The following is a 230,686-nucleotide window of genomic DNA, read 5'->3' as shown; positions in this document are numbered from 1 at the left end:
GACAATCCTGCGGGTAACTACGTTTATTACGGCGTTCGTGAATTCGGTATGACCGCAATTGCAAACGGTGTAGCTTTACACGGCGGTTTTGTTCCTTACGTTGCAACATTCTTAATGTTTATGGAGTATGCGCGTAATGCGGTACGTATGTCTGCATTAATGAAGCAACGCGTGATTCATGTATATACACATGATTCAATCGGTTTAGGTGAAGATGGTCCAACACATCAGCCAATTGAGCAAATTGCATCATTACGTGGTACGCCGAATTTAAATACATGGCGTCCATGTGATACGGTTGAAGCGGCTGTTTCTTGGAAATCTGCTCTTCAGCGTAAAGAAGGTCCAACAGCATTAATCTTCTCTCGTCAAAACTTGCCATTCCAAGCACGTAATGAAGCTCAAATTCAAAACGTTGCAAAAGGTGGTTATGTACTTGCTGAAGAAAAAGGCGAGTTGAAAGCAATCATCATTGCGACTGGTTCAGAAGTTTCATTGGCGATGGAAGCATATGCACAGCTTGAAGGTGTGCGTGTTGTATCTATGCCATGTGCTGAAGAGTTTATGAAGCAAGATGCGGCGTATCGTGAAGCGGTACTGCCTGCGCATATCCGTGCACGTGTAGCGGTTGAAGCTGCCCATGTGGATTACTGGTGGAAATTTGTTGGTTTAGATGGCAAAGTGATTGGTATGACTACTTATGGTGAATCTGCACCAGCGAAAGATCTGTTCCAATTCTTTGGTATCACGACTGAAGCGGTTGTAGCTGCTGTTAAAGAATTGACTGCTTAATTGAATTAAGTGGTATAAAAAAGCGTCCTGAATAGGGCGCTTTTTTTGTGAATGAAATTAAATGCTAAGTTCAGTTTGAATCGAAATATTAGAAGTTAGTAATTTATGAACAGGGCAGCTTTCTGCTACCTTTAACAGACGTTTGTGCTGATCTTCGGTAAATTCACCTTTAAGCACGATCTTACGCTCAATGTTATTTTGACCAGACTCTGGTTGACCATTTGGATTCAATGAAAGATTTATTTGAACGTGTTCAATTTTAATTCCTTTGTGATTGGCGTACATTTCTAAGGTGATCGTCGTACACGCGCCCAGAGCAGATAATAATAATTGTATTGGATTTGGTGCAGTATCTTGACCACCTTTATCTGCAGGTTCATCAGAATACCAAGTGTGCCCAGAAGAGTTCGTCAGTGTAACGCGATAGGGAGTTGATGTGCTGAGTGCTTGGGTAGAATAAGTCATGATTTACCTTGTTGTGAATCTTTTAAAATTAAAAAAATCATAGATCAATCGAGAATACGAATGAACTATCCAATTGTCTAGTATCGAATCTGTATAATCATATTGAGTTTAATACGCGCTGTAACCCTTTTATTGTTGCACTGATGAAACATATCGTTTTATAAAGAATAATGAATAAAAATACTTGATGTATACACTAATCACTATATCAAACAAGGATACGAAAAATGCAATTTAAAACATTAAGCTTAGGTTTAGCCGTTGCCATCGCAAGTTCTGTAACTTTAGCTGCGCCAGTAGACTATAAAATTGATCCAACACATACAGCAACAGTATTTAGCTGGAATCACTTTGGTTTTTCAACTCCGAGCGCGAATTTCACTGATATTCAAGGTGTGATTAAAGTTGATAATGCTAAACCATCAAACTCTTCTGTAGATGTGATTATTCCAATCAGCAGTGTGAATACAAATGTTCCTGCTTTGGATAAAGAGTTCCAAGAAGAAGCTTGGTTTAACGCAGCTAAATATCCGAATATCACTTTTAAAAGTACTAAAGTAGAAACTAAAGACAAGAAACATTTCAAAATTACGGGTAACTTAACCGTTAAAGGTGTGACAAAGCCTGTGGTTTTAGATGCTGTGCTGAATAAACAAGGTGAGCATCCAATGGCTAAAGTACCTGCAATTGGATTTAATGCAACGACTTCATTTGATCGTTCTGCATTTGGTATCGGAAACTATGTGCCTAACGTAGGTGATAAGATCACTGTAAATATTACAACAGAAGCAACTGCTGCTAAGTAATATCGAAGTACTCAAACTTCAAAAAAGCTCACGCTCAATAGCCGTGAGCTTTTTTATTTGCTCATTATCTAGAGAAAATGACTATGCAGTAGCATTGAATGCTTCTGAATAAGTCACATAACCACTTGGTATGTGATCCGTAAAAGCAAGAATTTGAAAATAGTCTGCTGGAACATTTTCTAAGATCAATCTAGCATCAGCCTTAAAGCCAAATTTTCCATAATAATTAGGATCACCGAGTAATACGCATCCTTTTGCATTTAGTGCCTTGATCTTATTCAAACCTTCTTTGATAAGTTGAGAGCCTATACCATTTGCTTGATATTCAGGTAGAACTGAAATAGGACCTAAACCATACCAATCTGTCGCACCATCTGAAATAGAGACGGGTGAAAAGGCAATATGCCCAACAACTTGATTGTTAATTTCAGCGATTAAAGAAAGGGTTAACTGATTGTTTTCTCTCAGCGCATTTACAATGAATTGTTCAGTGTGGCTTGAATATTCAACATGTGAGAATGCTGATTGTGTTAAATCAAAAATGGCTTGGATGTCAGTGTTCTGTTCATTACGGATTCGAATGTTCATTTTAGTTACCTAGTAATTTTTTAAAAATCACTGATGAAGCAAAATCATGTTATTGCTTCATCAGGTGATGATTAAGGATGTTTATTGATTATCAAGTTGAGGTCGTACGTTTCTAAGCCCATTCAAATTGATTTGATAGGGTTGACCTTCCTGTGATTTGATCAATCTTTTCTTCTTAAGTTTTCGAAAAACATCGAGTGTGCAATCAGATAATACAAAACCTTCACGGCTATAACATTCTACAGCAATGAGTTGTCCTGATTCATTTTTGAGTTTTACGATGTTTCCGCCTTTTGCTAAGACGTGTAAAGTCCTTTGTTCAGACTTGGATAGGTTCATGTTGGAATCCAGATATTTAGTAATCAAAAGCAAAGATAGGCATGAAGCCTGAAAATTCGCGTTGATAACCCATTTCAAATTTTCATTGAAATATGGTTATCAGATTACTGCTATCTCCAACATAAAATCCTCGATGTAGATTGGATATGAAATTTGCTAATCAATATATAGCTTGTGATATAAAAAGTAAAATATTATGTGAAATATACTGGGTGGTGTTTCAAAAAGTATGCTGAAACAAAGCAGGTTGAATTTTGATAAAATAGAGAAATGCGAATAACTCTAGAAATCAAATGTCCAACCTGCCTCAGTGACAGTATAAAGAAAAATGGCATCAAAGTAGATGGGAAACAAAACTATCAGTGCAAAGACTGTAAACGTCAGTTTATTGGTGACCATGCTCTGAGCTATCTAGGATGTAATTCAGGCATTACTCGAAAAATATTACAGTTGATGGTCAGAGGTAGTGGTATACGAGATATCGCTGAAGTTGAGCGAATCAGTATCGGTAAAGTTTTACGTACTTTAACCGAATCGACCTACCAAATTCAGCCTAAACAAAGTCATTATGAGTCTCTTGAAGTTGATGAGTTTTGGACTTTTGTGGGAAATAAAAATAATAAACAATGGCTTATTTACGCCTACCATCGAGAAACAGGTGAGATTGTTGCTTATGTTTGGGGTAAAAGAGACTTAGCTACAGTTCAACGATTGAAGACAAAGCTTAAACAATTAGGTATTCACTACACCCGAATTGCAAGTGATCATTGGGACAGTTTCATAACTGCTTTTAAAAACTGCGAGCAAAGTATTGGTAAATTTTTTACTGTAGGTATTGAAGGTAATAATTGCAAAATAAGGCATCGAATTAGGCGCGGTTTTAGAAGGAGTTGTAATTTTTCAAAAAAGATTGAAAACCATTTTAAAGCTTTCGACTTAACCTTTTTTTACATCAATAATGGCTTCATTTAATGTCAGCATACTTTTTGAAACACCACCATATACTGTATTTTAGGTGCGAGAGTTAAGTTGTATAGCCTTATTTTTATGATTAACTTAAGATGCAAGTATCGCTATATTTCTAATATTTGTATGTACAGCACAAATATTATTTTCAAGGTAGGATAGGATGGATAATCAGAAATTCATACAGCAGACAGTCGATTTAGCACTAGAAAATGTAAAACAAGGCGGTCGACCATTTGCTGCTTTGGTTGTAAAAAATAATGAGATCATTTCAACAGGTGTAAATCAGATTAAGTTGACGAATGATCCGACAGCACACGCAGAACTGCTCGCATTACGAGAAGCAGGTCGTATATTATCTACTCCAAATTTAGAAGATTGTACTGTTTATGCAAGTGGGCAACCTTGTCCAATGTGTCTAGCTGCAATAAGAATGGCTGGTATTTCAAAAGTATTTTTTGCGTTTTCCAATACAGATGCTGAACCATTTGGTTTATCAACTGCGAAAATTGCCGAATTATTGAGAGTTGAACCTCAGTTTCAAGAGGGTTTAGAGTTTACTCAATTAAAATCGAATCACTGCTCAGATTTGTATGCAATTTGGCAAAGACAACAGTAGATTGGATTGCGAAGAATTACTTTTAGATTAGTAACTTATTGAAAATCCACATTACTTTTTTGCATGCTTTTCTTTTAAAAGTAAGTATGCGGGAAGAGATTTTTTCGCTTGACGGCGAATCATGATTTTTATGTATAAAACGATCGCAAAGCAGGCTGTAGCAATTGTAAGCATCAGGCTATTCATATAACTCATTAAAGAGCTAACATAACCAATCGTAGCAATACGCCGTTGCATCCTTTCAACTTGCGTACTGGATTCAACACCTGTAATCGCCCATGTGCAAAGGTGTTCACAATTATTGATAATCAAATGGTAGTGATTTTCATGCATACGTGATCGCATGCGACGTACAACAGCCTTAGCTTTATATTTCGGTGATTCATAATAACGAATATGAATAGGCTTATCACGAGCAAAACGCTCTAGTGTCGTTATTTCAATAGGATGTTTTTTGAAAATATGTGCAAAGCCTGAGTAGTGAATAACTCTTCCACGACCTGCATAGATGCCATGATGGCTATAACCAAAGTGTTTGACGATGAGATGAGCGCCAAGATAAAAACGTTGATGTTTTTGCTGCATGCCTATTCAAGAATATTGCATTTTACCTAGCTATTTTAGTGAAAAAAGATGAATCTATCGAGCATATTTCATCAATCAATCATGTGAATATGTGTTGAGTTTGTATCTTTCATTTAAATCGAGGTTATATTCTAAAGTAGGTGCTTTTGTGATGTTGAGGAATTTGAAATTGTTGTTGAATCGATGTCTATTACTATCAAGTATGGTATTTCAAGCTACCACAGTTTTTGCATTTGAATATCAAAGTATGAAATTCGAGGATGTTCAATTTGAAGTGATAAAGGTCGATGACTTAAAGGATTTGCAATTATTTTTAAAAAATCCTCGAACAGGTGATTTCTATCAAAAGTTTTCGAATATTCAAAGCGACTTAGCTGCATGTAAAGAATTACGTTTTGCGATGAATGCTGGGATGTATCATCCCAACTTTGAGCCTGTGGGGTTGTATATAGAAAAAAAGAAAAAGCTTTCTGAATTAAATGAATCAACTGGTTTTGGTAATTTTTTTATGCAACCAAATGGTGTAGTAGCGTGGAATGATCATGGTGCTGTCATTCATTCAACAGCAGACTATAAGAGAGCAAACTTTACAGCAAATTTCGCGACACAATCAGGACCAATGTTGGTGCATAAAGGACTAATAAATTCTCAATTTATAAAGGATTCAAATTCTTTAAAAATTCGTAATGGTGTTGGGGTACGGGATGATCATTTATATTTCGTGATTTCAGAACAGCGTATAAATTTTTATCAGTTTGCAAAGTTCTTTAAACATCAGTTGAGAGTAGATGAAGCTTTGTATTTAGATGGATCGATTTCTAGCTTGTATTTAAAAGACATTCAACGTAATGATAGAAAATATAATTTAGGACCAATCGTTGGATTAACACATCAAATGAATTGTAAGTTATAGAACCCTAATCCTCTCGTTCAGAAAAGATTAGGGTATTATTTTTATTGGATTGGTGGGTTGATCATCGCAAGTAATTCTTTACGACTATAACCACGAGAAATCAGGACTTTTTTGATGCCTTTAATCACATCTTCATCTGTAGCTTTTACTAAAGCCTCAAGAAGTTGTTCATTTGATTTACAAGAGCAATCATTTTCAACACAAGAGGTTTGATTCTTGTGTTCGTTATATTGTTGATCAGCATTCAACAACTTTTGCCAAAAACTCATAGAGCCTTCATATACAACCTAACATAGATCGAAATATAGTCACTTTAAAATAAAATACAAGTCAGCATAAGTGATAAAAGCAGCAGTTGAACTTCAATTTTTTCGATGATTTTTAATGTTATTAACGAAATTATGACAACTTAATGACTTGACCGTTGATATTTCAAAGTTTTTTTATAAAAAACTCAAATAAAAAATAGAGAGTTATAAAAACTCTCTATTAAAAATGCTTACATTGAAATAGTTTGTTTAAATTTTTTCAAGTAATACACCAGACTCAACATGATGCGTAAAAGGGAATTGATCAAACATAGCAAACTTCTGAATGCGGTGTGTTTGTGTCAATATTTTTAAGTTATCGTGTAGCGTGTCTGGGTTGCAAGATATGTAGATAATACGTTCAAAACCTTGTAACAGCTTGAGCGTTTCGTCATCAATGCCTGCGCGTGGTGGATCAACAAATACAGTGTCAAAGTCATAGCTTTGAATATCAATTTCAGCTTCTAATAAACGTCTAAATGTACGTTCACCTTGATAGGCTTGGGTAAATTCTTCAGCTGATAAACGTGCTACTTGAATATTATCAATTTGATTCTGTTCAATATTCCATTGCGCTGCATGAACTGATGATTTAGCAAGTTCAGTTGCAAGAACGCGTTTAAATTTCAGAGACAGTGGTAGAGTAAAGTTACCATTACCGCAATACAGTTCTAGTAAATCTTTTTGAGCACCTTCCGCAGCATCACAAGCCCATTCAAGCATATGTTGGCAGACTTGAGCATTAGGCTGGGTAAAGCTGCTTTCAATTTGTTTGTATTTGAAAGTACGTCCATGAACATTAAGTTGTTCAACAACGTAATCATCTCCAATAATGACCTTTTGACCGCGGCTACGTCCCATAATTTTAATATTTAATTTATCAGCAAGTGCTTTTGCTGCACTTTCCCATTCTGCATCCAAACGGCGATGGTAAATCAGCGTTACCAACATTTCGCCACTTAAAGTGGATAGGAAATCTGCTTCAAAAATACGTTGCGAAAGAATCGGAGTTGCTTTTAATTCTTCTAGTAGTAGTGGCATTAAATTATTGATACTGCTATCAGCAATCGGGAAATCATCGATACGAATAACAGCTTTTTGCTTACCATCTTCAGCACGTTCAAACATGGCATAAAACAAATCATCTTCAGTGTGCCAAATACGGAATTCTGCACGCATACGAAAATGTTGCTCAGGTGATTGAAATACTTCTAAAGCAGGGGGATTGAACGGTGCAAATTGTGCGGTGATTCGTTCAACTTTCTCTTGAAGTTGCTGTTGGTAAGATACGGTCATAAAAAAGAAAACTGTAGGTAAAAACTAAAGGGGAATGGTATCAAAAAAAGCAGTAAAAGGTGCAGGGAAATTATGATTATCCCTGATTTAAACGAATTGGTTTCATTACATGATGGTGTGGAAATTTTTGTAAAAACCATTTGTCTTAAAATTAGAAAATAAAAACCCGAACCATGTAGAACATGGTTCGGGCTGGGATGAGGAACGACTGAAGTTCCGCAAGAGACTTAAATTAGTCTTCAGATAAAGTCATTAAACTCGCATTACCGCCGGCAGCAGCGGTATTTACACTAATAGCTCGTTCAATGACTAGACGTTCTAGAGGAATCTGCTCATCTGTCTTGAGATGAGTAATGCCCACGATTGCTCCAGAACGGTTCGCAATTTTCGTTTGCAGTTCAGTTAATTGTTTAACTGAACCATGATGTAAAACAGCATCAAAAGCATCTTTTTCGATGTCTGAAATCACTTTAATTGCTGCTAACACATCTTTTGGTAAAGATTTCTGATGCTTAGCCAAGAAAGCATTATCTTTAGTAACAGCAGCAGTACTGCTTACTGCGAAAATCGCTAGTAACTGCTGTAACTGGCTCGCTTCATCATTTGCGATAGAAAGCACACGATGACGAGGTAAGATAATGTATTGGTTACTTTCACCAGTAGGACCTTGCAACTCATAGAATTTACCAACGCCAAATGCAGGAATCGTTGGAATTGCTTGAGGCATATTTTGCTTAGCCCAAGTTAATAAGTTTTGGTAAGCAACATTTGAAACTGCTTCAAAAGTTGAAACTTCTGATTTAACAGCAAATGGTGTTGCTAAGACTTTTTCAGAACAATGTTCCATCAAACGATACATATATAATGGACCGCCTGCTTTAGGACCTGTACCAGATAAGCCTTCACCACCAAAGGGTTGCACGCCAACAACTGCACCAACGATATTACGGTTGATATATAAGTTGCCTACTTCTGCGCGTTGGATGACAGTATTAATCGTTTCATCAATACGTGTGTGTAGACCCATCGTTAAGCCGTAACCTTTTGCATTGATGCGATCGATCAATTGCTCAAGTTCACCATACTTATATGTGATGATATGCAATACAGGACCAAATACTTCACGCTCTAAATCATCAAGGTTTGGTAATTCGATCGCAGTTGGTGGAACAAATGTGCCTTGAGCAAGTGCTTGTTGGCTTACAGCATCGTTAAAAATCAATTGATGAACAGGGTAGCCCTTTGATTTCATCTTTTGAATGTGATTATCAATGGTTTGTTTTGCTTCAGTATCAATTACTGGTCCAATATCAGTTTTTAAGATAGCAGGATTACCTACGATCAACTGTTTCATTGCACCTTTCAACATTTTCACAACTGTTGCAGCACTATCTTCTTGAACACATAAGATACGAAGAGCAGAACAACGTTGACCTGCACTATCAAATGCAGAACTTACCACATCCAATACGACTTGTTCGGTTAATGCAGATGAATCAACGATCATGGCATTTTGACCACCTGTTTCCGCGATTAACGGAATTGGTTGACCATTCGGAGATAAGCGTTTTGCCACAGTTTTTTGCAAGATTTTTGCAACTTCTGTAGAACCTGTAAACATGATGCCTTGGATACGATCATCTTGGCTCAATTGCGCGCCAACTGTTTCACCGCGACCAGGTAAAAGTTGAACCGCACCACGTGGTACACCAGCTTCCCAAAGCATTTGAACTGCTTGAGCTGCAATCAATGGAGTTTGCTCAGCTGGTTTTGCAATCACACAGTTGCCGCTTACTAACGCAGCTGCAATCTGACCCGAGAAAATCGCAAGAGGGAAGTTCCATGGGCTGATACACAAAACTGTACCTAATGGCTTCACTTGTGCATTTGCAGGTAAGTTTTCAATTTGAGTTGCGTAGTAACGTAAGAAGTCTACTGCTTCACGTACTTCTGCAATCGCATTGGCATAGGTTTTACCACTTTCACGGCAAAGTAATACCATCAATTCTTGGATGCGAGCTTCCATCAAATCCGCAGCGCGTTTTAAGCAAGCTGCTCGTTCAGTTTTATTTGTCGCAGCCCAACTTTGCTCTGCTTGTACTGCTGCTTCTAGTGCAAGTTGTACATCAGCGCTGGTTGCCTCGTTTACATAACCTACGATTTCACTATTTTGTGCAGGGTTTGTAATTGCAAGAGCATTACTTTGATCATGGACTGTTGATTCAAATCCAAGTAATGGTACGCTTTTCCACACGTGATTACGAAACTTTTGGGCTGTAGCATCTAAGTCTGCAAGCGGTGTGTCGTTGTTTAAATCGAAACCATTTGAGTTTGGACGCAACGGATATAAATCATGCGGAAGAGGAATAGCAGGATGTTTTAAACCAAGCTGACCTTCTTCTTTTGCAGCAGTTTGAATATCTTTGATAGGTGATTGAATTAAATCATCTACTTTCAATGTTTTATCTGCAATGCGGTTTACAAATGAAGTGTTTGCACCATTTTCAAGTAAACGACGAACTAAGTAAGCCAATAGAGTTTCATGATTACCAACTGGCGCATACACGCGACATGGAATACCAAGTTTACCGTCTTCTTTTGAACCCACAACTTGTTCATACAGTGGTTCACCCATGCCATGTAAGCATTGGAATTCATATTGACCAGGATAGTATTTGCTTGGATCAGCTAGATTGTAGATCGTTGCAAGTGACTGTGCATTGTGTGTTGCAAATTGCGGATACACTTGATCAGGTGCAGCAAGAAGTTTTTTCGCACAAGCAATGTATGACAAATCTGTATGCACTTTACGTGTGAACACAGGGTAGTCAGTCATACCTTCAATTTGAGCTTTTTTAATTTCGCTATCCCAATATGCACCTTTCACTAGGCGAATCATCAGACGTTTGTTACTGCGTTTTGCAAGATCAATGATGTAATCGACAACGAAGAAACAACGCTTTTGGTAGGCTTGGATAACAAAGCCAATGCCTTTCCAGTTTGCAAGTTTAGGTTCGAAGCATAGACGCTCTAACATTTCCAAAGAAATTTCTAAACGTTCCGATTCTTCAGCATCGATGTTTAAACCAATATCATAATGCTTAGCTAAACATGCGAGTTCGAAAACTTTGTTATAAAGTTCATGGTGAACACGACTGATTTGCGAGCGTTGGTAACGAGGATGCAATGCTGAAAGCTTGATAGAAATACCAGGACCATCATATACGCCACGACCATTAGATGCTTTACCAATCGCATGAATCGCTTGGGTATAGTCGTTGTAATAGCGTTCAGCATCGTGATCTGTGAGCGCAGCTTCACCTAACATGTCATAAGAGTAACGGAAACCTTTATGTTCAAGTGGCTTAGCATGTTCAAGTGCTTCTTCAATAGTTTCACCAGTAACAAACTGTTCACCCATCATACGCATAGCGACGTCAACCGCTTTACGAATAATACCGCGACCACTACGTGCTAATAAGCCCGTTAATACACTCGATAAACTTGTTTGTTTTGGAGTTTCCATTAACTTTCCAGTTAACATCAAACCCCAAGCAGCAGCGTTTACGAACATGAGGCTACTTTGACCTACGTGCTCTTTCCAGTTGCCTTGGTTGATTTTGTCACGAATCAAAAGATCACGTGTCGCAGTATCTGGAATACGAAGCAATGCTTCTGCTAAACACATGAGTGCCACACCTTCTTGAGAAGAAAGTGAGAACTCCTGAAGTAAACCTTGCACGATACCTGCTTTACCAGCAGAACTTTTGCGTTCACGTAGATTATTCGCTAGATCAAATGCAAGTTCATAAATTTTTTGATCGAGATCTGGTGAGATGTTTGCGGCTTCAGCAAGTTCAGCGACAGCTTCAGGTTCAGCACGTCGCCAAGCTGTATTAATGCGTTGCTCAAACTCACTTTTTTCTTTAAATTCGGTGATATAACCACCGTCGTTGTGAGCTGTGTCCATTTGTGCGGGAGTATCCAAAGTATTCATACTAAATTCCAATAACAATCTCTAGAACATATTGAGTAGAGAGGTTTAGATAATTTATGATTACAGAATAAAACCCGAGTAACTCACTATATTTAGTCCATTTTTTAGAGGAAAATTCAGTTGAATGGCCCTATTTCTACATTAGATCGAACAGATCTAAAAATTCTGGATATTCTTCAAACAGATGGAAGAATTTCTAACAGCAAATTAGCTGAATTAGTGAACCTATCTCCCACAGCCGTCATGGCTCGTGTGCAGAAGCTTACAAAGGATGAATTTATTCTAGGCTATGAAGCAAAGCTTAATCCAGCGAAGCTTAATGCGAATTTTTTAGTATTTGTTGAGGTACTGTTAGATAAAACGACCCCAAACGTACTTGATGATTTTATTGATGCAGTAACGCAATACCCTGAAATCGTGGAATGCCATATGGTGAGTGGAGGCTTTGATTTTCTAATCAAATTGCGCAGTGCCGGGATGGAGGAGTTTCGTCGCATTGCAGGGCAGATTTTGTGGCAGTTACCTGGTGTCAAAGAAACACGGAGTTATCCCGTGATGCAGGTTGTGAAGGATAGCTCGAAGATAAAAATCAAATCGAGGACAAAATTTTGAATCAAAAAAAGGGGCTTTAAAGCCCCTTAAATTTTTGAAGAATTATTTCATGTCTCTAGCATAGATTTCTTCAGCTTGTTCAAAGCGGCTAGTAACATTTGCATTTGGTGCTTTACCAAGCAAACTTACAACCACGATGCTGACAAATGCGAATGCGAAACCTGGAATAATCTCGTAGATGCCTGTTTCACCGAAGAAGTTTTTCCAAACAATCACGGTAACTGCACCGACAACCATACCCACAAGTGCACCGTTCAATGTCATACGCTTCCAGAACAATGAAAGAATAATCAAAGGACCGAATGCTGCACCGAAACCAGCCCAAGCATAAGCAACCAAACCTAAAACTTTACTGTCAGGGTTTTGAGCTAACACCAGCGCAAGTAATGCAACTGCAAGTACCATTGCACGACCAATCCAAACGAGTTCTTTTTGAGACGCATTTTTACGGATAAAGCCTTTGTATAAATCTTCAGTCAAAGCACTTGAACATACTAGTAACTGACAACTTAGCGTACTCATAATTGCAGATAGAATTGCAGCTAAGATTACACCTACAACCCAAGGGTTGAATAAGATTTTTGTGAGTTCCATGAATACTGTTTCATGGTTACCTGCTACCGCGGCAGCAAGTTCTGGGTGTTGCTGGAAGTAAGCGATACCAACGAAACCTGAACCAACAGCACCAGCTAAACATAGAATCATCCAAGTCATACCGATGCGACGAGCTGCTGGAATAGATTTTACTGAGTCAGCTGCCATGAAGCGTACAAGAATGTGAGGTTGACCAAAATAGCCTAAGCCCCATGCTGCTGCTGAGAGGATCGCAACAAAACTTAGATTCGAGACAAAGTCGTAAGCATGTGGGCGAGCAGTTTCTACCAAAGCAGTAAATTCTTCTGCGCCAATTCCTAATGACATGTATGTCACAATTGGAAGAAGCAATAAAGCGAAGATCATTAAACCTGCTTGGAAAGTATCCGTCCAGCTGATTGCTAAGAAGCCACCAACACACACATAGCCAATTGTTGCAAAAGCACCTAACCATAAGGCAGTTTCATAAGGCATATGGAATAGTGTTTCAAACAATCGAGCACCAGCAACCATGCCTGAAGCACAGTAAATTGCAAAGAAAACCAGAATGATCAACGCAGATGTGACACGCAAAATTTTCTTCTGATCATCAAAACGACCAGTGAAATAATCTGGTAATGTTAGTGCATTATTCTGTACTTCGGTATGAACGCGTAGACGTCCAGCAACCAAATACCAGTTAAGCCATGCACCGATGATTAGCCCGATCGCAATCCATGATTCTGATAATCCAGTCAAGTAAATGGCACCAGGTAAACCCATGAGTAACCAACCACTCATATCCGATGCACCAGCAGATAAAGCGGTGACAAAACTACCTAGACTACGTCCTCCGAGAATATAATCATCTAGGTTTTTGGTGGAGAAATAGGCGTATAAACCTATACCGAGCATGGCAAGAATATATACCACGAACACAACAACGGTGGGATTTGAAAAATTCATAATGGATGCTTGTCCTTACATATCCATAATTTTGCAATCACATCTGAATAGCCAAAAATGATTTACTATTCTAATAAGACTGATAAGGTCACAGATTCAATCACGAATGATTTTTAAAAAACTGTTATAATTATGTATCTAAATTGTATTGTTTGTGTAATTTAAATTAAGTGTATGAATCTTAATTTCTTTATTAAATAAATTAGACTTTTTTATCATAACAAATGTATTTTATTTGGGTGAAAAATATTCAAAATATTCATATCTGTTACAAATCTGAAACATTTACTTTTAAAATTAAAAAAATATACGAGAAGCATCGGCTTTAGTGGCTAATTTGAGTCCAAGTTTTGCAGTTTATTATCTCAAAATGCTTATATTTTGAACTGAAAATTAAGGTTTATGACTAATATTCTGAGTTTTTAAGATAATCAAAATGCTTATGCATAAGTTTTTATAAAGTTTTAGATGCTAAACATCATGGTTTTGCTTGTGATAGCTTAGCTATTTATAGTTATTTTAGAACGATATTTATTCATCAATTGTTAGCTTTAGTAAAAGGGCTTAGCCATATCAAACTTTTTATATTTATCTAATAAAAAACCCAGTGATCAAACACTGGGTTTTTTAAAATAGAATCGAAAATTACAAACCTGATTCATACTCTGTATTTGAAAGTAATTTTTCAACATCAGCCATATTGTCTGGTTTGATTTTGTATATCCAACCTTTTCCATATGGCTCTTCATTGACAAAGTCAGGATCATCTTCAAGTGCAGTATTTACTTCAACCACAGTTCCTGAAATAGGAGCATGGATGTCAGAAGCTGTTTTTACAGATTCAACAATACCAGCTTGTTCAGTAGCCGTAACTTGGCTGCCAACTTCTGGAGTTTCTACATATACTAAATCACCTAACTCATCTTGAGCATGATCAGTAATACCTGTAACAACAAGGTCACCCTCGATTCTTACCCATTCATGCGTGCGCGCATATTTCAAATCTTCTGGATGATTCATGACAACTCCTTAAAAATCTGTCTCATCATTTTTGTTTGGCTTTATACAGGTTTTTCAATAAAAACAAAAGCATCAATAAATGATGCACTGAAAATATTACAAATATGGGTCTTTACGCCAATTACTCGGACTACGACCACTCCAACGTTTGAATGCACGACTGAAGTTGGCAACGTCAGAATAACCTAATTCATCTGCAATTTGTTCCAAACTATAGTCTGTTCGGGAGAGTAGTGAAGTCGCATGACGATATCGAACTTCATCGACTAGTGTTGAAAAAGATGTTCCTTCAGCAGCCAATTGTCGTTTGAGTGTACGGTCAGACATATGAAGACGTTCTGCAACACTCTCAATACTTAAATAGTGTTGCTCTGAATTGGTTAAAATATCACGAACACGCATCGCTAGACGACGACGCTCACCCAATGCTGATAATTCAGATTCACATTGGTTAATTGCGATTTGGCTTGCGATTGGATCAGCATTCACCATTTTCAAACCAAGATATTTTTTATCAAAACTCGATATTAAATGTGGCTGGTTAAAACGGATCGTACTATTCAACTTGTCTTTATATTTATCAAAACCTTCTGGTTCTGGAAAATCTAGATCCACTTCACCTTGAAGATCTTCAATACCAGTTAATGCCTTTGCCATGGTCATGATGCCAATCGTCAGTCCTAGAATAATCTCCGTTCTGAGTGGCTCTACATCAATATCACATTGCAGTTGAAGGGTCGCTTTGGGACCAAAAGTCGAGAAATAAAGTTGTAAAAAAGGTAATCGTAATTGGATGAAACGACTCGCAAGAGCAATCGCATCAGTAATGTCATGTGCGGTCATAATGGCATAGCCAATAAAACCGTGAATTGAAATACGCATCTGTGTGCCTAAGTGAAAGCCAAGCGTACTTTCACCTGTCAGGCGTAATGCATGTTTTACTAATTCGTTTGCTACAGGTGTTGGAATTCTATAGTTTGGATCTGCTAGAAGTTCGCTAGTCAAATGAAATGGAGCAAATAAAGTTTCATCGTTGTATCCCCAACGTGAAACTACATCTAGTAGCAATAAGCCGTAAACGCCTGGTATTCCTTGATCTTGACGAGTTGAGGTTGTTTTCATGTGCTTTCCGTGGCGCTCATCAATTTTTGCCCATATCTTTTAAACATCTAGGTCTCGAACATATTTGCATGAAATAAAAGATTGAATCATAAAAATTGTTGGACAAGAGAGTCACCTAATGTTCAAAAATCAAGAAGGTTTTCTAAAAACCATAATTTTGGTAGTAGATATTAATAACACATCACCGTGTTGGTTCAAAGCCTGTGTTACGTAGCTGACGATACCACGATCATTTTTGGTTTTTGATGGCACAATTGCAGTAATTTCAACTTCCACATGGATTTTATCGCCAACCCGTGTTGGCCTTGGCCAACGTAAACTTGACTCTGAACCCAGTAAGCCGCCTGCAATAGGGAAACACTCAGTCCAAAGACGCATCGTTACGGCTGATGTATGCCAACCACTTGCAGCTAAGCCTTGAAAAATTGGATGTTGAGCTGCTGCTTGTTCATCGAGATGAAAGGGTTGAGGGTCGTATTGACTTGCAAACTGTTTAACTTCTTCAAGTGTCATTTCATACTCACGACTGATGAAACGATCTCCAATTTTCAAATCTTCTAAATACAACATTATTCTTTATCCTGCTGAGTTACTCGTTGCTCAACAAGAAAACCGCCTGTTTGACGTTTCCATAGTTGGGCATACAAGCCATCATTTGCAATGAGTTGCTCATGTGTGCCTTGCTCGACAATTTTGCCTTGATCAAGAACAATGAGACGATCCATTTGTGCAATAGTAGATAATCGGTGCGCAATTGCAATAACCGTTTTGCCTACCATCAAGTCATTTAAACTGCTTTGAATTGCGGCTTCAACTTCAGAATCTAACGCGCTGGTTGCTTCATCAAGTATCAAAATAGGGGCATCTTTGAGGAAAACCCTCGATATTGCAATACGTTGGCGTTGTCCACCTGATAGTTTGACACCACGTTCACCCACATATGCATCTAAGCCTACAAAACCTTTTTGATCACTTAGTTGAGGAATAAACTCATCAGCCTTAGCTTTTTTAACTGCTTGATATACTTCATCAAGGGTAGCGTTTGGTCGACCATATTTAATATTTTCCGCAACAGTTCGATGTAGTAGAGAAGTGTCTTGGGTTACCAGTGCGATATTTGCACGGAGACTATCTTGAGTCACTTGATGGATATCTTGACCATCGATAAGAATACGACCCTGATGAATCGAATAAAAATGTAGAAGCAGTTGGATTAACGTTGATTTTCCTGCTCCTGATCGACCGACAATGCCAATTTTCTCACCAGGTTTGATGGTTAGATTAAAGTGATCAATAACGTTTTTGTCGTTATATGCAAAACTGACATTTTCAAAACTAATTTCACCATGAGGGACTTTGAGTTCAGTGGCATCAGGTTTGTCTTGAATCTCGATTGGCTTACCTAAGGTTTTCATACCATCTTGAATGGTACCTACATTCTCAAAAAGCATGGTGACATGCCACATGATAAACTCAGCTAAGCTATCAAGTTTAAGTACCATTGCGGTTGTGGCCGCGATTACGCCTAGTGCAGCTTGACCTTCGGTCCAAAGCCAAACAGATGTACCAATAACACTAATAAAAAGAAATGCGCTAAGAAGACGAATACAGATTTGATATTTGACGGCCAATCGCATTTGCTTATAAACAGTCACCATGAACTCTTTCATGGATTCTTTTGCATACTGGCTTTCACGACCAGCATGTGCAAACAATTTCACTGTTTGAATATTGGTGTATGCATCAGTAACGCGTCCTGTCATCACAGCTCGTGCATCGGCTTGCTCTTGAGAGACGCGACCTAGTCGAGGAATAAAGTAGCTCGCAATACCGATAAATAATGCTAACCATAAGAGTAATGGAACAATGAGTACAGGCGAAATTGAGCCAAGTACAAGACTAATCGTAATGAAATAGATAAGTACATAGACCAACATGTCGCCTAAAATCATCCAAAATTCACGCACAGCTAAAGCTGTTTGCATAACTTTGGCAGAGAGTCGACCTGCAAAATCCGTATGGAAGAAATCTAAACTTTGTTGTAAGAGTAAATTGTGAAAGCGCCAACGCATACGCATTGGGAAATTACTAAATAAAACCTGATGTTTAATAATTGATTGAATACTTACAAAAAATATATTCGCAAATAAAATGCTAATAAGGATAGTCAGATTCTGTTGATTTGTTGCTAGAAAGGTATCTGGTTGGCTTTTACTGAGCCAATCAACCAGTTTTCCGATATATGAAAAAAATAAAGCTTCAAAACAAGCAGCAGCTGCAGCACATAAAATCAGTAAAAATAAAAAAGGTCGAACGCCCTCAGTGGCTTGCCAAACAAAAGCAAAAAATGTAGTTGGTAATGGTTTGTTTAAGTCTTTTGTTGGATAAGGATCAACTAATTTCTCAAACCATTGCAACATCTAAACTTTCCCCTTGACCCAAAGTACTAACTCAACTTCAACCTGTAGCATATCAGAAAAAATGTATAGAAAATCACAAAAGGCAAAAATGATAACGAATGGTAAAAATTGATAAAGTTATAGCCCGTAATTAAGTGAAACTAAATTTACCATTTCGAGGGAGGAAAGATAATTTAAAGTCTACTTTAAATTATCTTTTTTGTTTTGATTTAAACTTAAACCTTAACTGGCTTTTGAGCGATGGTCTTGTTGCTCAAAGAACTTGACGGCAGGAGATTGAGCCATATATGCCAATGCTTGTTCTGTATTGCCTTCATCGACAGGATTAAACTTTGGCGAAACCCAGCGTAGCGTTGCTTTCCACAAATATTTAATCGTAGGAAGATGGTCTGTTTGAGTTGCAGTTTTTTCAAACTCGCGAATGAAATTAAAGAAACTTTGGCGAACGAGCTTTTGCATTTTCTCATTCTCTAAATCTTGAGTTGCTAAACCACGGGCAAAATCAGCAAGTAGATAAATGAACAGAGGAAAGATTACCATCATGATCGCTTGACGAGATAGATAGAAGCCAAATTTATTTTTTACAAGATGCTCAAATAAATCATAGGCTACACAACGATGTTCTACTTCTTCAGCTAGGTGCCAACGAAACAAATCAGCCATCGCTGGGTCTGCTGAATCCCAAGATTTGCTTTCTAGTGTCCATTGACCAATAGTTCCAGTGAAATGTTCAATCGCTGCGATAATACCAACACGGAATAATAACCAATATTCTTCAAGCGCTTTATTTCTAAGTATTGGAAGTCCTAAAGGCTTGTCACCTAAAAGTATATTAAATAAGAAGTGGGCACGATTTAGTTGATCTTGAACGTCGTAGCCATTTTCCCTTAAAAAATCTTGTACATTTTCATGTGCGCGAGCATGAGTCGCTTCTTGGCGAATAAATCCAATAACATCTTCTTTTAATTTTTCATCTTTTATCAGAGGGAGGGCTTTATTAAATACGCGACAAAACCAAAATTCACCAGCTGGCAAAAGCATGTTGATCCCATTTGCCACATGAGAACAAAGCGGATCATTTTCCATCCAGCAGACAGAAGATTCTGAAAAATCGAAATGTACTTTTCTTGCTTTAATTTGGTGGTTTTCTAAGATCATACATGTCACCCAAAAGGAATTACGAATTTTTTTGATGAATTATTTTTAGCATTGCATCAAGTTGCATACCATGTGCTTTGAGGACGAATAAGCATGATCTTGAAGTATCAAATGATAAATAACTGCAAAGTACTTCTAAAATCACTGTTTCATATAGTTTAACTTTTCGCATTTTGTTTTATTAAAACTAAACAATAAAAACCAAAATTGATTCATCAGAGGGGTATATACTGAGAGTGAAATACAAGAACTGAATAGGGTAAAGAATATGTTGTTAAAGTTTACGGTTCGATTTGTCGCTGTTTTATTTTCAGTCTTAATTATTACAGCACTTTCAATTCACTTTTTCTTTTCCGAGAAAATCGTTACGGATTTATGGATTATAGTCGTTCCTGTAATTTTAGGTATACCTATGCTCACAGCAATTACGCTTACTAAAGATGAAGAGCTAAATTTGTCTTAGTTTAAAAGAGCTTAAACTGACTTTAAAATACTTAATAGCCCGAGAGGTATAGTTACTACACCTTTCAGGCTATTTTTATATGGTTACCTTAAACTATTTGCTCAACGTTATTAGTATTTTGATGATTCAAAGCTTGAAAATCATGTCCTGATGGAGCTTGATAAATTCTCAGTCCAAACTCTGGGATAATTGCAATTAAGTGATCAAAAATATCAGATTGGATTGCCTCATAAGAAGCCCATGCAATTGTATTGGTGAATGCATAAATTTCTAAAGGTAGTCCTTCGCTTGTAGGTTGTAACTGACGCACCAGAATAGTTTGATGCTGTGCGATACCTTGATGTTGACGTAAGTAAAATTCAACATATGCTCTAAATGTACCAACATTAGTCAAACGTCGCTTGTTGTATTGCGATTGATTGCTGAGTTGTTGGTTAAACTCATCAATTTCAGACTGTTTCGCATCTAAATATTGATCTAATAATAAAAACTCTTTTAACTTCTGTTGTTCTGTATCTGTCATAAAGTGAACAGTGCTTTGATCAAGAAAAATTGAACGTTTTATGCGGCGGCAACCCGAGTTACTCATCCCGCGCCAGTTTCTAAATGTATCAGTCACAAGTTTGTTGGTTGGGATGGTTGTAAATGTCTTATCAAAGTTTTGTACCGTCACAGTATGTAATGACATATCAATTACGTCACCATCCGCGTTTAGCGATGGCATTTCTATCCAGTCACCAATGCGCACCATGTCATAAGAAGATATTTGAATACTAGCAACTAATGACAGAATCGTGTTTTGGAAAACTAACATTAACACCGCTGCCATCGCACCAAATCCAGCCAATAAAGTAAATACATCTTTTTTGAGGAAGGTGCCTAGGATCATCAGACCACAAACGACAAATAGGATTAACTTGATGAGTTGAAGATAACCTTTGATGGGTTTGTTTCTGGATTTTGGGTTACGTTGATAAAGTAAGTTAAAAATATTGAGGGCTTCACTAACCGTTAAGGCTAGAGTCAGGAAAATAAATGCCTGAGCACCCATTTGTACAAATGTAATCACTTTGGCTGGGAGATGCGGAATGGTCGTAATACCATTCATAATCACAATAGCAGGGACGATATTTGCAAAGCGACGAGTAATACTGTGTTGCGCAAAGATTGATTGATTTGGTGATTTTAATTTGGTGATTAAATGTCTAATACCACGAACGATAATTCTTTTAGCAATAAAGTTTGCCAAAGCGGCAAAGAAAATCAGAATTGATAATGCGACTAACATTTCTAGCCAAGGGTATTGGCTCAATTCAGTTCGAATATCGCTAATAAAATTAAAATAATTCAAAATAAAAACACCTTAAAATTCTTTAATGCGAGAATTGTAAGGTGTTGAATTGAATTCTGATAATTTGCTGACAGTTTATATACGAACTGTAAGGTGTTATTACATTCAATTACCACATCAGATCATCAGGGATCACATATGCTGCGTAAGGATCTTCTTCATCTGTAGTTTGGTCATTTTTCTCATCTTTATTATTAACCAAAATGAAGCCTTGCATTTTTTGATCAATTTTTTCGGCTAAAGCCTTTGGTAGATATGCGTATTGTTCCTGATCTTTTGCGACAACAAGAGAACCTGATACCAGCGCATTATAAATTTGTTGATTGATGTAAACTTTTTTGATCTTGTTCTCATCAATAAATTGATAAGCAATATCACCCTCTGTATTTTCAACTTTATGTTGTTTGATCATTTGAATGATCGAGGCTTTCAACGCTTTTTCTTCAAGAATTTTTTGCTTTTCTAAATTTAATGCCTGATCTTTTGCTAATTTCTCTTGTTTTGCACGATCAATTTCAGCTTTTAATTCAGCATCATCATTTTGTCCAGTGCGCTGTTCGTGCTGAGCCTGTTTGGTTAGTTTCTTCGCTTTTTTATTATCAACTAAGCCCGCTTTAAGCAATTGAGCTTGTAATGCATTTTTTACCATAATTCAATCCAAATCTGAGTGTGATGAAGAGCGAAAATAAACGATCCAATAGGTCATACTTAATACAAGACTCAGTCCTGCAGGTATGAGAAAAGTTTGTAATTTTAAATAAGGATAAAGCAAACTGGCAATCAATCCACCCACTAAAAAACCCGTAAAAATTAGAAAATGTAAAAAAATACGCCTATTTTCAATTTTTAAACCCCGAACTTTGTAGCCAATTGTCAAACCAATATCTGTCAAAACTCCAGACAGATGTGTGGTGCGAATGATTGCTCCTTTGTAATGGCTAACCATTGCATTTTGAACACCCATTGCAACGCAAGCCCAAAGAAGACCATAACGAGGAAAGTAAGGGAGGAGCAGCCATGTGAGGAATAAAAATATAGCAACAAGGCTGAGCGGAAATCCATAATGGTGACCAAAAGTCACATTACTATTTCCTAAAATCAGTCCACTATAAAAGGAACCAATAACGAAACAAATAACAACTAAAGCTAAGTAAATAAAGTGGTCAGGTTGCCAGTCCAGTAAGCTCATTGCAAGCATACTGACATTTCCAGTCATATGAGAAACAGATTGATGAAGAACAGTAAATAAACCTAAAACGTTTACCATTCCTGCATTCAATGCCAATAAAAAAGCACCGATTTGAATCCAGTTTGGTAAACGTTGTAAAGGCATAATAACCTACGATTATTGACGGTTACGAAAATCTACTGCAGCAGTGAATAAAACATCAGTTGATGAGTTTAATGCAGTTTCAGTTGAGTCCTGCAAAACACTAATAATCATACCAATAGCAACCACTTGCATTGCGACTTCTGATGATATACCAAATAGGCTACATGCAACAGGGATTAGCAATAAAGAACCACCAGCAACACCAGATGCACCACAAGCGGATACTGTGGCAACAACTGATAAAATAAGCATTATGCTTAAATCAACGTGAATACCTAGTGTATGTACAGCGGCTAATGTTAATACTGTGATAGTTACAGCTGCACCCGCCATATTTACCGTAGCGCCTAAAGGAATCGAAACACTCGCAGTTGCTTCATTAACACCCAAACGATGAGCTAAATCTAAATTCACAGGAATATTCGCTGCTGAGCTGCGCGTGAAAAAAGCAGTAATACCACTTTCTTTCAAACATTTGAAAACTAATGGATAAGGATTCGAGCGCATTGTAACTCCAACAAGAATTGGATTAATTACAAGAGCAACGAAGAACATCGTACCAAGAAGTACCGCAAGTAAATGGGCATAACTTGAAAGAGTAGCCAAACCTGCATCAGCAAAAGTAACAGCGACTAAACCGAAAATACCGATTGGAGCGAATCCAATAACAACATGAATGATTTTATTGACCGCATCTGCAACATCTGTAAGTACTTTTTTGGTTGTATCAGAACTATGACGCAATGCGATGCCTAAACCAATTGCCCAAGCTAAAATTCCAATGAAGTTTGCTTCACTAATTGCTTGTACTGGGTTTGCAATAAAGCTTAAAAGAAGATTTTTTAAGATTTCAGCTAAACTACCAGGTGCTTGTAGTTCTGATTGTGTAGTTAGATGAAGAAACAACTGACTTGGGAATACAATACTTGCAATCACTGCACTAAATGCAGCGAGTAGCATACCGACTACATAGAGGGTCATGACAGGTTTTAAGTTTGAATGCTGTCCAACTTTAAAATTCGCAATTGAAGATAACACAAGCACGAAAACTAAAATGGGTGCAACAGACTTCAAAGCTTTAATAAACAATTCACCCAATAAACTTAAATAAGGTGTAACGTTAGGAAACAGCATTGCCACGCCAATTCCTAAAAAAATAGCGATAATAATTTTGGTAACTAAACTTAAGCGAGACAGTACACTAAACATATAAAGGCCTTACAAACCCATGTGCGGTTTAAGGTTAAACAAGCGCCGTATTCTATACCTAAGCACCATGAATAATAAAATTTTTTTTGATGATGAATTACTTAAAAAATTGCGTAAAAATTAACATAATGTTTTTGCAAATGTTTTATCAGAAAGCATTTTATCTTTTTGCATAAAAAAACAGCATTTATCACTGTTCTCCTAATTTTTTTCAATAGGAGATATGCTTTGAACTGCCTGATAATGCGAAAGAAAAATTTCACCTGTTAATTCATCCACGAGCTTTGATTTTCTTAAACGATCCATCACAGGACTCTTCACTTCAGACAGGTGTAGTTTAATATTAAGACGCGCGAGTTCCTTATTTAACTCTTCCAACATTTCTAATGCACTAAGATCGATGTTGCTGATACTTGAGCAATTTATAATCACATGTCGGATTTCTGCATTTTGACTAAGTTCAGTAATCACATAGCCTTTTAATACGTGTGCATTTAAGAAGCTTAGGTTTTCATCAATACGAAAAGAGGCAATAGTCGGAACAGTAATGACATCATAGCGTGATACATTTCTAAAGTGTTGAGTTCCTTCTATCAGACCGATCACAGCTATATGTGGACGGCTGACACGCCATAGCAACATGATAAAAGTAAGACCAATACCAATAATCAGACCTGTAGAAATATCAATGAATGTTACGCCGAGGAAGGTTATTAACATCGCAAAACCATCTGCCTTTGAATATTTCCATGTTTCGATAAAAGGAGCGATAGTGATGAGTTTCCAAATGGAGACTAAAATTGTAGCGGCTAATACAGTTAGGGGAAGAGTTTCAAAGATACCTGTAAAATACAAGCAGACTAAAATCATAGTGAGAGAGGAGAGGACACCTGAAATCGGTGTTTTTGCACCTGCATCACTATTTACCACAGTGCGTGACAAGCTACCTGAAACCGCAAAGCCATTATTAATACTTGCTGCGATGTTTGCGAATCCTAAAGCAATGAGTTCTTGACTACTATTTAAGTCATCACGTTTCTGTAGAGCAGTGGCTTGAGCGATTGCAAGAGATTCTACAAAGCTAATCATGGCAATCATAAACGCGCTTGGTAAGAGCTTAAAAGCAAGCTCAGAATCCCATGACGGAAAATAAAAATGTGGTAAACCACTCGGGATAGTGCCGACGGTTTTTAAACTATTTTGTTCCAGATCAAATATTGCCACGATAATGATTGATGAGATAACAACGATTAATGGGATAATTCGAGCCAGGAAAACTGAGTGCACAAATTTTGGTAAAAGCACTAAAATTAATATGGCGGCACAACTGAAAATTAAACTGATTAAGCTAAGTTCTTGTATATGTTTGACTAGGGCTTGTTGAGAATTAACAAAGACTACTGATTAATTTATAATAGTACTATGGATAGATACATACTTACTGATGCCCAATGGGCAAAAATGGAACCTTTTTGCCTAGGTAAAGTGACCGATCGAGGTCGTAGTGGAAAAGATAATCGATTATTTTTAGAAGCAGTCCTATGGATTGCCCGTACAGGCAGTCCATGGCGTGATCTACCTGCTCATTTTGGTAAATGGAATACCGTCTTTAAAAGATACCGTGACTGGGTTAAAGCTGGTGTATTTGAAACTATTTTTGCATCTGTAAATGAAGATGTTGATTTGGAATACGCCATGATTGATGGAACGATTGTTAAAGTTCATCGACATGGGCAAGGTGCAAAAGGGGGACTTTCAAACAGTCTATAGGTAAATCTCGAGGTGGAATGACCTGTAAAATTCTTGCCTTAGTGGATAGTCTAGGCAACCTCATTAAGTTTCGATTAATGCCTGGTCAATATCACGATTTAGTAGAAACCAAACCTTTAATTGAAGATGTTGATTTTCAAGCATTACTAGCTGATAAAGCATTTGATGCAGATTGGCTCATCCAAGAACTCAATGAACGTAAAGTGAAAGTGGTGATCCCACCCAAATCTAATCGAAAAGTAATGAGAGCATTTGATACGACTATGTATAAATGGCGTCATCTCATTGAAAACTATTTCTGTAAGTTAAAAGAATTTAAACGTATAGCGATGCGTAGTTGTAAAACAGATACGAGTTTTGAAGCCATGATTCAATTGTGCGCGAGTGTAATTAACTCTCGGTAATTCTCAACAGACCCTAAGCTAGAAATAAATTCAGGAATATTATTTGACTGAAGAGGTATATCTAATAAAAACTTAAGTTGCCCGAGAGCAATCAGTAATGCAGAAGCAATGATAAAACTTTGAATAACTGGATGGCTAATCAATTGTATTAAAAAACCAAAGCGCAATAATCCTAGAACTAGCGAGATTACTCCTACCATCATGCTCAATAGATAAACCGCTTCGATGTATTGCTGACTACCGACAGGGAATAATGGATTTAGTGTTGCAAAGACCATCATCGAAATGATTGCAACAGGACCAATCGATAGCGTAGTGCTGCTGCCAGTGAAAGCATAAACAATCATCGGCAATATGCTTGCATAAATACCCATAACAGGTGGCAAACCAGCAAGCATCGCATAAGCCATACCTTGTGGTACTAACATTGCGAGAACGATAAAAGCAGCAATCAAATCGGATTTAAAGCTCGATATTTGATACGTTTTTAGCCATTTAAAAGCTGGAAAAAGAGTGCTTATACTCAAATCTATTTTTTTCATGCATATCAAAGTTTATATCGTTATAACGATATTATGCAGGAAAAGCCAATAGCTTAAAATTTAAATCTAACTTTATGAACGTTAAATATTTGGACAGTAGTTCTCATACAATGTTGTTAACACAACTTGTAACTTAGGATCACTAATGGAGTAGAAAATTTGCTTTCCTTCACGACGTGTTGAGACAACTTTGCTTTTTCTTAGCATCATCAGCTGCTGAGATAAGGTCGGCTGGAAAATCTGAGTTTGTTCTTCAATCTGAGATACATTTAACTCTTGTTTAGCTAAATGGCACAAAATAATTAGACGATCTGTGTTAGCTAGAGATTTAAGCACATTTACTATTGAACTTGCTGATTCTCTCATTGCTTCAATCTCAAGACTTGTTTGCATATTCACCTCATCTAACTGCACTAAAGTTTAGTATAAAATGACTAAAAGGTAAAAATGTAGTAAAAGTGGATAAATGCAATGGTTTTTAGTGAAGATGTATATAAGAAAAAATGATAAGTGAACTCAATTTTAATCGCGAGTTGGTAATTTTACGGAAAAAGAGATTTAGTTTACTTTTCTTGTTTTTTGATTGTGATTGGAAAAACTGATTTTCTTTTAAATAAACTAAACAATAAAAATATGTAATTAATTTAAATAAAGAATATAAAAAATTTAAAAAAAAGATTGCGAAAGTTACTTATAGGTGTATACTTTTAAACAAGACAGAATGATCTGTCTGCATAAAAAGGATCGGGATGTGCAATTTGTACGACCGCCAGAGGGTAATAATATTTATTATTCTTTCCGACTCAGACGCAAGCGTGAGATATTCTAATAACTATAAATCACGCTTTACTTTTTTCTTCTCTTTTACTCATTTTTATAAAAAGCGCTGACTTAAGGCAACGCTTTTTCGAAAGCAATTAAATGCTCAACTCGCATCCAATATTCATCCATATCAACAGAATGTCTATTAATTTGTGCTTGAATGGTCATCCCATCCAAGATACTTACGATTAATGTCGCAAGATGAGATGGGTTTCGGATACCAATATTGGTCAGCAAACCTTGAATAAGTGTGGTTAACCAAATTTTGTATTTTGTTGCCGGTTCTAATGTTGATGGGTAAATCTTAATCACTTCTTCCAAAGCTTTCTGAAACATACAGCCATTAAAATCTTCACTGTTGAACCAAGCTTCATACCATTTAAAAATAGTTTTGAGTTGACTCATGTAATCATTTGGATCACAAGCGGATAGTGAGGCATTTAATGATGTTTGCAAATTGATATTACGTTGCTGTAGGCATTCTTCGATTAATTTTTCCTTTGATGGGAAGTATTTATAGAATGTCATTTTGGCTACGCCAGATTCACTAATAATACGATCAACCCCAATCGAATTATAGCTATGCGAATTAAAGAGTTTTAAAGCAGTGTTAATAATATCTTCTTTTTTTGACATACATAGCCTCAAGTTTGCTCATTGCCACACAGAGCATTTTTTTTGCATCCTGTTATGCAATTTTGGCAGGAATTTTACATGGTATTGGTCAATTATCATAGGGAAAAATGGCTTTATTTATTTAACTGTTTTTTTAATTAACAGCTGTAAATATGTGATAAAAATAAGGAGTTGAAAATATGGAAATATTTATAATAATCAAATTATTGCATATATTTCTTCTTTTAATTTTTATATATTAGACTTCTTGCAAAAATCAAAAAACGATCAACGTTTTGTTTGTTTTTTATCCATATTAAAAAGTCATGTTCTACTATCATGAGTACATGAAATATGAAAAAGTAAAGATGCTATCAAATAGTCAGTTTAAACGACTGATTGGAATACAACCCTCAACCTTTTTAGAAATGCTTGAAGTATTAGAGTCAAGCCAAGTCAATACTCAACGAGGTAGACCTTCGAGTCTTTCACTTGAAGACCAACTGTTAATGACGCTAAGTTATTGGCGTGAATATCGCACGCTCTTTCATGTTGCTATGAGTTATGGAATCCACGAATCAACTGCGTCCAGAATTATTCATAAAATAGAAAATATTTTAATAAAATCTGATAAATTTCATTTACCTAAGAAACTACCGCATGGTGCAGGGATAGATTGGAATGTTGTTATTGTCGATGCAACTGAAATGACAATTGAGCGTCCAAAAAAAACAGAAAAGATTCTACAGCGGTAAGAAAAAACGACATACGATCAAAGCTCAACTCATCATTCATTATGAAACGATGCAGATTATTTCATTAGGTCTTACACATGGGAGTACACATGATTTCCAGTTGTTTAAGCTCAACGTAAAAAGCAGAGATATCAAGTCTTTATGCTGATTGATAAAGGTTATTTAGGTTTAAATCGTTTGGGGATAAAATACCTGATGCCATTCAAGGCAAGTAAAAAGAAGCCGTTAACTTTATTACAGAAGCAAATAAATCGGGAAATTAGTAAACGTCGTATTCGAATTGAACACGTCAATGGAAAATTAAAGACCTTTAGAATTCTGGCTACACGTTATCGAAATAGGCGTAAACGCATGGGTTTACGTCTGAATTTAATTGCTGCAATTTACAACATGGAGTTGGTTGAAAAATGATTTTTGCAAGAGGTCTAATAATTTTTACCTTCTAGAAGAAATTATATGGTCGTAATCAAGTATTTAAACTTTTGGAATTTTTCCGATCAATATAATCTCATCTAGAGGCGCTGATAGATTAATTTGGAGGGAGCAACATCACAACAGCATTATTTAAAAGTTCAGCAATATCTTCTAAATATTCTGGTTGATTTAGATTTTCATCAAATGCAATGCTTTGTCCATCAGCAATTTGTTTTAGCTGGTTTTCAAATGACTTGGAAATACAAACATTTTCACCATTTGCCCAAAAATCTAAACCATCAGCTTGAATTCTGTAGAGTAGCTTTGAAGCTGGTTCAAGCATGAGTTGATAACCTGTACCGATAATTTCAATTAAATCTTCTGCTGCGATTTCATCAGGCTCAGGAATGCTATTTGGATAATTTGACTGACTCATATACGACATAATCGCCGCATCAAACTCAGGTGCTTGAGAGAGATAGTTCAATAATTCAGCTTTTAAATAAGAAAATTCAGTCGAATTTATTTCACCGATATTCGCGGTTTGTTGGCGAGCTACATCCACTAAAGGATTTTTTAATAGTGCATTTTCAGCAAATTTATCACTCACCTGATCAATCATTTCTGAAAGATTTGGCATGCGAAAGCCAAAAGAATACGTTAAACAGTCATCTTCTGCGACACCGTAGTGTGCGAGACCAGGTGGAACGTAAAGTAAGTCACCAGGAGATAGGATTTCATCAAACTGAACATCCATGTCAGCCAACAACTTTAAAGGTTGATCAGGAATAAATTGAGTTGATTCATCACACATTTGACCAAGCTGCCAACGACGATGTCCATAGCCTTGAACGAGAAAAACATCATAAAAATCGAAATGTTTACCTACAGATCCACCTTTGGGTGCATAAGACACCATGATGTCATCGCGGCGCCATTGTGGAATAAATGGAAATTTTTTCCATAATTCAGCAACATCAAAAGAATAGTGATCTACAGCTTGTACTAAGATCGTCCAAAGATTAGGTAGCTTTTGAAAATCACCTTTGGTTAGAGGAGATGATTTGACATGCCATTCATTTGGATCTTTATTTTTTTGTCGAATGAGTCGAGCACTCACATCCTCTTCAAGCGCTAACTCTTTAACATCATCTGGTTCTAATAATCCTATGATTTCTGGTAAGGCATTACGTACCAATAACGGTTTTTTTTGCCAATATTCAGTTAAAAATTGTTCTGCGGTGATACCACCTAAAACATCTAAAGCGTGTGACATAGGATTAAAAGCCAAATCTACAAAAGATGTATATTGTCCTTTGAGTTGATTTTGGTTGCAAGCTTTGATGCGCATGATTGTTTTAACTCAGTAAGACGTGGGATATGATCAAACTATTTAATCTTGATCAAACAGTTTTGTATTCATTCACAGCGTTTCAAAAACAAAGTATGCTAAAGACGCAATAAGGAGCATACATGTATCAAGTACTGGCAAGAAAATATCGTCCACGTAATTTCAATGAGTTAGTGGGGCAAAACCATGTTTCTCGCGCTTTAACAAGTGCATTAGAACGTGGTCGTTTGCATCATGCTTATTTATTTACAGGTACTCGTGGTGTAGGTAAAACCACGATTGCACGTATTTTAGCCAAGTGTTTGAATTGTGAGACAGGTGTGACTTCAACCCCTTGTGAAGTCTGCGCAACATGTCGAGCTGTGAACGAGGGCCGTTTTATTGATTTAATTGAAATTGATGCGGCATCAAGAACGAAAGTTGAAGATACACGTGAGTTGCTTGATAACGTTCCTTATGCACCAACACAAGGTCGTTTTAAAGTTTATCTTATCGATGAAGTGCATATGCTTTCGACACATTCGTTTAATGCATTGTTAAAAACATTAGAAGAGCCGCCAGAACATGTAAAATTTCTTTTTGCGACCACTGATCCGCAAAAATTACCAATTACCGTTATTTCTCGTTGTCTTCAGTTTACGCTCAGACCTTTGGCTGTCGATGAGATTACAACGCATTTAACAACAATTTTAGATAAAGAAAGTATCAATGCTGATCGTGATGCAATTTGGCAAATTGCTGAGTCTGCTCAAGGTTCTTTACGTGATGCATTATCTTTGACAGATCAAGCGATTGCGTACGGTCAGGGTGCTGTCCATCATCAAGATGTTAAAGAAATGCTTGGTCTAATTGATCGTACGATTATCTATGATCTGATTTTAGCCATTCATCAGAATCAACAAGCTCGTGTTAGTCAGCTATTATTGCAATTTAGACAGCAAGCTTTAGATGTATCATTGGTCTTAGATCAATTGGTTTCTACCTTGCATGAGTTGGCTTTATTACAATATCTGCCTGATTTGGCTCTGAAATATAGTGAAGAAATCAATCGAAAGATTTTGCAACTTTCAAAATTAATTTCGGCGCAAGATTTACAACTTTATTATCAAATTGCATGTAAAGGTCGTTCAGATATTCAACTTGCTGTTACACAAGAGCAAGGTTTCGAAATGATTGTTCTACGTTTGCTCGCATTTAGACCGATGCAATTAAACGAAGTGACAGTCACAACAACCTCTGCCACGCCAATTTCGATAAATGAAACTCAAGAGTTCTCAGAAAATGTAAAAGTTGAGAGCCTACTGGCTGTTCAGTCAGAAGTGGTTAATGCTGAACCTGAACCTGAACCTGAACCTGAACCTGAACCTGAACCTGAACCTGAACCTGAAACAGTTGCAAAGAGTGGTGTCATGGTATTTGATGCTGCTGAAGGTCAGTTGATAGGGTTAGAAACAACATCGCCTTTAGAAAAACCTGTATCAAATTCAGGCTTAAGTGAAGCTGAAAATTTTCTTGTATTTCCAGTATCACCAGATGAAGCAGCACAAGATTCTTCAGTTTCAGATTTGGATATAAATACTCAAATAACTCATGATTTAGAATTGTTTGAAAATACACCGGTTGTTGAAGATGTTGAGCCTTACAACACAGTAGTTGCCACAACAAAGCAGTCCCATGAAAATGAGTCAATATCTAATTTATCTCCTCAAGACATTTTAAAACTTAAAGAACAATCTCTAGAGGGAGAATGGAATTTAGAAAAGTGGGAATATTGGTTTAGAAATAGTGAATTGTCACCTGCTGTTCAAGAACTCGCACAGCATGGATTAATGACTGGTGAGATTAATGGCAAGTCTGTATTTCATATTCCTCAAGAATACGAGGGAATGCTAACTCAGCTTCAACATGCACTAGAAGATGCTTTGAAATCGCAATGGATCAATACGCAATTTTCTGTGCAATATAGGAAGATGGATTCCGTGACACCTTTCGTTATGCAAGCGACACGGAAACAAAAAGCATTTGATCGGGCAGTGGAACTACTCAATCAAGAGCCTACAATTAAAAGTTTGATAGACACTTTTGATGCAGAGTTAGCCAATGTTCAGCTCAAGCCCTAATTCAGAAAGTAATAACTAAAGTAAAAAACCGCTTTAGTTATTAGGGTGTGTTGACACTTTTAGCTTAAAAAAATAGCGAAGTAGTAAAATCAAATCGCCAAACCCAATTTTACTATTCGCTATTCCTCGTACCATGCTGACAGATCAACACTGGCAAAAGTTGAAAACTATTTTGCGTAATTTATCTATTCATCACAACTCAAATTTACGTAATTTTATTGAAGCTATTCTCTATAGAATTAGAACAGGCTGTCCGTGGCGAGATATTCCTTCCTATTTCGGTCAATCAAACTCTATTTTCAAACGTTTTAATCGTTGGTCAAGCAGCGGTAAGTTGCTTAGATTATTCAAATTATTAGCATCATGCCCCGATATGGAGTGGATTTTTATTGATGGCTCTCACGTACGTGCTCATCAACATTCTGCCGGTATAGCGAATCAATCCATTTCTAAAAGTGTAGGAGGAAACTCCTCAAAAATACATTTGATTGTTGATTCACATGGCAATCCTATTGATTTCATGATTACCGATGGCACTACACATGACATCAAAGTTGCACCTGATTTAATAGCAACATTAGATTTAAAAGAGACAGAAGTGGTATGCGCAGATAAAGGCTATGATTCAGAACCACTGCGTGAGCAGATCAGAAAAACAGGAACAAAAGCGAATATACCAAAGAAAATAAATAGCCAATCGAACAATGATCATATGGACTGGTATTTATATAAAATCAGGCATTTAGTTGAAAATATGTTTTGTAGATTAAAACAATTTAGAGGGATAGCTACTCGATATGACAAGCTCAAAAGAAATTATCAAAGTGCTGTTGCCTTAGCCTGTATATTTTTATGGCTACCTTTATAGGTTTAATTATGAACAGTAAATGTCAACAGACCCTAACTAATAAGTTGATATTGTTCAAGTACGTTTCTCATTTCTACTGAAATAGCCGTACTTTTTCTGCTTTTACGGTCAACGAATACGTGCACAAAATGTCCTTGGGCTGCTGCTTCATCCTGATTTTGTTTAAAAATTGCGAGTTCATATCTGAGCGATGAATTCCCAATTTTGCCAATCGCAACACCGACTTCAATCATTTCTGGGAAAGAAAGTTCCTGTTGAAAGCTACAGGCTGAATCCACAACCAAACCAATGATTTCACTATTATGGATATCGAATCCTGTTTTTTGGATCAGTAATGAATTGGCAGCGGTGTCAAAATAACTGTAATAAGTCACGTTATTGACGTGTCCATAAATATCATTGTCCGCCCAACGGGTTTGTATTGGGAAAAAGAACTTGAATTGGTCACGTCGTTTTAAAGTCGGTTTGCTCATGCATAAATCGCCTGATAAATATTGAGTGCATCTTGTTCAGTCATTTCTCTTGGATTGTTCTGCAAGAGTCTTGTTTGAAGCATCGCATCCTTGGCAAGTTGTGGAAGTTTAGCTTCTGGAATGTTCAATTCATTAAGTTTTAAAGTTAAACCGCTTTGGTCAAGATGGTTTTGCATATGATCGATAAACAGATCACATAGGCCATCCGTACAACCTGTACTGCGAGGGTCGAGCAATTGCATTAATTCAGCATAGTGTTGCTTCGCATTAGGTGCATTGAATTTAAGTACTTCAACTAAAACTAAAGCATTTGTATGCCCATGTGATAAATGAAAATGTCCACCCAATGGGTAGGCAAGTGCATGAACTGCACCGACTGGTGCGTTTGCAAATGCTTGTCCAGCAAGCATTGAGCCAACCAACATGTTTTGGCGTGCTTCCATATCTGAACCATCTTTTAGAACTTTGGCTAAATTTTGATTGAGGAGTTTTAATGCGTTCTTTGCCAGCATATCTGCGTAGAAGTTTTTCTTGATATTTGATGTATAAGCCTCTATCGCATGTACCATTGCATCGATACCCGTCGCCGCTGTGATGTGTGCAGGTAGACCTTGAGTGAATGTTGCATCCAGGATAGCAACATCTGCGTATAGGATTGGGGAAACAACGCCCATTTTTGTAGTAGCGCCAGTGGTCACAATAGAAATAGGTGTGATTTCAGAACCTGTTCCAGCAGTGGTAGGTACAAGAATAAGTGCTAAACGTGGTGATTTTGCTTGGTTAATACCATATATCTCACCTAAATTTTGTTGTTGATTCGGATGTGCAAGTAAAGCGATGATTTTTGCGACATCCATGGAGCTACCGCCACCAAATCCGATTACAACATCTACTTTTTCTTGTCGAGCAAAATCCACAGCTTCTAACACGATATGTTCAGGGGGATCTGCTTGAATATCTGAATAGATGACAAAGTCCAGAACAAGTTGATCTAAAATGGTTAATATCGGTAAATGAAGTTTATGCTGTAACATGCCAGCATCAGTAACCAATAAAACTTTATGGTACTGATGTTGAGATAGAACATTTTTTAGCTCTTGTATTGAACCTAGCCCTGCAATGATGTTTGGGACAGTTTGAAATTGGAAATGGTTCATACATATATCCTTATTTTTTCATAATAAATACAACATTTTTATATGTGGTGGCTATAGGTTTCAGGACTTAAATAAATTAACATAAGACGCTTGTTAAAGTGTACAAATGAGGTGATTATGCCATCCAAAACGCCATATAAGGTGTTGTGTGTCTGTTTAGGAAATATTTGCCGCTCTCCAACAGCAGAAGCGATTCTCAGACATTATTGTGATGTGCATGGTTTAGATGTGATTGTCGATTCTGCTGGAACTAGCAATTACCATCCAAATAAAGCGCCAGATTTACGCAGCCAACAGCATGCAAGTAAACGCGGTTACGATCTATCGACTATACGTGCTAGACAAATCACATTGAATGATTTTCTTGATTTCGATTTGATCTTGGCAATGGATCATGAGAATTTCAAAGATGTGCAACATTTGAAGACTCAGGCAATTTATCAGTTTGGTTCTAATCAAGTACGTTCAAAAATTGCATTAATGAGTGAGCATGATCCTGAATTTACACGGCAAGCTATACCTGATCCTTATTATGGGGGAGCGGAAGGCTTTGATCGCGTACTTAATCAGTGCGAATCAAGTAGTTTGGCTTGGGTCAATATTTTAAAAAATCAAATCAGTGCAGGGTAATAGGATTCAACACAATATGCATATACAAGAGCACATACAGCTTAAATCATTGAATACCCTGAACTTAGATTCTACAGCATCACACTATGTGCAAATCAATCATGCCAACGAAGTCGTTGAAGCTTTAGATTTTGCTAAACAGAATAATCTCAATGTTTTAGTGTTATCTGGAGGGAGCAATATGTTGTTGCCTCAGTATATTCAAGCTCTTGTACTGCACTTAAATATTCAAGGTGTTGAGGTTGTTCGTGAAGATAATCACACAGTTACTGTAAATGTTGGTGCAGGGCAGTCTTGGCATGATTTCGTTTTATATACAACAAAGCAGCAATGGTTTGGTTTACAAAATCTTGCATTAATTCCTGGGTTAGTTGGGGCCTCACCTGTACAAAATATTGGTGCTTATGGTGTTGAAGTTGGTGAATTTATTGAGTCTGTTCAAGTCTATGATCGTGAGTTAGGGCAATTTACCTTTATTTCCTCTGAAGATTGTAAATTCGCATATCGACATAGTATTTTTAAAGATTTTCCGAATCGTTATATCATCGTTGCTGTCACCTTTAAGCTATTGAAGCAAGCTGATTTAAAACTGAATTATGGTGATCTAAAACAAGCTGTTGGTGATGAACAAAGCGCTGAAAACTTGCAAAAGCAAGTTATCTTGATTCGACAAAGTAAGTTGCCTGATCCTAAAGAGTATCCAAATGTGGGGAGCTTTTTTAAGAATCCTGTTCTCAGTCAAATGAGCTTTGACAAAATTGCACAACAATTTCCAAACATTCCTCATTATCCACAAGCAAATGGTAGTGTTAAAGTTGCCGCTGGATGGTTGATCGATCAAACAGGTTGGAAAGGTAAACAATTAGGTTCTGTTGGAATGTTTCACAAACAAGCCTTAGTTTTAGTCAATTATGCTGATGCAACTTTGACTGATGTGAAAAATACATATAAAGCCGTGCAACATGACGTAAAGCAAAAATTCAGTATAAGTTTAGAACCTGAACCAGTGCTGTATGACGAGCAAGGTTTGATTCAACCACACGGTGAATGAGGAGAATATGGCGAAAGTACATTGGATGGTGAGTTTAGTACGAGTATTTACAATACTTTTTGTACTATTAGGCTGTTTTGTACTTTTTTTATATTCACCATTTTATTCTCAGTTAATTGTCAAAGGATTAAATTACTTTGTTCCTGTAGAAGTTAATCAAGTTGCAGCACAAAGCCAAAAATCTGCTGCGTTGAGTGAGCATGAAACTTTAGAGCCTGGTTCAGATCTATGGATTGCAAGACAAGCTTATTTAAAGCTTATGGAAAAGACCTTTCAATCAGAAAAACCTGAGGATTTGGGGCTGATCCAAGCTCGTTATAAAGTGTTGCAACAGTTAATATTAGAAGAGCAAGAAAAAGAAAATGCTGAAGAACCCAAGCAGGAAATTCCTCTGTTAGCTCAGGCAGCATCATCGGTTCAAGAACAAGAAAGTTCTGCAAGTGCAGCAAGTACACCTTTCGATTTTTTGCAATCTGATACAGCCAATACCAAAATACAAATGGAAAAGTATTTAGACTTTTTACAAAGCTATCCTATTGATTTATCTGCTTCTGATGATTCAGCTGAGCAAACAAATACAGATTTTCTCGAGTTGAAAAAAAATAAGGTTGAGACAAAGACTTCAAGAAATAGCTCTGAGCCTTATGCGATTGTTGTATTGGGTGGTGGATTGACACTAGGCGCAAATGGTAAAGATATTGTGGTAAATAATTACACACGTTTGCGCTTGGAAAAGACATTAGAAATAGAGAAAAAATATGATTTGCCGATTGTGCTGAGTGGTGTTGAAGCACCGTATATGCAAGCTTGGTTAAATGAACGAGGCATTGAAGCAAAATTACTTGAAAAAAGAAGTATGAATACCTGCGAAAACTCTCGGTTTAGTTCTTTGTTATTACAAAAAAAAGGCGGGGCACCAACGGTACTTTTGATCACGGATGAATACCACATGCCTCGCACACGTCGTTTATTTGCATTAAATGGTATTGAGACTGTTCCAGTGATTGCGCCTATGCCGACGCAATTAACGAAATGGCGTCCTAGTGAGCAAAATTATGATCATAGTCGACGAGCAAACTATGAGATGTTAGCTACAATTCGTGATATGTTGTTTGGCTCTAGTGATTGTCGGGAGATACCATAATGTCAAATATTCCATTTCTAAATCCCACGATCTTAAAGCAACTTGATTTACCTATTCCAAATCGAGAAACCACTCCTCAGGTTCTTGAACCACTAGATTTGACAGTAAGTTTTGAACCAACTAAGCCATTACAAGCATATCGTAAGCTGTATGGTTTGCATTTGTTGGAGTGTGAGCATTGGCAAGGCTATGTAGAAATGCGATTGTTTCGTTTACATGTACAGGTCTTTCAACCCAAAATAGAAAAAATTCAGGGTACTGTGTGTTTATTACATGGTTATCTGGAACATAGTGGGATTTACCAACCGATTATCAAAGAAATCTTGGATCAAGGATTTAGTGTAATTACCTATGATCTTCCTGGTCACGGTTTAAGTAATGGTTCACCTGCTAGTATTCAGAACTTTGATCATTACCAACAGGTTCTTAATGCTGTTTATGACGCAGTTCATCATGCAAAACAATTGCCACGTCCGTGGTTGGGAATCGGGCAAAGTACTGGCGGTGCAATATGGATGCATCATCTATTAGAATTTGCCGAGCGACGTGAAGATCCAATAGTTGATCGTGTATTGTTATTATCACCATTAATACGTCCAGCGAAAACGGCTTGGTGGCATAACTCTGTTGGGTTAGGGATTATACGCCGTATAAAAAGCCAAGTCCCTCGACACTTCCGTCGCAATAATCATAATCCTGAATTTTTGCGATTTGTGCGTTTAAAAGATCCATTGCAACCAAGAATGATGGGAATGGATTGGATTCTTGCGATGTCGAAATGGATGTTGGAAATGGAACAACGTCCAGCTTGTCGTATTCCTGTTTGGCTAGCACAGGGTGCGCTCGATCAAACTGTAGATTGGCGCTATAACATTGAATATATACGTCGTAAATTTAGACTACAAACCTTGTTGATGCTAGAAGAAGGTTCACATCAATTAATCAATGAACGTGCAGATATTCGTGCTGCACTAACAGGTTTAATTCCAGCTTTTTTACATGCTAAGCCAAATCATTATTATTACTAATATTTCTTTTTTACCAATGATTTAGATGATACAATTTTTAACAATATAAAAAATGAAAATTTAAATCATAGGGGTGTGCATGATAAGGGGTGCATCTTGGAGCTTCTTTAGCTCTATTCTTTTATGTTTTTCTACGTCTGTTTTTGCTCAAGATCTATACAAGTGTGTTTCTCCACAGGGCACAACTTATCAAAGTCATCCTTGTGCTGCGAAAACTACTCAAAAAACTGCGTGTATGGGCTCGATTTCAAATGGCTTTGAGCATGATTGTAGAAAGAGCGAGCTTCAGCGGCAACGCACAACTGAGAATGAAAGAAATGCCTACACTCAAGATTCTGCACTAAATAAAACTAAGATAGCTATAGATCAGTCTTCTGAGTTTCAACGAGGCATTGTGCAATTTCCTGAATGTAAACAGCGAATAGAGACCTTACAACGCTTAGCGCGTTATGCTGGTAGACAGATGCAGATCATCGAGAATAGTCGGCAGATGTATGCAGCAAGAATATGTACGGCTGAAGGTAGTATCTATATGAGTTGTAATGCAATCACAAACACATTACTCACCCAAAAAAGTTCAACGTGTCCATTCAAGCGAACTTAAATATTTAGCAACAAATTTTTTGATACTAAGAATATGGGGATATGCAATGAAAGTTGTTTTTATTGTTATAGGGTTTATTTTTATAATTTTTTTTATGCTTAATCGTTGCTCTCATCAGGAGCTACCTGCAAATACTCAAGATGCAAATAATCCAATTGCGCAACGACAGAATATTCTAGACCAAATCGTTTTGTTGCAACCACTCAAACAATATGCCAGCAAAGATTATGAATCTATACAACAAACGGCAAATGGTGTCGTAAATGTAAATGAGATTGAGGCAAGCGTGAGCAGTACATTGTGGTGGAAGCTTAGAGAAATTATAGAGAAAAAAGCAGATGATGAGGGGCAACGTTTATGGGCGAATGCTTATCTTCAACAACTGTATGATGCCAAACGGAAAGGCGATTGTTTCCCAATTTCATTCCCTTTATATAGTAAAACTTCACCGCAACAACGCAGAGCTTTATTAAGTCAGAACACTCAGCAGCAGTCTAGTGAAGCATTAACTTATATATTGACTCATAATGGAAAGCGTTCGGTTGTTGATCGTATGCAAGCGCCAGAGGCATGGTCTCAGGTTGCTGATAAACTTAGACAAGACTATGGTGCTGAAGCAGATTTAATCAATTCAGGTGAAACTGCTGAGGATAAGAATAAACAATGTGAAGTTGTGGTGAGGACTTTTGAATACATTCTTTCACTACCGCAAGAACAACAAGGTCCTGTGATACGCTGGTTTTTAGATAAGCATATTTCTGTAGGCATTTTTTAATAAGATTGTAGATAAGAATGATTAAAAATTTATTTCTTAAACAGACAAGTTTGAAGTTTCTAGCTGTTTTATTTATTCTTGTAGGATTGGTGGCATGTGGTAAAACAACGCATGAACCAAAGGTGGGGGAATATGGTGAAGCATTGGTTAATTCAGTGCGTCTGACATCTAGTGAACTAGAGCAGCTAAATCAAGCTGTTATTAATAAACCCAAAGATACGTTTGATCGTCCAAGTGTTGCTATTGGTTTTCTTGGGGAATCGAATAAGAATCCTTATCGGTTTGTGATAGTTGCTAAAGGTATTGCACCAAATGAAGGTGAGGTCAATTTAAAGTGGATAGGAGGAGTCCAGAGTGAAACTTCTAATGGATATCAACCGCAAATCTTTCAATCAGATGATAAACATAAGTATGAGATGAATGAACCTGTACTGTTAATTGCCAGTTCAGATCCATTTTCCATCAGTGAACAGAGTAATGGTGTTCACTACGATGTTCATGCTGAATTGATGGAGGCATCGAATATTCAGTTTCAATCTGTAGAAGTTCAAATTTGGCAGGGTAAGGGTAGTCTTTATAGTTGGACGTATTATTTAAAATTCCTTGTAATTTTGATGATTCCAATTTTTGCCATATATCGATTAGTTAGCCGCTAAACCATATTTTTTAAACTTGGGCCACTCAAAGAGTGGCTCAATTTCGTTAGAAACTTTTTGCATTAGCCAATTTCCACATACGATAATAGAAATTCTCATCATCGTTTAAATCAGCTTGTAGTAATTCATTTTCTTTTAAGAAGAAATGAATCTGGGCATAATTTTTGATTTCACGATCATTCATACGCTGAGCGAGATGATGTGCTTTGATATCTGATGGATGTTTGAGTCCTGCCGCAGCGATCATTTCTGATAATGCATGCAATGTATTTTTGTGGAAGTTAAACACTCGTTCAGCTTTACTTGGAACATCAATTGCCTTCTGGCGATCTTTATCTTGCGTTGCAACTCCGACTGGACATTGGTTGGTATGGCAACTTTGAGCTTGAATACAACCAACAGCGAACATAAAACCGCGTGCAGAATTGACCCAGTCTGCACCTAAAGCAAATGTACTTGCAATGTCAAAAGCACTAATGATTTTTCCACTGGCACCAACTTTAACTTGGCTGCGTAGACCTGCGCCTACAAGGGTATTATGAACAAATCGCAATCCTTCTCTTAAGGGGGTGCCAATATAATCACTAAATTCAATCGGTGCTGCACCTGTTCCGCCTTCTGAACCATCAACTACTATAAAATCAGGAACAATTTTAGTTTCCAACATGGCCTTAACAATACCCATGAACTGCCATGGTTGACCGATACAAAGTTTAAAACCGACAGGTTTACCACCTGATAAATCTCTTAACTTTTGTATGAAATGCATCATCTCAATAGGCGTATTAAAACTAGGATGCTTTGCAGGCGAGATACAATCATGTTCTCTTGAAACTCCTCGTATTTGTGCAATTTCTTCTGTGATTTTATGCTTGGGTAATATACCACCATGCCCAGGCTTAGCACCTTGAGATAGTTTCAACTCGATCATTTTGATTTTAGGATTTTTAGCTTGTTGAACAAATTTTTCAGGATCGAAAAGTCCTTCCGCTGTTCTACAACCGAAATAACCGCTAGCAATTTGCCAAACGATATCACCACCATGTTCTAGATGATAAGGGCTGAGACTGCCTTCACCTGTATCATGATAAAAGTTACCCAATTTGGCGCCTTTGTTTAAAGCTCTAATGGCATTTGCGCTTAAGCTACCAAAACTCATAGCGGAAATATTCATGATGGAAGCACTATATGGCTGTTTACATTGGTTATTTCCAATCAGTACACGAAATGTTTCTGTATCTGCAGGTGGGCACGGCGCAATCGAATGCACAATAAATCTATAGTTTGGCTCATATACATCGATAATTGAACCAAAGGGCTTATCAGCATTTTCATTTTTTGCACGTTGATAAACCAAACTTCGCTGCATACGAGAAAAAGGTAAGGCATCCTGATCCGCTTCTATAAAATATTGGCGAATTTCAGGACGGACATCTTCGAAAAAGAAACGAAAATGACCAATGATTGGGTAGTTTCTTAAAATGGCATGTTTTTTTTGGAGTAAATCATACAATCCAACAACACTTAACAGGCTCGTAACCAGCCACAAACCATTTAATAAAGTGTCAGAAATGAAGTAGTAAATACTATGTGGCGTGTAGATTGTTTTAAACCACGTAATGCTAAGTGCAATAAATATGCAAAGAAACCAAATCGAATGTCTAGAGAAGAATGTATTGAGTAATTTATGTCTTATCGCTTGGGCTGGGCTAGCCATAAACAATCATACCTTTTAATCATTTTTGATAATAGCACCATGCCAAGAACTGATTATGACCTCAAGTAATGAATTGTTAGATATGAGAATTGTTCTCTAGAATGTTTTAATATTCCATCAACTTTTACGCTTTGAAACTTCTTAAGGATGTTTTGATGTGAAAAAAAGTATCACTACATTGTCGCGTTTTAATAGGATTAATAATGGTTTTAATCACTTATTAGAGGTGAAAAAAGCAATTTAATTACATATAACATAATTTAATTATGTATTGCATAAATTTGAGCTTTCTTGTAGCATTAATTCATCGTAGAAAACCAAAACAATTTTGTGTTGTTCTGGCTAGTTTTAGGACCGTGAAAAGAACATGGATGATTGAAAAGAATTCTATCTATCCAACTCTTTGATCGATAGTTCACATGATTTGTTAAAGGTAGTTATTGCAACCGAAAATTAATAAAACATGTTGTACAGTATTAAAAACGGATGAATTTATCTAAATAAGGGAAACTAGATGGACATTTTAGATAACCCATTAGAGCTATGTGGATTTGCTTTTATTGAGTTTGTTTCGACGGAAAATGGATTAGATCAAATCTTTGAAACAATAGGCTTTTCCAAAGTCGCAAAGCATAAATCTAAAAAAGTTTATTTATGGCGCCAAGGTAATATCAATATTATTTTGAATTATCAGCCTGAATCTTATGCTTCATTCTTTTATAAAGAGCATGGACCATCAGCATGTGCGATGGGTTTCAGAACACGTGATGCAGCGAAAGCTTTCAAGAAAGCAATCGAACTTGGTGCAGAACCGATGTATTCACAAGCTGGTCCAATGGAACTCAATATTCCTGCGATTAAAGGAATTGGTGGGATGCCAATCTTCCTTGTAGATCGTGATATTTACGAAAACGATTTTGTATTCTTTGATGATGTTGAGAAAAATCCAAAGGGTGCGGGTCTCAATGAAATCGACCATTTAACTCATAATGTTTATAAAGGACGTATGGAGTATTGGGCGAATTTCTATGAAAAGATTTTCAACTTCCAAGAGATTCGCTATTTCGATATTAAAGGCGAATACACAGGTCTTACTTCTAAAGCATTGACAGCACCAGATGGTATGATTCGTATCCCTTTAAATGAAGATTCAGATAAAGGAAATGGTCAAATCGCTGAATTCCTCGCTGATTTTAATGGCGAAGGCATTCAACACATCGCATTTATTACAGATGATTTACTTTCTACGTGGGATAAGCTGAAAGGGCTTGGTCTTGAGTTCATGACTCCTCCACCTGAAACGTATTACGAGATGTTGAAAGAGCGCTTACCAGAGCATGGTGAGCCAACTGAAGAGTTGAAAAAGCGTGGTATTTTGCTCGATGGCAATACCAAAGACGGTCAGAAGAAACTACTTCTTCAGATTTTCTCGCAAAATATGCTTGGGCCAGTATTCTTTGAATTTATTCAACGTAAAGATGATGATGGCTTTGGTGAGGGTAACTTCAAGGCTTTATTTGAATCGATTGAACGTGATCAAATTCGCCGTGGTGTATTAGAAGCGAAGTAACTTGCTGCTATGAACAAAAAAGCCAAGAATCAAATTCTTGGCTTTTTTTTACTATCTAGTTTGAATGAATTGATTAATTGCTGCGACTTCATTCTTAAACAGTTCAAGTTTTTCACTGCCTTCGTGTAGCGGTAGAAACATTTCACTGTCTAGTGCCACAATACAAAATTCCATCGCTCGTTGAGCATTGAAAATAGGTAAGCCAACGGCATTGATCCCAACAAGTAGATCTCCTTGTGCGATCGCCATTCCATGATGCAGAATTTTGTCTTTCAAAACTAAAAAATCATCCCATGTTTGTGGTTTGATTGGATAGTGGTTGAGTGCAGCTTTAGTCCATTCTGCATCCATTAAAGGTTTCACCACAGCTTCAGGTAAATAAGAAGCAAAAACTCGACCCGCTGCCGAATTGACTAATGGCATGATTGAACCGACTTTGGTTACAATTGAAATGGGATGGTTAGATTCAATTGACTGTACAACCAGTGGTCCTTGAGGCGACCATTTACTGATTTGGATACCACAACCAATTTTACTTTGAAGGTTATAGATCAAGTGCTGAACTAATTGCAAAACATCAGTATGTTGAATGCAACTCAAACCTAAACGCCATGCTTGATCGCCTAGAGCGTATTGACCATCTTCAAGCTGTTTCGCATAATTCATACGAATTAAGCTTACTAAATAGCGGTGAACTTTAGCAGGATGCATATCAAGCTTAGTTGATAAATCCTTTAAAATAATCGGTTTATTATGTTCTAACAGCGCGTTTAATACGGATAAACCGACTTCAAGCGATTGAACCCCACCAGATAATTTTTCTTCAATCATTCAACAACCCTTCATTTAAATTTTATCTAGCAGTAATGGTCAAATTTGTATAAATACATCAGAATTTCGATTAAATAATGCCTGAGCATGATGCAAAATTGAAATCATCTTTTTAAATGACTCAAATTAAAGAATTGTATAAGCATACAGTGGTTTGAACGTAGATCATATTTGATTTTCAAGATGATAGCATGACATTAAATGAATTAAGTTTACTCATTTTATGCATTAAAAATCGGTATTGAGCACTTCTCTCAATACCGATTAGATGTCTATTAAGTCATTCAGAGTTTGATCAGAATATACCTATCAAATTTCTTTATGCACCTAATTCTTCCTCATGTAAGAAATGTGTGTGGAGTGGCGCACGTTTGGTACGACTCCATTCCTCAAGCATCTCGACTTTCATTTCTTCTGTGATACGGGCAATTTTTGCATCCGCATGTACATCGTTATAGGTTAACTCTAAACGATGTCCGTTTGGATCAAAGAAATAAATTGAATGGAAAATACCATGATTCGTTACACCTAAAACTTTGACACCATTTGCTTCTAAATGTTCTTTAGCACGTAATAAAGTTGCTTGGTCTTCAACTTCGAATGCGATATGTTGAACCCATTGTGGCGTGTTTTCATCACGTCCCATTTCAGGTTGAGTAGGCAATTCAAAAAATGCTAATACATTGCCTTGTCCTGCATCCAAAAATAAATGCATATAAGGATCAAAAGCTTTAGTCGAAGGGACGTGGTCTTCTGCGAATGCTAGGATGAAGTCCATATTGAGCATCTGTTTATACCAATCCACGGTTTCTTTTGCATCTTTACAACGATAAGCAACGTGATGAATTTTTTTAATTTGGAATGTCATCATTAAACTCCTTTTATCCTTATTCCCAATCTGCTTGTTGTTCTGGCGCAGCATGAAGAAAAGCTGGTAGTGTCAGGCAATATTGATAAATTGATTCGATTTTTGGAAATGCCGTAAGATCAACTTTAAAACGCTTGGCATTGTAAACTTGTGGTATTAAGCAGCAATCTGCAAAGCTAGGACGCTCACCAAAGCAGAACTTTCCATTGGAAGCTTGCAACTGTGCTTCGAGACTATCGAAGCCTTCTAAAATCCAGTGCTTATACCAATGACTTTTTTGTTCATCGTTTAAATCAAGCTCATTTTGTAAATATTTCAAAACCTTTAAGTTATTTAATGGGTGAATATCCGATGCAATGGCTTGTGAAAAAGCACGAACTTTTGCGCGTTCAATTAAGTTTTTTGGAAGTAAGCTAGTATCTGGATAGCGCTCTTCCAAATATTCCAAAATACTCAAAGATTGTAAAAATGCTTGGTCTTCGTCTACAAGTGTAGGTACAAGACAGCTTGGATTTAAAGCTTGATATTCAGCACTGCGTTGTTCATTTTTAACTAAATGAATCGCTTCAGTCTCGTAGCTCAAACCTTTTAGGTTCAACGCAATACGAACTCTGAATGCTGCTGAACTACGAAAATAACTATACAGTTTCATACTGTTCAGCCTCATGCTCAGCGAACGCAAATGTATGTGCGGCTAATATTGTATTTTCAACTTGACCAAAACCAACGCGAATGCCGTCTTTCTCACAGTAACCTTTCATGATGACGCGATCACCATCTTCAAGGAATCCGCGTTTTTCTCCGTTTGAAAGCGTTAGAGGTTTAGTTGTATTCCATGTTAATTCGAGCAAACTGCCATATGAATTTTCAGTCGGTCCAGAGATTGTGCCAGAACCCATCAAATCACCAACTTGGACATTACATCCTGCAATAGTGTGATGTGTAAGTTGTTGAGCCATCGACCAATACATGTATTTAAAGTTAGTCTCACAGATGAGGTCTGTTTCTTTTGAGCGGGGACTTTGAACTTCTACACTGAGTTTGATGTCAAAACTATTTGCAACATTCTCTTGTAAATAGCAAAGCGGTTTTGGTTCTTGAACAGGTCCTTTGACTTTAAACGGTTCAAGTGCTTCCATCGTCACAACCCATGGTGAAATCGCACTTGCAAAGGTCTTTGCATTAAAAGGTCCTAATGGCACATATTCCCATTGTTGGATATCTCGTGCAGACCAGTCGTTGAGTAAAACCATACCAAAGATATGATCCCAAGCATTTTCAATTGCAATAGGTTGACCGAGCTGTGTAGGTTTTCCGACGATAAATGCCGTTTCTAATTCGAAATCAAGTTTACGAGTCGCAGAAAAAATAGGGCGTTCGTCATTAGGTAACTTGATTTGTCCTGAAGGGCGAACGATATCCGTACCACTCACAATCACTGAGCTTGCACGGCCATTGTAACCGACTGGAAGTTCGCTCCAATTAGGTAGTAGTGCATTTTTAGGATCACGGAACATGGTACCTACATTGGTTGCATGTTCTTTAGATGAGTAGAAATCTGTATAACCTGGTACATGAATAGGTAAATGTAAAATAACGTTGTCTTGTTTGATTAAGACACGTTCTTTAAGTTCAGCATTATCTCGTAATAATGGATTCTCAGCAGATAAAAGAGCTTGTAAAGCTTTACGTACGGATTGCCACGAACTTTTACCTGATTCGATAAACTTATTCAAAGTTGGTTGATTAAAATAATTTTCTTTTCCATTAATTTCTAATAGCCCTTGTTCAGCAAGCTCTGCCAAATCAAGTACCCAATCACCGATTGCTACACCGACATGCTTTTCACCCTCAGGTGTTTTACTAAAAATACCGTAAGGTAAATTATGAATTGTGAAATCTGATTGAGGGTCAATTTCAATAAATGAAGTAAGTTTTTGAGCCATCATCTACTTTCCTTGTCTTTAATTTTGCTATGTCGTAGCTAAAAAATGCATTTGAGTTTGATTAATATTATTAAAAACATAGGTATAGAAGTGTTTTTAATGAATTTTGAGTCTTAATCAAACCACTAAAGTTTGCTGAATATCTTCCATCATACTTAAAAATTCTAATTACGCAATACATAATTTAATTACTTATATTATAATTATTGTTATTTCTTTGATTTTCTGCTTAGATGCGCACTTACGAGAAAAGTAGATTAAATATTTTTCGATTTCATATAGGCAATAGTGATTAATTTATGATATACGTAATTTAATACAATAAAATTACGTGACAAGGATGAGAATAATCATATGTCAAAACTTGAGCAAGGAAACCTGAAACACGGTTTAAGCAATCGGCATATCCAACTTATTGCACTTGGTGGTGCAATTGGTACAGGATTGTTTCTTGGGATCTCACAATCAATCAAGCTAGCAGGACCATCAGTTATCCTGGGGTATGCAATTGCTGGATTTATCGCTTTTTTGATGATGCGACAATTAGGTGAAATGGTTGTACAAGAACCTGTAAGCGGTTCATTCAGTCATTTTGCTTATAAGTACTGGGGTTCATTTGCTGGCTTTATGTCAGGATGGAACTATTGGGTACTCAATATTTTAGTTTGTATGGCTGAATTAAGTGCGATTGGACTTTATATCCAATATTGGTGGCCAGAGATTCCTACATGGGCATCCGCACTGGTGTTTTTCCTTTTAATTAACGGTATCAATTTATTGCATGTTAAGCTTTTTGGTGAAATGGAGTTCTGGTTCTCTATCGTCAAAATTCTAGCTATTTTAGCAATGATTGGCTTTGGATCTTATTTATTAGCCACAGGTACAGCAGGACCTCAAGCTGGCATTAGTAACCTTTGGGCTCTGGGTGGATTTTTCCCATTTGGCGTTGAAGGTTTAGTAATGGCAATGGCTGTGATTATCTTCGCATTCGGTGGAATTGAATTGTTCGGTATCACAGCTGCTGAAGCTCGTGATCCAGATAAAACATTGCCAAAAGCGGTGAATCAAATTATCTATCGAATTCTGATTTTCTATATTGCGACGCTTTTTGTACTTTTTGCATTATTCCCTTGGAACCAAATGGCAGAAGGCGGTAGCCCATTCGTCATGGTATTTGCGTCATTGGATAGTCAAGGCGTAGCTACGATGCTCAATTTCGTTATTTTGACTGCAGCAGTGTCTGTTTATAACGGTACAAGCTATTGCAGCAGCCGTATGTTATTGGGTTTGGCTCAGCAAGGTAATGCACCGAAGTTCTTAAAGAAAATCAATAAAAATGGTATTCCAACAAATGCCGTATTGGTTTCAGCATTCGTAACAGTATTATGCGTGATCTTGAATTATATTTTCCCTGAAAAAGCATTTGGTTTATTGATGATGCTTGTGGTTGCAGCGATTGTGATCAACTGGATTGTTATTTCCTGGACACATTTAAAATTCCGTAAAGCTATGCTGGCGCAAGGTGAAACAACTAAATTCCCAAGTATTGCATATCCATTCAGTAACTATTTGTGCATCGTATTTATGTTGGGTATCTTGGTGGTCATGTCACTGACAGCAGATATGCGTATCGCAGTGATGATGATACCTGCATGGATTTTATGTCTAATGCTTGCGTATGCAGTGAAGTTGCGTAAATTGCGCAATGCTGAACCAAACGTGGTTTTGAATCCAGATGTTTAAATAGCACATTTCATAATGCATCTAAAAGGACTGAATGAATTTTCGGTCCTTTTTTATTTGTCTATTTTTCAGTTGGAGTTGTTATATCTATTGAGCAGAAATACGTTAAAATTTGAGCCTTATAAAATGAACATGCTAGTTGTTCATTTCAATCTTCAAATAGCAAAAGGCATTTGCATTGTTCCAGTCTTTAAACATTCAAACCCGACTGGGTGGTTTCTATCTGTTTTACTATTCGATAGTTGGAACATTCATGCCGTATTGGAACTTGTATTTACAAGACCAAGGCTTTAATTATCAAGAAATTGGGATTTTGTCTTCTATCGCAATTATTACGCGTTTTTTTGCGCCATTAATTTGGGGATGGATCGCTGATAAGTCTGGTAAGCGAATGCTATTGGTTCGCATTGCAACTTGGATGGAAGCTTGTATTTGGTTTGCAATTTTTGTGATTCCAAACAGTTTTCAATCCGTTGCTTTGCTGATGTTGATCTTTAGTTTTTTTCAAAATGCGATCTTGGCTCAATTTGAAGGTGTCACTTTATTTTGGTTGGGTGAAAAAAGAGCGGAACTATATGGAAAAGTAAGGAAGTGGGGCTCTGTCGGTTTTATTGTAGGTGTTTTTGTGATTGGTGCGTCGTTGGAAATTATTCCAATTTCTATGTTGCCGATTTTACTTTTAGCTGTTTCATTTCTTGCATTTTTATGGTCTTTTAGTATTAAAGAGCCTATACATGCGCCGAGCTCACAAAAGAAATTAGAGTCACTCATTCCTGTATTAAAAAAGCCGACTGTTGCAGCATTTTTTACGATTGAGTTTATATTACTGTTTTCTCAAGCACCTTTTTATAGCTTTTACAGTAATTTTTTAAAGGAAATAGGATTTAGCACGACTCAAATTGGCAGTTTATGGGCAGCAGGTGTGATCGCTGAGATTGTGATGTTTGCCGTAGCGCAAAAGTTGTTTTTCACACGGTTTTCATGGCGTTCATTAGTGGCACTGTGTCTAATTTTGACTAGTTTGCGCTGGTTTTTGGTTGGAATTCTCACAACCAATTATTTCGGGCAGTTTCTAGCTCAATGTCTTCATGCATTTAGTTTTGGTTTATTCCATTTAATTGCTATGAAAGTGATTTTCCAAAACTTTTCACCTGAGCAACAAGGTCGCGGGCAGGCACTATACAGTACGATGTGGGGACTTGGAGTAGCTTCAGGAAGTTTACTGGCAGGGCATTATTGGCAACAATTAACTGGCGCAACAATTTTTTTATATGCAAGTGTAGTGGTGTTATTCGGATTATTGCTGATCTATTGGCTGCCGAATCGGGTGGAAGCAGCAGCCAAAAGTTAATTTAAATTTTAATATTTTGATACTGAGGCATCCAAGGTTGTGCTTGTTCTAATTGTGCTGCTAGTTGCAGTAATTGATCTTCACGTCCGAAAGGCGCAATAAATTGACTCCCTAAAGGCAAACCATTTTTATTCCAATATAGCGGTACGGACATAGCAGGTAAGCCCGTGACATTTGCTAATTGAGTAAATGGGACCCAGCTCAAATTATCCTGAACCATTTTATCGACGAGTTTTCCTTGAGCTAAATAATGTGCTTTCCCGACTTTGAGCAAAGCTTTTAAAATCGGCTTCTGCCAAGCAGGAGTAACAATTTCACCATTTTTAGGAGCAACAGATGCTGTTGAGGGGGTTAGATACAGATCATATTGCTCAAAGAACAAGTTCATCTGTGTACTGTAGCTTCCCCAATTATTTAAAGTATGAATATATTCGGTTGCACTCGTTTTTGCTCCAAACGCTGCTAAAGCCACCGAATCAAGTTCGAAATCATCATCGGTGGTATCCGACATTAATTTGATCTGTGCTTGCATGTATGAGAATTGACTGAACCATGTAGTAATAAAATCTTTTGCGAGTTCAAGTCCATTAATTTGTGGTTGATCTTCAACAACAATATGCCCAAGTGATTCTAATAGTTTTGCTGTATGTTCGACGGCTTGAATCGCATCTTTCGATACCTTGGTTCCGATTGGGGATTGGGTATTAAAAGCAATTCTTAATTTCTTAGGAGCTTGTTGAATAATATCTATATATTTTTGTTCAGGTGATTGAATCCTAAACAGAGAGCTTTGTTCTGGCCCATGTACAGCATCAAGCATTGCTGCGCTATCTCGGACTGATTTAGACAAAACATGCTGCATTGCAGCACCATGCATCGCTTCACTGTATTGAGGTCCCCAAGGAGTTCGTCCTCGGCTCGGTTTTAATCCAAATAGTCCACAATAGGATGCAGGAATGCGAATAGATCCACCACCATCACCAGCACCAGCAATAGGAACGATTCCAGCTGCTACAGCAGAAGCAGACCCTCCCGATGAGCCGCCGCTATTATGTTTTAAGTTCCATGGATTTCGGCATGCACCCCAAGCTTCAGGTTCAGTAATTCCTTTGATTCCGAACTCTGGGGTATTCGTGCGACCAAAAGTGATAATCCCCGCATTTTCCCAACGATTGACAATTTCTGCATTAAAGTCAGGCGTATAGTTGAACTTCTTTAGTGAATTGCTTCCATATGACGTTGGAACACCTTGGTATTCTTGAAATAGGTCTTTAACTAAAAAGGGAACACCAGCAAACGCCCCATGACGCTCTTGCTGAGCGCGTTGTTTGGCTTGTTCATACATTGGAATGATAATGGCATTAAGTTTAGGATTTACCTTTTCATTACGCTCTAATGCAATCTTCAAAAGTTCAGAAGCATGGATCTCTTTATTTTTGACTAATGCGGCTAGTCCGAGACCATCATATTGTACATATTCAGAAAAATTCATGGTTTTTATCCCTAAAGCTAACTCTTTATAAAGTAAACAATATCTATTTTTTAAATATCTAGAATACCCGAAATAAATCGGATAACAATCAAATAAAATCCATATAAAAAATATTGTGTTTATATGGTTATGATTGGGTGATTTTAAATAAAAATATGCTAAGTTAAGCCTATGCGACGTTAAGATGACGACTTTATTAAATCTATGAAAAATATTTATATTATTGGATTATTATGGGCTTTCTCGACATGGACTATGGCGGATACAGTCGTAACTGATAAAGCAACAACAGTACAACAAGCTGCGAAAGCAAATGCGATCCGTGTAACTACACGCCCTGAAATTATGGGGTTGTGGGGAATGGAAATTCCAAATAATAAGAAGTGTACCGAATACTACAATTTTCGAGGAATGAGCGATGTTGTGATTAAAAGCGGTAATGAGTGGTCATATGGCTTATATGATTATCAACCTTCAGAAGATCACAAGGAACGATTACCTGCTTTAATTTTGCAAATCAAATATGACAATAACGAAACTGATTGCTCAGGACAAAAACAGGATCAGACAGGTGAGGTTTCTCAATACTTCGTGAAATGGTCAAACGAACATACGATTGATTTCTGTGCTAATGAGAAAGGTGAGAAGTGTTTTGCGACCTTGCGTCGTGTGTTGCCATAATTTGTAGTTGATATAAAAAAGCCTCTTAATTTCTTAAGAGGCTTTTTTATTATGCTTTCTCAGCTTGCGGTTCAAGCTGCTTTAACAAATGTTTTTCTAAATAGTGAATATCCATTGCTTGTTCACAAAAGTTTTTATCTTTTAAGATTAAATCTTTGTGTAATGGAATATTGGTTTTGATGCCTGTCAAAATCATTTCATCAAGTGCTTGACGCATACGAGCTAAAGAAGTTTCACGGTCTTTGCCATATGAAATTAGTTTTGCAATCATCGAGTCATAGTATGGTGGAATGCTATAACCCTGATAAATATGAGAATCTAAGCGAATTCCTGCGCCACCAGGTGCATAAAAACTTTCAATTTTACCTGGTGATGGTAAGAATGTCGTTGGATCCTCTGCATTGATACGGCATTCGATCGCATGACCTTTCACTTCAACTTCATGCTGTTCGATATCTAGGCCAAGACCTGCAGCAATTCGAAGTTGTTGTTCAATGATATCAATTCCAGTCACCATTTCAGTAACAGGATGTTCCACTTGAACACGTGTATTCATCTCGATAAAGAAGAATTCACCATCTTCAAACAAGAACTCAAATGTCCCAGCACCACGATATTGCATTAACTTACAAGCATTTACGCAAGCTTCAAGAATATCCGCACGCGCTTGTTCAGGTAAGTTTGGAGCAGGTGCTTCTTCTAGAACCTTCTGATGGCGGCGTTGCAATGAACAGTCACGATCATATAGATGAATCGCATGACCATTACCATCACCTAGTACTTGTACTTCAACATGACGAGGCTTTTGCAGGAAACGTTCCATATAAACTGTATCGTCGCCAAACCACATCTCAGCATCACGTTGAGCGGCTTGAACAGACTCAAGTAATGTGTCGACACGTTCAACAATACGCATACCACGACCACCACCGCCAGCTGCCGCTTTCACGATCAATGGGAAACCGATCTCGCGTGCTTCAGCCAATGCATTGTGAATGGTAACAGCGTGATCACAGCCAGGAACAGTAGGTACGCCAGCTTTTTTCATTGCAATAATCGCGGAGACTTTATTCCCCATCAAACGAATATGCTCAGGTCGAGGACCAATGAAAATGAAGCCTGAGTTTTCAACAATTTCTGCGAATTCAGCATTTTCTGACAAGAAGCCATAACCAGGGTGAATCGCATCAGCACCTGTAATTTCTGCGGCAGTAATAATTGCAGGAATATTCAGATAGCTTTCGCTACTTGTACCTGGTCCAATACATACCGCTTCATCGACAAAGCGTAAATGCATTAAATCTTTATCTGCGTCTGAATAGATACCGACAGTTTTAATACCAAGTGTTTTACAAGCCCGAGTTATTCGTAAGGCGATTTCACCACGGTTTGCAATTAATACTTTCTGCAACATAGAAATCCCCAACTTATTAAGCGCGGTAGCGGAAAAGCGGTTGGCCGAATTGGATGACTTCACCATTTTTTACAAGAATTTCTTCAATCACACCGCTCTTGGTTGCTTCGATCGGGTTCATGATTTTCATTGCTTCGATGATTCCGAGTGTTTCACCAGCAGAAACGGTTTGACCGACATTAACAAATGGTGCCTCACCAGGGCTTGCAGCGGCATAGAACACACCAACCATTGGTGATGTTTCAACAGCACCACGAGGAGTTTTTGCTGCTGGAGCCGCTGGAGCTGCCGTTGTAGGCGCAGCCGCCACAGGTGCAGCAGCATACACTGGAGTAGGACGAGTCAATGAAATAGATTGATCTCCTTCCTTAACTTCAATGGCTTGTAAGTCAGATTCAATCATCAAATCGATGAGTTTCTTGATTTTACGGATATCCATGAGTGCATGTTCCTACAATGTCTAAATTAGTTAGAAGATTGAATTTTTTCAATAGCGTAATCGAGTGCGAAGGAATAACCCTTAGCACCTAGGCCACAAATTACGCCAATGGCTTTATCGGATAGAAAAGAGTGATGTCTGAATGCTTCACGAGCGTGAACATTGGACAAATGAACTTCAACAAAAGGGATTGCAACACCCAGTAAAGCATCTCGCAAAGCGACAGAAGTGTGGGTGAGCGCAGCTGGGTTAATGATGATAAACTTTACACCTTCAGTTTGTGCTTGATGAATACGATCAACAATTGCACCTTCCCAGTTGCTTTGGAATGTTTCTAATGTAAGAGATGAATCTTTGGCTTGAGCAATTAATTGTTTGTTAATATCGTCTAGCGTGAGATAACCATATACTTCTGGTTCTCGCTTACCTAGCAAGTTCAAATTCGGTCCGTGAATCACCAAAATGGTTGAGCTCATTTAGCCTGCTCCAATTTTAAAATTGCAAATTTAATTTGCAAGATGTCTGCAAAGTTTGCTTATTATGGCACAAAATTCTGCAATTTTTTTATAATTTCTTTTACTGAGTGAAGAAAGTTGCATGCCAAGCATGGTGCATATAATGAAAACTTTGCAAGGAAATCGCAATGTTAAAATATGACAAAAAAATAGGTTTATTTATTTTTAAAACATTTTAAACCGAACTCACCCGAATCGTTCATGAGATTTGTGTAACTGATGAGTCAATCACTTATAAGTCTTATTTTGATCATAACTTAAGTGAGTGAAAGTGTTGGTTTTTTAAACTTGGTTGAGGCGATAGTTAAACATCTCTTAAGATTAAAGCATTGTTTTACTGAGAGTTGTATTGTGCTTTTGTCTACTACAAAAGAGTATAAGCAAAATGCTTTTTGACATTGGGAAATTATGAAAGTTTATGAAACATCCACTTTGCAAATTGTATTTCTCTAAGACAATTAAGCAGATTCGTATAAATTGTAAGTTGGCAAAAATGATGAATTTTCACATTTGTTATGGCAGTTAATGACATGAAAATGTCCGAAAAAGATATCTATTGCTTCGATAATATACTTCGTACTTAAGAGACAACTTTCGATTGGCGTAGTATCTCTTATGGGTCTTTCAAAGCTGTCTTTCGATTGAAGACAGCTTTTTTTGTCTTTAATTTACTGATGCTGTTTTATAAATCTGAGGCAGTAGACAATTTTGAGCGAGCTCAGTAGATATTTCGGATGATGATTCTAAGGCATTCCATTGCTGCATTTGCTCAAACAACCATTCAAAGTCAGTCACTTTGGGTTGTGCATCATTTTCAATCAGATGACGAACTATATTTTGTATGGCATGGTATTTTTCTACATGCACTTCTTCAGAACATTCAAACTGAATAATATCGAATTCGACTAAAAGGTCCCAAATTGGCGCAAAGTCTTCAATCGATTTAAGCTCTTGCTGTGCTTTGATTAAAGCTCGAGTGAGTGAGATTAATGTATTCGGATGCTGTTCTGCCCAATCATGTGTCACAGCAAGCACTTTATCTGCGACATTTGGGATAATTTGCTGACTTGAACATACAATTTGTCCTAATCCTGCTAGTTCAGCTTGGGTATTCCAAGGCTCACCCACACAGAAACCATCGACTAAATGAGTGCTTAGTGCTTCTACCATATACGATGGCGGTAAGGTTTTTACTTGAATGTTTTTTGCAAGTTCCCTATCTGCCAAAGCAAGCCATTCTTTTAAACAATAATGATGGATAGAATGTTGAAACACATGCGCGAGTGAAACAGGATGATTTTGTTTAAGATGATCTACTAACTTTTGAGCAGATTGTTCCGCAGTATCGTCTTTTTGAATCTGTAATTGATAACACAGTTTCTGACTCAGGCTAATAAAAGCACGACTCTCGCTTAAGACCAATGGTGTTTGTAAGGGAATACCAATCTGATCATTGCCAATTGCAGCAGCAGGTAACATAGCAGATAAGCAATGTGCAGCATCGAGTAAACCAAATGCCAGTCGATCGCGTAAACTTGCCCAGGAAGCTTCTTTGATCAGCCGAACATCTAATCCTTCTTCATCAAAAAAACCGCGTTGTTTAGCCCAAAGCAGTGCTACGCAATCAAGTAAAGGAATATAACCAAGTTGCAATTTTGTTTTTTCTAAACTGCTCATTTATTCATCCTTTAGTTGATTGTTTAAAAGCTCTTGTGCATCGAGTAGACGACGTGCCATTTCACCGATGGTCATACGATGACTCATCGCATTTTTTCTTAATAATTGGAATGCTGTATCTTCAGTGAGACCGTGAAGTTGCATCAGTAAAACTTTCGCTTTTTCAATATCTTTTCGATCTGCGAGTTTTGTTTTTGCATCTTTTAGATCACATTCAAGTTTTTTATGCTTTTTATATTGCTCAATCGAAATATCCAGAATGGTATGTAAACGACTTGGATCGATACCATCAACAATATAGGCAGTGATGCCTGCATCAATTGCTTGTTTGATGGTGTCTTTGTCAGTGTTTTTAGTAAAGAGTACAGTGGGTAGGTCAAAGTTACTTACACAGCTTTCAATAACGTCACGATGTGGATGATCCATATCGAGCAAAATGACATCTGCTTGAAGATGTTCCAATTTGAAAATATTCAGGTGATCAAGAGTAAAGCAAGCAACAACATCAAAATCATGTTCAATTAAACAAGTTTTGATGTATTCAGCTCGGGCTTGATCATCATCAATAAGTGCGATTCTGAGTTTCGGCATAAGTATAAAGATCAAACGATAAGTGTGTGTGCATTTAAGACGATGCACGATGAATGTTGTTTTAAAAGCAAAATTGGTGCCATTGGAGTTATTCTTATTCGGTGCAATCGCTCCTTTAGCATCTACATTATGCGCTTTATTGTATCGTTCATTGATTTCAGAACCAAAGAAAATTTAGAACTATGTTTTAAAACCATAAAATGTATTGTTTTGGTGCGTAAAAAGAGTTCTTTTGAAGCAGAAAGAATTGTGCTTTAAAACGGGTCATCCTCATAAAGCCCTATTTTGTATAGGGGTAAAATGTAGTGTCTAAGCTATTTTTATTTATAAAAATCATTAAAAAACAATGATTAATATAATTTCTTGCTTTGCTTTCTTAAAGTTGGCATAGCATTTGCTAAATATTTATTGAGTCAAAGACGACTTTCCAAAAAATTGTAAGACGGCCAACGATGTCCGATCTGATCGGTTTGTTCACACAGAGTGCTGTGTCAACAAAGCAATATACGTTCAGTATGGGAGATGGCAATGTCTTTAGATTTATCGGCAAAAAAAGCCACATCAATAAAGTTATTTAACTTTTCTGCACCAGCGATGCGGGCATTCCACATGAGTTGGCTTGCTTTCTTCGTTTGTTTCTTTGCTTGGTTTGCATGTGCACCTTTAATGCCAGTCATTGCAGGTGAATTTCATCTGACTAAAGATCAAATCGCAAATATCAATATCGCAGCAGTCGCAATCACCATCTTAGTCCGTTTGATCGTTGGTCCTTTATGTGACAAGTACGGACCACGTAAAACATATACCGCTTTGTTGATTATCGGCAGTATCCCCGTTTTTGGTGTCGCTTCTGCAAATAGTTATGAATCATTTCTGTTCTTTCGCTTATTAATTGGTGCAATTGGTGCGAGTTTTGTGATTACGCAATACCACACTAGCATCATGTTTGCTCCAAATGTCGTGGGAACTGCAAACGCAGCCTCAGCTGGTTGGGGTAATGCTGGTGGTGGGGCAACACAAGCACTCATGCCGTTATTACTATCTGCATTGGTGATGTTTGGTGTAGAGCAAGCATTTGGTTGGAGACTCGCACTAATCGTTCCAGGTGTCATGATGGTGATCGTAGGTTTTCTTTACTGGAAGTTTACTCAAGATTGTCCTCAAGGTGATTTCAAAGAGTTACGTGCTCAAGGTGTGGTTGTTGGCAGCGATAAAAAAGGTGGTCTAGCAATCTTAATGCATGCTGCTCGTAACTATCGCGTATGGATTCTCTTCTTCTCATATGCAGCTTGTTTCGGTATCGAAATCTTTATCCATAACATCATTGCGATGTACTACGTCGAACACTTTAGTTTCGGATTAAAAGAGGCTGGTTTAGCAGCAGGTATCTTTGGTTTGCTCGCATTATTTGCCCGTGCATTGGGTGGGATTCTTTCAGACAAAGTTGCACTCAAAAAAGGCTTGGATGGTCGTACTAAAGTACTGTTTGGATTGATTCTTGGCGAAGGGCTTTTCTTAATGTTGTTCTCGCAAATGAATGGACCTGTACTCGCTATTCTCGTAATGACGGTATTTGCATTATTCACACACATGGCATGTGGTGCGACTTATGCGCTTGTTCCATTCATTGATCGTGAAGCGCTAGGTGGTGTTGCAGGCATCATCGGTGCAGGTGGAAACGTTGGTGCAGTGGCGGCAGGTTTCTTACTGAAAGGTATGTTGGATATTCAAACTTGTTTAATGGTTCTAGGTGGCTTAGTGGTCATTGCTGCGAGTTCGGTCATGCTTATCCGATTTTCGGTAGAGCATAAAGAAAAAGAACAACGTTTATTTGAACAAGCAATTTTAGAACGTGGCTCAGAACAAAACAGCGCAGCTTAATCTCAGATTAGATTTTAGGAGAAACACAATGAAATTAGTGATGATTGGTCACGGTATGGTGGGTCATAAATTCATCGAAGCCATCTTAGAGAAAGCTGATGATGAATTAGAGATAACAATTCTTGCTGAAGAACCACGTATTGCATATGACCGCGTACATTTGACTGAATATTTTTCAGGTAAATCAGCGAAAGATTTATCACTTGCTCGTTTCGATTTTGCCGATGCACATGGTATCGATTTAAGACTAAATACCAAAGCTATTGCAATTGATACAAAAGAACAAACCGTGACTACTAGTATGGGTGATGTCATCAGTTACGACAAACTCGTACTGGCAACTGGTTCATATGCTTTCGTTCCGCCAATTGCAGGTAATGATCGTGAAAATTGCTTTGTATATCGTACCATTGAAGATTTAGATGCGATCCGTGCTGCAAGCCTAAACGCGACATCAGGTGTGGTGATCGGTGGTGGTCTACTCGGTTTGGAAGCGGCTAAAGCTTTACGTGATTTAAATCTTGAAACACATGTAGTTGAGTTTGCACCACGTTTGATGGCGGTTCAAATTGATGATTTAGGCGGTAAAGTATTACGCCGTAAAATTGAAAACTTAGGTGTAAAAGTTCACACGCAAAAAGCGACACAATGTATCGAAGCTGGCAATAATGCTAAGCATGTAATGAAATTTGCTGATGGTAGTGAGCTTGAAACGGATGTGATTTTGTTCTCTGCGGGGATTCGTCCACGTGATGAGTTAGCACGTTCAAGTGGTTTAGCGCTTGGTGAGCGTGGTGGTATCAAGATCAATGATTACTGCCAAACCTCTGATGAAAACATTTACGCAATTGGTGAATGTGCGCTTTGGGACAATAAAATCTATGGTCTCGTTGCACCTGGATATGACATGGCGCGTATCGCAGCCAAACATATCTTAGCTGAAGAAACACATTGTTTCGCTGGTGCTGATATGAGCACTAAGTTGAAATTGATGGGTGTAGATGTGGCATCGGTTGGTGATGCACATGGTATGACACCGAACTCACTTAGCTATTTCTATGCTGATGAAGATGCATTGGTTTATAAGAAAATCGTTGTCGATGCAGATAAAACCAAATTACTGGGTGCAGTACTGGTTGGTGATGCAAAAGAATATAACGATCTTTTACAAATGATGTTGAATGGTATCGCATTGCCAGAAACACCTGAAAGCTTAATCATGCCAGGATTTGCTGATTCTGGTGCGAAGGCGGGCGGTAGCGGTGTTGATTTACTTCCAGACAGTGCAACGATTTGTTCATGTAACAACGTATCGAAAGCAGATATTTGCCAAGCCATTTGTGATGGTTCCACCTCTTTAGGTGCTTTAAAGAAATGTACTAAAGCAGCAACAGCGTGTGGTGGTTGTGCGCCATTAGTTACTCAAGTTTTAAAGTCTGAGTTACAACGTCAAGGTGTAACGGTTAATAACCATGTATGCGAACACTTCCCGTACTCACGTCAAGAGATCTATCACTTGGTGCGTGTCAATGAAATCAAAACATTTGATGATTTGATTCAACAACATGGTCATGGTTTAGGTTGTGATATCTGTAAACCAATGACAGCAAACATTTTGGCATCGTGCTGGAATGACTTTGTATTGGAACCAACGCATGCAGGTCTACAAGACAGTAATGACTACTACTTAGGAAATATCCAAAAGGATGGTTCATACTCAGTTGTACCACGAATGGCAGGTGGTGAAGTCACGCCAGATGGTTTGATTGCTGTAGGTCAAATTGCTAAAAAATATAACCTGTATACCAAAATTACAGGTGGTCAACGTGTTGACTTATTTGGTGCGCAACTGCACGAGCTACCATTTATTTGGGAAGAGTTGAATGCAGCAGGCTTCGAGTCAGGTCATGCTTATGGTAAATCATTGCGTACAGTGAAATCATGTGTAGGTAGCACTTGGTGCCGTTATGGCGTAGATGATTCTGTTGGTTTAGCGATTGAATTAGAAAACCGCTACAAAGGCTTACGCTCACCGCACAAACTAAAAATGGCTGTGTCGGGTTGTACGCGTGAGTGTGCTGAAGCACAAGGTAAAGATGTTGGTGTAATTGCGACAGAAAAAGGTTGGAACCTATATGTGTGTGGTAATGGTGGAATGAAACCACGCCATGCAGAGCTTTTAGCTTCTGATCTAGATACTGAAACTTTGATTCGTTATATCGACCGCTTCTTTATGTTCTATATCCAAACAGCTGATCGTTTACAACGTACGAGTGTATGGCGTGACAACATGGAAGGTGGTTTAGATTATCTCAAAGCTGTGATTGTCGATGATTCGCTTGGTCTTGCAGAAGAACTTGAAAATCGCATGGCACATGTAATTGGAACTTATCAAGACGAATGGCGTACTGCGGTAGAGAATCCTGAGATTCGTAAACGCTTCCAAACTTACATTAATGCAAGCGCTGAAGAGCAAGCTGATCCATATATTCAATTTACTGAAGTGCGTGATCAGATCCGTCCATTAAATGAAGCTGAACGTTCAGTTGATCGTATCCCGATGGTAGAAGCATAAGGAGAATCAAAATGACAAATCTAAAAGACATGAATATGCTTTCAGAAAATCAATGGATTGATGTGTGTCATCTTGATGACATCACGCCAAATACAGGTGTAGGTGCACTTATTGCGGGTCAATCCGTTGCTTTATTCCGCGTAGGGAACGAAAAACGTATTTATGCATTAAGTAATAAAGATCCGTTTAGCCAAGCAAATGTAATGGCGCGCGGTATTATTGGTGATTTGCAAGGTGAGCGTGTTATTGCCTCACCGATTTACAAACAACACTTCAGTTTAGCAACAGGTCGATGCCTAGAAGATAAAGATCAAAAGCTTTCTGTTTTTCCAACCAAAATCGAAAATGGTCGAGTTTGGGTAGGTACTGTTCCGCAAAAAACTTATATTACCAATAATGGTGTTTCTCAAGAAAAACTGAAGCTCGTTTTGATTGGTAATGGTTTGGCTGGAATGCGCTGTCTAGAGGATTTACTCGACATGGCACCTGATCGTTATGATGTGACGGTGATTGGTGAAGAGCCTTGGGGTAACTATAACCGTATCATGCTTTCACCCGTGCTTTCTGGTGAGAAAACCATTGATGACATTATGTTGCATCCACATGCATGGTACAGCGATAAGGGCATCAAATTTATTGCTGACGATCCTGCTATAAAAATCGATCGTACTCGTAAAGTAGTGCATACACAAAAAGGCGAAAGTGTCGATTACGATCGTTTGATTATTGCAACAGGTTCATCTCCATTTATCCCACCTGTACAAGGCGTGGATTTGAAAGGTGTAATCAGTTTCCGTGATATTTATGATGTCAATACCATGATTAAATATTGCGAAACGAAGAAAAATGCTGTGGTGATTGGTGGTGGTCTGCTTGGCTTAGAAGCAGCTTACGGTCTCAAGCAACGTGGCATGAATGTCACTGTTCTTCATTTGATGGATCGCATTATGGAGCGTCAGCTTGATGGTCGTGCGAGTCGTATGTTGCGTCAAAGTATTGAAGAAAAAGGGATTAATATTATCACTGAGGCAAATACTGAAGCATTGATTGGTAAAGATGGCCATGTTAACCAAGTACGTCTGAAAGATGGCACAGTGTTGGATGCCGACCTTGTCGTATTTGCTGTAGGTATTCGTCCAAATATTGCTTTGGCTCAAAGTGCTGGTTTACGTTGTAATCGTGGTATTTTGGTCAATGATACGATGCAAACATTTGACCCAAGTATTTATGCAGTAGGTGAATGTATTGAGCATCGTAATCAGACTTTTGGTCTCGTCGAACCATTGTGGGGACAAGCATTTATCTGTGCAACACACTTGGCAGAACACGGTAGTTTAACTTTCAAATCACCAACCGTTCCGACTCAGCTTAAAGTTAGTGGTGTTGATGTATTCTCGGCTGGAAATTTTGAACCGAAAGAAGATTACGAAGACATTATCCTGAATGATGAAAAACGACAAATATACAAGCGTATCATTATTCAGAAAGATAAAGTCATCGGTGCGGTACTGTTCGGTGATACTGAAGATGGCATGTGGTATGCGGAATTGATTGCAGATCAAACACCAATTTCAACATTTAGAAATAAATTGTTATTTGGTAAGGATTTTGCAATGAAGAAAGCAGGTTAATCATCTTTGGGGTTTAGGTTCCTCGGTGCCTAAACCCAAACAGAACGTGAAATTCAGGCATAGATGAAATAGGTGAAGGGGCAGTCATGAACAGTATTCAAAATTTAGAACACAGTCGCTCCGATCAAGCAGAAACAATCATTACAAAAACAACGTGTCCCTATTGTGGGGTTGGATGTGGTGTTGATGTCACGGTAAATCATAAAGCACAAGGAACAACGGTTGAGGTTGCTGGTGATTTGGAACATCCATCTAATTTTGGACGCCTTTGTATTAAAGGCAGTAATTTGGCGGATACTCTAGGATTAGAGACTCGCGTTTTGCATCCGATGTTTGGTCGTAAGAACCATCGTAAGGTAACGACATGGGATGCAGCCATAGAAAAAATCGCAGATCAATTCCAAGCGTGTATCGATCAACACGGTCGTGACAGTGTGGCATTTTATGTATCAGGGCAGCTATTGACTGAGGATTATTACGTCGTCAATAAGTTTGTGAAAGGCTATCTAGGTACAGCCAATATCGACACCAATTCACGTCTGTGTATGTCTTCGGCAGTTGCAGCGCATAAACGTGCTTTTGGTGAGGATATCGTGCCAGCAAGTTACGAAGACTTTGAATTTACCGATATGGTGGTGTTGGTGGGTTCAAATACGGCATGGTGTCATCCTGTACTTTACCAACGCATCATGCAGGCTAAAAGTAAAAATCCAGATTTATTCGTTGTTGTGGTTGATCCCCGTTTTACCAGTACATGTGAACAAGCAGATTTGCACCTTCCAATTTTACCTGGACAAGATGTCGCATTGTTCAATGGTTTATTACAGTATTTATATAAGAATAACTTTATTGATCAACATTTTGTCGATACACATACAGAAGGTTTGGACACTTTACTAGAATCTAGTCAGACTGAAGCTGATTTTGACTCAGTCGTGAACCGTACGGGAATTTCAGCAGAAAAGCTAAAATTCTTCTTCGAAAAATTTGCCACCAATCAAAAAGTTGTGAGCTTATTTTCAATGGGTGTGAATCAATCTTCTCAAGGGGTGAATAAAGCCAATAGCATTATCAATTGCCATCTTTTGACAGGGAAAATTGGTAAGTTAGGTGCTGCGCCATTCTCAATGACAGGTCAACCGAATGCCATGGGTGGCCGTGAAGTGGGTGGTTTAGCCAATATGTTGGCAGCACATATGGACATCGATAATCCATCACACCAAACACTTGTACAAAACTTTTGGAACAGTCCTGTGATTGCCAATCAAGCGGGACTGAAAGCAGTTGACTTATTCCAAGCTGTGGAGTCTGGAAAAATTAAAGCCATATGGATTATGGCAACCAATCCTGTGGTGAGTTTACCTGATGCGGATCAAGTAAAACGCGCATTGACCAAATGTGAGTTTGTCGTGGTTTCAGATATTTGTGCTGATACAGATACCACAGCTTATGCGGATGTGTTGCTTCCTGCGTTAGGTTGGGGTGAAAAAGATGGAACGGTGACCAATTCTGAACGCCGTATTTCACGTCAAAGAGCTTTTTTACCTGCTCCAAAGCAAGCAAAAGCAGACTGGTGGGCCGTTGCTGAAGTTGCGAAAAAATTAGGTTTTTCTGGTTTTGATTTTAACAACGTATGTGACATCTTTAATGAACACGCCGCCTTATCTGCCCATCAAAATGCAAGTTTGGATCAACGTGATCAAGTGGAAAACTTTCGTTATTTCAACCTAAAAGGACTAATGAATTTGTCTTTGGATGAATATGATCATTTACGTCCGATCCAATGGCCCGTTTGGGAAAAAGGTCAAAGTACTGCGGTTGAGCAGTTATTTGATCAAGGCTTGTTTAGCCATAAAAGCAAAAAAGCAAAACTGATCCCGACAGTGGCAATTGATCCAGTTCATGCAGTTTCTGAAGATTATCCATTGGTGTTGAATACAGGACGTATTCGTGATCAATGGCACACCATGACACGAACAGGTTTATCAGCAAATCTGACTACTCACCGAGCTGAACCATTTTGTGAAATTCACCCGAATGATGCTTTAAAATTTGGTATTCGTGATAAAGCATTGGTTGAAGTGAAGTCACAATGGGGCAGTTGTGTTCTGCGTGTCACTTTGGCTCAAGGTGTTCGCCGTGGTCAAATTTTTGCACCGATTCATTGGACTGAGCAAGTTGCCTCTGATGCTCGTGTCGGAAAAGTAGTTAATCCAGTTGTAGATGCAATATCAGGCGAACCTGAGTTTAAACATACACCTGTTGCAATTCAGCCATTCCATACAACATGGCAAGGTGTTTTGTATGTCCGAGATGGGTTTGAACAACAAATCAAAACCTCATTGCAAACATGTGCATGGTGGGCAAAAGTTAAAATAGCCAAAGCAGTTCGTTTTGAAATTGCAGATCGTCACAACTTTGATCAAACGCAGAAGAATTTAAAAAGTTTCTTGCCTTTTGTTGATGAAACTTATGAATGGTTGAGTATTGAAGATGTTTCAGCGCAAATGAGTCATAGCATCATTCTGAAAGATGGGATTTTGATTGCCAGTCTTTATATTGCGCCATCGGATATGTTGCCTGACCGTGATTGGGTTGCGAGTTTATTCAAACGTGAGCGTTTAAGTGCATTACATCGTAAAGCACTGCTTGCTGGTATGCCGATGTCAGCCGCAAATAATGATGGACCATTGGTTTGTAGCTGCTTTAAAGTAGGTAAAAATAAGATCATTGAAGCGATTAAAACGCAGAATATTACTCATGAAAAACAAGTGACAGCTTGTCTAAAAGCGGGTGGTAATTGTGGTTCTTGTTTACCTGAGATCAGAGGTTTGATTAAAACCTGCCAGTTGGAGGCGGAAGCATGAATACAGATTTTCCCGCTACAGATCTCGTGATCTTGGCGGGAGGACAGGCAAGACGAATGAATGGGATGAACAAACTATTGCAACAGTTTGATGATCAGATTCAATTGTCAAAAATTTGTCAACGCTTTAAATCGGAAGTTCAGCAGATATGGGTCAATAGTCATCGTGATAGCTCGATCTATAAAAGTATAGAGCCGACTGTTGAATGTTTTTCTGATGATCAAAACGGCTTTTTAGGGCCGTTGATGGGAATGAAAAGTGCATGGTCGCGTGTACAAGCAGAATATGCATTATTTATTCCTTGTGATGTGACTTATATCCCAAATCAAGTGCTTGCAAAGCTGCATCGTGCCTTAGAGAAAAATCCGCAAGCATCCGTGGCGTATGTAAATATCAATGGCGATGCCTTGTATCCATTTTGCTTGTTAAAAAGAGCGAGTTTATCGATATTAGAACACCAGCTCGCTGCAAATAAATTAAGTTTAAGAGAAACTTTTAGGCAACTACACGCTCAACACGTTGTCTTTCAAAAGCAAAGCCTGTTTTGTCATAGCATCAATTCATTGGATGAGCTTCAACAATACAAGCAGATGAAAGCTTTTAAACAGATGTTTGTTTCAAACTGATCGGTTAAAAAAGCTCTCTTATTTAGATGTTGATATGGATGTTTAGATTATGGATTTTTGCAGATAAATTTCCATTTCTTCAACTGGAACCATACCACCACCAGTTGCCCAAACAATATGATTAGCATTATTCATTTGTTGCGCAGTCAGTTGATGCATAGCAGCATATTCTTGGTGCTGACTGATTAAGATTGGACCTAACATTCCAGCTAAGGCTGATGGTTCCAGTTTTAAATCTTCTGATTCATTGAGTAGCCCCAATAAGTTATACATGCTTTGATCATCCAGTGTGTAGAAAGCATCGAGTAGTCTTTCCATCGCTCGACCTACAAATCCAGATGCACGTCCTACTGCTAAGCCATCTGCTGCGGTAATGTTATCAATGCCTAGGTCTTGTACTGAGATTTGATCATGTAAGCCTGTTGCTACACCTAGCAACATGCATGGTGAATGAGTTGGCTCTGCAAAAATACAATGTACGTGATCACCCAAAGCCATTTTTAGTCCAAATGCAACGCCACCAGGACCACCACCAACCCCACAAGGTAAATAAACAAATAAAGGATGGTCTTGATCAACCGTAATATTTTGAGATTCTAATTGTGCTTTTAAGCGTTCACCTGCAACGGCATATCCTAAAAATAAAGTTTTTGAATTTTCGTCATCAATAAAAAAGCAATTTGGATTTTTTAATGCTGCTTTACGACCTTCTTCAACTGCAACACCATAATCCTGTGCGTATTCAATAACGGTAACACCATGTGATCTTAATTTATCTTTTTTCCACTGACGTGCATCTGCCGACATATGCACAGTGACATCAAAGCCAAGTTTTGCACTTATTATTCCAATCGAAAGTCCTAAATTTCCTGTAGAGCCAACTGCAATACTGTATTGACTAAAAAAATCTCTAAATTCTGCACGATCTAATTTTGAATAATCATCTTCAATTGTTAATAAACCTGCTTGAAGGGCAAGTTTTTCAGCCTGATAGAGCACCTCGTAAATACCGCCACGTGCTTTGATCGATCCTGAGATTGGTAAATGACTGTCTTTTTTGAGCCATAATTTTCCAGTGATATCTTGTTTGAAATGAGCTTCAAGCGTTTGCTGCATCTTTGGAATCGAAACCAGTTCAGACTCAATAATTCCTTTGCTTATCTCAGTCTCAGGAAATACAGACATCAGATAAGGAGCGAAGCGAGTTAAACGATCACGGGCATCATCAATATCATTTTGATTAAGACCAACAAAAGGTAGCCCCATTTCAAGGGTCGTAAAACTTGGATTCAACCAAATTGTTTCTTTAAGCTGAATGAGATCATCAACAACAGGGTGTTGTGCAACAAGGGCTTCAATTTGTTTCGAGTTCATTGGATTATTCATAAGATCTTTCTATTATGGTGAGGAATCGTTAAAGAAATTCCATTCTTTTTAGATATTCATGTATTAAAGGGATTGGATCAATAAAAATTATATCTTATGACAATAATCTTATTCATTTATCAGAACTCTGCTAAGTCAAGTTTTAGTTTTATTTCGGGTGAGTGTACTTGATCTTCTAGTAAATAAGTTCTATTTTAGAACTAACAGGATTTTAAGTGGTTGTCCAAATAATTTATTAGGATTTAAGATCATGTTTGGGCAATTAAAATTTACAAAAATAATCGAGATAACTGCTTGTCTTGCTTATTTCATCATTTGTAATTTGAGCCTTATTCGCTTTTAAAAATCAAAAGACCTTTAGTGAATAAAACTGCAAATCATAGGGAGAATAAAATGCCAATGTCGACTAGCGCTGCAAGACAGGATGTGACTGCTTGTATTTTATGTTCGAGAAACTGTGGTTTAAGTGTTGAAGTTGAAAACAACCAATTTAAGAAAATTAAAGGTGATGAGCAGCATCCATTTTCACAAGGTTATATTTGTCAAAAAGCAGCACGTTTAGAGCATTATCAACAACATGCAGATCGTTTAACTCATCCCTTGAAGCGACAAGCTGATGGTTCATTTCAAGAAATTCCTTGGGATCAAGCGATCCAAGAAATCGCAGATCAATTGGTTGAAATTCGTGATGCACATGGCGGAACAGCATTTGCGTCGGTTGGTGGTGGTGGACAAGGCAATCATCTAGGGGCGGCTTATGGTCGCCAACTATTGTATGCAATGAAAAGCTTTTATGCCTATAACTCACTTGCTCAAGAGAAAACTGGTGATTTCTGGGTGAATGGTCGTTTGTTTGGCAGTCAAGCATGTCATACCACTGAAGATGTGGAACATGCGGATTATGTTTTATTTATTGGAACCAATCCGTTTCAAGCACATGGTATTCCAAATGCTCGTGATACTTTAAAACATATCAAGAAAGATCCAAACCGAACAATAGTGGTATTTGATCCGCGTGTTACTGAAACGGCTAAGCAAGCTGATATCCATGTGCAATTAAAACCTGGTACAGATTCCTATTTGATGTCTGCAATGATTGCAATCATGTTGCGTGAAGATTTGTATGATCAAGCATTTATTCAAAAGCATACGCATGGGTTTGAGCAAGTTAAACAAGCATTTTCAGCCGTCCCAATTGAGTAATATATTGAGAAGGCAGATGTTTCAGTTGAATTGATCTATCAAATTGTCCGTGATTTTGCCAAAGCTAAGCGTGGTTGTGTTCGTATTGATTTAGGGATTCAGCATACTTTAAACACAACCTTAAACGGATATTTGGAAAAATTACTTTATTTACTCGTAGGGCATTTTGGTAAACAGGGAACGAATAACTTACATACTATGTTTATTCCGATCTTGACCAATACTGATGAGCGTAATCCTAAATATCGTCGTACGGTTCATCATAAGATGTTTCCAATATCAGGTTTTTTTCCACCCAATATTTTACCTGACGAAATTTTAAAAGCAGGTGATAAGCGAGTACGTGCAGTCTTTGTAGATAGTTGCAATCCATTGCTCACCTATCCAGACACCGCAGCTTATGAACAGGCATTCCAGTCATTGGAGTTGCTAGTTGTGGTTGATGTTGCGATGACAGAAACAGCGCGATTAGCCCATTATGTATTGCCAGCGCATAGTCAATTTGAAAAGTGGGAATTTACGGGCTTTAATTTGGAATTTCCACAAAATGGTTTCCATTTACGTCATCCGCTTTTTAAAGCTCAAGGCAATACGCTGCCTGAATCGGAAATCTATACTCGCCTACTTGAAGCCATGGGTGCTATTCCAAAACAGTTTCCTTTACTGAATAAGATCGCGCAAAAGGATTCCGCTAAAACAGCATATCTAGGTTATTTTGCTGCACTTGCTGCCAGTTTTGTGAAAAATAAAAAGTTAGTCCCATTTTCGGCATCTATTGTTTATCGAACACTTGGGCAGAGATTACCAAATGACGCCGCATCAACGGCTTTATTATTGCCTTTGTGTATGCAGTATTCGGCTCAACACTATAAAGCAGTCAAACAAGCAGGTTATAAAGGGAATCGTTTAACATTAGGCGTAAACTTATTCCAAGCGATATTGCAAAAACGTTCAGGCGTAATTCTCTCTAAACACAACTATGATGATGTCTGGGATTTGGTTGCTTATAAAGATAAAAAGATTCATTTAGCAATCCCTGAAATGTTGATTGAGTTAGCACAACTGAATCAACAAACTCAAGGTACAAGTGATCAGTTTCCATTTGTCTTATTGGCAGGTGAGCGCCGTAGCTATAACGCAAACCAAATCTACCGTGATCCAGCATGGCGTAAGGTTGATGCAGAAGGTCGCTTGAGAATGAATCCTGAAGATGCAATTTATTTTGGCGTAGAGACTGGTCACTCATTGCAGTGTATTTCAGAACATGGGCAGATTGCAGTGGTTGTGGAGATCCATGAGGGAATGCGAAAAGGGGTTGTTTCGCTGCCACATGGCTATGGTTTACGTTATAACGGGGGGCAGGCGATCGGACCTGAATTGAATCGATTAACTTCGTTAAAGCATTGCGATCCTTTATCGAAAACCCCATATCATAAACATGTGCCTGTACGACTAGAGAAGCCTGCGGCATAGTTGATAGATTGAGTTGATTTGCACTATTTTATTGCGTTTAAATTTATATATGTTTTGAAATAGTGCAATTTCATTTAACCATAATCTGCTATAAATCATCAGATTTTGCTCTAGTATTAAAATGATAAGTTCATTCAACGAAACACAGACTATATGATTGATGAATTTTAGAAATTGGAATAATAATTGCTTAAGTAAAATTCTCATATGTTCAGGAAAATAGATATGCACACAACTTGTGCTGAACAATATGAGAAAATTCACAATATGAGTGCATATGATGAAGCATGAAATACCTGAAACGAGTTTACCGATCTTACAAGATCAGTATGGTCGTATTAAGCGTAAGTTACGTATTTCGGTGACGGATCGTTGCAATTTTAAATGTGTGTATTGTATGCCTGAACATCCTGAATGGATGAAAAAGCAAGACTTATTAAGTTTCGAATCGCTTTTGGTTTTTTGTACTTATATGGTGAAACAAGGCATTGAGAATATTCGTATTACAGGTGGGGAACCTTTAATGCGACAAGGAGTTGTTCATTTCATCCGTGATTTGCAACAACTAAAAAAAATTGGTTTAAAACGTATTTCAATGACGACTAATGGTCATTACCTAGCGAAGTATGCTGATCAATTAAAAGCTGCTGGTTTGGATGATTTAAATATCAGCCTCGATAGTCTTGATGCAAAACAATTCAAAGCACTAACCAAGAAAGAACTTAATCCTGTACTAGAAGGAATAAAAGCCGCTCAAAAAGCTGAAATCCCTTTGAAAATTAATTGTGTTTTGATGAAAGATCACAATGATGATCAAATTCTACCGATGGTGAAATGGGCAAAAGATCAAAATATTCCATTACGTTTTATTGAGTTTATGCCGCTAGACGGTGATCAACATTGGACAAAAGATGCTGTAGTGAGCGAAGCAGAAATATTAGCGCGATTAAAGCCTCATTATGCTATTGAGCTACTTCAACAAAATCATGAACCAGCACGCCAATATCGATTAGAAGATGATTATCGAATTGGCATCATTTCGACGATTACCCACTCATTTTGTGGTGAGTGCGATCGTATTCGTCTAACTGCACAAGGTGAACTATTCAATTGTTTATTTGCTCAACAAGGTTTGAATATCAAAAACGATTTGTTGAACACGATTAAACAACATGTTGGTTTATCTGAAGTGTCATATCAAATGCTAGATCAAAAAATTAAACCTTATATCTGGCATAAGGCCAAAGGTTATCACGCGATACAAAACCAACAAGTACGTAAAATTAGTATGCACATGCTTGGAGGTTAGATTGAAAAATATGGAGAGGGTATGCAAACCATAGAAATTAAAATAGAAGCTTTTGGAGAGATAGAAAGATTACTACCCAAACCACTTCAATTTGAGTTTGCTAAAGAAAGTTTAATTTTAGATGTTTTAAATCATATTGTAGATTGTTATCCAGATGCTACAAAGGCGATGGATAAATGTGCTTGCGCGATAGGTGAAGATATTGTGACACGTCAGACCGTACTAAATTCATCATGCACAGTGGTGCTTTTGTCACCTGTTGCTGGAGGTTAGAAATGCGTGAGTTTTCAAGAGTTCAAGATCAAGCATTAAGTTTAGATATTTTTGATCCTATTCAGTCATTTCCTGAATGTGGAGGGATTGATGTTTTTATAGGAACTGTGCGAAACCATCATGAAGGAAAATCGGTAAAAGCACTTAAATATACCTCTTACACACCTGTCGCAGAAAAGATGATTCGTGACATAGAACAGGAAATTAAAGATAAATATCAAGTTTCTTATGTTCGAGTGATTCATCGTATTGGTTATTTGGATGTGAGTGACACCGCAATTATTGCAATTGCGTATGCTGCGCATCGTCGTGAAGCATTTCAAGCTTGCGAAGAAGCTGTTGAACGAGTCAAGCATGAAGTTCCAATTTGGAAAGAGGAGTTTTTCACAGATGGAACAAGCCATTACGTTGAAGGCTGTTGTATTCGAAAAGATACTACTGATAATCTTCAATCGAAAAAGCACTTGAGTTCTCCTTTATCAAAAGCAGAATCAACAACGCATCAGCACCATGAACATTGTGCACATGACCATACACACGATTAAATTTAGGAAGTAAAGATGAAAAATGTTGGGATGAAACCCGAAAGTTATCGTGTAGCTGAAGCACAAGCTGTCTTACATGCACCTGCACATTGTATTCAACTTCTACGTGACGGAAATACTGAAAAGGGCGATGCGCTGAAAACTGCACGTATTGCAGGTATATTGGCAGCGAAACGAACGGATGAGCTGATTCCACTTTGCCATCCATTACCGATTTATCGCGCCGATGTTGAATATGAATTAAATGATGATCATGTCGTAATTTTAACCACTGTAGAAACCATTGGTCCTACAGGTGTTGAGATGGAGGCACTCACAGCTGCCAGTCTTGCAGGTTTAACGTTATATGACATGTTAAAACCGCATTGTGAGCCTGAAGAGCTTTGTTTAGATCAATGTAAATTACTCAAGAAAAAAGGCGGAAAATCACATTTCAAACGTACCTTACGTCAACCTGTTTCTGCAGCAGTGATTGTTCTCTCAGATACTGTGGCAGCTGGTCGCAAACCTGATACGGCAGGAAAGTCAGTTGTTGATACTTTGACAGAAGCTGGTTTTGATCCAATTCATTATCAAATTCTGCCTGATGAATCTGATCAATTAAAGGATCTAGTATTAGAGCTAAGCAAATCTTATGCATGCATTATGACTGTTGGTGGTACAGGAATCGGGAAGCGTGACATAACGGTAGATACGCTTGAGCCATTGTTAGAAAGAAAATTGGATGGTTTGATGGAAGCGGCGCGTTCTTTTGGACAGAAGCGTACGCCATATGCGGCTATGTCGCGTGGGGTGGCTGGTTTTATTGATCGTTCGTTAGTAGTGACTTTACCTGGTAGTCGTGGCGGCGCAAGTGAATCAATGGCTGCAATTTTGCCAGCCTTGGTGCATATTTTTGATGTTTGCCGTGATTTGCCACATCCAGGGGGATATGAGTAATGTCAGGATGTGATGCTGAGAAAGGGTTGATCAGTATTGATGATGCTTTGGCGTTGATTCAGTCAACGCCTAGCGCATTGACGGTTGAGCAACTGCCATTAACCGAATGTCTGAATCGTTATTTGGCTCAAGATGTGTATTCTGGGGTCGATTTACCCACTTTTTCACAAAGTGCTGTGGATGGGTATGCAATATGTTCATCCTCTGAAAATCTTCAAGATTCAGTATTTGAAGTCATTGGAGAGATAAAAGCAGGAAGTGAACTTGATCATCAACTTCTGCAGGGACAAGCCATACGTATTTTTACTGGGGCTAAGATTCCAACTGGCACAACACATGTCGCTAGACAAGAAATTGTAAAGATCGAATCAAATAATAAAATCCGATTAGTCGAACATATTCAGCAACAAGCAGATATTCGTTTTGCAGGCGAGGAAATTCAATTAGGTCAGAAGATTGCTGAATGTGGTCAGAAAATTAATATTGGTGCGCTTGCAGCATTGAGTATGATCGGTGTACGAAGTATTGCTGTATATAGACTACCTAAAGTAGCTGTACTCGTCACTGGTGATGAAGTTGCTGAAACACCAGAAGATTTAAAAGCTGGCAAAGTTTTTGATGCAAATGGACCTTTATTAAAAGCATGGTTTGAAGATTACGGCATAGAGGTAAATATTCTGCACATTGCTGATGAGTCTCAACGTGTTACTCAATGTTTTAACCAATTAAAACAACAATATGATGTGATCATCACCACAGGTGGTGTATCTGTTGGGGACTATGATTTTGTCCGTCCTTGTTCATTTGACGCAGGTTTCGAACAAATATTTTGGAAAGTTAAACAAAAACCAGGTAAACCACTTTTCTTCGCCCAATATATTGAAGATGAGCATCGCTGTTTTTTACTTGGATTGCCTGGAAATCCAGCTGCAGTTTATGTTTGCATGCAAATCTATGGCAAGGTTTTATTAGATGCATTGCAAAATCAAGATCAATCAATCAATTGGTTTAGTGGAACATTAACACACGAACTTAAATCTGATGCACGTGAGCGTTTTTTAAGAATGCAGGCTTATTACGAACATGGACAATTAAAATTAAAAAGTCTAGCTAAGCAACAATCACATATGCTCAGTAATTTAATGCAAGCAAATTGTTTGGTTCGAGTTCCTGCAAATACTAAACTTGAGATTGGACAAGAATTAACAGGTGTATTTATAACGATTTAATTTTTGATTACATTATGTAACTAGCATTGTTTTTAGATGTTGTTGACGAGTTCTGATATTGCATCTAAACAATAAACTGGTTTAGTGTAATATCAGTATTGTTTTTCTTATAAATAATACGGTTCAAGACATGGATGGTGTCTTTTAATACTTTAAAAATAATTAGGTGATAATAATGAAATGGGAAGAAATCGGTGAGCAACCATGTTCTGTTGCTAGAACACTTTCGGTTCTAGGTGATCGTTGGACAATGTTGATTCTACGAAATGCTTTTATGGGTATACGCCGTTTTGATGATTTCCAGCGCAGCTTAGGGCTAACACGTCATGTGTTATCAGAACGTTTAAAACGACTTGTAGAACATGAAATTTTAGTTAAAGTTCCTTATGTCGAGCGTCAAGAACGGTTTGAATATCAACTTACAGAAAAAGGACTAGACTTGTATCCAATCATTCTTTCGATGGTACAGTGGGCTGATAAGTGGATGGATAAAGGGTTAGGTAAGCCGATAGAATTTACACATAAAAGTTGTGGCAAGAAAATAAGCCCCAAAGTGGTTTGTTCTGAATGCGAAGAGCCTATTCATGTAAAAGATGTAAGAGTTGCAGCTGGACCAGGATATTTCGCTTTCGTGGAGCAAAAGAAGAAGACAGCTTAATTCAAGTTTCTTCTTGTTCTATCTCATGTTTTATTACGTGAGATAGAACTTCAAAAAATTTAGGGTTTAATCTGTTATCTATGCTAAAAAAAATCTTTAATCATAAGTGTTTACAAACAATTTGCAGGCTTGGGAACACCCGCCAATCGGCTTAAGTGGCGTGCAACTAAACCTGTATTGAACTTCTGCTGTAGTTCAGCATTGTTAATCTCAGGGTTTACCGTTTTCATTAAAAATTTTATTAGTGGTCGGGTAGCTGGAGAATGTCCAAACTGTTGATAAAACTGACGTACAGCATTTAAAACCTCAAAATGCCATTCTGTAAGCTCCAAATCTAATGATTTAGCAAGCTCCTTAGCAACTTCATGGTTCCAAACGGTATAGTCAACTAAATGTCCGTCTTGATCTAGCTCTAATTGCATAAAATAGCCTAAGCAAAATTAAAAATATCTTATTTAAGTGTAATACAATGATTAAATTCTAAAATTAAATCAGCAAAATCAGAGTATTGCAAAATTTTGATTTGGGTGTGATTAGTCTGATTTAGTAAATTAACATCTGAATCTAAACAATATATGTTCCGATAATTATTAAAAATTTCATCAGGTACAGTTAACAAAGCTTCACCCATGATCACGATCGGGTCGTCAACTAATGCAAATTGATATAGTTCGCTCCAAACTTTCGCCAGATTGCTATATGGCGCCTGAATGATAATTAATGTTTTTTTGTTCATGGGGAAATCTCAATCACCAATATAAGACATGATCAAATGATCGAACGAATTCTGGAAGCAGGTTAACCAGTTTTATATCTTGATCAGAATTTTGAACCTCATGACGATCTTTATTTTTTTCTTCAATCAGAATTGGTGTCAAATCATAAAATTCAAAACTTTCCACCATATTGGATGCAATTTTAAAAGCATCACGGAATTGATTAAATTGTAGCTTATTGTTTAGTAGGCTAATTGCAGCGTCTTTGAATAATACTTTGACAGATATACCAAAGGTTGCTAAAACCATAGTAGCAGATAAACTTTCGTTGATTTGCAAACTGGTCAAATTAGGCTGCGTTAGGATGACGAGTACAGTTTTCACACAATTTACCTTTTAAAAGCAACACTCTAATAAAGAACTTAGAATTAAAATTGAATTAACCGCGAACAGCTTTGCACAGCATCAGCTAATTCACCGAGACCGACTAACTCAAATCCTTGAGCTAAGTTGTGATGTTGTAGCGAATGACGTTGCGCATTGTCCGCATCAGTGATTCCTCTAGCGAGAGCAGCACTGACACAGACAGGGAGTCGAATACCAAGTTTTTGCCATTCATGTTTCAAATTACGTTGATCATCAGGAAACCACTGAAAATCATTCGCGACTTGAACACCATCTTGGTAAAAGAAAACACGAAACTCTTCATGCTTGTCTTGCAATGCTTGAGCTAAACCAAAAGCATGCCAAGCGATGATAGACGTTGGTGCTGAGGTAATTAATAGTAGTGTACTCATTGAACATTCACTATAGCTATAGTCGGCAAATGATGGACATATTAAAAAGAAGGTAAGTATACAATGATTTTGGTGACAGGTGGTTTAGGCTTTATTGGTTCCCACATTGCCTTGAGTTTATTGGCTCGAGGTCATGAGATCGTCATTGTTGATAACTTAGCTAATTCTACATTGCAAACTTTGGAACGCCTAGAGTATATCTCAGGTATGTATATACCATTTGCCAAACTCGATGTCCGAAATACACCTGCATTAAATAAAGTCTTTGAGCAATACTCAATAGACACTGTTATTCATACAGCAAGCTTTAAATCTTTAGAAGAATCAGTGTTAAAACCACTTGAATATTATAACGATAATGTCAGTAGTATTATGAGCTTACTCCGTGCGATGCAACGGATGGGCGTTCGGCAACTAGTTAATATTTCCAGTTTAGCCGTTTATGGTAAATCTGATGATCAGTTGATTGAGGACACGGAATTTAATTATACCTATTCAAATCCTTATATTCGTTCGCAACAAATGGTTGAAGACATTATTGCTGACACTTACAAAGTCGACCATGATTGGAAAATGGTAAATCTAAGACTATCTAATATTGTTGGTGCATTTGAACATGGGGTTTTAGGGGAATACGTTCCGCAATTGCCCAAAAATATCGTACCACTCGCTTTGCAGGTTGCTGCGATGCAAAGAGAGTGCATTGAACTTCAAAATCAGGCAACTACCACTGATGGTACTGTTGAGCGAAGCTTTTTGCATGTATTAGATGTTTGTGAAGCTGTATTAGCATCTTTACATTGGTTATCAACTCAACAAGGATGTTTAGAGAGTTTTAATATCGCCCATAATGATTTAACTTCAATAAGCAAATTAATTGAAGAAATTAGTAAAGTAACCAAAATGGAGATACGCGTGCAGCCAGCTGTTTATCAACATGAGGAGCTTAGTCAGCTTGGGGCGAATATCGATAAGGCTGCGAAAATATTGAATTGGACTCCTAAGCGTTCTTTAACCCAGATGATTGAGGATGAATGGAGATTTTATCTCAATATTTTGAAGGGTAACTAATAAATAATGATTCTTATTTACATTTATAGCTACTTTCATTAGGATAGAAATATAAGCCAAAGCACCATCCGCTCTAGCCCATTTATAAAAGTTTATTGATTGAATTTGAGGTGTTTTATGCAAATGCGAATTGAACATGACACGATGGGTGAGGTTGCAGTTCCAAACAATGCTTTATGGGGGGCGCAAACTCAAAGAAGTTTGCAAAACTTCAAAATAGGACATGAAAGATTACCAAGAGCAATGATTCGTGCAATGGGGCTTGTAAAGAAAGCCGCAGCAATAACTAATGCTGAGTTAAAACAACTGCCTCAAGAGTTAAGCCAATATATCGTAGATGCTGCTGAAGAGGTGATTGAAGGCAAGTGGGATGATCAATTTCCACTTGTAGTGTGGCAAACGGGCTCGGGTACGCAAAGTAATATGAATTGCAATGAAGTGATTGCAAATATTGCGAATCAGAAGCTTGGTCATGCTTTAGGTGCCCAAAATCCTGTACATCCAAATGATCATGTAAATCGAGCTCAATCTACAAATGATTCTTTTCCTACAGCAATTCATGTTGCTGCCGCACTTCAAATTAATGAATTATTAATCCCTGCCGTTGAGAAGTTAAAAGATACTCTGCACGCTAAATCACAAGAGTTTAATGACATCGTGAAGATTGGACGTACACATCTACAAGATGCAACGCCGCTTACATTGGGTCAAGAATTTAGTGGGTATGTCTCACAGCTTGAACATGGACTTAAGCGTTTAAACCAAGCATTAGCTGGTTTGTATGAATTGCCACTTGGTGGAACGGCTGTTGGCACTGGACTGAATGCTCATCCAGATTATGCAGTTAAAGCAGCTGAACAATTAAGTGGTTTGACGGGACTACCTTTTATAACAGCACCTAATAAGTTTGAAGCATTGGCAGGAAGAGATGCTGCCGTATTTGCCTCAGGTGCTCTAAAAACGCTTGCTGTCAGCCTAAATAAGATCGCGAATGATATTCGATGGTTAGCCAGTGGACCACGCTGTGGTTTTGGGGAGTTGCGGATTCCTGAAAATGAACCTGGCTCTAGCATTATGCCTGGTAAAGTCAATCCAACTCAAAGTGAAGCTATGACGATGGTTGTTGCTCAAGTGTTAGGGAATGATACGACGATCAATGTCGCAGGTGCATCGGGTAATTTTGAGCTAAATGTTTTTATGCCTGTGATTGCCTATAATCTTTTACAATCTATTCAATTGCTTGGCGATGCTTGTAATAGTTTTAACGATCATTGTGCAATAGGAATTGAACCAAATCGAGAAAAAATTGATTATTTCTTGCATAATTCATTAATGTTAGTCACAGCACTTAATCCTGTGATTGGTTATGAAAATTCAGCCAAAGTAGCTAAAACAGCATATAAAGAAAATAAAACCCTTAAGCAGGTGGCTGTAGAACTTGGTTTAGTCTCCGAAGCGCAATTTGATGAGGTGGTTAAGCCAGAAAATATGGTCTCTCCAAACACTAAATAAAGTGCTTTAAATATATCAATAAAAAAACCTTTACCTTTGCTGAGGGTTTTTTTATGAGTAGTTTTTATAAAGTGAACTGCGTACAATACGCTTTTGATTTATTTGACTGTTGCTTTGTTATGCTCAAAATATATTTAACAGATACTCAAACCCATATCCAATTTTCAGATATTCCAAATGAAAATCCTGTTAAGTTTCTGTTAAATTTAAAAAAAATATTTCCTAGTACAGCCGATTTATTATTGCCTGTACTACCTGAAGACAACAATTTAGAAAACGTAACATGGGAAGCTACATCGAGTGATTTTGATGTATTTAAAAAGCTTGTTGAAGGTTGGGGGATTATTGAGCTACGCCTAAGTGCAATCACAACATATAAAGATAAGAATTTTGCGAATGATTTAGTGAAGAAAGCGCAGATCAGACGTAAGCAAATTTCCCAAAAGCATCCTCAGTTATCATTGATTGAGCTTGATTATATTTTAATGCACGAAATCCATGCTTTGATTGATGCTGAATTAGTAATGATTGGAGAAAAATTTTATTTACCTAAGTTAAGAGAACTTTGGAAAGGAAATTTCTCTGAACAAATTTTGCAATGCAAATTCTAAAAAATCTAAAGCAGACAAATCGTCTGCTTTTTTTATTCTTGAGCAAATTTAGAGTAGAATAAAGAACGACCTACAAAGAATTACAACATATTCATGTCTGTATTTCACTACGGCATATATATTGCTTATAGGGATATAAATATTATTGCGGGAGAGAAGTTCTTCAATGAACTCGCCGAAGGAGCAACGACCCCGGAAACTCTCAGGCAAAAGGACTGTAATAATATAAATACAATCTGGAGAGCAGTGCTCTTAATGTAGAAACAACACAATTTATTTTCTACACAAAACACTCACCGAAGGGGAAGGCTTAATGATTAATTGGTAATCATCTGCCGAAACTCTCAGGTACCATGACAGATGGGGCTATACAAAAAAGGAATGCTTTGCATTTCTAGGAGTTAGCTATGCCTCATGTTGTTGTTATTGGTGCGGGGATTACGGGTGTAACGTCTGCATATGAATTAATAAAATTAGGTTATCAAGTGACGGTAATCGATCGTCATCTATTTCCAGCGATGGAAACCTCTTTTGCGAATGGGGGGCAGTTATCCGCTTGTAATGCTGAAGTCTGGAATCAAAAAGCAACAGTGCTAAAGGGCATTAAATGGATGAGTAAAAAAGATGCACCATTGTTGCTCAATCCTTCATTTAGTGTGCATAAATATCGTTGGTTGGTCGAATTCTTAACACATATTAAAAACTACAAAGCAAATACCATTGAAACAGTGGGTTTAGCACTTATGGCTAGACAACGTCTTTTTGAGGTCGCTGAAAAAGAGAATCTGTCATTCGATCTTGAAAAGCGTGGCATTTTGCACATGTACCATACAAAAGAAGATTTCGAAATTGCAAAAAAAGTGAATGATATCTTAGTAGAAGGAAAACTTGAGCGTAATGCAATCACTCCAGAGGAAATGAGAGCAATAGAGCCTACGTTGACTGGAGATTATTATGGTGGATATTACACAGCTGGAGATGCGACTGGAGATATCCATAAATATTCAGTAGGCTTAGCACAAAAAACTGAAGAATATGGTGTTAATTATCGCTTTGGATTAGATGTTGTAGACGTAATATGTTTACAAGACAAAGTGATTATTCAATGTAAAAAAAGCTCTGAAAATATGGATGCTGAATCTGAAGCGCGTACTGAAATTGAAGCGGATTTGATTGTTGTGTGTGGTGGTGTGGGAAGTTATCAGTTAGCAGATATGCTTGGAGATAGCGTTAATGTATACCCAGTGAAAGGATACTCGATCACAGTGCAACTCAAAGATGAACGTAGTGTTAAGAATGCTCCTTGGGTCAGTCTGTTAGATGAAAGTGCAAAAATTGTGACATCACGCTTGGGTGCAGACCGGTTCCGTGTGGCTGGTACAGCTGAATTTAATGGCTATAATCGTGATATACGTGCTGATCGGATTCAACCATTAATCAATTGGGTTAACCAAAATTTTGATATTTCTACAGAGCATTCAGTACCTTGGGCGGGATTGCGTCCAATGATGCCAAATATGCTGCCTGTCGTTAAGCAAGGTCGACAATCACGTGTTTTCTACAATACGGGACATGGACATTTAGGATGGACATTATCAGCAGCTACTGCTGTGATTATTAGTCAAGAAATCTCACAAAAATTTCCAAACTAAATTAAAAAATGCCGATGTTTATACATCGGCATTTTTTCATAATTCTTCTTAATCGTATAAACGATATATTCCTGTAAAACGCTCACATCCTTTTTGGTCACTTTTAATAACAAGTAGAGCTTTTTGAAAATTAAATTGATATTGGCATTTTTTTTCATTATCAATAATTTGGCTCTTTTTTTCGGGTGTGCTGTATGCGAGAAGAGATATAGTTTGGGTTTCAATGCGATTGTTTGGATTACGGTAGGCTATACCTTCAATTTTTAGCTTATCTTTATCAAGTTGATGAATCTTTAAGTGCACAGGAAGCTCAGACAATCTACCATTCTCAAATTTTAAATAATGTTGCGTGAGCGTTTGATTCATCGATGTATAAAAGTTCAAATCATCAAAACGCAAATCAAATTGTTGCTGAAAACATGTCTTTGATTTGCATTGTTGAATTTGATTGAGCCAGAGTTTTTGAGTGTCGTGTAAAAGTTGCAAAGGTGCATCTGTAACAAGATAAGCTGTTAAAAACTTATTATTTAGCTTTTGAACATTATCCGAATGTTGCTGTAAGCAAATTTTCTTTCCTTGAAATTTGCTATTAGTGCAATCAATAGATTTCGCGTACACAAATGTTGAGCAAAAACAACTCAATGTAATAATGTAACCAGTTTTCTTTAATTGATTTCTTACAGTGTTAAACAGCATAATCACTTATACTTTCAGTCTAATTTGCTCAACGTACTATAGCGAAATAGAAAGCCTGAATACAAGATTTGTTCGGTATATTGTAAAAGGAAAATCATATGGTTGCTCAAATTCGTATTGGACAAGGGATCGATGTACATGCGTTTGAAGAAGGTGACTTTGTAACTCTAGCAGGTATTAAAATTCCACATACTCAGGGTTTAAAAGCACATTCAGATGGTGACGTTGTATTGCATGCGCTTTGCGATGCGTTATTAGGTGCATTAGCATTGGGCGATATAGGCCAGCATTTCCCAGATACTGATCCACGATACAAAGGTGCTGATAGTCGAGTTTTGCTCAAGCATGTGTATCAGTTAATCTTAGATCGAGGTTATCATCTAAATAATGCAGATATTACAGTTGCATGTGAGCGTCCAAAGCTTGCTAAGCATAATTTAGAAATGCGCCAATCTATCGCGGATGTATTAGATGTGGATGTGACGCAAATTAGTATTAAGGCAACAACAACAGAACAGCTTGGATTTACTGGTCGTCAAGAGGGTATCTTAGCGACAGCAACAGTTTTAATTTCTCATCAAGTAAAATGATTTGTGTTAATCAGTGACTGTTCTAATTCTAATGTTGATTTTCTTCCTTGTAGCTGTAATGAAACACTGTGAATTAGACCAGTCCAAGTTTCATTAGGTTCCCATACCTGATGAAGTAACTCTTGGGCAGTTGGCATATCCATATTCATATAATACTGACGGTATAAATAGATCAAACAACTCGCACGCATATTTTCCGTGCAGTGTAGCCAGACAATTTCATTTTTAACAAGATGGTCGATTAAATCTAAAACAAGTAAGCATTGATCAGAGCTTGGAATTTCCCAGTCAATTGGAATGTGTATGTAATTTAGCCCGATATCTAAGCAAATTTGATCTTGGTGATTGAGATGATCTGCAGATTTACTAGTAGATAGATTAATAACGGTACTGCACCCATATTCTTTAATATGATGAAGTTGATCTATAGTGGGTTGCGCCGAGTGAAATAAGTGCTCATGGACAAAGGAAAAGTGTGGTACTTGTGATAAAGCTTGTTCTAATGAAGTCATAATATCTACTATTTAATTAGTTTTCTTCTCAAAATATGAGAAATTTACACTAAAGTATTTAATCTAATATACGTCTTTTACTTCAAGTCTTCAATTTTTGTCAAAAAAACAGCATCAATTGATGCTGTTTTTTTATTTAGTCTTTCTTTAAATTTTCATTAAGCAAGAATTCCATTAATGCTTTTTGTGCATGCAAACGGTTTTCTGCTTCAGACCAAACCACAGAGTTTTTGTGATCAAGCATATTTTCTGAAATCTCTTCGCCACGATGAGCAGGTAAGCAATGCATAAACAAACAGTCTGGATGTGCTAAATCCATGAGTTTTTCATTTACTTGGAAGTCAGCAAATGCTTTTTCTCTTAATTTTTGCTCTTCTTCTTGCCCCATGCTTGCCCAAACGTCTGTCACGATCAGATCAGCATTCACTGCTGCATCTTCAGCTTTATTGAAAACTTCAACACAGTCAGCAAATTCAGCTAAAAATTCAGGTTTCGGTTCGTAACCTTCTGGAGATGCAATTTTGAGTTTGAAACCCATCATGTGAGCAGCTTCGATATACGAATTACACATGTTATTGCCATCACCAATCCATGCAACTGTTCGACCTTTGATACTACCTCGATGCTCTTCATAAGTTTGCAGATCTGCAAGAAGTTGGCAAGGGTGATGATCGTCAGTGAGACCGTTGATTACAGGTACAGTAGAATAAGACGCAAAGCGCTCTACGATGTCATGACCGAATGTACGAATCATAACGATATCTAGCATGCTTGAAATTACACGAGCTGAATCTTCAATTGGTTCGCCACGACCAAGCTGAGTATCGCGCGGAGATAGGAAAATGGCACTACCACCGAATTGGCAAATTCCAGCTTCGAATGAAATACGAGTACGTGTACTTGATTTTTCGAAGATCATTCCCAAAACTTTACCAACAAAAGGCTGGAATACCGTATTGCTATGTTGCATGCGTTTAAGTTCATGAGCACGATCTAAAATGCGTTGCAATTCTAAAGAAGACAGGTCTCTTAAAGTCAGGAAATGCCGAAGCGCCATAATTACTCCCACAATAATTATTGAATAAAAACAATAATTAATTGTTGTTTAATGGGTGGTGAACAAAAAAGGAATTGACTACTATACTATACGCTCAAGAAAAAGCAAAAGAATTAGACTTTTTGATGAGCTTTTAGAAACAAATCAACAGAAAAATCAATATAATCAAATATTTCTTTGTCTTCTGCGGGTACATCTAGACCCATCAAAATACGCCATTCAACATCCCGAAGAATTCCAAAATACATCGTGGCTGAAAATTGTGGCTTTTCGCAAAAAATTTCACCTGAATGATGAGCTTGTTCTAGCGCAAGTGAAACACTGTTTTGAATGTTCATCGCACATTTATTATAAAGATAGTGGGCAAGGTCGGTATTGTTTTGTGATTGCTCAAGAAACATACGCATGAATGCAATATTTTTAGGCTGTATGATGTGTTGATAAAATCTTTGCAGCGTTTGTACAAGGTAATTTCTTAAGTTTGTAACATTACAAATGTATGGTAAGCATATATCTTTGAAAAAGACTTCGCGGCGGTAATCGCAGATCGCAGTGAAAAGCCCTTCTTTATTGCCAAAATACTTATAAATTGATGTTTTTGAACCGCCGGCATGATGAACAATATCATCTAAAGAAACAGCATCATAACCGCGTTCTAAGAACAGATCAGTTGCACAAATCAGCAGTGCAAGTCGACGCTCTTGCCCACGACGAGTTTGAGGTTGTTCACAACTTGGATAACAAAGATCAGTCATTACTCTGGCTTAGATATAGCGGGATTTTTAATAGTATATCAAAAACCCTATGTAAAGTATGGTTATGAGCTAGATCAATGTTTCAAAACGTCTCAAATAAAAAGCGAGTCACATTGACTCGCTTTTTATGGTTTATGCACTGCGGACTTCGTCATCATCCTCGTCATCAGCAGAGTCCATACCAAGCTCCTTTAACTTTCTGGTCAAGGTATTACGTCCCCAACCTAAAAGTTCAGCCGCATGACGTTTACGACCACGAGTTTGTTGAAGTGCTGCATTAATCAATGTTTTCTCAAACATTGGGGTGGCGATGTCTAAAAGTTTCATTTCGCCATTTTTGAGTTTTTGAATTGCCCATTGACCTAATAACTCATCCCAGTGATGAACAGCAATTCGGTCTACGATTGCAGGACTAGTCGTTGCTACAGATGCAGTTGAATCATTGTTCGATTTTTGGAGAGGAACTTGTTTCAATTCAGCAGGCAGATCTTCAGGATAGACTTCGCGACCTGTGATCATGACAGTTAACCAACGGCAGGTATTTTCTAATTGACGGACGTTGCCCGGCCAAGGTAACTGCTGCATATAATCTGTGGTTTCAGATCTAAGAATTTTAGGGCTTACACCAAGTTCTTTGCCTGCACGAGCAAGGAAGTGTTGAGCAAGCATCGGAATATCTTCGCTGCGATGTGCAAGCTTTGGAATATGAATGCGAATAACATTTAGACGATGATATAAGTCTTCACGGAAGCGACCTTCATTCACTAATTTTTCAAGGTCTTGGTGCGTTGCAGCAACAATACGCACATCGACTTTTACTGGAACATGCCCGCCTACACGATAGAACTCACCATCAGCGAGTACGCGGAGTAATCTAGTTTGAGTCTCAAATGGCATATCACCAATTTCATCTAAAAATAGTGTACCGCCATTTGCTTGTTCAAAACGTCCTTGATGTTGAGTGTTAGCGCCTGTGAAAGCACCTTTCTCATGTCCGAATAACTCAGTTTCAATTAAGTCTTTTGGAATAGCAGCCATGTTTAATGCAATGAAAGGTTTTGCACGACGTGGTGAGTGTTTGTGCAGAGCATGTGCAACTAACTCTTTACCTGTACCTGATTCACCGTTAATTAATACGGTGATATGAGATTGTGATAAGCGACCAATTGCACGGAAAACCTCTTGCATTGCAGGAGATTCGCCAATGATTTCTGTAGATTGCAGAGGTGCTGCTGCTTTGGTTGCTTCTTGTTGTTGTAGCTTATTGAGATGTAGAATCGCACGATTAACTAAAGCGAGTGCTTCATCAATATCAAATGGTTTTGGTAAATACTCAAAAGCACCCGTCTGATAACTTGAGACAGCAGACTCCAAATCTGAGTGTGCAGTCATAATGATGACTGGAAGTTCTGGATGAGTATTTTTAACTTTAGATAAGAAAGTTAAACCATCAATTCCTGGCATCCTGATATCAGTTAGAATGACATCAGGGGCTTCATCGTGTAAACGTTCAAGCGCTGTTTGTGCTTCTTCAAAATTGGTAACGTCAAAACCTTCTTCTTTGAATGTTTTTTCAAGTACCCAACGCATGGCACGATCGTCATCAATTACCCAAATTTTATTTCGTGACACGGTCTGACTCCCAAGGTAGATATAAGCTAAATATGGTTTTCCCAGGAATGGATTGACATTCAATCATTCCGTTATGTTGATGCATAATATTTTGCGCGATACTGAGGCCTAAACCTGTACCTTTTGCTCGCCCAGTGACTAAAGGGTAAAATACTGATTCTAAAATACTTTCTGGTACACCTGGTCCATTGTCCTCAATATCTACTCTTACCGTTGAACGGTTTAAAACACCATTTATGGTGACGAGGCGTTGGATACGAGTGCGAAGGGTAAGCTCTGGTTCAGAATCTACGAAAAATTCTTTATTTTCAGTCATCGCTTGCACAGCATTTACACTGATATTCAGCATGACTTGAATAAGTTGATCTCGGTCGGCCATAACATCTGGCAGAGATAAGTCATAATCACGTGTGATCTTAATTTTTTTCTTGGTCTGGTTCGCGATTAATGATCTAACTCTTTCTAATGGCTCATGGACATTAACATGTTCATAACTTGGTAATTGGCGCGAACCTAACATGGTATCAGCGAGATTGGTTAATCGATCAACTTCATTAATAATGATATCTGTAAATTCTCGATAACTATCATCACTTAAGCTTCGTGCAAGTAATTGTGTTGCTCCACGAATGCCTGCCAATGGATTCTTAATTTCATGAGCAACACCACGAACAAGTTGACGAGCAACTTGATGTTGCTGCACTAAATTTTCCTCTTTCGAAATTTTAAGCATTCGATCGATAGGATTGAGTTCAATTAATAATAATGGGTGATAGCTTTTACCTGAATTTAATTGGGAAACGGTATAGTCAACATGAATCGGTTTGAAGTTGACATTAATTACCGCTTCACGTCGGGTGTAATGCTGACCACTGTTTAAAGTATTAAGCAAGGCTTCGTAAGTATTAAAAGTATCATCATGTGCATGGAGCAAATTTAAGACAGGTTGACCTGATGCGCGCAATAAACTGATATCAAACAATGCTTCACAAGCTGAATTCAGATAAAAAATATTTAACTTACTATCGACCAATAAGATGGCAGTCGTCAGATTATCTACTAGAAGTCGATAGTCGATAGTGGTGTGTTGATCCATTTGTGAATCGTCCTGTATTAAAATGGCGCAATTAATATCAATATAAAAGAATAGCCATTAACGTAATGAATCTTAATAATGCAAAATACAAGCCAACTTTGTATTAGCGGAATTTCAATAACTTATTTCGTTAATGTTCTATTTATACGTTATTTTTCACATACATTAAGTTATTTTGAAATTTTATAGTGTTCTAAATTGGTGCAATGTTGGTTTTTGTTAAAAATACTGGTTGTATTTTGGTGCATTACACAAAGAGATGGCTTTGCGGCTATGCGGAAGGCGAGAAAAGACATACAATACGCCGATTCAAGTGGAGCGCAGATTCATGAAGACCCCCAAAGTCGGTTTTGTATCTTTAGGTTGTCCTAAGGCATTGGTAGATTCTGAACGAATTTTAACTCAGTTAAAGACTGAAGGTTATCAAGTTGCATCAGATTATGACGGTGCAGATTTGGTTGTTGTTAACACCTGTGGTTTTATTGAATCTGCAGTACAAGAGTCTTTAGACGCGATTGGCGAAGCCATGAGCGAAAACGGTCGAGTTATCGTAACAGGTTGTTTAGGTAAAGACGAAGACAAAATTCGCCAAATGCACCCAAATGTACTTAAAGTAACAGGTGCGGCAGCATATCAGGATGTAATGGAAGCAGTACATGAGTATGTACCTGCACCGCCAAAACACAATCCTTTTATTGATTTAGTCCCTGAACAAGGTGTGCGTTTGACACCTAAACACTACGCTTATTTGAAAATATCAGAAGGGTGTAATCACCGTTGTACATTCTGCATTATTCCAAGTATGCGAGGTGATCTAGTATCTCGTCCAGTAGGCAGTGTATTAGATGAAGCAGCAGCATTAAAGCGCGCTGGTGTTAAAGAAGTTCTCGTGATTTCTCAAGATACTTCAGCTTATGGTGTGGACACCAAATACAAATTAGATTTTTGGAATGGTCAGCCTGTTAAAACCAAGTTTTACGACATGTGCGAAGCGTTAGGGCAACTTGGTATTTGGGTACGCCTACATTATGTCTACCCATATCCACATGTTGATGCAGTAATCGATCTAATGGCTCAAGGGAAAATCCTGCCATATTTAGATATTCCTTTTCAGCATGCCAGTCCGCGCATCTTAAAATTGATGAAGCGACCAGCTCATAGTGAAAATACGTTAGAGCGTTTGAAGTTGTGGCGTGAAAAATGCCCTGAATTGGTGATTCGTTCTACCTTCGTGGTTGGTTTCCCTGGCGAAACAGAAGAAGACTTCCAAATATTACTTGATTGGTTAAAAGAAGCTCAGTTGGATCGCGTAGGTTGCTTTACTTATTCACCTGTAGAGGGTGCAACGGCAAATGATCTTCCTGATCACGTACCTGAAGAAATTAAGCAAGAACGTTATGAACGTTTTATGGAAGTCCAACAGGAAATTTCTGCTGCAAAACTACAAAAGCGTATCGGTCAAAAGATGACTGTGCTTGTAGATAGCTTGGAAGATGAATTTCCAGTAGCGGTAGCGCGTTCTTACGCGGATGCACCTGAAATTGACGGTAATGTTTTTGTAGAAGATATTGATAAAAGTGTGATTAAAGCAGGTGATCTGCTTGAAGTCGAAATTACTGATGCGGATGAATATGATTTATTTGCAAAGTTAATTCAGATTAAGTCTGCTTAATATTAAATGCGAAAAAAGAATTTATGAGATTGGTCGGTTTGGAGTAAAAGTATGTCAGCTTCTAAAAATCCACGTTATGCACGTATTTTGTTAAAGCTTTCTGGTGAAGCTTTAGCGGGTAATAAAGATATGGGTATTGATGCCCAAGTCCTTGATCAAATGTCGCTTTCGATTGCTCACTTGGTTGGTTTAGGAGTACAAGTCGGAATTGTAGTTGGTGGCGGTAACTTATATCGTGGAAGTCAGTTACAAAAAGACGGTTTGGTTGGGCGTGTAACTGGTGACCAAATGGGGATGCTGGCTACAGTTATGAATGGTTTAGCAATGCGTGATGCATTAGTGCGTCGCAACATTAAAACACGTTTAATGTCTGCTCTTCCGATCGGAACAGTTGTTGAATCTTATTCAAGTCGTGATGCGATTCGTCATTTAAGCCAAGGTGAAGTTTGTGTGTTTGTAGCAGGAACGGGAAATCCGTTCTTTACAACTGATACTGCGGCTTGTTTGCGTGGTATCGAGATTGAGGCAAACCTTATTTTGAAAGCGACGAAAGTTGACGGTGTCTATAACAAAGATCCAAGCAAATATGACGATGCTGTGAAGTACGATAACTTAACTTTTGATCAAGTACTTGATGAAAAACTTGGTGTAATGGACTTAACTGCGATTTGCTTGTGTCGTGACCATAATGTTCCATTGCAAGTTTTTGATATGAACAAATCTGGTGCATTGCTTTCTGTAGTAATGGGCGAAAAAGAGGGTACTCACGTTACGAACTAATGTACGTGAGACCGAAAGCTCTTTATACTAATGTTTAAATATTTTGTAATACCTAATGAATAAGTAAGGAAGATCATATGATTAACGATCTCAAAAAAGATAGCGAACAGCGCATGCAGAAAACACTTGATTCTTTAGAACAAGGTTTTGCTAAAGTTCGTACTGGACGTGCTCACCCATCAATTTTAAATGGTGTGATGGTTCCTTACTATGGTTCTGACGTTCCTTTGAATCAAGTTGCTAACGTAGGTGTTGAAGATTCTCGTACGCTTATTGTTCAGCCATTTGAACGTACAATGGTTTCTGCAATTGATAAAGCAATTCGTGAAAGTGATTTGGGTTTAAACCCAATTACAGCTGATTCAATTCGTGTGCCTTTACCTGCGTTGACTGAAGAAACTCGTCGTGACATGCAAAAAGTTGCTCGTAATGAAGCTGAAAATGCAAAAGTTGCTATTCGAAACATTCGTCGTGATGTTTTAGGTGATATCAAAGCATTATTGAAAGAAAAAGAAATTTCTGAAGATGATGAACGCCGTGCTGGTGAAGATATTCAAAAGATCACAGATAAATATGTTGCAGAAGTAGATAAACGTCTAGCTGCAAAAGAAGCAGAATTAATGAAGGTCTAATTTTTATGACCTTACAAGAAGAACCGCTTCTTCCAAAACATGTTGCCATCATTATGGATGGCAACAATCGTTTTGCAAAAAAAAATAAATTGCAAAAAGGTGATGGGCATCGTGAAGGTAAGAATGTCCTTGATCCGATCGTTGAACATTGTAAAAGAGTTGGTGTTCAAGCTTTAACTGTTTTTGCATTTTCAAGTGAAAATTGGAATAGACCTCAGTTCGAAGTTGATTTGTTAATGAAATTGTTAGAAGACACAATTCAAGAACAACTACCTCGAATGGAAAAATTCAATATAGCATTACGTTTCATTGGTGATCGTTCTAAATTATCAAATGAATTAAAAGATTTAATGTTATATGCAGAACAAAAAACGGCATCTTTCAATTCTATGACTTTAACGATTGCAATTAGTTATGGCGGAATGTGGGATATGGCGCATGCAGCCAAGTGTATCGTTCAAGATGTTGTAGATGGAAAAGTTCAAGTAGATCAGATAAATGTTGATTTATTCGATAAATATGTCAGTCTAAATGACTTACCTGCCGTAGATTTATTAATACGTACAGGTGGAGATTATCGTTTATCTAACTTCTTACTTTGGCAAGCGGCATATGCAGAATTGTATTTTACAGATACATTATGGCCTGAGTTTACAGTAAAAGAATTAGACCACGCTTTTGATGTATTTTCAGGGCGAGAAAGACGTTTTGGTAAAACATCTGAACAGATTCAACAAGCGAAAATAGAGAATTAATAATGTTAGAGCGGATTATAACCGCATTGGTATTAGTTGCTGTTGTTTTAAGTTGCATGTTTGCAACGCAATCACATTATCCAATGTTTATTCTTATGATCTTAGCTGCGGGGGTGGCTGGATATGAGTGGTTTAAACTTATGCCTCATGGCGAAGCACTGGTTTCAAAGCCTAAAGCTTGGATTTATGGTGGATGCGTAGCAGCAGTTTCAACTCTTGCGTTGTTTTTTGATGATGTTGCTTTATTGCTGTGGGCTGCGTCTATTTTATCTTGGCTAGGTAGTATTTACTGGGTCAAAAACTTCCCAGAATCAGATAACTGGTATAACGTATCTTTGTATGCCATAGGTTTTATCCTAATTTCTGCTGCGGTCACTGCATTATATTCAGTTTGGCATAGTTCACCATGGTGGTTAATGTATTTGTTCCTCCTTGTTTGGGGGGCGGATAGTGGTGCATATTTTGTCGGTCGTAAGTTTGGTAAGAAAAAACTTGCTCCAACAGTTAGCCCGAATAAATCAGTTGAAGGATTATATGGTGGTATTGCGACGACAGTAATTATTATGTTGGTTGTACAATATTCATATTTAAATTTAACTGCTATTCAACTTATCTTATTTCTAGTTCTATCAATCATCACAGTCTTTGCATCTGTTCTAGGTGACTTGTTTGAGTCAATGATTAAACGCCGTGCTGGAATCAAAGATTCTGGTCGCGTTTTGCCTGGACATGGTGGTGTACTTGACCGAATTGATTCTTTGCTTGCGGCAGCACCAATTTTTGCTGCAGGTATGTATATTTTGAAACTCATTGGTGTAGATCTTTAAATGACGCAAGCTGTTTGTATATTGGGTGTCACTGGTTCAATTGGTCAAAGTACATTAAAAGTATTGGAGCAGCATCCAGACCAATACAATGTGTTTGCAGTCTCTGCATATAGTCGTTTAGATGAACTTTTAAAAATATGTAAGCAACATCGTCCAAAAGTTGTTGTTGTGCCTAATGAAAAAGCACTTGAGTTAAAACAACTTTTTAATCAAGAAAATTTAATAAATATAGAGATACTCACTGATCAATCTGGCTTGATTGCAATCGCTGAACATAACGATGTTGATATTGTCATGGCAGCAATTGTGGGTGCTGCAGGATTACTTCCTACTTTGGCGGCTGTAAAAGCTGGCAAAAGAGTACTCCTAGCAAACAAAGAAGCATTAGTGATGTCAGGTGATATTATGATGCAGGCTGCACGTCAGCATGGTGCATTATTATTACCTGTTGATTCTGAGCATAATGCGATTTTCCAGTCTTTACCGCATGATTATCTGGATGCAGAAAGAACAGGACAGCCTCAGTTAGGTGTTTCTCAAATCTTATTAACGGCTTCAGGTGGACCTTTTTTAAATCATACCCTTGATCAATTAAAAGATGTGACACCTCAACAAGCTTGTAAACATCCGAATTGGTCAATGGGACAAAAAATCTCAGTCGATTCTGCCACTTTAATGAATAAAGGTCTTGAGCTTATCGAGGCTTGTCATTTGTTTTCAATTTCAGAACATTTTGTTACAGTCGTAGTTCATCCACAAAGTATCATTCATTCAATGGTGCAATATGTGGATGGTTCAACTTTGGCACAAATGGGAAATCCTGACATGTGTACTCCAATTGCACATGCGTTGGCTTGGCCAAAACGTTTAAAAACAGATGTTCCTGCATTAAACCTATTTGATGTAGCTCACTTAAATTTCCAATCTCCTGACACTATTCGTTTTCCAGCATTAGATCTTGCTCGTCAAGCAATGCGTGCTGGTGGGTTGGCACCAACTGTGCTCAATGCTGCAAATGAAGTTGCAGTTGCAGCATTTTTAAAACAGCAGATAGGTTTCACACAAATACCACAAGTTGTCGATTATGCTTTGCAAAATGTACAAAATGCTAAAGCAGAAAATATAGACATCATTTTGCATACTGATATGATCGCAAGACAAATTGCTGAAAAACACATTGTGGATATAGGAGGCTAAATCGTATGAATGCACTGTTTATGATTGTTGCAGCGATTTTGTTGCTTGGTCCATTAATTGCGATTCATGAATTTGGTCATTATTGGGTGGCACGTAAACTCGGCGTAAAAGTTCTAGTATATTCAATTGGTTTTGGTCCTACTTTATTAAAATGGCAGTCTAAAAAATCAGGTATTCAATATCAATTGTCAGCATTACCACTTGGTGGCTACGTAAAAATGCTAGATGAACGAGAGGGAAATGTTGCTGCTGAAGATTTGCCGTATGCTTTTAATCGTCAGTCTCCTTGGAAGCGTATAGCTATTGTTGCAGCAGGTCCTTTAATCAATTTGATCTTTGCTATTTTCCTATTTTGGATTCTATTTTTACCTGCTCAAGAACAGCTTAACACGCGTATTGGTAAAATTATGCCAAACACACCAGCTGCTCAAGTTGATTTAAAAGTTGGTGATAAAATCATAGAGGTGGATGGGCAAACAACGCCGACATGGGAAAAATTAAACTATACGCTTGTTGATAGAGTTGGCGAAACTGGACAAGTTTCAGTTGTTGTTGATCGCAGTGGTACTGAGAAGCAATTTAGTTTACCGATTAAAGATTTTTTAAAGGATCAGAGCCAATCACCATTGGATGTTTTAGGCTTTCTTCCATACCGTCCAGTGATTCCTGCAACTGTTAAAGAGCTAAGTGAAGATGGTGCAGCGATTCGTCAAGGCATGAAAGTTGGTGATCGTATAGTTTCGATCAATGGTGTCGCCATGAAAGATTGGTTCGATGTCGTTGATGTAGTGCAAAAATCTCCTGAAAAATTACTCAATATTGCTGTTGATCGTAAAGGTCAAATTGTTAACTTACAGGTTATGCCTCAAGGTCAGCGCGATAATATGGGGAATGTATCGGGCGTGCTTGGTGTGAAAAGTGATGTGGGTAAGATCACAATCCCGAATGAATACAAGCAAACAATTCAATATTCACCACTAGAAGCTTTAGGTGTTGCAGTTGATAAAACTGTTCAGCTCTCTAATATGATTTTTAACTCAATTGTTAAAATGGTGCGTGGTTTAATTGGTTTGGATAATTTATCTGGTCCAATTACGATTGCAAAAGTTGCGGGTCAGAGTGCTGAAATGGGATGGCAAACATTTATATCCTTTATGGCATTGATGAGTGTAAGTTTGGGTATTTTAAATCTATTGCCTATTCCTATGCTCGATGGTGGTCATTTAGTTTATTACTTTATCGAAGCAATTCGTGGTAAACCTGTTTCTGAACAAATACAGATATTTGGTCTAAAAGTTGGTATGGTACTGCTCGGTAGCATGATGCTTTTGGCTTTATTTAACGACTTCATGCGCTTATAAGCGCAAATGGAATTTAACTTACTGGAAAATATATGGGCATGCGTCACACACATTTATTAATGCCTTTGGCACTGGTTAGTGCGATGGCAGCGGTACAACAAGTATACGCAGCAGATGAGTTTCTTGCACAAGATATACGAATTGATGGCCTTGTGCGTTTAACACCTGCGAGTATCTATTCGATGTTACCAGTAAATAGTGGCGACAGAGTCAGCGATCCAATGATTGCCGAATCGATTCGTACTCTTTATGCTTCGGGTCTTTTTGATGATATTAAGGCATTTAAAGAAAATAATGTCCTTGTTTTCAAAGTGATTGAACGCCCTGTAATTTCAAAATTGGAATTTAAAGGCAATAAACTTATTCCGAAAGAAGCCTTGGAACAAGGTTTGAAAAAGATGGGAATTGCTGAGGGCGAAGTTTTCAAAAAATCTGCTTTGCAAATTATTGAAACAGAACTTGAGCAGCAATATACACAACAAGGTCGTTATGATGCTGATGTAACGGTAGAAACTGTTGCTCGACCGAATAACCGCGTTGAATTAAAATTGAATTTCAACGAAGGTACTCCAGCAAAAGTTTTTGATATCAATATTATTGGTAATACGGTATTTAGTGACAGTGATATTAAACAGGCTTTCGCTGTTAAAGAAAGTGGTTGGGCATCTGTCGTTACACGTAATGACCGTTATGCACGTGAGAAAATGGCTGCGAGCTTAGAGGCTTTACGTGCTTTATATTTAAATAAAGGTTATATCAACTTTAATATTATTAACTCTCAATTGAATATCAGTGAAGATAAAAAGAATATCTTTATCGAAGTATCAGTTGATGAGGGTAGCCAGTTTAAATTCGGCGAAACAAAATTCCTAGGCGATGCTTTATATAAGCCAGAAGAATTACAGGCATTAAAGCTTTATAAAGATGGTGAAACTTATTCACAAGAAAAAGTGAATGCTGTAAAACAATTATTGCTTCGCAAGTATGGTAATGCTGGTTATTACTACGCTGAAGTAAACGTAGTTCCTGAGATTAATAATCAGACTGGTATTGTTAATTTAAATTACTATATCAATCCAGGCCAGCAAGTTACAGTTCGTCGTATCAATTTTACTGGTAATAGTAAAACAGCTGATGAAGTTTTACGTCGTGAAATGCGCCAAATGGAAGGTGCGTTGGCGAGTAACGAGAAAATTGATCTCTCTAAAGTTCGTTTAGAACGTACAGGTTTCTTCAAAACTGTAGATGTCAAACCAGTTCGTGTTCCAAATTCTCCTGACCAAGTTGATTTAAATGTGAATGTTGAAGAACAACATTCAGGTACAACAACTCTTGCTGTGGGTTATTCTCAGAATGGTGGTATTACATTCCAAGCGGGTCTGAGCCAAACTAACTTTATGGGTACAGGAAATCGAGTATCTGTTGATTTATCTCGTTCTGAAACTCAAGATTACTACAACCTCAGCGTAACTGACCCATACTTTACAATTGATGGTGTAAGCCGTGGTTACAATGTTTACTATCGTAAAACCAAGTTAAATGAAGATTATAACGTTAATAACTATGTAACTGACAGTTATGGCGGTAGTTTAAGCTTTGGTTATCCTATCGATGAAAATCAAAGCTTAAGTGCTTCTTTGGGTGTTGATAAGACCAAAGTTAGAACGGGGCCAAGTGTTTCAACTTATATTCGTGACTATTTATTAGCGAATGGTGGTAAAGCTACGGGTAAGTCTACTTGGTGTCCAAGTGGTAAATTTGAAGAAGATCAGGATGGGAAAGTTAAAACTGATCCTGTAACCGGTTTACCTATATGTGAGGGTGGTTACGAAGACTACGAAAGTGCATTTGAAGGCGAATTCTTAACCTATATGCTTAATTTGGGTTGGTCTTACAATACACTGAATCGTCCGATTTTCCCAACTTCGGGTATGTCACATCGAGTTGGTTTAGAAGTTGGTTTACCAGGCAGTGATGTTGAATACCAAAAAGTGACTTATGATGCGCAAGCATTTATGCCATTAGGTAATAATTTTGTACTACGTGGCTATGGTAAGTTGGGCTATGGTAATGACTTGCCGTTCTACAAAAACTTCTATGCAGGTGGTTATGGCTCTGTACGTGGTTATGAAAACAGTACTTTAGGTCCAAAATATCCGAGTGTCATTTTCCAAGAAACAGGAAAAAATGACCCGAATCAGGAAGAAGTTGGTGGTAACGCCCTAGTACAATTTGGTACTGAACTTGCGATACCTTTGCCATTCAAAGGTGATTGGACTCGTCAAGTAAGACCTGTAGTGTTTGCTGAGGGTGCACAAGTCTTCGATACACAATGTGATGTGCCTAAAGGCGATCTTTTAGTTGATGGTAATAGTGTTGATATCAAACAATATTGTAAAGATAACTATAAGTTTGATTTTGGCAACATGCGTTACAGTGTTGGTGTTGGTTTTACTTGGATTACGATGATCGGTCCTTTATCTCTCAGTTATGCATTTCCGCTTAATGATAAGAAAGGCGATGATACAAAATCTATTCAATTTGAAATCGGTCGTACTTTCTAAGTACGACTTTACCCTAAGAATATAGAAAAGGAAGTAAGAAATAATGAAAAGATTATCAATATTGATGGTTGCTTTAGGTTTAACGGTTACAGCAAATGCAGGTGGTATTGCGGTTATAGACTTAGCTAAAGTCGTTGAAAGTAGTACATATCTAAAGCAGCAAAATGCGAGTTTAGGTCAATCGGTAAAACCTACTTCGACTAAACTAGAGCAGTTGGGTAAGGAAATAGAAGGTCTTCAACAGCAAGCTCAATCAGCGAATCAAGCTGATTTACAAAAACTTTCTGCTCAATACCAAGCCAAAGTTAATGAGTTCAATACAACTCAACAAAGTTTACAAACTAAAGTACAGTCATCTCTACAAACGATGAATACAACTTTTGAAAATCGTGTAAAGCAAGCTGCTGAACAATTGAGAAAAGAGAATAACTTAGACTTTATTTTAAATAAAAATTCTACGATTGCCTCTGACGCTCAGTATGATTTAACTGATAAAATGATCCAAAAGGTCAATGCAATGAAATAATCAATGAATAGACGTAGTTATCGTTTAGAAGAGATTGCTCACCTTGTACAAGGTGAGTATATCGGTCAAAAAGATTTTCAGATTCATAATTTAGCAAGTTTAGAACACGCACAGAATTATCACATTTGCTTTGTAAATGGTGAAAAATACTTAGCACAAGCTCAGGCTAGTCAGGCGGGAGCATACATTGTCACTGAAGCATTAAAAGAACAATTAAGCTCAAAACACAACTTTATCGTTGTTTCAAATCCTTATTTAGCTTTCGCTATGCTCACACATGTATTTGATAAAAAGAATGTGCAAAGAGGAATCGAAAGTACTGCTCAAATTCATCCTTCTGCGATCATTGCTGATGATGCCTATATTGGTCATTATGTTGTGATTGGAGAAAATTGTGTTGTCGGAAGTAATACCGTTATTCAATCCCAAGTCCATCTAGATGATGATGTGGAAATAGGAAAGGATTGCTTCATTGACTCTCATGTGACCATCACTGGTGAAGCTAAACTCAAAGATCGTGTACGCATTCATGCTAATACGACGATTGGTTCAGAGGGATTTGGTTTTGCACCATATCAAGGTAAATGGCATCGTATCGCTCAATTAGGTTCGGTTTTAATCGGTAATGATGTTCGAATCGGTTCAAATTGTTGTATTGATCGTGGCGCATTAGATAATACTATTCTCGATGATGGTGTCATTATTGATAATCTTGTGCAAATCGCCCATAACGTACAAATTGGTCAAAACACAGCGATAGCTGCGAATTGTGCAATTGCAGGAAGTGTGAAAATTGGCAAAAACTGTATCATAGGTGGTGGAAGTGCGGTTGCGGGACATTTAAATATTGCGGATAATGTGACATTGACTGGAATGTCAATGGTCACAAAAAATATTTCTGAAGCTGGAACGTTTTCTTCTGGAATTGGTCTTTTTGAAAATAACCATTGGAAAAGGACGGTTGTACGCTTAAGACAATTAGCAGATGTGCCATTGACCCAAATCACTAAAAGGCTTGATCATATGCAAGCTCAATTAGAGTCCCTTGAATCAACCCTTAAGTTACGTAAATAATTTATTATGACTGAGTCAACATCTCCAGCATTTACTATGCCTGAATTACCGATGGATATTCTTACAATTCGTGAATATTTACCTCATCGTTACCCATTTTTATTAGTTGATCGAGTTACGGAAGTTACTGAGAATAGTATCGTTGGCTATAAGAACGTATCTATTAATGAAGAGTTTCTCCAAGGGCATTTCCCGACATACCCAATTATGCCTGGTGTTTTGATCATTGAGGCTCTTGCTCAAGTGTCTGGAATTTTAGGTTTTGTTTTAACCAATCAGAAGCCCAAAGCAGGTTCATTGTTCCTTTTTGCAGGTGCGGAGAAAATAAGATTTAAGAAACAAGTTGTCGCAGGCGATCAGCTTATCTTAAAATCTGAGCTAGTTATGCAAAAACGTGGCATTTACAAGTACAATTGTAGTGCCAGTGTTGACGGTAAGATTGCCGCGACGGCTGAGATTATTATTTCCCATCAGAAAATTGAGCAGACATGAGTAGTCAAAATTTAATTCATCCAACCGCAATTATTGACGCATCTGCAGAAATTGCATCTGATGTACAAATTGGACCGTATTGTATTATTGGTCCAAATGTAACTATTGATGCAGGCACAAAATTACGTTCGCATGTTGTGGTCGGGGGATTTACTAAAATTGGAAAAAATAATGATATTTTCCAATTTTCGAGTATCGGGGAAATTTGCCAAGATTTGAAATATCAAGGCGAAGAGACATGGTTAGAGATAGGCGATCACAATGCTATTCGTGAACATTGTACCTTACACAGAGGTACTGTTCAGGATCAAAGTTTTACCAAAATTGGTAGCCACAATTTATTAATGGTAAATACCCATATTGCCCACGATTGTGTTATTGGTAATCATAATATTTTTGCTAATAATGTTGGCGTAGCGGGTCACGTACATGTAGGTGATCATGTGATCGTAGGTGGAAATGCTGGTATTCATCAGTTCTGCCGAATCGATTCGTATAGCATGATTGGTGGTGCGGCGCTTATTCTTAAAGATGTGCCTGCTTATGTGATGGCTTCAGGTAATCCTGCACATGCATACGGAATGAATATTGAAGGTATGCGTCGTAAAGGGTGGTCAAGAAATACGATACAAGGTTTAAGAGAAGCGTATAAGTTGATTTATAAATCAGGTTTGACGACTGAACAAGCGATTGCGCAAATTCGAGATGAAATTCTTGAAAATACGCCTGAAGCACAACTCTTTATTGATTCATTAGAAAAATCAACTCGCGGCATTGTTCGTTGATTTATATCTGATTGAATTCGAAAAAGACACTTAGGTGTCTTTTTTGTTTTTTATATCTTAACTTTCTAAAAATTTTTGGCGATACGGTTTGGGTGATAATTCATATGTACGTTTAAAAGCTTGGCTAAATGCTGTTTCAGACGTGTATCCCACCATATTGGCAATTTGTTGAATAGAGTAGTTACTTTTACGTAAATACTTGCTTGCGAGTCTCATACGGTGTTGCTGTAGATAGGCAAGGGGTGATTCTCCAATCACCTCATGAAACAGGCTTGCAAACTTTGAGCGAGACATACAGCATTGTTCCGCAAGGCTTTCAACAGTCCATGCTAATTCAGGTTGATTATGAATTGATGCTAAAGCATAGCTCAGTTCTGGATGATTAAGTGCACTCAGCCAGCCATGTTTAGTTGAAATATTTTGAATGTGGTCTCTAATACATTTGATCAGTAAAATACTTACAAGATGATCGATAATGATATCTCGACCTGCTTGAATATTTTGTGTTTCAAGGGCTAGAAAATGCAAACCGATTTGTAGCCATTCAGGCGCAGTTGTTTCGCCATGTTGTACATGAATGACATCTGGCAAGGCTTGCATGAACGGACGAGCCATGATGGTATCCATTTCACAACGGACGGTTAGAATCAGATTTTTTTCTACTGATTCTGTACCAAACTCGATGGCTTCATTTTTATGTCCATCAAACAAATTAGAAATATCTAAAGCATTAACTAACTTTCTGACCGCATTATCAGCTCCAGTATGTTGCTTTCCAGAGGTTATAATGACAATTTCACCTGCGTTCGCAGTTAAACTATTTTGTGAATTTAATTGAATATAAACAGATCCAACCAAAACGATGTGGACGATAAGAGCAGGTTGCTCATGACATAAAAATGACCATTCTCCTTGTGTTTTCAAGTAGATATATTCGGTTCGATTGAGATGTATATCATCAAAAATTTTACTTAAAGCATCCATAAGAACAATAATTTTATATTTCAGTTAGATTATAGGAAGCAGGGTTAATAATTCAATATGTGTTTAAGGGACAAAAACAGGGTGGATTATGCCAAAGACGCTGACATAGGTTTTTTGGACGTTTGCTACTGTCATGTCAATCATTTTCAATCAAAATATATATATACAAAGACATGGATATGATTATGAATGCGCCAGTAAATGTAGAGCAGCCACTTGCGCCTCTAGCAAAATCAAAGTTAGAGTTGGATCGTAAACGTTATTTATGGGCAATTAGTCCTGCATTACCAGTAATTGGTATTGGGATATTAGGTGGTTACCAATTTGCACCACGCCCACTGAAAAAGATCTTTGCCTTAGGTGGTCCTATCTTACTTCATATTGTGATTCCTGCAATTGATACTATCGTAGGGAAAGATGCAAATAACCCAACATCTGAGGAAGTGAAATTACTAGAACAAGATCCATACTATGCGCGTCTTGTTAAAACTTTCATTCCTTTACAATATGCTGCAAACATTTATGCGTGTTATTTAACTAGTCGTAAAGATACTTCTTTCCTAGATAAAATTTTACTTGGTATCTCAATGGGTGCGATCAACGGTATTGCAATCAATACTGCGCATGAGCTTAGCCATAAGCATGATCGTCTTGATCATATTTTATCGCACTTAGCGCTTGTACCAACTGGCTATAACCATTTCCGCGTTGAACATCCTTATGGTCACCATAAACGTGCTGCGACACCTGAAGATCCAGCATCTTCTCAAATGGGCGAAACGTTCTATGAGTTTTGGCCACGTACAGTTTTCGGTTCTTTGAAATCTGCGATTGAGATCGAAACGACTCGTTTAAAACGTAAAGGCAAAGAGTTCTGGTCATTAGACAATGAGTTGCTTCAAGGTTGGGGAATGAGCGCAGCTTTCCATGGTTCTATGGTTGGTATATTCGGCAAAGGCGTGATTCCTTATTTAGCGACTCAAGCATTCTACGGAATTAGTTTGTTTGAAGTGATTAACTATATCGAACACTATGGTTTGAAACGTCAAAAAGATGCAAATGGTAAGTATCAACGTACTATGCCAGAGCATAGCTGGAACAACAATAATATCGTAACGAACTTATTCTTGTATCAATTACAGCGTCATTCAGACCATCACGCGTATCCAACACGTCCATTCCAAGCATTGCGTCATTTCGACGAAGCGCCAGAATTGCCAAGTGGTTATGCAAGTATGCTATTACCAGCACTCATTCCACCTCTATGGTTTAAAATGATGGATAAACGAGTTGTTGAACACTACAAAGGTGATTTAAACAAAGCGAACATTTACCCTAAACGTCGTGCGAAAATCTTCAAGAAGTTTGGTGTTGTTGATCAATCGCTTGAGCAAGCATCTTTAGAGACTGTAACTACGGAATAAGCTGAAAAGCTGCTCCCAAAGCAGAAGCACCAATCAGAGATGATTGGTGCTTTTTTTATTTTCTTGTATTAAAACCATTAAAAACAAAGGCTTTATATTTTTTATGCTGTATATCTATTTAGATATTTAACTTTAAGAAGAATTTCTGATTATTTAAGAGGCAAATATGACAAAACATTATGATTATATTGCTATTGGTGGTGGGAGTGGTGGTATTGCTTCAGTCAATCGAGCGGCAATGTATGGAATGAGATGTGCCTTAATTGAAAGGTCTGAAATTGGTGGAACATGCGTAAATGTCGGTTGTGTACCCAAGAAAGTAATGTGGTATGCAGCACATATCGCTGAATCAATCCATAAATATGCTGAAGATTATGGATTTAATGCCCAAATAGAATCTTTTAATTGGCAAACTTTGGTTAAAAACAGACAAGCCTATATAGATCGAATTCATCAGTCATATCAAAATAGCCTAAGTAAAAATAATGTAGATTTGATACAAGGTGCTGCCCAATTTGTAAATCAAAATACAATTGAAGTAAACGGTGAAATTTTCACTGCTGATCATATATTGATTGCAACAGGCACACAGCCATCATTGCCTAAAATTGAAGGTGTTGAATATGGAATTGATTCCAATGGCTTTTTTGAACTCAGTGCTTTACCAAAAACAACAGCAGTTATTGGTTCAGGATATATTGCAGTTGAGCTTGCAGGAGTATTAAATGCATTAGGCTCACAAGTTGGATTGTTCATTAGAAAAGATTTGCCTGTGAGAAGATTTGATCAGTTCTTAAGTGAAACTCTGGTTGAGGTAATGCAAGCTGATGGCGTGAAAATTCATACACAAGCTATTCCCCAAAAAGTGACTAAAAATATCGATGGTTCAGTTAATTTACATCTCGAAAATGGTGGGGTGCATAAAGTCGATTGCCTAATTTGGGCGACTGGACGCGAGCCACATACAGCAAATCTAAATTTAGATAAAGCCAATGTTCAGTTGAACGATCGTGGTTATATTGAAGTTGATAAATTCCAAAATACAACTCAGAAAGGGATTTATGCTGTTGGTGATATTACTGGGAAAATGGAACTCACACCTGTTGCTGTTGCTGCAGGTCGGAGACTATCTGAACGATTATTTAACAATAAACCAAATGAATATCTAGATTATGAAAATATCCCAACAGTGGTGTTTAGTCATCCACCGATAGGAACTGTTGGTATTACAGAACAAGAAGCGATTGAGCAGTACGGAGAGCAGTCAGTAAAAGTTTATAATTCTTCTTTTACCGCTATGTATAGTGCAATTACACAGCATCGCCAGCCAACCAAAATGAAATTGGTTTGTGTTGGTGAAGAGGAAAAAATTGTGGGTATCCATGGTATAGGTTTTGGCATGGATGAAATACTACAAGGGTTTGCAGTCGCTTTGAAAATGGGGGCAACAAAAAGAGATTTTGATAATACCGTTGCAATTCATCCGACTTCTGCGGAAGAGTTTGTGACGATGAGATAAACTAGAATCATATTTCTAAAAAAGGACGTTAATTTAACGTCCTTTTTATTAGTTTTCGAATTAAGCCAAATTATTTCAATTCGCTCGATGATTTACCCAATTCTCGACGTGCGATGATCAATTGCTGAATCTGTTGAGTACCTTCAAAAATATCTAGAATTTTTGAGTCACGTGCCCATTTTTCCAGTAATTCATCTTCACCATAACCTACACTTGCAGCAAGTTCTACACATTTGAGCGTGATTTCATTACCAACACGACCAGCTTTAGCTTTGGCAATAGAAGCTTCTTTTGAGTTTGGTTTTTTGTTGTCTGCCATCCATGTGGATTTAACCATAAGCAGGCGAGCAGCTTCCCATTCAGCTTCCATCCGATAGATCTGCGCAGCTAAGTTTGAGGTTTGTAAATAAGGTGTTTTATAGTCTGGATCAAGCTGATCTTTGAAGATTTCTTTGATACGTTCGAGTGATGCTTTGGCACAACCAATCGCCATTGCTGCAACGAGAGGTCTGAACCGTACCGGGTTTGTCGGAGAGTCAATATTCTGAGAGACTATCCCGATGACAAAACCAAACTATACCCCCGAAATTAGAGAAAGAGCGGTTCAATTACTAATTGAATCTGAAAAAGATTATCCTTCTACTTGGGCAGCAATCACAGCTATTGCTCCTAAAATCGGTTGTACTCCTGAAACATTGCGTGTTTGGTATTTAAAGCATCTGGATCAACTAAATCCTGCCAAAGTACAACAGATATCTGACCAAGAAAAAATGAAGCAAATGGAACGTGAAATTAAAGAATTAAAACGTGCCAATGAAATTCTACGCAAAGCAGCCGCTTTTTTCGCCCAGGCGGAGCTCGACCGCCCACACAAATAATGGTGGATTTTATCCATAACAATAAAGATCGATATGGTGTTGAAGCGATTTGTAGAATTTTACCGATTGCACCTTCAACCTATTACCGAACTTTAGATCTCACTGAAAATCCAGAACATCGAGCGAAACGAGATCTACATGATGAGTATCATGCTGAACAAATTAAACGAATTTGGAAAGAAAGTTCAGGTCGATATGGTGTACGTAAAGTTTGGCAAAAATTGAAACGTGAGGGTTATGTTATTGCACGTTGTACAGTTGCTCGATTGATGCAAAAGCTAGGTATACAAGGTGTTTGGCGTGGTAAGAATAAACAAACCACCCGTAACCGAGATGACCAAAAACGGGCAGATGATTTAGTGAAACGTAATTTTAATGCTGATCATCCAAACCAACTATGGGTGGGTGACTTTACGTATATTCAAACTCATTCAGGCTGGGTATATACCGCATTTGTTATTGATGTGTTCTCACGAGCAATTGTTGGATGGAAAGTATCTACACGGATGAATACAGATATGGTGCTTGATGCATTAGAGCAAGCATTGCATGATCGAGGCATGCCAAAGAATGTGATTCATCATTCCGACAGAGGTGTGCAATATCTTTCCATTCGCTATACCAATCGTTTAGAAGCAGCAAATTTACGAGCATCAGTCGGTACAACGGGTGATTCATACGATAATGCTCTGGCTGAAACGGTGAATGGCTTATACAAAACAGAGGTGATTGAATATTTAAAAGCAGATTGGCAAGGTTTAGCAGATGTACAACTTGCGACACTAAACTGGGTAGATTGGTTCAATAAAAAGCGTGTACACAGTGCACTGGGTTATGTATCGCCTTTTGAGTTTGAAGCAATGTACTATGATAAGATTAACCCGTTAGGTCAGGTGGCTTAACTTAAATAAAAAAGTCTCCGACAAACCCGGTACGGTTCAGTCGGGTATTATCAAAGGTTTCCATAACTCCAGCAAAACCCTTTGCAACATCTATCTCAGGATTACCTAACAGGTTTGCAGCTGGAACACGACAGTCAATGAAACTAATGACAGCAGTATCAGATGCTTTAATTCCTAGTTTGTGCTCCAAACGTTCAACTTTCATTCCTGGAGTACCTTTGGGTACAACAAAGGATTTTATAGCTGCACGACCAAGCTTTTTATCGAGTGTTGCCCAAACTACAACTGAATCTGCACGATCACCTGAAGTGACAAAGATTTTTTCGCCATTTAAGATGTATTCATCACCATCTTGAGTTGCTGTCGTACGAATAGCAGCTGAGTCCGAACCACAACCTGGTTCAGTAATTGCCATGGCAGCCCATGTCCCTTTAAAACGTTCAAGTTGCTCGTCATTTGCTACTGCCGCAATAGCAGAGTTACCCAAGCCTTGGCGGGGCATACTTAACAATAAACCCGTATCGCCATAGCACATTTCTATAATACCGAGTGCAGTCGACATATTATTGCCGTTTTTGTTACCTGACTCAGTTTCTCCACGTTTGCCAACAGCAGCACCTGCATTTATTCCTTCACCACCTTCATTCATGCCATCAATTAATGATGCCAACATGTCCAATTCTTTTGGATAGGCATGTTCGGCTTTGTCATACTTTCTTGAAATTGGGCGCAACACATTCAAAGCAACTTCATGTGCCTGATCGACCATCATTTTGAATTTTTTAGGATTTTGTAAATTCATTGTAATATCCTCGAATGATCAATTAAGCATGTAAGCCAGAATGTAAGATTGCAGTAGCACGCAAATCACGATACCAACGTTCAACAGGGTGTTCTTTGGTAAAACCATGACCACCTAGGATCTGTACACCATCCGTACCGATTTTCATAGATTTTTCAGCGCACAAAAGTCTTGCAAGGTAAGCTTCACGATGAAATGGTTGACCCGCTTCAGCTAAGCTCGCTGCATTAAGTACCAACATGCGCATTGCATCAATTTCAATAGCCATATCAGCAATCATGAAGGCAACACTTTGGCGATGAGAAATAGGCTCACCGAAAGCTGTACGTTCATTTGCATATTTGATGCAGTATGCTTTGATCGCCTCGCATGTACCTACAGCCATCGCACACCACATCAAGTTCCCAAGATCTACAAATGCTGTGTAATCGAAATCAGCATCACCTAATCGTAAAGCTGGAGTTTGATTGAACTGTAAGGTAGCAGTTTCAGCAGCTTTTAGACCCATCGCTGGATTTGATTTGATGGCAATACTTTCATCACATTGCACGACAAAAATATCAGGTTGACCGTTATATTCTGCACTGACAAGGAATACATCAGATGTATCACCTAAAACGACTAAAGTCTTTTCACCTGTGATATAGAACTGACCATTTTGTTCAGTCGCTTTCGTTTTTAATTGGTATGGATTAAATGCAGGGGTCGCTTCTTGAAATGCAAATGTCGCTGTAATATCTGTGTCTTCAGCAAAGCAAGGCAAATACATACTTTGTACTTGTGTTGATCCCCAACGAGTGATGGCATTGATCACGCTGAATGTGCTTAATAATCCAGCTGTAAGACTGAAATCACCTTTAGCTAAGTTTTCAGCAATTAGGATATTACTGACAATATTTTGTTCTGCGGCAACACCACCTAAAGCCTCAGGTAATGCATAGTAGTTCAAGCCTAAATCAACCAAATGCTGCCAAAGTTCTTCGGGGAATTGTGCATTGTGATCTGCATCATGTGCTAAATTGTAAAGCACTTCCTGAGCAAATTGTGACATAGCATCTGATGTCATTTGTTGCTCTTCAGTCAATCCTAAATCAAATAGATTTTTATTAACTTGATTTGGTAAACGTTGTTTGTCAATTGGTTGCGGTTTAAAAGCTTTCTGAGTTTTTGTTAGAACTTTAAAACCAGTTTTTGAACCTTGGTATAGAGACTTTTCTACAAACTTTCTTAATTTGAGTTGATCGAGCACTTCGCTTCCTGCGATTTTAGTGATCAATGATAGCCCGAGACCTTGAGCCTTATTCATCATATTTGACATGATTTTATCCTAGAGGATGATTGTGAATTTATGCTCGCATGCTAAAGCTAAAAAAACTATGTCTTCTTTGACGTGTCAATATTAGAAAGATAAAGGGTTAATTAAGTGGATAAAGACAAATAAGTTTATGTTTTTAAATAATTTTAAAAAATGAAAGAAAATTATAGCAAAAAAAAATTGACCAAACTGACTGAGCAGATTGGTCAATATGACTGAATTAATTTGGTTTATGCAAATTGACGAATCATTTTGCGAACATTTGTCTTCGCCTCGATCACTGTCATGAAAGTATAAGCACCAATGAATTTACGGCTAATAAACATAAATTCTTTAGGAGGGACTGAGAAATAACGAGAAGCCATAGACTGAGCAGCTTGCTGCATTACGCGACTATGTAGTTGGCTTTTTTTCCAATCATAACGATCTTGTTCATCCATCACACCAGCAGGCATATCAGGATTATTGCTTGGGTTACTAAAAGCTTCGGTCGCAATTAAAAACACATCCGCCATACCTGGTTTTACACTTTCAGGCATCGAATCAAAAAATTCATAACCTGTCATCGCTTTAACCATAGCAGTTTTGTCATGATCATATCCTGCATGGATAAGATTACGTGCGACAGAAAGTAGATTGTCATCAAATTGGCGAATTGCACCAAAGTCGAGCAATACAATCTTATCCTTTACATCATCACCATTGCCTAAGCGGACAAGGTAATTACCAAAATTAGGATCAGTTTGCATCTCACCCCATTCGAACAGCTCACGTACTGCAATTTCTAGTGAAGCTTCACCAAGTTGATTCCGGCGCTCTTGAGGTAAAGAAAGCATAACAGGGCTGTTGATAGGTACTCCACGCTCAAATGTCATACACAGAACTTTGTCAGCACAGAACTCATCAACAATTTGTGGAACAATATAACGCGGGTCATCTTTCAAGCGTTCTGCGAAACGTCGAGTTGTCGCTGCCTCAATGTCATAATTCACTTCACGGTGCATCATTTCACGAACTTCATCAAACCACTGGTCGAACTCACGTGTTTGAGGAACCATTCGTGTGAGTTTCAGCATGTTTTTGAAAAGATTCATGTCAGAATCAATCGCTTCTGCAACACCAGGGTATTGAATCTTCAATACAACTTCTAAACCATCAGATTTACGAATTGCACGGTGAACTTGTGCCAATGATGCAGTACCGATTGGCTCATGATCAATCGTTAGATCATTGAGTTTCGAACCTAGTTGCTCATGCAAGTGAGCTTTGATTGCAGGCCATGCTAAAGCAACAGTTTGATTATTCAGCGTATTGAGTGCTTGAGTGATTTCTTCTGGTAAGAAATGTTCACCATATAAAGCCATCATTTGTCCAATTTTAACAATTGAACCTTTTAATTTTCCAATTTCAGAGACCAAATAATGGGCTTGATCAGCCATCGCTTTTTTACGTTTCTTCTCTTTTTCTTCCTCACTAGAAAACATAGAGGTAGCACTTGCAGTTGCCCAACGAGTTCCAGCAAGTAAAGAAGCTTTTGCAATAGATAAGCGACGATCCACAGACGAGGTTTTTAGATTCTTGAGCTTATCGTTCTGATCTGACATGAAAGAAAAATCCTATGCTGAAATCGGAGGGGGAGGAAAGCCGAGAGTTAAATTGTAGTGGATATTACAGCGTTTGAACGTATTAAAATAGTTCAATCGCTTGAATTATCAGTCTAAATTTGTGATTTAAGTCAACAATATCTAAATAGCCTAAGCAAATTGGAGATCGCTTAAGTCAGCTATTTATACATACGTACTAAATTTTAAACTGAATTTTAAGGGCTGATTTACGCATTAGAGCTGCTCGGTTTGTATGTATATGCTTAATCAACATACGTTTGACAATACTATGATGAAAACCTAAAGCATGAGCTTTCACGATAATAATACTGGGTAATGTGAAGAAAAAGTACTTGGTGTCGTCTAAAGTCGCATTCTCGAAAATACCTTCTTCAACCAAAGTATCACGGAGAAATTGCTTTTCAGCTTGAACGGTAGAAGAAGATTCATCATCCCAGTAGCTTTGACGCATCGCCATCAGATTATTATGTTTATAACTCATGAAGTTTTTGCGCCTTTCTCAATTGCATTTAGTCTTTATATAAGGTTTGAAAAATAATTATCAAGAACACTATTCAAAATAGCCTAAGCAAATTGAAAATATTTTTTTTAAAATGCTACACTTATCAAACTTAAGAATCATCGAAATAACCCAGATATCAAATGACACCAGCATGTAAGTTATTGGAAAAAAACAAAATAGCATTCTCGATTCATGAATATGAACATGATGCTAACGCGAAGAGTTTTGGTTTAGAAGCTGCTGAAAAACTCAATTTACGTGTAGAAGAAGTCTTCAAAACATTAATGGTCACAGATGAAAAAAATTATTTTATTGCGATCTTACCTGTAAACCATCAACTCAATTTAAAAAAAGTTGCAGCAGCGGTGGGATGTAAGAAATTACAAATGGCAAATCCTAAAGATGCTGAACGTTTGACTGGTTATTTAGTTGGTGGAATTAGTCCATTAGGGCAGAAGAAACGTCTAAAAACCGTCATTGATGCGACGGCGCAGACATTTAATAAAATATATGTCAGTGGTGGGAAAAGAGGGCTGGATATTGGTTTAGATCCTAATGATCTAGCAAAGTTATTAAATGCAACTTTCTCTGATCTATTGGATAGTTAGGGACTTTATCTGACATCTATTGCTTATGCTTTAATGTTTCAATCTACTAAAACAATAAAATTTCAGATTTTCATTAGAATATATAATAATGAGAATTATTATCTTTTGTATCAATAATCATCTATTTTTTTATTTAATCTATATTAATCAATGCTTTGTGCTGTTAATTTCAAAGGAAGTATTATAATTGCTATTATAAATGATAATTATTATCATTACTTTAATCTTATATGCAGTCGTTGCTGTATTTGAGAAGTGTTTTGAGCTCAAACATTCGAAAAAAACTAACTCTCTCTTTATAGAGGATACCGACAGATGCAATCACTTGCCAATCGGTTGGCGATACAACATTTCGTCAACGCATATACGCAAGAAACTGGCAAAGGTCACTTGCTTAATAAAACACAGCAAAGTCCGCAACAACAAGCGTTTAGCCAAGGTTTGACGCTGTTATCTATTCCGATTAATTCTATTCATGCTCAATGTGATTTCCCATTATCTTATGTCAGCCGAGTTGGTAGACATCGGTTAGCTAATCTTCCTCAAATCGTAATTTCAGGTCAGCCAAAATCATTTAGTCCAGTTGCAATCGTTGGGTTGTTACTTGAAGAACTAGTTTCTGAATCGTCTTTACCTTTGGATGCTGCTTCTTTGGTAGAGAAGTGGATTCAAAGCCGTGATGCATTGCAACAGTTTTTAATACAACGTGAAGCTGATTTTGATGACTTGGTTAAAGCTGGTCAAAGCTTTATTGAAACTGAACAGGCATTGATTTTGGGGCATAGCATGCACCCAGCGCCGAAAAGTAGAACAGGTTTTGTGCATGAGGATTGGCTAAAGTTTTCACCTGAACACAAAGGCAAGACACAACTTCATTATTGGCTAGTGCACCAAGATTACATTGCGGAAGGTAGTGCGACTGATGAACCTATTTCAGCGCAATTAAAAACGGCATTACAGTGGTATTTATCTGAAAATGATCTCAATCTAGTTAAAACCCATAGCGAATATAAATTACTCCCATTGCATCCTTGGCAAGCTCGTTATTTACAGGGTAAAGCTTGGTTTGAACGATTGAAGCAAACAGGGCAATTGATTGATTTAGGTTTACGTGGCTGGCAATTCTCTCCAACAACATCCATTCGTACATTGGCAAGCTTCAACGCTCCGTGGATGGTGAAGCCATCTCTTTCTGTGATGATTACCAATTCTATTCGAGTGAATTTAGCCAAAGAATGTCATCGTGGTGAATTAACACATCGTCTGTGGCACAGTGAGTTTGGTCAGAATATTCTAAAAAAATGTCCAAGTTTAAAGGCAGTCAATGACCCAGCTTGGATCGCCTTGAAAATTGATGATGAAGTGATTAATGAAAGTATCTGCATTTTTAGAGATCAGCCTTTCCATCCTCAACAGCAAGTCACTTGTATTGCTTCCTTGTGTCAGGATCATCCAAGCAAATCTTTAAATCGTTTTAACGCATTATTTTCCAAAATTTCAAAAGCTCATCCTGAGAGGGGTTTTTCAGAGATTGCTTTAGATTGGTTTACTCGTTTCCTCGAAGTTAGTTTGCAACCCTTGATGTATCTATATCATCGTTTTGGTATGGCATTTGAGTCACATCAACAAAATGTATTATTGGAACTGGAAAATCATTTCCCAAAAACTTTATGGCTACGTGATAACCAAGGTTTTTATTATATTGAAGAGTTTGCGACTGAAATTCTACAAGCGCTACCTGAACTGAAAGAAAAAGCCTTTGCGGTAGGTCCGAAAGATTTTGTTGATGAACGTTTTAGTTATTATTTCTTCGGCAATACTTTGTTTGGGATTATTAATGCCATCGGTGCGACAGGCTATATCACTGAAGATGAATTGTTAGCGCATTTAATTGAATTTTTAGAAGAACAATTACAACAATATCCTGATAGCACCTTATTGCAAGGATTACTGTTCAATTCAACTCTGCCTTATAAGGGTAACTTGCTGACACGTTTGCATGAGTTAGACGAATTGATCGCGCCTGTCGAAAATCAGTCTGTTTACGTGCAACTGCCAAATCCACTGCGTATTTCACAGAAGGATGTCAGTTATGCTTGATTTTATTGGAATTGGTCTAGGACCTTTTAATTTAAGTCTTGCTAGTTTGCTACAAAACAAAAGCTCACTCAACTACGTGTTTTTTGAGCAAAAGGCACAATTTGATTGGCATGCAGGTATGCAACTACCTAATACGGTATTGCAAGTACCGTTTATGGCTGATTTGGTCTCAATGGTTGATCCAACCAGTCCATTTAGCTTTTTAAATTATCTGCGTCATCAGCAACGTTTGTATAAGTTTTACTTTCTAGAGCATCCACATATTCCGCGCTGTGAATATAACCATTATTGCCAATGGGTTGCAGAACAACTTGATTGTATCGAATACCAATCTCGTGTCTTGAGGATTGAACCCCAAACGATAGGTTTTAAAGTAGTCGTTGAATCAAATGGTGTTCAGCAAAGTTATTTATGCCGTCATTTATTGATTGGAAGTGGTAATGTGCCATATTTGCCTGAATGTTTGGCAAAGATTCAGAAAGTCCGTCCGCAACAATGTCTGCATTCAGCACAGTATATGACGCATGTAGATACAGATTTACATGGCGATGTTGTTGTACTAGGTTCGGGGCAATCCGCAGCTGAAGTGTTTATCGACTTGTTTGACGAACAGCAAGATACCGACAATCATCAGTTTGATTTGCATTGGTTTACCCGTTCTCAAGGTTTCTTCCCAATGGAGTATGCGCCATTAGGTTTAGAACATTTTAGCCCTGATTATGCACAACATTTTTATGATTTGTCTGCACAGCAGAAAGAGCAGCAGTTAAAGCAACAAGCCTTGTTATACAAGGGGATTAGTGCAAAAACCATTCGGGAAATTTATCAAAGACTTTATCACCGTAGCATTGCAGGCCAAAGCATACAGACACATTTGCATAGTCAATGTGATTTGAAAGATGCAGAAGCATTGGATACACAAAAAATCCGATTGCATTTCGAACATCGTGCTACAGCTCAGTCTTTTCATCTCGACTGTGATTTTCTTGTAGCCGCAACGGGTTATTTCACACCTGATTTTGGTTTTATGCAGTCACTCAAGCCATACATCGAACTTGATCATAAACAGCGTTGGCAGATTACAGAAGACTATCGAGTTGTACACAGGTTGAATGGCCATATCTTTGTTCAAAATCAAGAAATGCATAGTCATGGTGTCGGCACGCCTGATTTAGGTCTTGGTGCTTATCGTGCAGCAACGATCATTAATCAACTGCTTGCTGAGCCTCTTTATGAATTAGGCAATCAAGCGCAAACCTTCCAACACTTTAATCTCTCTCAAAATCCAAAAATTTGTATGGCAGATGACAAAGCACAATCAAACGAGTGCCTTTGCGAAAATTCTCCCAATAAAAACCATTCAATTTTCAAGAAAACAGAACAGAACGTGATGACGGCGCATCCTAATCGTCGTGGTGCAAACACACGTACACAAACTGCTTCTGTACATTCAACATATGAGAAACTGATATGAACTTTGCAACTTTAAAAATTAATCAGCAGCAATGGCGTGCCGCAGGACAACGTCTTATTGAAATGGCGATTGCAGAGTTTCTATACGAAGAAATTATTGAAGTTAAATCATTGTCAGCAGGTCGTTATCGTTTAGATTTAGGCAATCGTCAGTATGAGTTTCAAGGAAATCAATATCTACTCGGACACTGGAATATTCAGGAAGCTTCGGTACGTGATGTGACTCATAGTCAGGAAAATGATCAACCTGCTTGGAACTTACATGAGTTCATTGTCGCAATGTCTGACAGTTCTAATGTTAAGCCATTTACCAAAGCGTATTTGATCAAAGAAATGAATAATACTTGGCTGGCAGAAGCACATTTGTTCAATGAAACACGTTTGCCAAGTATAGCGGTTTTGACAGAGCCACATTACAAAGTTGAAGGCATGCTACGTGGTCATCCTTGGCTCATCATGAGTAAAGGGCGTATGGGTTTTGGTTATGATGATTATTTAAGCGCTGCACCAGAGCTTTCACCTGAAGTTAAAGTGTTGTGGTTAGCCGTTCATCGTGATTTAGCAGAGTATCGAAGTACTGAAGATTGGAGTGCCTGCGGTTTATATCAACATGAATTTGATGCCAATGAACTACAGCAGTTCATCAATATTCTCCAAGAAAAAAACCTAGATCCTCAAAATTACTTTTTGATTCCCGTACATGCTTGGCAATGGCATCAATGGCTTGTTCCGACTTATGCCAATGAGATTGTGGATCAGAAAATTATTGAACTGAATATCAGTCAAGATAGTTATGTGCCAATGCAGTCCATTCGCACATTATGTAATACATCAAATCTACAACGTCATTACATTAAACTGCCAGTCAGTATTTTTAATACTGCTGTTTATCGTGGATTACCCTCAAAACGTAATCTTGCTGCTCCAGCAGTGACCGCATGGTTAAAACAGATTCATCAACAAGATCAAGACTTACAAAATACAGGTGTGATTTTCTTGGGTGAGGTTGCAACTTTAACCATTCACCAGCCATGTTTTGACCGCATTGACGGCGCACCATACCAATTTAAAGAACTGTTCGGTTGTTTGTGGCGTGAAAGTGTTGATCGTTATGTTGATTCATCACAACAAGTTCTCTCGCAAGCAGCTTTATTACATCGTGATATTTCTGGTCAATCGATCCTGAGCGTGCTGATCAAAGCATCAGGATTAAGTCCTTTAGCTTGGTTAGCTCAATTTGCTCAAGTGTGCATGAGTCCATTGTTACTTTGCTTGTATCGCTATGGTTTGGCATTTTCACCACACGGTGAAAACACGATGTTGGTACATGAAAATGGTGTGCCGAAAGCCATGGTATTAAAAGACTTCATTGACGACATCAATTTAGTGGATGAGGATTTTCCTGAGTTAACTCAATTACCATCTGAATCAGACTTATTACTCCGTCATGAAGCGACTGATCTAAGCCATTTTATTTTCACAGGTCTGTTCATGGTGCATTACCGCTATATCTGTAATGTGTTCTTGCAAGACTATCCTGAATATTCTGAGCTTGATTTTTGGCAGACCATTTCCAACACGATTGTTGAGTTTAACCAAAGACATCCAGAATTGGCTGAACGTGCTGATAAATTCGCCATGCTGCGTCCAAGTTACACCAAAATTTGTCTAAACCGTGTACGTCTATTTACCACAAGTTATAACGATGAAGCAGAACGTCCTGTTCCTGTCTTCCTTGATCCTATTGCAAATCCAGTTAGCCCAGAAACATTGAAAACATGGGCAGAACAACCTCGCCAAGCAAAAGCGGGCTAATTTTAATCATCATTTTATAGGTTCGATATGAAAACAATCTCTCAGCAATTACCAGATTATTTTGAATACTTTGAAGATGGTACACAGTACTACTTACGCCAAGTGCAATATCCTCAGGATATCCCTTTATTACATCAATGGATGCATGAGCCACATGTAATTCCTCAGTGGCAGTTAAATAAATCGGAACTAGAGTTACAAGTTTACTTCGACAAAATGTTAGCAGATGACCATCACCGTTTATTAATCGTTGGAATTGATGGCAAAGATGTGGGCTATACCGAAATTTATGAGGGTAAACGAGATCGTTTAGGCCGTTATTACGATGGTGATGACAATGATCTCGGTTGGCATCTCCTGTTTGGTGACAAATCCGTGTTTGGCAAAGGCTTCTTGCGCCCAACCATTCGTTTACTCAGTTTTTACATTTTTGAACATTCAAAAGCTAAAAAAATTGTGGGTGAGCCAGATCATACCGTTAAACCATATGCAGCAGTGGTGGCAGAGCTTTGTTATGAAAGCCAACGTTTAATACCGATGCCCGAAAAAACAGCGATGTTGTACTACTGCTTCAGAGAAACTTTCTATAACAAGTTTGGGGATTATTACCAAACATCACAACAACAGCTAGCTAATCAGCCAGCCAAACTCCTGAGTGTTACATGAGCTTATATATCAATGAAATGCATATCTTAGACATGCGCTTTGCGGCGAATGTCTCTGTTGCAGAATTTGAACAATGGTTAGCACGGATTCAGCACTATTTCGAACATAAGCAAAATTTCGTGTTGATCATGCAAACCAATGTGAATACTGAATTTCCTGAAGAATATAGAGCAATCCAAGGCAAATGGTATAAGCAATATAAACAAGATTTTTACCAATATTGCTTGGGTTTTGCTCGTATTGCTCAAGATGAAGATGATCGTATTCGATTGGATACACCAGCTCTGCACAAAGCTTGGCATGTTCCATATTTTGTGAGCGTAGATAAAGCTGAAGCCACACAATGGGCTTTGCAGAGGTATTTATGAATCAAAATTCATTAAATATTCAGAAAGTCTCAGCCTTGAGCCTGAGTCTCGTGGTGGTTTTATATCTCGCGCATGCCTTACCACTTTATTTTTATAATGTGGCCTTACCTGCGATTCTGCGTCATCAAGGCGTAGATTTACGTTGGATTGGCATGTTGTCGCTGCTCTATATTCCTTGGGCATTCAAGTTTTTTTGGGCACCACTAATTGATCGTTTTTATTTCAAAAAACTCGGTAAACGTAAAACTTGGCTTTTGTTTACGCAAATAGCTTTGGTGTTGGGGGTCGTTGCTTTGGCACTTACCCAATTCGATTACGGTCTTGGTGTATTTGTTATTGTCGGTTTATGGATTTCAACTTTTGCTGCAACTCAAGATATCGCAATTGATGGCTATACCGTCGAAACCTTTTCAGAGTCTGAATATCGCTTAGGAAGCATGGCACAAAGCATCGGCGTTGCGCTCGGTAGTATGGTGGGTGGAGCAGCAACTTTATGGCTGTATGAGCTTTATGGTTGGCAAACTGCACTGATTTCCTTAGCCGCTATGACAGCATTGACGATGTTGGCTATTTTCCAAATTAAAGAAAAATCAAATGCAGAGAAAATCTCAAAACAGCAGCCAAGTTTGATCCGTGCATTTAAACGTCCAGAAATGTTATGGGCATTAGCCTTGATCGTATGTTATCGAATTGTCGAAGCACCAGCTATGGCGATGCTGAATCCGATGCTGATTGATCAGAAATGGTCGTTGTCACAAATCGGCGTGCTGATGTCTGTAATAGGTGCAGGGATTGGATTATTAGCCGCTGTTTCAGCTGCATTTTTATTAAAAAAAATAGCCGCAACACAATTGCTGATTTGGGCTGGTTGGGCACGCAGTTTGGTTTACGCCTTGTTGGGTGTAGCCGTTTTACTCAGTTGGTTGAATCAATGGCATTTACTTCTTGGTGGCTTTGTCATTGTCATTCTTGCCATCCGCTATATCGCAATGACAGCCTTATATGCACATTTCATGCAGACCAGCTCCAAAGAACAAGCTGGTACTGATTTTACGATTTTAGTTTGCTTCGAACTATTGGTTTATTTCATTGGCGGTGCAGTCTCAGGTTTCTTAGCCAAAGCATTTGGTTATGGAAACTTCTATCTCATTCTCGCAGTTTCATCCGTTTTAAGCGTGTTGCTTAGTCAACTGCTTATTCGCAAAGCAAAACAAACGCAACAACTCATCTAGGGGTCATTTATGAAAGTTCGTTCACTTTCGACATCATTAACACTGCTCAGCTTGGCGATCAGTACGCAACTTTATGCTCAAAATGTCGAGCAGACTTCAACCGTAAATCAAAGTACAACGGTTGAGGCTGAGAAGCCAACTCAACTGGCACCAATTGTTATGACAGCAACTCGCTCAGCTCAAAGTATCGCTGAGATTGCGGGAACTGTTTACAGTATTAGCCAAGAAGACATTGCAAAACAAGCTGCTGCTGGGAAAAGTACCGCCGATATTTTAGGTTTGTTAGTTCCATCTTTAACACCAAGTTCAGGTACGACCAGTAACTATGGGATGACCATGCGTGGTCGTACAGTGCAATATATGATTGATGGTGTTCCGCAAACGGGCTCACGCGATAGTTCACGCCAATTAAATAGCATTAGCCCAGACATGATCGAACGTGTTGAAGTCGTGTCAGGTGCAAGTAGTATTTATGGTGCAGGTGCTACAGGTGGGATCATCAATATCATCACCAAAAGAGGTTCGGGTGATGGTGTAAATTTTGAAACCAAACTCGGCGTTACTTCAGGTGATAATTTCAAAAGTGATGCTTTAGCTTATGAAGCGTTTCAGTCTGCATCATTTAACCAAGGGGATTGGAGTGGTTTTATAGGTGCTAGCTATACACAACGAGGTGAAATTCAAGATAGTCGAGGTGATCGTGTAGGTCCAGAAGTTGCACAAACAGATCGTCAAGATACTGAAACTGTAGATGTGAATGGTCGTTTAAGCTGGCAGTTGGCAGATAAGCAAAAATTAAGTATCGGTGCGCAATACTATAATGATGAGCAGGACAGTGAATATGGCGCTGATTATGGTCCAGGCTTATCTGTTTTACTTCTAGGGGCAAAACCTAGTCAAAAAGCTGTAAAAGTTTTAGAGCTTGATACTCAACCACGTACTAAGCGCAGTGCAGTAAATGCACAATATGAAAATCAGGATTTTCTTGGTCAGACTTTAAATGCAGAGGCCTATTATCGTACTGAAAAAGGGCGATTCTTCCCAAGTGCAAATGCTTTAGCACATGCATCCATTCCAGGTGGAAGAACATTTATTGTTACCCAATCAGAAACAGATATTGATGTTTTTGGTGCTCGTTTAGCACTTCAAAGTAAGCTCAATCTGGCAGAACGTGCATTAAATCTAACTTATGGTGTGGATTACGATAAGGAAAATGGCAAACAAACAGCACAACTTTATGATCTAAATACTTTTATCAGTAGTAATGGTCTAAAGTTTAAGCCTTTAAATAATTATGATTTTGGTCCAGATGTAGATACTGAGAAGCTTGGTTTCTTCTTACAGAGTCAATTTGAAGTCACTGATCACTTAAACCTACAAGCAGGCGTGCGCCATGAACGAATTGATAGCCAAGTGCAGGATTCTGTTCCTTATTCTGAAGCGATGGTTGCAGACTTCGTCTCAGGATATAGTCCTAAAACTTTAAATGGTGGTTCGGTCAAGCATGATGCAACTTTATTTAACTTAGGCGCAGTTTATCATTTAACAGATGCTCAACAAGTCTTTTCCAATTTCTCTCAAGGTGCAAACTTACCAGACGTACAACGTATGCTCAGAGACGTTCCAGCAAACTTTGTTGTAAGCAATCAAACCATTGATCCAATTAAAGTGAATAGTTTTGAGCTAGGTTGGCGTCTACAAGACAATGCGTTAACCACAGGGCTTACGGCGTTCTATAACAAGTCGGATAAATCTTTGAAATTTGGTCCACCAAACTTTGCAATCGAAGTGATTGATACCGATGAACGTGTTTATGGCCTAGAAGGCAATGTGAAGTATGCGGTGACTGATGCATGGAATGTCGGTGGTACTTTAGCTTATACACGTGGTCAATTTAAAAATACAAATGGAAAATGGCAAGAGTTAGATGCAATTCGTGTAGCACCTTTGAAAGCAACGGTTTATTCCGACTGGCAATTCAATGATGGTTTAGGCTTAAGAGTACAAGCTTTGGCTATTGATGGTACGGATGAAGCACGTAAAGATGCGATTGCGAATGGTAGTACTCGTCCACCAGCAGAAATCAAAGGTTTTGCAGTGATGGATGTGATTGCCAATGCAAAAGCAGGTCCAGGGACTTTAGGTTTTGGTGTATATAACGTGTGGAATACTGACTATAAGTCTGTTTATAGCCAAGCAGTTTCAACGGTTTACGGCGATATTTCGAGCTTGGCTGCTCAAGGTCGTACCTATGGTTTGAGCTATACTCTCAAGTACTAATCTTATCCAAAAGGCATCTTTTAGATGCCTTTTCTTTTGATGAATTCCATGATGAACAATCATTTAAAATTTTTAGCTTTGGCTGCGTTAATCAATGGAACGTGTTTTTCCATGATTCTTCCTTTACTGGCACCTTTGACTCGACAGCTACATTTATCCGAATTCCAAGGTGGAGTGATCGTTTCAGCAGGAGCGATCTGTATGGCGATCGCTTCAATATGGGTTGCTAAAAATAAAAGTAATCAATCTCCACAAAATCTAGTGAATTATGGTTTTATGGGAATGACCGTAACATGGGCGCTTTTTACTTTTATACTGGCTTTGGGCTTAGAGGCGATTTTGCCTTCAGTATTGATTTTCATTTTGTTGGTTTTAAGTCGTGCTTCGACTGGCATTTTTATGGCAATGCCACAAATCGGTCTACAAAGTTATGTCATGACAGAATCAGCTGAAACAACGACTCGTAGCAAGAATATGGCATTGTTTGGTGCGATGAACAGCTTTGGTATGATTGTCGGACCTTTGGCGACTTCGTTATTATTGTATGGTGGACTATTATTTCCGATGTGGTTCGCGGTTGCTTTACTGGCATTAGTCAGTTTGGCACTCATTATGTTTTTTAAGAAAACGGCTGATATAAGATCAGATGCAGATAAGACATCAGAACAAAGTTCAAATACAGTTTTGAATCAGCAAAATATTATCAAGCAAAGTTTGATTTGGTTGGTTTTAGGTTTTTCTACTTATGTTGCAATCGTGACATTAAACATGACTGCTGGATTTTATATCCAAGATAAATTCTTTCTGAGTAGTCAGCAAAGCGCAGTGTATTTCTCTCAATGTATGGTTGTTGTTGGTATCTGTCTGGTGGTGACACAGTTGCTGATTGTAAAAATGATTAAGCTACAACTACATAGTCTTGTATTAATCGGCATTTTGACCATGTGCTTTGGGTTGCTACTATCTCTTTATGCACAAAGTATTGTGGTATTTCAAGCTAGTTATATTTTCTATGGTATTTCAGTCGCTTGCTTATTACCTGCATTTACAACAGGGGCAGCACAAGCAGTTACACAAGATTCTCAAGTTAAAATGGCAGGATATTGCACTGCAACTCAAGCTTTTGGTTTGATTTTTGGTCCTCTAGTTAGCACTTATTTATATCAATTTGATCAAAATCTACCTTTCTATTTTTTATTCGCTTTAATGATATTAGTCGGGATATGTATAGGGTGGGTTTTAGTCAGAAAGGAAGAAGAAATGAGTTCTTTTGTCGAAGATTAAACGCTTAATATGATCAAAAATCACTCATATATTCTTTTAAAAAGCAAGGAAACTTACATAACTACATCTTAGGACGTAAACATAGATGGCTGTTTGATTATTTATTGATCAAATTTATTTCATTTATTTAACGGTCGAAATTTAAGCTCATTTCTGGGTTAGCCTATTAGAAGTAAAACAATATAAGAGGAGTAAAGATGTTGATTTTTCATGATTTTCCTGTTCAAGGGGCACTTTTTGATATGGATGGAACAATGTTTGATACAGAGCGATTACGCTTTGAAACATTGAAACAAGCTTCAGAAGAGCTTATTGGACAGGAATTTTCAGATGAATATTTAATGCAGTGCTTAGGTCTGAGCGCAAAAACTGCAGAGCAACTTGCAAAGAAATTTTATGGGGAAGATGTTCCATATCAAGCAATTAGAAAACGTGCTGATGAGCTTGAGTTGGAATCTGTGCGTCACAATGGTGTTCCAATCAAAAAAGGTTTAATTCAAGTTTTAGAGCGCTTACGCAAATCAGGTTTAAGAATGGCAGTTGCGACATCTAGTCGACGTGCGATAGCAGAAGAATACTTAATTAATGCCAATGTTTATAAATTTTTTGATCTGTTAGTGTGTGGGGATGAAGTCGAAAAGGGTAAACCTCATCCAGAAATCTTTATTACGGCTGCGCAAAAATTAAATTTACAACCAAGTCAGTGTTTGATGTTTGAAGATTCAGAAAATGGAATCTGTTCGGCTCATGAATCAGGTGGTATTACGATTTTATTTAAAGATATTAAAGAACCAAATGATCGCATGTTAGCGAAAGCAAATTTTTATTATCAGGATCTGTATGAATATTTAAATGCTTTAGATCAGTACATTCCTGAAATGGATATGCCACAACTACAAGAACCATTTCCGCAAAGTTTGAATCAATTAACCGTTGGGATTCATGGTTTTGGTGCAATTGGCGGTGGGTATATTGCTCAAATCCTTTCGCATTGGGATGGATATACGCGTCCAAAACGTATTTTGGCTTCCACGCGAAATAAATTGTATTTGGAATCAGTGAACAGTTTTGGTAGCTACAGTATTCGATATGGGCAATCATCTTTTGATGAACGAATTGATAACTTGACCGTTATTGATGCTGATAATGACAAACAGATGCTTGAAATGTACGCGCAATCTAGTCTTATAGCGTTATGTTTGCCTGAACATGCGATAGCATCTGAATCAAAAATAATTGCCAAAGGTTTATTGGCTCGTTTCATGTCACAAGACTTGAATAATCATGAACCAATCACTTTTCTAATTATTTTAAACAAGGTCTGTGCGAAATATTTGGTGCTCAAATATATTCGTGAAGCTTTGCTTGAGATCACGGATGAAGATGTTGCTGAGCATATTCTAAGTGAGCATTATTTCTGTGATACGGTGGTCAATCGTATGGTCTCAAAATTGAGTGATCAGGCTTTGTATCGCCAACTCAATATTAAGCATCGTTTATTTAAACAGTATCAAGCTGATTTAAATGAAGAAACGATTGAGTTATCAGATGAAACAGCATTAACTGAAAAACAGGAACGTCAGCTCAGCCAATCATTAGTGGAAATGCGCGAACAGTTCCAAGCGGGGCAGTTTTTACAAAATATGGATTTAATTTTATTCCATAGCGAAACAGATATGCCGATCTATGTTGAAAATCGAAGTCCGCTGTTAAATAAAATGCGCCAAATGATCTTAGTTGATCAAATCTCAGATATTCAAATCATTAAAAATCGCCTCTGGAATGGCTGCCATGCCATGATCGCTTGGCAGGCGCGTCTTATTGATCATGAAATGATTGGAATTGCTTTAGCAGATCACAAGATCAAGAAATTTGCTGAGCAATTGGTGAGTGAGGTGAAAGCTGGATTGGTAAATATCGTTCCGAATCAAGCCAAACAACTTGATCGCATGGCTGAAAGTTTTATGAGCTCATGCCGTTCTGCTTATAAAGATCCATGTGAGCGTGTTGCTCGTGATCCATTGAGAAAACTGGGTTACAACGAACGCGTACTCGGCAGTATTGAAAATCATATCGTGCAACAATTGCCATATAAGTACTTATTACAAGGTGCTGTTTCGGGTTATGTATATGCGGTTAAGCTTTTAGAAATTCCTGTTGATGAAGTGATTACGCATTTACAAAACGCTATCGAGCAAATGGATATTACTGAGCATGAAAAGAAAGATTTGTTTGAGTTGATTTATACATCAATCTCGACTGAATTAAAGATTTCAGAGCTAGGGCAATCTTTTTGTGTTAAAAATGCCGAGTTTGAAACAGCCTAAATGATTTTAAAATTATTTAATCTTGCCAGTAAATTATGTTTGAATAACACAACTGTCAGAGCGTTATTGTCGTTGTGTTATTACAAACATCTACCCAACTCGTAAAAACTGAAATTCGCAACTATCCAGAATGGCATCATGGTCGGACAGATTATGCTTTGTGGTATATCGAAATTGATCAACCAGAGTTAGTTGAATATTTAGATGCGATCAAAATACATTTCTCAGATTTCCTTATTAGGTCGAATCAACGTCAGTATCACATTACGTTATTCGTGTGCGGTTTTCTAAATACCCATCTTTCTCAATACAATGATGATTTTTCACATGAACAATTCTTACAACATCTAAAATCTATCAATCAATTACAACTTGAACCCTTTGAATTAGAACTCACAACGATCGATAGTTTTAGTAGTGCTTTATTTATTCAAATCATCGATCGAGAAAAAATTTTAGAAAAAATCCGTTCTCAGCTTGCACTTGTCTCGAATGAAATAGCGGCACTGCAATATTGTCCACATATTACGATTGGACTTTATAGCGATGCATGGAGTAGTGATCTTGTTTTAGAGCGAATAAAAAGCTTTGAAGCTAAAAGGATTAAAATTCAAGTGAATCAATTAACTTTCGGTTATTATAAGGCTCAGATTTTACAAGGATTACTATATCCTTATCATCAAATGGTATTAGGTTAATATGTTGCAATTAATTTTGGGTGGTGCACGTTCGGGTAAGAGCCGATTGGCTGAAAATATAGCTCAGCAGCGTGGAATCCCTGTGATTTATGTCGCCACGGCGCAAGCTTTAGATGATGAAATGCAGCAAAGAATTCAACATCATCAGCAACAAAGACCTAAGCAATGGCAACTTTGTGAAGAGCCTATTTTTCTGGCAGATCAATTATTAAAACTAGATCAAGAACATCAAATCATTTTAGTTGATTGCCTTACTTTATGGTTGACCAATCTTTTGTTAGCTGAAGATCAAGATTTGCAGCAACAACAGACAGACAAGTTATTAGAAATATTACCCAAACTTAAATCTGAAATTATTTTAGTCAGTAATGAAACAGGGCTAGGCGTCGTGCCGATGGGTGAAATTAGCCGTCGATTTGTGGATGAAGCTGGTCGATTGCACCAAGCATTAGGACAGCTTGCTCATAAAGTGATGTTTTGTGTTGCAGGCTTTCCAATGATTTTAAAAGATGAGAATTAACATGACTGAACAAAATGCTTGGTACACAGAATCGGCAAAACAAATTGATCTGGAAGCAAAACATCTAGCCGAACAACGACAACAACAACTCACTAAACCAACAGGGGCTTTAGGAGAGTTAGAACAGCTTGCGATTCAGCTAGCAAGTTTACAGGGTACAGTTCATCCCCAAATTCAAAAACCTTGGATCACGATTTTCGCAGGTGACCATGGTGTAGTTGAAGAAAGTATCTCAGCTTATCCTCAAGCCGTGACACGTCAAATGCTTCAAAATTTCGCGTCTGGCGGTGCAGCAATCAGTGTTATTGCAAAACATCATCAGGCACAGTTACAAGTGATTGACTGTGGAACGGTAGGCGATCCCTATGATTATGTCGGTGTAGAGCGACATTGTATTCGTGCAGGAACAGCCAACTTTGCTCAACACGTTGCAATGACTGAACAAGAATGTTTTGCTGCATTAGCATTAGGTAAAACTAGTGTGGAGTTAGCTCAGTCAGAACAGGCTGATATCTTTATCGCTGGAGAAATGGGGATAGGCAATACTTGTTCAGCTTCAGCCATCGCATGTATGTTGTTGAATGAAGATGCAGCACAACTAACAGGTGTTGGAACGGGAATTAATAATCAACAATTACAACATAAAATTGCAGTCATCAATCAGGCAATTGAACTCCATCAATCCAGTGTTGAGAATGATGCTTTGAAAATTCTAGCTGCCGTGGGTGGTTTAGAGATTGCTGCCATGACAGGAGCATATTTACGTTGTGCTCAAATTGGTTTGCCTATTGTGGTGGATGGTTTCATTAGTTCCGTTGCAGCATTATGTGCTGTTCGCATACAGCCGAGTTGTCGTGACTGGATGCTATTTGGACATCTATCAGCAGAATATGGTCATGTTCGTATTCTTAAAGAATTAAAAGCGCAGCCAATTCTAAAAATGAATCTAAGATTGGGTGAAGGAAGTGGTGCAGGCGCAGCATTGTCAGTGCTGCAATTGGCATGTGTTTTACATAATCAAATGGCAACCTTTGCCGAAGCTGCAGTGACAGGAGATAAAGTTGCGCCTTGATTTACTGCGACATGGTGAAACAACTTTAAGCCATACTTTACGTGGGCATACTGATGATGAACTAACAGAAAATGGTTGGTTGCAGATGCAATCGACCATACAGCAATATGTCGCTGGAGGTACTAATTGGGATGTTATTTTTAGTTCACCTTTACAGCGTTGTCATGCCTTTGCAATCAATTTAGCAGAGCAACTCGAAATACCTTTGCAATTAAATATGCATATCAAAGAAATGTATTTTGGTGATTGGGAAGGTATTTCGACTCAAAGCATTTATGAAAATGAGCCCGAGTTATTGGCAAATTTTTGGCAATTTCCAATAAAATACCATGCACCAAATGGTGAGTCTTTAGAGCAATTTTTACAGCGTGTTCAAGTTGGCTTTGATGAAATCCACACTCAAATGAAAATACACCAATGGAATAGAGCATTAGTTGTTACGCATGGTGGTGTGATTAAATTACTCACTTGTTTAGCACGACATAAACATCTCAATGATTTATTAATAATGTCTGCTGAGCTTGGGCAACTGTATTCAGTAAAAATGTATAAAAACGATAGTCTCAGTTTTGAGGAAATCAAAGAATGACACCATTTTGGATCGCTTTGCAATTCTTGACTGTTTTACCCATCGAACTAAAACAGATACCAACTGCAAAGCAAAATGGTCAATCTGTACTTTTTTATCCACTTGTAGGGTTGCTAATAGGATTAATTCTATTTGGACTTTCAATCCTTCTCGTAAAATTACCGATTATTCTTGTTGCAATCATTATTTTAGTGATTTGGATTTGGCTTACTGGTGGACTTCATTTAGATGGTCTAGCGGATACAGCAGATGCTTGGGTAGGTGGTTTTGGTGATCGGGAACGGACCTTAAAAATCATGAAAGACCCAAGTTGTGGTCCTATCGGTGTTCTAAGTTTAGTTATTGTTTGCTTGATGAAGTTTTCAGCTTTATATGTCTTGCTAGAACAACGGCTCTCTGCATTTTTAATCTTAATACCCATGCTGGGTCGCAGTGTTCCTTTATTTTTATTTCTCACAACACGATATGTTCGAGCAAATGGATTAGGGCGGTCAATAACGGATTCTATTCCTAAAACACTAGCATGGATGGTTTTTGTCATTACATTAGCATTACTTTGTGCATTTAAATGGATGGGATTAGTTGCTTTAATCAGCTTTTTATTGATATTGGTTTACTTAAGAATTTTGTTTATTAAGCGAATCGGTGGTATCACTGGCGATACGGTGGGTGCTACCATTGAGTTGAGTGAGACAGGTTTAATACTAACTTTTGTCATTGCTTCCTTTTATATCTAAGTGAATTTTTATAGGATTGATCCTCCTCAAATAAGAAGGATCAATTCCGCTTTAACGTTTTCGAGTTGCCAATACACTTCCCAAGATAACTAATACTGCAATCAGTCCCGCAATTGTTCCCAACAGAATGTCTCTAAACGTTTTATCTATCGGTAACCATGTCCATTTGTGCAAATAAGCAAAACTAAATCCCTCTAAGGCATCTTGCTGATTTACTTGCGCCGCAATGACACCACTACTTGGTTCTATATAAAGTCTAAGCTGATCATTCAAATTAGTATCAACTTTGATTACAGGTAAACGTTTATTGATAAAACCATATTCACCGCCAAAACGAGTTATCCACGAACTTTGAGTAAAATGTTTTAAAGGTAAGTTTAAATAAAACGCTGCCAAATATTTGCTCTGCTCAAGAGGATTCAATTTTCTAGCATGTTTTGCATCGATTAACTCAATGGCTGGTGCGGCATCTTTTGCATGATGATGGTGATCATATTCTTTCGCTGCGGTCATGCTCCCTTGTAACTGAGGTTTCCCAGTCAATTGAATCATCCAGCCTGCATGAGCTTGATTTTGATTAAAAGCAATCGGTACAAGATTGAGTCGCTGAATTGGGCGTTGAACTGCCAATTGCCATGCTTCAGGGTTTAAATCTTGCGTATGGAAGATGGGCTGAATATTCACAAGTTCAGATTTTTTATGCCAAACATGATAAAAACCACTAAACATCCATAACAAGATAAAAACACTTAAACTGATGCCCAGATAACGATGAAAAAATCGAATTGGCTTTTCACTTAAACGATGATTTTTACGATTGTGTATTTTGAAAAATAATCCTATACCCATCAAGGTCAAAGTAAGAATGCTAATTAAAGCAATTTGCATCAAGAAACTTTGTCCTGTCCACGGTTGATCTCCCCAAGTCCATCTATGTCCTAAGCGGAAGATCCGTGCCATCCACATTTTCTGATCATTGGAAATCGTTGCTAATCGAGATTGTGCTGGATCGACATAAGCTCTTAAACCAGTATCAAAATCTACACGCCAAACAGGTAATAAACGATTGACGCTTGGATAATCATCGCTAAATTGAGTCACTAGTTCAGCAGAAATAATCTGTTGTTGGCTTAAGCTGGTGTACCAAACTGCAAGACGTTTTGCATCTTTTAATTCGGCATCTTCAATAAGTTGCCCAGTATGACGATCAAAATATTCAGCAATATTTTGATTAGGTCTTAAAACTCGATAAGCGATAAGATCTTTATTAAGTTCAATCACTTGTAGTGCAGAAAATTCGGTAATTTTCTGCATTTCTAAGATTTGAGGAACGGACAATCCATCCCTCAAATCAAGCTGTTGGGATGGAGGCATACGTTTTGCAGGTTGTGGTTGGGTTGCACTCATAATTGGATGCAACACACCAGTTAAAGACCACATCAAAACGAGAATGCCAAGTACCATTCCAAAGCCACGATGAAACTTTAGTAGCTTTTTCAATTGGTTGGCATTCATGACTTATTTCCCAAAATGATAACGTAAACCTAATAAATAAGTACGTGGTGCAGCAGGTGTATAACTGGCTTGGTTATTACTAAAAGAGGTACTTTCTGCATAATGCACATCAGCAGCATTGAGAATTTGCCCATAAACCTCATAGGAATTTTTACGATAATTTGCACGTAGGTTTAAAATCGAATGTCCATCATACTTTTCTGTATTGGCATCATTTATCCAGTATGAACCCACATATATACCTTCGACTGAAAGTAATAGTTCTGGTATAGGTTTAATCTGATACTCAACTGTTCCAAAGCTTTTTGGCGAGCTAGGCATCGTATTGCCGCTATAGTCGAGTGTTAGTGAGGGTTGAAATTGCTTATATTCATGTTTTGCGATACTGCCTGACAGTTTTAAACGCTGGTCATATTGTTCGCTGAGTTTCCATGTTCCACCAATTTCGATACCTTGATGTAAGGTTTTTCCAGCATTGCGAGGTTCACGTGTGTTGTCTGGTTTAGTAAAGCTAAGCACTTCATCTTTACCCTCTAGACGATACAAGGTAATTTCGCCATCTAAGCGATCATCCAATAACTTGAAACGCAAACCTAGATCAACGTTATCAAAGGTGGCTTCTTTGAGATCAGGCGTTACTAAATTTGCTCCATAAAGGCTACTCACTTCAGGTGGAACAAAGCCTTGTGACCAATTGCTGTAAAGATCTAATTCAGGCGTAATATTCCAAACAAAACTGAACCGTACCGGGTTTGTCGGAGAGTCAATATTCTGAGAGACTATCCCGATGACAAAACCAAACTATACCCCCGAAATTAGAGAAAGAGCGGTTCAATTACTAATTGAATCTGAAAAAGATTATCCTTCTACTTGGGCAGCAATCACAGCTATTGCTCCTAAAATCGGTTGTACTCCTGAAACATTGCGTGTTTGGTATTTAAAGCATCTGGATCAACTAAATCCTGCCAAAGTACAACAGATATCTGACCAAGAAAAAATGAAGCAAATGGAACGTGAAATTAAAGAATTAAAACGTGCCAATGAAATTCTACGCAAAGCAGCCGCTTTTTTCGCCCAGGCGGAGCTCGACCGCCCACACAAATAATGGTGGATTTTATCCATAACAATAAAGATCGATATGGTGTTGAAGCGATTTGTAGAATTTTACCGATTGCACCTTCAACCTATTACCGAACTTTAGATCTCACTGAAAATCCAGAACATCGAGCGAAACGAGATCTACATGATGAGTATCATGCTGAACAAATTAAACGAATTTGGAAAGAAAGTTCAGGTCGATATGGTGTACGTAAAGTTTGGCAAAAATTGAAACGTGAGGGTTATGTTATTGCACGTTGTACAGTTGCTAGATTGATGCAAAAGCTAGGTATACAAGGTGTTTGGCGTGGTAAGAATAAACAAACCACCCGTAACCGAGATGACCAAAAACGGGCAGATGATTTAGTGAAACGTAATTTTAATGCTGATCATCCAAACCAACTATGGGTGGGTGACTTTACGTATATTCAAACTCATTCAGGCTGGGTATATACCGCATTTGTTATTGATGTGTTCTCACGAGCAATTGTTGGATGGAAAGTATCTACACGGATGAATACAGATATGGTGCTTGATGCATTAGAGCAAGCATTGCATGATCGAGGCATGCCAAAGAATGTGATTCATCATTCCGACAGAGGTGTGCAATATCTTTCCATTCGCTATACCAATCGTTTAGAAGCAGCAAATTTACGAGCATCAGTCGGTACAACGGGTGATTCATACGATAATGCTCTGGCTGAAACGGTGAATGGCTTATACAAAACAGAGGTGATTGAATATTTAAAAGCAGATTGGCAAGGTTTAGCAGATGTACAACTTGCGACACTAAACTGGGTAGATTGGTTCAATAAAAAGCGTGTACACAGTGCACTGGGTTATGTATCGCCTTTTGAGTTTGAAGCAATGTACTATGATAAGATTAACCCGTTAGGTCAGGTGGCTTAACTTAAATAAAAAAGTCTCCGACAAACCCGGTACGGTTCAAAACCGAGTTGTGGGCTGGCTTTATGGAAATTACGTTTTTCATCTGGCGCACCTGTCACTTTAGAAGGGGTAAGCTTATTGTCAAAGTCATAACTAATCCAGTCATAGCGAGCTCCACCGACTAAATTTAAGTTTGGTAATGCTTGCCAATTTGCTTGTGTGTAAATTGCTTGATTATTCACATCCACATTAAAAAATCACGCAGTAATTGGCGTTGTTTAAACCCTGTATAAACACGTGTTTGAGGATCGCGAAACACCTCAATATCATTGGTTTTTGCTTGGTTCGGCGAATACTCCGACATCGCACCAACAATTAATTTCACAGGGTGAAAATTAATGGAATGTTGTAAATTTAAACCATAAGACTTAAAGGCGTTATATGTAGTTTGGCCAGTATATGTTCCAGTAGATTTGCCATTCTTAACATCAGTACGGATGTTATAACTTGGATTCTGTTCAGTGGTGTTATCACGATAATACAGTGTCGCTTGACTTTGGTTTTGATCATTCCAACTGTGGTTCAATTGAGATGAAAGTCTTGTTGCATCAACTTCACGATAAGTAAAGGTTTGATAACTGTAACCAGATCGTTTACTGAAATCATCAGCATTTAAACTACCCGTCATATCTGCTTTGAGATGATTATAATTGACGATATTTTTAATTTGGGTGGCATCTGATATGCGCCAATCATGTCTTATAGTTATACTTTGCTTATTACTTTCAGCATGATCTTGCCAGCTATCACCACGCTCACTGGCATAGCCTGATATTCTTAGACCATGCTCCCCAAATTCGGTATCAAAGGTATTGGATGCACCTAGGTCTAGACGGCGATAACCTTCAGAACTAGCACTTAAACCTAGCTCAGCTGTTGGATTTAAACTAGGAGCTTTTGTAAGAAAGTTAATCGTGCCGCCAATTGCATTACTTCCATATAAGCTACTCGCTGGACCACGCAGAATTTCAATACTATCAATCCCAGCCAAATTTACTTCATACAGTGCATTATGGTTAAAAACACCTACAGGACGCACAGATATACCATCTTCTAAATACTGATAAACAGCCGCAGTCGTGATTGGTTGGCGTATAGACATCATGTGCTGCTCATTACCCAAGTCATTCATCAAAACACCAGGTGTTTGATTCACTAACTGACCAATAAATGTTGCATGTTTATCTTCTATATCTTGCTTGCTGATTTTGCTAATTGCAGCAGGAGTATTGCTAATCGATTCTCCCTCACGGCTTGCAGTGACGACAATCGTCGCTAAGGTTTCGGTTTCATCTTTTGATGAAGTTTCAGCTAAAGCAATTGAACTGTAAGTAACAGAAAGGCACGCAGCAGCTAATACTGACAAACGAAATTGAGTATTCATATCAAACTCTATAAAAAAGCAATAAACAAGGCGGTACCGCAGTTCTCACTGGATACGATATTTACGGAATTGCGTTTTATAGAGCGAGTGGAGGTGCTTGTTTAATTGGGAAAATATAGTAGATACGTGGTATATGCAGATCTTCTGTCCACGCATAGCATAGGCATTGTACACGAGTAAACCAAGCCAATAAAAATACAAAAATAATTGCAATAAAAGGAACAATTGCAGCAGCGTCAACACCATAAGTACATAAAGGACAATGCTTCATGATCTTGCTTGCAAGCGCAAAAACTTCTTTAGCATGATCACTAAGTTGATTGTGTTCTATATGTTGAAGATGTTGTTCATGCTGAGTTTTATCGTGCATAGCATGATGGTGATGACTTGAATGGCTATCTGAATCTATTAAGCTATTTTGAATATTTGTAACTTGGCAGTGACTCGGCATTGCATACAGTGCAGGTACAACGCCACTATGAACCATCGTGGGTAAGAAAATATGCCAGAGTAAACAAAGCAAAGTTATCGCGCCAAGACAGGCACGCCACTTTAGCAAATGTTGACGGAAACTGGACTTCATATCAATGATACGACACAGTGGAAATGTGGCAGCAGTATAGTTAAAAAAACTTTGCACTACAAAACATATCTTAAACAGATGAATCAGTATTCAAGATCACATTATTTGGGATTTATCGAGCTTTTTACGTAAAAAAAACAGACTCATAAGAGTCTGTTTTTTATATCAACTATTTATTAACGATTTGGTAAAACGTCTTTTAACGCTTCATGCATCTCTAATAGTGCTTTTTCTGTTGTTTCCCAGTCGATGCAGCCATCAGTTACTGATTGACCATAAACAAGATCACATAAGTTTTCAGGAATATCTTGACGACCACCTTTCAAATGACTTTCAACCATGATGCCTACGATTGACTTATTACCATCAAGAATTTGCTCTGTGATGTTTTTAAGAACTAAAGGTTGTAAGTATGGATCTTTGTTTGAGTTAGCATGACTGGTATCGATCATGATTTTATTGCTTACTTTAGCTTTTGCTAAAGCAGCTTCAGCTTCAGCAACAGAAGTTGCATCATAATTTGGCTTACCGTTACCACCACGTAAAACTACGTGTGCGTAAGGATTGCCCTTAGTATTAATAATTGCAACTTGACCGTTTTCATTTAAGCCTAAGAAGCTATGACCGTGTTTTACTGATTGCATTGCATTCGTTGCAACTGTTAAACCGCCATCTGTACCATTTTTAAAGCCAACAGGTGAAGATAATCCAGAAGACATTTCACGGTGTGTTTGACTTTCTGTTGTACGAGCACCAATCGCTGACCAAGAAATTAAATCTTGGTAGTACTGAGGTGAGTTCGGATCAAGTGCTTCAGTTGCACAAGGCAAACCTTTTTCATTTAATTCTAGTAAAAGACCACGACCAATATGTAACCCTTTTTCAATATTGAAAGAGTCATTCATATCAGGGTCATTAATTAAACCTTTCCAACCTACTGTTGTACGTGGTTTTTCAAAATAAACACGCATAACTAAATAAAGCGTATCTTTTACTTTTTCACTTAGCTCTTTCAAGCGATCAGCATACTCATTTGCAGCTTTAGGATCGTGGATCGAACAAGGGCCAATAACGACAAACAAGCGCTTGTCTTTACCATCTAAAATATTACGTACAGTTGCACGTCCTTGTAATACAGTTTGCGACGCAGCCGCAGATAAAGGAAGATCAGCTTTCAGTTCCGCAGGGGTAATTAAAGTTTGAATGCTTTTAATGTTAACGTCGTCGATATCTGGCTGAGAAACTGGATTTGACTGTAGAGTATTCATTGCTGTCACAAATTTAATCAAAAGAAGAGGTTATTTTGTCTACGAATATAGCACGAAAAGCCGACTGATTAACTAGTTATAATCATATTTTATGTAGAAACAATCGGCATTTTGCTACTTAAACTGCGCTTGTAGAAGTTGTTGTTTGCTGAATCACGACAGCTTGTTGAGTTTCTACTGGCTTTGGTTTCGCTTTGATCGGGTTAACCATAAAGTTAATCCCTAGCGCAAATAATGTGATACCTAGAATTTTACGAATCAAACGTTCTGGCATATGCGAGCTGATCAATGTGCCTGCAATAATTGCTGGAATAGAACCAACCAATAACCACATCAATAATGTAAAATCGACGTTGCCTGAAGACATATGGCTTAGGCCAGCAACTGCTGTCAATAATACTGCGTGTACAACATCAGAACCAATAATACGAATCATAGGTAGATTTGGGAACATAATTACTAAAGCCATGATGCCAAAAGCACCAGCACCTACAGATGATAGTGTAACGAACACACCTAAGATGATCCCCATGATGACGATATAATGGCGTTTATGTTGTAAAGCATGTTGCTCGCTTTCCATATTTGCTTGTTCACGATTACGGAAACGGTCAAAGAACTTTTCAATTTGCGCACGAAAGACAATCGAGATACCTGTCAAAGTCAGCATAAAACCAAGTACCATCGTTAATACAGCTTTGTAGTTCGTTGATTGACTTAAATAATGTTCTAAAACCCATGAGGTTGCGAATGAAGCAGGAATACTACCGATTGCTAGCCAAATAACGATTGGCCAAACGATATTGAGTTTCTTTGCATGAACAACTGAGCCACAGAATTTAGAGATTGATGCATAGAGCAAATCAGTACCAATTGCGATATGTGGTTCAATTTTGAAAAGGCTAATAAGAATAGGAGTCATCAAAGAACCACCGCCAACACCTGTGATACCTACACAGAAGCCAACCAAAACCCCAGCCATGATAAATTCAATAGGACCAAACATTACCAATATGCCTAATTATGCAAAAACAGGCATATCTTATGCTTTTTTGAGATAACTCGTTGTGATGAATAATGATTTACTTATGCAAAAAAAAGCTAAAGGAAGATTTTTTAACGTCATTTGTGTTTGACTTTAGGTGTTAAGACATGATTGATTTTTAAAACCAATAGGAAGGTGATGGGTGTTGCAAATATCCACCAACTGACGAATCCGATTGATATTCCCTCAATCCAACACAATAAACTTCCTGAAATTAGGAATAAAAGAAAAGCCAAGATTCGAAATTGCACTGGATAGGTCGTCATTATTTTTTGATATTTCAAATGAACTTTAGACTGTTGTTTAGAACTACAACGATACAAGATGAACATACCGATTAAAGTCAGTAATAAACTAAAGAAAATCACACATTCACTCCATTTTTAATCAGTTTGCTTTTAATTTTCTGAGTTGACTTGATTTGTATTGGCTGAATGTTTTTATAAATGAATGCTGCAAAACAAGCAACAGGCAACAAAGAATAGATCAACACGTAGAAATAACCAGTAACTTTCCAAGTTTGCTATAAGGTCATGATTAAGCAAATAGAACAGGTTATATAAGGGCAAACTGAAAGCGAGTAGAGCAAAGATCACAATCTGAGATTTCCATAAATATTGCTTAGGTGTGAATAAAGCCAATACAAAACTAAGCATCCAAACGCTAAAAAATGTATAAATTTCATAATTAAGATCAGCGCTAGGACTTGAAATCAACCGATTCACTAAAAAATAGCTCAACATAGCAATCGGAAGACCAATAAAACTTGCAATATTTAAGCGATCAACAAGGTAGTAACCAAAATGGAATTTTGGGGACTTATACTGAATTTGTCGTTTAAGACTCCACAGCAATAGCCCTGACGCAATCATCAGACAGCCAAGAACTCCTGAGCAAAAAAAGGCAAATCTTAGAAAAGATTGGGCAAAAGTTGCCATGTGAAGTCCATAAACTCCAGCATTTAAAGTAGCTATAGCACTATTATTTCTAGTATTACTTAATATCTTCCCAGTTCCATCAAATACGATTTGCGGTTGATTTAGCGTGATTGAACGATCTTCAAGTTGTTTGATCGTTATTACGGCTTGATCCGTATTTGGATTTTTAACCTCAAAAGTAGCAAGTGATCGATCTCCCCATTGTTGTTTGATTCGAGTCAAAAGATCCTCTGTCGATATCATGTTGCTTATTTGAGGGGATGTTATCGTATTTGAATTCGTAGCTACGGTTCGTATTTCAGTGAAATATTGATAAGGATTTTCTGGATAGAGTTTTTTCATTCCCCAAGGGAGATATAAATAAAAGAAAATGGCTAAGCCTGTAAACGTTATCGTCAGAAAAAAAGGAAGAGCTAAAACTGATGTCACATTATGAAAATCAAGCCAAGACCGTTGTGATTTAAATGTTCTGAGTGTAAAGAAGTCGGTAAATATCTTTTTGTGGGTAATAATGCCAGATACCAGTGCAATTAACATGATGAATGCTGCAAGGCTTGCGATGAGCCTGCCAATAAACACAGGCATGCCGTATAGCTGAAAATGAAAATTGTAAAAAAAGTCACCGCCTTGAGTATGAGATAATTGAAGTTCTTTGCCTGTATTAGCGTCTAAGCTTTTACTTTCGTAACCACCACTAGCTTTTTCCCAATAAATTTTATTTACAGGTTCTTCAGAATTAGCAACTTTTAAATACCACGTTTTAGCATCACTAGCATTTTGAGATAGGTAATGAGTTGCAGTTAGGATTGCCTTATTATCCTGATTGATTTGATATTGCGCAAGTTGTGGCTGCATCCATAAAGTGATTTGATGCCGATAGTAGGAGCTTGTACCCATCAAAAAAATAGCAAATAGCAGCCATCCGAAAATTAAGCCCGTCCAAGTATGTAGCCAAGCCATTGACTGGCGAACACTTTTATTCTGCATTTTTTAATTCAAACCTGCTGATAAGCCAAATAGAAATATGGTGATTGCGAAACTTGTTAGGGCGAGCTTAGATAAAGAAGAAAAACAAAATCCAACAATGATAAAGCTGAGATAAAAAAATATGGAAATGAATGCTGCTAGATAAATTGCTTCAGCCTTGGCTAAAAAGGCCTGAAAAACTTGAGTAAGGCTCATACATAAAAAAGCTGTACATACATACCCGATCACAAAGGTTAGAAAGAAGCGGAATAAAACATTTAGTTTATCGCTATATGTATTTAAAGAAGTCTTAGGCATGAGTTCACAAAGATATTAAATAGAATAAATTACATATGGAAATGATTCTTGTTTATATTAATGTGCTAATCAATTCTATTCAATTTGACTTTAATCGTAAATATAAATGGATATATAAATAATTAATGCTAATACAGATGATTCATAATGTTCACTAATCAAGAACAAATTGTCATCTTTGATGCGATTCAATGTAAAATCATTTTGTTAAAATATTTCAAACATTTGAATGGGGCAGTTGTCTTGTTAAAGCAAAAACTAAAAATTGGGATCGTCGTGGGTGAAGTTTCTGGTGATACGCTAGGAGTTAAACTCATGCGTAGTTTTCGCGAACAAGGCATAGATGTTGAATTTGAAGGTATTGGTGGTCCGCAAATGATCGCTGAAGGTTTTCATAGTTATTATCCTATGGAAATACTATCTGTGATGGGAATTGTGGAAGTCCTAAAAGACCTAAAAAAATTATTCGCTGTACGTGATGGTCTAGTTGAACGATGGACTGAACGTCCCGTAGATATTTTTATAGGAATAGATGCGCCAGATTTCAATCTACGTCTATCTAAAACGATTAAAGAAAACAATTTACCAATCAAAACAGTTCAATATGTCAGTCCTTCAGTTTGGGCTTGGCGTCAAGGACGAGTTCATGGCATTAAAAGAAGTATAGATTTAGTCCTTTGTTTGTTTCCATTTGAAAAAACATTCTATGAAAATTATGAGGTGCCAGCAGCATTTGTAGGACACCCTTTAGCAAAACAATTACCTCTCAAGAATCCGATTATTGAAGCGAAACATCAATTAGGTTTAGCCGCAAATAAAACTCACATCGCATTACTTCCTGGTAGTCGTCGCGGAGAAATCGAACGATTATTACCATTGTTGACGGATGCTGCCGAGATTTTACATCGAAAATATCCAGAGCTTGAGTTTCTGATACCTGCAATCAATGATGCCCGTAAGCAACAGATAGAGCAGGGTTTACAGAATGTAGGGACGAGTTTAAAGGCTAAAATTCATGTTTTAGAAAATTCAGATGCTGAATCAAAAATTGGACGTATGGTAATGAATGCGAGTGACATAGTTGCTTTAGCATCTGGCACAGCGACACTTGAAGCGATGTTATTGCACCGTCCGATGGTGACATTCTATAAATTAAACTGGTTAACCTATCTAATTGCGAAATTTTTAGTCAAAATACCATATTATTCTTTGCCCAATATTATTGCTGGCAAAAAGGTAATTGAAGAATTAATACAAGCAGATGCAACGCCACAGCATTTAGCAACTGCAATTGAGAAATTGATGGATCACGAAACTGCACATATTCAAATGATGCAACATCTTAGTATGCATAAGCAGCTCATCTCAGGGAATACTGAAGATCCAGTCCAAGCGATATTGAACTGTTTGAGCTCTTGATAAATAAAAAGGTGGCAACGTAACCACCTTTAAAGCCATTCAAGCTCTAAGAATTAGTTCATAGCCTGTATATTTTCGAATATTGATCACTCCAATATCAAGTATCAGGTATTGACCTTTAATACCTTGTAATACACCGCGTATTTTTGGAGTCTTATCCAAATTTAGTGATTTTATTTTTTCAGGATATTGTTCCACAGGGTATATAAACTCATGTGGTATTTCATTTTCTAGTAATTCTAGATTTTCATTGAACTCTAGATTTTGACTGAACTCATCACGAATACTTTGAATCTTAGGTGCAAATTCTTCAATAATCTGATCGCGCTGTTCAATTAAATTTAGTGGCTCAGCTTCGCCTTTAAGCAATTTACGCCAATCAGTTTTATCAGCGATTTGAGTGCCAAATAATGTTTCTAAATGTCCTGATAAACGGCGTGAACCCACTTTCATGATTGGGAGTGCTTGTGTCGCACCTTGATCTAACCAACGTGTTGGCATATTCACGATACGGGTGATTCCGATTTTTAAGGCACTAGAGTTCGCTAAATAAACAATATGTGGTTGGAAGCAGACATTGTGTGCAAAATCATTTTCACGGCATGTACCTAAATGATAATGACAGGTTTCAGGCTTCATAATACATAAGTCACATTCAGCTTTTGTTTTAAAGCATTTAAAGCAATGTCCTTGCGAATATGATTTAGGTGTCTTTGCACCACAAGATGTACAAAAAATATTTCCAGTCCATTCAATCTCTAACTCTTGACCTAACACAAACGGTAGATCAGTTTCTGAGCGATCTAGGATAAATTTATATTCAACATTTGCCTTGCTGGTTGGTTGATCAGTTACACTATGCGTTTTGAGCGCTGCGTGCATTTTGTGACAAATGCCTTGTAGTTCCATCAATAAACTCTCATCTTTCTCAATCAAGGGTTGCAGTTATGGCTGAACAAAATGTCATCACTTCTATGCTAGACGATTTATCTAAAGAACAGCCCATTCATACTGCACTTTGTATAGGTCAGCAAATTGATCAAAATGCTGAAATTCAATGGCATCATTTTAACGTAACTGACTTTTTAAATCTGCCATTTACACAGCGTTATGATTTAGGTTTTGTATTATTTGATACAGAGCAAATGCAAAACATCACTGAAACACATAAAGCGCAGCTTTTAGTGAAGTTACGCGACTTAATGGCAAAAAGGATTGTTGTTGTTAGTAAACGAAATGATGAAAAGCTATTACGTTCACTAGGTTTTACTCAACTTATTGATAAAACTACTCATGATAGTGATTTTGCTTTATGGCAATTCAATATTTTAACTTACAAACATGTTCCTGATTGGTTTAACTCTAAATTTTGGGCAAATCCAGAAAATTGGAATAAGTTTCGTTGGTGATTTCTTAGAGTTTACTGCGGTTCTGAATAAGCCGCAGTTATAAAATAATAATAAGCTGATGAAATGTTCTTGCAAATTTTAACACTTTAACTTTGTTTTCATACTGAAAAGCAGCGTATGCTTTTCGAATAAATAATTCTAACTGGAATATAAAAACCATGACAGATTTGACAAATATCGTAGAGATTTTAGCGAAACAGGCCTTAGGCGGTCAGCAACAATCTTCACAAAATAGTGGTTTGGGTGGAATTCTTGGCTCTGTTTTAGGGCAACTTAGTGGTCAACAACAAAACCATCAAAATCAGCCGCAAAGTGGTTTAGGTGGAATCCTAAGTTCAGTTTTGGGTCAGTTAGGTAGTACGAATAACAATACATCTCAGACAAATAGTAATACTAGTGGTAACACAGCACAAACATTACTTATAGCCGTATTGCCGTTGGTTCTTGCTTGGATTCAAAAACAGGGGGGCTTACAAGGGGCATTAGATAAACTAAAAAGTACAGGTTTATCCAATCAGGTAAAGAGTTGGGTCGATCCTCAACAAGTAAATGCTCAAGATGTTCCAACCCAAAATATTCAAAGCTTATTTGATGATCAAGATATCGAACAGGTTGCTCAACAAGCACAAGCGCCAAAGCAAGAAATTTACAGTGCGATTGCGTCTGTACTACCTCAAGTGATTGATTCTTTGACTCCGCAAGGAAGTAATACCAATCCCCAAGAAGCAAATCAAGATATTCAACAAGTATTGAATTTGGTGAGTGGTTTTTTAAAAAGATAAGCATATAAAAATAAAAGGGCGAAACGCCCTTTTATTTAACACTTGAAATAAACTTCTGATTAGAAGTTATATTCCATACCTAAACCAATAACAGTTTTCTTGTTATTGTCTTTCTGCCAGTCAATTTTTTGTTGAGCAACAACACCGTAGAAACGAGCTTGTTTATTGATATTGTAATCAGCACCTACACCGTATAAATCATTTTTACGATCTTCAAGACCATCAACTTCTGTTTTTGCAGAGATATATTCTGCTTTTAACTTCACTGGTGTAGAAGGAATGATATATGCAGCAGTTACACCGAAAGCGTTTTCTTTTAAGCCTTTGTATCCTACAAGTGTATCATCTGTAGGTTTCGCAGTTTGCCATAAACCACCGAATACTAAACCTTCAGCACCTACTTGAGATAAATCAAGTGAGCCAGTTACACGCACTGCATCTGTATATACACCAGATAAGCCATAAGCATTATACTTTGATGCAACTGCAAAGTTACCTGCAACAGCTGCATTTAAACCAATATCTTTATTTTCGTAAGTTAGAGATGTTGAAACACCATCACCAAATCCATTACGACTACCTTTTTGACCACTTGCAGAGTTATCTAGAGGTATTGTTTGACCGTTTTTATCCTTAGTATTTTCATTTTGTTCACCTTGTTGGAACATGATGTTAAACGCTAAACCGCCAAGCAATTTTTTATCAGTTTCAAAACCAATTACGTTAGTTAAGCGATCTTCACCAACAAGAACTTTAGTCATATCCAGTTCATTGTTATCGTTAAAAATATCTTGGTTATTACCAGCTGCAGTTTTGAAGTAAGAATCGTATTGACCAACTTTTAAAGTTGCAACGCCGTTAGATTTAATACCGACAAAACGGTTACGGTTTTTAAAAACATCATCGCCATCTGCCCAAATTTCCCATTCGGCTAAATAAACTGCTGATAAGTTATCAGTCAATTTTTCTTCACCTTTCACACCCAAACGTGAAGCGTTTGAGTTTACTTTCACTACGCTTTCGTCTTTAAAACCGTTGTTGTCAATATTGTCTAAAGTCACACTGAGCTTACCATACAATGTTGGTGCTGCTTGCGCTGCATTCATGGCTAAAGTTGCTACAGTAGCAGCAAGAAGCAATTTTTTCATTGAGATTTCTCCAGAACACTTTTTGTAAATGGCAGTTGCCTTAGTTACTGTTATAAGCTTGCTTGTGTACATAAAGTTACACAGCTCACTGACTTGTATGCAGTATCGGCAAACTTTGTGACAGATAAGTGAAAGAAAAATGACAGTTTAATGACGATTCATATTTAGTAATAATTATATTTGTTATTGATTTTTATATATTTAATAAATAAAAATGGGGCGAAAAGCCCCATCGTATAGATAATTTTTTACTTACAGCACTGCTTTAATCTTTTCAGCAAAGGCTTTAATCTTTTCTTGATCACCCATTTGTGCTGCATGACGACCAAGTTCATGAACTGAGCTAGGAATCAAATGGAAGTGCACATGTGGAACTGTTTGCCCAGCAGCAACTCCTGAAAGTTGCATTAGTACGATCCCTTTAGCATCTAATGCAGTTTCAATCGCTCTAGCAATTTTTTGCACAATTTGAATGGTGTATGCAGCAGCATCCGCAGGTAAATCGAGTAGAGTTACTGCAGGTGTTTTTGGGATAACAAGCGTATGACCTTCCGCTTGGGGCATAATATCCATAAATGCGAGTACTTGATCATCTTCATAGACCTTAATCGCAGGTAATTCGCCACGTAAAATTCTCGCGAAAATATTTTGGTCATCGTATGCCATGATTAATCCTTTATATGATGTACTAAGTTAAAAAATTGCTCCCTTATTGATTTCAATAAGAGAGCCATAGGTGAAGCATTTAAGTCGTTTTATTTGCAATTAAGCTCTTTTTGCCGAGCTTTGATTTGATCGAGACGTTGTTGCTCTTTATCTGAAAATTTTGGCTTAGTCGTATGGCAGTTTTCATTACCATATTTAGCTTTCGCATCAGCGTCTTTAAAACAGAATCCTTTTGATGCATAGATGAGGTTGTAGTCATCTTGCAACTTTTTACATTCTTGTTCTGGTGTGGCAGCTTGGAGATTAAAACCAGTAAAAGAAATTAATCCTGCAATAACTGCAACCGTAAACTTATTCATGAGGTGTTCCTCTATTCAAAAAGGTATAAATCAAGGCTTTATGAAACGATATTCATATGGCATTTGATCCCTACGTACTTACCAATATAAGGCTTATTCATGAAATTTCAATCAATGTGTATTGTTTGAGTGTAATTTTTACTTCATGATTTATTCATATTCAAAAATAAAAAATATATTTTTCATTGACTTAAAGTAAGTTAATTAGCTTTAAATGTAATTTAATAATCTCAAGTTATAAGCATTGAAATAAATGTAATATTTAAAGCACCACATATTTATGCAATGCTATCTAATAAATTTCAGATATCAAAAGTGTCGATGAATAGAATATTGCCTAAATAAAGGGTCTTATTTAAGCGTAATTTTAGTCCAAGTTTCATACATTTTAACTGCAGCAGAGAAGTCACTATTGGATTCAGCAGTTAAGTTTGCAGCTTGAATGAGACTTTGTGCCAAAGATAGTATAGGTGCAGGTAATTTTGCATCGTGTACCAAATCTAGGGCAATTCCCGTATCTTTTGCTAATAAAGGCAGGGCAAAAGTAACAGGAAACTCTCGACTTAAAACACGTTGCGGGAAAATATTCTCAGTGACTAGGCTTTTACCACTAGAAGCATTAATACAATTCAAGGCGGCATCTAGATTTACGCCATGTGCTTTTAATGTTGTAAAACCTTCAGCTACTGACCATAAATTTACAGCGAGCAGCATGTTATTAATGGCTTTTACTGCAAAGCCTGCGCCAGACTCGCCTACATGTTGAATAAGTTTTCCTAAAGCTGACATAGCAGGATAGGCACGTTCAAATGCATCAATATCACCACCCACCATAAATGTTAAGGTTGCATTTTCTGCACCTATAGTTTGACCACTGACGGGTGCATCCAAAAATGCTACATCTTGAGCTTTGAGCTGTTCAGCTAGACGGCGTGCTACATCAGGGACACCACTGGTGCAGTCAATCCAAATCGCACCTGATTTGATTTTGATACTGCTTATTAGGTTTTCAACATCTTGGCTGGTCGGTAAGCAAGAAAAAATCACATCGGCTTGCGCTGCTTGTTCGAGTTCAGCAGCGATTGTTCCAAATTCTGTTGCATGTTGTTCGGCTTTACTGAAATTTCGGTTCCAAACATAAACGGTGTCGAAATATTTTGGTAAATGAGCAGCCATACGATATCCCATGGCACCTAAACCGATAAATGCAACAGATTGAGTCATAGTTTACCTTTTTAAATGTGTTGAACGTTCTTCTAGCCATTTTGTAAGTGTCGGCCAAAACTCGATTGAGCTATTTTGACTAGACATTAAACCTAAGTGTCCGCCAGGTATAAGAGTAAACGTGACATCTTGGCTATTTGTCAACTGAGTTAATGGAAAAGCGGCATCAGTCGTTACCAGTTGATCACTTTTCCCAGCACCAACTAATAGAGAGCAGTTGATACCTTTTAATTCAATGGTTTTGTTTTTTAGTGTGATTGCACCATTTTTTAATGGGTTCTGCATCCAGACATTAAACAGCATGTCTTGATTAATGCCACCAGGATAATCAATCATATTGTTAAGAAAATGACTTAAAGTTGCATCTTCCTGAACCAGTTTTAGATTATCCAGATTTTTAAGCAGTTGGATATTGCCGTCGATCCAACCTTTAGGATCAAGTAACTTAAAGCCCAAAGAATTTAAAAAACCTGGTGAATGAATCATGAGTTTAGGGAGACGATTGTAAATATAGTCTTTAATCGTCGCATTACGTGTTGTCACATAGGCGAGCGTTTTATACAGCTTACCAATATAACCTGATGCATAACTATCAATTGGACTACCCAATACGATTAGATTTTTTACTGCATCTGGTTGATGGCGTGCTGTATATAGCGTGACAAAGATACCAGCCATACTCCAACCATGTAGTGAGATTTCTTTAGATTTCGAATGCTTTTGAATTGCTTCAATGCAACGTGGAATGAACTTATCGATGAATGATAAGAAATCAATATGATAATTTTTATAAGTTAATTTTCCCCAATCAATCAGGTAAACGTCAAAACCGCTTTCTTGAAAGTGTTTAACTAAAGAACGGTATGGATATAAATCGTATATATCCATATTAATCGCAAGTGGTGCTACGAAGACAAGAGGCTCCTTATAACGCTTGTTTTCAGAAGCATAGAATCTGACACGTGTTTGTTTAAATTCGGCAATAACTTGATAAGGTGTAGATTGAGATAAGACTAATTTGTCTGCTTCAAATACACGCATAGCGAGATGTTTAAAATTTATTTTTTGCTGTTCCACAAGCGATTTCATCTTTTTAAGTCTCATCATGAGTCAAGATTGCACGAAGTCTAAGCGATTATTGTATCTTTCGCCTTGACCTTAAATACCTTAGGCGCTCAAAATGTTGGCACATTTAGGCGGAATTTAATAACACTTTGTAATATGAATTTAATTTTTGTGCGTAAATTAATCAGATAGGATTCTAGAAGAGAGCAATAGTGATCTTATTGCTTGGTTTTATATCCAAATGTGAGAAAATTTTAGTCAAAGTTGAAATGGGCAGAAACCTATAGGTTCATTCTTTGCAATTTGCAAAACTGTCCAGAGTATAGAATAGAGTGTTCCTGAACCCATTAATCATAAGGCATACAAAACGATGAATCCAAATGATGATTTAGAATATCAACTAGATACGCTTGCAATTCGTACTGGTCATAACCGTACTTTTGAAGGTGAGCATAGTGAACCTATTTTTTTAACCTCATCGTTTGTATGTGAAAGCGCTGCTGATGCTGCTGCGAAATTTTCAGGTCAAGTAGCAGGCAATACTTATTCTCGATATACCAATCCAACAGTACAAGCTTTTGAGAAGCGATTGGCTACGCTTGATGGTGCTGAGCGTGCAGTTGCAACAAGTTCTGGTATGGCTGCTGTACATGCAATTTGTATGGCGTATTTGAAAGCGGGTGACCACGTCATTTGTTCACGTGCTGTATTCGGTTCAATTATTGCCTTATTTGAAAAATATGTAGCTAAATTCGCGGTTGAAGTCACTTTTGTTGATTTAGACGATCTTGAAGGTTGGAAAAATGCCTTACAGCCAAATACACGTTTGTTATTTATAGAAACACCATCCAACCCTCTAGCACAAGTTGGTGATATGCAGGCGATTGCAGATATTGCACATGCACATGGTGCTCTTTTCGCTGTAGATAACTGTTTCTGTACTCCAGCATTACAGCAACCCATCAAATTCGGAGCAGATTTAGTTCTATATTCTGCAACTAAATATATTGATGGTCAGGGGCGTGCACTGGGTGGTGCCGTTGTTGGTAAAAATGATTTACTCGAAGAAGTGAATGGTGTGATCCGTACACTAGGCAATTCAATGAGTCCTTTTAATGCGTGGATATTCTTAAAAGGCTTAGAAACATTGAGCTTACGTATGAAGGCACATTGTGCGAGTGCTCAGATATTAGCTGAATGGCTCAAGCAGCATGATAAAGTTGAAAAGGTATATTATGCTGGATTGCCAGATCACCCAGGCCATGAATTGGCTAAGAAACAGCAAAAAGGTTTTGGTGGGGTTGTCTCATTTGTTGTGAAGGGAGAGCGTCAAGGTGCTTGGACTGTAATTGATAATACAAGATTCTTATCCATTACAAGTAATCTTGGTGATGTCAAATCAACAATTACACATCCTGCGACGACCTCACATGGTAGAATGTCGGCTGAAGCCAAACAAGCAGCAGGTATTGAGGAAGGTTTAATCCGTGTATCTGTTGGTTTAGAAGATATCAATGATATTATTCGTGATCTGTCACGTGGTTTAGATTTAATTTAACGAGAGAAAGTTATGAACATTAATATGCTCATGCAGCAAGCTCAGCGCATGCAAAAAGACATGGAAACAAATCTTAAAAAAGCCAAAGAAGAGCTTGCGAAAACTGAAGTTCATGCTGAAGCAGGTGGTGGCTTAGTTAAAGTAACTATGACTTGTCGCCATGTTGTAAAACGTATCGAGATCAGTCCTGATTTATTGCAAGATGAAGCGGACATGATTGAAGACTTGATCGCAGCTGCGATGAATGATGCTGCTCGTCAAGCTGAAGCGATTTCAGAAGAGAAATTGCAAGGTGCAAACTCTGGTATGGGTTTACCACCGGGCTTATCTGGCTTGTTCTAATTGATTACTCCCTAAGTTTGAAAAATAAGCTTAGGGGGATTCTTTCTACAAATATTCGAGTTAATTTGTGTTTAGTGAACGATTTGAACAATTGGTTCAAGCATTGCGTATTTTGCCGAGTGTAGGTCCTAAGTCTGCACAGCGTATGGCATTACATTTATTGATGAAGAACCGTGAAGGTGCTTTTGCACTCTCTTATGCATTGCATGAGGCCTCGAGTCATATTCACGAATGCAGAATTTGTCATTCACTCACTGAAAATGAAATTTGTGATATTTGTGCGTCGACAGAGCGTGATTCAAATTTACTGTGTGTGGTTGAGTCACCCGCTGATGTTATGGCAATTGAACAAAGTGGAAGCTTTAGAGGTAAATATCATGTTTTAGGTGGGCATCTATCACCACTTGATGGTATTGGACCTGAGGAAATAGGCATCCCATATTTAGTGCAGCGTTTAAGTGAAGGTCAAATTGAAGAAGTGATCCTAGCAACTAATGCAACAGTTGAGGGGCAAGCAACGGCACATTATTTGGTTGAAGCGACAAAACACTTGCCAATACATATGACTCGAATTGCACAAGGCGTACCTCAGGGTGGTGAATTGGAATATGTAGACAGTCACACTTTGAGTCAGGCTGTACATAATCGAATGCGTATGAAATAAGACTAAGGTCGATATAATTTATATATTTATTTTAAATTCATGCTGTTAATTTAAACAAATAATTAAATTTTACATTTTGTCTTACATTATCATAGCTATAATTATTTAAATTTGTGGCACTATTGGCTGGCGAAATGGACTTTCGCTGATTTACAAATGGAATAGGGAGTAATTTCATGTTTTGCATGTGGAATACTGAGTAAATTTTTGCATCTGATCTCGCTTGAGCAATAACTGCAATGAAATCGTTGCATCGCTATGTTTTTAATTTTTTTTACTTGAGCAATTATGTTTCAGTTTATCCAACAGCAAAAAGATCTAGCTGTTCTCCTCAATCAAATGGAACATTGTTCCACATACGCACTTGATACTGAGTTTATTAAGGTTGATACCTTATATCCGAAATTAGGCGTTTGCCAAATCAATGTAAATGATCAGGTTTCGTTGTTAGATGGCGCTGCGCTAGATTTATCTGATTTTTGGCGTAAGGTTTTTGAAGCTCAGCAGAATATCTTTCATGCATGCGGTGAGGATATTGATCTGATTTATCATTACGCAGATCAAAAGCCATTAAAAAATGTATTTGATACGCAAGTCGCGATGGCTTTTCTTGGTCATGGTTTGCAGGTCAGCTATCAAAATGCATTAAAAACTTGTTTGAATATTGATATCGATAAAGACCAAACACGTTCGGATTGGTTAGCACGTCCACTTAGTCAAGAGCAAATGAGTTACGCCGCAAATGACGTACTATATTTAAATAAGCTGGCAGAAAGACTGAAGTTTGATCTTCAAACAAAGGGTTTATATTCCTATGTTTTAGAGGATTGCCAAAATCTAACTAAAGAAATCGCATTAGAGACACCATTATCTGAACTTTATACGGATATTGGTAATTATCGTCACTCTAGGCGTGAGTTGATGCAATTACAACAATTAAGCATCTGGCGTGAACAAATTACCAAAGCGATGAATCAACCGCGTAGTTTCATACTTAAAAATGCCACAATGATTGATCTAGTCGAAAAGAATCCGCGAAATACTTTCCAGTTGGCACAAGTTAAAGACATGCGACCAAATATTGTGCGTGAGCATGGTAAAACAATTTTAGATCTACTGAAGTTTTTACCCCCAGAAGATGAATGGCCATTGCGTTTGGCGCGTCCTGTCAAAAACAACTCCAAAGAAATTGCACCTCGTGTTGATCTATTGATCGAAATGGTGGTCAATAAAACAGGTATTCCAAAGGAAGTGTTGTTACGTAAGAAGTGGCTAAATGCGATTTATGAGCATGTGGTCTTTCATCTCGATGAACAAGATTTACCAAGTTATTTATTAGGTTGGCGCTATGATCTTTTGACAGAGCCGTTAATTGCACTTTTCAAAGAAGATATTGAGTTTTTAACAACTCAAATGAAGATTTCTAGGTAAATAAGAACAGTATAAAATACGACTGTAGCGTTAACATTCCTTAATGTACCTACAGTTTTTTTCATGTATGCTGTTTTTGATTGATAATGGTTGTGAGTAAACATGCACTGCGATATTTATAGATCGAGTAAAAAAGACGAAATGTATATTTATATTGCTCGTCCAAACTATCCTGAGGATAAAGATCAAGAGAATCCTCTAGAAGTCGTTCCTGAAAATGTCTTGCAAGCTTTTGGTAAAGCAACATTTGTAATGCACTTAGAGTTGCATGCTGATCGTAAGCTTGCACGTGCAAATGTCTTGCATGTATTAGACTCTTTGCAAACCAAAGGCTTTTTTATTCAAATGCCACCAGAAGGTCTTATCAACCCGAATGCTGTAGAACCTGAGGGATTACGCGGTGCTTGAGACTCTAACGGCAATATGGTCACAAATTCTTTCGGTCTTTGATCAATTTCCAGAAGAAAATGTAGCCATTATTGTTTATGTGACTGGAACATTGATTGCATTATGGTGCTGGTATCGTTTGATGTCTCGTTTACCGAATCCAGTAGGTGGAATACTTTGGATTATTGTTTTTGCAATTTTAGTCACACCAACCATCTCCGAGGGACCTAATTCTGCATTAGCCCCAGCAATCTTTGGACTGATCTTCGGTGTACTTACCAAAGAGCATGTTCTTATTTGGTCAAATTTATCCTTAATTTTATTTGTAATTGGATTAGGATTACTGGTTGGGTTTTGCTGGTCTAAATACACTGCAAATAAAACAGGACACACGGTTTAAATCTACACACAGTTAAATATAGAAAAATAAGGTTTTAAAATGTCTGCTGATACACAACACTTTACTGGTACAGATCAATATATCGCAACCGATAGCCTCAAACTTGCTGTCAAAGCTGCACGAGCTTTACAAAAGCCTTTATTAGTTAAAGGTGAGCCAGGGACAGGTAAAACTTTACTTGCTGAGCAGGTTGCTGAAAGCTTAGGTTTGAAATTGATTACTTGGCATATCAAGTCAACGACTAAAGCACAACAAGGTTTGTATGAGTATGATGCTGTATCTCGCTTACGTGATAGCCAGTTAGGCGATGATCGTGTATATGACATTAAAAACTATATTAAACCAGGTAAGTTGTGGGAAGCATTTACCAGCGAAGAACGTTGTGTATTGTTAATTGATGAAATTGACAAGGCAGATATTGAGTTCCCAAATGATTTGTTGCATGAACTCGACAAAATGTCTTTCTATGTTTATGAGACAGGGGAAACAATTACCGCAACTCAACGACCTATCGTTATCATCACTTCAAATAATGAAAAAGAACTTCCAGATGCATTCTTGCGTCGTTGCTTCTTCCATTATATTGAATTCCCTGATGAAGCAACCATGCGTGACATTATTGCTGTTCATTTCCCAAGTATTTCTAATACGTTGGTGAGCGAAGCATTACAAATATTCTTCAAGTTACGCCAAGTGCCAAACCTGAAAAAACCACCATCAACATCTGAATTGATTGATTGGTTGAGCTTACTTATGGCTGATGATATGCCTGAAGATGTATTGCGCAATCATGATAAATCAAAAGCAATTCCGCCACTGTATGGTGCTTTGATTAAAAATGAACAAGATGTGCAGTTACTCGAGCGTTTAGCTTTTATGTCACGCCGTTAAGAGTGTCTACCAATGTTTGTGAGACTGTTTTACACCTTACGTAAATATGGCGTTCCTGTTACCACCCGTGAATTGATTGATCTTAATCAGGTTGTGGCTTCAGGTCTTGTTTTCGCAGATCAAGACGAGTTCTATCAATTGGCTAAAACTGTCTTAGTCAAAGATGAACGATATTTTGATAAGTTTGATCGTGCTATGAAAGATTATTTTGATGGCATTGAAACTTTCGATTTAGATGAATTGCTTAAACAGGTTCATAAACTACCTAAAGATTGGTTTGATCTTGAGCTTTTAGAGAAACATCTAACACCAGAGCAACGTGAAGAACTACAAAAGGCCGGTTCCCTCGAAGAATTGATGAAAATGTTGGAAGAGCGTTTACGCGAACAACATAAAAAGCATCAAGGTGGCAATCGCATGATTGGTACGGGTGGAACTTCACCTTTTGGTGCCTTTGGTGATCATCCTGAAGGTGTGCGTATTGGTGGGCCAGGACGCAAACGCTCGGCTGTAAAAGTATGGGAGCAACGTAAATACCAAAATCTTGATGATGATCAGGTTTTAGGTACACGCCAAATGCAAATTGCTTTACGTCGCTTACGTAAATTTGCGCGACAAGGCGCAGCAGAAGAGTTAGATGTAGATAGTACGATCCGAGAGACTGCAAAACAGGGGATCTTAGACGTACAACTTGTTCCGGAGCGCCGTAACCGTATTAAGGTTTTGATGCTATTTGATGTTGGTGGCTCCATGGATGCTTATATTGCTGAATGTGAGAAGTTGTTTAGCGCTGCCAAGTCAGAATTTAAGACACTAGAGTATTTCTATTTCCATAACTGTCTCTATGACTATGTTTGGAAAGATAATCATCGTCGTAGTTCTACACGTATGAATACATGGGATTTATTTCATACATATGGGCGTGACTATCGTGTCATCATCGTAGGTGACGCGAGTATGGCACCTTATGAGCTAAAGTCCGCGGGTGGTTCAGTTGAATATATGAATGATGAAGCTGGTGAGGTTTGGTTAAGGCGATTACGCCAACATTTTGATAAAACAGCTTGGTTAAATCCTGAAGTAGAAGGCTATTGGCATTACACACAGACTATTGGCTGGATTAAAGAGATTTTTGAAAATCATATGTATCCGATGACCCTCAAGGGGATTGAGGATATGACACGATATTTATCACGCTAAAAATTGACATTAATACTTTATAAGAACAGGAAAAGACATGGAACATCAAATTAACGGCATTGCTTTGCCTAATGAATTAGGCTTTTTTGGTAATTTTGGCGGTCAATTTATTCCTCCTCATTCAAAAGAGGCAATGGACGAAATTAACAATGCTTATGAAGAAATTCGTCATACAGCTGAATTTCAAGATGAACTTAATGATTTGTTTAAAAATTATGTTGGTCGCCCAAGCCCTTTATTTCATGCGAAACGTCTATCTGATCAACTAGGTGGAGCACAGATTTATTTAAAACGAGAAGATCTTAACCATACTGGTGCTCATAAAATTAATCACTGTTTAGGTGAGGCTTTGCTTGCTAAATATATGGGCAAAAGCAAGGTCATAGCTGAAACTGGCGCAGGACAGCATGGTGTTGCTTTAGCAACTGCTTGTGCATTAGTCGGTATTCCTTGTGAAATTCATATGGGACAAGTAGATATCGAAAAATAACATCCAAACGTCGTTAAGATGAAAATTTTGGGTGCAAAGTTGGTTTCTGTTACTCAGGGGACTGCAACTTTAAAAGACGCCGTGGATAGTGCTTTTGAAGAATATTTAAAAGATCCAAAAAATTATATTTATGCGATTGGTTCTGTGGTTGGTCCGCATCCATTTCCAAAAATGGTACGTGACTTTCAGTCGATTATTGGAAGTGAAATTAAAACTCAAGCAAACGAACGTTTTGGACAAAACCCTGATTATGTAGTTGCATGTGTAGGTGGTGGGTCAAATGCGATTGGTGCTTTCACTGCATTTTTAAATACCCCTGAAGTAAAACTTGTTGGGGTTGAACCAGCAGGTCACGGCTTAGATACGGATAAACACTCAGCTACACTTACATTGGGTAAGCCAGGTCAAATTCATGGTATGGCGTGTTATGTGCTTGAGGATGATCAAGGAGAACCTCTACCTGTACATTCGATTGCATCTGGTTTGGATTATCCTGGTGTAGGACCACAACATAGTTTTCTTAAAGAGTTGGGATGTGTTCAATATGAAACAGCAACAGATCAAGAGTGTTTAGATGCATTTATGACGCTTTCGCGTGTCGAAGGTATTGTGCCTGCTCTAGAAAGCTCCCATGCGGTGGCTTGGGCATTACGTGAAGCACCTAAAATGGATAAAAATATAAAGATCGTCGTGAATCTTTCTGGTCGTGGAGATAAGGATTCAGACTATGTTGCTCAAAAGTTGGGTTTGTAATTTTCCACCTTGATTTAAATTTCATAAACCGTTTCTAGTCTGTAGAAGCGGTTTTTTACTGTTAAATAGGCTTGAATCCCGTTAGAATAAAGCGTTTTTGCTATTTGCATTTTGGAGACGCCTAAGTGGAGCGACCTACAATCAGCCCTGAACATTTACAAGAAGCGGCTGAAAATTTAGTAACCATTCGAGATTTTATTCGTTTTGGTGTAACCGCACTTCGTCAATATGACGCACACTTAGGACAAGGTACTGAAGATTATTTTGCAGAAAGTTCAGCTTTAGTTTTACAAACTTTATCACTAGAGTGGAATGCAGATTCAGAAATTCTAGATGCGAAACTTTTGCCGAGTGAAAAGGCTGAATTCCTTAGTTTGTTAGAACGTCGAATCAACGAACGAGTTCCAACCTCATACTTATTGAATTTGGCATATTTCTTTAATAAGCCATTCTATGTCGATGAGCGTGTTTTGATTCCGCGTTCACCAATTGCTGAATTAATTGAACAGCGTTTTGCACCATACTGTTTAGATGAAAATGGACAAATGCTTGAAGCTTTAAATAGCTTACCTGTTAATCCAAATCCAAAAACACCGCAACGTATTTTAGATATGTGTACAGGTTCTGGTTGTATTGCAGTTGCATTAGCCTATGCATTTCCTGATTCTGAAGTAGATGCTACTGATATTTCTAAAGAAGCTTTAGAAGTTGCTTCAATTAATACAGAACATCACAACAAACAATATCAAGTTGCATTGCTGGAATCTGATTTGTTTGCAAAAATCCCAGCTGAAAATCAATATGACCTTATTGTCAGCAATCCACCATATGTGGATGCAGAAGATATGGCCGATTTACCAGATGAATTTTTGCATGAACCTGAATTGGCACTTGCTGCGGGACAGGATGGTTTGGATTTAGTTCGCAAAATGTTAGCTCAAGCTGCTGATTATTTGACTGAAGATGGTCTAATCGTCATCGAAGTGGGTAACTCAGAATGGGCAATGCGCCAAAACTTCAATACAGTTGACTTCCATTGGCTCACTTTCCAAAAAGGCGGTTCTGGTATTTTTGCATTAACTGCTGAACAATGCCGCCGTTATAAAGAAATATTTCAGCAATCTGTTCAAAGTTAAGGGGCTAAAACATGGCAGGGAATAGTATTGGGCAACTCTTTAAGGTAACAACATGTGGTGAATCGCATGGTGCTGGCTTAATGGCAATTGTCGATGGAGTGCCACCAGGTCTTGAACTGTGTGAAGCTGATTTACAACGTGATTTAGATCGCCGTAAGCCAGGTACCTCTAAGTTCGCAACACAACGTAAAGAGCCAGATGAAGTTGAAATTATATCAGGTGTTTTCGAAGGAAAAACAACCGGAACTTCGATCGGTTTACTAATTCGTAATACAGATCAAAAATCAAAAGATTACGGTAATATTGCTCAAACTTTCCGCCCTGGTCATGCTGACTATACTTACACGCAAAAATACGGTTTCCGTGATTATCGTGGTGGTGGTCGTTCAAGCGCTCGAGAAACAGCTATGCGTGTTGCTGCAGGTGCTATTGCAAAGAAATACTTAGCTGAGAAATTTGGAATCGATATTCGTGGTCATGTCACTCAAATCGGTAATGAGGTTGCTGAGAAATTAGATTGGAATGAAGTTCCAAATAATCCATTCTTTTGTGGTGATGTTGATGCGGTCCCTCGTTTTGAACAACTTGTGACTTCATTACGTGAGCAAGGAACAAGTTGTGGGGCTAAACTGGAAATCCTCGCTGAGAAGGTTCCTGTGGGTTGGGGTGAACCTGTTTTTGATCGATTAGATGCTGATATTGCACATGCGATGATGAGCATTAATGCTGTAAAAGGCGTTGAGATCGGGGATGGTTTCGCTGTTGCGGGTCAATTTGGTCACGAAACTCGTGATGAACTCACTACAGATGGTTTTCTTGCAAATCATGCTGGTGGAATTCTAGGTGGTATTTCAAGTGGACAAACAATCCGTGTTGCAATCGCTCTAAAACCGACTGCTAGTATTACAACACCGGGTAAAACAATCACGATTGATCGTGAAAATACAGATGTATTAACGAAAGGGCGACATGACCCATGTGTAGGTGTACGTGCTACACCTATTGCAGAAGCAATGTTGGCAATTGTATTGATGGATCATTTTTTAAGACATCGTGCTCAAAATGCTGATGTAGTTCCGCCATTTAAACCTATAGAACCATAAAATATAAAGACACCTATTATTAAATTAATAGGTGTCTTTTTTATCAGTGGTTAAAATAATATAAAATTATTTAAATAAATTTAAATTATATTTTAGTGGTTATAATAACTCTGAAACTTTATTATTTGACGTTGCAATATGATATTGGTTCCGACCATTACTCTTAGCAATATATAATGCATGATCTGCTTGAGATACGAATTCTGAAAGACTGTCATTTAGTGTTGGTGTAATGGTTGCCACACCAACACTGATCGTAACGTGCTTAGAAATATTGCTTCGAGGATGCACAATACCAATATTTCTGACTAGTTCCATTAAGCGCTGAACTTGAATAATAGCCTGATCTCGATCAGTCATAGAGAACAATAGCAAAAACTCTTCACCACCATACCGAGCAGCTAAATCTCCACTTCTTGATGCAATCGAACCCAACATAATTGCGATACGTCTAAGGCATTGATCACCTTGAATATGACCTAGTGTATCGTTATAGAGTTTGAAGAAATCAATATCAATCATCATGATGGTAAGTGGCATCTCATGTCGAGTGGCTCTTTTCCATTCGTTCTCAAGTACTTCATCTAGATAGCGACGATTTGCTAAGCCCGTTAAAGCATCTTGTTGAGATAAAATTGATAATTGCTGTGCTTGACGCATCAACTCAAGACGATTCAGTTCAATCATGCAATTTTGTAGATAGTTTTCTCGATGTTGTCGATCAGTTGCATAAGCTAAAGCCATGCCTAAAAAACTACTGAAGGTATATGTGCGATGTAAATAAGTCCAATCAATAGAACCATTTAGCCAAGTACTTGCAGCTACACCAATCAATCCACCAGCCCAACCAGCAATAATGGCTGTGTAAAAACGCATTCCAACGAAGCCATAAATAATTACGACGGCATACATCATTGCTGCGTGGAATAAAACGTTATTTTGACCTTGTTCAAGTACGTTGATAAGGGTAAATGTGATTGCAACGGCACCCATTGAACCCAAACAAACATAATGATCAAACCATTTATTCAGTTTCGGTGCAAAGGCAAGTAACCAAGCCAGCATAATGATAATGCCAACCCAGCCATAATAAGCAAACCATTCAAAACGCATGCCTGAAGGGAGAACTTGATAGATACCAAAGCTTAGAAACGCATATAACCCTAAAATAATAGGAGCTCTATAACGAAACTCATAAGCTGCTTCATTTCTATACTGATCTTTGTAGATCGATTCTAATTCTTTAGGAAACCAAACTAAATTTAGCCCGCGAGAAATTAACAAGTCGATTTGTTCTTGTCCCAAAATATTGGAAGCCTTCAACTTCATCTTATCTCTCACCACTCCCAAATATTTTTATACATGTAAAATAGGGATTATTTAAAAAACTATGTTGCATCGAATTAAATTAAAAATTTTTATTCGATAATAAAAAAATAATTAGTGCAAAATTCAACTTTAATTAGTCCCCACGCATCATCCATTGATCGAATTTATTAAAATCTATTAAATAATATAATGATTCAGACGAATAAAATATCAAACCCTTAAAAACTGTTACAAATTTACCAAGAATGATTGTATATTTGGAGCAATAAGATACAATTTAGAAAAAAGCATCAATCGCATACAGAGTGATTGAATTAAGTCATACGAAATAGGATGCATCGCAATGACTGCTATGAATCAATACAGCACAAAATTAGAAATCACACCTCATTCTGATTGGGCGCAAAAGTTCTGGGATGAGCTTGTACCTGCTAAAGAAAGAGTGAGTAAACATCCATTATTTGTGGACATGGCAAATGGGGATTTAAGCCTTGAGTGCTTTCGTTCTGCATTATTAAATTTTTATCCATTGGTTGCTCATTTTCCGTCATACATGGCAGGTGCATTAGCTAAAGCGACTAACTTTGCTCTAGATGGTGTAACCGAAACCCGAGACTGGTTAATCCAAAATATCAAAGTTGAAGAAAGACATTTAAATTGGTATCAAGATTGGGCAGGTGGATTCGGTTTGACTGTTGAGATGTTAAATAACGTTAGACCTCCTGCGGCGATGAATGCTGTGAATCATTATTTGTGGGATGTAAATTTTAGAGGTGGCTTGGCTGAAAGTATTGCTGCAACAAATTTAGCCATTGAGTGGGCGACAGGTGATTGGACAATCCAAGTCTACAAAGGGATTCAAACTTATACTTCACATCCTGAAGTCAATATCAATAAACGATCATTGGCTTGGTTGAGAGCTCATGCGCATTATGATGATTTACATCCATACGAAGCGATGGAATTAATCAAAAGATTATGTGACAAAGATCCTGTTTTACAGAAAAAAGCTTTTCAGGCAGCTCAAGATGGTTTGGCTTATTATGAGTTAGCTTTGGATGAGTGCTATAAGATTCAACATAAAAACTAAGTTCTAATGATAGAAACAGTCACATTTTTTTAAAAGTGTGACTGTTTTTTATGAGTTTGATTTTGTTAAAGCGGATAAAGTTTCTCATCAAAGTTTTCTAATTTTGGAAACTCTAGAGGCGTTAATTGATCTATATTGTTTAAATAATCTTCAAAATTTTCAATGATATTCATTCTATCTTCATCTTTAATATAAGGAACATGATAAGCAATAAATGGCGGAAGTACCTCAAAACCTACATAAGCCAAACTCCCTCGTTGGATTGAAGATAGGTAAGTCTCTATATAGCCGTGAATTGATTTATCACCAAACATATGCTCTCGACCGCCCAGAGTCAGACACAGCATCGCTTTTTTTCCAGTCATTCCGCCATGATTGTAAAAGCGTTTTCCACCATAAAAGAGACCAGAAACAAATACTCGATCAATCCATCCTTTTAAGATTGCAGGAACAGAAGTCCAATATAGTGGAAAGCTGAATATAATGAGATCTGCACGTTTAACTTTATCGATTTCTATCTGAATATCTTGCGCAAGTGTTTGATTCTTTTGTGCATGACGTTGTTCAAGTGCATAATTAAAGTAATCAGTTTGGTTGAGTAATTCAAAATCTAATTGTGAAGCAACTGGATTGAAATTCATCTCATATAAGTCAGAGATTTCTACATAATGTCCTTGTTTTTCAAGATTTTCTTTAGCTGTATTTTTTAAAGATGATGTGAAGGACTTGGGTTCAGGATGTGCATGAACAATCAAAATATTCATTTAATATCGACCTTGATGAAGAATTTTATCTTTTTACTATGAACCGTAAATAAAAAAGCTGTCATAGTTCATGACCCGACAATATTTACCATTTCACGCCAATGTAAATGATTAATGGAGTGTCAATGCTAATTTCAAGGTTACCAGGTACATATGTAAATTTATTGATTGAAATTATAGAAGAATGGGGGATTTCATCAGAGGAAGTTCTTGCTGACACACATATTACATTTGAAGATTTACAAAAAACGTATTGGTATGTTGATTCGGACGTTTTTATTCAATTACTTAAAAAATCAGTTCGTTTAACTGGTAATGCTGCCTTTCCAATCCTTATGGCAAACAAAATGAAAGTATCTCATTATGGAAATGTTGGTATTGCTGCAATGTCTTCAAAAAACCTTGAGCAGGCATTGAGGGTATTAGAAGAATTTATTGGTCTATACTGTAGTGTATTCAAGCTGAGATTGGAAATTGAAGGTGAAAAAGCATTTTTATATCTTACTCATATGCTAGGTGAATCTGAGAGCACAAATAAATTTATAGCATTTCTTGTAGCAAGTTTTGCGAATATCATAAGAAAGTTGATAAAAACCGAATCAGATATTTTTATTTTTCTTAAGCAAAAACAATCATTTATTAATAATAATTTTGCTTATAAATTTGAGCAAGTAACGGATACTGTTTGCTTTGACAGAGAGTTACTGAATATACATTTAGAGACTGCTGATGAGATTGTTTTTAAACTTGCAAAGAAACAGTGTATTCGTGATACGGAGAAACATATAAAAAGTAGACAAACAAAATCTATTATGCGATCGCAAATCATTGAGCTCATAGAAACAAGTCTGATCCAAAAGAATATTGGTCAATTGAACTTATCTGAGGTTGCCAAGCAGTTAAATATGTCTTCAAGAACGTTGCAGCGTTATTTGGAAATTGAAGACACAACATTCAAGGCTTTGATTGCTGAAGTTAGAAAACAATATGCAGAAGCTATGCTGATTCAAAACGAACTATCTATACAAGAAATATCTGAGTCTTTAGGTTATGCAGACGTTTCTCATTTCTCAAGAGCTTTTAAAAATTGGACTGGTGTTACGCCAAAAGCATTTAGGAAGTAAGTATGAATAGATATGTAGTGTAGATTTTTCAAAAGCATTAAATTAATTAATGTTAAATTTCGCATAATGTATATTATGTTAAATCCGATACACCTAATCATAACTTCATATCCTTCTTACTGTCCATAAAAGTTAATTTTGAAATTTTCAGTGGAAATTAAAGCTAAAAATGAAATCGTTAAAAAATAAAGCTAAAAATGAAATTTTTTCAAAGTGAACTTTATTTCATTTTTAGCTTTAAGGTATATATGCCATCACACAATGACAATTTAGCCTTCTTTCTTATCTACTGTCCAAAAATCGCCCCAAATTCGATTACATATTTGGAAGTATAACTGCTGTCTTTGATCAATATGATCTTTAGTAAAAGTTTCCTCATTTTCTACTACTTTCTCTGACACAAAGGATTTAAATGGTAAATCTAAAGCGCTTATAGCATTCGTAAAGTTTGGATTATTTATATAGGCATCTGGGCTAAAAGATTGAGCTAAAATGTTTTCTTTTAAATAATGCTTAACTTTTTGGCTAACATACATATCTTTGAAAGATTGATTTGTTCCGTTAGGCAACAAAATCAGCCCCCCAAGTCTATTTCTATAGTTCTCAAATGAATGCTTATCTGTGAAAGTGTCCTTATGACGCTCATACTTATTTGCCCAAAGATGTTCAACCTCAAATGGTTTACCTTTTGATGGTTCATAATAGTCAACAAATGAGCTTTGCATTCCAGAAGCTTGTTCAACGAACACAGTCATGCGTGCTAAAAGAAACTTGACAAATCTGTAATTTTGACCATGTAATCTGAAATTTAATATACCATTAATTTTCTTATCCATTTTTTCTAATTTTTCTGAAAGAATAATTTTTAGTGTATCGAAGTCTTTTTGTCTAATTTCTTTTACTAGACTGTACATTGTATAACGTATTGATGTTGCAGAAAATAAATTAAAATTTAATGATCTTCTAACAGAAAAGGTTTCAATATAGCGAGCGACTAAATCTATTTTTTGCTTAACAAGCATATCATTATCAGACAAGGTTAAAGGTGCGAGCATAAGTGGTATGCTTAAGGTTGGAGCTATCCCCCATCTATGAATATAAAACACATGCTCTAATCCTTCAGTTAGATTTTTTTTGAGCATGTAAAATTGTAGTATATGCTTTGAGGAAAAATTTGAATTTAGTATTAACGAATTCTTCATAAGATAAAGCACCATTTGGATCTAAACCTACTTTATCAGTATTGTCACGCACCCAACTATGAAATCTAGTTCCTATTTTTTCAAAATCTTCATTTTTAGAACCTGCTGCACCTTGTCGAATAGTATCTGCGTATTGTGCACGTAACCAAGATTGAAAGAATCGTTGATCTTCATTCTTATCAATTTTTTTTAAATTTTGAATTTCTAATTTCCAAAACTCGTCTGCTTTTTTTCGTTTATTTTTATCATTAAATTTGGATAGTAAAAAACCTTTAAGCATTTCAGAAGGTGTTAAATTTAAACCACGATCATTCATAGTCTCAAAAATAGTATAAGCATTTTCATCAGAATAGGCGGTAATTTGAACTAAAATTACTTTTTCTTTGAGCCAATCTATAAAATTTGGAAAACACTTAGTTATATCTTCAGGGAATACTTCTGAAATATCTTCATATCTTGCAGCCATGTTTAATGAAGACTCATCTGCATCAGTATTGTTAAATACCCCATTTTCAAATAAAGCATTAAAGCAAGCCAACCTTTCTTCAACCTGAATATTAAAGCTCTTTTCACCAAATTTCTCTGAGAAGATCATTGGGGAAATATTTAAGCTCTCTCCAATATCCTTTTGAAAATGATTAAGAAAGATTAAAAAAAGTGTTAGAGACGTTAGACGTTGCTGACCATCAATAATACTTAAACTACCATCTTCCGATACTGAAACAACAAATGGCCCTAGATAATAGCTATTATAATTTTGAACTTCTTTACGGGCATCCCCTTCAGTATATTCATTAAGAAATGCTGTGGTTAGATCTGTCACTAATTGCTGAATATGCTGTTTCTGCCAAGAATATTCCCGTTGGAAATAATCAACCGAATATTTTTGTTCATTCAGCACTTGATATAGAGATCGATGAGCTGCTACAATCTTATTTGAAATATTGGACATTTAACCCTCTGTAAAGCTTATGAAAATATATAACTTATAAAATACATAGCTTATTGAGGTAATAACGATGACTCAAGATTAAATTGAGTTTTTTGTTCTTGTATCGCCTGCGTACAAGAGAAACGCATCTGAAAAGGATTTCTGACTTGTATATTTTACTTGTCTAAAAAATTAGACTGTTTCTCCCACTCCGAAACTAAGCGAGTTCAACCGACATATACCAGATCTTAGCAAAAGCAAAACATCACTAAACACTACTTGCTAAAAACAAGCTTAATCAATTGCTTAACAGCCTACAAGTGTTAGGCACTCATTCATTGAAATTAGCCTATCAGTGCCTAGGTAGTAAAAATAATAATTAAAAATCAATTATATATGAACTCATATTTTTGACTTTTAAAAATTATAAAATTTCGTGCTGTTTAAACAGTGCCGTAAAGAAGTCTTTTACAACAGATACCGCATTATCTTCGGGCGTATTTTGATCGTTATAGAACTCAGCACCACCAAAGCGATATACTTCATAACCTCTTAAACGTAGATCACGGTCTACCTTAACCATTTCCGCATAGCGTTTGGTATCCGCTCGACCATCTTCCCGTGCATAGTGATGTTTACCATCAATTTCAATAATCACACGTTTGAGATTTGGCAAGATCATGAGAAAGTCGATCCGTTGTCGGATACGTGTTTTTCCACCTTCTAAATCTTTTGCTCGCATTGGGTCGTATGCGATATAAACCTGTGGAATAAGTGCTGGTAGTTTTTCCCCAAGTTTTTCCTGAAACAAAGAAAAGTATGATTTAAAGAATATTTCTTCAGCTTTAGAATCTAAACAATTATTTAAGCGTGTTCTGAGCTTTAAATTAGGATAAATGTTGATTTCATCCCACCAATCTTCCATATCAGACCAATTGAGATGATCAATAATCTTTCTATCGTATGTGAGAGGATCGCCATCATCTGAAATGACAGATACAGTTCCATCTAATGCATCACTGATCCCAATATTCGGTTTTGTGCCAATTGCACCGAAAATCAGATAGTCTGGTGCTTTATTGGGCTTATATTCTTGTTCTTTAATTTTAAAAAATGGATAGTTTTTTGACTCATCTAAAACCAGAATCATCCCATCTTTTTGCAGCACATCGTTGATTTTAGCAATTAAAATTCTATTTTCCGATTCATCTCTTAAGTTAGAATTGGCGATATTTTTAAGCAATTTCCTAAAAGTTGCTGTTGATGCTTCAAAGATATTAAGAGTATCAAATAATTCATCTATTGAACTAAACCTTTGATCTTTAATATCTTCTGTTAAAAATATCTTTGATAACTCTTTAGATGCATTTTCTTTTCCGAATACATCTATTGGCAAAATATTAGCAATTTTTTTACGAGTTTTTGAGCGTATAGGCGGTAATTTATCATCATAGTAGAAACTGATTTTATTAAATAAAGTTGGATCATCAATTTTATTTGAGTATGTGATACAAAATTCTATACAAGTCTTTGGATTTATCATTCCTAAAATATTTTCTATATCTGATGTATATAACCAGCTTTTACTCATGAAAAGGCTATTTCCTTCCCTATAAATTCTATCAACTTCTCTTTTCACATTTATAGAAGTTAAGAAGTCACTTCGACTATCTAGAAATGAAATAATTTCATTTTCAGGCTTAAATATATGATTATATTTACTTAAATATTTTGAGGTTTCTTGAATTACGGCACTAATATTCATAAATTCTTGTGTTCAATTAAGGTCATACAGCTAAACTATAAAAAATTGATAGCTACTATCATGCATATATTTAAAAATCATTTAAATTAGCTTTGAACGCAATTGCTTTAAAATCACTTGTATCTTTAGCACCAAATGGATTTTTAATTTCTCTAATCTCAACGATTGATTCTAAATCTTCACTCAGTACAACTCTGTAGATATAGGCTTCTTCACCTTTCGCTTTTAGCACATTAAACTCATTAGCGCTAAAGAAAAAATCAGCTTCGGCATTTACTGTTGTCGTTTTGACTTCTATATAACGTGATTGACCGCCAAAATAACTTTCAATGTCATAGCCTTGGCTGACATTGATTTTCCTACGATCAATGATGTATTCATCAATTTTTGAGGGATCAGCACCGAGTTTTTCTAGCCGCTTTTTTTCATACTCAATGGCAAAGTCTTCGCCTTTTGTACCGATGGCATCTTGGCGTTCAAGCTTCTTTAAAAGCTCTTCAGGTGAAACCTCTTTCTTTTTTGAAGCTGTTGAAGCTGTTGAAGCTGTTGAAGCTGTTGAAGCTGTTGAAGCTGTTGAAGCTGTTGAAGCTGTTGAAGCTGTTGAAGCTGTTGAAGCTGTTGAAGCTGTTGAAGCTGTTGAAGCGTACGCCATTAATGCTTGATATTGTGAAAAATTCACATTAGAAATTTTAATGATTGTACTTTTATTCTGAATACCACGAATTGAGCGAATTGCTGAATGTATTTCCTTAGGATTAACATATCTTTGAATTTTACCATCAAAAATATTTAGCTTTTCTATTTCACCAAAATCTTGTACGTCGTCTACATAGAAAGTTGCACTATCTTTATTTGCTTTTAAAGCAAGTGTAAAACCTTCATAAATTTCGTAGGCTATGAAAGGTGCATTTTTATGATCGACATAATGCAATGCTTTTCCATGACATCTCTTTTGTAAGTCTTCATAAATTAAAAAACTTTCCAAGTTGTAGATATGGTTAGAAAAATGCTCATCCTTGCTTTCAACATAGATATTTATTGGATACATGATCACACCCCCTCCACAGCATTCGCCACCAAAGCATCTGCTAAATAAATCTTGGTTTTCTGTAATTTACTTTGTAAAACTTGAAGCTGTTCAATCATAGAAAAGAGTTGATTTACTTTTTCAACAATACGTTTTTGCTCATTTAATGGTGGAATAATAAATGGATAGTTTATAAAGTCATCAACTTTTAGACTTTCTACAGTAGTTCCGGTCTTAGTTAAATTTATGAGAATATGTTTTTCAAAACCTTTAAATAAGATAACAAGATATTCAATAACCGAAAAATCATACAACTTAAGTGCTTTAATATCTTGGTTTATAGTGACTTCTTCTTTTGTTATAGCTAAGGGAAATGTGCGTCGTAAAATTCCGCTACGTACCACAAAAAGTAAGCTGTTTGGTGGTAAAAGCTCTAAACCATCCTGAATTGCTAATGCTGTAACATGATCTTCAGAATCATAGATTTCTTCTAATTTCATATCTTTCGGTGAAACCCATGGAATCGTGCCATCCCAATACGCAGGATTTGCCTTACTTGGAGTTTTGCCACCACAAAAATTACCAAGTTCCTGTAACCTGAAAAATTCCCACCCACTCGGCAATTCAAACGGCTTCTCTTCCTCAGTAATTTCAGGCAAAGGCTTCGACTTTTTAATCTTACCTTCTTTAATCAGCTTGGCTTTTTCATCCGCGATTTTTTTAAGTAACTCGCTTGCAGGTTCATCGCTTGGGACTTGTTTGACCAATTTCCCCATTACAGCAAGCTGTAAAACGGTTTGTTTTAACTGCTCAATGCTGTAATCCGTGCTAAATAACAGATCAAAATTTGCAACAATGCGTTGCCAATTGGCTTGAAACTCATCGGCATCGTTTGATTCAGTGAGTGCTTTTAGCAAAGTATCAACCAATGTGGCATGCGCATCACTGCTTAGAGTTTGTTTTTGCTCAAGCTGATCGCACAGTTGCATAAGTTCATCGACTTTTTCAACGATACGGTGTTGTTCTTCGAGTGGTGGAATTTCTATTATCGTTTCTATTAACTTTTCTCTAGAAATATTAGGTTGTGCACCACCCGCACCCATACCAATAAAATATTGTTTTTTTGCTTTCAAGAAAATTAATAAATATTTTGAAGGTAAACCTCCAAATAGAGTACATGCACAAACTGCTTGGTTGGTTGTGCACTCAACTGTTGTAATTGAGGTTTTACCAATAGTTGCTCCATACATTGCAATTAATACATCATTAGGTTTATTTAGCCTTAATGAACATTTCTCTAATGCTAATTGAGTTACATATTCCTCTGACGAATTGATGTAGTCTGAACTCAACTCTCCTGATTTAAACCAAGGTATATCTCCTCCATATAGTTCACTATTACCTCTTGGCGGAGTTGCACCTGCTCCCCAATCACCTATATCTAATAAGTAACAAGTAATCCATCCCTGCTTAGTGTTTGATGGATCTAACAATGGTAATGCTTTAGGTTTTCTAATAATTTTATTTTTAATTAAATCCTTTTGTTCTGCTTTGATCCTTTTAAATAACTCAAGAGCAGGTTCATCATTAGGATTTTGGGCAACTAATTTACCACTAATCGCCAAATCTAAAATCAATTCACGAAGCTTCTGCACACCATAAATCGTATCATTCGAACCCGAACTAGCCCCACGCCCTGACTTTTTCTCGGTTTCCGCAGTCCGCCAAATATCCAAATGCTCAGTAATGAGCTGTTTTACATCGGTCATCTCATTCACCCTCAATTATTGGCTTAACGCTTCATCTAAAATCGTTTTTAGCTGATTACGGATTTTGCTGATCTCAGCCTGTAAATCCGCATACTGCGCCAACAATTCCTCAGGGTCTTTGATTTCCTCTTCCGCTTGATGCGGATTCTTAATATCTAGGTTGTAATTACGATCTAAAATTTCTTGCTTAGAAACTTTCCACGCCTGTTCATTTTCAACACGACTGGCAAAACCGTCAGCTTCATTGCCCCACCATGCTTTTAAAGCATCAAACTCTTTGAGCTGAATCGGCTTGGTCTTGTTATAGGCTTTTACGCCTTGAGGTAATTTATGCTCATAGAACCAAATATCTTCGGTCTTTTTGCCTTTGGTGAAGAATAAAATATTGGTACTGATGGATGTATACGGTGCAAAAACAGACTTCGGTAAACGCACGATGGTGTGCAAATTACATTTTTCCATCAGCTCTTCTTTAATGGCGGTTTTAATGCCTTCACCAAACATAAAGCCATCAGGCAATACCACGGCTGCACGACCATTGGATTTTAACAGCTGAATCAACAATACCATAAACAAATCGGCTGTTTCACGGGTTTGGAACTTGGTCGGGAAATTCTTCTCAATGCCTTGTTCTTCTGTACCGCCAAATGGTGGATTGGTTAGAATCACGTCCACACGCTTATCTGCTGTCCATGAAATCAATGGATAAGACAAGGTATTGTCTCGACGGATTTTTACAGGCACATCAATGCCGTGCAAAATCATATTGGTGGTGCAAAGCAAATGCGGCAAAGGTTTTTTCTCAATGCCGTAAATGCTGTCATGTAAGACTTTTTCATCATCGGCATTTTTGACATAGTTTTCACGCTTATGCTCAATGGCTGAGGTTAAAAAGCCACCCGTACCACATGCAGGATCAAGCACAGATTCATGCAATTTTGGATCAACAATTTGTGCCATAAACGTGGTGACTGCACGAGGGGTATAAAACTCGCCTGAGTTTTTCGCATTTTGCAGATCACGCAACAATTGCTCGTAAATGTCACCGAAAGCGTGACGCTCACTTGATTTATTAAAGTCAAAGCCTTTTTGAATCTGGTTAATCACTTTACGAATCAGACCACCTGACTTCATGTAGTTATAGGCATCTGCAAAAACAGACTGTACTACACGCGCACGAGGATCATCATTTTCCTGAGCAAGATTTTGTAATCTTGGGAAAAGCTGATTATCAATAAAGTCTTTAAGCGCATCTCCTGTAATACCTTCATCATTAGCTGCCCAGTTACGCCAACGGAATTCTTCAGGAATTGGTGATTTAAAGGTCTTGCCTTCAAAAAATGCAAGAGTTTCTGCTTCTTTTTCACGGTCATCAACCACTTTCAGGAAAAGCATCCAAACCAACTGACCAAGGCGTTGTACATCACCATCTACGCCCACATCTTCACGCATGGTATCTTGAATAGACTTAATTGTTCCCGAAATGCTCATAATTCGACTTCAAATCATTAATATTAAATTTGTGCAAGAGTTTAACAGACAGCAACCTTAAGACACATCATCGTAAAGTTGATCGCCCAGTTCTTTCAGTGCTTTTGTATATTCTTCAACCGAACCAAAGGACTGAATAATTTCCATGAGTGATCCCATCTGATTAAAAGGTGGAACTTTTAAAATCTGCACATCTTCAATCGGCTGAATCCCTTGATCAGCAAACTTGTCCAGCAATGCATCTAACACCTGACGCGCCTGCTCGTTGTACTTGGTAAAGTAATTACGTTTACGGACGTTATTGGCACGTTCTTTTTTAGTCAGTGCTGGCTGATCAAAAGCGATATGACAGATCAGATCAAAGGCATCAAAGTCTTTGCCCACCTCATCTTCTAAGGCTTCAAAAATCACACCTTGCTTTTGAAATTCCTCAATAATCAAAGATTTCTTATCAGCACCTTTCCATTTACGCAAAAAGGCATCTAAAGATTCATAATCTTTTAAAATATGCTGACGGGTGTAATCCTTTAAAGACTCGGTAACAAGCTTGCCATCATTGTCATAAAACTGAACTCGTTCACCCAATACTTTCACAGCAACATTGTTGACGACATATTTTTTAGGTAACACACCGCCACCGTCCGTATCATCGCCATCACCACCTGTTGGTGGATCAAATGGTTTTGGCTCAGGATTGTCACCATCTGTTGTATCATCACTGTCTTCTGGTGGCACGATTGAATCATCACCTTCAGGGGTATAAATCACCACAGGCTCACCATCAAAAGCAGGATCACTAAATAATTCTGTCGCTTTCTTAAAGTCCATAATCGTGAACCAAGACTTTCCAAACTCTTCATTTACTCGTGTACCACGACCAATGATTTGCTTGAACTCGGTCATGGATTGAATATGCTGATCGAGAACAATCAATTTACAAGTTTGGGCATCAACACCTGTCGTCATGAGCTTGGAAGTAGTTGCAATGACAGGATAACGTTCTTCAGGGTTAATGAAGTTATCTAGTTCAGCTTTACCTTCTTGATCATCCCCCGTAATGCGCATGACATACTTGCGATTTTCTTTAATTTTATCAGGGTTCAGGTTTACAAGTGCCTGACGCATACGCTCTGCATGATCGATATTGTCACAGAACACAATGGTTTTGGCATAGGGATCAGTGCTGTTCAAATACTCCGTAATTTTTCTAGCTACTAACTCTGTACGCTTTTCGAGGACAAGCGTTTTATCCATATCCTTTAAATTAAAGATACGATCTTCAATTTCATTACCATGTCTATCTTTTTGACCTTTAGCTGGTCGCCACCCTTGCAGATCCTTATCTATATCAATACGAATCACTTTGTAAGGTGCAAGGAAACCATCTTGAATCCCTTGTTTCAAGGTATAGGTATATACAGGCTCACCAAAATAAGTGATGTTAGATGTATCTTTTGTTTCTTTAGGTGTTGCAGTTAAACCGATGTGGGTTGCTGAAGTAAAATATTCAAGAATGTCACGCCATGCAGAATCTTCTTTAGCACTACCACGATGACATTCATCAATCACGATTAGGTCAAAGAATTCAGGACTGAACTGCTTATAAATGTTCTTCTCTTCTTCTGAGCCTGTTACAGCCTGGTATAAGGACAGATAGATTTCATAGCTTTTATCAACCGTGCGATTGGTGATTTTTGTCATCTTGTCGCCAAAGGGTTTAAAGTCATTATTCTTGGTTTGATCAACTAGAATATGAACCGTACCGGGTTTGTCGGAGACTTTTTTATTTAAGTTAAGCCACCTGACCTAACGGGTTAATCTTATCATAGTACATTGCTTCAAACTCAAAAGGCGATACATAACCCAGTGCACTGTGTACACGCTTTTTATTGAACCAATCTACCCAGTTTAGTGTCGCAAGTTGTACATCTGCTAAACCTTGCCAATCTGCTTTTAAATATTCAATCACCTCTGTTTTGTATAAGCCATTCACCGTTTCAGCCAGAGCATTATCGTATGAATCACCCGTTGTACCGACTGATGCTCGTAAATTTGCTGCTTCTAAACGATTGGTATAGCGAATGGAAAGATATTGCACACCTCTGTCGGAATGATGAATCACATTCTTTGGCATGCCTCGATCATGCAATGCTTGCTCTAATGCATCAAGCACCATATCTGTATTCATCCGTGTAGATACTTTCCATCCAACAATTGCTCGTGAGAACACATCAATAACAAATGCGGTATATACCCAGCCTGAATGAGTTTGAATATACGTAAAGTCACCCACCCATAGTTGGTTTGGATGATCAGCATTAAAATTACGTTTCACTAAATCATCTGCCCGTTTTTGGTCATCTCGGTTACGGGTGGTTTGTTTATTCTTACCACGCCAAACACCTTGTATACCTAGCTTTTGCATCAATCTAGCAACTGTACAACGTGCAATAACATAACCCTCACGTTTCAATTTTTGCCAAACTTTACGTACACCATATCGACCTGAACTTTCTTTCCAAATTCGTTTAATTTGTTCAGCATGATACTCATCATGTAGATCTCGTTTCGCTCGATGTTCTGGATTGTCAGTGAGATCTAAAGTTCGGTAATAGGTTGAAGGTGCAATCGGTAAAATTCTACAAATCGCTTCAACACCATATCGATCTTTATTGTTATGGATAAAATCCACCATTATTTGTGTGGGCGGTCGAGCTCCGCCTGGGCGAAAAAAGCGGCTGCTTTACGTAGAATTTCATTGGCACGTTTTAATTCTTTAATTTCACGTTCCATTTGCTTCATTTTTTCTTGGTCAGATATCTGTTGTACTTTGGCAGGATTTAGTTGATCCAGATGCTTTAAATACCAAACACGCAATGTTTCAGGAGTACAACCGATTTTAGGAGCAATAGCTGTGATTGCTGCCCAAGTAGAAGGATAATCTTTTTCAGATTCAATTAGTAATTGAACCGCTCTTTCTCTAATTTCGGGGGTATAGTTTGGTTTTGTCATCGGGATAGTCTCTCAGAATATTGACTCTCCGACAAACCCGGTACGGTTCAATATTACGGTCAGCTAAAAAGAGAATGCGTTTTTTAGCACCAGATTTCCATAAACGCCAAATGATCTGAAAAGCGGTATAGGTCTTGCCTGTACCTGTTGCCATAACCAATAAGACACGATCTTGCCCACGAGCAATTGCTTCTAATGTCTTATTAATTGCATTGGTTTGGTAATAACGTGGCGTGCGATCTGTACCATCATCGTAATAAGGAAATTCAACAATAGCTTTTGCTTCAGGTGATATTACACCATGATGCTGCTGATATAGATTCCATAACATATCTGGTGCTGGGAATTGATCTAAACCTAACTCTGTTTCCACCTTATTGGGATTAAACAAACCTGTCTGGTCATGTAAAAGAAAGCCATCTCCATTCGTGGAAAATACAAAGGGAGTTTGTAAACAGTCAGCATAACCAAGCGCTTGTTGCATACCAGCGCCTAGAGTATGATTGTTGTCTTTGGCTTCAATCACCGCAATCGGGATGTTCTTTTTATAGTAGAAAATATAGTCTGCACGTTTGGTTTCACCACGAGTATGCAATTTGCCACGAACCATGATTTGACCTTTTGTAAAAGTCACTTCTTCACGGATCTGTTGCGCTGTCCACCCTGCATTTATTAGAGCAGGATAGATAAAACGAGTACAAATCTCACGTTCTGACAAATCCTTTTTAGACATATACCCCTCACTGTGCGCAACAATATGTAAATTATGCAAACTTATGTAAATTAAATATAGTAGGACTTACGCACTATCATTTATAGATTCTCTGTGGTAGCAGATGATTTTTATCGAGAATAAAGTCATCAATGAAGTCTTTGATGATTGGTCTAAATAATTTCTTCTGCCAACGATATACATTTTCAAAGATCCGCTCAAACTGGTTCTTTTGTATCTCGACGTAGGCCATCAAGGCTGCAAAAATATGATTCAAAATCAGTTTAGATCGTCTTACTTGAAACTTTTCAATATGACAAACCTGTTTAATCACTCGGTGATATTGTTCTATTTTCCAATGACTTGAATGTAATTCATGAAAACCCTCAAAGGACAATAAATCATCTTCATCTTGATGCACAATATAAAACCTCTGCTGTTCTTTTAACTGAGTCTTAAATAATTGTACAAAGCCAAAATCTTTGAGCCAGACTACTTGACCCTGATGAAAATTCGGCAATAAACGCAGTTGAAACCATTGTCCTTTTTCAGGGGAAACCTTACGGTTACTGTCGACACCAAACATAAATCGAATACCATATTTTCTTATGGTTTTTAGATTTGCAGTCGATGAATACCAACTATCACCTGTAATAAATTGAATCTTTGCACCCCAATCGAGTACTTCACTTAACATCTCCATAAAGTAATCATTCTTGGTTTTACTTGCTGACTTATCATAAATTCGAAAATTAATTGGAATATTTTGACCATTTTGATCTGTCGCATACAAGGTAATGAGATTAATACCCTTGACGGATCGGTGGTGTTTGCCTGACCAAAAATAGCTAACCAAGTCCATATGTTGACTATATGGCTTATCTAAAACAGTATCATCAATACTGACTATAAGTTTATTATTATCAATATGTTGAATTGCTTCTTGATATAGGTCGTGAGGTGTGTAGTCTTCCCGCTCTAGAAAGCGATTTACACTATCATGCGAGATGTTATAAGTCTCAGCAAGTTGTGTGCAGCTAATAGAGTTCGGTTCTGTCATGAGAAAACCCATATAAATGGGTAGAGTACAGGTTGCTGTAGAAACATGTTTAATTCGTCTAATCACAGATACTTTATAAAGCATTTTAATACTTTTTTGAATCCGTCAATGCGTAAGTCCTATATAGTTTTTACTTGAATTTTAATATATCAATTTTTTGAATACATTTTTAGTTTTGCGGATGATTTTACTAATATTTTTTTCATTTATTTTCTTAATAAAATTTATTATTAAAAATATTAGAAAGATGCCACTGGACTGCCACCACTCTCCTAGACAAATTTCGTCTATTCTTGGACTGCCACCAATTTTGTAGACACCTTTTAATTAGTGGTGGACTGCCACCACTCTCCCAGAAAAACTGAGTCTATTATTAAGATCTTTTTAGTAGGAGAATATGTATTCATAGCTAGGTTCATGAACCAAATATTTTATAATTTATCACTTTAGTGCTCTAAGTAATTAAATTTATTGTTTATTAAACATAAATTTAATTGTGAACTAGATTCTAGGTGAACATAAGTTAAATTACTTACACCTGGCAATAACTTCATCTTTTCTATTCCTTAACTACTATTCAATAACTTAAGTGATTTCTATTTTAATTACGTTCAAATTCCAACTCTCTCATTTTTAACTAGCCTAGGCTATAATGGTGGTCTTCCAAAATATTGTTGCTCTATTATGAACACCTCCAATGACCCTCTACACGGCAAAAAACTTGCTGACATTTTGGATGAATTATTGGATTACTACGGTGGCTTTGAAGGCTTAAGTCGTAAAATTGAAATTAGATGTTTTTGCATAGATCCAAGTGTTAAATCATCATTGCGATTCTTGCGTACCACACCATGGGCACGTGAAAAAGTAGAAAGCTTATATTTGTATGTCTTACTCCAAAAAGCCAAACAGAAATCTCAGCTATCAAAACCCTAGTCCCAGCATTTTAATTAGCCGATTCTTAATATCTTTTATCAGGAAACTATATGTTCCATAGCCATTGATCTCATTCTGATGGTTTAATGATCTTTCTCACAATGTGCTCATGAGTCGGTACAAGTCCTGCTTTCAATCCAAGTGGTTTAAATACCTTGTCTAAAACAGATTGAGTAAGTTTTCCTTTGTCCTGTTCAATATCAGTTAACGTCCTGCGACTTACACCGACTAAATTTGCATATTGTTCCTGAGACATACCAAGAATATTTTTTCGCAAATACGCCAATAATTGCCCTAATGTGATTTCATTCAATAAGTACTGCATATATAGATCAATAAGAACTTGTTGACGATCTTGAGTCTGATTTTTTGTATTCATAATAGTTCCCATCTTTCTAATTTAGCTTCAACATAGTCAAATGAAAGCGCTGGAATCTCCATAATTTGTTTTGGTACACCTTTATCTATTAATCTTTGTTTTAGCCCAACAAGATGACTTGCTAAAGATTTCAATGTAGATAGAGACAAATTCGGATCGCATAAATGTGCAAGCTTTTGTGTAATTTGCTCCCATTGATATTCTCCTCCTTCCTCATAAGGACTTCCCCAAGTTGTTGATCTTGTAACAACTTCTGGATCAGCTTTCATTGGAGCAAAATCATAAATTGGAGCAAGCGAAATTTTTCCAGATTGTTTTAGAAATGAAGTATTTCGCCCATGATTATCAGAATTACCAAAAATAATATTGAGTAAATCTCGCTGTAACCACTCACAAACGAATTGTTCTGAATCAAACTCTGAATCAATAGATATCAGTAAATTGCATAGATTTTCAATCACTTCAAAGTGATTGAGATGGCTACCCGAAGCTTTATTTAATACGGAATAGACAGATTCAAGCCCATGACGATGCCATTTTTGGTTGTGCCATTCAACATCAAATCTTGGTAGCCATAAAGATGGATATTTTTCACCTTCGATCAGCTTCATTTCTGTAGTTTCAATGGTATTGAAACCCAACTCTTTTAGCTCTTGATAGTAATAGTATTCTGCTCTGAGAATATTACAGTCGATCTCACTACGATTATTTCTAGGGAATTTAACTAGATAGTGTTGATCAGGTTGATCAAAGTTTTGTTGATAAGTATCAATCCAAATATTTTGATCTTTTGTAGCACGAATCAATAATTTAGGAGCTTCACCACCCGCTCCTGTTGCACCACCACTAATTGCACCCATTTGCTGTGCATATTCAAGAAAATCTACATTTCGGTCAGCAACATCACTTTGACTAAAATAACGTAAATGCAGAGTTGATTCAGGATTGATTGGTGGAAGAGCTTCTTTTATTCTCAAATTGCCTACGGGTGCGATGCCACCTTTTTCTAATAAAATACTATCTTGCTCAGCATGCGTTAGTCTTTGTAGACCTAGAAAATTCACCCAATAACGGCGTGCAGCACCTGATGGAACAATATCATCTAAAAAACCAAACCATGAACTAGATTCATGTTTTATTAGTATTTGTATAGGTAGCGACAAACTACAGGCATGCTCATCTCGCTTGTCCAAATTGTGGATTGCGTATTCTAAATCGTAAGCTAATTCACTGGCACTTGCTGAGCCTAGTTTAGGTTCTAATAATGTTAGTTCAGCAATATCAAACCAACTTTGATCAAGTAACGCCTGTATTGTTAATTTTTTCATTGATGTAAATGAGCAATTATTTTCTCAAAAATACTCTATTTTTTTATTTTTGTGAATATATTTGCGCATAATTATTTTTTATATAAGTTTTTGAGCATAAATTTGCTCATAACGATATGTGGAAAATAACTTTCTCAGTGTCTATTTAAAACCCTTTATTTCATTGTTATAAGGTATGAAAAATTAAATGTTTGAAAAATACTATTCCATCTATCGTTGTTAACGTGATCGAACTGTGTATCATTAAACATATTTTCTTTTTGATAAACTTCTTTTTATGAAGAATGCATTTTCTAACCACAAGCAAATTAGCGTGGTTTCTAGTTTCTCCGAACTTGTCAGTTCTAATTTTCAAGGAGATAGAAATGCGATTTGTTGGTATAGAAATCTTAATGGGGATTTTCAAGAAATCGTCAAAAAACTTCAGCTAAAGCAAAATGTCACTGAGATTTCAGTTGATGATTTATTGGCTTTACAACTTTCTGAACATGGTCGTTTAGCAAGAGAAATCATAATTGCGGATATTCAGCAATTAACAGAGCTTGGCGCATCACCTACGCTTAACTTAATTCAAAATTACGAACGTGATGATGAGTTAGATTTTATTTCGACAGATGTTTATTCATTTCATGTTGATCGCTCGCCTATTCCAACAGATACTTTTTTATGTACCTATTACGGTGCGGCAAGTGAGATTCTGCTAAACGATCAAGTTGAGCAAAAGATTCTAGTTCCTGAAATTAGAGAAAAACTAAAAAATCTACATGATGGACCAGAAGCCGAATTTGAGAATTTTTTAGAAGAATATTTCTTTGATTTGCACTACCGAGCAAAACCTGAGAGTAAACCTGTTAATTTAGGTTTAGGTCATCTATGGCGTTTGGCAGTCGACCATCCAACACAACAAGTTTTACCCTGTGTGCATAGAGCACCGATAGAGATAGATGGAGAATATAGATTGCTGTTGATTTGTTAAATACTAGACAAAGATTTTAAAAGCTCACAGAAAAGTGAGCTATACGGAGAAGATTTTTATCACATGCCTTTGTAAAGAAAGAAACATCCAACGATCAATAACATTAAAGCAAAGCATTTTTTAAGTACGATTGGCGATAAAATATGTGCTGTTTTAGCTCCAAGCTTAGCAGTCATAAAACTCATAATGCTAATACCTAAAAATGCATAGATATGTACAAAACCAATAGTGTTAGGCACATTGATATGCTGTTTCATACCAAAAAATATAAATCCTAAAGCACCTGCGATGGCAATTGGTAAGCCACATGCTGCCGAGGTGCCGACGGCTTTTTGCATGACTACACCATAATGATTTAGATAAGGAACGGTTAAACTCCCTCCCCCAATACCAAAAATTGCTGAAGCAACTCCGATGCCTGTACCTGCAAATATTTGTCGAGTTGTTGATGGTAATACCTTACCCTGATCGATTACATTTTTCGCCCCAAAGAACATTTTGTAAGCAACCCAGATCACAAATATCCCGATGATCAACTGTAAATTTGCACCAGAAAGTAACCCCGCAATACCAGCTCCTAAAAATGAACCAAGGATTAGTCCTGGTGTTAGATTTTTAAATACAGGCCAAATCACGGCGCTGTTTTTATTGTGGGCGATCAATGAACTAATAGAAGTCACAATGATTGTTGCCAATGAGGTTCCCAAAGCCATATGCATGATGACATCTGGTTGGTATCCCATTTGAGTGAATACGATGTATAAAAGTGGAACGATAATGAGCCCACCACCGACACCAAAGAGTCCAGCAGCGAAACCAGCTAAAGCCCCGATGGCTAAAAAAATGATTAATTCCACGAGATATTTTCTTAAAATAAAGGGATGAATAGATAGTTGGCTCAGGCAATTTCTGCAATCTGCCCAACTTGATGATAAGCACGGTTAAAGTAGACTAACCCCTGATCATGCTGACCTTGTTGGATAGCAACGATACGACAAATAAAAATTGTATGTGTTCCAACTTCTTGAATCTGCTCAATTTGACAATCAAAGCTAACCAAAGCATCTTTTAACACAGGTGCGCCAGTTTCTAATTCTGTCCAACTGCCATATTTAAAACGTTCTTCAGGACTCATCTTTGATGAAAACACTTTAGACATATGCTGATGATGTGCCGCCAAGACGTTCACAGTGAGAATTTTATTTTCAACAAAGTGTGTATGTGAGCTAGAAGCGATATTCATACATACCAAAAGTGTTGGTGGTGAATCTGTCACGCTGCACACAGCTGATGCCGTAAATCCATATCGACCTGTAGAGCCAATCGTTGTTACAACACTCACTGCACTTGTTAATAAAGACATTGCATTTCTAAAGTCTATTGCTTCAATCATTAAATTGTTCCTCAATTGAACCGTACCTTTTAGATTTAGCAATATCATGCTATTCCATTTCTTAGGCACACCATCTGCATGTGTTTTTAAATAGATGCGATCTTTGATCAAGATTGATGCTAAAAGAGACTCATGGCTTGATCATCATTTTGATTGCAAACCATAAATCCTATTTAGCTCAAAATATTAGTTAGATAGTTCTTTTCGAACGATTTCTGCACCTGCGCTTAAAGCATTAAGTTTGCCTCTCGCTACATGGCGAGACAACGGTGCCATACCACAATTGGTTGATGGATAAAGTTTGTCAGCATCAACAAATTGCAAAGCTTTTCTTAATGTATCGGCAACTTCTTCAGGTGTTTCGATATTATTAGTAGCAACATCGATCGCACCTACCATCACTTTTTTACCGCGAATTAGTTCAATTAGATCCATTGGTACGCGAGAGTTTTGGCATTCTAGCGAAACGATATCAATTTTAGATTGTTGAAGCTTAGGAAAGGCTTCTTCATATTGACGCCATTCTGAACCTAATGTCTTTTTCCAATCTGTATTGGCTTTAATACCGTAGCCATAGCAAATATGTACGGCTGTTTCACATTTCAGACCCTCTAGCGCTCTTTCTAAAGTTGCAACACCCCAATCATTGACCTCATCAAAAAATACATTAAATGCAGGTTCATCAAACTGGATGATATCAACACCAGCTGCTTCGAGTTCTCTCGCTTCCTGATTTAAAATTTTTGCGAATTCCCATGCTAGTTTTTCACGGCTTTTATAATGTCCGTCATATAAGGTATCAATCATGGTCATAGGACCTGGTAATGCCCATTTGATCGGTTGATTGGTTTGTTGACGTAAAAATTTAGCATCTTCAACGAATACAGGTTTTTGACGACTGACAGCACCCACAACGGATGGAACACTTGCATCGTAACGATTTCGAATTCGAACCGTTTCACGTTTCTGGAAATCAACACCATCTAAGTGTTCAATAAACGTTGTGACGAAATGTTGGCGAGTTTGTTCACCATCACTTACGATATCAATGCCCGAGTGTAATTGCTCGTGTAGCGACAGTCTTAAAGCATCTTGCTTAGCCTCATAAAGTTGTTCATCTTGGAGTTTCCATGGCGACCAAAGTTTTTCAGGTTCAGCTAACCAAGAAGGTTTTGGTAAGCTGCCAGCAGTTGATGTCGGTAATAATCTTTTCATAATCAGTAATCTTCTATATCGGTTTACACAGCAGCATAATTTTGTTCGGTGTAGTTCTCAGCCCACTGTTCGAGAATCTCTCGATATGGTTTGATAAATTGCTCTTCAGTGAATTTGCCTTGTTTTACAGCTAACTGACTACGCTCTTCACGGTCGTATACGATTTGCGTTAAAGAGTAATCTTGGTATTTCAAACTTGGTTGATAGCATTTGCCAGCTACAGAGTTAGCATTGTAAATTTCAGGTCGGTAAATCTTTTGGAATGTTTCCATTGTGCTGATTGCACTAATGAGTTCTAGGTTGCTGTAATCACTTAGCAAATCACCTGAAAAATAAAAAGCTAATGGCGCTACACTGTTAGCAGGCATGAAATAACGTACTTTTAATCCCATTTTCTTGAAGTATTCATCAGTTAGAGAATATTCATCTTGTTGATATTCAACGCCCAATACAGGATGTACATTTGCAGTTTGATAATATGTTTTTGTGCTCGACACACTCAGGCATATCACAGGTGCTTTATCAAAATTCGCTTTATATGCCGCTGAGTTGATTAGGTGTTTAAAAAGCTTGCCGTGTAATACACCAAAGTTATCTGGCGCACTAAATTTTGCTTGATTTTTACTGTGTTCTAATAATAAGACACTAAAATCATAATCACGCACATAAGATGAAAAACTATTACCTACCATGCCATCAATACGCTTATTTGTCTGATGATCAACAATTGTTGTTTTTAACATTTCAATAACTGGAAATGCATGACCATTACCTTCGATATCCATATTTGCTGAAATAATATCGATTTCAACTGAATAACGATCCGCTTTTGGATTATCCCAATGTGCTAAGTCATTGAAACGATTATTGATCATTTGTAAGGTTTTACGTAGATTTTCTTGACGGCTCTCACCTCTTGCTAAATTTGCAAAGTTAGTTGTAAGACGTGTACTTTCTGAAGGATGATAGTTTTCATCAAAACGAATACTTTTAATAGAACATGTAAATTTTTTACTCATTGTACTACTACCCTAATCTCTAAGATAAAACCTGAATTTCTGTATGAAATAATTTATACATGAATGTTCACATGAGTAAAAATGATTTAATCTAACCAAAAGATGAATAAAATTCATAGTTGTGTGTTTTTATGGGTTTCAGTGCTCTAACCTGAATGAGCTTCATCATGAGCTGAAAAACTATCAGGATATTGATTGAATTATTGCTATAAGGGTGTGTATGTAATTAGGAAATATTCTTTAGATGATGACATACAATGTTTCGTTTCTATTTTTTGTTTACAACGATATAAAAATTTGAATTTTATTAATCGAATAACAGAATTCCATATAAAAAAGACGATCTAATTTTAAGTCAGACCGTCTTTATTTATATCAGTGAATTGGATTTAGAAATTCACCGACCAAGAAAATTGTGCGGTGCGTGGAGCGCCTAGGAACAAATAATCATCCCCAAAGAAGCTTCCCGCATCTCTCCAATATTTTTTATTAAATAAATTATCAATATTGAATCTTAACGTGTTTTCATAGCCATTAGCTTTAAAGTTATAAGCTGCACCAGCATTAAAAACTGTGTAGCTTGGAACTTTTACGCTGCCTATTTTATTGGCATATTTACTTGAACTGTATTGTGTACCAGCCAGTAGTCTTAAGCCTTCTACTTGTGGCAATTGATACGATAAATAAGTTGCAAAGCGTACTTTAGGAACATTCTGAGTTTGATGGCCTTGATATTCAGCGACATCGATCTCTTTTAAGCGTGAACGAGTCAGCGCCAAAGTCGAGACCATATCTAAATTCTGTGCCAAACGTCCTTGCAAACCAAGTTCTAAACCTAAGTTATTAGGACTTACGCATTGACAGATTCAAAAAAGTATTAAAATGCTTTATAAAGTATCTGTGATTAGACGAATTAAACATGCTTCTACAGCAACCTGTACTCTACCCATTTATATGGGCTTTCTCATGACAGAACCGAACTCTATTAGCTGCACACAACTTGCCGAGACTTATAACATCTCGCATGATAGTGTAAATCGCTTTCTAGAGCGTGAAGACTACACACCTCACGACCTATATCAAGAATCAATTCAACATATTGATAATAATAAACTTATAGTCAGTATTGATGATACTGTTTTAGATAAACCATATAGTCAGCATATGGACTTAGTTAGCTATTTTTGGTCAGGCAAACACCACCGATCCGTCAAGGGTATTAATCTCATTACCTTGTATGCGACAGATCAAAATGGTCAAAATATTCCAATTAATTTCCGAATTTATGACAAATCTGAAAGTAAAACCAAGAATGATTACTTTATGGATATGTTAAGTGAAGTACTCAGTTGGGGTGCAAAGATTCAATTTATTACAGGTGATAGTTGGTATTCATCGACTGGAAATCTAAAAACCATAAGAAAATATGGTATTCGATTTATGTTTGGTATCGACTGTAACCGTAAGGTTTCCCCAGAAAAAGGACAATGGTTTCAACTGCGTTTATTGCCAGATTTTCATCAGGGTCAAGTGGTCTGGCTCAAAGATTTTGGCTTTGTACAATTATTTAAGACTCAGTTAAAAGAACAGCAGAGGTTTTATATTGTGCATCAAGATGAAGATGATTTATTGTCCTTTGAGGGTTTTCATGAATTACATTCAAGTCATTGGAAAATAGAGCAATATCACCGAGTGATTAAACAGGTTTGTCATATTGAAAAGTTTCAAGTAAGACGATCTAAACTGATTTTGAATCATATTTTTGCAGCCTTGATGGCCTACGTCGAGATACAAAAGAACCAGTTTGAGCGGATCTTTGAAAATGTATATCGTTGGCAGAAGAAATTATTTAGACCAATCATCAAAGACTTCATTGATGACTTTATTCTCGATAAAAATCATCTCCTACCACAGAGAATCTATAAATAATAGTGCGTAAGTCCTAGTTATGTTGTTTACCATCTGTTAAGTAATAGTTATCAGCATTCGTATATTGATGATCTTGTTCTAGATCAAATATTGCTGCTGTAAATAACATAGATGGTAATTGATACTTCAATCCCAGTTCATATTGGGTGGATTTGATTGGAGCAAGTGTTTCAAATGCATTACCGACAATCCCTTTTTCTTCATTACCGAAGGCATACCACGGTGCTTGTCCACCATCACTTAGACCTTTGCTAAATGATGTGTAAACCTGCGTATTTTCCCAAGGTTGGTACATCAGTGCAAATTGTGGCAAGAATCGGTTTAAATCTGTATCACGAATCTTATTCGCTGCCGCATCATAAGCTTTCTCATCTAAAGAAAGGATTTTTCCACCCATATGAACTGACCATGCGTCATTGAAACGGATTTGGTCTAGTAGATTTAATGCGGTTTGCTGACTATCAAGGGACTTATAGCGATTGCCTAGAGCTACATCTGTAGGCTTATAGTCCACAGTATTGTTATAGATGTTGCCCGTACCAACGAGTTGATTGATTGCATCATATTGAGCACGTCGTTTATAGGTATGAGATAACTCGACATTTAAGCTATGCTGCCATGTCCCTGTTGCGAACTTGCCGTTTAATCCTGTTTTAAATTGATTTGTTAAATAACTATCATCTGGACTACGGAAATCATAAATATCGTAGTTACCTTTTTGATCAAAGGTATTGCCTAAACCTGTAAATTCACAAATCTCACTATAACAACCCCACGGGAATGCTGAATAGTCATCAACGACTACACGGCTTTGTGAAGCGGATAAGTTTGCTGTCCAATCATCATTGAGACGATGCGTATATTTTAAACTCGTATTCAGACTTTCATTAGTAACGGGTTTACTCCAACTTTGATAACCCAGTAAACGATCCCATTCCACATTAGTCGGTACAATTTTTCCATCTAATAATTGATAGCCTGGTACCGAGCGCTGACCTTGGCGTTGTGATTCAATATCAAACTCAAGTTTTGAATCATCAGAAATCTTCCAGTCCAAAGCAACTGAACCAAAAAGACGCTTCCCATTGGTATGCTCTACATATGGATGAATCTCTTCGTGAGCTAAATTGATTCGATAGCCAAATTGTTGATTTTCACCCACGATATCGCCGATATCTGTTGCGATACGATAACCACCCTGACTATCTGTTTCTAAGGTAACTGAACGAATATCCTTTGGACGTTTAGTCACGTAGTTAACTATTCCACCTGGTGTAGACATACCACTTTGGATTGCGCTGATACCCTTTAAGATCTCGACTTGTTCTTTATTTTCTAGCGCAACATTTTGTTCGCCTCTAAGTAAGTTGCCATTCAGTAGATAACTTGAACCTAGATTGAGCGCGAAACCACGCATAATAAAGTTTGAGTAATAGCCAATAGGCGCGTAACCATCCCCTACAGAAGCATCATTTTTTACAACGTCAGCCAGTGTTTTAGCATGCTGATCAGCAATGCGTTCGGCAGTAATCGTGCTCACTGAAGCAGGAATTTTAGCAACGGTTTGTTGATTAAAACCCGATAAATTGATTTGAGGTTGGTAGTACGCACTTTGAATGGATTGTGCTGCTAAAGTGATTGTTGGAAGTTGTGAAACAGTGTTTTCATCTTCTGCATTTGCGACGACTGAACTTAGTCCCATACACGAAAATGAACCAACGGTTAGAAGCGCTTTTTGTAAACGAGAAAATGAAAATGGATAAGTTTTCACAGTAGTTGCCTAACCCCAAAAAAGATAATGGTATAACCTGAATTTTCGAGGCTGAGTATTCACAATTTTTGATGCTTGAACAAGCGCCTTTGCTTACATATATCTGAATTTTTAGCTACTCCGATAATCCGACAAACAAAATGACCAGTTCAGCCAAACCGTGTTAGTATTTGAAAATGACAATTCATCATGTCAAATTAAAAAAGAAAGGAATTGCTATGCTAAAAATGCAACAAATCAACATCACTCAAGAATTCAATGCCCCTGTCGAAAAGGTATTTGCGATCCTCAGCGAACATGAAAATTTGAATAAGCTCTTCGCTCCAGCAAAAGTGACTCGTTTGAGTGATGGTCAAGATGCACGTAATGGGGTTGGTTCAGCGCGTAAGTTATCTATACCACTCACACCTTCATTTGTTGAAACAAATTTAGTCTATAGAGAAAATGAATTGATTGAATACGCGATTACCAGTGGTATTGCACCAATTAAAGCGCATCGCGGCGTAATGAAGTTTACCGATTTGGGAAATAATCGTAGTCGTTTGGACTATACGATTAGCTTTAAGGGTCGTGTGCCTTTTATTGGGCCAATTATCAAATTGGCATTACAAAATGGTGTGAGCCGTGGACTTAAAAAACTAAAAGTATAAGTTTTAGAGAAACTTCGTATTCTCTAATTTTAATCTTAACTCCCATAATCTATGATTGTGGGAGTTTTTATTTGCTGTATAGATCAACTTTTCTTTGAAAATTAATTTCTAAAATAACATTCAGCTTATTTTTACGATAAATTAGATCTATTCAATAATTTACTTAGGAAAAGCGATGACTCTTAAGCAGCTAAAGGCATTTTTAGCACTTGCGCGTACTTTAAATTATGCCAATGCTTCGCTGGAACTGCACTTAAGTCAGTCTGCTTTAAGTCTAAGTATAAAAAGTTTAGAAGATGAACTCGGCGGTAAGTTGTTTAATCGAAATACACGTCGTGTTGAACTGACTCAAGAAGGTAAATCTCTCATTCCCTACGCAAAAAAACTATTGGCAAATTGGGATGAAATGGAAAATGACGTTAAACAACGCTTTAAATTAAATCGCGGCACACTTAGTATCGCCTCGATGCCCTTTTTTACCCATGCGATCTTGCCTGATGTGATTCATTCTTTTTTATCTGAGCATCCAAACCTTAATTTTTCGATCCATGATATTCCAAATGAAACCATTATTGAAAAAGTTCAAGATGGTATCTTTGAGTTAGGCATTTGTTTTGAACCAGAACTGACCGAAGGCTTAGAGTTTGTGCCTTTGTTTGATGAAGACTTTCTCGCCTTGCTTCCTAAAAATCATCCCTTAGCAGATAAAGCACGTATTTCGTGGCAACAATTGTTTTCCAATCCTTTTATTACCCTACAAAAGCCATCAATTGTTCGTCACCTAGTCGAGCAAAACTGTTTGCGCAACAATATGACTTTGGATTTGAAAATTGAGTGTCATCAGATTTCTTCGTTATCTAGTTTTGTTGCACATGGTATTGGGGTAAGCGCGATTCCTCGTCATTTTGCCAAGCATATAGACTTAACAGAGAATGTATTACTCGAACTGGAAGATGGAACCATCCACAAAACGGTTGGTATCATCTATAAAAAGAATTTTGAAATATCACATATTTCGGCACAATTTATTGAGTCGTTGATAAGGTATAAATTTTAAATAACTCATTATTGCAATTGGTCTTATATTTTTCACTTGTAAATAAATATATTTATTATTAATAATTTCAATAATTTATAATCTTAAGTCTATTGTTTTTTTAGATTAAAATCTGTCCAAATAAATCAATTTATTAATTAAACTCATTAATCCTTAAGAAAAATCAACTTCTATCTACCTAGTCCTAATGCTAAAACTAAATCACTAAGGGACGATAGGACAATAATAGAGTGAATAAGGTATATGCCAGTGCTGAGGCAGCAATCAAAGATGTGGTTGCTAATAACCAAACCCTTGCCGTGGGCGGTTTTGGGTTATGTGGAATTCCTGAGCAGCTCATTGTGGCGGTTAAAGAAAGTGGTGTAACAGGTCTGACTTGTATTTCAAATAATGCGGGTGTGGATGATTTTGGCCTAGGTATTTTATTGCATACTAAACAGATCAAAAAAATGATCTCATCTTATGTGGGTGAAAATAAAGAATTCGAACGTCAATATCTAAATGGTGAGCTTGAAGTTGAATTAACTCCACAAGGAACATTAGCGGAAAAATTACGCGCTGGTGGTGCTGGTATTCCAGCTTTTTATACGAAAACTGGTGTAGGAACTCTGATTGCTGAAGGCAAAGAAGAACGTAATTTTCATGGTAAAAAATACATTTTAGAAGAATCGCTTACTGCTGATGTTTCTCTTATTAAAGCTTACAAGGCAGATAAAGCTGGAAATTTAATATTCCGTAAGACGGCTCAGAACTTTAATCCTGAATGTGCAATGGCTGGGAAAATCACCATTGCTGAAGTGGAACAAATCGTTGAGATTGGTGAATTAGATCCAGATGAAATCCATTTACCAGGGATTTATGTGAATCGCATTATTTTAAATGCATTACCTGAAAAACGTATCGAACAAAAAACTTTAAGCATGGAGGCAGTTTAAAATGGCTTGGTCACGTAATGAAATGGCACAGCGTGCTGCACAAGAACTCGAAGATGGCTTCTATGTGAACTTAGGTATTGGTCTACCTACCCTTGTTGCCAACTATATTCCAAAAAACATGAATGTATGGTTGCAGTCTGAAAATGGATTGCTTGGTATCGGCGCATTTCCTACTGAAGAAACGCTAGACGCGGATTTAATCAATGCTGGAAAGCAAACGATTACTGCACGTGCAGGTGCGGCATTTTTCTCAAGTTCAGAATCTTTCGCAATGATCCGTGGCGGTCATGTCAATATTGCGATTTTAGGCGCTATGGAAGTTTCTGAACAAGGCGACTTAGCCAATTGGATGATTCCAGGTAAGAAAGTCAAAGGTATGGGCGGTGCAATGGACTTGGTTGCAGGTGTTCAAAAAGTTGTGGTTCTGATGGAACACTGTGCGAAAGATGGTACACCTAAAATTGTGAAAAACTGTAGCTTACCACTGACAGGTCAAGCCGTTGTTCATCGTGTGATAACGGATTTAGGTGTCATGGATATTACGTCTGAAGGTGTTGAACTGATTGAACTCGCAAAAGATGTGACGCTTGAACAAATTCGGGCAGTAACAGGTGTGCCGCTAACTTTTGATAAATCTTTAGTGGCATAAATGAGATGAGATATTCTGCTCTAGTCTGTTGAACTGGAGCAATTATATGACAACATACATTTAAAGAGATATAAAAATGAGTTCTATTGTTATTGTGTCAGGTAGTCGTACCGCGATGGGCGGTTTTCAAGGTAGCCTTTCTAGTTTAACTGCTCCAGAATTAGGTGCTGCTGTAATCCGTGAGTCTATCCAGCGCGCTGGTATTGCACCAGAGCAAGTCAATGAAGTGATTTTTGGTTGTGTATTGAGTGCTGGCATTGGTCAAGGTCCTGCTCGTCAAGCAATGCGTAAAGCTGGAGTTCCAGATCATGTTGGTGCTGTGACCATCAATAAACTATGTGGTTCTGCGATGAAAGCAGTATTGATGGCATCAGATGCTTTAAAAGCTGGTAGTGCAAATATTGTGGTTGCGGGCGGTATGGAATCAATGACCAATGCACCATATATCCTACCTAAAGCACGTGGTGGCTATCGTATGGGACATGGTGAAATCAAAGATCATATGTTCTTGGATGGTTTAGAAGATGCTGAAACGGGTCGTTTAATGGGTTCATTTGCTCAGGATATGGCAAATACCAAGGGCTTCACCCGTGAGCAAATGGATAACTTTGCGATTTCTTCACTCAAAAAAGCTCAAACAGCGATTACAGAAGGATATTTCAAAGATGAAATCGTCTCTGTAGAAGTTAAAACACGTAAAGGTGTTGAGGTGATTGACCAAGATGAGCAACCTCTGAAAGCAAATCTTGATAAAATTCCGACACTACGCCCTGCTTTTAGCAAAGACGGTACGATTACGGCAGCCAATTCGAGTTCGATTTCGGATGGTGCTGCGGCTTTGGTACTTTCTACAGAAGATTATGCACAAGCAAATGATTTAAATGTCTTGGCTAAGATTGTAGCTACTTCGAGTCATTCGCAACATCCAAGTGAGTTTACGATTGCTCCAATTAGTGCGATTCAAAAAGTACTTGATCGTGCTGGCTGGTCAGTTGAGGATGTCGATGCATGGGAAATCAATGAAGCTTTCGCGATGGTGGCTATGGCTCCGATTCATGAGTTAGGTATTGATGAAGCTAAAGTCAATATTCACGGTGGCGCATGTGCTTTAGGTCATCCGATTGGTGCGACAGGTTCACGTATTATTCTTTCATTGATCTATGCATTAAAACGTCTAGGCAAGAAGAAAGGCGTCGCTGCATTATGTATTGGTGGCGGTGAAGCAACAGCTGTTGCAATTGAAATCTAAATTATCAAATATCAATAAAGCATCTCAATCGAGATGCTTTTTTTTGCATAAAAATGATGTGTGGAAAAGGTTTGATCTAATTTAGATTCATTTTTCTTTCTAGATTGAATGAAAAAACAAATACCAGTCTCATGTAAATCTAGGTGTTTTGATGAATTAAGGGTAGTCAGGAATTGAGCCAATTCACCTCTATTCTTATCCTTTTGATTTTAGGTTCTGTCTGAAATAAAAAAGCACATCAGCCTATCTGATGTACTTTTCATGTTTTAAAGAAGGATCAAGTCATATTAAGTTAAGCATTACTTGATTCGGTCAAGCTAGTTTTACTTCTTCTACTTGTTGTTGTTCATCATCAAATTTATGACGTTTCAAACTCAATATCGCGCAAATTGCTAACATTGCAGGGACAGAAATCATCACAAAATTCATGGTATGCGGTAAGTTCAAGGTTAATAACAAGCCTGTTAAAATTGGACCGACAATCGCACCAATTCGACCTATACCAGAAGCACAACCAATTCCAGTCGAGCGAACACTTAATGGATAGTATTGCGCAACATAGCTATAAAGAAGGATTGAAGTACCAATCGTCGCTGCGCCAGCAACAGTTACTAAACCATATAAAACATAAGCTGGAGAGTTAAATCCTAAGCCGATCAGTGCCACTACACCTGCCATCAGCATTCCCATAGTCACAGGTTTCAAATGGAATTTGTCTGAGAGAATGCCACCACCAATCGAACCAATCATTGCACCAACATTCAAAGCAAATAAGAATAAGATACTCTTGCCGAGTGAATAACCTGCTGCAAGCATAAGTTTTGGTAACCAACTGCTTAGTGCGTAAACCATTAATAAGTACATAAAGAACAATACCCAAAACATAAGCGTATTGAATGCACGTCCTTGTTGAAATAAGCCTTTTACAGAACTACCTGTTGGAACATTATCTTCATTTAACACTAAACGCGTATTAATACTGATGCTTTGTTCAGGTGAAATTTTTTGAATGATGCTATGTGCTTGATCAGTTTTGCCAGTTTTAACCAAAAAGGTTAAAGATTCAGGTAGGAATTTCCAGATAACAGGTAATAAAATTAAAGGAATACCAGCAATCAAGAACATGATTTGCCAACCTTGACTCTCAACTAAATAACTTCCGATAAGCGCAGATAGAATTCCACCGATCGCATAACCACTAAACATCGTGCCAACTAAAGTACTGCGAATACGTTTAGGTGCGTACTCTGATGTGAGTGCGACGAGATTTGGCATAACCCCGCCTATCCCTAAACCTGCTAAAAAGCGTAAAATACCAAATTCAAAAGGATTAGATGCAAATGCACCTAAAAAAGTAAAACCGCTAAAGAAGGTCACACAGATTAAAATTACATTTTTTCGTCCGATTTTATCTGCCAAAGCACCGAATAACATGGCTCCAAACATCATCCCGCACAAAGCCGTACTGGCGAGCATGCCTGCTTGTACAGAAGTGAGAGACCACTCCTGCATAAGTAAAGGTAGAACAACGCCATAAATGACGAGATCGTAACCATCAAAAATAATAATCAATAAGCACCAAAGTAAAATACTCCAGTGAAAAGGTGTAAATTTTGCTTGATCAATTACTGCATTTACATTAACCGTAGATGTTGTCATTCTGCATCTCCTCAATGAGATAAATTCCTAATCATTATTTAAAACGACATAATGCACCTTAAAGAAAAATATTATTATTCAAGGCTTTATTGGTATTAAAAGTCATAACTCGCCATCATATTGATGCGGTTATCCGTCCCTGTGCGACCATCAAAGGTTTCACGTTCACCGTAGACATATTCCATCCCTAAGGTAATTGGCTTGTAAGGGTTGTACATGCCATTGATCCAGCCTTGCCATAGTTCTTTATTTTGAGCTGTGTTGTCTTTATTGATTCGTGCAAATGCATTGTTGTCTTTGGCTTTCATATAGCCATAACCTAATGTTGAACGAAACTGAGAGTTAAATTGATGAGTAATCCCTGTTGAAATTGAATCAAACTCATTGCTTTGAATATGTTTTTGATCATCAATTGCATAACTGCTATTGGTCCACATCAGGAAGCGTCCGTCGCCTTTGATATGGTTATAGTCTGCTTTGAGAAAAGTTTTTGGTGTTAACTGATATTTTCCACCGATGCCGACACCCCAAGCCCATTCTTCATCTTGACTAGTTTTCTTTTCAGCGACAAAACTACGTCCTGAAAGCATAGAGCCATTGGCAAACTTATGATTTACACGTCCAACAAAGGCAGGTAAACGCATTTCATTATCAGGATCAGAGCTTGCTGTATATTTAGGATCTTCTACTGCTAGAGCAAAGCTGGTATTTGCCGTAATATTGTCACTATAACGAACCAATGGTGAGCGTTGTAATGCTCCGCCTACATAGGTCGCAGCATCAATCGTTTCTGGATAATATTCAGGTGCGATAAATGTGGACCATGTCTGACCTAATAACCATTTATCAAAGGTTAAATAGGCATGACGGATACGGAATTGATCGCGTGATGCGCTACCAAAGAAGTCCATTTCTAATTTTCCACCGACATCGCCCATAGCAGTCGGTGTTTTAAAATTTAGACCTATCCGAGAAACACTTGCAGTGCTATGCAAACGATCTTTTTGTTGCGCTTCTTCAGCTGTCCCTTCTAATGGTACACCGCTAATGTTGTTGTACATCGTAGATGCGCCTTTGGCTTGATAAGATGCATCCGCACGCAAATAACCATATAAATTAACCTCTGCACCAGATTTGGTGAGTGATAATTTCGGCGTTGTTGTTTGAACAGGTTCAGATGTCTGTGCAACCATGACCTGAGTAGTGGGCTGAGCAGGCGGAGTTTGCTGGACATAATTTTGCAGCATTGCACGCAACTCTTTTACTTCTTGACGAAGTTGTTCTATTTCTGCATTTTCTGAGCCTGCATAACTTCCAGACATGGCAGTGAGTACAGATAGTGCTAAAACACTTTGTTGAACCGTTAAGATGAATCTTTTCATTAAAATCAATTTCCTTGTTTCATGAACTTTACTTTTCAAGTTCATGTTTTGTTTGCGTTGTATCCTTTGCAGTACTTGATGACTGCATCGCATTTCTTGATTTAAAACCTAATGTTCTGATTTTATTTGGTTTTACCTCCTTTCATTGTTTTGTTTAACGCTTTATTTAGACAAAAAGAACCTCACAATAACTATAAAAGTCACTGTTAATTGAACATTTGGTAAAAATAAAAGCTAAATTATTCTTCTAATCATTTATTCCATTATGAATGAGTCCCTTGGGTTATGAGGCTTGAGCAAACTCGGCAATTTCTGCCTTTTTCGCAATCAAACCCTGATACATTAAGATTTGACTATATGAGTGCACGTCTTCAAAACCAATGCCTTGAAGTCGTTGCTGATATTCACTGAATGAAATAGTGAAAAAGTCATTTTCCATGCGATCAAACATTTTTTGGCATTGCAATTCAGTTAAACCTTGAGCCATACATAAATAACGTAAAGCTTGTAGATGCTGAGGATTGCTGCAAGGCATCAAATCATAGGTCAATAGCAGTCCACTATTTTTCAAACAACGATGAATACTGCTGTAGAAGTCAGTTTTTTGTTCATCTGCTATAAAGTGCGCGACTAAAATAGAAAGTGCAGCATCAAAACCAGCACCTTCAGTTAAAGCAAAGTGATCACCATGTACAAATTGTACCTGTGCAGACTTCCCCATTTGTTTGACACGTATTTCTGCTTTTTCAAGCATAGCTAAGGAAGGATCAAGGGCAGTAAATTTCCAATCAGGATGTCTATTTAGCAGATATTCCAACTCATAACCTGTTCCACATCCAACAATAAGTATGTGTGCAGTTGGTTGAAGTACAGACTGTAAAATGGCATCCACTTGTTGATGAATGATTTCATATCCAGGAATTAACTTACGGATATGCTGATCATATTCTTCAACGATCTTTGGACTATTAAAATCTTTTGCCATTCACTGTGATCCTTTGCCTTATGACTTTAAAATGCTGTTTTTTCTATGCGATGTAAAATATCATTTAGTCGAATACGTTTCCAGTTAAATTCAGTTCAGCACGCATAATTTCCTGTAACTTAAACTTCTGCGCTTTGCCTGATGCAGTCATAGGAAATTCATTAAAGAATTTTACGTAACGTGGCACTTTATTATGTGAAATGTGTTCCTTACAGAAACTACGAATGTTGTCTTCATCGGTCTGATGATGTTCATGCAAAATAATACAAGCACATAGTTCTTCACCATAACGCGTATCAGGTAGACCAATCACTTGTACGTCACAGATCGCAGGATGGGTATATAAGAAGTCTTCGATTTCTTTAGGAAAGAGATTTTCTCCACCACGAATGACGACATCTTTGATGCGACCTTTGATTTTGACAAAGCCTTCAGCATCCATCTCCGCAATGTCACCTGTATGCATCCAACCAGCAGCATCAATTACTTCACGGATTTTTTCTTCTTCACCCCAATAGCCTGCCATTACCGAGTAACCTCTGACGCATAGCTCGCCTAAGGTTCCTTGTGGTACGAGTTGCCCTTCAGGATCGACGATTTTGATTTCGACATGTGGATGAACATGCCCAACCGTACTAACGCGTTTATCAATGGTGTCACTCACGGAGCTTTGTACGCTGACTGGCGAAGTCTCAGTCATGCCATAACAAATCGTGATTTCTGACATATGCATACGATCAATCACACGCTGCATAATTTCACGTGGGCATGGGCTTCCCGCCATGATCCCTGTACGTAAACTAGATAAGTCAAATTCATTAAATTGTTCATGCTCTAAAGTGGCGATGAACATGGTTGGTACGCCGTATACTGCCGTACAACGTTCGTTGTGAATTGTCTTTAGTGTTTCTAATGGATTAAATACAGCTGATGGATACACCATAGTAGAACCATGTGTGATACAAGCTAGATTTCCCATGACCATACCGAAACAGTGGAATAAAGGCACAGAGATGCATACTTTATCTTGTGGCGTTAAACGAATACCCTCTCCTACAAAATAACCATTATTCAGAATGTTATGATGGGTGAGCATTGTGCCTTTCGGATTACCAGTCGTTCCTGATGTAAATTGAATATTAATGGTTTCATCAAATTGCAATTGCTGCGTAGCCAATTGTAATTGATCGAGTTGTTCTTGAGTTGGAGGAATGACTAGATCACTGAAACGATGAATCCCTGTATGCTGTTTTTCATCAATTTTGATCACAAACTTTAAGAAAGGCAGACGTTCTGAATGAATAATTTTGTCTGTACAGAAAACAATTTCTGGTGCAATTCGCGTCAAAAGTTCTTGATAATCAGCCGTTTTGAATTGTGAGGCGATGATCAATCCTTTGCAGGAAACTTTATTCAATACATACTCTAACTCATGGCTTTTGTAGGCAGGATTTAAGTTCACTAGGATAATCCCTGCTTTAAAAGCAGCAAATTGAGTGATCGTCCATTCCACGCAGTTTGGTGACCAGATGCCTAGTCGATCGCCTTTCTTTAAACCGAGTTTGAGCAAACTACAGGCAAAAGCATTCACTTCATCTTGTAGTTGTTTATAGGTCAACCGTCTGTTCTGATGTGAGCTTACAATCGCTTCTTGATCAGCATATTGCTGACAAGCTTGATCAAATTTTTCTCCAATCGTCATCCCCAATAAGGGTTGTGCACTTGGTCCAGAGGCATAGCTTAACCGTTGTTGTTGCATTGAATCATTCTCCTTGATTCTTTCTAATTCTGTTCTGATTTCATCTCATTGTTATTACTGCAACTATTCTTCAAACTGCCTTGTTTTGATTTTTATTGTTGTTTATGCCTATTTTTTCCTCACGGCATCCACACAAAAATCAGCAATCTGCTTTGAAAAATAGTCTTTGTGTTGCTGATCAAACTTTGTATTTTGAGCTGGGTCTAGAGGTTCTACGACTACAAAAGTCATCGCGCCAACCACACAAAGTGCGGTGGTATTTAAATCCTCTAACACAAACTCGCCACTTGCATTTCCATCTGCGAGTATTTTTATAATACTTTGTTTAATCAACTGCTTAACACGAAAACGCTCATGCTCTACCAATGAATCAACAGGTTCAAACATGAGTGAATATGCAAGCTGAGGGCTGTTTAGTGCCCTTTTTACAAAGGTTGTTACCGCTTTATGTAACCTCTGTTCCGCCGTTAGATCACTTTCCGTAATCGCATCAATCACTAAAAGTTCGGTATTGATCGCTTCTGACAGAACTTCAATAAGTACCTGACTTTTATTGTCAAAGTAGCGATAAACCAACCCACTTGAAACACCTGCTTGCTCAGCAATTGTTTGTATCTGTGCGTCTTTAAACCCTCCTTCTGAAATCAATTTTCTGGCTGAACTCAAAATCGACTTACGATTTTGTTCCATCCGTTCTTGCATTAAAGATGATCGTTTATAACTCATGAAATTTATTCTCTAACAAATAAAGTGAATTGTAAATCATTTTATGAATCTCTATTCACTTTTTTAAAAATTCATTGTATGGTACTTCCTAAGCACAAACAAGAATGCTTATGGAACAACAAATATAACCAATAGGATGAACACAATGAACCTACGTAGCTTGAATTTTGGTCTGGATGAAACATTGATTGCCCTTCAAGATTCAGTTGCCGCATTTTGTGCAAAAGAAATTGCACCAATTGCTCAGCAAGTAGATCAAGACAATAAATTCCCGAGCCATCTATGGAAAAAGTTCGGTGATATGGGCTTATTAGGCCTAACGGTTTCTGAAGAATACGGCGGTACCAACCTTGGTTATCTTGCTCATATTATTGTTATGCAAGAAATTTCGCGTGCTTCTGCAGCAATTGCACTTTCATACGGCGCACACTCAAACCTATGTATTAACCAAATTAATCGCAACGGTAATGAGCAACAAAAGCAGAAATATCTGCCTAAATTAATTTCTGGAGAATATGTCGGTGCCCTAGCGATGTCTGAACCGAATGCGGGTTCTGATGTAGTCAGTATGAAATTACGTGCTGAACAAAAAGGTGATCATTTCGTTTTGAATGGTTCCAAGATGTGGATTACCAATGGAGGTGATGCTGATGTCCTAGTGGTATACGCAAAAACTGATCCACATGCAGGCGCAAAAGGCATGACCGCTTTTTTAATTGAAAAGGACATGAAAGGTTTTAGTCATGGTCATCACTTAGACAAACTTGGTATGCGTGGCTCAAATACCTATCCATTGTTTTTTGACAATGTAGAAGTACCTGTTGAAAACGTGTTGGGTGGTGTCGGTAACGGCGCTAAAGTCCTGATGAGTGGCTTGGACTATGAGCGTGCAGTTCTTAGCGCAGGTCCACTTGGCATTATGGATGCCTGCATGGATGTCGTGATTCCGTATTTACATCAACGTGAACAATTTGGACAAGCTTTAGGTGAATTCCAATTAATGCAAGGCAAACTTGCTGATATGTATTCAACTTGGCTGGCTTGTAAAGCGCTTGTATATGCCGTTGGTACAGCGTGTGATAAAGCAGATCATGACCGTAGCTTACGTAAAGATGCAGCCAGTGCCATTTTATATGCAGCAGAAAAAGCGACATGGATGGCGGGTGAAGCGATTCAAACTTTAGGTGGCAATGGCTATATCAATGAATTCCCTACGGGGCGTTTATGGCGTGATGCAAAACTTTATGAAATTGGTGCAGGCACATCTGAAATTCGTCGTATGTTGATCGGACGTGAATTGTTTAATGAAACCAAATAATAACGATAAATCAGGATGCATCATATGAATCAATTACAAAGCAAAATTAATGTGCGAAGTGAAGACTTCAAAACAAACCAACAGGCTATGCAGACTTTGGTTAATGATTTAACACAAGTTGCCCAAAATATTGCATTAGGCGGCGGAGAAAACGCACGTCAAAAGCATTTAGCACGTGGAAAATTGCTTCCACGTGAACGTATAGATCAATTGATTGACGTTGGCACAGCTTTTTTAGAAATCGGACAACTTGCTGCGTATAAGGTTTATGAGGATGATATTCCTGCTGCGGGTGTGATTGCGGGTATTGGACAAGTTAATGGTGTGACATGCATGATCGTTGCCAATGATGCAACGGTTAAAGGTGGCACTTATTACCCGCTTACGGTTAAAAAGCATTTACGCGCTCAAGAAATTGCTGAACAAAATCACTTACCTTGTATTTATCTTGTAGATTCAGGTGGTGCGTATTTACCTATGCAGGATCAGGTCTTCCCTGATCGTGATCACTTCGGGCGTATCTTCTACAATCAAGCACGTATGTCGAGCCAAGGTATTGCCCAAATTGCGGTCGTCATGGGTAGCTGTACCGCTGGTGGTGCTTATGTTCCTGCGATGTCAGATGAAACCATCATCGTGCGTAATCAAGGCACGATTTTCTTGGGTGGTCCTCCTCTGGTTAAAGCAGCAACAGGTGAAGTTGTAAGTAGCGAAGATTTGGGTGGTGGTGATGTACATACGCGTCTCTCAGGTGTTGCTGATCACCTCGCTGAAAATGATGAACATGCGATTGCGATTGCACGTAATATCGTTGCCAATTTGAATAAAAAACCAAATGAACTCAATAAACAGATTGATGAACCATTGTTTGATGCGAAAGAGTTGTATGGTGTAGTCCCAACCGATGCGCGCAAGCCATTTGATGTACGAGAAGTGATTGCACGTATCGTCGATGGTTCTCGTTTTGATGAATTTAAAGCTCGTTTTGGTTCAACCTTGATCACAGGGTTTGCATCACTTTATGGGATGCCCGTCGGAATTATTGCCAATAATGGCATTCTATTTTCTGAGTCAGCTCAAAAAGGCGCACACTTTATTGAGTTATGTACCCAACGTAATATTCCTTTGTTATTTATTCAAAATATCACAGGCTTTATGGTGGGTCGTCAATACGAAAATGAAGGTATTGCCAAGCACGGTGCAAAACTAGTTATGGCGGTTGCAACTGCAAATGTACCAAAACTTACTCTCATCATTGGCGGTTCTTTTGGTGCAGGTAACTACGGTATGTGTGGACGTGCTTATTCTCCACGTTTCTTATGGACTTGGCCAAACTCGCGTATTTCAGTCATGGGTGGTGAGCAAGCAGCCAGCGTACTTTCGACTTTGAAGCGTGATCAGATCGAGCAAAAAGGCGCAGAATGGTCAGCACAAGAAGAAGATGAATTTAAACAACCGATTCGTGATCAGTATGAACGTCAAGGTCATCCTTACTATGCTTCTGCCCGTTTGTGGGATGACGGTGTGATTGATCCAGCGCAAACGCGTCAAGTACTTGGTTTAAGTCTAGCCGCTGCAATGAATGCTCCAATTCAACCGACTAAATTTGGCGTGTTCCGCATGTAAGAGGTGTTTATGAGCTATCAATTTTTACAACTGGAACAGCATGATCAGGTGGCATATGTGTGGCTAAATCGCCCTGAGCTACACAATGCTTTCAATACAGCGGTGATTGAAGAATTGCATACTTGCTTTAAGCAAATTGCTACCCGTGACGATATTCGAGTTGTAGTTTTAGCAGGTCGTGGTAAAAGCTTTTCAGCAGGTGCAGATCTGAATTGGATGAAACAAGCGGGTCAAGCTTCTACAGAAGAAAATGAAGCCGATGCTTTAAAACTCGCACAGATGCTTGAAGCACTCGCAACCTTAAAACAGCCGACGATTGCACGTATTCATGGCATTGCTTTTGGTGGTGGTATGGGGTTGGCATCAGCATGTGATATTTGCATCGCCAGTACCGATGCAAAGTTTGCAACCTCTGAAGTTCGACTAGGTCTTGCCCCTTCTACGATTAGTCCATATGTAATACGTGCGATTGGCGCTAGACAAGCTTCACGCTATTTTTTAACTGCTGAACGTATCTCAGCGCACGAAGCAAAACAAATCGGCTTGGCACATGAAATTGCGGATGCAGAAGATTTAGATAAAAAAGTTCAAGAGATTATCGATGCTTTACTGCTGGGTGGACCACATGCCCAAACAGCATCTAAGCAACTGATTCAAATGGTCAGCAATCAAAGTATGAATGATGAATTACTTCGACAAACTGCTCAACACATAGCACAAGTTCGTCAAGGCAGTGAGGCAAAAGAAGGTTTAACTGCTTTTTTAAGTAAGCAAGCCCCTGCGTGGACTTCAAATTCTAATAACAACAATTAAGGATGATCAACATGTTTGAAAAGATTTTAATTGCGAACCGTGGTGAGATCGCTTGCCGTGTGATTCGTACCGCCAAAAAATTAGGTATTGCGACGGTTGCGGTTTACTCAGATGCAGATGCAGATGCACAACACGTTAAACTTGCTGATGAAGCGATTTATATTGGTCAATCTCCTGCAACACAAAGTTATTTACAAGTTGATCGTATTATTCAAGCGGCGATTGATACAGGAAGCCAAGCGATTCATCCTGGTTATGGTTTTCTTTCGGAAAACGATCAATTTGCCTTAGCTTGCCAACAGCACAATATTTGCTTCATTGGTCCTCCAGTCGATGCCATTTTAGCGATGGGCTTGAAAGCAACCTCTAAAGCTTTGATGGAAAAAGCAGGTGTACCTCTAACACCGGGCTATCACGGAACAAATCAAGATGCTGAATTTTTAAAACAACAAGCAGATCGTATTGGCTATCCCGTATTGATTAAAGCAAGTGCTGGCGGTGGCGGTAAAGGCATGAGTCTAGTGGAACGTAGCGAAGATTTCCTTCATTCTCTTGCGTCGTGTAAACGTGAAGCCAAATCGAGTTTTGGTAATGATGATGTACTGATTGAACGTTATGTGATTCAACCACGTCATATCGAAGTACAGGTATTTGGCGACACACATGGCAACTATGTACATTTATTTGAACGGGATTGTTCTGTTCAACGTCGTCATCAAAAAGTATTAGAGGAAGCCCCTGCTCCGCAAATGCCAAGCGAAAAGCTCGATGCTATGCGTCAAGCTGCAATTGATGCTGCGCGTGCGGTAAATTATGTCGGTGCAGGTACGGTTGAGTTTATCGTTGAACAAGATGGTACGGCGTATTTCATGGAAATGAACACACGCTTACAAGTCGAACATCCTGTGACTGAAATGATTACTGGAGAGGACTTAGTAGAATGGCAATTACGAGTTGCGTATGGTGAGCCATTACCAAAACTCCAACATGAATTACAAATTCATGGGCATGCGCTCGAAGCACGTATTTATGCCGAAGAACCAGAAAAAGGTTTTTTACCTGCGATTGGTAAAATTGAATATCTACGCTACCCAACGCAAAACCAATATGTTCGTGTAGATAGTGGCATTGTTGAAGGTGATGAAATTACCACTTTCTATGACCCAATGATTGCCAAATTGATCGTATGGGGTAAAAACCGTGAAGCTGCTTTGATTCAAATGCAACACGCGCTCAGTCAATTCCATGTCGATGGTTTAGGCAATAACATTGCTTTTTTGGAAAAGATTGTACGTTGTGATTCGTTCAAACAAGCAAAGTTGGACACGAATTTAATCCAACGTGAAGAACAATTTTTGTTTAGTCCAGCGAATATAAAACCTGAGTTTGTTGTTGCGACTGCATTTATTGAATTTCTAAGCCAAATGCAAAGCAATCAATCAACTCAAAAACAACTGTGGCTAGCACAACCCTTATGGCGTATTAATGTATCTTATCAGCACAGCATTAAATTGAACTATTTAAATCAAAATATTCAAATTAAGTTTTCTGCTGCTGAACAAGGGTTTAATTCAGAATTTAATGGTCAGCAGTATCACATCACAGGTCAATTGACTGATCAGCACAGTGCAAATATTCAAATTGGTGGAATCCAGCAAAAACTTGCCTTTAATCGAGGTGTGCAAGGTATTACCCTGTTCAACGCTGGACAAAGTTATAAGTTTAGCTACTTACGTCAGGATTATAATCAAACTGATGGTCAATCTGAGCAAGGACATCTCAAAGCACCGATGCCAGGTGTGGTGACACAATTACTTGTAGGCGCAAATCACACCGTGAAGAAAGATGATGTGCTTTTGACGCTTGAAGCGATGAAAATGGAATATACCATTCGTGCTCCAAAAGATGGTGTGATTTTAGATGCCTATTTCCAAGTGGGTGATCAAGTCAAAGCGGGTGATGAGCTTGTGGACTTCCAAGCTGCTGAGGAGGAAGTTGCATGAGTGACTATGTAAAGATTGTTGAAGTTGGGCCACGTGATGGTTTGCAAAATGAGAAACAAGCTTTAAGCATTGAGCAGCGATTGAGTTTTATCAATGATTTAATTGATGCAGGTTTAAAGTCTATTGAAGTGGGTTCATGTGTATCAGCCAAATGGGTGCCACAAATGGCACAGAGCGATGAGTTATTTAAATTGTTGCCACAATGTGATGATTTAAATTTGAGCTTGCTCACGCCAAATCTTAAAGGCTTTGAAGCTGCCTTAGCAGTTGGATGTAAAGAGGTTGCGGTCTTTACCGCAGCTTCTGAGAGTTTTACCCGAAAGAATATCAACTGCTCGATCGATGAAAGCTTAGAACGATTCTCTGAAATTTTCCAAGCCGCGCAAGCAAATAATGTTCGCGTACGTGGTTATGTCTCTTGTATGGTGGACTGTCCTTACGAAGGTGCAATTGATCCCAAACAAGTCGTGAATGTCGTCAAACGGCTACATGACATGGGATGTTATGAGATTTCATTGGGTGAAACCATTGGGACAGCGACACCAGATCGAGTGCAAAAAGTTTGGCAAGCATGCTTAGCAGAATTGGATAGCAAGATTTTGGCTGGACATTTTCATAATACCTATGGCATGGCAATCGCCAATATCTATCAATCTTTACAGCAAGATATTCGGGTCTTTGATTCTTCGCTTGCTGGACTGGGTGGTTGTCCTTATGCCAAAGGTTCATCAGGGAATGTTGCAACAGAGGATTTATATTATTTACTGTCTCACATTGGATATGAAACAGGCATTAATCTAGAGAAACTGATGTTGGCTAGTCAAAATATCAATCAAACATTGAACCGAAAAAACTTATCTAATTATGCAAATACTTATCTTCAGCAGTCATGTGCTTAAATAAATCTCAGAGATAATTGATAAATGCTCCACTAAAAATAAATTTGAAGGAGCATTCATGTTTTTTGTTTTAATCACTTATTTTTGACTTAAATATAGATCATTCAGTATGTGTTAATTGATAAAAATAAGAAGTATCTGATTTAATTTTCGGTGAAATATATTGTTCTACCCAATCCAACCAAGCACGAGTTTTTGCATCAATATAATCTCTTGACGGTAATAAGGTATAAACACCAATATCAGGTGAACGCCAATCGGGTAAGACATGACACAATCGACCTGCCCGAACAGCTTCAATCACTGAAAACATCGGTAATAATGCGATTCCCATATCTTGTTGTACAACATCTAATAATAACTCAGGAGTATCAGCCACAATTTGACCGCTCGTACTGATCTCATGAAAACCACCCTTTTCATTAATCAAATGCCATTCAGGTGTAATTGATGGATTGACCAAACGTAGACATGCATGGTTGTACAAATCTTCAGGTGAGTTTGGTATGCCATGCTTTTCTAAATATGCAGGAGATGCGCACAACACTGAAAATATTGTGCCGATACGACGCGATACGAATCTGGAGTCAGTCAGTGATTCAGTTAAATATAAGCTGACATCAATTCCCTTACCTAAAAGATCTGGTGTGTTCTGCGAAGTTCGATATTCAACCGTCAAATCTGGATAACAGAGGCAGAATTTAGCCATTACAGGCGATATATAATAATGCCCAAAGCTTGCCATACTCAAAATACGCAACCGTCCTTTTGGCTTTGTTGCCGTTCCTGTCGCTTCAGACTCTGCTTCATCTATGATCGATAGAACTTGTCGACAACGCTCAGCATAAAGCGCACCAATATCTGTCAATGCATGCTGCCGTGTAGAGCGTTGCATCAGTTTAACACCAAGCCGTGACTCTAACTCGCTGATCAGACGTGATACCTGAGCTGTGGTCAAATCCATCTGTTCAGCAGCTGCTGTAAAACTTCCACTGTCAATCACTTTCAGGAAAGCATGCATTGCATGCAACAGTCCACCATCGAGATTTTTGCGCATAACGTAAATATCTTTTCCTAAATTACGCATTGTTGCACCAGTTTAGATCAACCACAATGGTAAATATGTACATACATCCATGCGTATTTTTTTGACGGTTCAGCGCATGATTTGATCGTTGTATGTCTATAACTCCAAAAGTCAACTCGGATGTTGAGAAAAGAAAGTAGCTCGAACTACATAATACAAAGGAGACATAAATGAATATCGCTACGACATTTACACCTAAAAAGATACCGACTAAAGATGTATCCCTTGATGATAAATACATAAGCGATAACGGCACGGCTTATATGACAGGTATTCAAGCTTTGGTGCGTTTACCACTCGCTCAAACCCGCCGTGATAGTAAAAATGGTTACCATACTGCTGGGTTTATTTCAGGTTATCGCGGATCACCTGTTGGTAACTATGATAATTTTCTTTGGCAAATTGAAGGAATTTTGAAAGATCATGATGTGGTCTTTCAACCTGGTGTTAATGAAGATTTAGCTGCTACCGCGATTTGGGGTACCCAACAAGCCAATTTAGCAGGTCAAGGTAAATTTGATGGTGTTACTTCTTGGTGGTATGGCAAAGGTCCAGGTGTAGACCGCTCAGGTGATGTGCTTCGTCATGCTAACCTCGCAGGTACAGCCGAACATGGTGGTGTTGTTGCCCTATTTGGTGATGATCATTCTTGTAAGTCTTCTACTGTTCCGCACCAGTCTGAACATGTGATGATGGGTTGCGGCATTCCTATTTTTTATCCAACCTCAGTACAACACATTCTTGATCTTGGTATCCATGCGGTCGCTATGTCACGATTTGCGGGTGTATGGACTTCCATGAAACTCGTGAGTGAAATCGTAGAGACATCAGCATCTGTGCATGTTGATGAAGACCGTGTCATTCCAGTCTTGCCTAAAGATGTTAAATTTCCTGATGATGGCGTTAATATTCGCTGGCCAGATCATGGTATCCAACAAGAAGAACGACTTTACAAATACCGCTTACCTGCTGTCTTAGCATATGCACGTGCCAACCAACTCAATAAAGTCACTTGGTCATGTGAAAATGCCCGTATCGGTATCGTTGCGAGTGGCAAAGGTTATCTCGATACGATTGAAGCTTTGCGTATATTAGGGATTGATAACGATATTGCTGAACAAATTGGCTTAAAAGTTTATCAAGTCGGTCTTATTTGGCCTTTGGAACCACAAGGATTACATGAGTTTGCAGAAGGTTTAAAAGAGCTGATCGTTGTTGAAGAAAAACGTCCGATTCTTGAATCCCAAATTAAAGATGAGTTGTATTCACTACCTGACCACCAACGCCCTCATATTATTGGTAAAGCTTGTGATGGTAAGGGTGAATGGAGTACATCTACTGAGGAAGCTCCCTTAATTGGATATTACGAGTTTCAGCCTGAACCAATTGCAAAAATGTTGGCAGCACGTTTTCTCGCCTTGGATATTCCAGTACATATAAAAGAACAAATTCAAAACCAAGTTGGTTTATTAAAAACAGCTGAACAAGAATCTCAACGTATTTTAGATATTGCTGATCGCAAGCCATTTTTCTGTAGCGGATGTCCTCACAATACTTCAACTAAATTACCCGAAGGTAGTCGTGCATTAGGTGGCATTGGATGTCATTACATTGCAGTTTCACTTGATCGTGGTACAGAAACCTATTCACAAATGGGTGGTGAAGGTGTGAGTTGGGCTGGTGCATCGCATTTTACTAATGAAAAACACATTTTCGCTAATCTAGGCGATGGAACTTATTTCCATTCAGGTTATCTTGCTATTCGCCAAGCCATCGCTGCAAAAATTAATATTACTTACAAAATCCTCTACAACGATGCTGTTGCAATGACGGGCGGACAACATGTGGATGGACATTTGAGTGTTGCTCAACTAACGCGTCAGTTAGCCGCTGAAGGGATAAAAAAACAGGTTATTGTCACAGATGAACCTGAGCTGATACATGCCGAAGAAGGTATAGCACCTGATGTAGAAATTCATCACCGTAATGAATTAGATGCAATCCAACGTCAATTACGTGATATTTCGGGAGTAACAGCCCTAATCTATGTTCAAACTTGTGCCAGTGAAAAACGTCGTCGTCGTAAACGTAATGCCTACCCTGACCCTACTGAACGTTTATTTATTAATACTGATATTTGTGAAGGCTGTGGTGACTGTTCGAAACAGTCAAACTGTTTATCCGTCGAACCTGTAGAAACAGAATTAGGTACTAAGCGTCAAATTAACCAGAGTACCTGTAATAAAGACTTTACTTGCGTCGAAGGCTTTTGCCCAAGTTTTGTCACTGTACATACACGTGATATGAAGCGCTCTGAAAAATTTGAAGGATTTCCTGCTGGCTGGCCAGAAAAACCAATCATTCCTAGCTTGGAAAATACACCGAGCCGAATCATGGTGGGTGGTGTTGGTGGTACAGGTGTGGTTACTTTAGGTGCATTGTTAGGAATGGCTGCGCATCTTGAAGGTAAAGCGACACGTGTTATGGATATGGCAGGATTAGCACAGAAAGGTGGAACAGTATATTCCTATGTACAACTTGCTTCAGAGGACGAGCAAATTTCAGCAACAAAAATTCCTGCTGGTCAATGTGATATTTTAATCGGCGCTGATGCAATCGTAGCAGGTAGCAAAGCTGCGTTATCACGCCTAAGAGATGAAGCAGTGGTGATCGTCAATGAAGATGCTTCTCCAACGTTAAGTTTTATTGAATCTCGGGACTGGTATGCTCCGATTACAGACTTAATTACTCGTTTGAAAGGACGTGTACATCACGGAAAACTAGTTACATTACCAGCAGCTCGGATTGCCACTCAAGTACTCGGAGATTCGATCTATACCAACCAGATTCTTTTAGGTATGGCTTGGCAATCAGGAAAAATACCGCTACTAAGAGAAAGTATAGAAAAAGCAATTCAATTAAATGGTACGGCGGTTGATAAGAATATCGAGGCTTTCCGCATCGGTTGTCATCTGAGTAGCGATCCTAGTTTAATTCCTCGTTTAGTCGCAGCGATGCCAAAACTTAATAAGCCCCAGACCATGTCGGAACTAATTGAAGATCGTACTACTCGTCTGCGTGAATATTGGAATGAAGCTTACGCCTTGAAGTATAAAAACTTAGTAGAGAGCGCTGCGGAAAAATTACCTGAATCATTAGCTGGAACGATTGCAACTCAACTTTATCGAGTGATGGCTTATAAAGATGAGTATGAAGTTGCACGTTTACTTACAGCTAAAAAATTCAAACAGTCTATAGCCTCACAGTTTGGAGAAGGCTTACGTCTAACCTATCACCTAGCTCCACCTGTACTGGGTGCACATCAAAATATTCGTAAACGTGCTTTTGGATATTGGATCCGTTTCCCTTTGATGCTATTGGCACGTTTACAATGGCTACGTGAAACTTTCCTAGACCCGTTTGCTCGTCAAACAGAACGTCAGCACGAACAAGCGTGGCGTGACCGTTATATCAGCTTTGTCGAGGCTTTAATTGAATCACCTGAAAAATACAATCTGGTCGTTGCGGAGGAAATTGCCAAACTTCCTGCTGAGGTGCAAGGTTTTGGGCATGTGAAAGCGCAAGCGATGAACAGTGCGATACAGCGTTGGGATGAGCTTACAACAACACTCAATAAATCCTAAAATTTTATTCAACTTGTAGGGCTGGCATTTTAATGTTCAGCCTTTTTTATTTAAAATCTGATATGAACTGATCATCTTCCTTTATTTCATCAAATTTTATTTTGTTTTTCTCTATGTTCTCTAGGTGTGTAGCCCATTACACTCTTGAAGGCTCTGGAAAAATTAGATTCATTACTAAATCCTGATTTTTGTGCCACTTGGGCTATGGTTTTTGTGGAATTTATTAATAACCATCCTGCATATTCAACTGCAACCTCACGATGTAGTTGAGCGAGATTATTCCCTTCATTTGCCAAACGCCTTGTTAGAGTTCGGCTTGATAGATGCAAATGATTGGCTATGACTTCCGCATTTATTAATCGATTCTCATCCAACAAGAGTTCGATCAGATGTTTCACTTGCATAGAAACGGGTTTTAACTGCTGAGACATCTGCATTCTTTGTCTTAAGTTGTCTTGCAAAAGTTGAAACATGGTTGGGCTTTGGGTAATCAAAGGAATATCTAAATTTTCTTGCGGAAAATAAAGTACATTTCTATGGCTTGAATCATGAATAATGAATTCAGCGTTGATTTCTTTAATAAATGCTTGATAAGCATCACTAATTGGATGTTCAAACTCAATCACAATGTTCTTTAAAGGATGTAAAGTAAATGGTTCTATTTTATAAAGAACCATCATCACTAACTCTGTGAAGAATCTATTTTGCTCACCAAAATCACATACTCGTTCAAAAGACAAATAAACATGCTCGTTTTGGTTTGATTTATGAACTTTAAATGCAGGCATCATCAATGGGAAAAATTCCAAAGCAGCTTGTAAAGCTTCGCCTATTGAGCGTGCTGCCAAAGCTAACATGCCTAACATCCCATGTGACGTGAGTGGGAAATGTTCAAGAACTTGTAATGATTCTGGACGATCATCAGTACAATACTCTTGAACTAGACTATACGCTCGAAGTAATTGCTCACCATTGATCATCAATAATGGGTCAAGTAAGTCAGATGTATTTAATCCACATTGTGTATGAAACAAGGCTAAATCACCTCCTTTAGCCCTGATTAGGTTGTCGCAAACTTCAATATATTGGATTGGAAAATGTAAGTTGCTAAGAGGTGTATAAGCCATTGTTCCCTACTCTTTATCCAAATGATTAACGAGCAAACTTACTTAATGTTGCTTGACTATAAGCAGCGTAAAACAATCCAAAAACTAGCAAAATAGGACCTGCATCTGCGGCTAAACGATAGACATGCCCTTGCTGAATAAATATCTCAGGAATTGGAAGCAACATTAAAAAGTGTAGGATGAGATATGACATTGGCAGACTGACACTACACAATATGAGGAATAATCCCCATTCACGTATCAAATAAGGCTTATTCTGAATCACAGCATACGCCAATAGTGCTACAAATAAAAAGTTTAGGACAGCAAATAACCCCATATGCGTACCACCACTTAGCGCAGTGATACTTGGTGCTCCCATATACTTAGCCCAGATCATTAAGATAGTTCCAAGAATTAGGCCAAATAGTATTAGCCAAATTGCAAGTAATCTTACACGACTATGATTTACTTCAATTTTTAAGAAACTCGCATTGATAAAGTAAATACCAATGCCAATTAAGCCGATAGATGCAACTATGAACCAATAACGTAATCCCTCGTGTTGCAAAACAGCTTGATTGTAGACCTCGATAAGACCTAAAGGTATGTATCGTTCAGCATATGAAAATAATGAAAGATCTGGTGTGATAGACAAATAATAGATATTGGTTAATAAACACAGGAGCAGTATGCCAATTAGTCCACTTACAATAAGAGATCGAGTTTTTGAAATGATTTGTTGAGCTGCTACCAAACTAAATGGTCGATCTTTTTGAAAGCTACGGGATAAACACAACAATAAGTACCCCATAACAAAACACTGCGGTAATAAAATCCCCGCGCCCCAATAATTTGAAGTATTAAAGCTTACATCAGGAAATAATATACCTCCTAAAACCCAGTTATAGCGCAGGATTGGTGCAGTTAACAAAGCGCCGAAATTAATCGCCATATAAGCTTGATGTTGCGCGTATTCTTTGCGTTTTAAATGATAAATAGATAACCATAAACTAATAGTTACAATGATTACTAAAATCCATAGACCTACATAAAATGAAAACGAATCATAAATGGTCTGAACAGGTGTAATCGTGAGATAAATTGCAGCTGCAATCATCGCAAGCTGTGCCGTCACCATGTATAAAGCACCAAAGCCTCGATGCCAACGTGGATATCTATGTCGAAAGGCTGGCCAAAACTGTAAGGCACCAAACAGCATACAGATTCCTCCCATCACATTATGAAATGACAGTACGACCATGTTCTTTATTGGCATTTCTGCATAATGGTACATCGAATAGGTAAAATAACTATCTGTACCATACGAGTGTTGATCAGATGTAACTTTACTCATTGCATATAACCATACCCCAGAATGTTGCCAAGCTTGATTCAATGCAGGATCATCAGAATTATTAGCATCAGCAGCTTTGTTGGTTTGGTGACGTTGCACTAAAATTTGTTCTGAACCAAAGATTGCTGGCGCAATATTTACCCGTCCCATATCAATTGCAAAAATAGCGTATAGACTTAATAAAGATGCACCAAAAATTACGAGGGACTTTAATATCCAACTACGCCAAACAGTTTTATTTTTCATTGGAAATAATGGATTTGAACTATCCGTCATCGTTTCAGTCCGCGCAAAAAGTGATAATCGGCATTCAAACAAGTTTTTTGTTTTATTTTCAGCCAATACTTATCAAAATCAGCCATTTTTCATTATAAAACAGATTTTTTCTGCTCTAAATTCAGTCTCAAACTGAAAATTAGCCTGCTTGGCATCTATTTTGCTTAAACAATATTACGTTTTATAAAAATTGTAATATTAAGAGGCGGTAGATATGAGTTACGTTGCACGCGAGCTCAGCCAAAAAAGCAAAATGTTATTTGGTTTCGGGTCATTTCTAATACCGATTTTACTGTGGTGTGCTGTGAGTTACTTTCCATTTATTTGGCATCCACAAGTAAAGATTACAGATTCTGGCAGCGTGACCTATTTACAGGTCGATAGTCGAATTGCTAAAGATATTTTCTATACCGAAGCACAAAGTGCTTTAGACCAAGGCAACACACCGCCACAAGGTGTTCTTGTTAATCCTATCTATTTGCCAGCACCGCATGAAGTTGCTATTGCATTAGTAACCGCTTTTACAACACCACCCGCGCAAGCTAATGATCCGTGGTTTCATGAAAGTCTTTGGCACAGTATTAAACTCGTCTTTACCGCCTTTTTTATTTCTTCTTTGGTTGGGGTGCCCTTAGGTATTTTGTGTGGTTTCTCTAAAACAATTTCTCAACTTACCGAACCCTTTGTTGAGTTTTTTCGTTATCTACCAGCCCCTGCTTTTGGTGCTTTGGCAGTTGCCATATTAGGTATCAACGATGCACCAAAAATAGCCATTATTATCATAGGTACGTTATTTCAACAGATTTTAATTATTGCCAATACAACTCGATTAGTTGATCGCAGTTTAATTGAAGCAGGTTTTACACTTGGAACGAACAAAACCAAAAGCTTAATTCATGTGGTGATTCCTACTGCCTTGCCTGAGATTTATCGAGATTTGAGAGTTTTGTTGGGTTGGGCGTGGACTTACTTGATCGTTGCTGAATTGATTGGGAGCACATCAGGTATTACGTGGTTTATTACCCAACAAGCACGTTACCAAAATTTTGACAATGTTTATGCAGCCATTCTCATTATTGGTGTGATTGGTCTGATTTGTGATGTCATTTTAATGAAACTTGGGCAGCAGCTTTTTAAATGGAAATCAGGAGCATACTAATGACAAATACCCATTTCAATGCTCGTGAATATTTTGATCATATTTATGAGCGTGCTGTCATCTTAGAAGCAAAACAACTCACGCAAAGCTTCAAACACGGTAAAACTGAACGAACTGTTTTAAACCAAATTGATTTAAAGATTCATAAACGTGAGTTTATTTGTGTGATCGGACCTTCTGGCTGTGGTAAGTCAACATTCAGTCGGATTGTTGCTGGACTTGATTCTTATTCAGGTGGAGAGATTTTGATTGATGGACAACCGATCATGGGTCCTAGTCCTGAGCGCGGTATGGTGTTTCAAGGATATACACTGTTTCCATGGAAAACAGTCAAAGAAAACGTGATGTTCGGTCCAAAAATGAAGAGACAAAGTGATAGTACAGCCGAGGCTCAAGCACGGGAATGGATTAATATTATCGGCTTAGAAAAATATGAAAATCAGTATCCTCATCAACTCTCTGGTGGAATGAAACAGCGTGTTGCGATTGCTAGAGCATTGGTGAATGAACCCAAAATTTTATTGATGGATGAACCATTTGGTGCACTTGATCCACATACCCGTCAGAAGATGCAACGGCACTTGATGGATTTATGGCAAAATATTGATATCACCATTATTTTTGTCACTCATGATATGGATGAAGCGATCTTACTTGCTGACCGTATCGTCGCACTGAAAGCCAATCCTGGTGAAATAAAAGAAATTATCGAAGTAGATTTACCTCGCCCACGTCATCCAGATCAAATGCTTTGCCCTGAATTTAAAGCATTGCGTCAACGTGTGGATCAACTCGTTCATGCCGATGAAGATCAACTCGATCCAGCACTTGAGGATTTGCCGTTGATTCCTCGTATGACTAAGGTAAGCGAAGATTGAAACGCCGATACGTCAATAAAGTAAAAAATTTACAGCCCACTTATAAGAGTGGGTTTTTTATATTGAAGTATTCATTGATATATCTGATAGATAAAAAAACTCCCTCATGAAAGGGAGATTTTTAAGAGCTAATGATTAAATTTAAAAGTATTATTACTCAATATATTAAAACTATTTCACCTCTTCAATAAGCGTTGGGAATATCACGCCATCAACATCCACTTTAGTGGTGTAGACTCCATTTTTAAAATTAAATTCGTTGACGTGATAACTTGAGCCATAGATAGAGTCAAAGCTGTTGGACTTGGTAAATACCTTCTTATTTGCTTGCAGATCAAGTAAATGAGTTCCGTCAATAAATTGAGCATACTGAGCAGAATCTAAACCGACTCGTTTTGCCATGATTGCTACAGCATCGTCTCGTGTTGCTGGATCATTGATATATTTAACAGTTTTATCCCATACCTGAATGATTTTTTTCCAATCTTCCTTATTTGCAGCAAGGTGTGTCATATTGACGGTCAAAGTATCATAAATCAGTCCCGGCTTATCTTTGGATGAGTAGATGATTTTAGAACCAGCAACCGCTTTTAATGCTTGATTGGCTACAGGTTGCCAAACTGCAATTGCTGACACATCAGGACTTGCAAACACTTGAGGTAATTCATTGGTGACTGCATTCACTAATGTCACTTCAGAGTTTGCTACTTTGGCATCATCTAAAGCTGTATTGAGTAAATGATGATCAACCAATCCTTTCTCAACCGCAATTTTTTTTCCTTTCAAATCGGCAATATTATTAATTCCACTTTTGGCAATAATGACATCATTTCCTGCGGAATAATCAGTTGCCAAAATCATGATGCCTTTGGTACCACCTGATGCGATCACCAAGTTATCACCATTGGATACAGAAACGGCATCGAGCTGATTGGCAGAAAATGCATTGATTGATGCAGAATAATCGAACCATTTGAATTCGACATTTACCCCCGCTTCTTTAAACCAACCCTTTTCAATAGCAACTTGCCATGCCACCCAACCCGGCCAATCACTGTAGCCAATTGTAATTGGCTTACTATTGGTACTGCCTTCATTTTTTGCCTTTGATTCTGGTAGTTTTGCTGTGTTGTCACAGCCCCCTAAAAAAATCGCTGTCAGCACAGATGCTGAAATCAGAGTTTTTTTGATCATCTTATGCTTGCTCCTATTATGCTTTGATATTTAGAACTTTTTGTCACTATGAATGTTTATGTGTTTTGTGCAATTGGCGGCATGACGGCATCCATCAATTCCAAATGCCCTTTAATTACCCCTTTTAATGCAATAAACTGCTGACTAATGGCTTTCAAATCACTACTGACACCTTGCATCAACATGACTTGTAGAACCTTGTCATCATCCAATTGAATATGTAATGAACTAATTACCTGAGCTAAGTGTTGTTGTTGAAGGTCAACAAGTTGTGTTCGAAGTGGTTTTAAACTCACGTCATACAACAATGTCAAAGTGCCAACCATAACCTCATCGTTTTTAGCTAGATCATCGATTAAGTGCCGATTGATCATGTCCAAGATTGCTTGTGAACGACTTTCGTAATGTTGATCTACAATTTTTTGATCAAGTGCATTCAATGTGGTTTCGGGCACAGTAATACTGATTCGAGCTAACTTTTGCTTGGCCACAGTCTCATACCTTTATTTTGCGTTCTTGGTGATTTTGTTTGATATACAAACCTGCCCTAGCACTAAATAATTCGACTAGAAATTTCTTAATAGGATGTCTTTCTACAGCGTTAGTTTTGACTTCACTCATATCGCAGCTCCTACAAGGGTATTACTAAAATTAGTTTTTGTATTACTTGTTTAGAATGCAGGATATGTGCCAATTTTTAGTGATTGAGATTTGTTGAATAAAGTTAAATTAAATAATAAAAAAAGCCCCACTACGCTGAGGTGGGGCTTGTTTAAAGTACTGTATGGCATCAGTTTATTCCGTTGTTATTACTCATGTTCTGGTTATTCTTTTTATACATGTTGGAATGAACCGATGTTTGTGATTTAGTGATCAAGTTGGTTGCTCTCCTCTATTTATGCTGTATATAAATAAAAGCAGAAAGCATGCCAAAATATTAGATAGTTTGCATTCGATCAAAACGTAAGATAAATAAGCTACATAAGTATTGAAAGCAAGTATGAAGCTGATTTCCCAATCTTAAAAATGCCTAAAAAATGTATCAACTCGCACCATTTAGTTACGCTGAATGCATCAAAGTGTGGCTATATTTTACTCAGGTTGGGTCAACTCTTATTTTGTGTGGAACAAGAGCATTTAAGAAAAAAAGCCGTCGAATATAAACACATTCAAAAATGTAATTCTTAAATTAAAAAAGACCGCTTAAGCGGTCTTTTTTATTTCAATCTCATTAAGCCACTGGCGCTAGTGTAAATAACACCTGCCCTGTTTTAACAGTTTGTCCTTTTTCGATCGTAATGCTTTCAACTTTCATGCGTTCGGGCGCAACAATCGGGATTTCAATTTTCATGGCTTCAATGACTGCTAGCGTTGCTCCTTCCTCGACAATATCGCCAGATTGACATTCAATTTTCCAAATCGAACCCGGCATATGTGATTCAACTGCACAACCACCATCAGGAATGATGACGGTTTCACCCTCATCAACAGCATCCAAACTCTCTGAGACATATTCTGCAAGACCTGCCTCATGCCAACGACGACGTTCAGCATCAAAGTTAGCTTGTTGAGTTGCTTTAAAACTTGAAATGGTTTCAGCATTGTCTGATAAGAATTGATTATATTCTTTGAGGTTTAAAACACCTTCCTCAATTCTGAGTTTGAGTCGTCCTGCCTTAAAATCCTCACGCATCTGCATGAGTTCTGTTTCAGAAACTTCATAGAATTTAATCTGATCAAAGAAGCGCAATAACCACGGTTTACCTTGCTCAAAGTCTGCATTTCTACGATAGCGAGACCACATTTGAGTCGTTCTACCCACAAATTGATAGCCACCCGGTCCTTCCATTCCATAGACACACATATAAGCACCGCCGATTCCAACAGCATTTTCAGGTGTCCAAGTTCGTGCAGGATTATATTTAGTCGTTACGAGTCGTTGACGTGGATCAAGCGGTGTTGCAACTGGTGCACCTAGATATACATCACCTAAGCCCATCACCAAATAATTTGCGTTATATACCACGTCTTTTACGGCTTGCTTATCTTTTAGACCATTAATGCGACGGATAAATTCGATATTGTCTGGACACCACGGTGCATCAGGACGCACCGTTTGCATATAACGATCAGTTGCCAACTGCGTTTGTGAATCTTCCCAAGCCAAAGGTAAATAGACAGTACGTGAAGGAACTTGCATTTCAGTCACATCAGGCAATTCTGTTTCTGCTTGTTTGAGTAGGTTCAATAAATTCTGTTGATCCAGTTTGAGTGAGTCATAATGAATTTGAAGTGAACGTATTCCCGGTGTTAGATCAATGATACCTATGATGTTTTGATCTTTAACCCACTGCATTAATGCATGTATGCGGAATCTCAAATTCAGGTCTAAAACCAATTCACCATACTCAACCAACATGTAGTTATTACCAGCGGGGCGATACACTACATTTGGAGTATGATCTTGACCATCTAAACGATCTAATACAGCATCATTTAAGCTATCAAACTCAGCATAAAAGCTTTGACCAAATTGCACATCATTAAGATGCTCAGTACTAAGCATATGATGATAGGTTTGATTTAATTCGGCTGCTTGTTCATATCGAATAGGAACAAATTTGACTTTGTCTCCTGCTTTTAATTGACCTAATTTCCAAAGTTCAGAATGAACAACGACCGCTGGGCAAACAAAACCACCAAGACTCGGACCATCAGGACCTAAAATGATTGGCATGTCTCCAGTAAAGTCGATTGCTCCAATCGCATAGGCATTGTCATGAATATTGGAAGGATGTAAACCTGCTTCACCACCATCTTCACGCGCCCATTCTGGCTTTGGTCCGATCAAGCGAATTCCTGTACGGCTTGAATTGAAATGTACTTCGAAGGAATGTTCAAAGAAGGCATCAATATCTTGTTTGGTGAAAAAATCAGGCGCACCATGCGGACCATACATCACTGCAATTTCCCAACTGTTTGAGAATGTCGGGACTTGTTCTGCATTTAAACTTGTTTGTTGATCTGAACTAAAAGAAGTGATTGGCAACATATCACCAATTAGCAAATTACGTCCTGCGTGACCACCAAATTGACCTAAGGTAAAAGTCGCTTGTGAACCCAAATATTCAGGAACATTCAAACCACCTTTGATGCCAATATAAGTTCTACATCCTGTGATGATTTTACCGCATTTAAGGATTTGCCCTTTCTTGACATTCACCGTTTGCCACATTGGAATGTGCACACCATCTAATGTTGACGGCATGTCACCACCTGCAAGCACGATTTGGCTATCACAGTGAAACTTTAGTGTAGGTCCATGCAAGGTACATTCTAGGCCTGCACTATTGGATGCATTGCCAAGTAGTTGGTTTGCCACATTTAAAGATAAAGGGTCAATCGCTCCAGACGGTGGTACACCCACATCCCAGTAACCTAAACGCCCAGTGACATCTTGTATGGAAGTTTGAATACCAGCTTGCAATACCTCTATTTTTTGAGTTTTCCACTCAAAAGTATTGAGGAAACGAGTGGTCTGAGTACCTGCTTTAAACACTTCACAATCAATAATATTCTGTAAATATTCAAGATTGGTTTCGATACCTGCCACCTGAGTTTTGGCTAAGCTATGATTCATTGCTAGAATAGCCGCATCTCGATCATTTGCCGTGACGATAATTTTAGCAATCATCGGATCGTAAAATGAGGAAACAGTCGAGCCAGTTTCTACCCATGTTTCATTACGTGCTTGATCATCAAATTCAACAAAGGTCAGTAAACCTGCACTCGGTTGGAAGTTTTTGATCGGGTCTTCAGCATACAAACGAACTTGTATCGAATGCCCTACTGATTTCAAAGATTGCGTTGGTGCTGTCCAGTCACCACTCGCAAGTGTGACCATCCATTCTACCAAATCCACGCCGTATACTTGTTCTGTAACACCATGTTCAACTTGTAGGCGGGTATTTACTTCCAAAAAGTAAAAGTCTTGCGTGTCCGTATCCATCACAAACTCAACAGTACCCGCTGAACGATAATTCACGGATTGCATGAGTTGAATTGCAACAGTCTGAATATATGAACGTTGTTGATCATTTAAATGTGGTGCTGGGGTTTCCTCAATAACTTTTTGATTGCGACGTTGAACAGAACAATCTCGCTCACCTAACGCTAAAACTTGTCCTTGACCATCACCAAATATTTGCACCTCGATATGGCGAGCATTCTGTACAAATTTTTCTAAATACAGTCCTGCATCTTTAAAGTTTGCCTGCGCAAGATAAGAAACTGTTGCGAAAGCATCTTTTAGTTCATCAGCATTCCATACCAAGCGCATGCCGATACCACCACCGCCTGCGGTACTTTTTAGCATCACAGGATAACCAATGCGCTCTGCTTCAACCAATGCCTCTGCTTCATCAGCCAAAAGTTGGCTACCCGGCAATAGTGGCACATTTGCTTCGATTGCAAGCTCTCTAGCGGTATGTTTCAAGCCAAATGCACGCATTTGAGCTGAGTTTGGGCCGATAAATGCAATTCCTTGTGATTCACACAAATCACAAAATTCAGCATTTTCAGATAGAAAACCGTAGCCCGGATGGATGGCATTCGCACCTGTTTGTTTGGCGACTTCTAAAATTTTGTCAACATTCAGGTAACTTTGACTCGCGGGTACATCACCGATATAAATCGCTTCATCTGCTAAGGTCACATGCAATGAATCTCGGTCTGCCTCAGAGTACACAGCAACGGATTGGACACCTAATTTTTTTAGTGTTCGAATAACACGACATGCAATCGCCCCACGATTGGCGATTAAAACTTTATTAAACATAGACTAAGCCTCCTCTCCATCACGAATCACTAATTGGATCGGTGTCGGGTTATAGGCATTACATGGATTATTCAGTTGCGGGCAATTAGAGATCAGTACGATTAAATCCATTTCTGCTTTAATCTCGACAAATTTACCCGGTGCAGAAATACCATCATCAAATTTCAAATGTCCATCAGATGTAACAGGAACATTCATAAAGAAATTGATATTTGGACCAATGTGACGCACATTCAAATTGTGCTTTTTCGCGATGGGATGTTTGGCTAAGGCATACATGAAATTGTTACGGCAACTATGCATAGGATAAGTTTCATGTGCATAGCGCACAGTATTACTTTCGCAAGAACATGCGCCACCTAACGTATCATGACGACCACAGTTATCATCATGAATGACTGCAATTAACCGTCCAAAGTTACTGTATAAAGGTGTGCCTTTTTCTAAATAGATATATTGATTCATGGCAAGCGTATCTGTAGCGCTATAACGCTCTTCAGGATTTTCTACTGAGATAAACAACGTATCAACAGCTTGGTTGCCCTCTAAATCGATAATCCGAAAGTATTGCCCTTTTTTGACTTCGCACATCCATGCTTCACCCGCAAGACACACTTCATTTAATGTAGCTTTTTCAAAAGTATGTAAAACCGTCATGATGCTTCTCCTATAGCTTAATATGCTGAACTCAATGCGAAGTAACGTGCGTTATTTTGAAAAGCACGTTGATTTTGTGGACAGGCATCACGACAAATATCGTGGTCGGCTAAAGAGTTGGCTTTATACAAAGACAATTGAATATCACTTGGTTGATAGAGCGAACTGTTATCTAAACCATGTGGAGCAGCAGAAAGGAAAACCAGACAATCCATTTCAAAACGTAATTCAATGATTTGGCTGGTATTGTCTGATTGGGTATAGCTTAGAGCACCTTGATCATTGGGACTCACTTTTGAGAAAAGGTTTAGGGTTGCACTTAAATCAGTTTGTGACAGTGAAAATTTCGCCATCTCTACCAATAAGCCATCGACACCGTTTTGGTACATTTCATTTCGTGCATCTTGAAAACGACGTTGACCAAATTGTTTGGTGATTTGCTCAGGGCGACTCGCCCCACAGAAAGTATCATTCCAACCATGGTCATCTTTAACGATCGATGCCATGACACGCCCTAAATCTGAATATAAAACATTGCCCGTCGTTAAAAATGCAGTATGTTGTCCTTTTAAGGTGTCTGGCATGTTGTAACGTTCGAGTTTATCTTCAGCATTCACACAAAACAGTGAAACATTGGCGTTTGAAGCCAGAGCTTTAAACTGAAGAACGCTCCCTTTCTGAACTCGTCCAGACCAATGATGACCACCTGGTAGTTTTTCAGTCCAAAGACTCTGATTATTATGATATTCGCCCATTCGCATGACCTCTTTTAAGGTTTAAGTCCAACCTCCCGGGCTTTTATCCCTCCGTGTAGTTCTTGCGAACCGTGAACTCTCGGTCTCAGACATAGTCAACTTTTATCCGTTGGCTATCGGAACCCTAGATCACTTTATGATGGAACTAATAAAGCAAATGGCATGCCAGTTTGGTAATACGTTTTTTTGATTTCGTCATACTTTTTTGACTCAAAACAAGGCATTTTAGTGAAGATGCACTAAAATTATTCGAAATATGACCTGTAATAAAAGTCACAGCTGTTTAAATCTACTTTTAGAAAAAGATGAGATAGATATTAATGCCGATCAATTAATCATGCTTTTGTGATCACTGATTAATAAATATCTCCCTCTATTTATAATTTCTTTTCGAGTTGACGATCCATAAGACGAAACAATGGTCGAGTCAGATTCATGACTGCGCTTGGTGCTGTATTTAATAAAGCATTAGCAATCGCACCACTTGGACTTGTAACGCGATAAGGTTTTTTCTGAACAGCTTTCACCAACCAACCCACTGCTTTCTCTGTATCCAACATTCGCATGTGTTTATAGATTGCAGTTTTTGATGACATTGGTGTTCTAACCATCGGGAAATAAACTACACTCACATCTATACCTTGATCTCCAAGTTCCATTTTTAATGAACGAGAAAAGGATTCAAGTGCAGATTTGCTGGCTAAGTAGGCTGAAAATAGTGGGATTGGGACTTGTGTCGACATGGTTGAGACATTGACGATATGCCCTGCATGATTAGTAAGAAAATGCGGCATTAATGCTAATGTCAAACGCACAGCAGCAAAATAATTAATTTGCATCGTGCGTTCATAGTCATGTAATCGATCAAGTGCTTGTGTGATTGGTCGACGAATGGATCGTGCCGCATTATTAATCAAAACATCAATGTTCTCATGTTCGGTTAAAATTTTTTCAATACAGCCCTTTGCATCTTCATCAATTGTGATGTCTACTGGATAAATCCAAGCCTGACCGCCTCGTTGCTCAATCGTACTTTTGACCCTTTCCAATTCTTCTTCGCGTCGTGCAACCAAACAGACTTTAGCGCCTAGATCAGCAAGTTGAATCGCAGCTTGTTCGCCTATACCACTCGAAGCACCTGTGATGATGATCGTTTTATTATTTAAATTCATGTCATTATCCAATAAGTTATTTTCGACGATCTATGTACTCAATATAACCACGCCCTTCAATCAAAGTATCTTGATATTCACCTTTATAGTGATAAGCGCCGACATAACCACTACCCAGACCATAAATCATCGGGGTATCTACACAACCGTTTATAATAGTTATGATTTTTTGTTGGTCTTTAATAACCCATCTAAAGGTTTCTGGTAAATTCATCTCTACACCATCAGGAGAGATTGCAGCTTTATCTTGATAACTTAATACTTCAAATTCTGCTTCAAAACTTTGGTTATATTGATCTAAACCACGTATAAAGGCTTTGCTGACAATTTTCACATCTTTTAGGCGTGTGTCATTCAGTAAAAGCTGAGTGTTATCATCCAAGTTAATAATCTGATAAGTAAAAAAATCTAATGGAATTTTAAAAGCAGAAGGAATGGCTTTATCTCTAATCATATAAGGACTAATACAGGATGCATATTCAAAAGTACAAAGTCCGTTGATTTTTTGAGACTCTCCGCGATAGCTGACTACACCTTCATACTGTGAAAGCAAACTGAAATGATCGTAAATTGGGCTTTTAATAAACCATGTCACTTTATCTGTATTGGTAATTCTAATATTGAGCTCGAAATCCGTTGTACGTGCATTCACGTGATAGTCTGGATAGTTTCCTGTAATGGTAATGTTTTGCCCCAACTGAATATGCGATCCATCTTCATATAACTGACATTCTTTAGGAATTGAATAACCTTTGAATTGATCAGGATAAGTAGCAGCTGTTCCCATAACCGCGGTTGCATTATTTCGAGGTGAATCTTTGAATACATGATCGGTATCAAATGCCAATGCACCGGGTGTGCCGATAACTGACATAATTGAAAAGAATTGATGAGGTGCTGGTAGTTCAGGAATCATCACCCCATAATGAGTCCAACCAATATGTTTGGCTTGATGAAAAGGTTTTAATGCATAGCCTTTAGGAAATGCCTTGCCGTCTTGCGATGCAGAACTGTCAAGCAATGGGAAAATTGAATGAATCAACGATGTGATTGCAGGTTTTGTCACTAATTTTTCAGTGTTTTTTATCAAAGAGAAATTCATCGTAGGACTCACTTTTATATTTAGCGTTATAGTCAATAAAATGCAGAATAAGTTGTTAAATTTGACTTTTAATTACCAAAGATTATGTCAGTTCGGTCAAATTGATTTTTAATAAGATGAATCTTTTTTAATTATAAAATCGTAATTCAAAAGTTTTGGTTTAAATCATGAAAAAAGGTGCATGATTAACATACACCTTTCTTAGATCAAAAGCTTTGAGGCTTAACTTACAGCTTTTGCACGAGCTGCATGCAATTTTTTGTAGCTTTCAATCAAACGTAAATGACGATCCAAACCTTCTAATTTCATACTAGTAGGCGTTAAACCATAAAAACGAACATTACCTTCTACTGAACCAATAACTGCGTCCATACGTTCATCACCAAACATACGACGGAAGTTCTTTTCGTAATCTTCCAACTCCATCTCGTCATCAAGAATAACTTCTAGCACGACGTTCATACATTGATAGAACAAACCACGTTCTACAGTGTTGGTGTTGTATTGGAGGAATTGCTCAACTAAATCTTTAGCTTCTTCAAATTGCTTCAGAGCAATATAAATAAGAAGTTTTAATTCCAGTAGTGTCAATTGTCCCCAAACCGTATTGTCATCAAACTCTATGCCGATTAAGGTTGTGATTTCAGTATAGTCATCAAGTTCGCATTCTTCTAAACGTTCAACCAGTGCTTCAAGACGTGTGTCATCTAAACGATGAATATTTAGAATATCTTCACGGAATGCCAATGCTTTATTGGTATTGTCCCAAATCAAATCTTCAACTAAATAAATCTCAGAATAATCTGGCACGAGGATACGACAAGCTGTAGCACCTAAATGTTCATAGACAGCCATGTAGACTTCTTTGCCCATTTCTTCAAGAATGCCAAATAATTCAGCAGCCTCATCTGCATTCGAGTTTTCACCCTCATTGGTGAAATCCCATTCTACAAAATCATAATCAGATTTTGAGCTGAAGAAACGCCAAGATACTAAACCACTTGAATCAATAAAGTGTTCCACAAAATTATTCGGTTCAGTCACTGCTTCACTTTGGAAGGTTGGCTGAGGTAAGTCATTGAGACCTTCAAAACTACGACCTTGCAATAACTCAGTCAAACTACGTTCTAAAGCCACTTCAAAACTTGGATGCGCACCAAATGAAGCAAACACACCACCTGTGCGTGGGTTCATCAAAGTGACACACATCACAGGGAATTGACCGCCCAGAGAGGCGTCTTTAACCAATACTGGAAAACCTTGTTCTTCTAAGCCTTGGATACCTGCAACAATACTTGGATACTTAGCCAAAACTTCTTCAGGAACATCAGGTAGTGCAATTTCACCTTCAATAATTTCACGTTTTACTGCACGTTCGAAAATTTCAGATAAGCACTGAACTTGAGCTTCTTCTAATGTATTCCCTGCACTCATACCATTACTGAGATACAAGTTTTCGATCAAGTTTGATGGGAAGTAAACTGTTTCGCCATCAGATTGGCGTACAAAAGGAAGTGAACAAATACCACGTTCAATATTCCCAGAGTTAGTATCGTATAAATGCGTACCGAGTAACTCTTTTTCAGGATCGTAAATCTCAAGACAGTATTCATCTAAGATTTCTTTTGGTAGCTCACCATTTGGTCCTGGTTTAAACCATTTCTCATCTGGATAATGCACAAACTCTGCATTTGCAATTTCTTCACCCCAAAATTGATCGTTATAGAAGAAATTACAATTAAGACGCTCAATAAACTCGCCTAATGCAGATGCTAGTGCACTTTCTTTGGTTGAGCCTTTACCATTGGTAAAACACATAGGCGACTGTGCATCACGAATATGCAGTGACCAAACATTCGGTACGATATTACGCCATGATGCAATTTCAATTTTCATGCCTAAACCAGCCAAGATTGCTGACATATTGGCAATGGTTTCTTCTAAAGGCAAATCTTTACCTTGAATATAAGTAGTACTTTCAGATGCAAGATTTGGCATCAATAAAGCTTGAGCATCTGCATCGATACTTTCCACTTCCTCGATGACAAATTCAGGACCCGTTTGAATGACTTTCTTTACGGTACAACGGTCAATTGAACGTAAAATCCCCTGACGATCTTTTTCAGAAATATCAGCTGGAAGTTCAACCTGAATTTTAAAAATCTGTTTATAGCGGTTTTCTGGATCAACAATATTGTTTTGAGATAATCGAATGTTGTCCGTTGGGATATCACGTGCAGCGCAATAGACTTTCACAAAATATGCTGCACAAAGTGCTGATGATGCCAAGAAATAGTCAAATGGACCAGGTGCAGAACCATCCCCTTTGTATCGGATTGGTTGATCTGCAATTACTGTGAAGTCATCGAATTTGGCTTCTTGTCGAAGGTTGTCGAGGTAATTTACCTTGATTTCCATGCTGGCACCTAAAATATGCTTATAGTTCTATAGCAAGAAATATAAGTTTAAAAATGAATAAATAAGCCAAATCGAAGATAAGAGACTGACTTAGAAAGGATTAATTAGCATTACTTCATTTAAAATCACTTTTAAATCAGTAATGCTAATAAGGACAGCTAATTTTACAGAATTATGCGCTGAAATTGAGTAATTTTATTGAACTTTGCAAATTATTTATTGGATTTGGTCAAAACAAATACATTGAAATTCCAATGACAACTAATGCTTATTTATTTGATAAAAGGTTTCCGCATTACTTCTAAAAATTGCTCGCTGCGCCTCTTCACCTAGTGGTGCTGTCATTTCAATATACGCTTGAATGAGATCTTTTAAGGTGGTGTTGGGTTTATCCATTGGAAAGTTGGATGCAAATACAATGCGTTGGGTACCAAAACTCTGAATCGCATGTTCAATGAGTGGTGAAAGTAAATCTTGTATTTGCAGTACATTCGCCGTTATTTGTTGTTTATAAAATTGATGTCCCAGTACTGGCATCATTAATCCTGAAATTTTGGTATAAACATTTTTTTGTTCAGCTAGTTCTGAAATATCCTCTTTCCATTTTGCAAATATAAGCTCACGCTCAGCTGGTGTTCGCCCCGTTCTTTTTCCGACTTTTCCAAATAATCCGACTGGTGTTGCGAGATGATCTACCATGATCTTTGTATCAGGGAAATGTTGTGCGAGTGATTTGATTTCTTTAATTTGAGTGGAATATCCCCAAGCATCGAATGACAAATTCATCTTTGCTAGATGCTCAAAGCCCTTCAGGAATTTTTTCTGGGTGTATAAATGTGGCTGATCACACCAGCGATGAATACCATCATCTGGATACCATGCTGCCATTTTACGAATACCACAAAAATGTGGACTGGCATCTTGATGAGCTTTGAGAATATCCAAAAATCTTTTATTTCTTGGATCTGCTGTAGCCACGATACCCGCAAGTTTTAGTTGTTGCTGATTAAAAGGTAAATGATGAATCCATTTTGTTTCTTCAACCACACCAAAGTTTTTTTGGTGATGCCAATTCGCCTCAACATGAATAACACTATCAATCGAACATCCTGCACTATCAACTCGATAATCAAAAGGTAGATATGGTGATAAAGCATATTGAGTGATGCCTAAAGTTTCGATTAAGTCTTTAGGTTTAACAACGCGTACAATTTTGTCCATCAATTTAGGATATTTACCAAATGCCTTGACCAATCTCGCTGCTGAGTGTGGCGTAGTGTATGGATTCCACTGATGAATATGGGCATCAAGAATTGGGAAGTTTAATTGGTTCATTTTTATAATCTCTGAAATCCTTTTCTCAAGTTTTATTTAACTTGAAGTGACCTACATATTTATAATTATTTTGAAGTTACTAGATCGTTTGGTTACTACCAAATGATTTATATGAATCTATCCATATGAAATAGATTCATTATTTATAACTCAAATAAAGACACTTACCACAAGTCAGTTTCTTTAAATATACGGCTATACTGTTTGACCCCATTGAAAAGTCGTTCTCTTGTATTCTATCCCTTCTAAATCATAAACCTGATAAATCGTATCGTATAAAGACTGGATATCTTCACTGTTATCCATGGCTCTTGCTGTAATAAAAATCGGACTGACTGCACCACTATCTAGGATTGGAATATAAAGTAAATGCGGGAATCGAATGGTATCGGCACTAGCAGGAATGACACATAAGCCTTCTCCAGCAGCCACCAAACCTAAAGCCAATTGAATTTCTCGTAATTCACGGACATTTTTCGGTACCAAACTATGCTCAGCAAAAATATTTAAAAGTTGGCTTGAAAAATTAGGTTTTGGTGTATTGGGATAAACAAATAATTTTTCATCAACCAAATCTGCTAAATGCACTCCCTCGACGCGTTGAGCAATTGGATGACTTGAATGGGCTGCAACAACTAGTCTTTCTTTGCGCAAAAGTACTCTTTTTACAGCAGGATCGCTGATTCTCAACCGACCAAAACCAACATCTATTCGCCCTTCTTTGAGTGCTTGAAGTTGCTCAGTGGTACTGAGTTCTATCAACTGAATATTTAAATGTGGGTGTTGTTGGCGGTAGAGATAAATAATTCTAGGTAATAAACCAAATAATAATGAGCCTACAAAACCAATGGTTAAGGTTCGCTCAATCAAACCAATCCGCTTCGTCATACTCTTAACTTCTTCCGCATTAGACAAAAGTTTTAAGGCATGTTGGTACAAAAATTGACCTGCGGTTGTGGTTTGAAGTGGTCTACTTCCTCGTTCAAAAAGCTGCACACCTAGTTCATTTTCAAGGTTTTGAATTTGCCGACTTAAAGGTGGCTGTGCGATGAACAGCCGTTCTGCTGCTTTGGTAAAGCTTTGCTCTTCCACCACTGCGACAAAATAACGTAAATATCTGAGTTCCATTCCTTATCTCCATACCTAATAGGTATAAAAAAATACATATTCAGTCTTAGACACAGTTTAATCATTCTTTTAAGGTATAGGAAGAGCATAAAGAACCAGTGATGGTGTGAAATGTACAAAACAATCGAAACCATATTAGTCGATATCCCAACGATACGTCCACATAAGCTATCTGTGACGACCATGCAAACCCAAACCTTGGTATTGGTCAAAATCACAACAACGGATGGTCTTGTGGGTTGGGGTGAAGCGACCACGATTGGTGGACTTAATTATGGTGAAGAAAGCCCTGAAAGTGTCAAAGCAAATATCGATACTTATTTTGCCCCGCTCTTATTGTCGATCAAATCTTCAATAAATGTGGCTCAAACACTCAAATTGATTCGTAAAAGTATCAATGGCAATCGCTTTGCAAAATGTGCCATTCAAACTGCGCTCTTGGATATTCAAGCGAAACAACTCAATTTGCCACTAAGCGAAGTATTGGGTGGTCGTCTACGTGATCGTCTCCCTGTGCTTTGGACTTTGGCTTCAGGTGATACTGAAAAAGACATCGCTGAAGCAAAAAAAATGATTGAACTCAAACGCCACAATATTTTCAAGTTAAAAATCGGTTCCAATCCTGTGCAACATGATGTTGATCATGTGATTGCCATCAAAAAAGCTTTAGGACCTGAAATCAGTATTCGTGTTGATGTAAATCGTGCTTGGTCAGAATTGGAATGTATCCAAGGTATTCAACAGTTGCAGGATGGCGGCATTGATTTGATCGAACAGCCTTGTGCGATTGAACAAACTCAAGTGTTGGCTCGCCTAACGCAGCGTTTTGATGTGGCCATCATGGCAGATGAAGCTTTGACAGGTCCTGACAGTGCTTATCGTTTAGCGAAACAGCATGCGGCAGATGTTTTTGCTGTGAAAGTTGAGCAATCAGGTGGTCTGATTGAGGCTTGTGAAGTAGCCAAAATCGCTAAGTTGGCGGGAATTGATCTGTATGGCGGCACTATGTTGGAAGGTCCGATCGGCAGCATCGCTTCGGCGCATGCCTTTAGTACTTTTGACAGCCTTGCCTTTGGTACAGAGTTATTTGGTCCTCTCTTACTGACTCAAGACATTTTAAAAACACCATTGCGTTATGAAAATTTTGAATTGGTGGTGCCAAATACTGCAGGTCTAGGCATCGATATTGACGAAGACAAAATCGAACAGTTGCGTCGTAAGGTTTAAGGGAGAAAGCACATGTTATTTCAGGTTCGTATGGATGTGCATCTTCCTGTGGAGATGCCTGCTGAACAAGCCAATCAGATTAAAGCGGTTGAGAAAGCTTATTCGCAAGATCTACAGCGTCAAGGTAAGTGGCGTCATATTTGGCGGATTACAGGACAGTATTCAAACATCAGTATTTTTGATGTCGAAAGCAATGAAGAGCTACACAACATTTTACAGGGCTTGCCCTTGTACCCCTACATGGACATTGAAGTGATGGCATTGAATCGTCATCCCTCTTCGATCCGTGAGGATGATCGTTAATTCACAACACCCCATCGTCACTCGACAGCGTCATCACATGCTCAGAGTGTCGTAGAGATAAGGACAGTGGTACGGCATAACGGATTGAATGACTCTCCGTTTCCCCACCACCTACGCGAGATGCATAGTTAAGGAGAAATCATATGAATCGTCAGGATATTGATGCATTAGTGAAAAAAATGAATGTTGATACTGCTACAGGTGCAGTAGATCAACGTGTTCAAAGCATCGTGGTACGTTTATTGGGAGATTTATTCCAAGCAATTGAGGATTTGGATATCCAAGCTTCAGAAGTGTGGAAAGGTCTAGAGTATTTTACAGATGCAGGTCAAGCCAATGAATTGGGCTTACTCGCTGCCGGCTTAGGTCTAGAGCATTATTTAGATTTGCGTGCTGATGAAGCCGATGCCAAAGCAGGTGTTTCTAGTGGTACGCCTCGTACGATTGAAGGTCCACTGTATGTTGCAGGTGCACCTGAGTCTGTAGGTTTCGCCCGTATGGATGATGGTTCTGAATCAGACAAAATCGATACTTTAATTATCGAAGGTACAGTGACGGATACAGACGGCAATATCATCGAAGGTGCCAAAGTTGAAATGTGGCATGCGAATAGTTTGGGGAACTATTCTTTCTTTGATAAGTCTCAATCTGATTTCAATTTACGTCGCACCATTCTTTCCGATGTGAACGGTAAATATGTGGCTTTGACCACCATGCCTGTAGGTTATGGTTGCCCACCTGAAGGAACCACTCAGTTTGTTTTGAATAAGTTAGGTCGTCATGGTAATCGCCCTTCGCATGTTCATTATTTTGTTTCTGCACCGGGTTTCCGTAAGTTAACCACACAGTTCAATATCGAAGGCGACAAATACCTGTGGGATGACTTTGCTTTTGCAACACGTGATGGTCTTGTAGCGACTGCTGTCGATGTCACTGATGAGGCTGAGATTCAACGTCGTGGTTTAGATAAACCATTCAAACACATCACTTTCAACATCGAGTTAGTCAAAGAAGCGGCTTCTGCGCCTTCTACTGAA

197 protein-coding genes, 14 pseudogenes, 2 riboswitches and 3 other annotated features (2 of these 216 running past the window's edge) are annotated in these 230,686 nt (G+C 37.8%); of the genes and pseudogenes, 106 read left to right on the top strand and 105 right to left on the bottom strand.

Translation table 11 applies throughout. From position 1 onward, the window contains the following. A protein-coding gene (tkt, locus tag Q9Q86_RS06305) for a transketolase (protein WP_112986614.1) crosses the window boundary here: on the top strand, positions 1 to 792 show its 3' end. The gene continues 1,197 nt to the left of window position 1, outside the view; 792 of the gene's 1,989 nt are visible here — the last part of the coding sequence; its start codon lies off the left edge, out of view; its stop codon occupies positions 790 to 792. Positions 793 to 849: 57 nt separating this feature from the next. Here tkt and Q9Q86_RS06300 read toward each other — a convergent pair whose 3' ends face one another. Beyond that, positions 850 to 1,257 (bottom strand): OsmC family protein, encoded by a 408-nt coding sequence (locus Q9Q86_RS06300; protein WP_112986615.1) that lies wholly within the window; start codon positions 1,255 to 1,257, stop codon positions 850 to 852. Between the two features lie 227 nt (positions 1,258 to 1,484). On the opposite strand from Q9Q86_RS06300, the gene Q9Q86_RS06295 reads away from it, so the two are divergent. Beyond that, positions 1,485 to 2,063 carry a YceI family protein gene (locus Q9Q86_RS06295; RefSeq protein ID WP_039046957.1) on the top strand — a complete coding sequence of 193 codons (579 nt, stop codon included), beginning with the start codon at positions 1,485 to 1,487 and terminating at the stop codon, positions 2,061 to 2,063. 81 nt (positions 2,064 to 2,144) lie between these two features. Here the strand turns inward: Q9Q86_RS06295 and Q9Q86_RS06290 are convergent, their stop codons facing one another. Next, positions 2,145 to 2,651 (bottom strand): GNAT family N-acetyltransferase, encoded by a 507-nt coding sequence (locus Q9Q86_RS06290; protein WP_112986616.1) that lies wholly within the window; start codon positions 2,649 to 2,651, stop codon positions 2,145 to 2,147. An 81-nt stretch (positions 2,652 to 2,732) separates the two neighbouring features. Then, positions 2,733 to 2,990, bottom strand: a complete 258-nt coding sequence (locus Q9Q86_RS06285) for a YjhX family toxin (protein WP_112986617.1) — start codon at positions 2,988 to 2,990, stop codon at positions 2,733 to 2,735. Positions 2,991 to 3,260: 270 nt separating this feature from the next. Here Q9Q86_RS06285 and Q9Q86_RS06280 point away from each other — a divergent pair, with 270 nt between their 5' ends. Next, complete coding sequence (locus tag Q9Q86_RS06280) at positions 3,261 to 3,962, top strand: IS1-like element ISPa14 family transposase (RefSeq protein ID WP_004678526.1); 702 nt, start codon at positions 3,261 to 3,263, stop codon at positions 3,960 to 3,962. Positions 3,963 to 4,119: 157 nt separating this feature from the next. Continuing rightward, the gene (locus Q9Q86_RS06275) at positions 4,120 to 4,575 is read left to right on the top strand and encodes a nucleoside deaminase (protein WP_112986618.1); all 456 of its coding nucleotides are present in this window, start codon (positions 4,120 to 4,122) and stop codon (positions 4,573 to 4,575) included. A gap of 51 nt (positions 4,576 to 4,626) precedes the next feature. Here the strand turns inward: Q9Q86_RS06275 and Q9Q86_RS06270 are convergent, their stop codons facing one another. Next, entirely contained in the window at positions 4,627 to 5,160 is a 534-nt protein-coding gene (locus Q9Q86_RS06270; RefSeq protein WP_112986619.1) for a lecithin retinol acyltransferase family protein, read from the bottom strand. 151 nt (positions 5,161 to 5,311) lie between these two features. On the opposite strand from Q9Q86_RS06270, the gene Q9Q86_RS06265 reads away from it, so the two are divergent. Beyond that, positions 5,312 to 6,073 carry a phosphodiester glycosidase family protein gene (locus Q9Q86_RS06265; protein WP_112986620.1) on the top strand — a complete coding sequence of 254 codons (762 nt, stop codon included), beginning with the start codon at positions 5,312 to 5,314 and terminating at the stop codon, positions 6,071 to 6,073. Between the two features lie 41 nt (positions 6,074 to 6,114). On the opposite strand, the gene Q9Q86_RS06260 is transcribed toward Q9Q86_RS06265, so the two are convergent. The 3 genes from Q9Q86_RS06260 to putA form a co-directional block, all read right to left on the bottom strand. Next, the gene (locus Q9Q86_RS06260) at positions 6,115 to 6,342 is read right to left on the bottom strand and encodes a hypothetical protein (RefSeq protein WP_004954718.1); all 228 of its coding nucleotides are present in this window, start codon (positions 6,340 to 6,342) and stop codon (positions 6,115 to 6,117) included. 249 nt (positions 6,343 to 6,591) lie between these two features. Continuing rightward, the gene (gene trmA / locus Q9Q86_RS06255) at positions 6,592 to 7,677 is read right to left on the bottom strand and encodes a tRNA (uridine(54)-C5)-methyltransferase TrmA (protein ID WP_004961537.1); all 1,086 of its coding nucleotides are present in this window, start codon (positions 7,675 to 7,677) and stop codon (positions 6,592 to 6,594) included. A gap of 232 nt (positions 7,678 to 7,909) precedes the next feature. Next, positions 7,910 to 11,674 carry a trifunctional transcriptional regulator/proline dehydrogenase/L-glutamate gamma-semialdehyde dehydrogenase gene (gene putA / locus Q9Q86_RS06250; protein WP_112986621.1) on the bottom strand — a complete coding sequence of 1,255 codons (3,765 nt, stop codon included), beginning with the start codon at positions 11,672 to 11,674 and terminating at the stop codon, positions 7,910 to 7,912. Positions 11,675 to 11,794: 120 nt separating this feature from the next. Between putA and Q9Q86_RS06245 the strand changes: the two genes are divergently transcribed. Next, positions 11,795 to 12,286, top strand: a complete 492-nt coding sequence (locus Q9Q86_RS06245; protein ID WP_004915403.1) for an Lrp/AsnC ligand binding domain-containing protein — start codon at positions 11,795 to 11,797, stop codon at positions 12,284 to 12,286. Positions 12,287 to 12,328: 42 nt separating this feature from the next. Here the strand turns inward: Q9Q86_RS06245 and putP are convergent, their stop codons facing one another. The 6 genes from putP to Q9Q86_RS06215 form a co-directional block, all read right to left on the bottom strand. Next, on the bottom strand, positions 12,329 to 13,825 hold the full coding sequence (gene putP / locus Q9Q86_RS06240) for a sodium/proline symporter PutP (protein WP_004954704.1): 1,497 nt from the start codon (positions 13,823 to 13,825) through the stop codon (positions 12,329 to 12,331). A gap of 645 nt (positions 13,826 to 14,470) precedes the next feature. Then, positions 14,471 to 14,845, bottom strand: coding sequence for a glycine cleavage system protein GcvH (gene gcvH, locus Q9Q86_RS06235; RefSeq protein ID WP_004915409.1), 375 nt, complete (start codon positions 14,843 to 14,845; stop codon positions 14,471 to 14,473). A 96-nt stretch (positions 14,846 to 14,941) separates the two neighbouring features. Further along, positions 14,942 to 15,967 (bottom strand): AraC family transcriptional regulator, encoded by a 1,026-nt coding sequence (locus Q9Q86_RS06230; protein WP_004954701.1) that lies wholly within the window; start codon positions 15,965 to 15,967, stop codon positions 14,942 to 14,944. Between the two features lie 129 nt (positions 15,968 to 16,096). Further along, the gene (locus tag Q9Q86_RS06225; RefSeq protein ID WP_004954698.1) at positions 16,097 to 16,537 is read right to left on the bottom strand and encodes a MaoC family dehydratase; all 441 of its coding nucleotides are present in this window, start codon (positions 16,535 to 16,537) and stop codon (positions 16,097 to 16,099) included. Then, on the bottom strand, positions 16,537 to 18,387 hold the full coding sequence (locus Q9Q86_RS06220; RefSeq protein WP_112986622.1) for an ABC transporter ATP-binding protein: 1,851 nt from the start codon (positions 18,385 to 18,387) through the stop codon (positions 16,537 to 16,539). Before Q9Q86_RS06220 ends, Q9Q86_RS06225 begins: the two co-directional genes overlap by 1 nt. A 222-nt stretch (positions 18,388 to 18,609) precedes the next feature. Beyond that, complete coding sequence (locus Q9Q86_RS06215) at positions 18,610 to 19,545, bottom strand: metal-dependent hydrolase (RefSeq protein WP_112986623.1); 936 nt, start codon at positions 19,543 to 19,545, stop codon at positions 18,610 to 18,612. Between the two features lie 268 nt (positions 19,546 to 19,813). Between Q9Q86_RS06215 and Q9Q86_RS06210 the strand changes: the two genes are divergently transcribed. Then, the gene (locus tag Q9Q86_RS06210; RefSeq protein WP_005402717.1) at positions 19,814 to 20,008 is read left to right on the top strand and encodes a hypothetical protein; all 195 of its coding nucleotides are present in this window, start codon (positions 19,814 to 19,816) and stop codon (positions 20,006 to 20,008) included. 88 nt (positions 20,009 to 20,096) lie between these two features. On the opposite strand, the gene Q9Q86_RS06205 is transcribed toward Q9Q86_RS06210, so the two are convergent. The 5 genes and pseudogenes from Q9Q86_RS06205 to Q9Q86_RS06185 all read right to left on the bottom strand — a co-directional run. Further along, a complete protein-coding gene (locus Q9Q86_RS06205; RefSeq protein ID WP_005402716.1) occupies positions 20,097 to 21,359 on the bottom strand; it encodes a mechanosensitive ion channel family protein in 1,263 nt (420 codons plus the stop codon). Between the two features lie 109 nt (positions 21,360 to 21,468). Continuing rightward, positions 21,469 to 22,008 (bottom strand): DUF2058 domain-containing protein, encoded by a 540-nt coding sequence (locus Q9Q86_RS06200; RefSeq protein WP_004915432.1) that lies wholly within the window; start codon positions 22,006 to 22,008, stop codon positions 21,469 to 21,471. 3 nt (positions 22,009 to 22,011) lie between these two features. Next, on the bottom strand, positions 22,012 to 22,692 hold the full coding sequence (locus Q9Q86_RS06195; protein ID WP_004954688.1) for a YoaK family protein: 681 nt from the start codon (positions 22,690 to 22,692) through the stop codon (positions 22,012 to 22,014). A gap of 12 nt (positions 22,693 to 22,704) precedes the next feature. After that, the gene (gene sstT / locus Q9Q86_RS06190; protein WP_112986624.1) at positions 22,705 to 23,901 is read right to left on the bottom strand and encodes a serine/threonine transporter SstT; all 1,197 of its coding nucleotides are present in this window, start codon (positions 23,899 to 23,901) and stop codon (positions 22,705 to 22,707) included. 201 nt (positions 23,902 to 24,102) lie between these two features. Beyond that, positions 24,103 to 25,278: pseudogene (locus tag Q9Q86_RS06185) on the bottom strand (SulP family inorganic anion transporter); the annotation flags it as partial. Between the two features lie 45 nt (positions 25,279 to 25,323). Here Q9Q86_RS06185 and Q9Q86_RS06180 point away from each other — a divergent pair. Continuing rightward, positions 25,324 to 26,075, top strand: a protein-coding gene (locus Q9Q86_RS06180) for an IS5 family transposase (RefSeq protein ID WP_112987637.1) whose coding sequence is annotated in 2 segments (ribosomal slippage) — positions 25,324 to 25,660 and positions 25,660 to 26,075 — 753 coding nt in all. Because the reading frame shifts where the segments join, the coding sequence is not laid out codon by codon here. 14 nt (positions 26,076 to 26,089) lie between these two features. On the opposite strand, the pseudogene Q9Q86_RS06175 reads toward Q9Q86_RS06180, so the two are convergent. The 3 genes and pseudogenes from Q9Q86_RS06175 to Q9Q86_RS06165 all read right to left on the bottom strand — a co-directional run. Continuing rightward, positions 26,090 to 26,617, bottom strand: a pseudogene (locus Q9Q86_RS06175) (SulP family inorganic anion transporter); the annotation flags it as partial. Between the two features lie 81 nt (positions 26,618 to 26,698). After that, entirely contained in the window at positions 26,699 to 27,010 is a 312-nt protein-coding gene (locus tag Q9Q86_RS06170; RefSeq protein WP_004915442.1) for a metalloregulator ArsR/SmtB family transcription factor, read from the bottom strand. Between the two features lie 498 nt (positions 27,011 to 27,508). Then, positions 27,509 to 28,075 (bottom strand): TetR/AcrR family transcriptional regulator, encoded by a 567-nt coding sequence (locus Q9Q86_RS06165; protein ID WP_112987636.1) that lies wholly within the window; start codon positions 28,073 to 28,075, stop codon positions 27,509 to 27,511. Between the two features lie 326 nt (positions 28,076 to 28,401). Here Q9Q86_RS06165 and Q9Q86_RS17470 point away from each other — a divergent pair. Continuing rightward, positions 28,402 to 29,220 (top strand): annotated as a pseudogene (locus tag Q9Q86_RS17470) (IS5 family transposase). 118 nt (positions 29,221 to 29,338) lie between these two features. Here the strand turns inward: Q9Q86_RS17470 and Q9Q86_RS06150 are convergent. Continuing rightward, the gene (locus Q9Q86_RS06150) at positions 29,339 to 30,499 is read right to left on the bottom strand and encodes a cupin domain-containing protein (protein ID WP_112986734.1); all 1,161 of its coding nucleotides are present in this window, start codon (positions 30,497 to 30,499) and stop codon (positions 29,339 to 29,341) included. A gap of 197 nt (positions 30,500 to 30,696) precedes the next feature. Between Q9Q86_RS06150 and dnaX the strand changes: the two genes are divergently transcribed. Further along, positions 30,697 to 32,694, top strand: coding sequence for a DNA polymerase III subunit gamma/tau (gene dnaX, locus Q9Q86_RS06145; protein ID WP_112986733.1), 1,998 nt, complete (start codon positions 30,697 to 30,699; stop codon positions 32,692 to 32,694). 121 nt (positions 32,695 to 32,815) lie between these two features. Next, positions 32,816 to 33,562, top strand: a complete 747-nt coding sequence (locus Q9Q86_RS06140) for an IS5 family transposase (RefSeq protein WP_004912080.1) — start codon at positions 32,816 to 32,818, stop codon at positions 33,560 to 33,562. A 32-nt stretch (positions 33,563 to 33,594) separates the two neighbouring features. On the opposite strand, the gene Q9Q86_RS06135 is transcribed toward Q9Q86_RS06140, so the two are convergent. Both Q9Q86_RS06135 and Q9Q86_RS06130 read right to left on the bottom strand, forming a co-directional pair. Further along, a complete protein-coding gene (locus Q9Q86_RS06135) occupies positions 33,595 to 34,035 on the bottom strand; it encodes a thioesterase family protein (protein ID WP_112987240.1) in 441 nt (146 codons plus the stop codon). After that, on the bottom strand, positions 34,032 to 35,192 hold the full coding sequence (locus Q9Q86_RS06130) for an iron-containing alcohol dehydrogenase (protein WP_112987239.1): 1,161 nt from the start codon (positions 35,190 to 35,192) through the stop codon (positions 34,032 to 34,034). Before Q9Q86_RS06130 ends, Q9Q86_RS06135 begins: the two co-directional genes overlap by 4 nt. A gap of 117 nt (positions 35,193 to 35,309) precedes the next feature. On the opposite strand from Q9Q86_RS06130, the gene Q9Q86_RS06125 reads away from it, so the two are divergent. The 7 genes from Q9Q86_RS06125 to Q9Q86_RS06095 all read left to right on the top strand — a co-directional run bounded on the left by Q9Q86_RS06125 (position 35,310) and on the right by Q9Q86_RS06095 (position 41,080). After that, a complete protein-coding gene (locus Q9Q86_RS06125; RefSeq protein ID WP_075696433.1) occupies positions 35,310 to 35,822 on the top strand; it encodes a low molecular weight protein-tyrosine-phosphatase in 513 nt (170 codons plus the stop codon). Between the two features lie 16 nt (positions 35,823 to 35,838). Then, positions 35,839 to 36,873, top strand: a complete 1,035-nt coding sequence (gene murB, locus Q9Q86_RS06120) for a UDP-N-acetylmuramate dehydrogenase (protein WP_039908025.1) — start codon at positions 35,839 to 35,841, stop codon at positions 36,871 to 36,873. Positions 36,874 to 36,880: 7 nt separating this feature from the next. Then, complete coding sequence (locus Q9Q86_RS06115; protein WP_112987238.1) at positions 36,881 to 38,017, top strand: YdcF family protein; 1,137 nt, start codon at positions 36,881 to 36,883, stop codon at positions 38,015 to 38,017. After that, the gene (locus Q9Q86_RS06110; RefSeq protein WP_004915480.1) at positions 38,017 to 39,045 is read left to right on the top strand and encodes an alpha/beta hydrolase; all 1,029 of its coding nucleotides are present in this window, start codon (positions 38,017 to 38,019) and stop codon (positions 39,043 to 39,045) included. The genes Q9Q86_RS06115 and Q9Q86_RS06110 overlap by 1 nt, the downstream gene beginning before the upstream one ends. Before the next feature lie 79 nt (positions 39,046 to 39,124). After that, on the top strand, positions 39,125 to 39,649 hold the full coding sequence (locus Q9Q86_RS06105; protein WP_075696434.1) for a DUF4124 domain-containing protein: 525 nt from the start codon (positions 39,125 to 39,127) through the stop codon (positions 39,647 to 39,649). Positions 39,650 to 39,695: 46 nt separating this feature from the next. Then, positions 39,696 to 40,424 (top strand): hypothetical protein, encoded by a 729-nt coding sequence (locus tag Q9Q86_RS06100; protein WP_039908023.1) that lies wholly within the window; start codon positions 39,696 to 39,698, stop codon positions 40,422 to 40,424. 17 nt (positions 40,425 to 40,441) lie between these two features. Then, complete coding sequence (locus Q9Q86_RS06095) at positions 40,442 to 41,080, top strand: hypothetical protein (protein WP_039047864.1); 639 nt, start codon at positions 40,442 to 40,444, stop codon at positions 41,078 to 41,080. Positions 41,081 to 41,126: 46 nt separating this feature from the next. Here the strand turns inward: Q9Q86_RS06095 and Q9Q86_RS06090 are convergent, their stop codons facing one another. Beyond that, positions 41,127 to 42,797 carry an FMN-binding glutamate synthase family protein gene (locus Q9Q86_RS06090; protein ID WP_075696435.1) on the bottom strand — a complete coding sequence of 557 codons (1,671 nt, stop codon included), beginning with the start codon at positions 42,795 to 42,797 and terminating at the stop codon, positions 41,127 to 41,129. A 514-nt stretch (positions 42,798 to 43,311) separates the two neighbouring features. On the opposite strand from Q9Q86_RS06090, the gene hppD reads away from it, so the two are divergent. Then, positions 43,312 to 44,367 carry a 4-hydroxyphenylpyruvate dioxygenase gene (hppD, locus tag Q9Q86_RS06085; protein WP_004954650.1) on the top strand — a complete coding sequence of 352 codons (1,056 nt, stop codon included), beginning with the start codon at positions 43,312 to 43,314 and terminating at the stop codon, positions 44,365 to 44,367. 51 nt (positions 44,368 to 44,418) lie between these two features. Here hppD and Q9Q86_RS06080 read toward each other — a convergent pair whose 3' ends face one another. From Q9Q86_RS06080 to fahA, 4 genes are all read right to left on the bottom strand, one after another. After that, positions 44,419 to 45,198 carry an IclR family transcriptional regulator gene (locus tag Q9Q86_RS06080; protein WP_112987237.1) on the bottom strand — a complete coding sequence of 260 codons (780 nt, stop codon included), beginning with the start codon at positions 45,196 to 45,198 and terminating at the stop codon, positions 44,419 to 44,421. A gap of 319 nt (positions 45,199 to 45,517) precedes the next feature. Continuing rightward, positions 45,518 to 46,066, bottom strand: a complete 549-nt coding sequence (locus Q9Q86_RS06075; protein ID WP_112987236.1) for a VOC family protein — start codon at positions 46,064 to 46,066, stop codon at positions 45,518 to 45,520. Positions 46,067 to 46,085: 19 nt separating this feature from the next. After that, positions 46,086 to 46,718 (bottom strand): maleylacetoacetate isomerase, encoded by a 633-nt coding sequence (gene maiA, locus Q9Q86_RS06070; protein WP_112987235.1) that lies wholly within the window; start codon positions 46,716 to 46,718, stop codon positions 46,086 to 46,088. Further along, on the bottom strand, positions 46,705 to 48,012 hold the full coding sequence (gene fahA, locus Q9Q86_RS06065; protein ID WP_112987241.1) for a fumarylacetoacetase: 1,308 nt from the start codon (positions 48,010 to 48,012) through the stop codon (positions 46,705 to 46,707). The genes maiA and fahA overlap by 14 nt, the downstream gene beginning before the upstream one ends. Positions 48,013 to 48,366: 354 nt before the next feature. Between fahA and Q9Q86_RS06060 the strand changes: the two genes are divergently transcribed. Then, positions 48,367 to 49,755 carry an amino acid permease gene (locus Q9Q86_RS06060; protein WP_004954630.1) on the top strand — a complete coding sequence of 463 codons (1,389 nt, stop codon included), beginning with the start codon at positions 48,367 to 48,369 and terminating at the stop codon, positions 49,753 to 49,755. A gap of 178 nt (positions 49,756 to 49,933) precedes the next feature. Then, positions 49,934 to 51,106: an MFS transporter gene (locus Q9Q86_RS06055; protein WP_112987234.1), complete on the top strand. Its 1,173-nt coding sequence runs from the start codon at positions 49,934 to 49,936 to the stop codon at positions 51,104 to 51,106. Between the two features lies 1 nt (position 51,107). On the opposite strand, the gene Q9Q86_RS06050 is transcribed toward Q9Q86_RS06055, so the two are convergent. After that, on the bottom strand, positions 51,108 to 52,598 hold the full coding sequence (locus Q9Q86_RS06050; protein WP_112987233.1) for an amidase: 1,491 nt from the start codon (positions 52,596 to 52,598) through the stop codon (positions 51,108 to 51,110). Positions 52,599 to 52,802: 204 nt separating this feature from the next. On the opposite strand from Q9Q86_RS06050, the gene Q9Q86_RS06045 reads away from it, so the two are divergent. Next, a complete protein-coding gene (locus tag Q9Q86_RS06045; protein WP_112987232.1) occupies positions 52,803 to 53,279 on the top strand; it encodes a hypothetical protein in 477 nt (158 codons plus the stop codon). A 49-nt stretch (positions 53,280 to 53,328) separates the two neighbouring features. Here Q9Q86_RS06045 and accC read toward each other — a convergent pair whose 3' ends face one another. From accC to Q9Q86_RS06020, 5 genes are all read right to left on the bottom strand, one after another. Beyond that, positions 53,329 to 54,693 (bottom strand): acetyl-CoA carboxylase biotin carboxylase subunit, encoded by a 1,365-nt coding sequence (accC, locus tag Q9Q86_RS06040; RefSeq protein ID WP_004915529.1) that lies wholly within the window; start codon positions 54,691 to 54,693, stop codon positions 53,329 to 53,331. A 16-nt stretch (positions 54,694 to 54,709) separates the two neighbouring features. Further along, a complete protein-coding gene (gene accB, locus Q9Q86_RS06035) occupies positions 54,710 to 55,132 on the bottom strand; it encodes an acetyl-CoA carboxylase biotin carboxyl carrier protein (RefSeq protein ID WP_004915532.1) in 423 nt (140 codons plus the stop codon). Positions 55,133 to 55,158: 26 nt separating this feature from the next. After that, a complete protein-coding gene (gene aroQ, locus Q9Q86_RS06030) occupies positions 55,159 to 55,608 on the bottom strand; it encodes a type II 3-dehydroquinate dehydratase (RefSeq protein WP_075696438.1) in 450 nt (149 codons plus the stop codon). Between the two features lie 702 nt (positions 55,609 to 56,310). Next, the gene (locus tag Q9Q86_RS06025; RefSeq protein WP_112987231.1) at positions 56,311 to 57,324 is read right to left on the bottom strand and encodes an ABC transporter substrate-binding protein; all 1,014 of its coding nucleotides are present in this window, start codon (positions 57,322 to 57,324) and stop codon (positions 56,311 to 56,313) included. Then, positions 57,325 to 57,915 carry an ANTAR domain-containing response regulator gene (locus tag Q9Q86_RS06020; RefSeq protein ID WP_004915545.1) on the bottom strand — a complete coding sequence of 197 codons (591 nt, stop codon included), beginning with the start codon at positions 57,913 to 57,915 and terminating at the stop codon, positions 57,325 to 57,327. A gap of 49 nt (positions 57,916 to 57,964) precedes the next feature. Between Q9Q86_RS06020 and Q9Q86_RS06015 the strand changes: the two genes are divergently transcribed. The 6 genes from Q9Q86_RS06015 (at position 57,965) to Q9Q86_RS05990 (ending at position 67,495) form a co-directional block, all read left to right on the top strand. Continuing rightward, positions 57,965 to 58,093 carry a hypothetical protein gene (locus Q9Q86_RS06015; protein WP_017397303.1) on the top strand — a complete coding sequence of 43 codons (129 nt, stop codon included), beginning with the start codon at positions 57,965 to 57,967 and terminating at the stop codon, positions 58,091 to 58,093. Between the two features lie 350 nt (positions 58,094 to 58,443). Then, complete coding sequence (locus tag Q9Q86_RS06010; protein WP_004915549.1) at positions 58,444 to 59,796, top strand: MFS transporter; 1,353 nt, start codon at positions 58,444 to 58,446, stop codon at positions 59,794 to 59,796. 28 nt (positions 59,797 to 59,824) lie between these two features. Then, the gene (nirB, locus tag Q9Q86_RS06005; RefSeq protein ID WP_005402691.1) at positions 59,825 to 62,371 is read left to right on the top strand and encodes a nitrite reductase large subunit NirB; all 2,547 of its coding nucleotides are present in this window, start codon (positions 59,825 to 59,827) and stop codon (positions 62,369 to 62,371) included. A gap of 11 nt (positions 62,372 to 62,382) precedes the next feature. Next, entirely contained in the window at positions 62,383 to 64,002 is a 1,620-nt protein-coding gene (gene nirD, locus Q9Q86_RS06000; protein ID WP_112987230.1) for a nitrite reductase small subunit NirD, read from the top strand. Positions 64,003 to 64,088: 86 nt separating this feature from the next. Further along, positions 64,089 to 66,869, top strand: coding sequence for a nitrate reductase (locus Q9Q86_RS05995; protein ID WP_112987229.1), 2,781 nt, complete (start codon positions 64,089 to 64,091; stop codon positions 66,867 to 66,869). Next, entirely contained in the window at positions 66,866 to 67,495 is a 630-nt protein-coding gene (locus Q9Q86_RS05990) for an NTP transferase domain-containing protein (RefSeq protein ID WP_005080929.1), read from the top strand. Before Q9Q86_RS05995 ends, Q9Q86_RS05990 begins: the two co-directional genes overlap by 4 nt. 42 nt (positions 67,496 to 67,537) lie before the next feature. Here the strand turns inward: Q9Q86_RS05990 and dsdA are convergent, their stop codons facing one another. Continuing rightward, positions 67,538 to 68,869, bottom strand: coding sequence for a D-serine ammonia-lyase (gene dsdA / locus Q9Q86_RS05985; RefSeq protein ID WP_112987228.1), 1,332 nt, complete (start codon positions 68,867 to 68,869; stop codon positions 67,538 to 67,540). Positions 68,870 to 69,274: 405 nt separating this feature from the next. Here dsdA and Q9Q86_RS05980 point away from each other — a divergent pair. From Q9Q86_RS05980 to Q9Q86_RS05950, 7 genes and pseudogenes are all read left to right on the top strand, one after another. After that, positions 69,275 to 71,557, top strand: a pseudogene (locus Q9Q86_RS05980) (molybdopterin-dependent oxidoreductase). A 271-nt stretch (positions 71,558 to 71,828) separates the two neighbouring features. After that, the gene (gene moaA / locus Q9Q86_RS05975; protein WP_373866308.1) at positions 71,829 to 72,866 is read left to right on the top strand and encodes a GTP 3',8-cyclase MoaA; all 1,038 of its coding nucleotides are present in this window, start codon (positions 71,829 to 71,831) and stop codon (positions 72,864 to 72,866) included. 21 nt (positions 72,867 to 72,887) lie between these two features. Then, positions 72,888 to 73,139, top strand: a complete 252-nt coding sequence (locus tag Q9Q86_RS05970; RefSeq protein WP_042890700.1) for a MoaD/ThiS family protein — start codon at positions 72,888 to 72,890, stop codon at positions 73,137 to 73,139. A gap of 2 nt (positions 73,140 to 73,141) precedes the next feature. Further along, positions 73,142 to 73,684, top strand: coding sequence for a molybdenum cofactor biosynthesis protein MoaE (locus Q9Q86_RS05965; protein ID WP_004961653.1), 543 nt, complete (start codon positions 73,142 to 73,144; stop codon positions 73,682 to 73,684). 15 nt (positions 73,685 to 73,699) lie between these two features. Then, positions 73,700 to 74,623 (top strand): bifunctional molybdenum cofactor biosynthesis protein MoaC/MoaB, encoded by a 924-nt coding sequence (gene moaCB, locus Q9Q86_RS05960; RefSeq protein ID WP_087539268.1) that lies wholly within the window; start codon positions 73,700 to 73,702, stop codon positions 74,621 to 74,623. Continuing rightward, positions 74,623 to 75,852 (top strand): molybdopterin molybdotransferase MoeA, encoded by a 1,230-nt coding sequence (locus Q9Q86_RS05955; RefSeq protein WP_112987226.1) that lies wholly within the window; start codon positions 74,623 to 74,625, stop codon positions 75,850 to 75,852. Before moaCB ends, Q9Q86_RS05955 begins: the two co-directional genes overlap by 1 nt. Positions 75,853 to 76,027: 175 nt before the next feature. Further along, positions 76,028 to 76,510 (top strand): helix-turn-helix domain-containing protein, encoded by a 483-nt coding sequence (locus Q9Q86_RS05950; protein ID WP_075696448.1) that lies wholly within the window; start codon positions 76,028 to 76,030, stop codon positions 76,508 to 76,510. Positions 76,511 to 76,620: 110 nt separating this feature from the next. Here Q9Q86_RS05950 and Q9Q86_RS05945 read toward each other — a convergent pair whose 3' ends face one another. Genes Q9Q86_RS05945 through tusD form a run of 4 tightly spaced genes read right to left on the bottom strand, consistent with a single transcriptional unit; the run spans position 76,621 to position 78,023 of the window. After that, on the bottom strand, positions 76,621 to 76,932 hold the full coding sequence (locus Q9Q86_RS05945) for a TusE/DsrC/DsvC family sulfur relay protein (protein ID WP_039047884.1): 312 nt from the start codon (positions 76,930 to 76,932) through the stop codon (positions 76,621 to 76,623). A gap of 29 nt (positions 76,933 to 76,961) precedes the next feature. Continuing rightward, a complete protein-coding gene (locus Q9Q86_RS05940) occupies positions 76,962 to 77,246 on the bottom strand; it encodes a hypothetical protein (protein WP_004915591.1) in 285 nt (94 codons plus the stop codon). Positions 77,247 to 77,259: 13 nt separating this feature from the next. Next, positions 77,260 to 77,610, bottom strand: a complete 351-nt coding sequence (locus Q9Q86_RS05935) for a hypothetical protein (RefSeq protein WP_039047885.1) — start codon at positions 77,608 to 77,610, stop codon at positions 77,260 to 77,262. Positions 77,611 to 77,654: 44 nt separating this feature from the next. Beyond that, a complete protein-coding gene (gene tusD / locus Q9Q86_RS05930) occupies positions 77,655 to 78,023 on the bottom strand; it encodes a sulfurtransferase complex subunit TusD (RefSeq protein ID WP_004954585.1) in 369 nt (122 codons plus the stop codon). A 63-nt stretch (positions 78,024 to 78,086) separates the two neighbouring features. On the opposite strand from tusD, the gene galE reads away from it, so the two are divergent. From galE to Q9Q86_RS05910, 4 genes are all read left to right on the top strand, one after another. Next, entirely contained in the window at positions 78,087 to 79,094 is a 1,008-nt protein-coding gene (gene galE, locus Q9Q86_RS05925) for a UDP-glucose 4-epimerase GalE (protein WP_112987225.1), read from the top strand. A gap of 117 nt (positions 79,095 to 79,211) precedes the next feature. Further along, entirely contained in the window at positions 79,212 to 80,606 is a 1,395-nt protein-coding gene (gene fumC, locus Q9Q86_RS05920; protein WP_112987224.1) for a class II fumarate hydratase, read from the top strand. Between the two features lie 119 nt (positions 80,607 to 80,725). Further along, a complete protein-coding gene (locus tag Q9Q86_RS05915) occupies positions 80,726 to 81,217 on the top strand; it encodes a hypothetical protein (RefSeq protein WP_005402678.1) in 492 nt (163 codons plus the stop codon). A 138-nt stretch (positions 81,218 to 81,355) separates the two neighbouring features. Further along, a riboswitch (glycine riboswitch) is annotated at positions 81,356 to 81,445 on the top strand. Positions 81,446 to 81,624: 179 nt separating this feature from the next. Beyond that, positions 81,625 to 82,869, top strand: a complete 1,245-nt coding sequence (locus Q9Q86_RS05910) for a D-amino acid dehydrogenase (RefSeq protein WP_112987223.1) — start codon at positions 81,625 to 81,627, stop codon at positions 82,867 to 82,869. A 48-nt stretch (positions 82,870 to 82,917) separates the two neighbouring features. Here Q9Q86_RS05910 and Q9Q86_RS05905 read toward each other — a convergent pair whose 3' ends face one another. Then, positions 82,918 to 83,565 (bottom strand): hypothetical protein, encoded by a 648-nt coding sequence (locus tag Q9Q86_RS05905; protein ID WP_112987222.1) that lies wholly within the window; start codon positions 83,563 to 83,565, stop codon positions 82,918 to 82,920. Positions 83,566 to 83,663: 98 nt separating this feature from the next. Between Q9Q86_RS05905 and ispF the strand changes: the two genes are divergently transcribed. After that, positions 83,664 to 84,155 (top strand): 2-C-methyl-D-erythritol 2,4-cyclodiphosphate synthase, encoded by a 492-nt coding sequence (ispF, locus tag Q9Q86_RS05900; RefSeq protein ID WP_004915605.1) that lies wholly within the window; start codon positions 83,664 to 83,666, stop codon positions 84,153 to 84,155. Here the strand turns inward: ispF and Q9Q86_RS05895 are convergent. The 5 genes from Q9Q86_RS05895 to glnL all read right to left on the bottom strand — a co-directional run bounded on the left by Q9Q86_RS05895 (position 84,143) and on the right by glnL (position 89,207). Further along, positions 84,143 to 84,667: a protein tyrosine phosphatase family protein gene (locus Q9Q86_RS05895; protein WP_112987221.1), complete on the bottom strand. Its 525-nt coding sequence runs from the start codon at positions 84,665 to 84,667 to the stop codon at positions 84,143 to 84,145. The two genes, ispF and Q9Q86_RS05895, sit on opposite strands and share 13 nt — an antisense overlap. 136 nt (positions 84,668 to 84,803) lie before the next feature. Then, the gene (gene argF, locus Q9Q86_RS05890; protein ID WP_004915611.1) at positions 84,804 to 85,724 is read right to left on the bottom strand and encodes an ornithine carbamoyltransferase; all 921 of its coding nucleotides are present in this window, start codon (positions 85,722 to 85,724) and stop codon (positions 84,804 to 84,806) included. Positions 85,725 to 85,837: 113 nt separating this feature from the next. Further along, entirely contained in the window at positions 85,838 to 86,479 is a 642-nt protein-coding gene (locus tag Q9Q86_RS05885; protein WP_004954566.1) for a TetR/AcrR family transcriptional regulator, read from the bottom strand. 132 nt (positions 86,480 to 86,611) lie between these two features. Beyond that, positions 86,612 to 88,111: a nitrogen regulation protein NR(I) gene (gene glnG / locus Q9Q86_RS05880; protein WP_112987220.1), complete on the bottom strand. Its 1,500-nt coding sequence runs from the start codon at positions 88,109 to 88,111 to the stop codon at positions 86,612 to 86,614. Beyond that, positions 88,098 to 89,207 carry a nitrogen regulation protein NR(II) gene (glnL, locus tag Q9Q86_RS05875; RefSeq protein WP_004954561.1) on the bottom strand — a complete coding sequence of 370 codons (1,110 nt, stop codon included), beginning with the start codon at positions 89,205 to 89,207 and terminating at the stop codon, positions 88,098 to 88,100. The genes glnG and glnL overlap by 14 nt, the downstream gene beginning before the upstream one ends. 328 nt (positions 89,208 to 89,535) lie before the next feature. Between glnL and rimO the strand changes: the two genes are divergently transcribed. From rimO to lpxA, 12 genes are all read left to right on the top strand, one after another. Then, positions 89,536 to 90,879 carry a 30S ribosomal protein S12 methylthiotransferase RimO gene (gene rimO, locus Q9Q86_RS05870; RefSeq protein ID WP_004915625.1) on the top strand — a complete coding sequence of 448 codons (1,344 nt, stop codon included), beginning with the start codon at positions 89,536 to 89,538 and terminating at the stop codon, positions 90,877 to 90,879. A 51-nt stretch (positions 90,880 to 90,930) separates the two neighbouring features. Beyond that, a complete protein-coding gene (gene pyrH / locus Q9Q86_RS05865) occupies positions 90,931 to 91,659 on the top strand; it encodes a UMP kinase (RefSeq protein WP_004662027.1) in 729 nt (242 codons plus the stop codon). 77 nt (positions 91,660 to 91,736) lie between these two features. After that, entirely contained in the window at positions 91,737 to 92,291 is a 555-nt protein-coding gene (frr, locus tag Q9Q86_RS05860) for a ribosome recycling factor (RefSeq protein ID WP_004915629.1), read from the top strand. Between the two features lie 5 nt (positions 92,292 to 92,296). Beyond that, entirely contained in the window at positions 92,297 to 93,046 is a 750-nt protein-coding gene (gene uppS / locus Q9Q86_RS05855) for a polyprenyl diphosphate synthase (protein ID WP_112987219.1), read from the top strand. 2 nt (positions 93,047 to 93,048) lie between these two features. Continuing rightward, positions 93,049 to 93,873, top strand: a complete 825-nt coding sequence (locus Q9Q86_RS05850) for a phosphatidate cytidylyltransferase (RefSeq protein WP_004961691.1) — start codon at positions 93,049 to 93,051, stop codon at positions 93,871 to 93,873. Beyond that, entirely contained in the window at positions 93,874 to 95,070 is a 1,197-nt protein-coding gene (gene ispC / locus Q9Q86_RS05845) for a 1-deoxy-D-xylulose-5-phosphate reductoisomerase (protein ID WP_004961694.1), read from the top strand. Positions 95,071 to 95,075: 5 nt separating this feature from the next. Then, positions 95,076 to 96,431 carry an RIP metalloprotease RseP gene (gene rseP / locus Q9Q86_RS05840; protein ID WP_112987218.1) on the top strand — a complete coding sequence of 452 codons (1,356 nt, stop codon included), beginning with the start codon at positions 95,076 to 95,078 and terminating at the stop codon, positions 96,429 to 96,431. 32 nt (positions 96,432 to 96,463) lie between these two features. After that, complete coding sequence (bamA, locus tag Q9Q86_RS05835; RefSeq protein ID WP_112987217.1) at positions 96,464 to 98,995, top strand: outer membrane protein assembly factor BamA; 2,532 nt, start codon at positions 96,464 to 96,466, stop codon at positions 98,993 to 98,995. Between the two features lie 43 nt (positions 98,996 to 99,038). Then, positions 99,039 to 99,521 (top strand): OmpH family outer membrane protein, encoded by a 483-nt coding sequence (locus tag Q9Q86_RS05830; RefSeq protein WP_112987216.1) that lies wholly within the window; start codon positions 99,039 to 99,041, stop codon positions 99,519 to 99,521. Positions 99,522 to 99,524: 3 nt separating this feature from the next. Then, a complete protein-coding gene (gene lpxD, locus Q9Q86_RS05825) occupies positions 99,525 to 100,595 on the top strand; it encodes a UDP-3-O-(3-hydroxymyristoyl)glucosamine N-acyltransferase (protein ID WP_112987215.1) in 1,071 nt (356 codons plus the stop codon). A gap of 6 nt (positions 100,596 to 100,601) precedes the next feature. After that, entirely contained in the window at positions 100,602 to 101,087 is a 486-nt protein-coding gene (gene fabZ / locus Q9Q86_RS05820; protein WP_004915652.1) for a 3-hydroxyacyl-ACP dehydratase FabZ, read from the top strand. Further along, positions 101,084 to 101,872 (top strand): acyl-ACP--UDP-N-acetylglucosamine O-acyltransferase, encoded by a 789-nt coding sequence (lpxA, locus tag Q9Q86_RS05815; protein ID WP_042890730.1) that lies wholly within the window; start codon positions 101,084 to 101,086, stop codon positions 101,870 to 101,872. The genes fabZ and lpxA overlap by 4 nt, the downstream gene beginning before the upstream one ends. 57 nt (positions 101,873 to 101,929) lie before the next feature. On the opposite strand, the gene Q9Q86_RS05810 is transcribed toward lpxA, so the two are convergent. Beyond that, on the bottom strand, positions 101,930 to 102,856 hold the full coding sequence (locus Q9Q86_RS05810; protein WP_112987214.1) for an AraC family transcriptional regulator: 927 nt from the start codon (positions 102,854 to 102,856) through the stop codon (positions 101,930 to 101,932). 185 nt (positions 102,857 to 103,041) lie between these two features. Between Q9Q86_RS05810 and Q9Q86_RS05805 the strand changes: the two genes are divergently transcribed. Both Q9Q86_RS05805 and gorA read left to right on the top strand, forming a co-directional pair. Beyond that, positions 103,042 to 104,280: an alkane 1-monooxygenase gene (locus Q9Q86_RS05805; RefSeq protein ID WP_004915664.1), complete on the top strand. Its 1,239-nt coding sequence runs from the start codon at positions 103,042 to 103,044 to the stop codon at positions 104,278 to 104,280. Between the two features lie 166 nt (positions 104,281 to 104,446). Further along, complete coding sequence (gene gorA, locus Q9Q86_RS05800; RefSeq protein ID WP_112987213.1) at positions 104,447 to 105,799, top strand: glutathione-disulfide reductase; 1,353 nt, start codon at positions 104,447 to 104,449, stop codon at positions 105,797 to 105,799. Between the two features lie 70 nt (positions 105,800 to 105,869). Here gorA and Q9Q86_RS05795 read toward each other — a convergent pair. Then, positions 105,870 to 106,310: pseudogene (locus tag Q9Q86_RS05795) on the bottom strand (acyl-CoA dehydrogenase family protein); the annotation flags it as partial. Positions 106,311 to 106,359: 49 nt separating this feature from the next. Between Q9Q86_RS05795 and Q9Q86_RS05790 the strand changes: the two are divergent. Next, positions 106,360 to 107,579 (top strand): IS3-like element ISAba19 family transposase gene (locus tag Q9Q86_RS05790; RefSeq protein ID WP_096902497.1). Its coding sequence is split into 2 segments (ribosomal slippage): positions 106,360 to 106,636 and positions 106,636 to 107,579, totalling 1,221 coding nucleotides; the frame shifts between segments, so codons are not numbered across the junction. Next, positions 106,635 to 106,751: a sequence feature (AL1L pseudoknot), on the top strand. (Overlaps the previous gene by 117 nt.) A gap of 40 nt (positions 107,580 to 107,619) precedes the next feature. On the opposite strand, the pseudogene Q9Q86_RS05785 reads toward Q9Q86_RS05790, so the two are convergent. The 4 genes and pseudogenes from Q9Q86_RS05785 to Q9Q86_RS05770 form a co-directional block, all read right to left on the bottom strand. Beyond that, positions 107,620 to 108,381 (bottom strand): annotated as a pseudogene (locus Q9Q86_RS05785) (acyl-CoA dehydrogenase family protein); the annotation flags it as partial. Positions 108,382 to 108,403: 22 nt separating this feature from the next. Then, entirely contained in the window at positions 108,404 to 109,690 is a 1,287-nt protein-coding gene (locus Q9Q86_RS05780; protein WP_171065594.1) for an acyl-CoA dehydrogenase family protein, read from the bottom strand. 236 nt (positions 109,691 to 109,926) lie between these two features. Further along, positions 109,927 to 111,300 (bottom strand): AarF/ABC1/UbiB kinase family protein, encoded by a 1,374-nt coding sequence (locus tag Q9Q86_RS05775; RefSeq protein ID WP_004915684.1) that lies wholly within the window; start codon positions 111,298 to 111,300, stop codon positions 109,927 to 109,929. A gap of 196 nt (positions 111,301 to 111,496) precedes the next feature. Next, positions 111,497 to 111,802: a hypothetical protein gene (locus tag Q9Q86_RS05770; protein WP_004915688.1), complete on the bottom strand. Its 306-nt coding sequence runs from the start codon at positions 111,800 to 111,802 to the stop codon at positions 111,497 to 111,499. A 161-nt stretch (positions 111,803 to 111,963) separates the two neighbouring features. On the opposite strand from Q9Q86_RS05770, the gene ybaK reads away from it, so the two are divergent. The 15 genes from ybaK (at position 111,964) to Q9Q86_RS05695 (ending at position 129,592) form a co-directional block, all read left to right on the top strand. Then, positions 111,964 to 112,431 (top strand): Cys-tRNA(Pro) deacylase, encoded by a 468-nt coding sequence (ybaK, locus tag Q9Q86_RS05765; RefSeq protein WP_004954520.1) that lies wholly within the window; start codon positions 111,964 to 111,966, stop codon positions 112,429 to 112,431. 315 nt (positions 112,432 to 112,746) lie between these two features. Continuing rightward, positions 112,747 to 114,531, top strand: coding sequence for an IucA/IucC family siderophore biosynthesis protein (locus tag Q9Q86_RS05760; RefSeq protein WP_112987489.1), 1,785 nt, complete (start codon positions 112,747 to 112,749; stop codon positions 114,529 to 114,531). Next, entirely contained in the window at positions 114,524 to 116,005 is a 1,482-nt protein-coding gene (gene acbB, locus Q9Q86_RS05755) for an acinetoferrin biosynthesis monooxygenase AcbB (RefSeq protein ID WP_112987490.1), read from the top strand. Before Q9Q86_RS05760 ends, acbB begins: the two co-directional genes overlap by 8 nt. Next, positions 116,002 to 117,819, top strand: coding sequence for an acinetoferrin biosynthesis protein AcbC (gene acbC, locus Q9Q86_RS05750; protein ID WP_112987491.1), 1,818 nt, complete (start codon positions 116,002 to 116,004; stop codon positions 117,817 to 117,819). Before acbB ends, acbC begins: the two co-directional genes overlap by 4 nt. 27 nt (positions 117,820 to 117,846) lie before the next feature. Continuing rightward, the gene (acbD, locus tag Q9Q86_RS05745; protein WP_004814638.1) at positions 117,847 to 118,485 is read left to right on the top strand and encodes an acinetoferrin biosynthesis acetyltransferase AcbD; all 639 of its coding nucleotides are present in this window, start codon (positions 117,847 to 117,849) and stop codon (positions 118,483 to 118,485) included. Next, a complete protein-coding gene (locus tag Q9Q86_RS05740) occupies positions 118,482 to 118,853 on the top strand; it encodes a hypothetical protein (protein WP_112987492.1) in 372 nt (123 codons plus the stop codon). The genes acbD and Q9Q86_RS05740 overlap by 4 nt, the downstream gene beginning before the upstream one ends. Further along, positions 118,850 to 120,085 (top strand): MFS transporter, encoded by a 1,236-nt coding sequence (locus Q9Q86_RS05735; protein ID WP_112987493.1) that lies wholly within the window; start codon positions 118,850 to 118,852, stop codon positions 120,083 to 120,085. The genes Q9Q86_RS05740 and Q9Q86_RS05735 overlap by 4 nt, the downstream gene beginning before the upstream one ends. Positions 120,086 to 120,094: 9 nt before the next feature. Continuing rightward, entirely contained in the window at positions 120,095 to 122,365 is a 2,271-nt protein-coding gene (locus tag Q9Q86_RS05730; protein WP_112987494.1) for a TonB-dependent receptor, read from the top strand. 24 nt (positions 122,366 to 122,389) lie between these two features. Beyond that, on the top strand, positions 122,390 to 123,649 hold the full coding sequence (locus tag Q9Q86_RS05725) for an MFS transporter (protein WP_112987495.1): 1,260 nt from the start codon (positions 122,390 to 122,392) through the stop codon (positions 123,647 to 123,649). A 197-nt stretch (positions 123,650 to 123,846) separates the two neighbouring features. After that, positions 123,847 to 125,976 carry a bifunctional mannitol-1-phosphate dehydrogenase/phosphatase gene (gene mtlD / locus Q9Q86_RS05720; protein WP_112987496.1) on the top strand — a complete coding sequence of 710 codons (2,130 nt, stop codon included), beginning with the start codon at positions 123,847 to 123,849 and terminating at the stop codon, positions 125,974 to 125,976. A gap of 74 nt (positions 125,977 to 126,050) precedes the next feature. Continuing rightward, positions 126,051 to 126,674, top strand: coding sequence for a 2'-5' RNA ligase family protein (locus Q9Q86_RS05715; protein WP_112987497.1), 624 nt, complete (start codon positions 126,051 to 126,053; stop codon positions 126,672 to 126,674). A 1-nt stretch (position 126,675) separates the two neighbouring features. Further along, a complete protein-coding gene (gene cobU, locus Q9Q86_RS05710; protein WP_112987498.1) occupies positions 126,676 to 127,194 on the top strand; it encodes a bifunctional adenosylcobinamide kinase/adenosylcobinamide-phosphate guanylyltransferase in 519 nt (172 codons plus the stop codon). A gap of 1 nt (position 127,195) precedes the next feature. Continuing rightward, positions 127,196 to 128,266 (top strand): nicotinate-nucleotide--dimethylbenzimidazole phosphoribosyltransferase, encoded by a 1,071-nt coding sequence (gene cobT, locus Q9Q86_RS05705; RefSeq protein WP_112987499.1) that lies wholly within the window; start codon positions 127,196 to 127,198, stop codon positions 128,264 to 128,266. Next, a complete protein-coding gene (locus Q9Q86_RS05700; RefSeq protein ID WP_112987500.1) occupies positions 128,256 to 128,855 on the top strand; it encodes a histidine phosphatase family protein in 600 nt (199 codons plus the stop codon). The genes cobT and Q9Q86_RS05700 overlap by 11 nt, the downstream gene beginning before the upstream one ends. Then, a complete protein-coding gene (locus Q9Q86_RS05695; protein WP_112987501.1) occupies positions 128,852 to 129,592 on the top strand; it encodes an adenosylcobinamide-GDP ribazoletransferase in 741 nt (246 codons plus the stop codon). Before Q9Q86_RS05700 ends, Q9Q86_RS05695 begins: the two co-directional genes overlap by 4 nt. A gap of 51 nt (positions 129,593 to 129,643) precedes the next feature. On the opposite strand, the gene Q9Q86_RS05690 is transcribed toward Q9Q86_RS05695, so the two are convergent. Both Q9Q86_RS05690 and Q9Q86_RS05685 read right to left on the bottom strand, forming a co-directional pair. Further along, positions 129,644 to 131,107: a PepSY domain-containing protein gene (locus tag Q9Q86_RS05690; RefSeq protein ID WP_112987502.1), complete on the bottom strand. Its 1,464-nt coding sequence runs from the start codon at positions 131,105 to 131,107 to the stop codon at positions 129,644 to 129,646. 3 nt (positions 131,108 to 131,110) lie between these two features. After that, positions 131,111 to 131,851 (bottom strand): annotated as a pseudogene (locus Q9Q86_RS05685) (TonB-dependent receptor domain-containing protein); the annotation flags it as partial. A 43-nt stretch (positions 131,852 to 131,894) separates the two neighbouring features. Between Q9Q86_RS05685 and Q9Q86_RS05680 the strand changes: the two are divergent. Then, a protein-coding gene (locus Q9Q86_RS05680) for an IS3-like element ISAba19 family transposase (protein ID WP_096902497.1) occupies positions 131,895 to 133,114 on the top strand; the annotation gives its coding sequence in 2 pieces (ribosomal slippage) (positions 131,895 to 132,171 and positions 132,171 to 133,114; 1,221 coding nt in all). Beyond that, positions 132,170 to 132,286, top strand: a sequence feature (AL1L pseudoknot). It overlaps the preceding gene by 117 nt. Before the next feature lie 38 nt (positions 133,115 to 133,152). Here the strand turns inward: Q9Q86_RS05680 and Q9Q86_RS05675 are convergent. The 7 genes and pseudogenes from Q9Q86_RS05675 to Q9Q86_RS05645 all read right to left on the bottom strand — a co-directional run. After that, positions 133,153 to 134,537: pseudogene (locus tag Q9Q86_RS05675) on the bottom strand (TonB-dependent receptor); the annotation flags it as partial. A 76-nt stretch (positions 134,538 to 134,613) separates the two neighbouring features. Continuing rightward, positions 134,614 to 135,120, bottom strand: a complete 507-nt coding sequence (locus Q9Q86_RS05670; RefSeq protein WP_112987524.1) for a hypothetical protein — start codon at positions 135,118 to 135,120, stop codon at positions 134,614 to 134,616. A 176-nt stretch (positions 135,121 to 135,296) separates the two neighbouring features. Continuing rightward, positions 135,297 to 136,388: a 3-deoxy-7-phosphoheptulonate synthase gene (locus Q9Q86_RS05665; protein WP_004915740.1), complete on the bottom strand. Its 1,092-nt coding sequence runs from the start codon at positions 136,386 to 136,388 to the stop codon at positions 135,297 to 135,299. A gap of 118 nt (positions 136,389 to 136,506) precedes the next feature. Next, positions 136,507 to 137,394: a sulfite exporter TauE/SafE family protein gene (locus tag Q9Q86_RS05660; protein ID WP_112987505.1), complete on the bottom strand. Its 888-nt coding sequence runs from the start codon at positions 137,392 to 137,394 to the stop codon at positions 136,507 to 136,509. A gap of 116 nt (positions 137,395 to 137,510) precedes the next feature. Then, the gene (locus Q9Q86_RS05655) at positions 137,511 to 137,801 is read right to left on the bottom strand and encodes a DUF1634 domain-containing protein (RefSeq protein ID WP_112987506.1); all 291 of its coding nucleotides are present in this window, start codon (positions 137,799 to 137,801) and stop codon (positions 137,511 to 137,513) included. Next, positions 137,798 to 139,358: pseudogene (locus tag Q9Q86_RS05650) on the bottom strand (PepSY-associated TM helix domain-containing protein). The gene Q9Q86_RS05655 and the pseudogene Q9Q86_RS05650 overlap by 4 nt, the downstream one beginning before the upstream one ends. A gap of 3 nt (positions 139,359 to 139,361) precedes the next feature. After that, positions 139,362 to 139,655: a hypothetical protein gene (locus Q9Q86_RS05645; protein WP_112987507.1), complete on the bottom strand. Its 294-nt coding sequence runs from the start codon at positions 139,653 to 139,655 to the stop codon at positions 139,362 to 139,364. A 243-nt stretch (positions 139,656 to 139,898) separates the two neighbouring features. On the opposite strand from Q9Q86_RS05645, the gene lpxB reads away from it, so the two are divergent. Then, positions 139,899 to 141,074 carry a lipid-A-disaccharide synthase gene (gene lpxB, locus Q9Q86_RS05640; RefSeq protein WP_165395612.1) on the top strand — a complete coding sequence of 392 codons (1,176 nt, stop codon included), beginning with the start codon at positions 139,899 to 139,901 and terminating at the stop codon, positions 141,072 to 141,074. A 39-nt stretch (positions 141,075 to 141,113) separates the two neighbouring features. On the opposite strand, the gene Q9Q86_RS05635 is transcribed toward lpxB, so the two are convergent. Next, on the bottom strand, positions 141,114 to 141,983 hold the full coding sequence (locus Q9Q86_RS05635; protein WP_112987509.1) for a DUF2797 domain-containing protein: 870 nt from the start codon (positions 141,981 to 141,983) through the stop codon (positions 141,114 to 141,116). A 38-nt stretch (positions 141,984 to 142,021) separates the two neighbouring features. Between Q9Q86_RS05635 and Q9Q86_RS05630 the strand changes: the two genes are divergently transcribed. Further along, a complete protein-coding gene (locus Q9Q86_RS05630) occupies positions 142,022 to 142,483 on the top strand; it encodes a DUF6231 family protein (RefSeq protein WP_004662088.1) in 462 nt (153 codons plus the stop codon). A gap of 158 nt (positions 142,484 to 142,641) precedes the next feature. Next, a complete protein-coding gene (locus tag Q9Q86_RS05625; protein WP_112987510.1) occupies positions 142,642 to 143,265 on the top strand; it encodes a YidB family protein in 624 nt (207 codons plus the stop codon). Between the two features lie 59 nt (positions 143,266 to 143,324). Here the strand turns inward: Q9Q86_RS05625 and Q9Q86_RS05620 are convergent, their stop codons facing one another. From Q9Q86_RS05620 to Q9Q86_RS05600, 5 genes are all read right to left on the bottom strand, one after another. Further along, entirely contained in the window at positions 143,325 to 144,413 is a 1,089-nt protein-coding gene (locus Q9Q86_RS05620; RefSeq protein WP_112987511.1) for a porin, read from the bottom strand. 252 nt (positions 144,414 to 144,665) lie between these two features. Next, the gene (locus Q9Q86_RS05615; RefSeq protein ID WP_112987512.1) at positions 144,666 to 145,079 is read right to left on the bottom strand and encodes an HIT family protein; all 414 of its coding nucleotides are present in this window, start codon (positions 145,077 to 145,079) and stop codon (positions 144,666 to 144,668) included. 89 nt (positions 145,080 to 145,168) lie between these two features. Next, a complete protein-coding gene (locus tag Q9Q86_RS05610; protein WP_004954451.1) occupies positions 145,169 to 145,438 on the bottom strand; it encodes a YARHG domain-containing protein in 270 nt (89 codons plus the stop codon). A 351-nt stretch (positions 145,439 to 145,789) separates the two neighbouring features. After that, the gene (locus Q9Q86_RS05605; RefSeq protein WP_112987513.1) at positions 145,790 to 146,662 is read right to left on the bottom strand and encodes an NAD(P)-dependent oxidoreductase; all 873 of its coding nucleotides are present in this window, start codon (positions 146,660 to 146,662) and stop codon (positions 145,790 to 145,792) included. Positions 146,663 to 146,665: 3 nt separating this feature from the next. Then, entirely contained in the window at positions 146,666 to 147,751 is a 1,086-nt protein-coding gene (locus Q9Q86_RS05600; RefSeq protein WP_112987514.1) for an alpha/beta fold hydrolase, read from the bottom strand. A 346-nt stretch (positions 147,752 to 148,097) separates the two neighbouring features. On the opposite strand from Q9Q86_RS05600, the gene Q9Q86_RS05595 reads away from it, so the two are divergent. From Q9Q86_RS05595 to aroC, 11 genes and pseudogenes are all read left to right on the top strand, one after another. Further along, complete coding sequence (locus Q9Q86_RS05595; RefSeq protein WP_004954447.1) at positions 148,098 to 149,285, top strand: O-succinylhomoserine sulfhydrylase; 1,188 nt, start codon at positions 148,098 to 148,100, stop codon at positions 149,283 to 149,285. Between the two features lie 12 nt (positions 149,286 to 149,297). Continuing rightward, on the top strand, positions 149,298 to 149,627 hold the full coding sequence (locus Q9Q86_RS05590; RefSeq protein WP_004915785.1) for a YbaB/EbfC family nucleoid-associated protein: 330 nt from the start codon (positions 149,298 to 149,300) through the stop codon (positions 149,625 to 149,627). Positions 149,628 to 149,694: 67 nt separating this feature from the next. Next, complete coding sequence (gene recR, locus Q9Q86_RS05585; RefSeq protein WP_004915789.1) at positions 149,695 to 150,291, top strand: recombination mediator RecR; 597 nt, start codon at positions 149,695 to 149,697, stop codon at positions 150,289 to 150,291. A gap of 288 nt (positions 150,292 to 150,579) precedes the next feature. Further along, complete coding sequence (locus Q9Q86_RS05580; protein ID WP_004915794.1) at positions 150,580 to 151,722, top strand: HRDC domain-containing protein; 1,143 nt, start codon at positions 150,580 to 150,582, stop codon at positions 151,720 to 151,722. Between the two features lie 147 nt (positions 151,723 to 151,869). After that, positions 151,870 to 152,130 carry a YcgL domain-containing protein gene (locus tag Q9Q86_RS05575; RefSeq protein ID WP_235655797.1) on the top strand — a complete coding sequence of 87 codons (261 nt, stop codon included), beginning with the start codon at positions 151,870 to 151,872 and terminating at the stop codon, positions 152,128 to 152,130. Next, entirely contained in the window at positions 152,123 to 152,509 is a 387-nt protein-coding gene (locus Q9Q86_RS05570; protein ID WP_004915801.1) for a hypothetical protein, read from the top strand. Before Q9Q86_RS05575 ends, Q9Q86_RS05570 begins: the two co-directional genes overlap by 8 nt. Before the next feature lie 39 nt (positions 152,510 to 152,548). Continuing rightward, complete coding sequence (locus Q9Q86_RS05565; RefSeq protein WP_004915804.1) at positions 152,549 to 153,400, top strand: MoxR family ATPase; 852 nt, start codon at positions 152,549 to 152,551, stop codon at positions 153,398 to 153,400. Between the two features lie 12 nt (positions 153,401 to 153,412). Beyond that, positions 153,413 to 154,600, top strand: coding sequence for a VWA domain-containing protein (locus tag Q9Q86_RS05560; protein WP_112987516.1), 1,188 nt, complete (start codon positions 153,413 to 153,415; stop codon positions 154,598 to 154,600). A 37-nt stretch (positions 154,601 to 154,637) separates the two neighbouring features. Next, positions 154,638 to 155,843, top strand: a pseudogene (gene trpB, locus Q9Q86_RS05555) (tryptophan synthase subunit beta). Between the two features lie 125 nt (positions 155,844 to 155,968). Beyond that, positions 155,969 to 156,979, top strand: a complete 1,011-nt coding sequence (prmB, locus tag Q9Q86_RS05550; protein ID WP_039047929.1) for a 50S ribosomal protein L3 N(5)-glutamine methyltransferase — start codon at positions 155,969 to 155,971, stop codon at positions 156,977 to 156,979. A gap of 11 nt (positions 156,980 to 156,990) precedes the next feature. Beyond that, entirely contained in the window at positions 156,991 to 158,082 is a 1,092-nt protein-coding gene (aroC, locus tag Q9Q86_RS05545; RefSeq protein ID WP_004954434.1) for a chorismate synthase, read from the top strand. A gap of 99 nt (positions 158,083 to 158,181) precedes the next feature. Here the strand turns inward: aroC and Q9Q86_RS05540 are convergent, their stop codons facing one another. Further along, complete coding sequence (locus Q9Q86_RS05540; protein ID WP_112987517.1) at positions 158,182 to 159,411, bottom strand: GGDEF domain-containing protein; 1,230 nt, start codon at positions 159,409 to 159,411, stop codon at positions 158,182 to 158,184. Between the two features lie 343 nt (positions 159,412 to 159,754). On the opposite strand from Q9Q86_RS05540, the gene Q9Q86_RS05535 reads away from it, so the two are divergent. Then, a complete protein-coding gene (locus Q9Q86_RS05535) occupies positions 159,755 to 160,501 on the top strand; it encodes a TenA family transcriptional regulator (protein WP_004954430.1) in 747 nt (248 codons plus the stop codon). Positions 160,502 to 160,566: 65 nt separating this feature from the next. Here the strand turns inward: Q9Q86_RS05535 and Q9Q86_RS05530 are convergent, their stop codons facing one another. Beyond that, positions 160,567 to 161,265, bottom strand: a complete 699-nt coding sequence (locus Q9Q86_RS05530; protein WP_112987518.1) for an NAD(P)H-dependent oxidoreductase — start codon at positions 161,263 to 161,265, stop codon at positions 160,567 to 160,569. Positions 161,266 to 161,390: 125 nt separating this feature from the next. Here Q9Q86_RS05530 and Q9Q86_RS05525 point away from each other — a divergent pair, with 125 nt between their 5' ends. Continuing rightward, positions 161,391 to 162,389, top strand: a complete 999-nt coding sequence (locus tag Q9Q86_RS05525) for an AraC family transcriptional regulator (RefSeq protein WP_112987519.1) — start codon at positions 161,391 to 161,393, stop codon at positions 162,387 to 162,389. Positions 162,390 to 162,658: 269 nt separating this feature from the next. Here the strand turns inward: Q9Q86_RS05525 and Q9Q86_RS05520 are convergent, their stop codons facing one another. The 10 genes and pseudogenes from Q9Q86_RS05520 to Q9Q86_RS05475 form a co-directional block, all read right to left on the bottom strand. Next, positions 162,659 to 163,444, bottom strand: coding sequence for a DUF1524 domain-containing protein (locus Q9Q86_RS05520; protein ID WP_228157361.1), 786 nt, complete (start codon positions 163,442 to 163,444; stop codon positions 162,659 to 162,661). A gap of 64 nt (positions 163,445 to 163,508) precedes the next feature. Beyond that, complete coding sequence (locus tag Q9Q86_RS05515; protein WP_228157362.1) at positions 163,509 to 164,543, bottom strand: DUF262 domain-containing protein; 1,035 nt, start codon at positions 164,541 to 164,543, stop codon at positions 163,509 to 163,511. A gap of 403 nt (positions 164,544 to 164,946) precedes the next feature. Next, entirely contained in the window at positions 164,947 to 166,287 is a 1,341-nt protein-coding gene (locus Q9Q86_RS05510; protein WP_112987520.1) for a hypothetical protein, read from the bottom strand. Positions 166,288 to 166,357: 70 nt separating this feature from the next. Next, positions 166,358 to 167,272 carry a DUF3883 domain-containing protein gene (locus Q9Q86_RS05505; RefSeq protein WP_227540284.1) on the bottom strand — a complete coding sequence of 305 codons (915 nt, stop codon included), beginning with the start codon at positions 167,270 to 167,272 and terminating at the stop codon, positions 166,358 to 166,360. A gap of 65 nt (positions 167,273 to 167,337) precedes the next feature. Further along, the gene (locus Q9Q86_RS05500) at positions 167,338 to 169,083 is read right to left on the bottom strand and encodes a restriction endonuclease subunit S (protein ID WP_112987522.1); all 1,746 of its coding nucleotides are present in this window, start codon (positions 169,081 to 169,083) and stop codon (positions 167,338 to 167,340) included. 15 nt (positions 169,084 to 169,098) lie between these two features. Beyond that, complete coding sequence (locus Q9Q86_RS05495) at positions 169,099 to 170,574, bottom strand: class I SAM-dependent DNA methyltransferase (RefSeq protein ID WP_112987523.1); 1,476 nt, start codon at positions 170,572 to 170,574, stop codon at positions 169,099 to 169,101. Positions 170,575 to 170,631: 57 nt separating this feature from the next. Then, positions 170,632 to 172,329, bottom strand: a pseudogene (gene hsdR / locus Q9Q86_RS05490) (EcoAI/FtnUII family type I restriction enzme subunit R); the annotation flags it as partial. A 37-nt stretch (positions 172,330 to 172,366) separates the two neighbouring features. Then, positions 172,367 to 173,586, bottom strand: a protein-coding gene (locus Q9Q86_RS05485) for an IS3-like element ISAba19 family transposase (RefSeq protein ID WP_087486619.1) whose coding sequence is annotated in 2 segments (ribosomal slippage) — positions 172,367 to 173,310 and positions 173,310 to 173,586 — 1,221 coding nt in all. Because the reading frame shifts where the segments join, the coding sequence is not laid out codon by codon here. Beyond that, positions 173,195 to 173,311: a sequence feature (AL1L pseudoknot), on the bottom strand. It overlaps the preceding gene by 117 nt. 49 nt (positions 173,587 to 173,635) lie before the next feature. Next, positions 173,636 to 174,319 (bottom strand): annotated as a pseudogene (locus tag Q9Q86_RS05480) (DEAD/DEAH box helicase family protein); the annotation flags it as partial. 76 nt (positions 174,320 to 174,395) lie between these two features. Then, the gene (locus Q9Q86_RS05475) at positions 174,396 to 175,424 is read right to left on the bottom strand and encodes a transposase (RefSeq protein WP_305156084.1); all 1,029 of its coding nucleotides are present in this window, start codon (positions 175,422 to 175,424) and stop codon (positions 174,396 to 174,398) included. Positions 175,425 to 176,042: 618 nt separating this feature from the next. Here Q9Q86_RS05475 and Q9Q86_RS05470 point away from each other — a divergent pair. Beyond that, complete coding sequence (locus tag Q9Q86_RS05470) at positions 176,043 to 176,294, top strand: VF530 family DNA-binding protein (protein WP_112987655.1); 252 nt, start codon at positions 176,043 to 176,045, stop codon at positions 176,292 to 176,294. Positions 176,295 to 176,364: 70 nt separating this feature from the next. On the opposite strand, the gene Q9Q86_RS05465 is transcribed toward Q9Q86_RS05470, so the two are convergent. Beyond that, a complete protein-coding gene (locus Q9Q86_RS05465) occupies positions 176,365 to 176,673 on the bottom strand; it encodes a helix-turn-helix domain-containing protein (RefSeq protein ID WP_004954417.1) in 309 nt (102 codons plus the stop codon). Beyond that, positions 176,670 to 178,001, bottom strand: coding sequence for a type II toxin-antitoxin system HipA family toxin (locus Q9Q86_RS05460; RefSeq protein WP_112987654.1), 1,332 nt, complete (start codon positions 177,999 to 178,001; stop codon positions 176,670 to 176,672). Before Q9Q86_RS05460 ends, Q9Q86_RS05465 begins: the two co-directional genes overlap by 4 nt. Before the next feature lie 277 nt (positions 178,002 to 178,278). Between Q9Q86_RS05460 and Q9Q86_RS05455 the strand changes: the two genes are divergently transcribed. Continuing rightward, positions 178,279 to 178,977 carry a DUF1826 domain-containing protein gene (locus Q9Q86_RS05455; protein ID WP_112987653.1) on the top strand — a complete coding sequence of 233 codons (699 nt, stop codon included), beginning with the start codon at positions 178,279 to 178,281 and terminating at the stop codon, positions 178,975 to 178,977. Positions 178,978 to 179,036: 59 nt separating this feature from the next. On the opposite strand, the gene Q9Q86_RS05450 is transcribed toward Q9Q86_RS05455, so the two are convergent. The 5 genes and pseudogenes from Q9Q86_RS05450 to Q9Q86_RS05430 form a co-directional block, all read right to left on the bottom strand. Further along, positions 179,037 to 179,834: a sulfite exporter TauE/SafE family protein gene (locus Q9Q86_RS05450; protein WP_039907982.1), complete on the bottom strand. Its 798-nt coding sequence runs from the start codon at positions 179,832 to 179,834 to the stop codon at positions 179,037 to 179,039. Between the two features lie 41 nt (positions 179,835 to 179,875). Next, positions 179,876 to 180,370: a flavin reductase gene (locus Q9Q86_RS05445; RefSeq protein ID WP_005402649.1), complete on the bottom strand. Its 495-nt coding sequence runs from the start codon at positions 180,368 to 180,370 to the stop codon at positions 179,876 to 179,878. Positions 180,371 to 180,556: 186 nt separating this feature from the next. Beyond that, a complete protein-coding gene (locus Q9Q86_RS05440; RefSeq protein WP_004911103.1) occupies positions 180,557 to 181,585 on the bottom strand; it encodes a methionine synthase in 1,029 nt (342 codons plus the stop codon). 23 nt (positions 181,586 to 181,608) lie between these two features. Beyond that, entirely contained in the window at positions 181,609 to 182,604 is a 996-nt protein-coding gene (locus Q9Q86_RS05435) for a DUF1852 domain-containing protein (RefSeq protein WP_004954402.1), read from the bottom strand. 389 nt (positions 182,605 to 182,993) lie between these two features. Then, positions 182,994 to 183,449 (bottom strand): annotated as a pseudogene (locus tag Q9Q86_RS05430) (TonB-dependent receptor domain-containing protein); the annotation flags it as partial. 55 nt (positions 183,450 to 183,504) lie between these two features. On the opposite strand from Q9Q86_RS05430, the gene Q9Q86_RS05425 reads away from it, so the two are divergent. Continuing rightward, complete coding sequence (locus Q9Q86_RS05425; protein WP_142028625.1) at positions 183,505 to 184,533, top strand: IS701-like element ISAba11 family transposase; 1,029 nt, start codon at positions 183,505 to 183,507, stop codon at positions 184,531 to 184,533. Between the two features lie 16 nt (positions 184,534 to 184,549). On the opposite strand, the pseudogene Q9Q86_RS05420 reads toward Q9Q86_RS05425, so the two are convergent. Further along, a pseudogene (locus Q9Q86_RS05420) lies at positions 184,550 to 186,304 on the bottom strand (TonB-dependent siderophore receptor); the annotation flags it as partial. A 218-nt stretch (positions 186,305 to 186,522) separates the two neighbouring features. Between Q9Q86_RS05420 and Q9Q86_RS05415 the strand changes: the two are divergent. The 5 genes from Q9Q86_RS05415 to Q9Q86_RS05395 all read left to right on the top strand — a co-directional run bounded on the left by Q9Q86_RS05415 (position 186,523) and on the right by Q9Q86_RS05395 (position 190,844). Continuing rightward, positions 186,523 to 186,954, top strand: coding sequence for an SRPBCC family protein (locus Q9Q86_RS05415; protein ID WP_004911109.1), 432 nt, complete (start codon positions 186,523 to 186,525; stop codon positions 186,952 to 186,954). A gap of 175 nt (positions 186,955 to 187,129) precedes the next feature. Next, positions 187,130 to 188,011 (top strand): LysR family transcriptional regulator, encoded by an 882-nt coding sequence (locus Q9Q86_RS05410; protein WP_099948671.1) that lies wholly within the window; start codon positions 187,130 to 187,132, stop codon positions 188,009 to 188,011. Between the two features lie 230 nt (positions 188,012 to 188,241). Continuing rightward, positions 188,242 to 188,946, top strand: a complete 705-nt coding sequence (locus Q9Q86_RS05405) for a CoA transferase subunit A (RefSeq protein ID WP_112986501.1) — start codon at positions 188,242 to 188,244, stop codon at positions 188,944 to 188,946. A gap of 1 nt (position 188,947) precedes the next feature. After that, on the top strand, positions 188,948 to 189,595 hold the full coding sequence (locus Q9Q86_RS05400; RefSeq protein WP_112986502.1) for a CoA transferase subunit B: 648 nt from the start codon (positions 188,948 to 188,950) through the stop codon (positions 189,593 to 189,595). 76 nt (positions 189,596 to 189,671) lie between these two features. Beyond that, complete coding sequence (locus Q9Q86_RS05395; protein WP_112986503.1) at positions 189,672 to 190,844, top strand: thiolase family protein; 1,173 nt, start codon at positions 189,672 to 189,674, stop codon at positions 190,842 to 190,844. Between the two features lie 312 nt (positions 190,845 to 191,156). Here the strand turns inward: Q9Q86_RS05395 and Q9Q86_RS05390 are convergent, their stop codons facing one another. The 5 genes from Q9Q86_RS05390 to Q9Q86_RS05370 form a co-directional block, all read right to left on the bottom strand. Continuing rightward, positions 191,157 to 192,503, bottom strand: a complete 1,347-nt coding sequence (locus Q9Q86_RS05390; RefSeq protein ID WP_112986504.1) for an MFS transporter — start codon at positions 192,501 to 192,503, stop codon at positions 191,157 to 191,159. A gap of 95 nt (positions 192,504 to 192,598) precedes the next feature. Further along, a complete protein-coding gene (locus tag Q9Q86_RS05385) occupies positions 192,599 to 193,885 on the bottom strand; it encodes a DcaP family trimeric outer membrane transporter (RefSeq protein WP_112986524.1) in 1,287 nt (428 codons plus the stop codon). 283 nt (positions 193,886 to 194,168) lie between these two features. Beyond that, a complete protein-coding gene (locus Q9Q86_RS05380; protein ID WP_112986505.1) occupies positions 194,169 to 194,870 on the bottom strand; it encodes a class I SAM-dependent methyltransferase in 702 nt (233 codons plus the stop codon). A 64-nt stretch (positions 194,871 to 194,934) separates the two neighbouring features. Further along, positions 194,935 to 196,629 (bottom strand): AMP-binding protein, encoded by a 1,695-nt coding sequence (locus tag Q9Q86_RS05375; RefSeq protein WP_112986506.1) that lies wholly within the window; start codon positions 196,627 to 196,629, stop codon positions 194,935 to 194,937. Positions 196,630 to 196,737: 108 nt separating this feature from the next. Next, positions 196,738 to 197,355: a TetR/AcrR family transcriptional regulator gene (locus tag Q9Q86_RS05370; protein ID WP_112986507.1), complete on the bottom strand. Its 618-nt coding sequence runs from the start codon at positions 197,353 to 197,355 to the stop codon at positions 196,738 to 196,740. Positions 197,356 to 197,500: 145 nt separating this feature from the next. On the opposite strand from Q9Q86_RS05370, the gene Q9Q86_RS05365 reads away from it, so the two are divergent. The 5 genes from Q9Q86_RS05365 to Q9Q86_RS05345 are packed head-to-tail and all read left to right on the top strand — an operon-like array spanning position 197,501 to position 204,014. Next, positions 197,501 to 198,673: an isovaleryl-CoA dehydrogenase gene (locus Q9Q86_RS05365; protein ID WP_004911138.1), complete on the top strand. Its 1,173-nt coding sequence runs from the start codon at positions 197,501 to 197,503 to the stop codon at positions 198,671 to 198,673. Positions 198,674 to 198,697: 24 nt separating this feature from the next. Continuing rightward, complete coding sequence (locus tag Q9Q86_RS05360) at positions 198,698 to 200,299, top strand: carboxyl transferase domain-containing protein (protein WP_112986508.1); 1,602 nt, start codon at positions 198,698 to 198,700, stop codon at positions 200,297 to 200,299. Between the two features lie 9 nt (positions 200,300 to 200,308). Continuing rightward, positions 200,309 to 201,112 carry an enoyl-CoA hydratase/isomerase family protein gene (locus Q9Q86_RS05355; RefSeq protein WP_112986509.1) on the top strand — a complete coding sequence of 268 codons (804 nt, stop codon included), beginning with the start codon at positions 200,309 to 200,311 and terminating at the stop codon, positions 201,110 to 201,112. A gap of 11 nt (positions 201,113 to 201,123) precedes the next feature. Next, a complete protein-coding gene (locus Q9Q86_RS05350; protein ID WP_112986510.1) occupies positions 201,124 to 203,115 on the top strand; it encodes an acetyl/propionyl/methylcrotonyl-CoA carboxylase subunit alpha in 1,992 nt (663 codons plus the stop codon). Continuing rightward, on the top strand, positions 203,112 to 204,014 hold the full coding sequence (locus tag Q9Q86_RS05345) for a hydroxymethylglutaryl-CoA lyase (RefSeq protein WP_112986511.1): 903 nt from the start codon (positions 203,112 to 203,114) through the stop codon (positions 204,012 to 204,014). Before Q9Q86_RS05350 ends, Q9Q86_RS05345 begins: the two co-directional genes overlap by 4 nt. Before the next feature lie 100 nt (positions 204,015 to 204,114). Here Q9Q86_RS05345 and Q9Q86_RS05340 read toward each other — a convergent pair whose 3' ends face one another. Further along, positions 204,115 to 205,071, bottom strand: a complete 957-nt coding sequence (locus Q9Q86_RS05340; RefSeq protein ID WP_112986525.1) for a LysR family transcriptional regulator — start codon at positions 205,069 to 205,071, stop codon at positions 204,115 to 204,117. 200 nt (positions 205,072 to 205,271) lie between these two features. Here Q9Q86_RS05340 and Q9Q86_RS05335 point away from each other — a divergent pair, with 200 nt between their 5' ends. Then, on the top strand, positions 205,272 to 208,745 hold the full coding sequence (locus Q9Q86_RS05335) for an indolepyruvate ferredoxin oxidoreductase family protein (RefSeq protein ID WP_112986512.1): 3,474 nt from the start codon (positions 205,272 to 205,274) through the stop codon (positions 208,743 to 208,745). Between the two features lie 89 nt (positions 208,746 to 208,834). On the opposite strand, the gene Q9Q86_RS05330 is transcribed toward Q9Q86_RS05335, so the two are convergent. Both Q9Q86_RS05330 and Q9Q86_RS05325 read right to left on the bottom strand, forming a co-directional pair. Next, positions 208,835 to 209,872 carry an AraC family transcriptional regulator gene (locus Q9Q86_RS05330; protein ID WP_112986513.1) on the bottom strand — a complete coding sequence of 346 codons (1,038 nt, stop codon included), beginning with the start codon at positions 209,870 to 209,872 and terminating at the stop codon, positions 208,835 to 208,837. A gap of 25 nt (positions 209,873 to 209,897) precedes the next feature. Further along, positions 209,898 to 211,484 (bottom strand): DUF2306 domain-containing protein, encoded by a 1,587-nt coding sequence (locus Q9Q86_RS05325; RefSeq protein ID WP_171293837.1) that lies wholly within the window; start codon positions 211,482 to 211,484, stop codon positions 209,898 to 209,900. 214 nt (positions 211,485 to 211,698) lie between these two features. On the opposite strand from Q9Q86_RS05325, the gene Q9Q86_RS05320 reads away from it, so the two are divergent. After that, a complete protein-coding gene (locus Q9Q86_RS05320) occupies positions 211,699 to 212,643 on the top strand; it encodes an ABC transporter permease (RefSeq protein WP_112986514.1) in 945 nt (314 codons plus the stop codon). After that, positions 212,643 to 213,521 carry an ABC transporter ATP-binding protein gene (locus Q9Q86_RS05315; protein ID WP_112986515.1) on the top strand — a complete coding sequence of 293 codons (879 nt, stop codon included), beginning with the start codon at positions 212,643 to 212,645 and terminating at the stop codon, positions 213,519 to 213,521. Before Q9Q86_RS05320 ends, Q9Q86_RS05315 begins: the two co-directional genes overlap by 1 nt. Positions 213,522 to 213,692: 171 nt before the next feature. Here the strand turns inward: Q9Q86_RS05315 and Q9Q86_RS05310 are convergent, their stop codons facing one another. From Q9Q86_RS05310 to Q9Q86_RS05265, 10 genes are all read right to left on the bottom strand, one after another. Then, positions 213,693 to 214,715 carry an ABC transporter substrate-binding protein gene (locus Q9Q86_RS05310; protein ID WP_112986516.1) on the bottom strand — a complete coding sequence of 341 codons (1,023 nt, stop codon included), beginning with the start codon at positions 214,713 to 214,715 and terminating at the stop codon, positions 213,693 to 213,695. Between the two features lie 56 nt (positions 214,716 to 214,771). Then, a complete protein-coding gene (locus Q9Q86_RS05305) occupies positions 214,772 to 215,206 on the bottom strand; it encodes a CopG family ribbon-helix-helix protein (protein WP_004954346.1) in 435 nt (144 codons plus the stop codon). Positions 215,207 to 215,946: 740 nt separating this feature from the next. Further along, the gene (gene uca, locus Q9Q86_RS05300; protein WP_112986517.1) at positions 215,947 to 219,552 is read right to left on the bottom strand and encodes an urea carboxylase; all 3,606 of its coding nucleotides are present in this window, start codon (positions 219,550 to 219,552) and stop codon (positions 215,947 to 215,949) included. A gap of 3 nt (positions 219,553 to 219,555) precedes the next feature. Further along, on the bottom strand, positions 219,556 to 220,209 hold the full coding sequence (locus Q9Q86_RS05295; protein ID WP_112986518.1) for an urea amidolyase associated protein UAAP2: 654 nt from the start codon (positions 220,207 to 220,209) through the stop codon (positions 219,556 to 219,558). Between the two features lie 17 nt (positions 220,210 to 220,226). Beyond that, positions 220,227 to 220,970, bottom strand: coding sequence for an urea amidolyase associated protein UAAP1 (locus Q9Q86_RS05290; RefSeq protein ID WP_374050029.1), 744 nt, complete (start codon positions 220,968 to 220,970; stop codon positions 220,227 to 220,229). A 24-nt stretch (positions 220,971 to 220,994) separates the two neighbouring features. Continuing rightward, positions 220,995 to 221,103: riboswitch (guanidine-I (ykkC/yxkD leader) on the bottom strand. Between the two features lie 238 nt (positions 221,104 to 221,341). Then, entirely contained in the window at positions 221,342 to 222,136 is a 795-nt protein-coding gene (locus Q9Q86_RS05285) for an SDR family NAD(P)-dependent oxidoreductase (protein ID WP_112986520.1), read from the bottom strand. A gap of 16 nt (positions 222,137 to 222,152) precedes the next feature. After that, a complete protein-coding gene (locus tag Q9Q86_RS05280; protein ID WP_227540287.1) occupies positions 222,153 to 223,202 on the bottom strand; it encodes a DUF6670 family protein in 1,050 nt (349 codons plus the stop codon). 258 nt (positions 223,203 to 223,460) lie between these two features. Next, positions 223,461 to 225,656, bottom strand: coding sequence for an OsmC domain/YcaO domain-containing protein (locus Q9Q86_RS05275; RefSeq protein WP_039047313.1), 2,196 nt, complete (start codon positions 225,654 to 225,656; stop codon positions 223,461 to 223,463). Between the two features lie 261 nt (positions 225,657 to 225,917). After that, positions 225,918 to 226,991, bottom strand: coding sequence for an amidohydrolase (locus Q9Q86_RS05270; RefSeq protein ID WP_042892037.1), 1,074 nt, complete (start codon positions 226,989 to 226,991; stop codon positions 225,918 to 225,920). A gap of 195 nt (positions 226,992 to 227,186) precedes the next feature. Further along, the gene (locus tag Q9Q86_RS05265; protein ID WP_004911169.1) at positions 227,187 to 228,119 is read right to left on the bottom strand and encodes a LysR family transcriptional regulator; all 933 of its coding nucleotides are present in this window, start codon (positions 228,117 to 228,119) and stop codon (positions 227,187 to 227,189) included. 111 nt (positions 228,120 to 228,230) lie between these two features. Between Q9Q86_RS05265 and Q9Q86_RS05260 the strand changes: the two genes are divergently transcribed. The 3 genes from Q9Q86_RS05260 to catA all read left to right on the top strand — a co-directional run. Beyond that, complete coding sequence (locus Q9Q86_RS05260) at positions 228,231 to 229,346, top strand: muconate/chloromuconate family cycloisomerase (protein WP_039047312.1); 1,116 nt, start codon at positions 228,231 to 228,233, stop codon at positions 229,344 to 229,346. Positions 229,347 to 229,358: 12 nt separating this feature from the next. Further along, positions 229,359 to 229,649, top strand: coding sequence for a muconolactone Delta-isomerase (gene catC / locus Q9Q86_RS05255; protein WP_004911173.1), 291 nt, complete (start codon positions 229,359 to 229,361; stop codon positions 229,647 to 229,649). A 143-nt stretch (positions 229,650 to 229,792) separates the two neighbouring features. Then, a protein-coding gene (gene catA, locus Q9Q86_RS05250) for a catechol 1,2-dioxygenase (RefSeq protein ID WP_039047311.1) crosses the window boundary here: on the top strand, positions 229,793 to 230,686 show its 5' portion. It continues 27 nt past the right edge of the window; 894 of the gene's 921 nt are visible here — the first part of the coding sequence; the start codon lies at positions 229,793 to 229,795; its stop codon lies beyond the right edge, outside the window.

This window comes from Acinetobacter sp. A22, from assembly GCF_030913345.1.
Lineage (GTDB): Bacteria > Pseudomonadota > Gammaproteobacteria > Pseudomonadales > Moraxellaceae > Acinetobacter > Acinetobacter junii.
Note: the sequence above shows the minus strand (reverse complement) of the source record. Positions and strands in the feature narration are given on the sequence as shown.

Bases quoted from the DNA above. Each gene is read 5' to 3' on its own strand.
- uca (WP_112986517.1), bottom strand. From the start codon at position 219,552: ATGTTTAATAAAGTTTTAATCGCCAATCGTGGGGCGATTGCATGTCGT.
- Q9Q86_RS05445 (WP_005402649.1), bottom strand. From the start codon at position 180,370: ATGATTGAAGCAATAGACTTTAGAAATGCAATGTCTTTATTAACAAGT.
- Q9Q86_RS05400 (WP_112986502.1), top strand. From the start codon at position 188,948: ATGGCTTGGTCACGTAATGAAATGGCACAGCGTGCTGCACAAGAACTC.
- Q9Q86_RS05760 (WP_112987489.1), top strand. From the start codon at position 112,747: ATGCAATCACTTGCCAATCGGTTGGCGATACAACATTTCGTCAACGCA.
- Q9Q86_RS05270 (WP_042892037.1), bottom strand. From the start codon at position 226,991: ATGAACCAATTAAACTTCCCAATTCTTGATGCCCATATTCATCAGTGG.
- Q9Q86_RS05905 (WP_112987222.1), bottom strand. From the start codon at position 83,565: ATGCTGTTTAACACTGTAAGAAATCAATTAAAGAAAACTGGTTACATT.
- putA (WP_112986621.1), bottom strand. From the start codon at position 11,674: ATGAATACTTTGGATACTCCCGCACAAATGGACACAGCTCACAACGAC.
- galE (WP_112987225.1), top strand. From the start codon at position 78,087: ATGATTTTGGTGACAGGTGGTTTAGGCTTTATTGGTTCCCACATTGCC.
- Q9Q86_RS05740 (WP_112987492.1), top strand. From the start codon at position 118,482: ATGAGCTTATATATCAATGAAATGCATATCTTAGACATGCGCTTTGCG.
- Q9Q86_RS05895 (WP_112987221.1), bottom strand. From the start codon at position 84,667: ATGACTTCATTAGAACAAGCTTTATCACAAGTACCACACTTTTCCTTT.
- acbD (WP_004814638.1), top strand. From the start codon at position 117,847: ATGAAAACAATCTCTCAGCAATTACCAGATTATTTTGAATACTTTGAA.
- nirD (WP_112987230.1), top strand. From the start codon at position 62,383: ATGACAAATCTAAAAGACATGAATATGCTTTCAGAAAATCAATGGATT.
- dsdA (WP_112987228.1), bottom strand. From the start codon at position 68,869: ATGAACTCGAAACAAATTGAAGCCCTTGTTGCACAACACCCTGTTGTT.
- Q9Q86_RS05580 (WP_004915794.1), top strand. From the start codon at position 150,580: ATGTTTCAGTTTATCCAACAGCAAAAAGATCTAGCTGTTCTCCTCAAT.
- Q9Q86_RS06275 (WP_112986618.1), top strand. From the start codon at position 4,120: ATGGATAATCAGAAATTCATACAGCAGACAGTCGATTTAGCACTAGAA.
- murB (WP_039908025.1), top strand. From the start codon at position 35,839: ATGCATATACAAGAGCACATACAGCTTAAATCATTGAATACCCTGAAC.
- maiA (WP_112987235.1), bottom strand. From the start codon at position 46,718: ATGAAACTGTATAGTTATTTTCGTAGTTCAGCAGCATTCAGAGTTCGT.
- Q9Q86_RS05635 (WP_112987509.1), bottom strand. From the start codon at position 141,983: ATGGAACTACAAGGCATTTGTCACAAAATGCACGCAGCGCTCAAAACG.
- Q9Q86_RS05560 (WP_112987516.1), top strand. From the start codon at position 153,413: ATGTTTGTGAGACTGTTTTACACCTTACGTAAATATGGCGTTCCTGTT.
- Q9Q86_RS06050 (WP_112987233.1), bottom strand. From the start codon at position 52,598: ATGAATTTTTCTGAATATGTACAATATGATGGTCTCGGACTAGCCGCA.
- Q9Q86_RS05465 (WP_004954417.1), bottom strand. From the start codon at position 176,673: ATGAATACAAAAAATCAGACTCAAGATCGTCAACAAGTTCTTATTGAT.
- glnL (WP_004954561.1), bottom strand. From the start codon at position 89,207: ATGGATCAACACACCACTATCGACTATCGACTTCTAGTAGATAATCTG.
- Q9Q86_RS06090 (WP_075696435.1), bottom strand. From the start codon at position 42,797: ATGGCTAGCCCAGCCCAAGCGATAAGACATAAATTACTCAATACATTC.
- Q9Q86_RS05660 (WP_112987505.1), bottom strand. From the start codon at position 137,394: ATGTTTGGTCCTATTGAATTTATCATGGCTGGGGTTTTGGTTGGCTTC.
- Q9Q86_RS05955 (WP_112987226.1), top strand. From the start codon at position 74,623: ATGTCAGGATGTGATGCTGAGAAAGGGTTGATCAGTATTGATGATGCT.
- Q9Q86_RS05275 (WP_039047313.1), bottom strand. From the start codon at position 225,656: ATGGAAATCAAGGTAAATTACCTCGACAACCTTCGACAAGAAGCCAAA.
- Q9Q86_RS06225 (WP_004954698.1), bottom strand. From the start codon at position 16,537: ATGTTGTATTTAGAAGATTTGAAAATTGGAGATCGTTTCATCAGTCGT.
- gcvH (WP_004915409.1), bottom strand. From the start codon at position 14,845: ATGAATCATCCAGAAGATTTGAAATATGCGCGCACGCATGAATGGGTA.
- ybaK (WP_004954520.1), top strand. From the start codon at position 111,964: ATGACACCAGCATGTAAGTTATTGGAAAAAAACAAAATAGCATTCTCG.
- Q9Q86_RS05770 (WP_004915688.1), bottom strand. From the start codon at position 111,802: ATGAGTTATAAACATAATAATCTGATGGCGATGCGTCAAAGCTACTGG.
- fumC (WP_112987224.1), top strand. From the start codon at position 79,212: ATGCAAATGCGAATTGAACATGACACGATGGGTGAGGTTGCAGTTCCA.
- Q9Q86_RS06270 (WP_112986619.1), bottom strand. From the start codon at position 5,160: ATGCAGCAAAAACATCAACGTTTTTATCTTGGCGCTCATCTCATCGTC.
- Q9Q86_RS06105 (WP_075696434.1), top strand. From the start codon at position 39,125: ATGATAAGGGGTGCATCTTGGAGCTTCTTTAGCTCTATTCTTTTATGT.
- gorA (WP_112987213.1), top strand. From the start codon at position 104,447: ATGACAAAACATTATGATTATATTGCTATTGGTGGTGGGAGTGGTGGT.
- Q9Q86_RS05470 (WP_112987655.1), top strand. From the start codon at position 176,043: ATGAACACCTCCAATGACCCTCTACACGGCAAAAAACTTGCTGACATT.
- Q9Q86_RS05525 (WP_112987519.1), top strand. From the start codon at position 161,391: ATGCTAATTTCAAGGTTACCAGGTACATATGTAAATTTATTGATTGAA.
- ispC (WP_004961694.1), top strand. From the start codon at position 93,874: ATGACGCAAGCTGTTTGTATATTGGGTGTCACTGGTTCAATTGGTCAA.
- Q9Q86_RS05435 (WP_004954402.1), bottom strand. From the start codon at position 182,604: ATGAGTAAAAAATTTACATGTTCTATTAAAAGTATTCGTTTTGATGAA.
- Q9Q86_RS06075 (WP_112987236.1), bottom strand. From the start codon at position 46,066: ATGACATTCCAAATTAAAAAAATTCATCACGTTGCTTATCGTTGTAAA.
- lpxA (WP_042890730.1), top strand. From the start codon at position 101,084: ATGAGTAGTCAAAATTTAATTCATCCAACCGCAATTATTGACGCATCT.
- Q9Q86_RS05615 (WP_112987512.1), bottom strand. From the start codon at position 145,079: ATGGCATACGATGACCAAAATATTTTCGCGAGAATTTTACGTGGCGAA.
- Q9Q86_RS06220 (WP_112986622.1), bottom strand. From the start codon at position 18,387: ATGTTGCAATGGTTTGAGAAATTAGTTGATCCTTATCCAACAAAAGAC.
- Q9Q86_RS05565 (WP_004915804.1), top strand. From the start codon at position 152,549: ATGTCTGCTGATACACAACACTTTACTGGTACAGATCAATATATCGCA.
- Q9Q86_RS05610 (WP_004954451.1), bottom strand. From the start codon at position 145,438: ATGAATAAGTTTACGGTTGCAGTTATTGCAGGATTAATTTCTTTTACT.
- Q9Q86_RS05285 (WP_112986520.1), bottom strand. From the start codon at position 222,136: ATGAATTTAAATAATAAAACGATCATCATCACAGGTGCTTCGAGTGGT.
- cobU (WP_112987498.1), top strand. From the start codon at position 126,676: ATGTTGCAATTAATTTTGGGTGGTGCACGTTCGGGTAAGAGCCGATTG.
- Q9Q86_RS05375 (WP_112986506.1), bottom strand. From the start codon at position 196,629: ATGCAACAACAACGGTTAAGCTATGCCTCTGGACCAAGTGCACAACCC.
- aroQ (WP_075696438.1), bottom strand. From the start codon at position 55,608: ATGAGCTCAACCATTTTGGTGATTCACGGACCGAATTTGAACTTGCTA.
- bamA (WP_112987217.1), top strand. From the start codon at position 96,464: ATGGGCATGCGTCACACACATTTATTAATGCCTTTGGCACTGGTTAGT.
- tusD (WP_004954585.1), bottom strand. From the start codon at position 78,023: ATGAGTACACTACTATTAATTACCTCAGCACCAACGTCTATCATCGCT.
- Q9Q86_RS05350 (WP_112986510.1), top strand. From the start codon at position 201,124: ATGTTTGAAAAGATTTTAATTGCGAACCGTGGTGAGATCGCTTGCCGT.
- Q9Q86_RS05600 (WP_112987514.1), bottom strand. From the start codon at position 147,751: ATGAAATCGCTTGTGGAACAGCAAAAAATAAATTTTAAACATCTCGCT.
- Q9Q86_RS05390 (WP_112986504.1), bottom strand. From the start codon at position 192,503: ATGACAACATCTACGGTTAATGTAAATGCAGTAATTGATCAAGCAAAA.
- Q9Q86_RS05805 (WP_004915664.1), top strand. From the start codon at position 103,042: ATGAATGCGCCAGTAAATGTAGAGCAGCCACTTGCGCCTCTAGCAAAA.
- Q9Q86_RS05510 (WP_112987520.1), bottom strand. From the start codon at position 166,287: ATGAATATTAGTGCCGTAATTCAAGAAACCTCAAAATATTTAAGTAAA.
- Q9Q86_RS06020 (WP_004915545.1), bottom strand. From the start codon at position 57,915: ATGCCGAAACTCAGAATCGCACTTATTGATGATGATCAAGCCCGAGCT.
- Q9Q86_RS05605 (WP_112987513.1), bottom strand. From the start codon at position 146,662: ATGACTCAATCTGTTGCATTTATCGGTTTAGGTGCCATGGGATATCGT.
- Q9Q86_RS05915 (WP_005402678.1), top strand. From the start codon at position 80,726: ATGCTCAAAATATATTTAACAGATACTCAAACCCATATCCAATTTTCA.
- Q9Q86_RS05395 (WP_112986503.1), top strand. From the start codon at position 189,672: ATGAGTTCTATTGTTATTGTGTCAGGTAGTCGTACCGCGATGGGCGGT.
- Q9Q86_RS05460 (WP_112987654.1), bottom strand. From the start codon at position 178,001: ATGAAAAAATTAACAATACAGGCGTTACTTGATCAAAGTTGGTTTGAT.
- Q9Q86_RS05455 (WP_112987653.1), top strand. From the start codon at position 178,279: ATGAAGAATGCATTTTCTAACCACAAGCAAATTAGCGTGGTTTCTAGT.
- Q9Q86_RS06210 (WP_005402717.1), top strand. From the start codon at position 19,814: ATGTTGTTAAAGTTTACGGTTCGATTTGTCGCTGTTTTATTTTCAGTC.
- Q9Q86_RS06150 (WP_112986734.1), bottom strand. From the start codon at position 30,499: ATGTCACACGCTTTAGATGTTTTAGGTGGTATCACCGCAGAACAATTT.
- Q9Q86_RS05885 (WP_004954566.1), bottom strand. From the start codon at position 86,479: ATGACTGATCTTTGTTATCCAAGTTGTGAACAACCTCAAACTCGTCGT.
- Q9Q86_RS05330 (WP_112986513.1), bottom strand. From the start codon at position 209,872: ATGGCTTATACACCTCTTAGCAACTTACATTTTCCAATCCAATATATT.
- Q9Q86_RS05630 (WP_004662088.1), top strand. From the start codon at position 142,022: ATGGCTGAACAAAATGTCATCACTTCTATGCTAGACGATTTATCTAAA.
- Q9Q86_RS05590 (WP_004915785.1), top strand. From the start codon at position 149,298: ATGAACATTAATATGCTCATGCAGCAAGCTCAGCGCATGCAAAAAGAC.
- Q9Q86_RS06285 (WP_112986617.1), bottom strand. From the start codon at position 2,990: ATGAACCTATCCAAGTCTGAACAAAGGACTTTACACGTCTTAGCAAAA.
- Q9Q86_RS05945 (WP_039047884.1), bottom strand. From the start codon at position 76,932: ATGCAATTAGAGCTAGATCAAGACGGACATTTAGTTGACTATACCGTT.
- uppS (WP_112987219.1), top strand. From the start codon at position 92,297: ATGACCTTACAAGAAGAACCGCTTCTTCCAAAACATGTTGCCATCATT.
- Q9Q86_RS06095 (WP_039047864.1), top strand. From the start codon at position 40,442: ATGATTAAAAATTTATTTCTTAAACAGACAAGTTTGAAGTTTCTAGCT.
- Q9Q86_RS05335 (WP_112986512.1), top strand. From the start codon at position 205,272: ATGAATATCGCTACGACATTTACACCTAAAAAGATACCGACTAAAGAT.
- Q9Q86_RS05595 (WP_004954447.1), top strand. From the start codon at position 148,098: ATGAATCCAAATGATGATTTAGAATATCAACTAGATACGCTTGCAATT.
- Q9Q86_RS06195 (WP_004954688.1), bottom strand. From the start codon at position 22,692: ATGCCTTTACAACGTTTACCAAACTGGATTCAAATCGGTGCTTTTTTA.
- trmA (WP_004961537.1), bottom strand. From the start codon at position 7,677: ATGACCGTATCTTACCAACAGCAACTTCAAGAGAAAGTTGAACGAATC.
- Q9Q86_RS05540 (WP_112987517.1), bottom strand. From the start codon at position 159,411: ATGAAGTTGAAGGCTTCCAATATTTTGGGACAAGAACAAATCGACTTG.
- Q9Q86_RS06215 (WP_112986623.1), bottom strand. From the start codon at position 19,545: ATGATCTTAGAAAACCACCAAATTAAAGCAAGAAAAGTACATTTCGAT.
- acbC (WP_112987491.1), top strand. From the start codon at position 116,002: ATGAACTTTGCAACTTTAAAAATTAATCAGCAGCAATGGCGTGCCGCA.
- Q9Q86_RS06130 (WP_112987239.1), bottom strand. From the start codon at position 35,192: ATGAACCATTTCCAATTTCAAACTGTCCCAAACATCATTGCAGGGCTA.
- Q9Q86_RS05730 (WP_112987494.1), top strand. From the start codon at position 120,095: ATGAAAGTTCGTTCACTTTCGACATCATTAACACTGCTCAGCTTGGCG.
- acbB (WP_112987490.1), top strand. From the start codon at position 114,524: ATGCTTGATTTTATTGGAATTGGTCTAGGACCTTTTAATTTAAGTCTT.
- ispF (WP_004915605.1), top strand. From the start codon at position 83,664: ATGGTTGCTCAAATTCGTATTGGACAAGGGATCGATGTACATGCGTTT.
- Q9Q86_RS05515 (WP_228157362.1), bottom strand. From the start codon at position 164,543: ATGTCCAATATTTCAAATAAGATTGTAGCAGCTCATCGATCTCTATAT.
- Q9Q86_RS06230 (WP_004954701.1), bottom strand. From the start codon at position 15,967: ATGAAAACAACCTCAACTCGTCAAGATCAAGGAATACCAGGCGTTTAC.
- Q9Q86_RS05535 (WP_004954430.1), top strand. From the start codon at position 159,755: ATGACTGCTATGAATCAATACAGCACAAAATTAGAAATCACACCTCAT.
- Q9Q86_RS06135 (WP_112987240.1), bottom strand. From the start codon at position 34,035: ATGAGCAAACCGACTTTAAAACGACGTGACCAATTCAAGTTCTTTTTC.
- Q9Q86_RS06265 (WP_112986620.1), top strand. From the start codon at position 5,312: ATGTTGAGGAATTTGAAATTGTTGTTGAATCGATGTCTATTACTATCA.
- Q9Q86_RS05355 (WP_112986509.1), top strand. From the start codon at position 200,309: ATGAGCTATCAATTTTTACAACTGGAACAGCATGATCAGGTGGCATAT.
- Q9Q86_RS05310 (WP_112986516.1), bottom strand. From the start codon at position 214,715: ATGATCAAAAAAACTCTGATTTCAGCATCTGTGCTGACAGCGATTTTT.
- catC (WP_004911173.1), top strand. From the start codon at position 229,359: ATGTTATTTCAGGTTCGTATGGATGTGCATCTTCCTGTGGAGATGCCT.
- Q9Q86_RS05690 (WP_112987502.1), bottom strand. From the start codon at position 131,107: ATGAATGCCAACCAATTGAAAAAGCTACTAAAGTTTCATCGTGGCTTT.
- Q9Q86_RS05940 (WP_004915591.1), bottom strand. From the start codon at position 77,246: ATGAACAAAAAAACATTAATTATCATTCAGGCGCCATATAGCAATCTG.
- Q9Q86_RS06290 (WP_112986616.1), bottom strand. From the start codon at position 2,651: ATGAACATTCGAATCCGTAATGAACAGAACACTGACATCCAAGCCATT.
- Q9Q86_RS05670 (WP_112987524.1), bottom strand. From the start codon at position 135,120: ATGAAGTCCAGTTTCCGTCAACATTTGCTAAAGTGGCGTGCCTGTCTT.
- Q9Q86_RS05315 (WP_112986515.1), top strand. From the start codon at position 212,643: ATGACAAATACCCATTTCAATGCTCGTGAATATTTTGATCATATTTAT.
- fahA (WP_112987241.1), bottom strand. From the start codon at position 48,012: ATGGCTCAAAAACTTACTTCATTTATTGAAATTGACCCTCAATCAGAT.
- Q9Q86_RS06200 (WP_004915432.1), bottom strand. From the start codon at position 22,008: ATGGTAAAAAATGCATTACAAGCTCAATTGCTTAAAGCGGGCTTAGTT.
- Q9Q86_RS06110 (WP_004915480.1), top strand. From the start codon at position 38,017: ATGTCAAATATTCCATTTCTAAATCCCACGATCTTAAAGCAACTTGAT.
- Q9Q86_RS06295 (WP_039046957.1), top strand. From the start codon at position 1,485: ATGCAATTTAAAACATTAAGCTTAGGTTTAGCCGTTGCCATCGCAAGT.
- Q9Q86_RS06125 (WP_075696433.1), top strand. From the start codon at position 35,310: ATGCCATCCAAAACGCCATATAAGGTGTTGTGTGTCTGTTTAGGAAAT.
- Q9Q86_RS05385 (WP_112986524.1), bottom strand. From the start codon at position 193,885: ATGAAAAGATTCATCTTAACGGTTCAACAAAGTGTTTTAGCACTATCT.
- hppD (WP_004954650.1), top strand. From the start codon at position 43,312: ATGGACATTTTAGATAACCCATTAGAGCTATGTGGATTTGCTTTTATT.
- Q9Q86_RS05965 (WP_004961653.1), top strand. From the start codon at position 73,142: ATGCGTGAGTTTTCAAGAGTTCAAGATCAAGCATTAAGTTTAGATATT.
- Q9Q86_RS06300 (WP_112986615.1), bottom strand. From the start codon at position 1,257: ATGACTTATTCTACCCAAGCACTCAGCACATCAACTCCCTATCGCGTT.
- frr (WP_004915629.1), top strand. From the start codon at position 91,737: ATGATTAACGATCTCAAAAAAGATAGCGAACAGCGCATGCAGAAAACA.
- Q9Q86_RS05500 (WP_112987522.1), bottom strand. From the start codon at position 169,083: ATGACCGATGTAAAACAGCTCATTACTGAGCATTTGGATATTTGGCGG.
- rseP (WP_112987218.1), top strand. From the start codon at position 95,076: ATGAATGCACTGTTTATGATTGTTGCAGCGATTTTGTTGCTTGGTCCA.
- Q9Q86_RS06280 (WP_004678526.1), top strand. From the start codon at position 3,261: ATGCGAATAACTCTAGAAATCAAATGTCCAACCTGCCTCAGTGACAGT.
- Q9Q86_RS06045 (WP_112987232.1), top strand. From the start codon at position 52,803: ATGAAAAATATTTATATTATTGGATTATTATGGGCTTTCTCGACATGG.
- mtlD (WP_112987496.1), top strand. From the start codon at position 123,847: ATGTTGATTTTTCATGATTTTCCTGTTCAAGGGGCACTTTTTGATATG.
- Q9Q86_RS05850 (WP_004961691.1), top strand. From the start codon at position 93,049: ATGTTAGAGCGGATTATAACCGCATTGGTATTAGTTGCTGTTGTTTTA.
- Q9Q86_RS05415 (WP_004911109.1), top strand. From the start codon at position 186,523: ATGCTAAAAATGCAACAAATCAACATCACTCAAGAATTCAATGCCCCT.
- Q9Q86_RS06260 (WP_004954718.1), bottom strand. From the start codon at position 6,342: ATGAGTTTTTGGCAAAAGTTGTTGAATGCTGATCAACAATATAACGAA.
- Q9Q86_RS06165 (WP_112987636.1), bottom strand. From the start codon at position 28,075: ATGTCAAAAAAAGAAGATATTATTAACACTGCTTTAAAACTCTTTAAT.
- moaCB (WP_087539268.1), top strand. From the start codon at position 73,700: ATGAAAAATGTTGGGATGAAACCCGAAAGTTATCGTGTAGCTGAAGCA.
- Q9Q86_RS05645 (WP_112987507.1), bottom strand. From the start codon at position 139,655: ATGCCTAAGACTTCTTTAAATACATATAGCGATAAACTAAATGTTTTA.
- Q9Q86_RS05320 (WP_112986514.1), top strand. From the start codon at position 211,699: ATGAGTTACGTTGCACGCGAGCTCAGCCAAAAAAGCAAAATGTTATTT.
- cobT (WP_112987499.1), top strand. From the start codon at position 127,196: ATGACTGAACAAAATGCTTGGTACACAGAATCGGCAAAACAAATTGAT.
- sstT (WP_112986624.1), bottom strand. From the start codon at position 23,901: ATGTTTAGTGTACTGTCTCGCTTAAGTTTAGTTACCAAAATTATTATC.
- Q9Q86_RS05695 (WP_112987501.1), top strand. From the start codon at position 128,852: ATGACACCATTTTGGATCGCTTTGCAATTCTTGACTGTTTTACCCATC.
- Q9Q86_RS05345 (WP_112986511.1), top strand. From the start codon at position 203,112: ATGAGTGACTATGTAAAGATTGTTGAAGTTGGGCCACGTGATGGTTTG.
- Q9Q86_RS05440 (WP_004911103.1), bottom strand. From the start codon at position 181,585: ATGAAAAGATTATTACCGACATCAACTGCTGGCAGCTTACCAAAACCT.
- rimO (WP_004915625.1), top strand. From the start codon at position 89,536: ATGAAGACCCCCAAAGTCGGTTTTGTATCTTTAGGTTGTCCTAAGGCA.
- Q9Q86_RS06080 (WP_112987237.1), bottom strand. From the start codon at position 45,198: ATGATTGAAGAAAAATTATCTGGTGGGGTTCAATCGCTTGAAGTCGGT.
- Q9Q86_RS05775 (WP_004915684.1), bottom strand. From the start codon at position 111,300: ATGTCAGATCAGAACGATAAGCTCAAGAATCTAAAAACCTCGTCTGTG.
- Q9Q86_RS05365 (WP_004911138.1), top strand. From the start codon at position 197,501: ATGAACCTACGTAGCTTGAATTTTGGTCTGGATGAAACATTGATTGCC.
- Q9Q86_RS05325 (WP_171293837.1), bottom strand. From the start codon at position 211,484: ATGACGGATAGTTCAAATCCATTATTTCCAATGAAAAATAAAACTGTT.
- fabZ (WP_004915652.1), top strand. From the start codon at position 100,602: ATGACTGAGTCAACATCTCCAGCATTTACTATGCCTGAATTACCGATG.
- putP (WP_004954704.1), bottom strand. From the start codon at position 13,825: ATGAATTTTTCAAATCCCACCGTTGTTGTGTTCGTGGTATATATTCTT.
- Q9Q86_RS05360 (WP_112986508.1), top strand. From the start codon at position 198,698: ATGAATCAATTACAAAGCAAAATTAATGTGCGAAGTGAAGACTTCAAA.
- Q9Q86_RS05495 (WP_112987523.1), bottom strand. From the start codon at position 170,574: ATGAGCATTTCGGGAACAATTAAGTCTATTCAAGATACCATGCGTGAA.
- Q9Q86_RS05625 (WP_112987510.1), top strand. From the start codon at position 142,642: ATGACAGATTTGACAAATATCGTAGAGATTTTAGCGAAACAGGCCTTA.
- lpxD (WP_112987215.1), top strand. From the start codon at position 99,525: ATGAATAGACGTAGTTATCGTTTAGAAGAGATTGCTCACCTTGTACAA.
- argF (WP_004915611.1), bottom strand. From the start codon at position 85,724: ATGGCGCTTCGGCATTTCCTGACTTTAAGAGACCTGTCTTCTTTAGAA.
- Q9Q86_RS05725 (WP_112987495.1), top strand. From the start codon at position 122,390: ATGCCTTTTCTTTTGATGAATTCCATGATGAACAATCATTTAAAATTT.
- Q9Q86_RS05620 (WP_112987511.1), bottom strand. From the start codon at position 144,413: ATGAAAAAATTGCTTCTTGCTGCTACTGTAGCAACTTTAGCCATGAAT.
- Q9Q86_RS06100 (WP_039908023.1), top strand. From the start codon at position 39,696: ATGAAAGTTGTTTTTATTGTTATAGGGTTTATTTTTATAATTTTTTTT.
- Q9Q86_RS05530 (WP_112987518.1), bottom strand. From the start codon at position 161,265: ATGAATATTTTGATTGTTCATGCACATCCTGAACCCAAGTCCTTCACA.
- Q9Q86_RS05410 (WP_099948671.1), top strand. From the start codon at position 187,130: ATGACTCTTAAGCAGCTAAAGGCATTTTTAGCACTTGCGCGTACTTTA.
- accC (WP_004915529.1), bottom strand. From the start codon at position 54,693: ATGTTGCAGAAAGTATTAATTGCAAACCGTGGTGAAATCGCCTTACGA.
- Q9Q86_RS05910 (WP_112987223.1), top strand. From the start codon at position 81,625: ATGCCTCATGTTGTTGTTATTGGTGCGGGGATTACGGGTGTAACGTCT.
- Q9Q86_RS05380 (WP_112986505.1), bottom strand. From the start codon at position 194,870: ATGGCAAAAGATTTTAATAGTCCAAAGATCGTTGAAGAATATGATCAG.
- Q9Q86_RS05735 (WP_112987493.1), top strand. From the start codon at position 118,850: ATGAATCAAAATTCATTAAATATTCAGAAAGTCTCAGCCTTGAGCCTG.
- aroC (WP_004954434.1), top strand. From the start codon at position 156,991: ATGGCAGGGAATAGTATTGGGCAACTCTTTAAGGTAACAACATGTGGT.
- Q9Q86_RS05995 (WP_112987229.1), top strand. From the start codon at position 64,089: ATGAACAGTATTCAAAATTTAGAACACAGTCGCTCCGATCAAGCAGAA.
- Q9Q86_RS06010 (WP_004915549.1), top strand. From the start codon at position 58,444: ATGTCTTTAGATTTATCGGCAAAAAAAGCCACATCAATAAAGTTATTT.
- Q9Q86_RS06060 (WP_004954630.1), top strand. From the start codon at position 48,367: ATGTCAAAACTTGAGCAAGGAAACCTGAAACACGGTTTAAGCAATCGG.
- Q9Q86_RS05340 (WP_112986525.1), bottom strand. From the start codon at position 205,071: ATGCGCAAAAATCTCGATGGTGGACTGTTGCATGCAATGCATGCTTTC.
- Q9Q86_RS05665 (WP_004915740.1), bottom strand. From the start codon at position 136,388: ATGAATACTCTACAGTCAAATCCAGTTTCTCAGCCAGATATCGACGAC.
- Q9Q86_RS05990 (WP_005080929.1), top strand. From the start codon at position 66,866: ATGAATACAGATTTTCCCGCTACAGATCTCGTGATCTTGGCGGGAGGA.
- Q9Q86_RS05260 (WP_039047312.1), top strand. From the start codon at position 228,231: ATGTACAAAACAATCGAAACCATATTAGTCGATATCCCAACGATACGT.
- Q9Q86_RS05370 (WP_112986507.1), bottom strand. From the start codon at position 197,355: ATGAGTTATAAACGATCATCTTTAATGCAAGAACGGATGGAACAAAAT.
- Q9Q86_RS05290 (WP_374050029.1), bottom strand. From the start codon at position 220,970: ATGCGAATGGGCGAATATCATAATAATCAGAGTCTTTGGACTGAAAAA.
- Q9Q86_RS06025 (WP_112987231.1), bottom strand. From the start codon at position 57,324: ATGAGCAGTTTAGAAAAAACAAAATTGCAACTTGGTTATATTCCTTTA.
- Q9Q86_RS06015 (WP_017397303.1), top strand. From the start codon at position 57,965: ATGAATGTTGTTTTAAAAGCAAAATTGGTGCCATTGGAGTTATTCTTA.
- Q9Q86_RS06170 (WP_004915442.1), bottom strand. From the start codon at position 27,010: ATGCAAACAAGTCTTGAGATTGAAGCAATGAGAGAATCAGCAAGTTCA.
- Q9Q86_RS05810 (WP_112987214.1), bottom strand. From the start codon at position 102,856: ATGGATGCTTTAAGTAAAATTTTTGATGATATACATCTCAATCGAACC.
- Q9Q86_RS05970 (WP_042890700.1), top strand. From the start codon at position 72,888: ATGCAAACCATAGAAATTAAAATAGAAGCTTTTGGAGAGATAGAAAGA.
- Q9Q86_RS05780 (WP_171065594.1), bottom strand. From the start codon at position 109,690: ATGATGAATAAGGCTCAAGGTCTCGGGCTATCATTGATCACTAAAATC.
- Q9Q86_RS05830 (WP_112987216.1), top strand. From the start codon at position 99,039: ATGAAAAGATTATCAATATTGATGGTTGCTTTAGGTTTAACGGTTACA.
- pyrH (WP_004662027.1), top strand. From the start codon at position 90,931: ATGTCAGCTTCTAAAAATCCACGTTATGCACGTATTTTGTTAAAGCTT.
- Q9Q86_RS06115 (WP_112987238.1), top strand. From the start codon at position 36,881: ATGGCGAAAGTACATTGGATGGTGAGTTTAGTACGAGTATTTACAATA.
- nirB (WP_005402691.1), top strand. From the start codon at position 59,825: ATGAAATTAGTGATGATTGGTCACGGTATGGTGGGTCATAAATTCATC.
- Q9Q86_RS05265 (WP_004911169.1), bottom strand. From the start codon at position 228,119: ATGGAACTCAGATATTTACGTTATTTTGTCGCAGTGGTGGAAGAGCAA.
- Q9Q86_RS05295 (WP_112986518.1), bottom strand. From the start codon at position 220,209: ATGACGGTTTTACATACTTTTGAAAAAGCTACATTAAATGAAGTGTGT.
- accB (WP_004915532.1), bottom strand. From the start codon at position 55,132: ATGGATATCCGTAAAATCAAGAAACTCATCGATTTGATGATTGAATCT.
- dnaX (WP_112986733.1), top strand. From the start codon at position 30,697: ATGTATCAAGTACTGGCAAGAAAATATCGTCCACGTAATTTCAATGAG.
- Q9Q86_RS05950 (WP_075696448.1), top strand. From the start codon at position 76,028: ATGAAATGGGAAGAAATCGGTGAGCAACCATGTTCTGTTGCTAGAACA.
- Q9Q86_RS05520 (WP_228157361.1), bottom strand. From the start codon at position 163,444: ATGCTCGCACCTTTAACCTTGTCTGATAATGATATGCTTGTTAAGCAA.